Source organism: Sphingobacterium endophyticum, assembly GCF_009733535.1.
In the GTDB taxonomy this organism is placed as follows: Bacteria; Bacteroidota; Bacteroidia; order Sphingobacteriales; family Sphingobacteriaceae; genus Sphingobacterium; species Sphingobacterium endophyticum.
Genome location: NZ_SMMI01000004.1, coordinates 346,028 through 524,871, shown reverse-complemented (window position 1 = coordinate 524,871; position 178,844 = coordinate 346,028). Strand labels below are relative to the sequence as shown.

General features: G+C 36.7%; 133 protein-coding genes and 2 tRNA genes (1 of these 135 cut by a window edge). 80 read left to right on the top strand and 55 right to left on the bottom strand.

What is annotated here, in order from left to right; all coding sequences use genetic code 11:
• Window positions 1-626: 626 nt before the first annotated feature.
• From E0Y80_RS07980 to putP, 5 genes are read left to right on the top strand one after another with little or no spacing between them, the layout of a single operon-like run.
• Complete coding sequence (locus tag E0Y80_RS07980; RefSeq protein WP_156307125.1) at window positions 627-3,866, top strand: SusC/RagA family TonB-linked outer membrane protein; 3,240 nt, start codon at window positions 627-629, stop codon at window positions 3,864-3,866.
• Window positions 3,867-3,878: 12 nt separating this feature from the next.
• Entirely contained in the window at window positions 3,879-5,402 is a 1,524-nt protein-coding gene (locus tag E0Y80_RS07975) for a SusD/RagB family nutrient-binding outer membrane lipoprotein (protein ID WP_156307124.1), read from the top strand.
• Window positions 5,403-5,445: 43 nt separating this feature from the next.
• Complete coding sequence (locus tag E0Y80_RS07970; RefSeq protein WP_156307123.1) at window positions 5,446-6,918, top strand: S10 family peptidase; 1,473 nt, start codon at window positions 5,446-5,448, stop codon at window positions 6,916-6,918.
• Window positions 6,919-6,971: 53 nt separating this feature from the next.
• Window positions 6,972-9,845: a tetratricopeptide repeat protein gene (locus E0Y80_RS07965; RefSeq protein ID WP_156307122.1), complete on the top strand. Its 2,874-nt coding sequence runs from the start codon at window positions 6,972-6,974 to the stop codon at window positions 9,843-9,845.
• 25 nt (window positions 9,846-9,870) lie between these two features.
• Window positions 9,871-11,367 carry a sodium/proline symporter PutP gene (putP, locus tag E0Y80_RS07960; RefSeq protein WP_156307121.1) on the top strand — a complete coding sequence of 499 codons (1,497 nt, stop codon included), beginning with the start codon at window positions 9,871-9,873 and terminating at the stop codon, window positions 11,365-11,367.
• 109 nt (window positions 11,368-11,476) lie between these two features.
• Here the strand turns inward: putP and E0Y80_RS07955 are convergent, their stop codons facing one another.
• Window positions 11,477-12,328 carry a TraB/GumN family protein gene (locus E0Y80_RS07955; RefSeq protein WP_156307120.1) on the bottom strand — a complete coding sequence of 284 codons (852 nt, stop codon included), beginning with the start codon at window positions 12,326-12,328 and terminating at the stop codon, window positions 11,477-11,479.
• An 88-nt stretch (window positions 12,329-12,416) separates the two neighbouring features.
• Window positions 12,417-14,288: a CocE/NonD family hydrolase gene (locus E0Y80_RS07950; protein WP_156307119.1), complete on the bottom strand. Its 1,872-nt coding sequence runs from the start codon at window positions 14,286-14,288 to the stop codon at window positions 12,417-12,419.
• 83 nt (window positions 14,289-14,371) lie between these two features.
• On the opposite strand from E0Y80_RS07950, the gene E0Y80_RS07945 reads away from it, so the two are divergent.
• The 5 genes from E0Y80_RS07945 (at window position 14,372) to E0Y80_RS07925 (ending at window position 17,225) form a co-directional block, all read left to right on the top strand.
• Window positions 14,372-14,869: a DinB family protein gene (locus E0Y80_RS07945; protein ID WP_156307118.1), complete on the top strand. Its 498-nt coding sequence runs from the start codon at window positions 14,372-14,374 to the stop codon at window positions 14,867-14,869.
• A gap of 152 nt (window positions 14,870-15,021) precedes the next feature.
• Window positions 15,022-15,528: an RNA polymerase sigma factor gene (locus E0Y80_RS07940; protein ID WP_197091511.1), complete on the top strand. Its 507-nt coding sequence runs from the start codon at window positions 15,022-15,024 to the stop codon at window positions 15,526-15,528.
• Complete coding sequence (locus E0Y80_RS07935; protein WP_156307117.1) at window positions 15,506-16,168, top strand: hypothetical protein; 663 nt, start codon at window positions 15,506-15,508, stop codon at window positions 16,166-16,168. The genes E0Y80_RS07940 and E0Y80_RS07935 overlap by 23 nt, the downstream gene beginning before the upstream one ends.
• 15 nt (window positions 16,169-16,183) lie before the next feature.
• Window positions 16,184-16,654 (top strand): DUF4252 domain-containing protein, encoded by a 471-nt coding sequence (locus tag E0Y80_RS07930; RefSeq protein ID WP_156307116.1) that lies wholly within the window; start codon window positions 16,184-16,186, stop codon window positions 16,652-16,654.
• Between the two features lie 22 nt (window positions 16,655-16,676).
• A complete protein-coding gene (locus E0Y80_RS07925) occupies window positions 16,677-17,225 on the top strand; it encodes a DUF4252 domain-containing protein (RefSeq protein ID WP_156307115.1) in 549 nt (182 codons plus the stop codon).
• A 75-nt stretch (window positions 17,226-17,300) separates the two neighbouring features.
• On the opposite strand, the gene sucD is transcribed toward E0Y80_RS07925, so the two are convergent.
• Entirely contained in the window at window positions 17,301-18,173 is an 873-nt protein-coding gene (gene sucD / locus E0Y80_RS07920) for a succinate--CoA ligase subunit alpha (protein ID WP_156307114.1), read from the bottom strand.
• A 73-nt stretch (window positions 18,174-18,246) separates the two neighbouring features.
• Window positions 18,247-18,786: an RNA methyltransferase gene (locus tag E0Y80_RS07915; RefSeq protein WP_156307113.1), complete on the bottom strand. Its 540-nt coding sequence runs from the start codon at window positions 18,784-18,786 to the stop codon at window positions 18,247-18,249.
• A 117-nt stretch (window positions 18,787-18,903) separates the two neighbouring features.
• Here E0Y80_RS07915 and rpsT point away from each other — a divergent pair, with 117 nt between their 5' ends.
• Window positions 18,904-19,158, top strand: coding sequence for a 30S ribosomal protein S20 (gene rpsT, locus E0Y80_RS07910; RefSeq protein ID WP_156307112.1), 255 nt, complete (start codon window positions 18,904-18,906; stop codon window positions 19,156-19,158).
• A 152-nt stretch (window positions 19,159-19,310) separates the two neighbouring features.
• Here the strand turns inward: rpsT and E0Y80_RS07905 are convergent, their stop codons facing one another.
• Window positions 19,311-20,171, bottom strand: a complete 861-nt coding sequence (locus E0Y80_RS07905) for a 3-keto-disaccharide hydrolase (protein ID WP_156307111.1) — start codon at window positions 20,169-20,171, stop codon at window positions 19,311-19,313.
• A 10-nt stretch (window positions 20,172-20,181) separates the two neighbouring features.
• Complete coding sequence (locus tag E0Y80_RS07900; RefSeq protein WP_156307110.1) at window positions 20,182-20,991, bottom strand: AraC family transcriptional regulator; 810 nt, start codon at window positions 20,989-20,991, stop codon at window positions 20,182-20,184.
• A 354-nt stretch (window positions 20,992-21,345) separates the two neighbouring features.
• Between E0Y80_RS07900 and E0Y80_RS07895 the strand changes: the two genes are divergently transcribed.
• Window positions 21,346-22,836, top strand: a complete 1,491-nt coding sequence (locus tag E0Y80_RS07895) for a succinate CoA transferase (protein ID WP_156307109.1) — start codon at window positions 21,346-21,348, stop codon at window positions 22,834-22,836.
• A 152-nt stretch (window positions 22,837-22,988) separates the two neighbouring features.
• Here E0Y80_RS07895 and E0Y80_RS07890 read toward each other — a convergent pair whose 3' ends face one another.
• The 5 genes from E0Y80_RS07890 to E0Y80_RS07870 all read right to left on the bottom strand — a co-directional run bounded on the left by E0Y80_RS07890 (window position 22,989) and on the right by E0Y80_RS07870 (window position 26,957).
• Complete coding sequence (locus tag E0Y80_RS07890; protein WP_156307108.1) at window positions 22,989-23,576, bottom strand: hypothetical protein; 588 nt, start codon at window positions 23,574-23,576, stop codon at window positions 22,989-22,991.
• Window positions 23,577-23,734: 158 nt separating this feature from the next.
• On the bottom strand, window positions 23,735-24,688 hold the full coding sequence (locus tag E0Y80_RS07885) for a glycerophosphodiester phosphodiesterase family protein (protein ID WP_231595992.1): 954 nt from the start codon (window positions 24,686-24,688) through the stop codon (window positions 23,735-23,737).
• 4 nt (window positions 24,689-24,692) lie between these two features.
• Window positions 24,693-25,205: a shikimate kinase gene (locus tag E0Y80_RS07880; protein ID WP_156307107.1), complete on the bottom strand. Its 513-nt coding sequence runs from the start codon at window positions 25,203-25,205 to the stop codon at window positions 24,693-24,695.
• Window positions 25,205-26,410 carry a BT_3928 family protein gene (locus E0Y80_RS07875; protein WP_156307106.1) on the bottom strand — a complete coding sequence of 402 codons (1,206 nt, stop codon included), beginning with the start codon at window positions 26,408-26,410 and terminating at the stop codon, window positions 25,205-25,207. The genes E0Y80_RS07880 and E0Y80_RS07875 overlap by 1 nt, the downstream gene beginning before the upstream one ends.
• A 7-nt stretch (window positions 26,411-26,417) precedes the next feature.
• Window positions 26,418-26,957, bottom strand: coding sequence for a DUF1599 domain-containing protein (locus E0Y80_RS07870; RefSeq protein WP_156307105.1), 540 nt, complete (start codon window positions 26,955-26,957; stop codon window positions 26,418-26,420).
• A gap of 127 nt (window positions 26,958-27,084) precedes the next feature.
• On the opposite strand from E0Y80_RS07870, the gene E0Y80_RS07865 reads away from it, so the two are divergent.
• Genes E0Y80_RS07865 through cysM form a run of 5 tightly spaced genes read left to right on the top strand, consistent with a single transcriptional unit; the run spans window position 27,085 to window position 30,498 of the window.
• Window positions 27,085-27,621 carry a DUF4269 domain-containing protein gene (locus E0Y80_RS07865; protein ID WP_156307104.1) on the top strand — a complete coding sequence of 179 codons (537 nt, stop codon included), beginning with the start codon at window positions 27,085-27,087 and terminating at the stop codon, window positions 27,619-27,621.
• Window positions 27,622-28,410 carry a HipA family kinase gene (locus tag E0Y80_RS07860; RefSeq protein ID WP_156307103.1) on the top strand — a complete coding sequence of 263 codons (789 nt, stop codon included), beginning with the start codon at window positions 27,622-27,624 and terminating at the stop codon, window positions 28,408-28,410.
• Complete coding sequence (locus E0Y80_RS07855) at window positions 28,400-28,783, top strand: DUF3037 domain-containing protein (RefSeq protein WP_156307102.1); 384 nt, start codon at window positions 28,400-28,402, stop codon at window positions 28,781-28,783. The genes E0Y80_RS07860 and E0Y80_RS07855 overlap by 11 nt, the downstream gene beginning before the upstream one ends.
• 33 nt (window positions 28,784-28,816) lie before the next feature.
• A complete protein-coding gene (locus E0Y80_RS07850; RefSeq protein WP_156307101.1) occupies window positions 28,817-29,626 on the top strand; it encodes a serine O-acetyltransferase in 810 nt (269 codons plus the stop codon).
• On the top strand, window positions 29,626-30,498 hold the full coding sequence (cysM, locus tag E0Y80_RS07845; RefSeq protein ID WP_156307100.1) for a cysteine synthase CysM: 873 nt from the start codon (window positions 29,626-29,628) through the stop codon (window positions 30,496-30,498). Before E0Y80_RS07850 ends, cysM begins: the two co-directional genes overlap by 1 nt.
• A 43-nt stretch (window positions 30,499-30,541) precedes the next feature.
• Here the strand turns inward: cysM and E0Y80_RS07840 are convergent, their stop codons facing one another.
• A complete protein-coding gene (locus tag E0Y80_RS07840; protein WP_156307099.1) occupies window positions 30,542-31,231 on the bottom strand; it encodes a hypothetical protein in 690 nt (229 codons plus the stop codon).
• A gap of 172 nt (window positions 31,232-31,403) precedes the next feature.
• Between E0Y80_RS07840 and E0Y80_RS07835 the strand changes: the two genes are divergently transcribed.
• Window positions 31,404-32,879, top strand: coding sequence for a DUF3943 domain-containing protein (locus E0Y80_RS07835; RefSeq protein WP_156307098.1), 1,476 nt, complete (start codon window positions 31,404-31,406; stop codon window positions 32,877-32,879).
• 112 nt (window positions 32,880-32,991) lie between these two features.
• Window positions 32,992-33,660, top strand: coding sequence for a hypothetical protein (locus E0Y80_RS07830; protein ID WP_156307097.1), 669 nt, complete (start codon window positions 32,992-32,994; stop codon window positions 33,658-33,660).
• Window positions 33,661-33,742: 82 nt separating this feature from the next.
• Here the strand turns inward: E0Y80_RS07830 and E0Y80_RS07825 are convergent, their stop codons facing one another.
• Both E0Y80_RS07825 and E0Y80_RS07820 read right to left on the bottom strand, forming a co-directional pair.
• On the bottom strand, window positions 33,743-35,077 hold the full coding sequence (locus tag E0Y80_RS07825; RefSeq protein ID WP_156307096.1) for a trigger factor: 1,335 nt from the start codon (window positions 35,075-35,077) through the stop codon (window positions 33,743-33,745).
• Window positions 35,078-35,147: 70 nt separating this feature from the next.
• Window positions 35,148-35,229: transfer RNA gene (locus E0Y80_RS07820), tRNA-Leu, on the bottom strand.
• Window positions 35,230-35,710: 481 nt separating this feature from the next.
• On the opposite strand from E0Y80_RS07820, the gene E0Y80_RS07815 reads away from it, so the two are divergent.
• The 5 genes from E0Y80_RS07815 to E0Y80_RS07795 all read left to right on the top strand — a co-directional run bounded on the left by E0Y80_RS07815 (window position 35,711) and on the right by E0Y80_RS07795 (window position 41,041).
• Window positions 35,711-36,034 (top strand): DMT family transporter, encoded by a 324-nt coding sequence (locus tag E0Y80_RS07815; RefSeq protein WP_156307095.1) that lies wholly within the window; start codon window positions 35,711-35,713, stop codon window positions 36,032-36,034.
• Window positions 36,035-36,148: 114 nt separating this feature from the next.
• Complete coding sequence (locus E0Y80_RS07810; RefSeq protein ID WP_156307094.1) at window positions 36,149-36,772, top strand: hypothetical protein; 624 nt, start codon at window positions 36,149-36,151, stop codon at window positions 36,770-36,772.
• Window positions 36,769-37,071, top strand: coding sequence for a winged helix-turn-helix domain-containing protein (locus E0Y80_RS07805; RefSeq protein WP_156307093.1), 303 nt, complete (start codon window positions 36,769-36,771; stop codon window positions 37,069-37,071). Before E0Y80_RS07810 ends, E0Y80_RS07805 begins: the two co-directional genes overlap by 4 nt.
• Window positions 37,072-37,300: 229 nt before the next feature.
• Window positions 37,301-38,794, top strand: coding sequence for a cell envelope integrity protein CreD (creD, locus tag E0Y80_RS07800; protein ID WP_156307092.1), 1,494 nt, complete (start codon window positions 37,301-37,303; stop codon window positions 38,792-38,794).
• A gap of 138 nt (window positions 38,795-38,932) precedes the next feature.
• Window positions 38,933-41,041 carry a S9 family peptidase gene (locus tag E0Y80_RS07795; protein ID WP_156307091.1) on the top strand — a complete coding sequence of 703 codons (2,109 nt, stop codon included), beginning with the start codon at window positions 38,933-38,935 and terminating at the stop codon, window positions 41,039-41,041.
• Window positions 41,042-41,138: 97 nt separating this feature from the next.
• Here the strand turns inward: E0Y80_RS07795 and E0Y80_RS07790 are convergent, their stop codons facing one another.
• The 3 genes from E0Y80_RS07790 to E0Y80_RS07780 form a co-directional block, all read right to left on the bottom strand.
• The gene (locus tag E0Y80_RS07790) at window positions 41,139-42,086 is read right to left on the bottom strand and encodes an MlaD family protein (RefSeq protein WP_156307090.1); all 948 of its coding nucleotides are present in this window, start codon (window positions 42,084-42,086) and stop codon (window positions 41,139-41,141) included.
• A gap of 57 nt (window positions 42,087-42,143) precedes the next feature.
• The gene (locus E0Y80_RS07785) at window positions 42,144-42,971 is read right to left on the bottom strand and encodes an N-acetylmuramoyl-L-alanine amidase family protein (protein WP_156307142.1); all 828 of its coding nucleotides are present in this window, start codon (window positions 42,969-42,971) and stop codon (window positions 42,144-42,146) included.
• 87 nt (window positions 42,972-43,058) lie between these two features.
• Entirely contained in the window at window positions 43,059-43,952 is an 894-nt protein-coding gene (locus tag E0Y80_RS07780; RefSeq protein ID WP_231595991.1) for an N-acetylmuramoyl-L-alanine amidase family protein, read from the bottom strand.
• A 214-nt stretch (window positions 43,953-44,166) separates the two neighbouring features.
• On the opposite strand from E0Y80_RS07780, the gene E0Y80_RS07775 reads away from it, so the two are divergent.
• The 3 genes from E0Y80_RS07775 to E0Y80_RS07765 all read left to right on the top strand — a co-directional run bounded on the left by E0Y80_RS07775 (window position 44,167) and on the right by E0Y80_RS07765 (window position 49,556).
• Window positions 44,167-46,773 carry a putative LPS assembly protein LptD gene (locus tag E0Y80_RS07775; RefSeq protein ID WP_231595990.1) on the top strand — a complete coding sequence of 869 codons (2,607 nt, stop codon included), beginning with the start codon at window positions 44,167-44,169 and terminating at the stop codon, window positions 46,771-46,773.
• Between the two features lie 21 nt (window positions 46,774-46,794).
• Window positions 46,795-48,045 (top strand): competence/damage-inducible protein A, encoded by a 1,251-nt coding sequence (locus tag E0Y80_RS07770; protein ID WP_156307089.1) that lies wholly within the window; start codon window positions 46,795-46,797, stop codon window positions 48,043-48,045.
• 107 nt (window positions 48,046-48,152) lie between these two features.
• On the top strand, window positions 48,153-49,556 hold the full coding sequence (locus E0Y80_RS07765; protein ID WP_156307088.1) for a dihydrolipoamide acetyltransferase family protein: 1,404 nt from the start codon (window positions 48,153-48,155) through the stop codon (window positions 49,554-49,556).
• A 50-nt stretch (window positions 49,557-49,606) separates the two neighbouring features.
• On the opposite strand, the gene E0Y80_RS07760 is transcribed toward E0Y80_RS07765, so the two are convergent.
• On the bottom strand, window positions 49,607-50,983 hold the full coding sequence (locus E0Y80_RS07760; RefSeq protein WP_156307087.1) for an MATE family efflux transporter: 1,377 nt from the start codon (window positions 50,981-50,983) through the stop codon (window positions 49,607-49,609).
• Between the two features lie 154 nt (window positions 50,984-51,137).
• Between E0Y80_RS07760 and E0Y80_RS20935 the strand changes: the two genes are divergently transcribed.
• The 3 genes from E0Y80_RS20935 to E0Y80_RS07745 all read left to right on the top strand — a co-directional run bounded on the left by E0Y80_RS20935 (window position 51,138) and on the right by E0Y80_RS07745 (window position 54,342).
• Window positions 51,138-51,680 (top strand): Sec-independent protein translocase subunit TatA/TatB, encoded by a 543-nt coding sequence (locus E0Y80_RS20935; RefSeq protein WP_156307086.1) that lies wholly within the window; start codon window positions 51,138-51,140, stop codon window positions 51,678-51,680.
• Window positions 51,681-51,755: 75 nt separating this feature from the next.
• A complete protein-coding gene (locus E0Y80_RS07750) occupies window positions 51,756-53,993 on the top strand; it encodes a Tex family protein (RefSeq protein WP_156307085.1) in 2,238 nt (745 codons plus the stop codon).
• Window positions 53,994-54,054: 61 nt separating this feature from the next.
• Window positions 54,055-54,342, top strand: coding sequence for a hypothetical protein (locus tag E0Y80_RS07745; RefSeq protein WP_156307084.1), 288 nt, complete (start codon window positions 54,055-54,057; stop codon window positions 54,340-54,342).
• Here the strand turns inward: E0Y80_RS07745 and E0Y80_RS07740 are convergent.
• Window positions 54,335-58,753 carry a translocation/assembly module TamB domain-containing protein gene (locus E0Y80_RS07740; RefSeq protein WP_449448576.1) on the bottom strand — a complete coding sequence of 1,473 codons (4,419 nt, stop codon included), beginning with the start codon at window positions 58,751-58,753 and terminating at the stop codon, window positions 54,335-54,337. The two genes, E0Y80_RS07745 and E0Y80_RS07740, sit on opposite strands and share 8 nt — an antisense overlap.
• 43 nt (window positions 58,754-58,796) lie before the next feature.
• On the opposite strand from E0Y80_RS07740, the gene tsaD reads away from it, so the two are divergent.
• Window positions 58,797-59,798, top strand: a complete 1,002-nt coding sequence (gene tsaD / locus E0Y80_RS07735) for a tRNA (adenosine(37)-N6)-threonylcarbamoyltransferase complex transferase subunit TsaD (protein WP_156307083.1) — start codon at window positions 58,797-58,799, stop codon at window positions 59,796-59,798.
• A gap of 367 nt (window positions 59,799-60,165) precedes the next feature.
• On the opposite strand, the gene E0Y80_RS07730 is transcribed toward tsaD, so the two are convergent.
• Complete coding sequence (locus E0Y80_RS07730) at window positions 60,166-61,464, bottom strand: energy transducer TonB family protein (RefSeq protein ID WP_156307082.1); 1,299 nt, start codon at window positions 61,462-61,464, stop codon at window positions 60,166-60,168.
• Window positions 61,457-62,032 (bottom strand): RNA polymerase sigma factor, encoded by a 576-nt coding sequence (locus tag E0Y80_RS07725; protein ID WP_156307081.1) that lies wholly within the window; start codon window positions 62,030-62,032, stop codon window positions 61,457-61,459. The genes E0Y80_RS07730 and E0Y80_RS07725 overlap by 8 nt, the downstream gene beginning before the upstream one ends.
• Before the next feature lie 79 nt (window positions 62,033-62,111).
• Between E0Y80_RS07725 and E0Y80_RS07720 the strand changes: the two genes are divergently transcribed.
• A complete protein-coding gene (locus tag E0Y80_RS07720; protein ID WP_156307080.1) occupies window positions 62,112-63,980 on the top strand; it encodes a vWA domain-containing protein in 1,869 nt (622 codons plus the stop codon).
• Between the two features lie 38 nt (window positions 63,981-64,018).
• Here E0Y80_RS07720 and E0Y80_RS07715 read toward each other — a convergent pair whose 3' ends face one another.
• Window positions 64,019-65,404 carry a LutB/LldF family L-lactate oxidation iron-sulfur protein gene (locus E0Y80_RS07715; protein WP_156307079.1) on the bottom strand — a complete coding sequence of 462 codons (1,386 nt, stop codon included), beginning with the start codon at window positions 65,402-65,404 and terminating at the stop codon, window positions 64,019-64,021.
• A 194-nt stretch (window positions 65,405-65,598) separates the two neighbouring features.
• Window positions 65,599-67,353 carry an aspartate--tRNA ligase gene (gene aspS / locus E0Y80_RS07710; RefSeq protein WP_156307078.1) on the bottom strand — a complete coding sequence of 585 codons (1,755 nt, stop codon included), beginning with the start codon at window positions 67,351-67,353 and terminating at the stop codon, window positions 65,599-65,601.
• 575 nt (window positions 67,354-67,928) lie between these two features.
• On the opposite strand from aspS, the gene mraZ reads away from it, so the two are divergent.
• The 15 genes from mraZ to E0Y80_RS07635 all read left to right on the top strand — a co-directional run bounded on the left by mraZ (window position 67,929) and on the right by E0Y80_RS07635 (window position 85,352).
• Window positions 67,929-68,399 (top strand): division/cell wall cluster transcriptional repressor MraZ, encoded by a 471-nt coding sequence (gene mraZ / locus E0Y80_RS07705; protein ID WP_156307077.1) that lies wholly within the window; start codon window positions 67,929-67,931, stop codon window positions 68,397-68,399.
• A complete protein-coding gene (gene rsmH / locus E0Y80_RS07700; RefSeq protein ID WP_156307076.1) occupies window positions 68,392-69,303 on the top strand; it encodes a 16S rRNA (cytosine(1402)-N(4))-methyltransferase RsmH in 912 nt (303 codons plus the stop codon). The genes mraZ and rsmH overlap by 8 nt, the downstream gene beginning before the upstream one ends.
• Window positions 69,304-69,315: 12 nt before the next feature.
• On the top strand, window positions 69,316-69,726 hold the full coding sequence (locus E0Y80_RS07695; protein ID WP_156307075.1) for an FtsL-like putative cell division protein: 411 nt from the start codon (window positions 69,316-69,318) through the stop codon (window positions 69,724-69,726).
• Window positions 69,727-69,745: 19 nt separating this feature from the next.
• Entirely contained in the window at window positions 69,746-71,872 is a 2,127-nt protein-coding gene (locus E0Y80_RS07690; protein ID WP_156307074.1) for a penicillin-binding protein, read from the top strand.
• A 2-nt stretch (window positions 71,873-71,874) separates the two neighbouring features.
• Entirely contained in the window at window positions 71,875-73,332 is a 1,458-nt protein-coding gene (locus E0Y80_RS07685; RefSeq protein ID WP_156307073.1) for a UDP-N-acetylmuramoyl-L-alanyl-D-glutamate--2,6-diaminopimelate ligase, read from the top strand.
• 5 nt (window positions 73,333-73,337) lie between these two features.
• Window positions 73,338-74,582 carry a phospho-N-acetylmuramoyl-pentapeptide-transferase gene (gene mraY, locus E0Y80_RS07680; RefSeq protein ID WP_156307072.1) on the top strand — a complete coding sequence of 415 codons (1,245 nt, stop codon included), beginning with the start codon at window positions 73,338-73,340 and terminating at the stop codon, window positions 74,580-74,582.
• 2 nt (window positions 74,583-74,584) lie between these two features.
• Entirely contained in the window at window positions 74,585-75,958 is a 1,374-nt protein-coding gene (gene murD / locus E0Y80_RS07675) for a UDP-N-acetylmuramoyl-L-alanine--D-glutamate ligase (protein WP_156307071.1), read from the top strand.
• A 15-nt stretch (window positions 75,959-75,973) separates the two neighbouring features.
• The gene (locus E0Y80_RS07670) at window positions 75,974-77,167 is read left to right on the top strand and encodes an FtsW/RodA/SpoVE family cell cycle protein (RefSeq protein ID WP_156307070.1); all 1,194 of its coding nucleotides are present in this window, start codon (window positions 75,974-75,976) and stop codon (window positions 77,165-77,167) included.
• Between the two features lie 11 nt (window positions 77,168-77,178).
• Window positions 77,179-78,279: an undecaprenyldiphospho-muramoylpentapeptide beta-N-acetylglucosaminyltransferase gene (murG, locus tag E0Y80_RS07665; RefSeq protein WP_156307069.1), complete on the top strand. Its 1,101-nt coding sequence runs from the start codon at window positions 77,179-77,181 to the stop codon at window positions 78,277-78,279.
• 5 nt (window positions 78,280-78,284) lie between these two features.
• Window positions 78,285-79,643 carry a UDP-N-acetylmuramate--L-alanine ligase gene (murC, locus tag E0Y80_RS07660; protein ID WP_156307068.1) on the top strand — a complete coding sequence of 453 codons (1,359 nt, stop codon included), beginning with the start codon at window positions 78,285-78,287 and terminating at the stop codon, window positions 79,641-79,643.
• On the top strand, window positions 79,633-80,463 hold the full coding sequence (locus E0Y80_RS07655) for a cell division protein FtsQ (protein WP_156307067.1): 831 nt from the start codon (window positions 79,633-79,635) through the stop codon (window positions 80,461-80,463). Before murC ends, E0Y80_RS07655 begins: the two co-directional genes overlap by 11 nt.
• Window positions 80,464-80,496: 33 nt before the next feature.
• Complete coding sequence (gene ftsA / locus E0Y80_RS07650; protein WP_156307066.1) at window positions 80,497-81,882, top strand: cell division protein FtsA; 1,386 nt, start codon at window positions 80,497-80,499, stop codon at window positions 81,880-81,882.
• A gap of 141 nt (window positions 81,883-82,023) precedes the next feature.
• Window positions 82,024-83,736, top strand: a complete 1,713-nt coding sequence (gene ftsZ / locus E0Y80_RS07645) for a cell division protein FtsZ (protein WP_156307065.1) — start codon at window positions 82,024-82,026, stop codon at window positions 83,734-83,736.
• Between the two features lie 206 nt (window positions 83,737-83,942).
• Window positions 83,943-84,128 carry a histone H1 gene (locus tag E0Y80_RS07640; RefSeq protein ID WP_156307064.1) on the top strand — a complete coding sequence of 62 codons (186 nt, stop codon included), beginning with the start codon at window positions 83,943-83,945 and terminating at the stop codon, window positions 84,126-84,128.
• A gap of 81 nt (window positions 84,129-84,209) precedes the next feature.
• Entirely contained in the window at window positions 84,210-85,352 is a 1,143-nt protein-coding gene (locus tag E0Y80_RS07635; protein WP_156307063.1) for a sugar phosphate isomerase/epimerase family protein, read from the top strand.
• Between the two features lie 36 nt (window positions 85,353-85,388).
• Here the strand turns inward: E0Y80_RS07635 and E0Y80_RS07630 are convergent, their stop codons facing one another.
• Entirely contained in the window at window positions 85,389-86,033 is a 645-nt protein-coding gene (locus E0Y80_RS07630; RefSeq protein ID WP_156307062.1) for a response regulator transcription factor, read from the bottom strand.
• Window positions 86,034-86,345: 312 nt separating this feature from the next.
• On the opposite strand from E0Y80_RS07630, the gene mscL reads away from it, so the two are divergent.
• The 5 genes from mscL to tsaB all read left to right on the top strand — a co-directional run bounded on the left by mscL (window position 86,346) and on the right by tsaB (window position 88,491).
• Entirely contained in the window at window positions 86,346-86,753 is a 408-nt protein-coding gene (gene mscL / locus E0Y80_RS07625) for a large-conductance mechanosensitive channel protein MscL (protein ID WP_156307061.1), read from the top strand.
• Between the two features lie 169 nt (window positions 86,754-86,922).
• Window positions 86,923-87,081, top strand: a complete 159-nt coding sequence (gene rpmH, locus E0Y80_RS07620; protein ID WP_099371782.1) for a 50S ribosomal protein L34 — start codon at window positions 86,923-86,925, stop codon at window positions 87,079-87,081.
• A gap of 60 nt (window positions 87,082-87,141) precedes the next feature.
• Window positions 87,142-87,555, top strand: a complete 414-nt coding sequence (locus tag E0Y80_RS07615; RefSeq protein WP_156307060.1) for a ribonuclease P protein component — start codon at window positions 87,142-87,144, stop codon at window positions 87,553-87,555.
• Window positions 87,518-87,772, top strand: a complete 255-nt coding sequence (gene yidD, locus E0Y80_RS07610; protein ID WP_156307059.1) for a membrane protein insertion efficiency factor YidD — start codon at window positions 87,518-87,520, stop codon at window positions 87,770-87,772. Before E0Y80_RS07615 ends, yidD begins: the two co-directional genes overlap by 38 nt.
• 5 nt (window positions 87,773-87,777) lie before the next feature.
• Window positions 87,778-88,491, top strand: coding sequence for a tRNA (adenosine(37)-N6)-threonylcarbamoyltransferase complex dimerization subunit type 1 TsaB (tsaB, locus tag E0Y80_RS07605; protein WP_156307058.1), 714 nt, complete (start codon window positions 87,778-87,780; stop codon window positions 88,489-88,491).
• Here the strand turns inward: tsaB and E0Y80_RS07600 are convergent.
• Both E0Y80_RS07600 and E0Y80_RS07595 read right to left on the bottom strand, forming a co-directional pair.
• Window positions 88,486-89,391, bottom strand: coding sequence for a CorA family divalent cation transporter (locus E0Y80_RS07600; RefSeq protein WP_156307057.1), 906 nt, complete (start codon window positions 89,389-89,391; stop codon window positions 88,486-88,488). The genes tsaB and E0Y80_RS07600 overlap by 6 nt on opposite strands.
• 120 nt (window positions 89,392-89,511) lie before the next feature.
• Window positions 89,512-90,123 (bottom strand): OmpH/Skp family outer membrane protein, encoded by a 612-nt coding sequence (locus tag E0Y80_RS07595; protein ID WP_156307056.1) that lies wholly within the window; start codon window positions 90,121-90,123, stop codon window positions 89,512-89,514.
• A gap of 201 nt (window positions 90,124-90,324) precedes the next feature.
• Here E0Y80_RS07595 and gyrB point away from each other — a divergent pair, with 201 nt between their 5' ends.
• Window positions 90,325-92,283, top strand: coding sequence for a DNA topoisomerase (ATP-hydrolyzing) subunit B (gene gyrB / locus E0Y80_RS07590; RefSeq protein ID WP_156307055.1), 1,959 nt, complete (start codon window positions 90,325-90,327; stop codon window positions 92,281-92,283).
• Between the two features lie 114 nt (window positions 92,284-92,397).
• Window positions 92,398-93,561 (top strand): FG-GAP repeat domain-containing protein, encoded by a 1,164-nt coding sequence (locus E0Y80_RS07585; RefSeq protein ID WP_156307054.1) that lies wholly within the window; start codon window positions 92,398-92,400, stop codon window positions 93,559-93,561.
• Window positions 93,562-93,969: 408 nt separating this feature from the next.
• Here E0Y80_RS07585 and E0Y80_RS07580 read toward each other — a convergent pair whose 3' ends face one another.
• Genes E0Y80_RS07580 through E0Y80_RS07565 form a run of 4 tightly spaced genes read right to left on the bottom strand, consistent with a single transcriptional unit; the run spans window position 93,970 to window position 101,519 of the window.
• Window positions 93,970-95,166, bottom strand: coding sequence for a DUF4998 domain-containing protein (locus E0Y80_RS07580; protein WP_156307053.1), 1,197 nt, complete (start codon window positions 95,164-95,166; stop codon window positions 93,970-93,972).
• Window positions 95,167-95,183: 17 nt separating this feature from the next.
• Entirely contained in the window at window positions 95,184-96,380 is a 1,197-nt protein-coding gene (locus E0Y80_RS07575) for a DUF5000 domain-containing lipoprotein (protein WP_156307052.1), read from the bottom strand.
• Window positions 96,381-96,397: 17 nt separating this feature from the next.
• A complete protein-coding gene (locus tag E0Y80_RS07570) occupies window positions 96,398-98,329 on the bottom strand; it encodes a RagB/SusD family nutrient uptake outer membrane protein (protein WP_156307051.1) in 1,932 nt (643 codons plus the stop codon).
• Window positions 98,330-98,348: 19 nt separating this feature from the next.
• Window positions 98,349-101,519 carry a SusC/RagA family TonB-linked outer membrane protein gene (locus tag E0Y80_RS07565; protein ID WP_156307050.1) on the bottom strand — a complete coding sequence of 1,057 codons (3,171 nt, stop codon included), beginning with the start codon at window positions 101,517-101,519 and terminating at the stop codon, window positions 98,349-98,351.
• Between the two features lie 462 nt (window positions 101,520-101,981).
• Here E0Y80_RS07565 and E0Y80_RS07560 point away from each other — a divergent pair, with 462 nt between their 5' ends.
• The 4 genes from E0Y80_RS07560 to E0Y80_RS07545 all read left to right on the top strand — a co-directional run bounded on the left by E0Y80_RS07560 (window position 101,982) and on the right by E0Y80_RS07545 (window position 110,414).
• Window positions 101,982-104,072 carry a ComEA family DNA-binding protein gene (locus tag E0Y80_RS07560; RefSeq protein ID WP_156307049.1) on the top strand — a complete coding sequence of 697 codons (2,091 nt, stop codon included), beginning with the start codon at window positions 101,982-101,984 and terminating at the stop codon, window positions 104,070-104,072.
• Window position 104,073: 1 nt separating this feature from the next.
• Entirely contained in the window at window positions 104,074-106,152 is a 2,079-nt protein-coding gene (locus E0Y80_RS07555; RefSeq protein WP_156307048.1) for a ComEC/Rec2 family competence protein, read from the top strand.
• Window positions 106,125-108,023, top strand: a complete 1,899-nt coding sequence (locus E0Y80_RS07550; protein ID WP_156307047.1) for a RecQ family ATP-dependent DNA helicase — start codon at window positions 106,125-106,127, stop codon at window positions 108,021-108,023. Before E0Y80_RS07555 ends, E0Y80_RS07550 begins: the two co-directional genes overlap by 28 nt.
• 144 nt (window positions 108,024-108,167) lie before the next feature.
• On the top strand, window positions 108,168-110,414 hold the full coding sequence (locus tag E0Y80_RS07545; protein WP_156307046.1) for a sodium-translocating pyrophosphatase: 2,247 nt from the start codon (window positions 108,168-108,170) through the stop codon (window positions 110,412-110,414).
• A gap of 76 nt (window positions 110,415-110,490) precedes the next feature.
• Here the strand turns inward: E0Y80_RS07545 and E0Y80_RS07540 are convergent, their stop codons facing one another.
• The 4 genes from E0Y80_RS07540 to E0Y80_RS07525 form a co-directional block, all read right to left on the bottom strand.
• Window positions 110,491-116,217, bottom strand: a complete 5,727-nt coding sequence (locus tag E0Y80_RS07540) for an alpha-2-macroglobulin family protein (RefSeq protein WP_197091509.1) — start codon at window positions 116,215-116,217, stop codon at window positions 110,491-110,493.
• 205 nt (window positions 116,218-116,422) lie between these two features.
• Window positions 116,423-122,323, bottom strand: coding sequence for an alpha-2-macroglobulin family protein (locus tag E0Y80_RS07535; protein WP_156307044.1), 5,901 nt, complete (start codon window positions 122,321-122,323; stop codon window positions 116,423-116,425).
• A 214-nt stretch (window positions 122,324-122,537) separates the two neighbouring features.
• Window positions 122,538-123,650 (bottom strand): glycosyltransferase, encoded by a 1,113-nt coding sequence (locus E0Y80_RS07530; RefSeq protein WP_156307043.1) that lies wholly within the window; start codon window positions 123,648-123,650, stop codon window positions 122,538-122,540.
• A 169-nt stretch (window positions 123,651-123,819) separates the two neighbouring features.
• Window positions 123,820-124,719, bottom strand: coding sequence for a LysR family transcriptional regulator (locus tag E0Y80_RS07525; protein WP_156307042.1), 900 nt, complete (start codon window positions 124,717-124,719; stop codon window positions 123,820-123,822).
• 78 nt (window positions 124,720-124,797) lie between these two features.
• Between E0Y80_RS07525 and hutH the strand changes: the two genes are divergently transcribed.
• The 5 genes from hutH to E0Y80_RS07500 are packed head-to-tail and all read left to right on the top strand — an operon-like array spanning window position 124,798 to window position 131,547.
• Window positions 124,798-126,366 carry a histidine ammonia-lyase gene (hutH, locus tag E0Y80_RS07520; RefSeq protein ID WP_156307041.1) on the top strand — a complete coding sequence of 523 codons (1,569 nt, stop codon included), beginning with the start codon at window positions 124,798-124,800 and terminating at the stop codon, window positions 126,364-126,366.
• Window positions 126,367-126,368: 2 nt separating this feature from the next.
• The gene (hutI, locus tag E0Y80_RS07515) at window positions 126,369-127,622 is read left to right on the top strand and encodes an imidazolonepropionase (protein WP_156307040.1); all 1,254 of its coding nucleotides are present in this window, start codon (window positions 126,369-126,371) and stop codon (window positions 127,620-127,622) included.
• 1 nt (window position 127,623) lies between these two features.
• Window positions 127,624-129,633 carry a urocanate hydratase gene (locus E0Y80_RS07510; protein ID WP_197091508.1) on the top strand — a complete coding sequence of 670 codons (2,010 nt, stop codon included), beginning with the start codon at window positions 127,624-127,626 and terminating at the stop codon, window positions 129,631-129,633.
• Between the two features lie 11 nt (window positions 129,634-129,644).
• On the top strand, window positions 129,645-130,625 hold the full coding sequence (gene hutG / locus E0Y80_RS07505; RefSeq protein WP_156307038.1) for a formimidoylglutamase: 981 nt from the start codon (window positions 129,645-129,647) through the stop codon (window positions 130,623-130,625).
• Between the two features lie 43 nt (window positions 130,626-130,668).
• On the top strand, window positions 130,669-131,547 hold the full coding sequence (locus E0Y80_RS07500) for a pirin family protein (RefSeq protein WP_156307037.1): 879 nt from the start codon (window positions 130,669-130,671) through the stop codon (window positions 131,545-131,547).
• A gap of 70 nt (window positions 131,548-131,617) precedes the next feature.
• On the opposite strand, the gene E0Y80_RS07495 is transcribed toward E0Y80_RS07500, so the two are convergent.
• Window positions 131,618-132,451, bottom strand: coding sequence for a sulfurtransferase (locus E0Y80_RS07495; protein ID WP_156307036.1), 834 nt, complete (start codon window positions 132,449-132,451; stop codon window positions 131,618-131,620).
• 126 nt (window positions 132,452-132,577) lie between these two features.
• On the bottom strand, window positions 132,578-132,952 hold the full coding sequence (locus tag E0Y80_RS07490) for a VOC family protein (RefSeq protein WP_156307035.1): 375 nt from the start codon (window positions 132,950-132,952) through the stop codon (window positions 132,578-132,580).
• A gap of 97 nt (window positions 132,953-133,049) precedes the next feature.
• Here E0Y80_RS07490 and E0Y80_RS07485 point away from each other — a divergent pair, with 97 nt between their 5' ends.
• Window positions 133,050-133,682, top strand: a complete 633-nt coding sequence (locus E0Y80_RS07485) for a MarR family winged helix-turn-helix transcriptional regulator (RefSeq protein ID WP_197091507.1) — start codon at window positions 133,050-133,052, stop codon at window positions 133,680-133,682.
• Between the two features lie 85 nt (window positions 133,683-133,767).
• Here the strand turns inward: E0Y80_RS07485 and rpsA are convergent, their stop codons facing one another.
• From rpsA to E0Y80_RS07455, 6 genes are all read right to left on the bottom strand, one after another.
• Complete coding sequence (gene rpsA / locus E0Y80_RS07480; RefSeq protein WP_156307033.1) at window positions 133,768-135,702, bottom strand: 30S ribosomal protein S1; 1,935 nt, start codon at window positions 135,700-135,702, stop codon at window positions 133,768-133,770.
• A 104-nt stretch (window positions 135,703-135,806) separates the two neighbouring features.
• Window positions 135,807-137,966 carry a hybrid sensor histidine kinase/response regulator gene (locus E0Y80_RS07475; protein ID WP_156307032.1) on the bottom strand — a complete coding sequence of 720 codons (2,160 nt, stop codon included), beginning with the start codon at window positions 137,964-137,966 and terminating at the stop codon, window positions 135,807-135,809.
• A gap of 85 nt (window positions 137,967-138,051) precedes the next feature.
• A complete protein-coding gene (locus E0Y80_RS07470) occupies window positions 138,052-139,023 on the bottom strand; it encodes a YihY/virulence factor BrkB family protein (RefSeq protein WP_156307031.1) in 972 nt (323 codons plus the stop codon).
• Window positions 139,024-139,434: an acyl-CoA thioesterase gene (locus tag E0Y80_RS07465; RefSeq protein WP_156307030.1), complete on the bottom strand. Its 411-nt coding sequence runs from the start codon at window positions 139,432-139,434 to the stop codon at window positions 139,024-139,026.
• A gap of 1 nt (window position 139,435) precedes the next feature.
• The gene (gene mltG, locus E0Y80_RS07460) at window positions 139,436-140,479 is read right to left on the bottom strand and encodes an endolytic transglycosylase MltG (protein ID WP_156307029.1); all 1,044 of its coding nucleotides are present in this window, start codon (window positions 140,477-140,479) and stop codon (window positions 139,436-139,438) included.
• Window position 140,480: 1 nt separating this feature from the next.
• Entirely contained in the window at window positions 140,481-141,275 is a 795-nt protein-coding gene (locus E0Y80_RS07455) for a PASTA domain-containing protein (RefSeq protein WP_156307028.1), read from the bottom strand.
• Between the two features lie 209 nt (window positions 141,276-141,484).
• Between E0Y80_RS07455 and E0Y80_RS07450 the strand changes: the two genes are divergently transcribed.
• The 3 genes from E0Y80_RS07450 (at window position 141,485) to E0Y80_RS07440 (ending at window position 144,792) form a co-directional block, all read left to right on the top strand.
• On the top strand, window positions 141,485-142,735 hold the full coding sequence (locus E0Y80_RS07450) for a site-specific integrase (RefSeq protein ID WP_156307027.1): 1,251 nt from the start codon (window positions 141,485-141,487) through the stop codon (window positions 142,733-142,735).
• Between the two features lie 395 nt (window positions 142,736-143,130).
• A complete protein-coding gene (locus tag E0Y80_RS07445; protein WP_156307026.1) occupies window positions 143,131-143,394 on the top strand; it encodes a hypothetical protein in 264 nt (87 codons plus the stop codon).
• A 402-nt stretch (window positions 143,395-143,796) separates the two neighbouring features.
• The gene (locus tag E0Y80_RS07440; protein WP_156307025.1) at window positions 143,797-144,792 is read left to right on the top strand and encodes a hypothetical protein; all 996 of its coding nucleotides are present in this window, start codon (window positions 143,797-143,799) and stop codon (window positions 144,790-144,792) included.
• Between the two features lie 141 nt (window positions 144,793-144,933).
• Here the strand turns inward: E0Y80_RS07440 and E0Y80_RS07435 are convergent, their stop codons facing one another.
• Window positions 144,934-145,875, bottom strand: a complete 942-nt coding sequence (locus E0Y80_RS07435; protein WP_156307024.1) for a hypothetical protein — start codon at window positions 145,873-145,875, stop codon at window positions 144,934-144,936.
• A 612-nt stretch (window positions 145,876-146,487) separates the two neighbouring features.
• Here E0Y80_RS07435 and E0Y80_RS07430 point away from each other — a divergent pair.
• Together E0Y80_RS07430 and E0Y80_RS07425 are read left to right on the top strand one after the other, a co-directional pair.
• Window positions 146,488-146,931: a hypothetical protein gene (locus E0Y80_RS07430; protein ID WP_156307023.1), complete on the top strand. Its 444-nt coding sequence runs from the start codon at window positions 146,488-146,490 to the stop codon at window positions 146,929-146,931.
• Between the two features lie 128 nt (window positions 146,932-147,059).
• Window positions 147,060-148,067, top strand: coding sequence for a D-alanine--D-alanine ligase (locus E0Y80_RS07425; protein ID WP_156307022.1), 1,008 nt, complete (start codon window positions 147,060-147,062; stop codon window positions 148,065-148,067).
• Between the two features lie 320 nt (window positions 148,068-148,387).
• On the opposite strand, the gene E0Y80_RS07420 is transcribed toward E0Y80_RS07425, so the two are convergent.
• A complete protein-coding gene (locus tag E0Y80_RS07420; RefSeq protein WP_156307021.1) occupies window positions 148,388-151,048 on the bottom strand; it encodes a M14 family metallopeptidase in 2,661 nt (886 codons plus the stop codon).
• A gap of 202 nt (window positions 151,049-151,250) precedes the next feature.
• Here E0Y80_RS07420 and E0Y80_RS07415 point away from each other — a divergent pair, with 202 nt between their 5' ends.
• Window positions 151,251-152,111 carry an N-acetylglucosamine kinase gene (locus tag E0Y80_RS07415; RefSeq protein ID WP_156307020.1) on the top strand — a complete coding sequence of 287 codons (861 nt, stop codon included), beginning with the start codon at window positions 151,251-151,253 and terminating at the stop codon, window positions 152,109-152,111.
• Window positions 152,112-152,122: 11 nt separating this feature from the next.
• Window positions 152,123-152,635 (top strand): glutathione peroxidase, encoded by a 513-nt coding sequence (locus E0Y80_RS07410; RefSeq protein ID WP_231595988.1) that lies wholly within the window; start codon window positions 152,123-152,125, stop codon window positions 152,633-152,635.
• Between the two features lie 90 nt (window positions 152,636-152,725).
• Here the strand turns inward: E0Y80_RS07410 and E0Y80_RS07405 are convergent, their stop codons facing one another.
• Window positions 152,726-153,313: a thymidine kinase gene (locus E0Y80_RS07405; RefSeq protein WP_156307138.1), complete on the bottom strand. Its 588-nt coding sequence runs from the start codon at window positions 153,311-153,313 to the stop codon at window positions 152,726-152,728.
• Window positions 153,314-153,527: 214 nt separating this feature from the next.
• On the opposite strand from E0Y80_RS07405, the gene E0Y80_RS07400 reads away from it, so the two are divergent.
• Window positions 153,528-154,640, top strand: coding sequence for a hypothetical protein (locus tag E0Y80_RS07400; RefSeq protein WP_156307019.1), 1,113 nt, complete (start codon window positions 153,528-153,530; stop codon window positions 154,638-154,640).
• A 92-nt stretch (window positions 154,641-154,732) separates the two neighbouring features.
• Here E0Y80_RS07400 and E0Y80_RS07395 read toward each other — a convergent pair whose 3' ends face one another.
• The gene (locus E0Y80_RS07395) at window positions 154,733-155,224 is read right to left on the bottom strand and encodes a hypothetical protein (RefSeq protein ID WP_156307018.1); all 492 of its coding nucleotides are present in this window, start codon (window positions 155,222-155,224) and stop codon (window positions 154,733-154,735) included.
• A gap of 110 nt (window positions 155,225-155,334) precedes the next feature.
• On the opposite strand from E0Y80_RS07395, the gene E0Y80_RS07390 reads away from it, so the two are divergent.
• Entirely contained in the window at window positions 155,335-155,652 is a 318-nt protein-coding gene (locus tag E0Y80_RS07390) for a YbaB/EbfC family nucleoid-associated protein (protein ID WP_156307017.1), read from the top strand.
• A gap of 7 nt (window positions 155,653-155,659) precedes the next feature.
• Window positions 155,660-156,343, top strand: a complete 684-nt coding sequence (locus tag E0Y80_RS07385) for a metal-dependent hydrolase (protein ID WP_156307016.1) — start codon at window positions 155,660-155,662, stop codon at window positions 156,341-156,343.
• A 68-nt stretch (window positions 156,344-156,411) separates the two neighbouring features.
• On the opposite strand, the gene E0Y80_RS07380 is transcribed toward E0Y80_RS07385, so the two are convergent.
• Window positions 156,412-157,272 carry an N-acetylglucosamine kinase gene (locus tag E0Y80_RS07380; RefSeq protein ID WP_156307015.1) on the bottom strand — a complete coding sequence of 287 codons (861 nt, stop codon included), beginning with the start codon at window positions 157,270-157,272 and terminating at the stop codon, window positions 156,412-156,414.
• A gap of 245 nt (window positions 157,273-157,517) precedes the next feature.
• Window positions 157,518-159,233 (bottom strand): MFS transporter, encoded by a 1,716-nt coding sequence (locus E0Y80_RS07375; protein WP_156307014.1) that lies wholly within the window; start codon window positions 159,231-159,233, stop codon window positions 157,518-157,520.
• 329 nt (window positions 159,234-159,562) lie between these two features.
• Here E0Y80_RS07375 and rho point away from each other — a divergent pair, with 329 nt between their 5' ends.
• Together rho and E0Y80_RS07365 are read left to right on the top strand one after the other, a co-directional pair.
• Complete coding sequence (rho, locus tag E0Y80_RS07370) at window positions 159,563-161,050, top strand: transcription termination factor Rho (RefSeq protein WP_156307013.1); 1,488 nt, start codon at window positions 159,563-159,565, stop codon at window positions 161,048-161,050.
• Window positions 161,051-161,106: 56 nt separating this feature from the next.
• A complete protein-coding gene (locus E0Y80_RS07365; RefSeq protein ID WP_231595987.1) occupies window positions 161,107-161,793 on the top strand; it encodes a CDP-alcohol phosphatidyltransferase family protein in 687 nt (228 codons plus the stop codon).
• Here E0Y80_RS07365 and E0Y80_RS07360 read toward each other — a convergent pair.
• Window positions 161,780-162,136 (bottom strand): Hpt domain-containing protein, encoded by a 357-nt coding sequence (locus E0Y80_RS07360; protein ID WP_156307011.1) that lies wholly within the window; start codon window positions 162,134-162,136, stop codon window positions 161,780-161,782. The genes E0Y80_RS07365 and E0Y80_RS07360 overlap by 14 nt on opposite strands.
• A complete protein-coding gene (folK, locus tag E0Y80_RS07355; protein ID WP_156307010.1) occupies window positions 162,114-162,617 on the bottom strand; it encodes a 2-amino-4-hydroxy-6-hydroxymethyldihydropteridine diphosphokinase in 504 nt (167 codons plus the stop codon). Before folK ends, E0Y80_RS07360 begins: the two co-directional genes overlap by 23 nt.
• 75 nt (window positions 162,618-162,692) lie before the next feature.
• On the opposite strand from folK, the gene sppA reads away from it, so the two are divergent.
• Both sppA and E0Y80_RS07345 read left to right on the top strand, forming a co-directional pair.
• Window positions 162,693-164,462 (top strand): signal peptide peptidase SppA, encoded by a 1,770-nt coding sequence (sppA, locus tag E0Y80_RS07350; RefSeq protein ID WP_156307009.1) that lies wholly within the window; start codon window positions 162,693-162,695, stop codon window positions 164,460-164,462.
• A gap of 83 nt (window positions 164,463-164,545) precedes the next feature.
• A complete protein-coding gene (locus E0Y80_RS07345; protein WP_156307008.1) occupies window positions 164,546-165,736 on the top strand; it encodes a phosphoglycerate kinase in 1,191 nt (396 codons plus the stop codon).
• Window positions 165,737-165,943: 207 nt separating this feature from the next.
• Here E0Y80_RS07345 and E0Y80_RS07340 read toward each other — a convergent pair whose 3' ends face one another.
• Complete coding sequence (locus tag E0Y80_RS07340) at window positions 165,944-168,784, bottom strand: hypothetical protein (RefSeq protein ID WP_156307007.1); 2,841 nt, start codon at window positions 168,782-168,784, stop codon at window positions 165,944-165,946.
• A 604-nt stretch (window positions 168,785-169,388) separates the two neighbouring features.
• Between E0Y80_RS07340 and mgtE the strand changes: the two genes are divergently transcribed.
• Window positions 169,389-170,765 (top strand): magnesium transporter, encoded by a 1,377-nt coding sequence (gene mgtE / locus E0Y80_RS07335; RefSeq protein ID WP_156307006.1) that lies wholly within the window; start codon window positions 169,389-169,391, stop codon window positions 170,763-170,765.
• Window positions 170,766-170,871: 106 nt separating this feature from the next.
• Window positions 170,872-170,948 (top strand) — tRNA-Asn (locus E0Y80_RS07330).
• Between the two features lie 137 nt (window positions 170,949-171,085).
• On the opposite strand, the gene E0Y80_RS07325 is transcribed toward E0Y80_RS07330, so the two are convergent.
• The 4 genes in view from E0Y80_RS07325 to E0Y80_RS07310 are tightly spaced (at most 37 nt apart) and all read right to left on the bottom strand, a layout consistent with a single transcriptional unit that may run on beyond the window.
• Window positions 171,086-172,501 carry a Gfo/Idh/MocA family oxidoreductase gene (locus E0Y80_RS07325; protein WP_156307005.1) on the bottom strand — a complete coding sequence of 472 codons (1,416 nt, stop codon included), beginning with the start codon at window positions 172,499-172,501 and terminating at the stop codon, window positions 171,086-171,088.
• A gap of 20 nt (window positions 172,502-172,521) precedes the next feature.
• Window positions 172,522-173,907, bottom strand: coding sequence for a 3-keto-disaccharide hydrolase (locus E0Y80_RS07320; RefSeq protein ID WP_231595986.1), 1,386 nt, complete (start codon window positions 173,905-173,907; stop codon window positions 172,522-172,524).
• Between the two features lie 37 nt (window positions 173,908-173,944).
• Entirely contained in the window at window positions 173,945-175,852 is a 1,908-nt protein-coding gene (locus tag E0Y80_RS07315; RefSeq protein WP_156307004.1) for a RagB/SusD family nutrient uptake outer membrane protein, read from the bottom strand.
• A 10-nt stretch (window positions 175,853-175,862) separates the two neighbouring features.
• On the bottom strand, window positions 175,863-178,844 hold the 3' portion of the coding sequence (locus E0Y80_RS07310; RefSeq protein WP_156307003.1) for a SusC/RagA family TonB-linked outer membrane protein. The gene runs 141 nt beyond the window's last position; only the last 2,982 of its 3,123 coding nucleotides appear in the window; its start codon lies off the right edge, out of view; it ends in the stop codon at window positions 175,863-175,865.

Sequence of the window (178,844 nt, the reverse complement as noted above, 5' to 3'; positions counted from 1 at the left end):
TTGAGGGTATGGTTCCGATTATTGGTAAGGGATGCCACCGCTCTGCGGTTTTGTGGTTCCGCCAATTAGTTAACGATAAAGTTCCGTTTGGTGATTGATGGTATGGTTCTGGTAATTGATGTGATATGTTCAGTCTAGCGCTGTTATAGTACTATGGAGCATCAATTCAGGCCTCTTCCGATATTCTATACAACTTTATTTTTGACATTAGACAATAGACAACTGGCAGTCATCTTAATACTAACTACTAACTACTAACTACTAACTACTAACTACTCTTTGTCTTTCGTCTACCTACTCCATTACATATCTCAAAATTATTACAGTGGATTCTTAACGTATATTGTCCATTCGTTTACGTATTCAGGCAACTAGCATGTAATCGTTGAAACATATATTTTATGATTTTACTTTTTTTATATATTGGTTTAATCAATCAGCCGAAGGGCCGAAAAAAAATTAACCGAAATTACTTTAATTAACCTGATAGGCCTAACCTCCTATCATATTTCAATAGCATTTTTTTATTAACCAAATTACTGAGATATGCGTATGACTGAACTACCTCCTTAGATTGTATTAATTATCTATTAATTAAACCGAACATCTAATTAAAACCAGAAATTATGAAATCTAAAATTATGAAACGGAATATTCCCCAATTTATTCCAAACATAAGCACCTTTAAGCCTAAAAGCGTTTTGAGCTTGGTACTATGTACTGGTTCAATGCTATTATGGACAGCTGTTGACGCTAGTCCCCACCGTTTGTGGAAATCAAATTCAATTAATTTTTATTCTAATAATTTAGCTAATACTACCCAACAGGTAACTGTACATGGAATTGTTGTGAATGGACAAGGTCAACCTATCCAAAATGCCTCAATCCGTGTAAAAGGATCTAATGAGGGTTCGCAAACAGATGCTAAAGGAGCTTTCTCCTTTGAATCATCTCAGTCAAGCGGAACTCTGATTATTAGTCATATGAGTTACCAAACCAAGGAAGTACCTATCGTATCAGGATCCGCTATGCGTATTTCAATGGAAGATGATGCATCTAACCTTGAAGAAGTGGTAGTAACATCATTCGGTATCCAAAGAGATAGGAAAACCCTTGGATATGGAGTTGGAGAAGTAAAAGCAGACGAGCTTGCGAAGGCACCTACAACAGACGTGACCAATGCTTTAGCGGGACGTTTGGCAGGTGTGCAAGTAAGTGGATCTGGAGGTGGTTTCGCTGGGTCGAATATAACCATACGTGGTTTTTCTACCTTCACAGGTAGTAACCAGCCATTGTATGTCGTAGATGGTATACCATTGGATAATTCAGGTGGAGGAAACTCAGTAAATACTGGGGTAATCAATTCCAGCCGAATATCTGATATCAACCCACAAGATATCGAATCGATGAGTGTTCTGAAAGGCGCAGCTGCTACGGTATTATATGGTTCTCGTGCAGCCTCCGGCGTAATCTTGATTACGACAAAGAAAGCCAAGAAAGGGGTTAGAAATCAAGTTTCTGTCGGAACAAATACGGCAGTTGGAATGGTTTCAAGAATGCCTGAATTCCAGAATGAGTATGCCCAAGGAAGTAATGGAAATTATAACAATTCCGTAACAGGATCTTGGGGACCTAAAATTGCAGGACAAGAGGTAACAAACTGGTTCGGTGATAAGGAAAATTTACAGGCATTTCCAAACAACATCAGTGATATCTTAAAGAATTCTGTGAGTTCGGTTAACGATTTAAGTTTTACTGGTTCTGGAGAGAAGTTTGACTATCGCGTATCTTATGGATACACCTTAGAAACGGGTCTTCTTCCGAACAATGAACTAAAGCGTAATAATATTTCTGCAAATGTATCCACTCAATTGACGGATAAATTCAAGGTCGGAACATCCTTTTCATATGTCAACAACGTATCCGATCGTACTCAAGGAGGTAACCAAGGAGCCAACCCATTATGGAGGGGGATCTATGCACCTAGAAGTTATGATCTAACGAACATGCCATTTGAGGATGCCGAAGGAAATCAGTTATGGTTTGCTCCAGAGGATCATCCACTATGGTCCATAGCTAATGTAAGGAACAATAGTGAAGTCAATCGTTTTTATGGGAACATCAATTTGAAATATGATATCCTTCCATGGTTAGCTGCTGATTTAAAGGTAGGAGCTGATGTTTTCAGCATGACCTCAAAAGGATTCGACAATAAAGGAATACGGAGTAATGGAAATACAAGTTCAGCAGGAGCAGGAGGGGTACAGGATAGAAGTATTTCCATGAAGAATATCAACTCTTATTTTACCTTAACAGCAAATCGTAAAGTTTCAGAAAATTGGAATTTGATTGCAACCGTAGGAAATGAAATAATTGCTAACAATAGAAATACGCTTCAGTCAACAGGATTGGGTATTGTTCTTCCGGATTTTGACAACCAAAGTAACTTTCTAACATTTAACACGTCCGGAACGATTACAGAAAACAGACAGATTGGAGTATTTGCGGATGTTGTTATGGACTTTAAGTCATACCTGTCTTTAAACGTAAAGGCAAGGAATGATTTTTCATCGACTTTATCGAAAGGAAACCGTTCTATCTTCTATCCAGCTGCCGCTGTAAGTTTTGTATTAACAGAGGCATTCCCTGAACTGAAATCGAATGTCTTGACATCTGCTAAGATCAGGGCGAATGTGGGTGAGGTTGGTAAAGGAACAGATCCATATGCGACAAATACCTATTATGGTCGTTCAAGTGCATCCGACGGTTTTGTATCGACTTTAGTAAGCTTTCCTTTTAATGGATTAGCAGGTTACACCTTGAATAATAGTGCGGGAAATGTTGATCTTCAACCTGAATTTACGAGAGAATACGAATTGGGTACGGAGTTATCATTCTATAGTGGAAGAATTAGTTTTGAGGGATCGGTTTATAAAAGAGATACACGTAATCTAATTTTTGCTGTTCCGGCACCATCATCTTCGGGATATACCTCTGTAGTAACGAATGCGGGTAGTTTATCCACCAAAGGTATAGAGATGATGTTAAATTTAGTTCCGGTTCAAAAGGAAAACTTTACTTGGCGTTCAGGCTTCAATTTCACCAAGTTTAAATCTATTGTGGAAGAGCTTGCTCCTGGTGTGAACAATATTTCGATTGGAGGATTTACATCGCCAAACGTTCGTTTGGTTGCAGGTGAGGAATATGGTCAAATTTGGTCAAATGCATATCAACGCGACGATATGGGCCGAATGATTGTCAATGCCAATGGTCTACCTAAACCTACGACAAATGTTCAGAAAGTTGGAAATCCGAACCCTAAATTTAATTTAGGTTGGACCAATGATTTGAATTATAAAGATTTCTCATTATCCTTCTTATTTGACTTTAAATATAAAGGCGATATCATGTCAAGAACCATCGGTGACTTGAGGATTCAGGGAGTTGCAAAGGAAACCGCGGAATTTGAACGAATCGACGGATCAGGAGAAGTTGCAAAACCGTATTTATTTGAAGGAGTTTATGAGGATGGAACAACCAACACAACTCATGTAACGGCACAGCAATATTATAGTTTGCAAGGTAAATATGTAGCATGGGAAGGGTACGTTTTAGATGCCACATTTGTGAAATTAAGAGAGGCTAATTTTACCTATAAATTACCGGCTAGGATTTTTGAGGGGCAGAAATTTATAAAAGGAGTTACGGTTTCCGTGTACGGAAGGAATTTATGGACCTATTCTCCGAATTTCCCGCATCTTGATCCAGAGCAGAACTTATTGGGAATCAGTAATGCCAGGGGATTGGAATTTGGATTTAGCCCAACTCCAAGAACAATTGGTGGAAGTGTAAGATTTAGCCTATAAAATTGAAACAACATGAAAAAGATATTTAGTTTATTAACCGTCGCTACATTATTAGGAGCAGCCTCATGTAGTTCTTTTTTAGATGTAAATGACGATCCGAATAATGTTACCAAGGTAGGTATCAATCAATTATTACCATCAGTAACAGTGAATGTAGGATATTTTGGCGCCAGTGACTTATTGCGTGTTGGAGGAGTTTTTGTTCAACAGTTCAGTGGGCAAGGTCCTGTTCAGGGACACGTTGCCTTCAAAGAATATGAGCGCTACAATGTCAATGATTCAGATATAAATAACCAATGGGTAGCCATATTTGGTACTACTTTAAGTGATATTGCTGTCTTGATAAAGCAAGCAACAGAAGAAGGGAGTCCGCATTATGCTGGGGTTGCCAAGATCTTAAAAGCCTATGTTTATCAAATTACAGTAGATACTTGGGGAGATGTTCCGTATTTCAATGCAGCTTTATTCGGTGAAAATCTGAAACCAGAAGTAGACGATGATGAAGCAATTTATACCGACTTAATTCGATTGATTGATGAGGGCTTAGCAGATATCAATGCTGGTACATCGACGGTATCGCCAAATGCAAGCACTTCGATATATGCATCGAACAGTTGGGCTACCTCCAAAGAAAAATGGGAGCGTCTGGGAAATACCTTGAAGCTCAGGATTTATCTACATTATTCTGCAAAGGATCCTAATTTTACGAAACAAAAATTGAATGAATTGATCAACTCGGGGGCGAAGTTTTTTGCAAGTAATGCTGATGGATTTCAAATGGATTTCTTGAATACGCCACAGCGTCAAAATCCAATTTACAGTATCGAGTTAGGGCAATTCCGAAATCAGTTTTTACCGAACCGCTATATTGTTGATTTGATGAATAGCAATTCGGATCCAAGAAGAGAAACCTATTTCACGCCATTTCCATATTTCTCTAGTCCGAAAACCTATAAAGGAGCGAGTGTTATGGATGCCAATGCTTCAAGTGAATACTCTAGGTTGAATACCTTCTTGTATGGTTCTGTGACCTCCTTTAATTCAAGCTTAGTAGATCCAAAAGGCGCATTACAGACGGGAGCAATTTTGTATGGAGGAGAGGCTCCAGCAAGATTATTGACCTTTGCAGAGTATAATTTTATTCGTGCAGAAGCAGCTCTGATGTATGCTGCGGCAGGAGATGCACAGGCATTTTTTGAAGCAGGGATCAAAGCTTCGTTTGAAGACAATAAATTACCGGCCGCTGCTTTGACAAGCTACTTGGCTAGTAAAGGAACTTTGACAGGAACCAATCAACAAAAATTGGAACAGATTATCACAGAAAAGTATATTGCCAACTTTGGTGTACTAGTAGAACCATGGACCGATTATCGCAGGACAGGATATCCTGCATTAACGCCATTGAAGAAACCAACGGCCATCTATGATGAGGTTCCAAGGACTTTATTTTACTCTCAATCCGAGGCGAACAACAATCCAAATATCAAACAAAAGACAAGTTTGCTGGAAAGAGTATTTTGGGATACAAGACAATAATTTATAAATTCCGATTATAATCAATATTAACATCCATTTCACTATGAAAAGATACATTTTATTATTATCAGCTTTAATTTTAGCCATTGCGGTGCAGGCTCAGCGCATCCCATATGCGGATAGCACAATTGTTACAAAACATTCTATTGCTGCAAATGGTCAGAAATTTGGCTATACTGCAAAGACAGGAACACAGCCTGTTTGGGATGCAAACGGAAAAGTTTTGGCAACTGTTCATTACACTTATTATACACGTGATGATATCAGCAACAGGGACAAACGCCCGTTAGTTATTTCATTTAATGGAGGTCCAGGTTCAGGATCTGTTTGGATGCATTTAGCCTATACAGGACCAAGACTATTAAACATCGATGATGAAGGCTATCCATTACAACCTTATGGAGTTAAAGAAAATCCTTATACCATCTTAGATGTTGCGGATATTGTTTATGTAGATCCAATTAATACAGGTTATTCTCGTATTCTAGATGAGAAGGCAGACCGTACACAATTTTTTGGGGTAACTCAGGATATTAAGTACTTGGCAGAATGGATCAACACCTTTGTGACAAGAAACAACCGTTGGGCATCTCCAAAATATTTGATAGGTGAGAGTTACGGAACAACGCGCGTTTCAGGATTAGCATTGGAATTACAAAATGCACAATGGATGTATTTTAATGGCGTTATTTTAGTATCTCCAACAGATTTGGGATTGAAGAGAGAAGGAGCGGTTGCGAAGGCCAATGTATGGCCTTATTATGCTGCAACAGCATGGTTCCATAAACGCTTGACTCCAGAATTGCAAAATAGAGACCTCGACGATCTGTTGCCCGAAGTGGAGAAATTTACTTTAGAAGAATTATTGCCGGCAATCGCAAAAGGTTCCAGTATTTCTGCTGCAGAGAAGTCAGCTGTTATCAAAAAAATGGCTAGGTATTCTGGATTATCAGAGACTATCATATCACAGAATAATCTAGATATCCCAACATCCTTGTATTGGAAAGAATTAATGCGTGATAAGGGGCAAACGGTTGGCCGTTTAGATTCCAGATACATTGGTTTAGATTTCCGCGATGGCGGTGAACGTCCTGATTATAATGCGGAATTGACTTCATGGTTGCATTCATTTACTCCTGCGATCAATTGGTACTATACAAACGAATTGAAATATAAAGCGGATGTAAAATACAATATGTTTGGACCAGTACATCCTTGGGACAGAAGTAATGATAATACGGGATTAAATTTAAGACAAGCGATGGCAGCAAACCCATTCTTGCATTTGATGGTTCAATCGGGATATTATGATGGAGCGACAGATTATTTTAATGCGAAATATAATATGTGGCAAATGGATCCATCAGGTAAATTGTCTTCGAGGATGAACTTCGTTGGATACCGCAGTGGTCATATGATGTACTTACGTAAGGAAGATTTAATAAAAGCGAATGAAGATATTCGTCAGTTTATTAAGAAATCTTTACCGGCTGCAGATCAAGCGGCAAAATACTAGTGTTTTTTTATCAAGCCAGCCTTTTATAGGCTGGCTTTTATTTCTTTAATGCTATGCGATTAAAACATCTTATTCTTTTACTATTTGTTGGCATGGGGACAGTAAGTGCCCAGGACCTGATCAATGATACAGAGGCAGTCAACCTATACCTAAAGCAAGAGAAGAGCAAATCCATTCAGTCCTTAAAATCGGATACGAAATCTAAGTATTCAACTTTAAATCATTTATTGGATTTGGGAGAATGGAAATTGGTCAATGAAGAATTAATAAATGGGAAAAACATAAATGCAGTTGATGCAGCAGTTTTAAAGTTTAAAATAGCTTGGTTAAATAATGATTTTAAAACAGCTGAACATGAACTTCATCAATTAAAAAAATCTGCACAAGGTGATCTCAAGGTCCAAAGAGCCTTTGCCTTATTGAAAATTGAGGCTTGGGAATTAGAAACTGCTGAAAACATGAGCAGGGAGCTTTTGAAAAAAAATCCGAACGATATTGAAACGAGCCTAGTTTTAGGTCGCGCATTAATGCTTCAAAAGAAATATCCAGATGCATTAGCATTAGCGAATGATTTAATTTCAAAGAATCCAAAAGATGCTGCGGGATATTTTTTAAAGGCCGATGTATTCTTTTGGGATCAAAAACCTAAGGAAGCCGAGGAAGTTCTGAAAGAGGGATTAATATTGAATCCATTGAATGCGGACGCACGATTCTATTATGGTTATGCAATTTGGCGTAGAATTGATGCTACTCAATTGAACGATATGGTCGCTCAATGGGAGATTGCATTAGCACTTAATCCATTACATTTTCAATCCCATTGGCATTTAGGAAATGGTCATACCAACCTAACCTATGCAGATTACGTAGATGAAAATGAAAAGGTAATTCGTCAAGAATTAGAATCGGCAGATCATCTTTTTACCAGCAATAAAATTGAAGAGGCATTAGCACAAGTCAACACAATTGAAAAGGCTCACAGCAATTCAGTTCTTCCATCCATGCATGAGGCATCCTTACTGTATAGTGATTTTGATGCACAAGATAGAATGGCTAGATTAACAAGAGCTGAAAATATTTTTCTAGATATATTAAACAAGAAAAAACATTACGGTCCTGCACATAATGGACTTGCGGCAGTGATTAAATCAAAACGCATTCCTTATTTAAAGACCTACGAGACGATCATGACTTCCCTAAAGAACCCAAAAATCAGCAATATGGATGATTTTTTGGAGATCTTTCCTGATGTAGCCTATTATCCAGGCAGTGTGGCAAAAGGGATGGCTTGGAATCAATTATATACCTCGACGGTTTACTTTCCTTTCTTAGTGAAGCAACATCGCTTATTTGTTATTCCTCCTCTTCATGTCGACTTAGCTTTAGCGATGAAGGCACCTTATTTTAGATTCAATTCTACATTTGACAATCGACAATGGATGGATATTAGAGGAGTTGGATCAGGAGCAGCTGCCATTGAATATGTAGAACGTGGAGCATTTGAAGAACGGAATGTGCTATTGCATGAATACGTTCATCTGTTTCATGGTCAAGTATTAACAGATGCTCAAAATAGAAAAGTTCGAGAGCTGTATTATAATGCCATGGAAAATGGACTTACCCTTGATTATTATTCCCAGAATAACGAGTCTGAATATTTAGCACAAACCTATCCGGCATATTTCGAAAAGGTCAAAGTTCATCCTTTGGATTTTAAATCGATGAATACCTTAAATGATCTCAAAAATAAAGACCCAAAGATGTATGCTTTTTTGGATGATATGATCAGTAAAGAGAAAGCCTATTTAAATGGGGACAAAAGTGCGATGGCATCCAATTGGTCTCAGGTTTATGTGAATTTAGCTCGCAATTCTTCAAAGAATGATCTGAAAGAAGCCTATCAATTTTTAGATACGGCCCTTCAATATGATCAACAATATTTACCGGCGCATGTAAATTATGCGGAATATCTTATTTCTGAGGGGAAATATAAAGAGGCAATAGAACATTTAAACAAGGCCAAGCAGATTGATTCAAAACATGCTCCAATCTATTCTGTTGAGGGAAATATGCTAATTGCAAATAATCCTGATAATTTAACGGGTCAGGCTGAATTATTGAAAAAGGCCTATGACATTGAGGTGGATTATATGGAGAAAGCCAAGAACTCAGGAATTCTCAGGAATTTTTATTTTCAACGTGGGATGCTAAAGGAGGCGATGGCAGTTGCCGATGAGTATGTGAAAAATGGATCCGAGATATCTACTTATCTTAGAGATAGGAAGGATGATTCCAAATCTTTTAATGCATGGCAAAAATCCTTATTAGGTGATGCAGGAAAAATTGCTGATTTGTCCTATTTAGCTTTGCAAAAACCTCAAAATTATAGTATCCGGACTCAACATATTGAAGCATTAATAGCCAACGGGAAATATGATGAGGCTCTGAAAAACCTTCAACAGATCTATAGAACACTACAGGCATCGCAAGTCAATAGACCAGAATTCGAACTGTTATTTGCCGAAGTCTATGCGCAGCAAGGGAATCAGAAAGAGTTGAATGAGTTTTTGGACAAATTAATGGTTCGAGGTGGAGATCCATCACGATTAGAGCCCTTATATAATCAAAGGTTGGTGAGATTGTTAGCGTCAAATAACCGAGTGAATGAAGCCTCGTTATTTTTGGGGAAATTAAAAACAAGCAACACTAGATTTTACTATGCTTCAGATTTAACCAGCAGAGCATTGATCAATTTAAAAGGAAATAGAACATCTGAAGCACTGAAGCAATTAGACGGTGCATTGGCGACTTATCCTTATCAAATGGATGCTTTAAAATTATTGAAAGAATTGAGTAAAACGGATAAAAAGGCGGAGGAAATCTTAGCGAATCATTTAAAAAGAATGGAGATAACTCCAATTTTATAGCATCTTTATATTTTAAACTAAATACATGAATACATACGAATTAATTTCCATTGGCCTTTACATGTTGTTGATGATCCTGATCGGGTTTTATTCCTGGAGGAAATCCACGAGCAATTCTGAGGAATTTTTAATTGGAGGGCGAAAAATGGGAGCTGCCGTAACTGCATTATCAGCAGGAGCAGCAGACATGAGTGGTTGGTTGTTGATGGGATTGCCTGGAGCAATGTATGCTGCTGGCTTATCGAGTTCTTGGATTGCCATTGGATTAACCATTGGGGCGTTTTTAAATTATGTACTCGTAGCTCCGAGACTTAGGGTGTACACGGAGATTGCAAACAATTCCATCACCTTACCCGTATTTTTTGAAAACCGATTTCATGATAAAACACAGTTGTTGAAGATCGTTTCTTCAATTTTTATTCTGGTGTTTTTCACTTTGTACACTTCAGCGGGTATGGTTTCTGGAGGAAGGCTTTTCGAATCGGCATTCAATATGGATTATTATACCGGTTTGTATGTTACGACCTTTGTTGTTGTATTATATACCTTTTTAGGGGGATTCCTTGCTGTAAGTTTAACAGACTTTGTTCAGGGTACCATTATGGTAACCGCATTAGTTATTTTACCGATTGTTATGGTTTTTCAAATCGGCGGAATTGGAGAGACCTTTGACATTATCGAGAAAAAGGACCCGAATTATCTGGATCTATTTACAGGTACAACGACTATTTCGATTGTATCGTTGTTAGCTTGGGGATTGGGATACTTTGGCCAACCTCATATTTTGGTGAGATTTATGGCAATTGAAAACGTCAAGGATATTTCAAAAGCAAGAAATATCGGAATCAGCTGGATGATCTTTACGGTAGGTGGAGCGATGTTGGTGGGCTTATTTGGAATTGCCTATTTAGCTAAGTTCGATACGGAAGCGATGGTGAAATTTGATGGTTCTAAGGAAATGGCAGAGACCATCTTTATCTATGCCTCTAGAGTTTTGTTTCACCCATTGATCGGAGGATTTCTTCTATCAGCTATTCTTGCAGCGGTCATGAGTACAATTTCTTCACAATTACTAGTCACATCAAGCTCGATGACAGAGGATATCTATAAAACATTTTTTAATAAGCAAGCCTCCGCAAAGAATATGCTGTTGGTGAGCCGCTTATCGGTACTTATCGTGGCCATTGTTGCCCTATTACTTTCCTTAACTCCTAAGGATAGCATTTTAAATTTAGTTGGAAATGCTTGGGCAGGATTTGGAGCGGCTTTTGGACCGATTATTCTGCTTTCCTTGTTATGGAAAAGAACCACTGCTATGGCAGGATTGCTGGGGATGATTGTAGGCGGCGCGGTTGTTTTATTATGGGTTTATATTCCTCATGATTACAAGGATGTCTACGAGATGATTCCTGGGTTCATTTCAGGATTTTTAACCATAGTTTTAGTGTCGCTGTTTTCAAAGCCAGTTTCACAAGAAATTCAGGATGAGTTCGATGAAGTAACACGCATCGTCAAATCATAGTTGAATAACAGATTTGAAGTGCCGGTCCTAAGGATCGGCGCTTTCTTTCTTTAACAAAATAAGCCGATCTGTTTCAGATCGGCTTATTTTGTTAAGTATAAACTCCGTATTAATTTAAGATAGGAGTAAGTTTATAGCCTTTATCTTTTAAAAGTTGAATAACTCCATTTTTACCTAATAAGTGACCAGCACCTACAGCAAAGAAAGTTGAATTGTTCTCCATCATAGCAGGCATTTTTTTAATCCATTCTTGATTGCGCTTATTTAGCATCAATTCTTCTTTTTCTGGACTCATAGAAGATGTTTTTGCAAATAATTCTTCCATTTCAGCAGGTTTATTATTGAAATAAGCCGAAACTAATTTTTTAGTTTCACCTTTCATACTATCCACTTCTTTTAAGTAGGTATATAAGTCCTCTGCTTTGAATAATCCATTGATTAAATCGATTTGGAAATCCGCTGTTTCCAGTTCGTCCACGGGTTTACCTTCTCCGCCTTCAAGTTTCAATAATTCCATTTCCATTGATTTCATGTCCTGAGGACTTTGACATTCGAAGGACTGCATCGATAAAAGGGAAACAATAACAGCAGGTGCGAATTGATCTAATATCTCAGAAGAAAGATTTTTAGAGGTCAGCACGCTATCGATAAGCTGTTTTTTTTCGGGTCCCAATCCTTCAAAGAAATTTGGAACAGGTCCCATTTTAGCTTGCATAGCTTTCATTGTTTCTGGATTCGCAGCATTTAATTCCAATGCAATACGGTCGGTAGTTTTAATTGCGTTTTTGACTTTATCTTCAATTTTGAAATCCGGAGCACAAGCCATATGGATGGTTCCAAATACATAGGAGTCTTTTTTAAGTCCGTTTCCTGATACTTTCCATAAGAATGTATCGTTGTCCTGGGCAAATAAGGCAATTGACATCAAGAATGCAACCGCTGTTAGAAATAATTTTTTCATATCAATGTTTAGTGTAAATTCATCCTATAAGTATTTGGTTTTACAGATTCGTTACAAGAAATATGCAAAAAAAATCTTCTTGATAAATTTATTTTTCACCAAGGCTGCTGAACATTATTTTACTTGGATGATTTTTGTCAAAGTATAGACGATGCGTATTCTTCAAAAAATCCTCTGCTTTAGCTTTATAGATGTCCATAAATTGATTAGGATTTCTATCTGTCAATGGGAACCAAGAATGTTGCACCTGCACCATGATTTTATGACCCTTCTTAAAAGTATGGGCGACATCAGGAAGGGTAAGCTTAACAGAAGTTATTTCATTTGGTTTAAATGCTTCAGGTTTGCTGAAACTATTACGGAATTTTCCACGTAGGATTTCACCTCGTACCAACATTTGGTATCCAGGCATAACCACTTTGTCGTTGATTGCAGAAGTGGCAGAAGTAGAATCAGGATAGACGTCAATGATTTTAACGATAAAATCAGCATCTGTACCCGTCATTGAAACATTCAAATCAGCAATTACAGGTCCAGCGAAAGTAAGATCTGAAGCTAAGGCCTCCGTTTCAAACACTAAAACATCCGGTCTATTAGCAACAAATCGTTGATCAGAGATCATATATTCCCTTGTTCTATTTTCAATAATTCCTTCCTGAAAAGGAACTGGCTTATTCGGATCACTTACATATTCAACAAATGATTCAACATTTTCTTTCGGAGAAGAAGAAATGCTGCCATCTGCATTTAGGTAAAGTTCTTCTGATTTCACATCCTTTGCTGGCCATTGATCAAATGTTTTCCAGTTGTTTGATCCTGTAAAGAAAATATTAGCTTCGGAAGGGTTGAAGGAGCCTTCTCCCTTCAAGTAATATTCAAAGAAAGGAAGCTCAAAATTCTTCTGATAATCTAAGCTAGTTTTTTGTCCGAAGCGAATGTCGCCGAATGAATCACCCTCAGAACGTACCCATCCGCCATGGAACCAAGGTCCCATAACCAAGATGGAATTATTGTTCTTGTTTCTTTTTTCAATCTGCTTATAGGTTTCGAAGGCTCCGTAAGTATCTTCAGCATCGTACAATCCACCTACGACCATTACGGCAGGTTTAACTTCATTCAGATGGTTTGTAATTGTTCTAGCAACCCAGAAGCTGTCCAAAGTGCTATGTTTTGCTAAATTATCCCAGAATTTTACGGTATGATTTAAGTATTTATCTTTTAATCCAGAAAGGCTAGGGTTTTCCATAAAGAACTTCGCATAATCTTTTGACTGAAGTTCAAATCCTTTTGGTCCATTTTCGTTGTTGATTGGCTTTGGCCGAGGAGCATCAAATGTGTACATGAAACGAAAAGCATCCATTAAAAATAATGCTCCGCCATGGTGAAAATCATCTCCGATAAACCAATCTGTAACAGGAGCCTGAGGAGACACTGCTTTTAATGCTGGGTGGGATTCTACTAAGCTAGCTGTAGCATAAAATCCTGGATATGAAATTCCGTACATCCCTACTTTTCCGTTGTTTCCTTTTAGATTCTTTACTAACCAATCTATAGTGTCATAGGTATCTGTACTTTCGTCTATGCTATGTTTATTTTCTTTGGTTTTAGTAGGGCGGATGTCTTCAAAAGTTCCCTCGCTCATCCATTTACCACGAACGTCTTGATAGACAAATATATAACCCTTCTTCATCATTTCCGGGAAGTTTCCTAAACTAGCCTTGAACTTGCCTTCACCATAAGGTGCGACCGTATAAGGTGTGCGGTTCAATAGAATAGGGTATTTTTTTGATTTATCCTTAGGTGTATATATGGATGTAAACAACTTTGTGCCATCGCGCATAGTGATATATTGTTCAATCTTGTCATAATGCTCTTTTACATAGTCTGCGTTAGCATCCTGACCATTGCTTCGTAATCCAAATAGGAGAAAAAGGATACAAAGTACCAGTAATTTTTTCATTTGGTAAGGTTTTTTATTTTAGTTTAATAAGGATAAAGTTATACTTTTTTTAATAACTTAGGATAACAAAAAACACGAATCTTATGAGTATTAAAGAGGGATTTTTAATAGAATTAGAAAGGGAGACCAACAGTACAAGAAAGATGTTGGATCGATTAAAAGATGAGCATTTAGATTTCAAGCCTCATGAGAAATCTATGTCTTTAGGAGCCCTTGCCGGACATGTTGTTGAACTTCATAACTGGATTTCAGGAGCATTGACAAAAAATGATTTTAACATGGCAACAGATTATGTTCCATTTAGACCCACTTCTGTTTCTGAGTTATTAAGGGAGTTAGATGAAGGATATAAAAGAAATGAAGAAACGTTGAATTCATTTCCGGAGGAGGAATGGTATACCAATTGGACGATGCGAGTGGATAACTATGTGATCGCAGAAATGCCAAAAATAGCGACAATAAGGTTTGTGATCAATAATCACCTTATTCATCACCGAGGTCAATTGTCTGTTTACCTTCGCTTATTGGATATCCCGGTACCGGGAATGTATGGTCCATCAGCAGATGAGCATAAAAAATAAAAAAATTTAATGTAATTTAAAACCAGAAGAGCCTTCTTCTGGTTTTTTTATGAACTGATAACCAGTAATTTGTAATATATTTCAATTTTTTTTCAATTTCCATGTAATGAAAAGATAGTGTAATCTGTCTTGTTATTAAATAAGCAATAAAAATGATGAACCAAGAGACCTTTAAACAATCGGTATTTGTCCTTAAGGATAAGCTTTACCGTTTTGCAAACAGGTTTTTAGAACATCAGGAAGATGCTTACGATCTAGTGCAGGAGGTTATGCTAAAACTGTGGGAACAGCGGGGTCAATTGGAACAGTTAAAAAGTATAGAAGCTTTCTCGATGCAAATGGTTAGGAATATGGCCTATAACAAGATCGATAAAATGGGTAGGCATGCAAAATATTTGAATCAATTGCCAGCAGATTATCAACAGGAACAATATCCATCCATGACGAAAGAGCTGATTTTGAAAATGATCGATGAACTTCCGGAAAAGCAGCGGTTAGTGATGTACCTCAGGGATGTAGAAGAATATGAGATTGAGGATATCGCCGAAGTTGCAGGATTGGAAGAAAATGCAGTCAGGGTAAATTTATCAAGGGCAAGAACAACAATAAGAACGAATTTAACGAAGGTTTTTGATTATGAAAAGAGAAGAATTGGATAAGCTAAGGGCAAAGTATTTAGATGGCCAAACTTCACTTGAAGAAGAACGCAAGTTGAAGGAGTTTGAGAGCGAGGAGTTCTTTGGCATGCTTAGCCCATCTGAAGAAAAGATGGAATGGGGTTTTGATGATTTTATGTCAAAAGTAGAGGAGCATGAGTCAGATGGTGCAAAAGTAATTCCATTTAGAAAAAGGTTAATTGCCTTGACAAGCATCGCGGCATCTCTGCTGTTGGGAATCCTTTTAATACGTCAGTTTGTAGAGCAAAAAGACCAGGTGGATAAACCGGTTATTGCGCAGGTTGAAGCTGCTCCTCAAGCTATGGACGTTAAGAAGCCTTCAGACGCCGTCAGTCTTCCAGAAGAAAGTGTAGAGCCAAGAGTTGAGCCAAAGCAGGAAAGTTCTTTAAACAGCCCCGTAATTGCATTTAACAAGAGGTCTGTAAAGAAAGTACAGGAGGTTCCGGTTGAATTGGAACAGGTACAAGAGGATGAATTGTATGTGGAGATTAATGGGGTAAGAATTTATGATGAGGATAAAGCACTTGAAGTTACAGAAACTGCCCTTCATTTAGCAACCTCCAACCTTAGAAAGGGAATGGAAGGTGTGGAGCATTTAAAATACCTAAAAATTGAAATTTAAAAAAAATTGAAAGCTATGAAAACGATTATGTTAATTATAAGCCTGTTTATGGCAAGCATGGCGCAGGCGCAAATCTCGAAACTGGATCAAATATTCGAGCAATATAAAGAGCAAAAGGGAGTAACGTCGATTAAAATAGGCAAACCAATGTTCAAAATGTTGAACAAAATGAAAATCAACGATGCTGATGTTGAAACCATCAAGCCCTTATTGAATAAGATCAATTCTATTAAAATGTTGGTTTTTGAAAATGCAGGGTCTGCCATTCAGAATGAGGTTAGTTCAGCCATTAGTAATTTAAGATATGAAGAATTATTGGTCGTGAATTCTGATGGAAATAAAATTAGATTCTTAGCTGAAGATGTGGAAGGGGAGTCATTAAGCAATCTACTTTTAAGCATCAATTCGGATGATGAAACAGTATTCATGATTCTCGATGGATCGTTAAAGTATGACGATATCAATGCACTTGTAAATAACAACTAATTATTACTTCAACAAAAATATTATGAAAAGATATATCGGAATTATCTGCGCCTTATTATTTGTGATTAGCATGCAAAGCTGTATGGTAAAAAGAGGGGCAAACATGGACTTTGCTAAAGGAACAGACCTGCCAAAGGATGCAGAAATCGTATCAATCAAGGTGCCGGGGTTATTGATGAAAGCATTTATTAGAGGGGAAATAAAGGAATTGAAAGAAGACGATCCGGTATTGGCAATGGCCATTAAGAAGATCAAAAAAATCAAGATGATGGCTGTATCAGGTAATGGGAACAGCAATCTATATGAGAAATTCACCAATTACTTGGCAAAAAATGATTTTGAAGAGTTGATGAGTATCTACAGTGACGGATCAAAAATATCCATCAATACAAAAACAAAAGGGGATAGGATCAAGAACATCATGTTAGGTATAACAGATGAGGAAGATCAAGTATTTGTGGATTTGAAATCGGATCTTGACCTGAATGAATTAAATCAATTGATTCAACATTATGAGGAATCTCAGGATAAGAAGGGCAAAGGTAGCAAGGAATTATCCGATCAAACTTAAGATTTTGTTGTTTAGTTAAATAAAAAAGCCTGGCTCGGATGAGTCAGGCTTTCTTTATATAATAAGTTTTAAGAATTATTTAGCTAATTCTTCAGCGATTGCTTTTCCGATTTCAGCAGGAGATTCTACAACACGGATACCACATTCTTGCATGATTTTCATTTTAGCAGCAGCAGTATCATCAGCACCACCAACGATAGCACCAGCGTGTCCCATACGGCGTCCTGGAGGCGCTGTTTGACCAGCGATGAAACCTACAACAGGTTTAGTACCGTTTTCTTTAATCCAACGAGCAGCTTCAGCTTCCATACCACCACCGATTTCACCAATCATGATGATACCTTTAGTTTCAGGGTCGTTCATTAATAGTTCTACCGCTTCTTTGGTTGTTGTTCCGATGATAGGGTCACCACCAATACCGATAGCAGTAGTAATTCCTAAACCAGCTTTAACTGTTTGGTCTACGGCTTCGTAGGTTAAAGTACCAGATTTAGAAACAACACCAACTGTACCTTTTTTGAAGATAAATCCTGGCATGATACCAATTTTAGCTTCTTCAGCAGTGATGATACCTGGACAGTTAGGGCCGATTAAGCGTGAGTTTTTGTCGCTCAAGTAAGATTTTACTTGAATCATATCTTTTGTAGGAATACCTTCAGTAATACAAACAATCAAAGCGATACCAGCAGCAGCAGCTTCCATGATAGCGTCAGCAGCGAATGCAGGTGGAACAAAAATAATAGATACATTTGCGCCTGTAGCATCAACAGCATCTTGGACTGTATTGAATACTGGGCGATCTAAGTGAGTTTGACCTCCTTTACCTGGAGTTACACCACCTACTACGTTTGTACCGTACTCAATCATCTGAGACGCATGATAAGTACCTTCGTTTCCGGTAAAACCTTGAACGATTACTTTGGAATCTTTATTAACTAATACACTCATTTTGTCTTATTTTTTGCAACGCAAATCTACTATTTTGAACTGACTTCTAAAAATCAGAGCGGTAGGTATTTTGTTATTTTTTAATAAACTTGGTTTTATTAATTAAATCCCATAGGACAATTCCGATTGTAACTGAAACATTGAAGGAATGTTTTGTGCCGAATTGCGGGATTTCCAGGGTGCCATCTGCAATGGAAATAATTTCTTCATCCACGCCATGAACCTCATTTCCAAACACTACAGCATATTTTTTGTCAGCTTTTGGTTCGAATGTTTCAAGGGATATACTATTATTTGTTTGTTCAATAGCATAAACTTCAAAACCATCATCTTTAAGTTTCTTTACGGCGTCGATACTTTCTTTTTCATATTCCCAAGTAACAGATTGAGTCGCGCCCAAGGCTGTTTTCTCGATTTCACGGTGTGGGGGCGTTGCGGTAATGCCACAAAGAATTATTTTATCAATAGCAAATGCATCAGCAGTTCGAAAAGCTGAACCTACATTGTGCATGCTACGAACATTGTCTAAAACAATAACCAGAGGGGTTTTCTCGAGGTTTTTAAATGTATCGACATCAACTCTATTGAGCTGATCCATGGATAATTTCTGCATCTTGCAAAGATAAGAAATTCGAAAAATTAAAAATGATTTTGAATATTAGATTTTCTATGTTATTTTTGCAGTCCGAAATAAAGTAAAAAAGATTAAAATATTATATAGCTAAGAGAAATGGCAAATCATAAATCGTCGATCAAAAGAATTAGAGCTAACGCTGCGAAGCGTTTAAGAAACCGTTACCAAGCGAAAACAACTCGTAACGCAATCAAGAAATTACGTACTACTACTTCAGCAGAAGAGGCTAAAGAATTATTGCCACGCGTGGTATCTATGCTTGATCGTCTTGCAAAGAAGAATGTAATTCACAAGAAAAAAGCTTCAAACAACAAGTCAAAATTGACTAAATTCGTTAATAAATTAGCGTAATTTAAGCTTTTTCTATACAATATTTAGGGGTGTTATTGCAACATCCCTTTTCTTGTTTGTAATAATATCTACAAAGCAAAAATAAAAAAGGTCAAAAAAAATAAAGCCCGAACTATTTGTTCGGGCTTTATTTTTTAATATGTTGAAAGCTATTATTTCTTGCTTATGATTGCTTTTACAACTTGATCTAGCTTTTGCTTGTCATCTTTGTAATTAACTAAATCATAAAGTTCTACTTTTCTGAAGTCGATTGGATGACTTTCGCTCTGAAGGTAAATATATCCTTTATCTAATAATTTGCCATCTTGTTTTTCTTTCGGGTCTATCGGAGAAACATTTCCACCGCCTACTTGAGGTTTATTGTACTCTAATACGACTTGACCTTCCATAACGTGCTGAATCAAGGAGTCACCTAATACAACAAAGTCAGCAGTAACCCATTGATCACCATGGTATGTCTTTGATGTAGAGCTTACACAGTGAGCCGTAATCAGTTTGCCATTCATAACGACATTTGTTCCTGGTGTACACAGGTTTGAAGTTGTTCTTTCATCCTTACCGTTTCCACCCAATAATTGACCTTCGATGGAAAGAGGGAAGTCTTGATCCTTCAACATGGTTTTAGGGTCTTGACCATGAAGCATTGCCCCACTGTTAGCCCATGCCCAACCTTCACCACCTTTGGTTTGTTCTTCTACAAATCTGTATTCAAGTCTTAATACATAATATGAAAAAGGCTTATTGTAAGCAATATGTCCGTATTGTTGATTGAAATCATCATAACCGTCATAACGTACTTTTAGTAGGCCATCTTCCACACGGAAAGTATTTTCATAGTTGTCACCAACTTCATGTAACCTAATTTTAGGTGTCCAGTTCTTGATGTCCTTGCCATTAAATAATTGAATGGGTTTAGGTGTTTTTACGGTTGTCTTTTGTTTGACTTGAGAGGTTGCTGAACAAGAGAATAATGTTCCTAGCAAAAGGCTGGCAATAATGGTTTTAAAATTCATAAATAATGGATTATAACAATAAATTTCGGTTTTTTACATATTCACTGGGTCTTACCCCGATTACTTTATTAAAGGTATTGCTAAATGTTGGCAGACTATTATAGCCTACACGTAAAGCAACCTCATTCACACTCAATTTTTCGTCTAAAAGAAGCTTCAAGGATGTTAACATTCTCAATATCGTAAAATACTGGATGTAGGACATTGCCAATTCCTTTTGAAACAGTCTCGCTAGCGTTCTTTCGGATATGTCGAAATGCTCTGCTAAGCTCTTAAAGCTAATGTTTTCAGCAATATTCTGTTCCAAATATGTAATGATCTGTTTTAGCTTTTCATTTTTAGGATAAGGAAGAGCGAGAGGAAGTTCTGTATGTGAAAGTTCAGGTAATATTAGTTTGAATGCTTTTGCAATTGAATATCGAGGTTCTTCTTCGGGGAATATATTTCCATTCCAACGGTTGGTGAACATGATCAATTCGATTAATAGATCGTTTACAGGATATATATTGACTTTATCAAAGAATTCGGTGTCGGTATCATATTTTGGGAAATAAAGATTCCTCATAACAACCTCAGGGCTACTCGGATGTATACTATGTTTAACATAAGATGGAATCCAGATATAATGCCTGGCAGGTAAGAAATATGATTTTTCAGCAGTCTTTAGAAAAACAACTCCACCTTCGGTGTAGAGGAATTGCCCTTTCTTATGTGAGTGTTCAGTTACCCCTTCACCCATAACTGCGTGATGACAATAGATACTGTTGTCGTAGGTATCTACTTCTGTCATATAGTATTTGTCAATATATTCTTTTTGCATTCAAAAAAGCATTATTATGGCATAAATTTCCAGTTTTTATTTGATAAAAACAAAAAGGAAGCGGGTATCCTTTCGATATTCTTTTACGCTTACGTTACCATTTTATAAATATTAATGTTGAATTATCTGGTATGTTTTGTAAATTATTCCCAATCCAGTAAATAAACATGACTTTATGTACGGTTCGCTATAAAATTTGCAATAATAAAGCATATTGTAGGGAAAATGGTAAAGTAAGTAATCGGTTACTTTTTAATTTCTTAAAAAAAGTTACTGGCTATTATGGATAATTTTATAAATAAAATATTGATTAATATTGCCACACTCTAATAGAGTAATTTCAAATGCATTGATATGATGGACAGAATTCGTCTAGAAAGACTGAAAGACAAAGTTACAACCGCCGAAGAGGCTGTCAAATTAATTGAAGATGGTATGGTGGTAGGATCCAGTGGATTTACAAAAGCTGGAGATAGTAAGGTTATCTTACCTGCATTAGCAGAACGCGCCAAAAAAGAAAATATTCAGATTACATTAATGACCGGTGCATCTTTAGGTCATGGTACAGATGGTTTGTTGGCCGAAGCAGGTGCATTGAAAAAAAGGATGCCATTTCAGGTAGACCCTGTTTTGAGGAGTAAGATCAATAAGGGTGAAGTTTTATTTATTGACCAACATTTAAGTGAAAGCGCGGAGCTTTTACATAATAAAAATTTACCCGATGTAGATATTGCCGTTTTGGAGGTTGCCTATATCGATCGTGACGGTAGTATCGTTCCGACCACATCCGTAGGTAATTCCGTGACATTCGCTTCATTAGCGAAGAAGGTTATTTTGGAAATCAATACTTCGGTGCATGAAAACGTGTATGGTATTCATGATATCTACCAAGCAGAAGATTATCCTCATAGAAATGTAATTCCTATCGTTGCTCCATGGAACAAGATTGGAAGAAGGTCTATTCCTCTAAATCCAGATAAGGTTGCTGCAATCGTCTTCACGGATAAGAAGGACAGTCCTGCCGATATTGCTGCTCCAGATGAAAAGACAATGAATATAGCGAAGCATATTCTGCACTTTTTTGAGGAAGAAGTGAAGTTAGGACATCTAACCGATAGGTTGCTTCCTATTCAGGCAGGAATTGGAAAAGTAGCAAACGCGGTATTAACAGGATTCTTGGATAGTAATTTTTACGACTTAACCATGTTTTCCGAGGTACTTCAGGATTCTGCATTCGATTTAATGGATGCTGGTAAGTTAAGCTTTGCCTCAGCTTCATCTGTTACTGTTTCTAAAGACTGCTATGATCGCGTATTCGATAATCTCCAGAAGTATCGCGATAAGTTTGTCCTTCGTCCTCAAAACATTTCCAACACGCCAGGATTAATCCGCAGGTTAGGAATTATAGCGATCAATACTGCAATAGAATTTGATATCTATGGAAATGTAAATTCAACGCATTTAGGTGGGACAAAAATCATGAATGGTATCGGCGGTTCCGGTGACTTTGCAAGAAATGCATACCTAAGTATTTTTGTGACACAGGCTGCATCAAAAGAGAATAAGATTTCACATATCCTTCCAATGGTATCACATACGGACCACACAGAGCACGATGTGGATATATTGGTTACTGATATAGGTTTAGCAGATTTACGTGGCTTAGCACCAAGAGAAAGGGCACAGAAGATTATTGACAATTGTGTGCACCCAGATTATAAAGAAGAGCTTCAGTCTTATTTCGATCGTGCATGTGAGCGTGGTGGCCATACTCCGCACCTATTGGAAGAGGCATTTAGCTGGCATATACGTTTCAATGAAACTGGAAGTATGAAAAGATCATAATAGACTATTGTTTTATTAAATTGCAAAAAGCTTAGGGGATTCTCTAAGCTTTTTTTATTAAAAACAAAGTTGCAAAAGCGATAGCTTTTGCAACCTCAGATCAACGTTACAATGTAAATGGATTAATTCATGGAACGTCAATAATTTTTTCCTTATCTGTTTCTTCCTGGTAAATAGATTTGGAAACCTACAGAAACACCTAATCCTGATTGTTTGTCAGAAGATGCGCTGATGTTGGCTTTGGAATAATTATACCCTGCCATTACCTCTAGAGCAACAGTTTGGGTGATAAAATGCGCGTAACCAACGTTGGCTCCCAAGTTTAAAGAAACATTATCACCGGCAGAACTTCCGCCAATTCCGATGTCACCTTGACCAAAGAAACGACCAGTTGCGCTAGCACCGCCTGGGAAGTAGTAACGTACGAATGGAGCAATTCCATATCCCCATTCATTATCTGCATCCTTAACGGTTCTAAAACCAAGATTTGCTTGAGCTCCAATAGCCAAACCATCTGAAATGAAATAACCAGCTCTTGGATTTACCTGAATGTTGAATGATTCTGCTTCAAAGCTATAACCTAAGCTACCTACAGATCCACCGACCATCCAGTTACCTTGTTTGATTGGTGTCATGCCTACATCAGCAGAGGATTGAGGCACAGTTTTTACTTCCACTTGAGCAGAACTGTAAGAAATAAAGCCAATTGATAGGGCTAATGTTAGTAGTAAATTTTTCATAATAATCTTGTTTTCATTTAACTATAGAACAAGATTTGGTTAAAATAGTTTTTTAAATGATATAAATTTATCCAAAAGGTTTAAGATTTATTTTAAGCAAAAAGCGCTCTGACAAATTGATATTGGCAGAGCGCTTTATTTTTGTTAGATCTTCCTTATTATTTAATGAAAGGAGAATTTAAGTTTCTTTTTTTGATATAGAAATCTAATGCTTTCCAAGCTTCATATGGACGGTCGGTCGACAATACATCAGCTCCCCTGACAATAAAATCAGCATATAATTGATAGCCTGCTTTTTGGGCAGATCGGTCTAAGTTTCCAATGGTACCTAAGATAGATTTAATTCCATGTTGTCTCAATAGCGAATATACCGCCGTGTCAGGTTCCGTTGTTCCAACAAAGGCTATAAGCCTCGTGTCAGGGATGCCTAATTCGCTCAGTCGTGTTAAGTCATCAGCTTTCTTTATCGTTGCAGAAATCATAATGTCAGGTGCCAATCGGTTGACGACCTCAGCTTGGTTTGCCGAATAGGTGATAATAATACTGTTCGCCTCTGACTTGGTTTTACGAATGAGATCGATAACTTTTTGATAGGGGACAGACTTTTTAACGTCCAATGTATAAATAACCCTTCCAACTCCCCAAGTTAATGCTTCTTCTAAGGTTGGGATTTTATATTCAGTTATTTCTCCATGAATATCTTTCAAGTAAAATTCCTGTAGCTCAGCATAAGTTTTTCTGGATAACTTTCCTTTTCCGGTGCTGGTTCTATCCAATGTTTCATCATGCATAAGGACCAATATAGAATCCTTGGTCATGCTAATATCGCATTCAATAATAGCGGGCATTTTATTCGCGACTTCAGCAAATGTGGCAATTGCATTTTCAGGAAATCCCTCGCTTGGACCTCCTCGATGGGCACTAATTAATGGATAGGACTGTTCATTATAGGTTAAGAATTGATAAAGATCTTCTACTGTATTTAAATTAAAAACAGGGTCAACCGAAGGCATATGACTCATGGTCGATGAACTGTTCGTTCTAAAACACGCAGTAAATAATAGTAATATTGAAATGCTGGAAAGAATAAAAGGAAATATATTTCTTCTCATAAAACTATCGATTAGCTTTAACTAATGTTACCAATTCTTCTAACGGGGTGTTTATTTGATCAACCAAAACATGAGCTCGTTCATAGTAAGGATTTCGCTCCTCAAGCTTTGTTTCAATAAACTGAAGGAGGTCATCTCCAATTAAACCATTCAGGGCTGGTCTTTTGAGGATATCTGATTGACTAAGTCGGTTCCATAATGATTTGGGACTATGTTTTAAATATAAAACTGTTCCATTATTTAGCAACCAATCCATATTGTCGAAAAAACATGGAGTACCACCACCTGTTGAAATGATACCAGGTTTATTTTGTTGGTTATGCAACACCTCCATTTCAATTTTTCGGAATTGATCTTCGCCATAGAGCGCGAAATATTCAGGAATAGACATGCCAATATAATCCACAATCTCATGGTCCAAATCAACAAATGGAACATTTAAGGCATTTGCTAATTTCTTTCCCCAAGTGGTTTTCCCACTTCCCATAAACCCTATCAGGAAAACTGGCTTCTGCATTATTCTACTTTATCTAAATAATTTGTAATTAAATCATGTTTACTCGGAAAATTATGTGGGGACCATTTTTTGATTACGGTTCCATTTAGCATCAACATAACTCCAGGATTTGCTCTTACCATACTTTTAAGCGGAACAGCATCTACATAAAATGTTTCAAGTACCAAATCCATCTGGTCGTTTAAATAGTTTACCTCATCAGACGAAGATGCGGTGGCTAATATCGCTCTAATGTTATAATCTACGGAAAGGTCTCTGATAGTTGAATTGATCCGATCTAGTGCGGCCAGATCAAATGGAGACATTTTCTTGAGGTCGGTGCTTACGACTATGAAATTGTAGTATGGATTGTTAACGATTTCTTCAGTACGATCGCTTCCTTCCATATCCGTAATAATGAGGTCAGGAATCTTTACTTCAAATCCTTTTTTTACCAGAGTTGATTTTGGATCACCTACCACTTCCCAGTTCTCATCTTCCCAAAGCTTTTGGCCCATGTATTCTTTGTCCGTAACGGTCTTAGTTTCATTGGTCGTCTTATTCTTTAACTCATAAATATGTTCATAAACATCTGGCTCGGCACCTTCTGGTACTTTCATTAATGCAGGAATGTTATTTCCCTCTTTATAAGGTAAAAAATCGACTAACGGCAGGAAATAATAGGTATAAATTCCTATACCAAATGAAGCAATGATGATAAATGCAGTTAAAAGGTTTCTTGTAAATAGACTTCTAATAAAAGGCTTAATCTGATCTCTTTTTATGAAAATATAAACGATAAGAATCAAAAGAACTAAATCTTTGAAAAACGATTGCCAAGGAGTCAATGGAATAGCGTCTCCGAAACAGCCACATGATTTTACAACCTCAAAAAATGCGGAGTAGAAAGTCAGGAAGGTGAAGAAAATTATCAGCAACAATAATCCCCATGCGACTTTTTTTCCGGCAACACCTATGATCAGCAAGGCACCTAGGATAATTTCTAAAGCACAAAGGAAAATAGCAATCCAAGAGGCATAATCATTTAGGAAGTTAAGATTTAAGACATGGAAATACTCTTGAAGCTTATAGCCAAAGCCCATAGGGTCATTAGCTTTGATGAGTCCTGAAAAGATAAATAGTAATCCTACCAGGATTCTAGCAATCCATAATAATATATTAGGTTTGGTTTGTTTTGTTTGGGAATAGCTTTGTGTGTAAGTCATGGTAATTTTATTTTGCTAAGCCTAATTTTATTAATGCAAATACAGCATAATTTAGCATGTCTTGGTAGTTTGCTTGTAGACCTTCTGAGACTAGGGTTTGTCCATCATTATCTTCGATCTGCTTTACGCGATGTAATTTCATCAAGATTAAATCTGTCATAGAGGACACACGCATGTCTCTCCAGGCTTCCCCATAATCATGGTTTTTGGCAAACATCAAATCTCTGGTTTCATTAACTTTCTCTGAATATTTTTCCTCCACAATTTTAGGGTCTAAATTTTCATTCTCCGTATTGCCAAGTTCCAGCTGTATCAATGCAATAACACAATAATTAATGATGCCGATGAATTCATCGACAACACCTTCACCAACTTTGGATTCTTTCTTGACTTCTAATGAACGAATACGGGCGGCTTTAATATAGATCTGATCTGTTAAAGAACTTAATCGTAATATTCGCCATGCAGTACCATAATCTTTTGTCTTTTTAATAAATAATTCTTGGCAGATGCTTATAATACGATTGTATTCGGTATTTGTGTCCATAAAATGATTTTGCATTAATGTATGATTCTCACAAATATAGCTAGAATATCATTAACCTTTCAGTCACATTCGTGTACAATTTCCTCGAATTACAATAATTATAAGGTCATTCCAGTAACTTTGAATTATGGAATTTCCAATGTTCAAGGATATAGTTTACTTAAAAACCGGGAGTGAAATACAACAAAGGTCCTATAATATATTGACTAAGTTTTCACTTATGGAACTGTTAGTGCCTTATAACCCCATACTTATTGGGACTATTCCCCTTGACATCGCTTTAAGAGGAAGTGACCTGGATATTGCTTGTGAAGTCTACGATTTAGTGGAATTTGAAAAATTTTGTCTTGAAAATTTCAAAAATCATAAAGATTATAGGTTTAAAGTGAAATCCCTTCGTGGAAAAGAAGTTGGAATTGCTAACTTTAAAATAGCAGATATACCTGTTGAGTTGTATGGAGAGGGAAGGCCTGTAGTTGATCAGTATGGTTATAGGCATTTAGTTAAGGAGTTTGAGGTTTTGGAGAAATTTGGAGCTGATTTCAAAAATCAGATAATGGAATTAAAATCTAAAGGATTGAAAACCGAACCTGCGTTTGCGAAGCTATTAGGCTTGCAAGGAGATCCATACGAGAGTTTATTGAATTATCATATTAACGAATAAATGCAAGAGATAAAAAGTCCTGAGATCAGGGAGGTGAAAATCATTCGCTATATCCAGCCTTTTCGAGAAGGTGGATCCTTACCGGGTTTGGTGGATGCTGATGATGGATTCAGCTATGTAATCAAGTTTCGAGGTGCGGGGCAAGGAAAGAAAGCCTTAGTAGCTGAATTTATCGGAGGTGAGCTTGCTCGTTTTCTTGGGCTAAGAGTTCCAGAAATGGTGTATGCAGACCTGGATGAAGGATTTGGAAGAACAGAGCCGGATGAGGAAATACAGGATTTATTGAAGTTTTCGGTCGGAAAAAATTTAGGGGTAAGCTTTCTGAATGGGGCCATAACATTTGATGCTAATGTGGACGATATTTCTGCTGAAGAAGCTTCAAAGATTGTTTGGCTGGATGCCTTGTTGATGAATGTTGATCGAACAGTTAAAAACACCAATATGCTGATTTGGCATAAAGAGCTTTGGCTAATAGACCATGGAGCGGCACTATATTTTCATCATAACTGGGATAACTGGGAGGAAAGTGTTGAAAAACCATTCGTTCAAATTAAGGATCATGTCTTGCTTTCGAAAGCAACAGAGGTGGACAAAATAGATTCAACATATAAATCCTTGTTTACTAGGGATAATATTCGTGAGATATTAAATGTTATTCCAGATGAATGGTTGGTCGATGAGGTTAGAGAATTAACTGCCGAACAGGTAAGGGATGTATACGTGGAATTCATTGGTAGGAGAGCAGAGAATTCACAGGTTTTCGTAAATCAAATTCAACATGCACGATAGAACATTATATGAGTATGCAGTCGTGCGGCTGGTTCCACGTGTTGAACGTGAGGAATTTATCAATATAGGCGTTCTTTTGTATTGTAGAAAGCAACGATATGCAGATATACTCTTCCACGTTGATGTTGATCGTTGCTCTTTGTTAAGTCCAGAAATAGATTTTGAACAAATACTAGATCACTTAGACTCCATGAAGCAAGTTTGTCTTGGTACAAAAGCTGGCGGTGCCCTGGCACAATTAGATCAGACGGAAAGATTTCGTTGGTTAACCGCAAAAAGAAGCACCTTAATTCAATGTTCATCGGTACACCCCGGTTTGTGTTCGGATGCGTTCGCAACTCATCAGGAATTATTCAATAAGCTAGTGCTATAATTATTAATTTTTAAATACGTTTACCTAATAACAATGGAGGATTTTTACAAACATATTTATCAGAAACAGCAGGCGGTTCAAGATATGCCGAGCAATAAAGCTATTGCGCATTGGGCTGTAGAACTGATGCATTTGCTGTTCCCTGAACGTGACTCCAAAACATACCATACGGTCCAAGAAATTGAAGATGCATTCAAACAATCTGAAGCTGATCTATATCTGATGCTTTTTAAAACCAAAGCTTGTTCGAGCTGTGATATTAAGAAAGTTTCGGAAAAGTTTTTCGAGAATTTACCTGCAATCTATCAAAGAATGCTGACCGATGCGCAGGCCATCATGGAGGGTGACCCGGCGGCTCAAAGTTTAAATGAGGTCATCAGGACCTATCCCGGTTTTTTGGCGATCAGTATTTACAGACTAGCCAATGAACTTTGGATTCAAGGAATCCCTTTGATTCCAAGGATATTAACCGAGTATGCTCATTCCAAAACCGGTATTGATATCCATCCAGGAGCTTTTATTGATGAGTATCTACATATTGACCACGGAACAGGAATTGTCATTGGTGAAACAACCCGAATTGGTAAACATGTTAAACTTTATCAAGGGGTAACTTTAGGAGCGCTAAGCGTGGAAAAGAATATGGCAAATACACAAAGACATCCAATAATCGAAGACCATGTCATTATATATGCTGGAGCAACCATTCTTGGAGGTGAAACAATAGTGGGGCATCATTCTGTAATTGGTGGGAATGTATGGCTGACAAGCAGTATTGATCCTTATACCACTGTGTACCACCAACCTAATTCAAAATTCATAGACTCTAAACCCTTAGCTTAATGGCAAACATCATCGATTTAATAGGAAATACGCCGATGGTTGAAATCAAAGGATTTCATGATAATCCAAAGGTTAAAATATACGCAAAATTAGAGGGTAATAATCCCGGTGGTTCTGTGAAAGATAGAGCGGCCTTGAATATGATTCGCTCAGCCATGGAACGTGGTGAAATCAACAAAAAAACTAAATTGATTGAAGCAACCAGCGGAAATACAGGAATTGCTTTGGCAATGATTGCAAGTATGTTCGGTTTAGAAATTGAGTTGGTTATGCCTTCATCCTCAACACGAGAAAGAACCTTGACCATGGAAGCTTTCGGAGGGAAAGTGACTTTATTAGATAGTATGGAAGCGAGTAGGGACTATGCTGAAGAGAAAGCTGCTACCGGGGAATATTATATTTTAAATCAGTTTTCAAATCCCGACAATTATGAAGCTCACGTAAAAACTACAGGTCCTGAAATATGGCGAGATACCGATGGTAAGATTACGCATTTTGTTAGTGCAATGGGGACAACAGGCACAATTATGGGCTGTTCAATTTATTTGAAGCAGCAGAATCCGGAGGTACAAATAGTGGGTTGTCAGCCTACTGAAGAATCTTCCATTCCGGGTATTCGAAGATGGCCAAAAGAATACTTGCCTAAGATATTTGATCCTTCCAGGGTCGACAGGGTTATCGATATTGATCAGAAAGACGCTACCCAGAAAGCCAGGGAACTGGCAAGAAAAGAAGGAGTGTTTGCTGGCATGAGCTCTGGTGGAGCCTTTCAAGCTGCTCTAACCGTAGCAAATGAAATCGAATCTGGAGTCATAGTATTTATTGTATGCGATCGGGGAGATCGATATTTAAGTTCGGACTTATTCGGTTAAGAAAATAAACAAAGGGCGTTGATTTCAACGCCCTTTATTGTTCTTATTTATTGTCTCTAGACCATATTTCAAAAATTGGATCCCCTTTAGAACTTAATCCACTATGATGCCAATCAGCATCCTTAATTTCTCCATCAAAACTTAATACTGCGCCAACTCGGCTGTTATCTCTTGAAAAGAATAATATTTTCTCGGTATATTTTCCTCCTTTGAAGGTATATTGTCCACCACCTGTACCAAAGAATCCTTTTTCTGCCGGATTAATTGCTATCCATTGAAAATATCCATCTACCAAAATCTTAATTGTTTTCCGATCTCCTCGAGGAATAGAGGATACTTTATCATCTTGCTTTCTTCCTGTTATTCTCCAAAGACCATCTAAATCCTGTTTATTTGAAGGTTTTTTTTTGAATGTCAGGTTTCCCATTTTTATTTCATTCCCACTTAATTTAGCAGCGGTAGCTTTATCTTGCCCAATTTCATCAGGTTTTGCATCATTAAACTCAACCTTGACTTGTATTCCGTTGGATTCATTGCTGAATGGACCACCCCAAGTGGAAAGGTATTTGTTGTTTTCGTATTGAATATAGGAACTATAGCCATCTACAAATAGCCATAAATGGTTGATGTTTCCATCCTTGGCTAAATAAGCTCCGGTTATGGACTGCCTATTCTGAGCAATGACTGCAATGCTCATCAGCAGAATTGTCATACTTAAAAAAATTCTTTTCATGCTGTTATTCTGTTGGTTATCCTTTAAATATAATTAAAACCATTCAAAGGACAAACTGTTTGTACCATGTCCATATTAACAGCATAATGTTAAAATTGAGATAGGAAGAGCAATTGAAGCGTAGCAATTCGATATATTAATTTAATTTTACAGCTTATTAAATAACAGTACTTTGCTTATACATTACAGAAGTCTACCTCTCACTGTTTGGATTTTTATTTTATCCATTTCTTATTCTTTTGCTCAGATTGATACCCTCGGAAAAATCAAAGATGAACCTATTAATTTCAGGAAGGATAGCCTAAATATCTTGACAGATAGTCCCGAATTTTTAAAAGATACAATTCAATGGGACTTGAACCCAAAAAGGGAAAAGAAGTTTTGGAGGGCAGGGACAGAGTGGTTCTTAGCACAAGCTTTTCCAGCTTCCTTTAATCGGTTTATTACAAAAGATCCTTATTCATATATTTCCTTCCAGAATTTTCTAGATCATCAACGTTTCAGTGCTTGGGATTGGGACGATAACCAATTTACAACCAATCAAATTGATCACCCGTTTCATGGACAGATATATTTCAATGCTTTTCGAAGCAATGGATATAATTTTTACCAATCTAGTTTAGCTACAGTTGCCGGAAGTTATATTTGGGAAACTGCAGGTGAGACTCAACATCCATCGATCAACGATCTGGTTAACACTACTTTTGGTGGTATCCTCTTAGGAGAGATGATGCACCGAGTATCCCGGAATATCCTAGCCCGAAATCGAACAGATCATAACCGTGTTGGCAATGAAATCGTAGCAACAATTGTCAATCCCATCAATGGCTTGAACCGACTTTTAGACGGAAAATGGGGAAAGCGTATTGATGATTATTACGGTGCAGACTCCTCAATTATTACGGCTGAAGTTGATATGGGTATCAGAAGGTTTGATGCAAAGGAAGGTGATTTCTTAAATGAAGGGAAAAATGCTTTTTATGGTCGTTTAAGGTTTAGATATAGCAATGGTGACCATAATTATAAGCGACCATTCGATCAGTTTTCGGTCAATTTGGAACTTGGAAATGGAGATAGTTCCTTTATTAACGCTGTCAATGTACATGCTTTACTATATGGGGCAAAATTCTTTAAGTCCAGACAGGGCGATCACTATGGAACATTGAATGCACATTATGATTTCTACAATAACGACGCATTCTTTTATGGTGCTCAAAGTATTAATTATAACTGGCTTTCTGAGTTTAGATATAAAACAGGTAACAGGCTTAATCTAAGTGTTGGTGCGGGTGCGGTAGTGCTAGCTGCGGTGCCAGACCCTTATCTCCTATATGGTGCCAGTAGAAATTATAATTATGGTCCTGGTGCCTCTTACCGATTTAGGGGAGATCTCATGTTGTTGAACCGCTTTATGATTAGTGCCGATTATAATGGGGGGGTATTTTTTACTATTTCAGGGACTGATTCATATTACGTACTCCATGGATTGAATGTGGAAGCAAGCCTTCGTTTGTATAAAAGATGGTCACTTAATTTAAGTTCAGGTTATTTCAACCTACAGGGACATTTTAGAGAACAGCAATATCCTGACTTTAACCGTGAATATCCATATGGACGATTATCCGTAGGATACAATATCTTCTTTTAAAAACAAAGTATTTTAAGTTAAATTATTTTCAATAATATGGTCTAATTATGTTTTTATTAATAACTCAATATATATATATATATATATATTTGAATATAAATTAATAAAAACTATGTTTAACTTAAATTCAAAAACCTCTAAAGCAAGATTGTTCTTGTTTTCCCTTATCTGTGGAGTAAATTTTACAGCAAATGCTCAAAATGCAGATTCCACTGTTTTAAAAAATTCCACTCAAGATTATTTTGTCGTTCAGACAAAAGGAGTCAAATTATCGTTGCTATTTCCGGCGGTAACTTTCCAGTACGAACATCCAATTGGCCCTAAAACAATTTTTGACGCAAATGTAGGAATGGCCGTTGGAATTGGATTTTCTAAAGGTTCAGCGAGTGTAAATGGAAATGTTGGTTACCAATTCAAATCTAATTCCTATTCATTTATGCCGGCAGCATTTATTGCGGTTAAGCATTATTATAATATTGAAAAGAGATTTAATAAAGGGAAGAACATTTCAAACAATAGTGCCAGCTATTTAGGAGGTAGACTGTTTGGATTTATGCATGGATGGTATAAAGAGAAACAAGATGTGAATGGGGAAATTACCAAAATCAATCAATTCAGTACGAGCAGTTCTTTTGGTTTGGTAGCTATTTGGGGGATGAATAGACAATTGGGAAAAAACTTTGGCTTTAATTTAGAAACAGGACCTTCTGCAAAATATAAACCCGATGAAAAAATAGCAATGGGAATTTGGCTGCTAACAGGATTTTCCAAATCATTCTAATAAAAATAGTCTATAATTAATAAAAAAACAGGCCCGGAAACTCCGAGCCTGTTTTTTATTTTATAACTAATTCTTGCAATTCTTATTTATCAAGCTTTTCGAATTTGTCGTAATCAATCTTTTTAGATTTGATTTTAACAGTTTCTTTAAGTTGATCGAAAACTTTCAATGCTTTAACTTCTTCAAACAAACGGTTAGCTTGTTCTCTATCGCCTAACAATTGCATAGCGAATTGTTGTAATTGCTCATCAGTAGGCTCTTCATTGATGTTGTACATTTTGATTTGAGCGTAGATACGTTCTTTTGCTAAATCAACAACCTCATCATATTTAACTTCAAGGTTATTTGCAGTAACAATGCGGTTTTCAATGATTGTCCATTTCAAGTTGTTTAAGAAATCTTCAAAACCTTCTTCGATTTCAGCAGCATCTAAATTAGGATTAGTTGCTTTTAACCATCTTTTCAAGAACTCTTCAGGGAATTTTGCGTCTACTTTTTCCATACCGAAAGTATACATATCGTTACGCAATCTTTGAGCTGAGTTTTGTTTGAATAGGTTTTCAACTTCTTCTTTCACTTTTTCGTTGAACTGTTCTTCTGTAGTAACTTCACCAGCAGGGAACAATTTATCGAAAAACTCTTGATCTAAATCAGACTCTTCTAATCTATTGATGTTTTTAACAGTCAATTCGAATTTAGTCACGTCTAAGTTCTCAGCCTCATCTTCAGTGATACCTAAGATACGAGCTAAGTCAGCAACTTTAAACGCTTTCTTAACGTCGATTTTAGCAGTATCATCTTTTTTCAAACCTACTAGAGATTTTTTGATTTTAGCATCTTCAATGATATCAGTACGGATTGAAGTTGTTTTTTCAATACCTTCTTCTTTATCTTGTTTCAAAGTAGCATAAAGAACATCACCATCTTCTGAAACTTCGGGGTTGGTCATTTTACCATAGCTACGACGTAAGTTTTTGATACGCTCTTCTAGAGTTGCTGTATCTGCCTTAATATCGTATTCTGTGAATTCAGTTTCTGCTGAGAAAGGGATGTCGAATTGAGGAGCTAAACCGATCTCGTAGTCGAAGTTAAAAGTATCTTTGAAATCCCAGTTGTATTGACCTTCTTTATCTTCTTCTTTTGGAAGAGGTTGGCCTAATACTTCTAATTTTTGCTCACCGATGTATTCAGCAATTTTATCATTGATAATTTTGTTGATCTCATCGAATAAGATTGCTTTACCATACATACGTTTGATATGTCCCGTAGGAACCATTCCTGGACGGAATCCTGGTAATTTAGCTTGTTTAGCTTGGTCTTTAATTGCTTTATCAACCTGTGGATTATAGTCCTCAGGTGCTATTTCCACTTGGATATTAGCGTTGATGTCATCAATGTTCTGGTGTGAAATATTCATACTCTTGTTTTAGCTTTTCGCAATTAATAAAAAAAATCCTCCCGAGGTTTATTTTCGGGAGGACATCAAGTGCGGAAGAAGGGACTCGAACCCCCACGCCTCGCGGCGCCAGATCCTAAGTCTGGTGCGGCTACCAATTACGCCACTTCCGCAGTTAGGATTTTATTGAGCCACAAAGATAGAAACCAAACCTATATATGTCAAGCTTTTTTTTCTATTTTTTGACTATCTTTTTGTAACTATTTGTCTGTTAACCTCCTAATTTTAATAAAAATCATTTATTGTGTCCGTTAAACCAATATTATTACCGATTTTCATGAATAATTAGCTTTTAGGCCTTCGTTTTATTTGCTTAAACTAAGAAAATGAAACTTCAGCGAGTGAAAGTGATTTAATAAAATTGAATTAGTCATTCAGATTCTTTATTTAAATATTGAAACACATTCTCTAATTCTTTGAATAATAATTCATGAGATGAATTACAAGACCAATGATTTGATTAATAAATTTTAAAATGAATTTATTTGTTCTAATACAATAAAAAATCAAAGAGATATGGATAAATTAGTCCCATAAATTCTAATCATTGGAAAATGATTACGAATTCAAAAGGTGCAGTAAGCTAGACATGAGATGAAATATATTTATTTAATTGCAGCCATTGTTGCAGAATTAATTGGAGCATTAGGCACTCGACAGTCTGAAGGATTTACAAAACTAGTTCCATCTATTGTAGCAGTCATAGGGGTAGTGGGAGCATATTATTTATTGTCGTTATCCTTAAAAGCTGGAATGCAGATCGGTGTTGCATATGGGATATGGGCTGCAGTAGGAATATCATTATTAGCTCTAGTAGGATACTTTGCCTTTAAAGAGTCTTTAGGTACCGTTCAATTATTAGGACTCATGTTAATTATTGCTGGAGTTTTATGTCTTGAGCTTGGCAAAACTGCTTAAACCAAAAATCTATCCATTCTCCTTCTCGAATAAAATCATTCTTCTTTGAAAAAAATGAAAAAATATTTGCGGGTACGGAATAATTAACCTTACTTTGAAAATCAAAGTACTTTTATGGACCAGAAAGATATCTTAAAAGAAATAGGCCAGATTCGCTCCATGATGGAGAAGTCTTCAAAATTTATGTCAATTAGCGGACTATCAGGCGTGTTGATTGGTTGTTTTGCATTATTGGGATCTGCAGCTGCTTATTTTGTCGTATATGGAACGAAAAGCTTATTTGGGTATAGGGAATTCTATGTATTGGATGAACAGGTGATTTGGAAGCTTATCGCTATTGCTTTCGTGGTTTTAGTGGTATCTATTTCGGTAGGAGTGACCATGGCAAAAGCAAAAGCTAAGAAAAGTGGTCAAAGTATCTGGAATCCTACAAGTAAGGCATTACTTAAAGCTATGGCGATCCCTTTGGTAACTGGAGGGCTTTTTACACTGATACTCATTAGTAAAGGAATATTTGGGTTAGTCGCATCATCACTGTTAATCTTTTACGGACTTTCATTAACAGCTGCGAGTGTTTTTACGTTTCGAGAAGTACGGGTATTAGGGATTTTAGAAATTGGGTTGGGCTTATTAGCATTGGCATTCCCTGGATATGGCGTCGTGTTTTGGGCATTAGGATTTGGAGTGTTACATATCGTTTACGGAATCATTGTCCATAAAAAGTACGAAAAAAAGTGAGCTTAGATTTAACATTATATGATAAGGTTTTTGAAAATAGGGTAAGGCTACAGATCATGAGTATCCTAATAGCCAACGATTCCTATGATTTCAACTCTTTGAAAGAATTGTTGGACGTGACCGATGGTAATCTCGCTTCCAATCTAAAAAACTTAGAAAAAGAGGGGTATATATTAGTCAGTAAAACTTTTATTGATAGAAAACCGAATACAAGTTACAGTAAAACGGAAAAAGGAGTCAAAGCTTTTGAAAATCATCTAATTGCATTAGAAAATTTAATAAAACAAACGTATAAATAAAATTTTTTTTACACCTTTACTTTGAAACTCAAAGTACTTTTTAATAAACATTATGAGAACACTTGTTTTAAAACTGAACCTTATCCAGAATAACCCCAATTCTTTTATGAAAGGGAAAGAAATGGCTAAGGTACATCGCATGAATTCAAGCATTATTTGTCAGAATCAACATCTAATTAAAAAATAATTATCAACAAGAAACTAACACTACAAGTAAATCCAATACAACATGGAAAATAATTCAAATCTCGAAAGTCAAGGGAACAGTTCCCAAAAGTCTTTAATTGAAAAAGTAACGGACTCATTGGTATTAAAAATTTTCATCATCTTTTTCTTGATGCTTATCCTCTTAATTCCATTAGGTCTTATCGGAGATTTGATTTCTGAAAGAAATCAAAGGGAAGTATCTGTATCATCCGAGATCGCTAGAAAATGGGGAATGGATCAAGTCATTACCAGCCCTATTATTGCAGTACCTTATGATGTCGTTAAAGAAAGGATAGAAAATTCTGCTGATGGAAAAGCCACTAACTTAGTCAGATCAGTTGTAACAGAATATGCCTTTCTAATGGCAGATCAAGCTTCCATTCATGCCACGGTAGAACCACAGCCATTGAAAAGAGGTATTTACCAAACCATTGTTTATAATTCCAAAATCAATATCAAAGGAAGTTTCAAGCCTTTTGAATTGGAAAAATTAAAAATCAATACCTCTGAATTGAAATGGGGTGAATCGAAATTGGTATTCGGTATTCAAGATATAAAAGGAATTTCAAAAAATCCAAGCTTTACTTGGGACGGAAAGGCCTATGAAATGGGTAAATTTGAAAATGACCTCAAATTATTCAATCAAAACCTAACAGTTGATTTAGCATTAGAAGGAAACGAATCATTAAATAAATCTTTTGAAATCAATCTGGATCTTAAAGGTTCAAAATCTTTAAACTTCCTGCCTTTAGCTAAGCAAACTAAGATCGAAGCGAATGGAAATTGGGCAAATCCAAGTTTCAATGGAAATTTCCTTCCTGATGAAAGGGAAGTGAACAGTACATTTAAAGCGGTTTGGAATATTCCTGATTTCAGCAGAAAGCAATCCCAACAGTGGACAGGAGAGCCTTCTGGAATCTATAAATTCCAAGGCCTTGACCTAGCAGGTGACCAAGAAAACTTACGTACTTATCAAAGTGCACAAGCCGTAGATGCAAACTATGCTAATGTTGTAGAAACCCAATTGACTTCGGACGATTACGATATGGTTCAGATTAATTTCTTGCCACAAGTAGACAATTATCAAAAATCTACCCGTGTAACTAAATATGGCGCACTGGTGATTGCCCTAACCTTTATATCCCTTGTGTTTATGGAGATTATCAAAAAACAACGTGTCCATCTGATACAATATGTGTTAATTGGATTTGCTATGGTATTGTTTTACGCTTTGTTGCTAGCCATTTCAGAGCATATAGGATTTAACTTAGCCTATTTAATTGCTGCATTTGCAACCATAATTTTAATATCATCATTTATTAAAGCAATTACAAAAGACATGAAATCAGCACTGGTTTTTAGTGCCATCTTAGCATTATTCTATACCTTTATCTTTGTATTATTACAGCTGAGAGATTACTCTTTAATTGTAGGAACCGTTGGTTTATTCATCATTCTTGCCGTGTTGATGCGTTTATCGACAAAAATAAATTGGTACCAATTTGAAAAGCAATGATCAAGCTAAGTAGAACATCCATAAGAATGTACTTGACCAGTATCTGGCTATTATTTTGGAAAGTCAGCCGTGGACATTAGTATGTAATTTCTTTTTGCCTGCCAACTTTAGTAAATTGGCAGGCAAAATAGTTTTTATATGCACAAGATATCATGGATTGGCGCATTCTTATTGATCAATAATATGGTTATTGCACAAGAAGGAAAGGAAGTTCCTCAAAAGGTGGAACGTCCAAAAGTAGAGAACCGTGTTAGGAACTCTAGAAATGTTGAACCTTTAAGCCCTAAGAAACTTTGGGAGCTGGGACGAGTTAGTGCTGAAGGTCTTTTTACTGATGGTACTCAACTTATATATGGGGTATCCAACTATCAATTCGAAGAAAATAAATCCGAGAAGAATTTATTTGTTATCCCTGTTAAGGGAGGTTCAGCCATACAATTCACTACTGATGCAGGTTCAGAATCTGTATTGAATGTGGATGGAGATCAAGTACTTTACCTATTTAAAGGGCAGATTTGGAAAAAAAGTCTAAAAGATGGAAATGCCGTTCAATTAACTAATTATGAAGATGGCTTAGAAAACGTCAAAATTTCCCCTGATGGTAAACATATTCTTTTCAGTAAGCAGGTGCTTCTAAAGCCTTATTACAGTACCGATAAGTATAAGGATCTTCCAAAATCCAATGTTTATATCTATGATAATTTAGATTACCGTCACTGGGATACATGGAATGATGGAAAATTTAATCATCCATTTATTGCTTCTTATGAAAATGGAAAAATAGGAGAGGCTAAGGATATTTTAGGTGATGAGCCTTTTTATTCGCCTACAATGCCTTTTGGTGCTGCAGAAGATTTTGCTTGGACCCCAGACAGCAAGTCGGTTCTATATGTCTGTAAGAAGAAATTCGGAACTGACTACGCGCAGAGTACCAATACGGATATCTATAAATATGATCTACAGTCAGGCAATACCACAAATCTAACCGAAGGTATGCAAGGTTATGACAATACTCCGGGATATAGTCCGGATGGAAAATTACTAACCTGGTTGAGCATGAAAACCGATGGATATGAAGCCGACAAAAATGACATCTACATTCAAGATCCGAATACAGGATTAAAATTGAACCTAACGGCGCATTGGGATGGAACCGTCAATTCATATACTTGGAGTAAGGATAGCAAAAGGATTTATTTCGTTGCACCAACAGAAGGAACAATTCAAATATTTGAACTATCTGTGCCAGCAAACCTCAAGAATATGGCATTGCCAAATATCAAGAAATTATCATCCGGAAATTTTGATATCACTGGCATCGTTGGTGAAACCAAGGAGGGATTAGTCGTTACTTCAACCACTATGACCCAAGCTCCAGAGGTATTTCTATTCAACTTCAAAACTAAAAAACTGAACCCTATCACATCAGTTAATGATCAATTATATAGTACCGTTGCTGAAACTAAAGTGGAAGCAAGAGTTACAAAAGCTACAGATGGTCTAGACTTGTTCTCATGGGTGATCTATCCACCAAACTTTGATCCTAATAAAAAATATCCAACCTTACTATTCTGTCAAGGAGGACCTCAATCTGCTACAACACAATCCTATTCATTCCGTTGGAATTTTCAATTATTAGCTTCTCAAGGCTATATTGTAATTGCGCCAAATAGAAGAGGAATGCCAGGCTGGGGAGTTAAGTGGAATGAACAGATTTCAAAAGATTGGGGTGGCCAAGCGATACAAGATTATTTATCTGCAATTGATGACATTTCTAAGGAACCTTATGTAGACAAAGATCGTCTGGGCGCTGTAGGTGCTAGTTATGGAGGATATTCTGTTTTCCAATTGGCCGGTGTTCATGAAGGAAGATTTAAGTCCTTTATTTCTCATTGTGGACTTTTTGATATGAAATCATGGTATGGAACTACCGAAGAGCTTTTCTTTGCTAATCATGATTTGGGAGGTCCATATTGGGACAAGGCTAATGAGAAAACTTATACGCAATTCAATCCTAGCAACCATGTTGATAAATGGGATACACCTATATTAATCTTCCAAGGAGGAAAAGATTTTCGGGTACCTATCGGACAAGGATTAGAAGCTTTTCAAGCTGCTCAATTACGTGGAGTTAAAAGTAGATTAGTCTATCTGCCAGATGAAAACCACTGGGTGCTTTCTGGTCAAAGCGCACAAGTTTGGCAGAGAGAATTCTTTAGTTGGCTAGACGAAACATTGAAAAACTAAAACTTAGTACATAATAAAAGGGAAAGGGTTCAGTAATCAACTGAACCCTTTCCCTTTTTATTTTGAGTTATATTTTTAATAAAATAATTTAAAAGCCCTATTTCGTGTCTTTCTTTCCAAAGATCGAAATCTTCAAATATTTACCTGGATTTTCTTTTAAATCTTTAACCAGTTGATCCAAATTCTCCGAAGCGTTGGTTAGATTATTATAAAGTTTCTCATCATGAATCAACTGACTTAATGAGCCATCACCAGTATTAATTTTATTGGTAATTTCCATTACATCCTTCATCGCTTGATTCGCGTTGTCCACGGTAGCTTTAATCTCAGTTTTAGATAGATCGTCGGAAAGATTATCTAGGTTAGCAAGAATAGAGTTAATTTTCTCATTGTTATTCTTGAAGTTCATCGTTATGGACTCCATGTTAGAAAGAATATTGCTTAAGCGATTTTTCTCAGCTCCCATCAATCCATCCACATCACCAGTGATTTTTTCAAGATTCTTCAACGATACAGAAATACTATGTACACTGCTTTTGAAGTCTCGTTGGAAGTTTTCATCCAATACAGAGTTTACACCTGAAAGTACTGAATCCAATTTTACAACCAAGTTTTCGATTTTTTTCTGCAAGGGCTCAACCTTTTCCATCAGGTTTGCTTGAACATCTGACAGCAAGGGGTCACCATTCCTAGCCATTGTAGTACTATTTCCCAATTCAAATACGATAGCCTTACTGCCTAATAAATCGGCACTAACAATACGAGCTACGGTATTCGATGGAATTTCATATTCATTTTTGATCTTAAATTCAGTTCTGATTTTGCCGTTGGGTTGTAGGGTAAGTTTTGAAACACGACCAATTTGGAATCCACTCACTAAAACTGGCTTTGATACTGCTAGACCATCAACATTATCATATTCTGTATAAAATGTGTTTTCACTGCTAAATACGTTGTTTCCTTTAAGGAAACTGTAACCAATAAATAAAATTGCAATTGCAATACTCGTTAATGCCCCGACTTTAGTTTCGTTTGATATTTTCAAAATTACCTCTGTTTAAATACTTTTAACTCTGTTGCTTCTGCCAATTTAAGAAAAAGATTATTTTTCTATGCTTTTTCTATAAGTATTTATAGCATTAAACAAATCAGTGACAATTGATTCCTGTCCTGCAGATGACATCATAAATCTTTCTTCATCGGGATTGGAGATAAATCCAATCTCCGTCAAAACTGCCGGCATCCCTGCTGTAGCAAGAACCGCCAATGACTGTTCTTTCACTCCACGGTCAGTTCTACTGGAATTTTGAAATTGATCTTGCATATATGAGGCAAGTCTGATGCTCTGTTCCCTAAATTTTCTTTTCATCAAAGAAAATACGATATAGGTTGAAGGATCTTTTGGGTCAAATCCTCCATAGTTTTCTTTATAGTTATCCTCCATCAAAATCGAAGCATTTTCACGTATGGCCACATCTTGATCACCTGTACGGCTAAAACCTAAAACCAATGTTTCTGTACCTTTTGCTGAAGTATTTAGAACTCGTTGCGTCACATATTTCCCGCGGCTGTTTTTTACCCTTCTGCTACTTGCTCCGCCAGAGTTACAGTGAATCGATATAAAAAGATCAGCATGATGTTTATTTGCCAATGCCGGACGCTCATACAACTTTGGATATACATCCGTTGTACGAGTATAAATAACTTTAATTCCCGGAAATTCTCGCTCGATTTTCTTACCTAACTTCAAAGCTACCTGCAGGGCAATATCTTTTTCTTTTGACTGTCTTCCAACTGCCCCTGAGTCATGCCCACCATGGCCAGGATCTAATACAATGGTTTTTAATTTCCTAGGACTTCCCTGATTATCTTGATATTCAACTGGCCTAAAACTCGCCAATAACAAGACTGAAATACAAGTTAGGGTAATCCCAACATTTCTTAAAACTCCCTTTCTCGATTTAATAAAATTCTCCAATGTCTCCTTTTCGTTTCTGTTTATTATCAAATATTATACCTATTGCAATCCTGAACTGGTCTTGTAATGCTTTATTGCATCCACAAGATTAGCAACAATCTCATTTTGCCCATCTTCTGATACCATAAATTTCTCTTCCTCAGGATTGGAAATAAAGCCTATCTCAGTTAATACCGCTGGCATAGCTGCATATGCCAAAACCTGAAGTGAAAGTTCTTGAACTCCCCTGTTAGGACGGCCTTTCTTCACATATTCATTTTGTATAAATGTGGCTAACCTAATACTTTTGTCCCGGTAAGTTCTTTTTAGCATAGAGAAAATTATGTATGTCGATGGATCATTTGGATCAAATCCACCATAATTCTCCTGGTAATTTTCTTCAAATAAAATATCCGCATTCTCTCTTACTGCAACTTCTGATTCACCTCTCTGCAACCTGTTAAATCCACATACAAAAGTTTCTGTTCCGCTAACATCTGGCCTTCGAATGGTTTGAGTAACATATCTTCCATTTTTACCCTTAACTTTTCGATCTGAATCCGCAGAATTACAGTGTATGGAAATAAATAAATCAGCATGATTTTTATTGGCCAAAGCAGTTCGCTCGTGAAATGGTACATCAATATCGGTCTCTCGAGTTAACATTGCTTTTACTCCAGGCATATCCTTTTCAATTGCTGCTTTCAATTTTTTACCCACATCAAGGGCAATATCCTTTTCCAATGATATCCGTCCTCTTGCTCCTGGTAGATTACCTCCATGGCCCGGGTCGATAACGACCAGTTTAAAAGTTTTATTGTTCTGGGTAGTTTGTTCTGGTTTATTCTCTTGATTCTCTTTTTCCTGTGAATTAACAATTGTACTTAAGAAAATCATCGGTAACAAGACTGCTAGTACCGATAAGGTTATTTTTATGGATTTATTGAAATTCATAGTTAACGTTATTATTTAAGTCTCTCTGGCAACATTGTTAAAGTAAACTGTTAAATATGATTAACTTTATCAAAAACCTAATATTTGTTATTGATTTTTGACTATTTTTGCCAACAAGAGTTTAAAATTAGCACAAAAATAACATTCATATTTCATTTTGAAGGCCTTAAGTTGTTTTTTACTTTCCATTCTGTTTTTTTTTATAGGGATTACTGTGCTGCAGGCTCAGGTGGAGAATAATTCTACCAAGCAAAATGTTACAATAGATACCCTCCAAAGAGATACTATTCCTACCGATACCAGCAAAAACAATTTTAAAGAAGTTAGTGGTCAGGATACAGTCCATATGAAAGATCAGGGTGGATTGGAAACCGTGGTGACTATTTCTGCCAACGATTCTTCATGGAATGAGGTTAGTAAAAATATCCTCCACCTTTACAAAGGAGCGAAAGTTAAATATCAAGGATTCGAACTTGCTGCCGACTATATCCGTTTGGATAGAAACACAAATGTCCTTTTTGCTACAGGAGTTATCGACCACAATGGTAAGTATGTCGGCCGTCCCGTCGTTATAATGCCCGGTGAATCTCCAATTGCTGTGGATTCATTGCTCTATAATTATAAAACGCAAGTCCCTAAAACTTTTGGGGTAATGACCGAAGTCGACGGTGGATATATTCAAGCCAAAGAGGTGCGAAAAAATATCTATGATGAAATGTCCCTATACAAAGGACTCTACTCAACCTGTAATTTACCTTACCCTCATACCCACTTTGGAATACAAATTACAAAAGGGGTCATTACAAAAAATCAAATCATTGCCGGACCTTCTTATCTGGTCGTTGAAAATATTCCCATTAAATTTTTAGCCATTCCTTTTGGATTTTTTCCTAAACAGGATAAGAAAAGCTCGGGATTCTTATTCCCTTCCTTTAGTGAAGATGCATCGAGAGGATTTGCAATGCGTGACTTGGGCTGGTACCTGACCTTTAATGATTATTGGGATTCTGAAATCCGCGGTACTCTCTATTCAAAAGGAACTTGGGTAGCCAATGTCAGGACACAATATTTAAAGAATTATAAATTCAATGGTAACTTCTCCCTAGAATATGGATCATATGTCCAAGGGGTTGAAGGAACAGATGATTATGGTAGAAGTAAGGAGTTCCGCTTCACTTGGAACCACTCGCAACGTCAGGAAGCTAATCCAGGAACTTCGTTCTCCGCATCGGTTAACTTTGGTTCGCGAAATAACTATAGAAATTCCGCAACAGCAAATGGGTATAATCCCATGCTGGCTACCAACAACAGTATGCGATCATCGATTGCATACGGAAAGGTATTCGCTGATGGAAAAGTTAACTTTACAACAAACATGTCCCATGAGCAAAATTTGACCAATGGCGACTTGAACCTTGACTTACCCACTGTTAGCTTGAGCGTTGCTACTTTTAACCCATTTGATTCAAAAGACCGAATAGGGGAACAAAAATGGTTTCAAAGAATTACGGTAGGATATAGCTTACAAGCCCAGAATAGGCTTGTCACCAAAGACTCTCTTTTATTCAGAAAAGAAACATTAAACGAGTTTACCAACGGGATGCAGCATAATATTCCAGTCAGCTTAAGCTTGAATGTTTTGAAGTACTTCCAATTCAATACCTCATTTAATTATACTGAACGTTGGTATTTGCAATATTATAGAAACAGGCTGCAGAATGAGCCTTTCGGTTTTGTAAGCGTGAGAGATACCCTGCAGGGGTTCAAACGTGCTTATGATTATACTGTTTCAACTGGACTTTCGACAAAAATCTATGGTCAGATGAATAAAAAGATTGGTAAGATCGAGGCGATGCGTCATACCATTACTCCATCCATCAATTTGAATTACAGGCCTGACTTTTCCGACGCCCGATATGGCTTCTACCGTGATTTTACAGATGAAAGAGGGGTATATAAGAAATATTCCATTTTTGAAAACGCTATCTATGGTACACCTTCAGATGGAAAATCATTTGGTATCGGTTTCTCCGTTGATAATAACTTGGAAGCAAAGATTCGAAACGACAAGGATACCACAGGAAAAGGTGTCAAAAAAGTGCCGATAATACAGGGTTTAACTTTTAGTGGTAACTACAACGTCGCTGCAGACTCTTTAAAATTATCGCCTATCAGCTTTTCCGGAAGGACTGCTCTTTTTGACAAAAAGGTAAATGTCAATTTCAATGGTAGTTTAGACGCCTACTCCTATGATAGGTTCACCGGAACCAGAATTAATCGATTTGCTGTTAAAGATGGTACATTAGCTCGTTTAACGAATTTCGGACTATCCTTTGATTATAGCTTAAATCCAAAAGCCAATCAAAACCGAGGCGATAATATTGACTCACTCCGAAGTGCAATGCCAAACTTGACTCCTGAACAAGCTCAAGCATTGGCAAGGATCAGTACGGATCCGAATGCCTTTGTGGATTTTAATATTCCTTGGAACTTAGCCGGTTCATTTAGTTTTAATTATAACCGTGCTTGGGATGGTCAATTGGGACGAATGAGTACTAGATTGACCAGTACGGTCAATGTGCATGGTGACTTTAATGTGACCCCAAAATGGAAGGTACAGTTCAATACCGGATATGACTTTATACAAAATGAAGCGTCAATGACCCAGGTGAGCATCTATCGAGATTTGCACTGTTGGGATATGTCTGTCGGATGGGTACCTTTTGGGAGATATAAAAGTTACAATATAACGATCCGAGCAAAGGCTTCGATTCTTCAAGATTTAAAATTAACCAAGAGACAGAGTCATTACACATATTAATAACTCCTAAACACTATATCTATGAAAGCTGAAATTATTACCATTGGTGATGAGATCTTGCTTGGACAGATCGTGGATACCAATTCCGCTTGGATTGCCCAGGAACTGTTTGCCCAACAAATCCATATTCAACAGATTACCTCCATCACTGATGCCGAGGACCATATCAAAAAAGCGCTCTCTGATGCCAGTATCCGTGCGGATCTTATTATTTGCACTGGTGGTCTGGGTCCAACCAAAGACGATGTCACCAAATATACGGCTGCCAAGTTTTTCAATACAACCTTGGTCCATAACCCTGAGGTAATGGATCATGTCCGACAAATATTTCAACGGTTTAACAGGACCATGCCGGATATTAATAAAGGGCAGGCTGATGTTTTGGAAAATTGTGATGTCCTGTTTAATGACTGGGGTACTGCCCCTGGAATGTGGGTGGAGCACGAAGGGAAGATCTATGTTTTTCTGCCGGGTGTCCCATTTGAAATGAAAAACCTAATGACTCATCGAGTTCTACCAAAACTTAAGGAATTTAAAACTGATGAAAAGGTTGTCAATAAATATATCCTTACCGTTGGGATTGGAGAATCTCATTTAGCAGAACATATTTCAGATATTGAAAATGAATTTCCCAATAATGTCCATCTAGCTTACCTTCCTAAAATTGGATTGGTCAGACTTAGGGTTACGGTTACAGGAAAAGATCTAGAACTATTAAACCAGGAAGCTGAAGTTTGGAAAAACAGATTGCTAGAGAGAATTGCTGATGCGGTAGTTGCAACGGAAGATATAAGCTTTGAGCAAGTTATCATTCAAGAATTTACGGCAAAGCAAAAAACTTTAGCAACAGCTGAAAGTTGTACAGGAGGAAATATTGCTCGTTTAATTACAGAGATACCAGGTTCAAGTAAGATGTTCAATGGAGCTATTGTTGCCTATGCTAATGAAGTTAAAGAGCATATTTTAGGTGTAAGTAAGGATACCTTGAAGCAGGTTGGCGCGGTGAGTGAAGAAACCGTGATTCAAATGGCGAAAGGAGCAAAGGAGAAATTGAATACCGATTATGCCATTGCAACCAGCGGTATCGCGGGTCCCGACGGAGGTACTGAAGAAAAACCTGTTGGTACAGTTTGGGTAGCGATAGCCGGTAAAAATGAAGTGAGAACTAAGTTGTTTCATTTCCATCATGATCGACTCCTAAATATAGAACGTACTACTGCTCAGGCACTCCTGATGCTCTGGAATTTATTTCAATCAGAAACGGATAATTAACAGAATGATATTTTGTGGCTTTTATCCTGTAAAATATTTAATTTTGTTCACTTGTCAAGTAAGTATTAATATTTAACTTAGTAATCTAACAATCCAAATATAAGTAGATGGCTATATATAAACTAGTGTTACCTAAGATGGGAGAGAGCGTTTCTGAAGCTACTCTAACAAAATGGGTAAAGCAGGTAGGAGACCAAATTGAGGAGGATGAAGCAGTTGTGGAACTTGCTACCGATAAGGTCGATTCTGATGTCCCATCTCCAGTTTCTGGTATTTTAAAAGAAAGATTGTTCGATGAGAACCAAACTGTTCAGGTGGGTGATGTAATTGCTTTAATTGAAATCGATGGTCCTGAAACGGAAGAATCTGAAATTAAAACTGACTCCCCTGAATCTGATTTACAAACAGAAACCCCTGCTGAATCTTATCCTCCTATCGAAGATAAGGTCGAGGATTCCATTGAAGAAAAAATAGAGGAAACTCAAATCCCAGGAATTGATCAAATTGAAAATAAACCATCTTTCAATGAAAATCATCAAGAACTCCATTCAGGAATAAGGTTCTATTCACCATTGGTAAGAAATATTGCTCAACAGGAGGGGATTTCTCAGCAAGAATTGGATAGCATCCCTGGTACTGGTGGAGAAGGAAGGGTAACCAAGCAAGATGTTTTAAATTACCTGGAAAAAAATAAAGGCATTCAAGTTCCGAAACCTTCAGCACCGGCTGAATCGGAACCTACTAAACAAGTTCCTGAACGTATGGAGTCAGCACCGGTACAAGTTGTGAAAAGTAGTACTGGCGACTCCGAAATTATCGAAATGGATCGTATGCGTAGGTTAATTGCCGACCATATGGTACAGAGTGTAAAAACCTCACCGCATGTGTTTTCAGTTGTTGAAGCTGATGTAACCAATTTGGTAAACTGGAGGAATAAAGTAAAAGACGCTTATAAAAAATCTGAAGGCGAAAACATCACATTTACCCCATTATTTATCGAAGCGATTGCGAAGGCAATCAAGGATTTTCCAATGGTGAATGTATCTGTTGATGGTTATAATATTATTCGCAAAAAGAACATTAATATTGGTATGGCAGCAGCATTGCCTACCGGAAATCTGATTGTTCCCGTTATTAAGAATGTGGATCAATTGAGTTTGACTGGTATATCGAGATCTGTAAATGATTTAGCCAATCGTTCTCGCGCAAATAAATTGAAACCTGATGATACGCAGGGAGGTACTTTTACTTTTACCAATATTGGTGCATTTGGAAATATCTTCGGTATGCCGATTATCAACCAACCACAAGCGGCTATTTTGGCAGTAGGTACTATTAAGAAGAAACCAGCGGTATTAGAAACAGAGTATGGCGATGTAATCGCTGTAAGGCATATGATGTACATCTCCATGTCTTATGATCATCGTGTTATTGATGGTGCTCTCGGCGGACAATTTATCCGTAGAGTTGCTGACTATTTAGAAAATTGGGATGCTGACCGAGTAATTTAATCGGCTTAAAAATAAAAAAACGGGCAAGGTTTATTCCTTGCCCGTTTTGTTTATCCTGTTGCCAAAATCTGATGCCTTGGCAATTTCTTGTTCACCATATATCGATACCTAAGATATAGCAAGATCGAAGAGGTTAATAATCCTAAGGTTAATCCATACCAGATTCCTTTCACACCAATTTGAAGTGTTATCCCAAAAAGGTAAGCGGTAGGAATTCCAACGATCCAATAGGCAAAGAAGGTGATGAAAGTCGGGATATTTACATCACCCATTCCACGTAGAGTCCCTAAACCAACAACTTGTGTACCGTCAAATAATTGAAACATACCTGCAATGATCAATAATTGAGCTGCCATAACGACAACCTCCTGGTCTTTAGTGATGATGTAAGGCAGGTACTGATTCAATGCTGCAAAAATTATGGCACAGATAATCATAAATACCAAAACCAAATGGTAAGATACCGTAGCAAATTTCTGTAACCTGAAGAAGTTTTTATTGCCGTATGCATTTCCAACCTTAATGGTGGCTGCAGAAGCGATTCCACTAGCCATCATATAGGTCATTGCTGCCAATGTTATTGCCGTCTGATGGGAAGCTTGTTCAATGGCTCCAATTTTACCTGCAATTAAAGCCGCTGCAGCAAATGCGCCTATTTCGAATACATATTGCATTGCAACTGGAGCTCCTATCCTTAATATATTTTTTACCCTTGAAAAATCAATAAACTTGACCGAGAAATGTTGAATGTAGCGTTTAAAGTTGCTGGAGTTTAATACATACCAAGCCATAACTGCCATCATCAAGATTCGGTCTATCAATGTAGCAATCCCTACACCGCGAACTCCCATGGGCTCAATTCCAAACATACCTTTTACCAATACAATGGCAATAACCACATTCAGCACATTTCCCCAGATCGTAATGTTCATGGCTTGTTTCGTAAATCCTAAACCCTCTGCGAATTGCTTGAACGTATTAAAAACCATTAATGGCAGTATCGAGAGACTCAGGATAAACAAATAGGGTTTGGCCGTTTCCACCACCTCCGGATCTTGATCTGCATGGGTCATCGCATACATCGATCCATAATAAACAAATAAGAACAATAGAATCCCTGCAACGAGGTTAAGCCAAAAACTGTTGGACAAGAGCTTTGCACATTCTTTATAGTTCTGTCTTCCATTTTCTTGCGCTATTAGAGGGGTTAATCCATAGGCTATTCCTAGTCCAATGACCAAAACCACCATAAATACAGAATGTACTAAGGAAACAGCCGCTAAGGAAATCGTTCCTGCAAAATGTCCGACGATTATTGTATCTGCAGTTTGAACCAACGTGTGGCCTAGTTGGGAGATTACTACCGGTCCAGCTAATGCCATTGTACTTAAATAATAAATTTTGTTGGATTTGAAATTCTGCAGCATAAACATAAATTAATAAGGAGACCAAAGGTACAAGTTATAACTCGCATAGAAAATCATTTGAGTTTAACTTTTTGTTTCTAAATAATTACAGGAATTTATTGCTGAAAAAAAATAATAGACTTACCTTAGCTTATTATCAATTTATAAAGTAGAGATGAATTTAGCGTTTTTGAACATTGGTACCCAGGAAATGATGCTGATTATTTTAGTCGCATTATTACTGTTTGGTGGCAAGAAATTACCAGAATTGGCAAGAGGATTGGGACGTGGGATCAGGGAATTTAAAGATGCTTCAGAGGGAATTAAGAGAGAGATTTCAGATCAGATTAACAACTTCGAGAAGGAAATTGACGATATAAAAACAGATATCGAAAAAGAACCAGAGCAAAAGCAATTGGCAACTAACACAAATGAAGAGCTTGAGCCGACAAATGACCTTGCTGTTGAGGAGGCTGATCCAGAAAATGAAATTGCTGAAAAGAAAGTGCCTCAGTTTACTGCTCCAGCAGGAACCTATGAGCATAAGCCTTACACAACTCCGACTAAAGACGATTATTACAGCTATGGTTATAATGACCATTTTGCAAGTACAGATGTTCCTGCACCTGAAAATAATACCGAAGAAGTTAATCAAGAGAATTCAACTCCTGAAGGTGAAAATAATCCTTTAGAAGAAAATAACTCAAAACAAGCCTAGAACATTTAAGAATTCTATATCATAAGCTGTTGATGTTCATTCAACAGCTTTATTTTTCCATTTTTGATTTTTTGTATGATTACATCCCACGAGATTATCGTATCGAAGGAATTATCGATTAGCGAGAAACAAGTGCGTACCACCATTGCCCTATTGGATGAAGGTGCTACTGTACCCTTTATTTCCAGATACCGTAAAGAACTTACAGGAAGTTTGGATGAGGTGCAGATTACTGCTATCCGTGATAGAATGCAGCAATTGAGAGATTTAGATAAACGCAAAGATGCGGTCTTAAAATCAATCTCCGAACAAGGAAAGTTAACTCCAGAACTTGAAAACCAAGTTAAATCTGCTGAGACAATGTCTGTTCTTGAAGACATCTACCTTCCTTATAAACCAAAACGTAAAACAAGAGCATCTGTCGCGCGGGAAAAAGGTCTTCAGCCCTTGGCAGATTTGCTTCTTGCCCAAGAGCGTATTGATGTAGAATCTTCTGCCGCAGCATTTATTGATGCTGAAAAAGCTGTCGCTACTATGGAAGAAGCTTTAGCAGGAGCAAGGGATATTATTGCGGAGCAAATTGCTGAAGATGCTGAGGTAAGAGCGCACGCTAGAAAATCATTGTTGAATAAAAGTCAATTCGTTTCTAGGGTAGTGCCGGGTAAAGAAGAAGCAGCATTGAAATATAAAGATTACTTTGAATGGAGCGAATCCTTGAAAGATGCCCCATCACATCGGGTCTTGGCAATGCGTAGAGGTGAAAAAGAAGAACTTCTATATCTTGATATCGATATCGCAGAAGGGGATGTCCTACCAGGAATTGAAAAGATTTATATTAAAGGTAATAATGAGGCCAGCCAACAAGTGGCATTGGCATTGGCAGATAGTTACAAACGGCTACTAAAGCCTTCCATGGAAACTGAAATTCGTGTGCTGACTAGACAGAAAGCGGATGAAGAAGCCATTAAGGTTTTTGCTGACAATGTTCGTCAATTGTTATTAGCGGCACCATTAGGACAAAAAAGACTTTTGGCAATTGATCCAGGATTTAGAACTGGCTGTAAAACGGTAGTTTTAGACGCTCAGGGGAATCTTTTGGAAAACACGGCAATCTTCCCCCATAATGGAGCAGGTGGTCAAGCAGAAGCTGAAAGGGTTGTTAAAAGACTGCTTTCTGCTTATGAAATTGAAGCCATTGCAATCGGGAATGGTACTGCGGGTAGGGAAACTGAAGAGTTTATTCGGAAGATGAATATTCCTGGTGCTGTCCTTGTCATGGTGAATGAAAGTGGCGCGTCGATCTATTCAGCTTCGGAAGTAGCTAGAGAGGAATTTCCTGATTATGATGTTACCGTAAGGGGAGCAGTTTCTATCGGTAGAAGATTGATGGATCCTTTAGCTGAATTGGTAAAGATTGATCCTAAATCTATTGGTGTAGGACAATATCAACACGATGTTGATCAAAATAAACTGCAATCTGCTTTGGATGATACTGTGATGTCATGTGTGAATTCTGTTGGTGTAGAACTCAATACTGCATCAAAACAAATTCTTGCCTATATCTCTGGTTTAGGACCAGCATTGGCACAACAGATTGTAAATTATAGAAAGGAAAACGGGCCATTTAGCTCTAGACGTGAATTGAAAAAGGTTCCTCGCTTAGGAGAGAAAGCTTTTGAACAAGCAGCTGGATTCTTAAGAATCCGAAATGCTGAACATCCTCTGGATGCATCTGCGGTACATCCTGAAAGATATGCGCTCGTTGAAAAAATGGCAAAAGATATCAACGTCTCCATTCAAGACTTGATGAAAGATGAACAGGTGAGAAAGCGCGTAGAGCTCAAGAAATATATTACAGATGAGGTTGGTCTGCCGACATTAAACGATATTATATTGGAACTGGCAAAGCCAGGTCTTGACCCGCGTGATAAATTTGAAGCTTTCTCTTTCACTGATGGGGTCAATAGTATTTCAGACCTAAAAATTGGAATGAAACTTCCTGGAATCGTTACGAATATTACCAACTTCGGCGCCTTTGTGGATATTGGTGTGCATCAAGATGGATTAGTTCACTTAAGTCAATTAGCTAATCATTATGTTTCCGATCCGCATGAAATTGTAAAAGTTCAACAACATGTAACCGTTACGGTAACAGAATTGGATGAAAAGAGAAATAGAATCAGTTTATCCATGAAAACTGAAGAAAAAGCTCCAAGGAAACATTCAGAGAGAAAATCAGAAAGAAGGCAAGATAAAGCGCCTGAAACCGATATGGCAGCTAAACTTGCTGCTCTGGCAAGTAAATTTAAATAATTCAAAAGCCGCAAATTATCAGTTTGCGGCTTTTTTTCAAATAAAAATAATATATTGATAGATGACTTTAGAAGAATTTAAATTAACTCTTTCAGATCCTCAACCCAACCCAAATTGGGATATACAAATACAATCGTTATGGTTTGATGCAAAGGGGGAATGGAAAAAAGCTCATGATCTAATCGATCATTTGAACGATCCTATTTCTGCTCATGTTCATGCCTACTTACATCGGGTAGAAGGAGATTTATGGAATGCTAGGTATTGGTACAACCGTGCTAAACAACCTGAATTTTCAGGAACCTTAGACGATGAGCGGGATTTCCTTCTAGAAAAGTATCTTAATTAACTGTAGGAATCGTGGAACGCTTGATACTGTCTTGCGTGACACTTGGAATTATGGAAATGGTATCTCTTTTTGGTTTCCAGGTCCACATTTTCTTCCAAAACTCACCAAGCGTGTTGAATTCTTGTCGGTAAACTAAACCTACCGCATTGATATAATCATCTGTAGGCGTAAAAAGAATATTTCTTGTATTCAACCTGTTATATGCCCTAAACATAAGGCTTCCGTCCTTCCTAATTTTATAAGTCAGTTCAGCATCTGTAGCTACTTGATTTGAGAAAAACGTCAAATCAGTCGTTTGAATATTCCTTCTGTCAACAACTCCACCTGTCAGAACCAACCGGTCATCGAAAAACCTCAATGATGCGGAAGCGTCGTTCAACGAACGGATATTAAAATCTAGAAAATCTATTTTTAATGACTGAGCAAGGATATTGTTCAATTGATTGAATGCTATTTCTGTCCCTGCAGATAATAACGTATTATTTACCTCACGGCCTATTTCCCCAGAATTATTTGCGGTAAAACTTCTACGGATTATTAAGCTTAGGGCTTGTTGGTTCACGTTGTTCGCATCACTAAAATAGGCCTGTAGTTCATCTTTAACATAAGGTGTCTGTGGGAAATTTAAATCAAAGGAAACATCGGGCTGGCTCAAAGTCCCTTTGATGATCATATCGGCTTGCGCTAAAACTCTTTCATCTGTGCCTGCTCGCCCTGCTGCACTATATAAATCCCGGATTGAGGTCCTCTGTTGATAAACAGCAGTCAAATTAACCGTAGCCCCTGATGGTGTTCCTGTCCAACGGATTGTTCCTCCTTGTTTTAAATCAAAATATTTATTGATAAAATCCTGCGCTGTGAAATGAAATTTTCCAGAATTCACCGCATAGTCGCCAAACATCTCAAAATCACCTAAACTAGAAATTTTCAAGCTTATTTCTCCCGTACCTGTTCCCTTTAATGAGCCTATATCGGTCTGTAAATTTACCTCAGCATTTGGATTTAGCTCCAAATCCATATTCATCGTCATCCCTTTAAGGAAGTACTTGGAAGCATTCTCCTTATTTTCCGTAGAATCTTTGCTGACAAAATAGATAAAGTCACTTTCTGAAACTGTCATGGCGGTATTGAAAGGGATTGTTATCACCGTATTGCTTTCTGATTTTGCCTTGATATTAATATCTATTGCAGATGTAAATCCTTTGAATTGATAGGTTCCAGTAGCATAGGCCGTACCATAGTAAAGATTGTTATCCTTATAGGTCGTATTCAAAATCATCACATTATTCGTCGCTACATTAATATCAATATATGGATTACTTAATTTCGAAAGGTCTACAACCCCCACGGCCTGGGCCTGATGTCCTTTGATATCTGTAAATACAAGGTTGTTCAACATCACAGCATTTTTATCAATCATTACTGACTGATTATTCAAATTATAGGCAGTTTTTAAATAGTTTACCTTAAATCCTGCACTTTCAATTTGTGCAGTCCCATTAATCTGAGGATCTTTTAAAGTTCCTACTATTTGAAGGTCTGCATCCATCTTGCCTTGAAGATCAGATGCTAAGTTCCGGATGAACGGTTGGAATAATATTAATTCAGCTTGATTTAATTTACCCTTTAAATTAATGGCTTGTTCACCTTCAACAACCTCATAAGTACCATTTAAGGTTAGTCCTCTTTTTCGATCATCCAATAATTGAAAATCTATATTAGCTACTTTTATTTCTGGATCAAAATCCGCTAATAAAACCATCTGACCTATAGGAATCTGATTCCAAACCAATGGTGTTGTACTGATATTTGCGGATAAGTATGGTTTCTTAAATATGGAATGGATCTCAATATTTCCGTTTAATTCGCCGCCTAATTCAATGCCAATAGGCTTGGTAATGCTTTCTATGGAATGAAGATTAAACCTGCTGAATTCTATCTCTAGTTTATCATCTTCATTGGAAAGAACCCCATTAAACTCTACACTTTGATTGCCTTGTGACGCAATTAAATTGTTTAAATAGAATTTTCCCTTGGAGACACGCATCTCTGCATCGGTATTAAAAACCCAAGGCTCATGATTGATAACAATGGTCGATTCGTCAAATCGAATATAAGCAGGTTTATTATGCGCAAAGTGAATATTACCATTAAGACGCATGTAATTCTGCTCTGTATCTTCGGCACCTTTTATATTAAATAAGAGGCTGTCCTTTGCTAGGATATTATTGATTTCAATGTTATTGACAAAAATGCTGTCTGTTAGGAAAGCCTTATCTGCTTTTACATTTAATGAAAAAGCATGTTCATTAGCATTTTCAACAATTCTTAGATTCTGTAGATTGACTCCTTGATATTTGACAAAAGGACTGAATGCCTCAAATTGGGCCGTAAAATCTTCAGAGGAGAAGTGCGCTTCCAATGTGGCTCCATCTTCCAAAGTAAGGGTAGGATCCAGGAAAGCAGAGACGGGTTCAAAGGATTTAATATTTAAGTCCAGGTCAAAGATTTGCGGGTTGTATGGCTCGGTCTCCAACCCTATTGCTGGTGCATATCGCATAGCCAATGCCTTAAAGTAAGGTATCAAGGTGTTTAAATCTATGATCCCTTTCATCTCAGCATCCATAACATTCGATTTTAATGTTAATAGCTTATCCGTTTCATTCCCCTCAGCAGCAAAATAAACATCATCAATCGTGAATCTTCCCTTGGAGGTTTCCATTGATATTTGGTTCGCTCGCAAATCCCCATTAAGGTTATTCAGATTATTTCCTGTCAGAAGCGTGCTGATATTCGAATCGTAAATAATGATACTGTCTTTTTCGAACAGACCTAAATTCTTTAAATTGATTTTCTCAATTTGCGCATCAACTATATACAATTGCTTTGATTCCTCTAGATTGATCTTAGAGTCATAGGCCAATGCAATATTCCTGTCGCTAATATGACCATTCATCTCTATTTGTTGCTCAAATAGAAAAGCATCTACCGAGACACTATCGTACTGATAATTCCCAATCTGAAGATTGCGAAGGTCTCCAATTAAATTGAGTTGGATTTCTTTGAAATCTAAGTTTTGACCGTCAAAATCTAAGTTGATAGCAGAATTTTTAATTGTATTGCTGTTGATTAAATTCCCTATTTGGAACTCTTCTGACCGAACATGTCCAGCATATAAGATATTTTTCTGTATGTCAATTTTACTTTCAGTATGTATAATCCCAAGATCTGTTTTGAAATCACCTTTTACATCAAATAAATTATACAACCCTTTAAAGCTTCCAGTAAATGATATGGTGCCTAAATTATGTAGTTGCTCAGGTAAGGTAAAAGAATTTTTATTTGACAGTTCCGGAACTAGCTTTTCTACATCTTTTGCTGTAGTTAATAACTGTTCAGCTTGGAAATCAAAAATTGTTTTATTGATGTCTGGAAGACCTTTGATCGTAAAATCACCGATCAAACGTGTGGCATCACCTGTTTTAATATCGGCATTTCGAACCCGCATATTGGCAACTGTTCCAGTCACCCTTCCTTGATTTACATGCGCCTTAAAGCGCACGGATTTCATATCTGGAGCAAAATATTCTATATCCTTGGAGTCAACAAATACTTTTTCCATATCTGAAGTAACTTCAACCTTTTTTACAAAGTCTCCGAAATCAGCAAACTTCTTATAGGTGAATTTTAGATTGTTACCTAAAGTGGAGTTATTGGTCTGAAGCCGAAGTTGATTAAACTCCATACTTTGTCCTGTAATAATCGCATCTGCATTCAAATTCCTTAAGATAAATCCAGACTTTTCCTGAAATGTTAATTTCTTTATTTTGGTTTTGAGGGTACTGGAATCCTGCTGAATATTACTCAGGTTCGCTGAAAAATGAGTGAGCTCTATATCTGAAAAATCTACTCCGCGACTATGATGTTTTTGGGTATGATTCAGAATCTTAATATGATTATCAACTAAGTTTAAGGCATAGAGCTTTAGCTCCATCTGTTTCTTCTCACCTGTCTTCTTTTTCTCTTTCGGTGTAAAGTAATCAATCAGAAATTTTATATTGGAACTGTCCTTATAAACCTGGAAATCTACATAGGCCTTTTCGATATTCAGTTTCTCAATGACAATCTTGTTCTGAAAATAATCAGTTAACACTAAATCTGCATTTAATTTTTTAGCAGATAGGATAGGTGTGCCATTGGAATCCGCTAATTTGAAATCATAGATGTTAAGCTCTGAAAATGGTTTGAAATATATGCTTCCAATTTCAACCTTCGCATTCAATTCTTTCGATAAATATTTAGCGACTCTTTTGGTAACAAATGTTTGAACAGATGAAAACTGTAGAGAGAATAGAAGTATAGACAGCAAGGCCAAGATGCTGAGCACACTAATCAACGTTATTTTAAGTATTTTTTTGATACTTTTGTAAATTAAAATTTATACTTCTCTCAAAATGGCCATTATTCTAGGAATAGAATCTTCATGTGATGAAACTTCGGCCTCTATATGTATAGACGGCGAAATTAAGTCAAATATTATTGCTAGTCAAGCAATTCATGCTAAATATGGGGGTGTGGTTCCTGAGTTAGCTTCTCGAGCACATCAACAAAATATCATTCCCACGGTAGACCAAGCTATCGCTGCTGCTAAAATACGGAAAAATGATGTAGATGCAGTAGCTTTTACGCGTGGCCCCGGACTTTTAGGTGCTTTATTGGTAGGAACTTCATTTGCAAAGTCTTTCGCTCTTGCTCTGGATATCCCTTTGATAGAAGTAAATCATATGCAGGCGCATATTTTGGCACATTTTATCGATAATCCAAAACCAAATTTCCCATTCTTATGCCTTACAGTTTCTGGCGGACATACCCAGATCGTATTGGTAAAAGATTATTTTGAAATGGAATTGCTGGGTGAAACTCTCGATGATGCTGCCGGCGAAGCCTTCGATAAGACAGCGAAAATTCTGAACCTCCCATATCCTGGTGGCCCTTTAATTGATAAACATGCTCAAGAAGGTGATCCGAATGCATTTAAACTTCCAGAACCTCAAATTCCTGAACTTAATTTTAGTTTTTCAGGTCTAAAAACTGCCATTCTTTATTTAGTACAGGATGAAATAAAAAAGAACCCCAATTTTTTGGAAGAGAAAATGGACGACCTCTGTGCATCTGTCCAAAGCCGTATCGTTTCCATTCTGCTAAATAAACTTAAAAAAGCCGCAAAATTAACCGGTGTTAAGGATATCGCAATCGCAGGTGGCGTGTCAGCAAACTCCGGCCTCCGAAACAGCCTTATCGAAATGGGCCAAAAATATAATTGGAATGTCTTTATCCCAAAATTCGAATACTGCACCGACAACGCTGCCATGATCGCAATCGCCGGATACCAAAAATTCCTCAAAAAAGACTTTATCAGCCAAGACGTCGCACCTCTTGCTAGGATGAAGGTGTGAGATAGTATATAGTAGTTAGTAGTTAGTATTTAGTAGTTAGACAAAAGACAAAACGGCTATTAACATGTCACTCCTACGGAGTTGTTTTGGAATTAACGCTTATTCCAGACCCGCAGGGTCTGGCTATAGATATGCCATCCCGATGGGATTTTAAGCTAAAGACAATAGACGGTTGATAGTAGATATTTGAAAAAAGACATATGTCCATCCCTAAATAGAGTTGACCGGTTTTATACTTTTGGCATTTTTATCAAATAAAGTTAAAATGGGTTTGGGGATTTGGAGACATCAGATATTAGAACCTTGTCCAGATTATTAGATTAATCTTGACGGATTCCAGTTCTAAATACTAACTACTTACTACTAACTACTCCTTACGGCCAAAATCCACCCTCACTTCAATTTTCTTTCCGTCATTGCCTTTTTTCCAGTCGGGACCATTTTGGATGATTTGTATGGCCTTTTGGTTTAGGTCGGGATTGCTAGATTTTTTGACCGTAATATCTATTGGTCTTCCGAAGGAATTAATATCGAATACAAGAGTGACGGATCCTTTTCCTAATAAGGTTTGATAGGAATTGTCGTTGATATATTTCTTATAGGCAACCCAACCTACTAGTGGTTCGGATTTGAATTTTGATGCTTTACCAGCATATCCCACCACAACAACTTCATCCAACTGATCAAAATTAGGTTTTAATTGTACGATTTTATTGTTGCTTGCTATGATTTCTTGCTGTTCGTAGCCAAGGGATAGTACTTCCAGTTTCTGATTATCAGAAGTTAGTGGCATTACATATTGACCGGAAGAATCGGTCATGACCACATCGTTGGTTTTAATATCGCGCACAGATGCACTGACAATTGGTCTTCCTGATTGGCGGTCCAATACACGGCCAGTAGCAAGTTTTTTAACATCCTGTAAGGAACTAACTCGATTAACATTTACTCCTGCTGCCCGCCCTGCTAATTGTTCGGCAGCTAAATTATTACCATTCAATAAAATTACATCCGAACTTGCAGACCTTTTATATTGGGGGGTATATGCAACCCTGTTATCATATTTATTATGAAATGAACTCGTATCTGCCTTAGGAACCTCTCTTAAAAAGACCTCTTCGCGGTCAGCTAAAATATCTTCCACAGTCTTTTTCTTGCTAGAACTGCTTATTTTTTTGTCCGATTGCAAAACTTGATCTTTTGATGGTAATTGAGCCTCCGGAGTTGCCATGGCTATTAACTGATCTTCCTCAGTACGTCCTTCAAGACTGTCAACATTGATACTGTTTAATGTTGTGTCCGTGGCTGGTTCTGATTGATCGACCGATGCCGCTTCCATCGTCATTTCAACCTTATTTTGATCATCTCGATTTAAATACCAAATTGCTCCAATCCCAAGGGCTAATAAAAGTGATGCAGCAATCGATAGGAAACGATAGGATTTTATTGAACGGATCTTTGCAGGATGAGTTCGCTCATAAATTGCAGAATGAATCTCTGAAATATCCAACTCGGATTGTAGTTCTTTTTCTTCTTCCAATCCTAAAATAATGTCCATCAATAGCTCATCCTCATGCGAAGCTTTTTCAATAGCATACATCTCGGAGCTAGTCAATTCTCCGTTAACGTATTTGCGTAAATATGCTATGTCAAAATTCTTAATCATGAGAATTCCTTTCCATACAGTTTTTTAAATTCCTTTTGCCGTTTTGAATATAGCTCTTAACATCATTCATGCTATATCCCGTCAATTCTACCACTTCTTTGTAGCATTTCTGTTCAATAAAGAACAATTGAATGCTCATTTTCTGTTTCTCGATTAACGTTTCTAAACAGCTTTCTAATCTCAATAACTGTTCCTCCCTTTCTTGATAATTTTCCTCTTGATGCAAGTTCATTGAAAATTCCACAAAATTATCTGTAACAATTTCTGTCTTATTTTTGGCCGATCGGAGGGACATCAGACAATGATTCTTACTGACCACATAGAGCCAACGGGGGAAGTCTTGAATTTCTTGCTTTTTTACTTTTTCGATGAGCTCTTCAAAGATTTGCATAACCGCATCTTTACTTCGTTCTGGTTCCTTAAAATAGCGTAAACACACATAATAGACCATTTCACTATGCCTTTGATAGAGGTCGCCAAGAGGGCCTAGGTCGCCATCCTGTAGGTACTCCTTTAGTAGATCTTCATCTGTTAGATTCTTCTGTTTTGACAAGGTCCTCGTGCTCATTTACTGCCGAAAAATAATTTTTTTTTCTCGTTTATGGAAATTTGATTTTTTCTGCATCCCTTGTCAAAATTTACTAATCATGAACAAAATATTCGCTTTTATAGTCCTTTTGTTTACTCTAGGAAGTAATGGACTAGCTCAGGAAAGAACAATTAAAGGTACCGTAAAAGATAATGATACCAAGCAAGCCCTTGCAGGTGTGGTGGTTACGGTTGACGGTAAATCCAACAAGGCTGCAACTGATCAGCAAGGTAATTATATCATTCAGGCAGAAAACTCCGATTTCATAACCTTTAACTATGTGGGTTATGCTGAACAAAAGATTAAAGTAGGTCACAAAAAAGAAATAAATATTTTATTAAGGCCCAAAGAAATGCTTCTGGATGAGGTCGTTATTGTTGGAAGTTCCCAAAACAATAAGACGGTTTCGATGAATCGGGCACAAGTTCTTCAAGGTAAAGTAGCCGGTGTTCATGTTGGTTATGAAAGAAGGATCATGCCTAGGCCATACCAAGATTCAAATACAGAAAGTTATGATAGGTTTGAAGAAAATGGATTTATCTCTCCAAAAAAGGAAGCCCTTTCTACTTTTGCGGTTGATGTGGATGCGGCTTCTTATAGCAACGTTAGAAGAATGATCAATTCCGGACAATTGCCTCCAAAAGATGCTGTAAGGGTAGAGGAGATGATAAATTATTTTCAGTATAACCTGCAAGGGCCTCAGAATTCAGACCCTGTTAAAATCTATACGGAACTATCTACCTCTCCTTGGAACAAAGAGCATCAATTGATGCGCATTGCCTTAAAGGCCAAAGATATCCCAAAGGAAAACCTAAAGGCTTCTAATTTGGTGTTCTTAATTGATGTTTCAGGATCGATGATGGCTGCAAATAAATTGCCTTTGGTTCAATCCTCTCTTAAATTATTAGTCGATCAACTCAGGGCTGAAGATAAAGTAGCAATCGTTACTTATGCTGGTAATGCATCCGTTCATTTGGAAAGCACCAAAGGTGACCAAAAAATGAAAATTAAAACCGCTATTGATGAGCTAACTGCAGGTGGTTCTACAGCAGGTGGGGCAGGAATTAAAAAAGCATATCAAATCGCTCGTCATAACTTTATTAAAGCAGGGAATAATCGGATTATCCTAGCTACTGATGGTGATTTTAATGTGGGTGAATCTAGTGATGAGGCAATGGAAGATTTAATAGCTAAGGAACGTGAAAGCGGTGTTAACCTGACTGTATTAGGATACGGAATGGGAAATATTAAGGATAAAAAAATGGAAATATTAGCAGACAAAGGCCGCGGTAATTATGCCTACATCGATAATATTTCAGAAGCACGCAAAGCAATGGTGACGGAATTTGGGGGGACTTTATTTACTGTTGCTAAGGATGTGAAAATTCAAGTAGAATTTAATCCTGCATATGTTCAAGCCTATCGCTTGGTTGGATATGAAAACCGGTTAATGGATGCTGAAGATTTTAATAATGATGCTAAAATTGGCGGTGATATGGGAGTAGGACATACAGTGACCGCTATCTACGAAGTAATTCCAGTAGGTGTTAAAAGTTCCATTATTGGAACTGTCGATAAATTGAAATATCAAGAAACTGACAAGCCTAATTTAGGTTCTAAAAATGGAGAATTAGCAACAGTAAAATTCCGCTATAAAGATCCCCAATCTGAAAAAAGCCAATTACAGCAAACTGTTGTTAAAAATAATGTACATGCATTGGATGCCGTTTCTGAAGACTTTCGTTTTGCAACTGCCGTAGCAGAATTTGGAATGTTGTTGCGTAACTCAAGCTATAAACAAAACTCTAGTTTTGAGAATTTGATTGCTAGAGCTAAAGCTGCAAAAGGAAAAGACGATGAAGGATACAGAGCTGAGTTTATTAGAATGGCAGAAGATAGTAAGTCTATTCTGGATTCAAATAAATAGAAGAAAAAAGAGACGCCGAAAGGCATCTCTTTTTTCTTCTATTTATCTTTTTGCTTTTCTTTCCATTGTTGGGTGAAAGATTTATCCGCCAGTTTAGGCAGTTCGCGCTGATTGCCCCAGGCTTTTTTAAAGAAATTCCTTATAAAGAAGTTCTTTGTCTTCCCACCGAAGAAATCAATGATCTTTCTTTTTTGAATTGCCCATGTGAACATGCTCCAACCCTTTTTCTCAACAGATGTGACGATATCCTGCTGAACAGCATCCCTTCTGTTTAACAAGAGCATTTTTTGAATATCAATGCCAACCGGACAGACCTCAGTACATTTTCCACATAATGACGATGCATAACTTAAATGTTTAAATTCTTTCATCCCATTCAGATGTGGTGAAATTAAGGATCCAATCGGTCCTTGATAGGTTGTCTCATAAGTATGGCCACCAATATTTTGATAGATGGGGCAAACATTAAGACATGCTCCACAGCGAATGCAGTACAAGCCTTGTCTTTGATCTTTTTGTTCTAAAACATTTGTCCTGCCATTGTCCAACAAGATTACATACATCTCCTCGGGACCATCATATTCAGTATTCTTCCTCGGACCAGTTAAAACGGTATTGTAAACCGTTAGATTTTGTCCAGTGCCATGGGTTGATAGCAAGGGCCAAAATAAATCCAAGTCATTGATGCTTGGTAGGATCTTCTCAATACCGACAACGGCAATATGTACTTTTGGAAAGGTAGTAGTTAATCTTGCATTTCCTTCATTCTCGGTAATTGCAATACCCCCCGTATCGGCAAGTAGAAAATTAGCTCCTGTAATTCCAATGTCTGCAGTTGTATATTTTTCCCTCAGAATTTCCCGAGCTTTCATGGTCAGTTCCTCTGCCGATGCTTCCAAAGGCGTATCAAATTTCTCATGAAATAATTTAGCAATTTCCTCCAGGCTCAAATGCATGGCCGGCGTTACAAAGTGATAGGGTTTCTGACCCAATAATTGGATAATGAATTCGCCTAAATCGCTTTCGATGGTTTCAATTTGCTTAGATTCTAGGAAATGGTTGAGTTCAATTTCCTCTGTCGCCATTGATTTTGATTTCACAACCGATTTTGCCTGATGATTCTCCATAATGCGCCAAATTTCCTCACGGGCCTCGGCAGCATCATTTGCCCAAATAACCTTTCCCCCTCTAGCTGTAAAGTTTGACTCAAAGTCCAAAAGGTACCGATCTAAATTTTCGATAACCTTCCATTTAATCAAGTTCGCCTTTTTCTTGGAATTCTCTAAATCAAAAAACTTGCTTTTCCCCTTCTCAAAGGCAACCCCATACTTATCAATATTGTTATTGATAACTTGTCGATGCTGTAAATCAAATGATTTGGAAGCACTATCCTTCAAGAATTTATCTGCTACTGTCTGTGCCATAGGGATGTTCTGTCGCTTAATGCAAAATTAATTGTTGAATGTGAAAATCAACCAATTTTAAAGATAAAAAATTATCTGTTATTGATTGAAAAATGTGTATAAAATCCAAACTGTTTATAAAAAAGAAATACCTTAAATTAAAAAGAGCGATTACCCGAATTGGATAATCGCTCTTTACAAATCATGTTTTTCGATTATTTTTTTTGTTCAATTAAGCTAATGCTTAATTCATCCAATTGTTCTTTTGCAATATTTGCCGGAGCGTCGATCATTACATCGCGGCCAGAGTTATTTTTAGGGAATGCAATAAAATCACGGATTGTTTCTTGACCTCCAAGGATCGCTGTCAATCGGTCTAATCCGAATGCCAATCCTCCATGCGGTGGAGCGCCATATTGAAACGCATTCATTAAGAATCCAAACTGTGCTTGTGCTTGTTCCGGTGTGAATCCTAAATGCTTAAACATCAAGGCTTGCATGTCCTTATCATGGATACGGATTGAACCACCTCCAATTTCATTTCCATTTAAAACTAAATCGTACGCATTTGCCCTAACTTTTCCAGGATCGGTATCCAACAAAGGCATATCTTCTAATTTAGGTGATGTGAACGGGTGGTGCATGGCATGGTAACGCTCTGTTTCCTCGTCCCATTCCAACAGTGGAAAATCAACAACCCATAGGGGTGCAAATTCATTGGATTTACGTAAACCTAAACGATTGCCCAATTCCATCCGTAAAGCACTTAATTGTGCCCTTGTTTTATTGGCAGGACCAGAAAGAACCAAGATTAAATCTCCCGCTTGCGCGCCAGTAACTTCAGCCCATTTCGCTAAATCTTCTTGATCATAGAATTTGTCAACTGATGATTTGAATGTTCCATCCGCTTCACATTTGACATAGACCATTCCAGATGCCCCAACTTGTGGACGCTTTACCCAATCAACCAATTCATCGATTTGCTTTCTGGTGTAAGACGCTGCACTAGGTACAGCAATACCAACTACAAGTTCTGAGTTGTTGAATATTGCAAAATCCTTGTTTTGAGCTACGGCATTTAGCTCACCGAACTTCATTCCAAATCGGATATCCGGTTTGTCATTACCGTAGGTACGCATAGCTTCGTCAAATGTCATTCTTGGAAACTGATTGATTTCAATTCCGTGGATTGTTTTTAATAAGTGACGTGTCATCCCCTCAAAAACATTTAAAATGTCCTCTTGTTCAACGAAAGACATTTCACAGTCAATCTGGGTAAACTCAGGCTGTCTATCTGCTCTTAAGTCCTCATCACGGAAACATTTCACAATTTGGAAATATTTATCCATTCCACCCACCATTAACAGTTGTTTGAAGGTCTGTGGTGATTGTGGTAATGCATAAAATTGTCCTGGGTTCATTCGTGAAGGGACAATAAAGTCACGTGCACCTTCAGGAGTAGATTTTATTAGATAAGGAGTTTCGATTTCACAGAAATCTAAACTAGATAAATAATTTCTTACCTCTTGGGTCACTTTGTGACGGAACAATAAACTGTTTTTAACCGGGTTTCTGCGAATATCCAAGTAACGATACTTCATACGAATATCTTCACCACCATCGGTTTCATCTTCTATAGTAAAAGGAGGAAGTTTTGATTCATTCAAAATTTCCAAGTTGCTAACCTTAATTTCTATATCTCCTGTTGGGAGTTTTGGGTTTTTACTAGAACGTTCGATTACAGTTCCAGTCACTTTAATAACATACTCTCTGCCCAATTCACGAGCATGGCTGCGTAAAGACTCATCATCCTCACTGTTGAATGTTAACTGCGTAATTCCATAACGATCACGTACGTCTATGAAGGTCATTCCTCCTAAGTCACGTGATTTTTGTACCCATCCACTCAGGGTTACGGTTTTTCCTAAATCTTCAATTCTTAATTCGCCACAAGTATGGGTTCTGTGCATGATTATCTCAATTTTATTGACCTACAAAATTATTGCATTTATGCGAGAATAAAGAATATTAATCGAATAAGGTCCATATATAATGGGATAGGATATTTGGCAGGATTTCTAGGGTTTCTTTCAGGTTTGGAAGTAGTTTTGATCGTGTTTTGGTCGTGAATAGTCCGCACCTTATAAAGAACTTGTTATGACCTCGTCCGGAAAAATCCGGACGAGCTGTGGATTATGTCCTGATATGCTGCGGATGAGACACGAGCGAAACTCGACTAAAACCCGACCAAAACTGGGGGATGCCCCACTCTTCCTACACGTTCCTCCACTTTGCCCCACAAATGATGATTTTGGGGAATTCAATTCCTTAAAAACAAGGAATTTGACTTGGTTTTGAGCGGAAATTGCGAATCATTTTACAAAAGTTAATTTATTGTATTTCAATATTATTATGCGTTTTTGATGTATTAAACGGCTTTTTTGTGGCGGATATGCTATGTGGAAAACTTTTTTGTGGGGCATTGTGGGAGATTGTGGGAGAAAGTGTATACTTTTACATTAATATTAGAGTAGAAGTCAAGTAAATGATTCAATTAATCGGAGAATTCGAATGCAAGTTGGACACCAAAGGAAGAATGGTGGTTCCTGCAGCGCTCAAAAGGCAATTGCCTGATGTAGAGCGTGAAGGGCTTGTTGTGAATCGTGGTTTTGAGAAGAATTTGACGATCTATACGAAAGAGGAGTGGAGCAAAAAGATGCTTCAGTTGTCCAAATTAAACCAGTACAATGTGAAGAATAGAAACTTCATTCGTCAGTTTATGCGTGGGGCAACGGAATTATCTCTTGACTCAGCGGGAAGGGTTCTATTGCCAAAATCATTGTTGGAGTATGCGGGAATTCAAGGTGATGTGTTTATGCAATGTCAGTTTGATAAGATTGAGGTTTGGGCGAAAGATGAATATGAAAAAATGATGGACGGAGGTATGGATGATGACTTCTCTGCTTTGGCTGAGGAAGTAATGGGTGGATTTAACTTCGGAGACGGCAATGAGTAACGAGATTGGTTATCATGTTCCGGTTATGCTCCGGGAGTGTATTGAAGCACTAGCTATAAAACCAAACGGGATTTATGTAGATGTGACATTTGGTGGCGGCGGACATTCGAAAGAAATTCTGAAGCATTTGGGACCTGAGGGAAGATTGATCGCTTTTGATCAAGATCCTGATGCTATCAAAAATGCACTGCCTGATGAGAGGTTTACATTGATCCATCAGAATTTTAAGTTCTTAAAAAATTATTTACGTCTTGAAGGGGTGAAACAGGTTGATGGGATTTTAGCTGATTTAGGAGTTTCATCACATCAGTTTGATGCTGCGGATCGCGGTTTTTCTATCCGTTTTGATGCGGATCTGGATATGCGAATGGATCAGGTATCGGATTTGGATGCGCGTAAGGTGATAAATACCTATGCTGAGGAGGATTTGCACAGGATTTTCGGGATGTACGGTGAGATTCAAAATGCAAAATCGTTGGCGAAGACTATTGTTACGAGCAGATTGAGCAATGAAATCCAAACGGTAGCTGAGTTGAAGGGTGCAATTCAAAAGCTAGTGCCAAGAGGGAAAGAGCATAAGTATCATGCTCAGGTATTTCAGGCTTTGCGAATTGAAGTAAACAGGGAGCTTGAGGCATTGCAGGAGTTTTTAGAACAGACAGTTTCTGTTTTGAAGCCAGAGGGAAGATTGGTGGTGATGTCTTATCATTCCTTAGAGGATAGGTTGGTGAAAAATTTCCTGGCCAAAGGAAAGTTTAAGGGAGAGGTTGAGAAGGATTTTTTTGGAAATGAAATTAAGCCATTTAAAGTGATAAGTAGAAAAGCGATCGTTGCGTCGGAGGATGAGGTGAAGCAGAATAACAGAGCGCGAAGTGCGAAGTTGAGGATTGCGGAGAAAATATAGTAGCGTAGGAATATGGCAAAGAAAAATACTATAAAGCAAAAAGAGCTAAGTGAGGAAGTGCAAGAGGAGATGTCTGATGCATTGGAGGAGAAGGTCGAGGAGACCGAGAACTTCCTGAAAACCTTCTTTTCGCAGAAAAAGATTTCTACCTATTTAGTTGCTAAGAACTTGCCTTTTGTGGCATTTCTTGCCTTTTTAGGGTTGCTATATATTACGAACCGCCATTTGGCAGAAAATACTGTAAGAAGGATTGATAAGTTGGGTAGGGAGGTGAAGGAGCTGGGATGGGATTATAAATCACTGAATGCGGAGTTGATGAAATTGACAACCCAGACAGAGATTGCCAAACGTGCGGATACATTAGGTTTGAAAGAAAGAACCGAACCGCCAATTAAGTTAGAGATAGTAAGGGAAGTAAAATAAAATTAAGAAAAACCAAAAGATGAATATTAGGAAGTCCATATTAATTAGGGTGTACCTGGCGTTCGGCCTGATGGTTTTTGGTGCTTTAATGGTATTTGGCAAGTTATTGCACTTGCAATACGTGGATGGTGACAAGTGGAGAGAGATTGCGGATAGTTTGACGATCCGTGAGCGAGTGATTGAAGCTGCGAGAGGAAATATTTATTCCAATGACGGAAGTTTACTGGCTACTTCTGTTCCGGAATATGAAATACGGTTTGATGCGATGGCCATTCCATCCGAGCATAATGATATTTTCAATGCTCGGGTGGATTCTTTGGCCAATAAGCTTTCCACTTTTTTTGGAGACAAATCGGCTAGACAATACTTGACTCAATTAAAGGAGGCAAGGTCAAAAAAGATGCGTTACGTATTGATTAAACGTGATGTATCCCATCAGCAATTGAAGGTCTTGAAGACCTTTCCTTTGTTGAGGAATTTTAAAGAAGAGAAAGAAAGGTTCTCGAGTTCTTTGATAGCGGTAAGAGAGAATAAGCGTATTCTACCATTTACCAATCTGGCGGCACGTACCATTGGATATAAAAACAGTAAAGGTGATACGGTAAGAGTAGGGTTGGAAGGTGCTTATGGGGATTACATCGAAGGGAAAAGTGGTGTTCAGTTAATGCAGCGTATAGCAGGCGGTGTCTGGATTCCGGTGAACCGAGAGATTGAAGTTGCTCCTACGGATGGTTCAGATATCATTGCAACTATTGACGTGAATATGCAAGACATGGCACAGCGCGCATTGGAGAAGCAATTGATTCAGAGTAATGCTGATAATGGCTGTGTGGTATTGATGGAGGTTGAGACCGGTGAGGTTAGAGCCATTGCCAATTTTACGAGGGATAGTGAAGGTGTGTATAGGGAGAAGTTTAATTATGCAATTGCGCAGGGTGCTGATCCAGGTTCAACATTTAAAGTTGCTTCCTATTTAGTTGCACTAGATGATAATATGGTAGATACCAGTACGGTCATTGATATCGGAAATGGTACTTGGAAAGTTCCGGGGCATACTATTAAGGATTCACATCCGCCAAAGAAATCTAAAGTGACGATCAAGGAAGCATTTGAAGAATCCTCAAACGTAGGTGTTGCTAAGACAATTGGAACGCATTATGGTAAGAATCCAGAGAAATTCACTGGGAAATTACATGAATGGGGTATGGCTCAACCGTTAGGATTGCAAATTCCAGGAGAAGCGAATCCTTGGGTGAAAATGCCAGATAGTAGATCATGGAGTAAATTGTCATTGGTACAAATGGCTTATGGCTATGAGTTGAAATTGACTCCATTGCAAACTTTAACCTTGTTTAATGCAGTTGCTAATGATGGTAAAATGGTAGCTCCATTATTTGTAAAAGAAATTCAGCATTTAGGAACGACGGTAAAGAAATTCGAAGCACGTGTAATCAATAAACAGATTGCCTCGAAGGAAGCTGTTGGAAAAATGCAGAAAATGATGGAAGGCGTGATGACGGAGGGTACAGGTAAAAGATTGAGGAGTCCATTATATAGTTCTGCTGGTAAAACTGGTACAGCACAAATGGCAGATGGCGCGAAGGGATATGGAGCGAGGAGATACCAATCTTCATTTGCGGGGTATTTTCCAGCTGAAAACCCTAAATATTCAATGATTGTGGTTATCCGTAATCCAAGAAATGGATATTATGGAGGTTCTGTAGCAGGTCCAGTATTTAGAGAGCTGGCAGATATGGTCTACGCAAATGACCTAAGCTTACACAAAACCTTCAACAACCGCCAAGTAAATGTTGCAGGAAATAAAGTGCCTTATACATTGAAAGGATCGAAGGATGCAACAGCTAAAGTGTACCAAATGTTAGGTGTGCAATCAATTAACTGGAATTCGATAGTTGCTGCGGATAAAGATTCATCGAATCATACAGCTGAAGCATTTACAGTTTCAGAATTTAAAGAAGGAGTTGTTCCGAACGTAAAAGGAATGGGCTTGGTTGATGCGCTTTATGCGATGGAGAACGCTGGATTTAAAGCTACAGTCAGGGGAAAAGGAAGAGTGGTAAATCAATCATTGGTAGCTGGTCAGAAATTAAAGCCAGGTACGAATGTACTTATAGAATTAAATTAAATATGTTATTAAAAGAGTTGCTACATGCTATTCCGGTAATTGATTACCGTGGGTCTCTGGAGACAGAGGTTAGCTCGCTATGCCTGAATTCCAGGAAAGCTGCTAAGGGCAGTATGTTTGTGGCAGTTCGGGGGCACCAAACAGATGGGCATCTATTCGTTGGTAAAGCGATTGAATTAGGAGCGTCTGTTGTTTTAGTTGAAGAATTACCAGAAGATATTAAAGAGGATGTCGTATATGTACTAGTTGGAGATTCAGCATATGCATTGGGCGTCATGGCTTCAACATTTTATGGTAATCCATCCTCAAAAATTAAGTTGGTCGGAGTAACGGGTACTAACGGAAAGACAACCGTTGCGACCTTGCTTTTTAACCTGTTTACCAAATTGGGCTTTCATGTTGGATTGTTATCAACCGTACAGAATCAAATAGGTGATCGTGTTGTGGAAGCAACTCATACCACACCGGATCCGATCTCATTAAATTTCCTTTTAAAGGAAATGGTGGAAGACGGATGCGACTATTGCTTTATGGAAGTAAGTTCACATGCAATCGTTCAACAACGAATTGCAGGGTTAAAATTTGCCGGTGGGATATTCACCAACATTACACATGACCACTTGGATTTCCACGGCACTTTTGCAAACTATATCAAAGCAAAGAAAAAGTTCTTTGACGATTTAGACCGGTATGCTTTTGCATTGACCAACATTGATGACAAGAATGGAATGGTGATGCTACAGAATACATTTGCTCATAAGAAAACCTATGGTTTACATCAGATGGCGGACTTTAAAGCAAAGATATTGGAGAGCCATTTTGACGGCATGCTGTTGCAGGTTGATGGTCAAGAAGTGTGGGTGAAACTGGTAGGCGATTTCAATGCATATAATCTATTGGCTGTTTACGGAGCGTCCATATTATTGGAACAAGAAACTGTAAAAGTTTTAATGGCATTGAGTGAGATAACAGGAGCTGAAGGGCGATTTGATACAATGAAGTCGACAACAGGGGTTGTTGCAATTGTTGATTATGCACATACACCGGATGCAGTCGAAAATGTTTTGGAAACTATTGGGTCATTAAGAAAACCGGGTCAGCAGATTTTAACGGTTTTAGGATGTGGCGGCGATCGTGATAAGACCAAGCGACCTGAGATGGCGGAAGTTGCTGCAAGATTGAGCGATAAGGTGGTATTGACATCTGATAATCCAAGGACGGAGGATCCTGGGACGATTATCAGGGAGATGGAAGTTGGTGTTCCTGCAGACAAAAAGAAAAATGTTTTCTCGATTACCGATAGAAGAGAGGCTATCCGTGCGGCATTTCATTTGGCACAGCCAGGAGATGTGATCTTGGTAGCGGGGAAAGGTCATGAGAAATATCAAGATATCAACGGAGTAAAAAACCACTTTGATGACAAAGAGGAATTAATAAAGATTTTTAACGAACATAATTAAACTGCATGCTATACTATTTATTCACTTGGCTTAACGAGCACGTACATATACCAGGAGCAGGTTTGTTCCAATTTATCTCGTTTCGTACAGCCATGGCAGTTATCTTTTCGTTGATCATTACAACGGTTTACGGTAGCCGATTGATTCGTTTATTGCATCAAAAACAAGTAGGAGAAACGATTCGTGATTTAGGATTAGAAGGGGAGAAGAAGAAACAGGGAACTCCAACAATGGGTGGTTTGATCATCATAGCAGGTATTTTAATCCCAACCTTGCTTTTTGCAAAATTGGACAATATCTACATCATTCTGATGATTATCACGACGGTTTGGATGGGTGCGATTGGATTTTTAGATGATTACATAAAAGTTTTCCGCAAGAACAAAGAAGGGTTAGCGGGTAAGTTCAAGGTTATTGGGCAAGTGGGTTTGGGAGTTTTGATAGCGATTACCATGTATTTTCATCCGGAAATTGTAGCAAGACAGACGGTAGCAAATCCAACCTCTTCGAGACCGGTGGAGGTTATTATCAATCCGTCAACAGGCGAGAAAACTTACGCAGAGAATGTGAAGTCAACGAAGACAAACATTCCATTTTATAAAAACAATGAGTTCGATTACGCCAAAGTTTTGGATGTATTCGGTATCAATAGCCCAATGGCAACGTTCTTTGTATTCTTAGTTGTTGTTGTATTTATTATTACGGCAGTTTCCAACGGAGCAAATATTACGGACGGTATTGATGGACTGGCCACGGGTACCTCAGCAATTATGGGGATAACCCTAGCTGTTCTTGCCTATGTATCCGGTAACATCATTTTTGCCGACTACCTGAATATCATGTTCATTCCAAATTCTGGGGAGCTGGTAATTTTTGCAGGAGCATTTGTTGGAGCATGTACAGGATTTTTATGGTACAATGCCTACCCTGCGCAGGTATTTATGGGAGATACGGGAAGTTTGGCAATTGGGGGTATTATCGCTGCATTTGCAATCTTGATCCGTAAGGAATTGTTGATCCCTGTGTTATGTGGAATTTTCTTGATAGAGAATTTGTCGGTAATCCTACAAGTATCCTATTTCAAGTACACCAAGAAAAAATATGGAGAAGGAAGAAGGATTTTCCTAATGTCTCCATTGCACCACCATTACCAGAAAAAAGGTTACCATGAGTCTAAGATCGTGACCAGGTTTGTCATTGTGTCGATCATCTTAGCCATCTTAACCATCGTAACATTGAAAGTAAGATAGTCATGCCAAATATTGCACATACATATTACCCACAGTCTGGCCGCCTAGTAATTCTAGGTGCAGGAGAGAGTGGTGTTGGCGCGGCAATCCTTGGAAAGGATAAGGGATTTGATGTGTTTGTATCAGATATGGGGACAATAGCTGATACGTACAAGGCTACTTTGGAAAAAGAGGGGATATCATTTGAGGAGGGGCAGCATAGCAACAAGTTAATCGTCAATGCAGCACTGGTCGTTAAAAGTCCAGGTATTCCAGAGAAGGCTCCATTAATTAAGGAATTGAGAGGGCTAAACCTTCCGATTATTTCGGAGATAGAGTTTGCCGCACAATATACCGATGCAAAATTATTATGCATCACCGGGTCGAACGGAAAAACAACGACAACAATGCTGACCTACCACATGTTGAAGCATGCTGGTTTAAACGTAGGGCTTGCAGGAAATATTGGTAATAGCTTCGCGCTACAAGTTGCTAGAGAGCAACATGAGGCTTATGTTTTGGAAATCTCCAGTTTTATGTTGGATGATATGTACTATTTCAGAGCAGACGTAGCAGTGATATTGAACATTACGCCTGATCATTTAGATCGGTATGAATACAAGATGGAGAATTATGTGGCCTCAAAGTTCCGCATGGTTCAAAATCAAACTCCTTCGGATTACTTTATTTATTGTAAAGATGATCCTGAAACGATGGCAGCCTTGGAAAAGCATACAACAGAGGCTATGCATCTGCCATTTACACAAGAAGGAATAGTGGATGCGGGTGCGTATCTGGATGAGGACAAGAATTTGAATATTTTAATACCAAATAGAGAAGCTTTTATCATGAATATTGAAGAATTATCACTGCAAGGCAAGCACAATGTTTACAACAACATGGCTTCGGGACTGATTGCAAAGGTTCAAGAATTAAGGAACCAAACGATGAAGGAGAGCATGGGGTCATTTGTGAACGTAGAGCACAGGTTGGAACATGTAGCATGTATTGGAGGGGTTAATTATATCAATGATTCAAAAGCAACGAACGTGAATTCGGTATGGTATGCTTTGGAGAGTTTCTCAACAGAAATCGTATTGATTATGGGTGGCGTTGACAAGGGAAATGATTATGAGATGCTGAAAGACTTAGTTCGTTCAAAGGTTAAGGCTATCATTTGCATTGGTAAAGATACAGGTCGTATTCATGAGGCCTTTGAAGATGATACAGATGTCATTGTAAATAGTGCTTCTATGAGCGATGCAGTTCAGATTGCTTCTCATTTGGCTAAAAAAGGTGATACTGTATTGTTGTCGCCAGCATGTGCAAGCTTTGACTGGTTTAAGAACTACGAAGATCGTGGGGATAAGTTTAAGGAAGCAGTAATGACATTATAATTTTAAGGAGGAACAATGGAATACATTTTTTCTAAACTAAAAGGCGATAAATGGATTTGGATCATTGTGATCTTATTATCCATCTGGTCACTATTGGCTGTTTATAGTTCAGTAGGAACTTTGGCATACAAAGAAGGAAAAGGTACTGAATTGTACTTATTCAAGCATCTTTTTATTGTTGTTGCAGGTTTAGCATTGATGTATCTGTCTCATAAATTGGATTACCGTTATTATGCGGGTATTTCCAAATTATTGATGGTAATCACGATTCCGTTGTTGCTATATACCTTGGTATTTGGAAGTAAGGTAAACGAAGCGAGCCGTTGGTTGACCATTCCAGTGATTAATCAAACGTTCCAGACCTCCGATTTAGCCAAGTTGGCATTGATTACATTTTTGGCAAGGATGCTTTCTCGCAAACAGGAAGAGATCAAGGACGTAAAGAAATCCTTTATTCCGATTATGGGAGCAGTATGTTTTGTGTTTGTCCTGATTGCATGGGCGAACTTATCTACAGCATTAATGCTCTTTGGAGTAAGTGTTCTATTGCTTTTGATTGGCCGTATCAGTTTCAAACAGATCGCAGTGGTTTGTATGGGAGGTGGAGTTTTATTAATGCTGGTTATTTTCCTAGGGCCTAGGCGAGCAACTTATTTAAGTAGGATCCAGGGTTTCTTCAATACCGAGCAGGTCCATGACGGGAAAACTTCCTTTCAAGACGATAAAAACTATCAGGCAAACAACGCGAAAATTGCGATAGCGACTGGCGAGATGTTTGGTAAAGGAGTTGGGAACAGTGTTCAAAGGAACGTTTTACCACACCCTTATTCTGATTTTATCTTTGCAATTATCATAGAAGAATATGGTACGATAGGAGGGGCAGTTTTATTATTTCTGTATATCGCATTAATGTATCGGTGTATACGGATTGTGACGCTGAGTCCCCGGGCCTTTGGAGCTTTTCTGGCGGCCGGATTAGGATTCAGTTTAACCATACAGGCGTTAGCGAACATGGCTGTTGCCGTTGGTTTGGGCCCTGTAACAGGTGTTCCCCTGCCATTGGTCAGTATGGGAGGTACCTCCATCTTATTTACAAGTGTGGCATTGGGAATTATCCTGAGTGTGAGCCGTAATGTAGAAGAGTTAAAAGTTAAAGAAGAAAAAGAAGTTGTAAAGGCACCTCGCAAAGTCGTGGTAGGTACAATTTAATAATTGATTGAATGGCGCATCGAGTAATTATAAGTGGAGGCGGAACAGGAGGACATATATTTCCTGCGATTGCAATTGCTAATGCGTTAAAGAACATATCTCCGGATATTGAAATCTTATTCGTTGGAGCCAATGGGAAGATGGAAATGGACAGGGTTCCAGCAGCGGGATATGAGATTGTAGGTTTGGATATCGCGGGTATAAACCGTCAATCACCATTAAAAAATATTAGTCTTCCATTTAAGATGATTAAAAGCTTATGGAAGGCGAGGAAAGTTCTTAAAGATTTTAAAGCTGAGGCTGCTGTAGGAGTTGGAGGTTATGCATCAGGTCCATTATTGATGATGGCGAATATGATGGGATTGCCGACCGTGATTCAGGAACAGAATTCTTATGCTGGAGTTACCAATAAAAAATTGGGAGCCAAGGCGAAGAAGATTTGTGTTGCTTATGAGGGAATGGAGAAATTCTTTCCATCGGATCGGGTTTTGTTGACTGGGAATCCAATCCGTAAATCATCGGTTGCAATCGAGGGAAAACGCGAAGAAGCAATTCATGCATTTGGATTGGATCATGAAAAAAGAACTCTACTGGTTACAGGAGGGAGTTTAGGAGCATTGACCTTAAACGACAGCATTAAATCGGGTATTTCGGAACTAGTGGAAGCAGGGATTCAGGTGATCTGGCAATGTGGTAGCTATTACTACGAGAAATTGCAGGCTGAACTTGGAGAAAGCTTACCGGAATCAATCAAGTTGATGCCGTTTTTAGAGCGCATGGATTATGCTTACGCTGCCGCTGATGTGATTGTGGCGAGAGCAGGTGCAGGAACAATCTCTGAGCTATGTGTCATCGCAAAACCCGTAGTCTTAGTTCCATCGCCCAATGTGGCCGATGATCATCAAACAAAGAATGCAGATGCACTAGTTCAAAAGGATGCTGCATTAATGGTTAAAGACTCCGTTGCAAGGGAGAGCTTGGTACCAACCGTTTTAAATTTGTTTCAAGATGTATCTAAACAGAAGCAGTTAAGTGAAAACATAAACAAGCTTGCGTTGGCAGATGCTGATGAAGTAATTGCAAAAGAAGTATTGAGATTAATAGAGAAATAGAGGATATGAATATCGACAAAATAAAAAGAGTTTACCTACTGGGAATCGGAGGAATCGGCATGAGCGGATTGGCTCGTTATTTTAGTCGCATGGGTTGTGAGGTGGCAGGTTATGACCGCACGTCAACGGAACTTACAAGAACTTTGGAACAAGAAGGGATGCCGATTACATATTCGGATGAGGTAGAATCTATCCCTGCGGCATTTCAAGAAGCTAACGAGGAGACGCTTATTATCTTCACACCAGCAATTCCAAAGGACTTAAAGTTGAAGGCATTTTTTGTTGACCGAGGTCATGAATTATTTAAGCGTTCACAAGTATTAGGATTTATTTCTGCGAGCAGATTTACCATTGCTGTTGCAGGAACCCATGGAAAAACGACCACCTCAACGATGGTGGCGCATGTTCTTAAACATAGTGGATATGACTGTTCAGCCTTTTTAGGTGGTATCAGTACAAACTACCAGAACAATGTTCTTTTCGGAGATAATGATGTTGTTGTTGTGGAAGCTGATGAATATGACCGTTCATTCTTGACCTTACATCCAAATATCGCCATTGTCACTTCGGCAGATGCGGACCACTTAGATATCTATGGAGATCCTAAGGAGCTGATCGTGTCTTTTGAGATGTTTTTGGATAGAGTTGTTGATGGAGGTAAGAAAATCGTAAAGCTAGGTCTTCCCTTTACTGGGGATATTAGTTATGCAAGAGAGCAAGTATGTGATGCGTATGCGGAAAATGTTCGCGTAGAGAATGGAGAATTTTATTTCGACTACCATTCAGCGGATTTAACAATCAAGGATATACATTTAGGCATTCCTGGATTGCATAATGTTGAAAATGCAGTAGCGGCAATTACGGTAGCTAAACTATTGGATATATCAGCGGATAAGATTGTTGCTGCATTGTCAGCGTTCAGCGGAGTAAAACGTCGCTTTGAATATATCGTGAAGAATGACAATCAGGTTTACATCGATGATTATGCACATCATCCTGAGGAGTTGAGAGCATTTTTGACATCCATGAAAAAACTTTACCCAAATAAAAAATTGACGGTTGTTTTTCAGCCGCACCTGTTCAGTAGGACACGTGATTTTGTAGATGGGTTTGCGGAAGTATTGGCATTGGCAGATGAATTATTGCTGATGGAAATTTATCCAGCAAGAGAGTTGCCAATTCCCGGAGTTGATTCTACATGGTTGTTAGATAAAATTGAATTGGATAATAAACGCCTAGTTAGTCCCGAAGAAGTTTTGGAGATCGTGAAGAACGAAGAGCCGGAGTTATTGGTGACGGTGGGTGCTGGAGATATAGACAAATTGGTAAAACCTTTAAAAGAAGAATTGAACCATGTTAAATAGAATAAGAAATATACAATGGCGACAAGTAGGCTATTTTTTCTTAGGCTTGGTGGCAATCGTCGGGGTAGGTATGTTGATGAGTTTGGTCAACAAGAAGGATCAGGTTCAGGTATGTACAGCTTTGAAGGTTATGGTGGAAGGAAAAGAGACCTTTATCGACCAGAATGATATTTCTTCAATGATCAAGGAGAAGTTTGGGATTGTTGTAGGAAAGCAATTGAATGAGTTGCCATTACAGAAAATTGAAACCGAGTTGATGAAGTCACCTTATGTATCGGCAGCAGATGTTCACATGGACATGGATGGAACGATGCAGGTTGCAGTTCAACAGCGTGAGGTGGTTGTAAGGATTATCAATCAAGTAGGACAAGAATATTATGTTGATTCGAAAGGGAGCAAAATACCGGTTACTTTGAAGTATGTGCCCCATGTGATGGTTGCGAACGGCAATATTCGCGAAGGTTATAAAAAAGCTTTGGAGCCGGTTCAAAGTACGATGGTGAAAGACTTGGTAAAAATTGTTGAAGAAACCAAAGGCGATGAATTGTGGAGCAATCAGATTGTGCAGTTATATGTGAATGATGAGAAAGATATAGAGATCGTTCCAAGAGTAGGAAACCAACAATTAGTTATAGGCAATGCGGATTCATTGAGCTATAAATTGGATAGGTTAAAAAAATTCTATACCCATATTTTACCGAAAGTAGGGACGGATGCCTACAGCAAAGTGAATGTTAAGTATAGTGGGCAAATCGTTTGCGAGCGCAAGGGCGATTGGTTCATTGACAGTTTACAAATGAAAATAAATAAGAAGATTTAAGAAATAAATTACATACAGCATCAAACACAGCATATGAAACCTAGAATTGTAGAAAATGAAAAAGAGAATCCAATCATTGTAGGGTTGGACATCGGTACGACGAAGATCTGCGTTACGGTAGGTCGTCGTAGTGGTTCGAACAAGGTTGAGTTATTAGGTGTAGGGAAAGCGGAATCTGCGGGAGTAAACCGTGGGGTTGTTGCGAACATCCAGAAAACGGTTACGAGCATCCGCGAAGCTGTTGCTGTGGCTGAAGGGCAATCCAATGTTGACATCAAAGTTGTCAATGTGGGTATTGCAGGACAGCACATCAAGAGTATCCAACACCGTGGTATTTTAACAAAGAATGACGATGACGAAATCGGACGTTTGGACATCGAACGTTTAATTTCTGACATGTACAAATTAGTACTTCCTCCAGGAGAGGAGATCATTCATGTTTTACCGCAAGAATTTACGATTGACAACGAACCTGGAATTAAGGAGCCGATTGGTATGGCAGGAAGAAGGGTGGAAGCGAATTTCCACATCATCTCTGGCCGCGTAACGGACATTAAAAACATCAAGAGATGTGTAGACAACTCTGATCTTGAAGTTTCTGAATTGATTCTTGAACCTCTTGCATCATCCGAGGCTGTGTTGGATGAAGAGGAGAAGACTGCAGGTGTTGTTTTAGTGGATATCGGTGGAGGAACAACTGACGTTGCAATTTTCCATGAAGGCATTATTCGCCACACGGCAGTAATTCCTTTGGGAGGAAATATCGTGACAGAAGATATCCGTCAAGGATGTGCAGTATTGCGTAACCAAGCTGAACAATTAAAAGTAAGATATGGTTCTGCATTAGCAGATGAAAATAAAGAGAATGAAGTGATCTGTGTACCTGGAATCAGGGGCAGAGAGGCGAAAGAAATTTCGGTAAAGAACTTGGCTTATATCATTCAGGCTAGAATGGAAGAAATCATTGAGCATGTTTACTATGAGATCAAGGCTTCAGGATATGAGAACAAGCTAATCGCCGGTATCGTAATTACAGGTGGTGGTGCACAATTGAAACATTTAGTACAATTGGTTGAATACATCACAGGGATCGATTGCCGTATTGGATATCCAAATGAATATTTAGCTAAGACTGATATGTTGAACAAGCAGGCATTTGATGAGTTGAAGAGCCCATTATATGCAACAGGTATTGGTTTATTGATTAAAGGAATTCAATCGATCGAAGAAGAGGAAAAGAGAAACGAAGAAAAATTCATCAAAAAGATTGCTCCAACAACAAAAGAAAACAAGAAAGAAGGCGTTAAAGAGATAGCGGATGGGCAGCACAAAAAAGAGGGCTGGTTAGCTAGATTTTTAGGGGACTGGATTAAAGATGGGGCGGATATAGACGACGATACTTTCATTGGGAAGAAATAATTATCAACATCAGTATGTTTTTTCCACAATTTAACAAATGTGGAAAACTCTTGTTAAGATTTTGGTAATATTACATTAGGATTGTCGACTTACGTTGTGTTAACGTAATAGATTGATGAAGAATTAAATAGGATAAAATATATGTCGATACAATTTGAAATGTTAAAGGAGAACTCATCAATTATTAAGGTAATTGGTGTAGGTGGAGGCGGCGGCAACGCGGTCAACCACATGTACAAGCAAGGAATTAGTGGTGTTGATTTCATCGTTTGCAATACTGATGCGCAAGCGTTGGAGTTGAGTCCGATTCCAAACAAAGTACAATTAGGAGCGAGTCTTACTGAAGGAATGGGTGCGGGAGCAGACCCTGATGTAGGTGAAAATTCAGCTATCGAAAGTATTGAGGATATCAAACGTATGTTGGGTACCAATACGAAGATGCTTTTCATTACTGCAGGTATGGGTGGTGGTACCGGTACTGGCGCTAGTCCAGTGCTTGCGAAAGCAGCAAAGGAATTAGGTATCCTTACAGTAGCGATCGTAACTACTCCATTTACATTTGAAGGAAAAAGACGTCGTATGCAAGCTGAAGATGGACTTTCAGAATTGCGTAAATATGTAGATTCTTATTTAGTGATTTCAAATGATCGTTTACGTGAGATCTTTGGAAATTTGACAATGACAGCAGCATTTGCGAAAGCGGATGATATCTTAACCACTGCGGCAAAAGGTATTGCAGAGATCATCACTATCCCTGGATATGTGAACGTCGATTTCAAGGATGTACGTACAGTAATGAACGATTCTGGTGTTGCTATCATGGGTAATGCTGTGGCAACAGGTGAACAACGTGCATTAGATGCTGTAACTGGCGCGTTGGCTTCTCCACTATTAAAAGATAATGAAATCGAAGGTGCACGTTATATTCTATTAAACATTACTTCTGGAACACGTGAAGTAACAATGGACGAGGTTGCCATCGTAACAGATTATATCCAAGAGAAAGCTGGTCTATCAGCAGACTTAATTTGGGGTAACTGTATCGATGAGAATTTCGAGGACGAACTTTCGGTAACAATTATAGCAACTGGCTTCCAGACTTCAGAAGAGCGTGTAAAAGAGAAAGAGATGGAGAAAATCGCTATTCCCTTGACACCAGAAGTTCCAACTTCTGCTTTCGTAAAACCAGTAGCAACCAATCAATTTGTTGACCGTGCAAATGTTGAGTCTAGTTCTTTTGTAAAGCCTAGCGTACCAACGGATACACCAACAAATCAAGTTCCTCAAACGGATTTGTTTTCTAGCAAAGCTACTTTAGCTTCAAAGCAAGTGAATGCAAATTCAATTGAGCAAAACGAGCCTCAAATGATTCGTCACACGTTAGAATTTGAAGATAATTCTGATGTTGAAGAAGTTGAGGAAGATCCAAACCCACATGGTTTTGAATTAAAGACTTCAGCATCTATGTTTGAGTTTAAACTTCCTACCGTTTTTGATGCCTACAATGCAACAGAAGAAAATGAGGAAGAAATAATTCCAGAACAAGTGAATGAAGTTCAGCCTAAGGCTGAGATCGAGTTAGAAGAAGCTAAAAAAGAAGAAACTAATTTCGAAGATCAATTATTGAAAACTAAGGAGCGTATCCTTCGTTTGAAAGAGTTGAGCATGAAGTTAAAATCTTCCAATGGTCTTCAAGAATTGGAGAATGAGCCTGCTTACAAAAGAAAGCAGAAGACATTAGATGATGTTCCTCATTCGTCAGAATCACAGGTTTCACGTTTTACATTGTCATTTGATGATGGGGAGACTGAGATTAGACCGAACAATTCATTTCTACACGATAACGTAGATTAATCTTATCCTATTTAATAAATTAAGGGTGGCTTGAAAAAGTCACCTTTTTTATTTTGTATTTATTGAATTATAAGATAAGTAAGTGGAAATAAGGATGGTATAAATACTGTGAAAGGGAAAAGAATTGTTTATTAGATTTTGATTCTTGAAAAAAGATGTTAATTTTAAGTGAGTTACTAAAAAAATTATAAATAAATCTAAAAGTTATGGCAAGTATTGATAAATTCAAAGAGTTAAAGTCTTTAATTGACGGATTAGAAGGAGATGCTGACAAATTTTTCACAAAAGGCAATAGTGCTGCAGGTACACGTGTAAGAAAAGGTCTACAAGATATTAAAACTTTAGCGCAAGATTTACGCCTAGGAATTCAGGGTCTAAAGAATCAAAAATAATTTTCATCAGACACTGTTACAATCTAAGCCCATTTATGGGCTTTTTTTATGGTTATATTTGAATAAATAAATGAATAATAAATGAAACAACTTCAAAACCCCATTTGGTTAATGAGCTCAGCCTACAACGAGCTAAATCAGTCTGAATTATTGGATGCCGCCTCGAAATTGGGAGCACAGGGAATCGATTTGTGTGTATTTCGAAAGGATGGTGCAAGAGCAGATCATACAGCGACACATTTGGACTATGAATCTTTTTCAGTTGAAGATGCCAAGCGTACATTGGAGGCGTTTAATGCAAAGGGTTTAAGGCTGTCATTGGGGGCTTTTGAGAACATGATTGGGGGTAATGAGGATGAACGTATTAAAAACCAAAATCATCTCTTAAAACTCATTAGAATAGCTTATTTAATGGGTGGTGATGAGAACAACATTTTAGTAGGGACCTTCGTTGGCTATAACCATGAATTGGGAAATGAAATTGATGGATTTCAGAAAAATCTAGATGAGTATAAAAGAGTTTTTGAACCGATCGTTGCTTATGCGGAAAGCCTAGGTGTTACCATTGTTTATGAAAATTGCCCTATGGAGGGATGGCGCTCTTCACGATATACCAGTACATTCAATAACCTGCCCGGTGTTTTAGCTGCAAGGAAGTTGATGTATGCCATGATTCCTAGTAAAGCCCATGGGGAAATCTATGATCCTTCACATGATATTTGGCAGAATACAGATCCGGTAGAGGTTATTGAAGAAATGGATATATCACGCTTAAAGCGTATTCATGTCAAGACAACGAGAATGTTGAGTAGTAAAGCACGCGTAGAGTGGGGAGGGATGTATCCTATGCAGCAGGTCAATGAGCAATTAGCCGTCAAGGCGGGAGTAAGTATTCCCCAAAATGATTGGGATAGACATCATTATATGGCGATGCTACCAGGTTTTGGAGGTACTGATGATATGGATTGGAATAGCTTTGTGGAGGTGCTTCATGACCGTGGATTTTCGGGGCCATTTGAAATTGAGAATGAAGCTAAAAATTCAAAGGATACGCATGTGCTAGCAGCGATAAATCAAGGAGCGCAAGCATGTATCAATTTTCTTTCGCCTTTACTATGGAATTTAGGATCGCAAGGATATCAATTTACTGAACAGAAAGAATTAAAAATTGTCTCAAGGGAAGATATTCCAGTGATGACGATGGATGAGCTAACCAAATCTTAGAATTGGTTAGTAAAAAAATAAGGAATAACCTCGAGGTTATTCCTTATCTGCGTTCATTTTGAACAGGGATATTAAATCTGGGATGTTGTGTACACCCAGCTTTTCGAAAATTCTACTTTTATAAGTGCTGACTGTAGAAGAGCTCAAATTAAGTCTGTTAGAGACTTCAATAATTCCTAAGCCTTCAATCAAGTGTCTGGCAACATCCATTTCTCTATTTGAAAGTTTATATAATGGATTAAGGCTATCGACTTTTGACTTGCTAGTTGTAAGTTTCTGCACATATAAATCCTTAATCGCTTCCGACATATAACGTCCTCTTTCAAAGATGCTATTGATGGCGTTGGTGAATTCGGTCATGCTTGTCGTTTTATTGACATAACCGGCAGCTCCAGCTTCAATATATCTTAAAGCATATAACGTCTCGTCATAGGATGAGAATACAAGGATTTTAAGGTCAGGCTGAATATCCAACAACTCTTTAATAACTTTGATGTTATTACCTCCAGGCATATTAATGTCCAATAGGAGTAGGTCGAATGTTGATGCTTTTAATTGTGCAAATACCTCATCATAAGTTTGAGCATGAATGATTTCAACAGTCTTCAGAGTTTCTTTGATTGCTGTTGATACCCCCAGTCGTACAATGATATGGTCGTCGGCTATTAGTATTTTTTTCATAAAGATTATTACACAAATTACCTAGATTCACCCATTTTACATTATTCAACCAATGGATTTGAAGGTTGAAAAATTGTTTTTAGTAGTTAATTTGTTTCCTCAAATATAATAATTTTAAACGTATTCATTTAGTTTTAAAATTATTTTACGGTTTTTACGTTGTATATAGTTTAAAAATACTCAATTATTTCGAAATTAATTTTAGTTTCTGAAAGTAAACTACTTTTTTTGTATTGATATACATCTAACGAGACTAATTTCAGGAAAAACTATTTAATTAAATTATATTCACTTTTTAGACTATTAAAACTTATGGGATTTTTCAAAGAATTTAAAGAGTTCGCCATGCGCGGCAGCGTTATTGACTTAGCAGTCGGTGTGGTAATTGGAGGAGCTTTTGGTAAGATTGTCACATCATTAGTTGACGATATTATTATGCCACCGATTGGTTTTATCACTGGCGGAGTTGACTTTTCCAAAATGAAGTATGTGATTAAAGAAGGTAATGAGGCTGCAGGAGTATCTGAAGTCGCGGTAACCTATGGTAACTTTATTAATGTATTGATTCAGTTTTTAATCATTGCATTCTGTATTTTCTTGGTGATAAAGGGACTTAATTCATTGAAAAGAGAGGAGCCTAAGGCACCGGAAGCGGCACCAGCACCTACGAAAGAAGAAACTTTACTTACAGAGATTCGTGATATTTTAAAAAATAAATAATCGTTGAATCGTTGTTAAAAGCAAATTATGGAGGATATTAACCGAAATAATTTGCTTTTTTTTATTTATTAGTTTTTGGGTGTTGCGTAATTGTGAAATAAACTTTATTTTTGCATTCCTCTTTTGAGGGATAATTTGATAAAAAGTATTTAAAAAAGCATAAAGCGTCATGAAGAGAACATTTCAACCTTCGCAAAGAAAAAGAAGAAACAAACACGGATTCAGAGAGCGTATGAGCTCTGCTAATGGTAGAAGAGTACTTGCTTCTCGTAGAGCAAAAGGAAGAAAACGCCTTTCAGTATCTGACGAAAGCCGTCACAAAGGATAATTTTACTCTTGCCGGTGATGTAGGGACCGCGCTGTTTTAGCCGGCTGTATGGTCATCGCAATGAAAAAATATACATTTAAAAAAGAAGAACGATTATGTAGTAAAAGGTCAATTGACGATCTTTTCCATAATGGTTCTTCTTTTGTTGTATATCCTTTACGCGTAGTGTTCCTTAGCAGACCTACGGATCCCGAACAAAACTTTCCGGCACAAGTCATCACTTCGGTTCCTAAAAAACGTTTCAAAAAAGCCGTTGACAGGAATTACCTGAAGCGATTGATGCGCGAATCCTATAGACTTGAAAAGGATAAGCTCTATTCATTTTTACAGGATCATTCCTTAAATTTGTTGTTGGCCATACAATATGTGAGCAATGACAAATTGCCATTGGAAGCCTTAAAGGGGAAAATGGAACAACTGATAGGAAGAATAGAAAATGAAATTACTAAATCTGATCTGGGAAAAGGGAATTAAGCTACCGTTGAAGTGGCTTTTTTTAGTGATTATCCGTTTCTATCAAATTTTTATTTCGCCTTTGTTAGGTGCAAATTGCCGATATTCTCCTACCTGTTCCCAATATGGTAAGGAAGCGATTCTTAAATACGGCCCCTTTAAAGGAGGTTGGTTAACTATAAAACGAATTGTCCGCTGCAACCCTTGGGGTGGACATGGTCATGATCCAGTACCTTAATCATTATGTCTGATAAATATATCCTTTCGATAGAAACTGCAACAAACCTTTGTTCCGTATCGCTAGCAAAAAATGGAAACAATGTGTTGTCTATCGTTGGTGAAGAGCCAAATCTACATGCTACAAAACTTACTGTGTTTATTCAAAACCTGATGGAGAAAGCTGGTTTAAGATTAGATCAGTTATCAGCCATAGCAGTTAGTATGGGGCCGGGTTCTTATACAGGACTTCGAATTGGCGTTTCTACAGCAAAAGGACTTTGTTATGGATTGGATATTCCGTTGATAGCCAATAATACGCTAGAGGCCCTTGTTGCGGGGTATTTGAGGGAATATGAGTCAGCTATTGAGTCGAAATCTCTTTTAGTGCCTATGATCGACGCTAGAAGGAGAGAAGTTTATACTGCGGTATTCGATTCTAAGGGTATGCTATTGAAAGAAACGGAAGCTTTGATTATTGATGAAAATAGCTTTGATGAATTTTTGAATGCAGGTCATCAGGTTATTCTCTTCGGTTCAGGAGCTGATAAATTCGAGGATACTTTTAAAAATCATCAAAATATACAGGTTGTTACATCATTTGATTCTATTGCAACCTATCAAAATCGAGTATCCTATGATAAATTTTTAGGACAGCAATTTGAAGACGTCGCTTACTTTGAGCCCTTCTATTTAAAGGATTTTGTAGCGACAACTCCTAAAAAATCCCCATTGTTATAGCCATCTTTTCCTTTTGAACCAGATATAGATCAGAACAGAAACTAGGACCATTACAATCCAAACGGCAGGGTATCCACTCCTCCATTCAATTTCTGGCATATATTTAAAATTCATTCCATAAACCCCAACAATAAAGGTTAATGGCATAAAGAAAACCGAAATTATGGTTAGAATACGCATAATTTCATTGGTATGGTTTGATTCTATATTGAAGTATACAGAAAGTAATTGAGCTGTGTTTTCACCGATATTCCTAAAAAGCGTATTTGTTCTTGAGTAAATATCCCGAAGGTCTTGTGTATAGATATTCTGATATTCAGGCATATGGAAGTAATCCACAATATCCTTGTACAAGGTAAGAATGATACGAATCAAATCGATTTGTCTTTTGAGGTAGTACAGCTTCATTAAGAAAGGTTTTCTTTTGCGATGAAGGAATACAATTTCCTCGTAGTCATCCAGCTTGGAAGCCAAGTCGTTAATGACTAAGTTTTCAAAAGTCTTTAGCGATTGGGAAACTAAACTATTTACTAAGCTTTTACTCGACTTTAACTTCTTATTTGATTTGTCCAGATCGATGAGTTCATCCAATAATTTTATTTCATTACGGTGGACAGTAATAATGAAATCTTCGTCATAAAATACAGAGATTCGTAAGGTGATATCAGCAAGAGTATCGGAGCTCTCAGGGAAATTTTCAACGATAGATCTTAAAATAAGGAAGTGATAGTTTTCAAATTCTTCGATTTTTGGAAGGTGTCCAATTTCAAGACAGTCCTTTATAGAAGCATCATTGAGGTTGTATTTGGTTTTTAATTCTGTAAAATCCTCCAATGTAGGATTGAGAATTTCGTACCAATCATAGCCATTTTCTTCTTTTCGGAGAATGTGTCTTACCATACCTGTTGTTTAAAGTTGAAATTTAGTGAGATTAATGCAGAAATCAAATAATAAAGATTAGGGTCAAAAAAAACAGGTTCCAATATTTTGGAACCTGTTTTTTTTATGTTTTAGAATGCCTTATTTTTTTGGAGTAGCGTTTTTGTCTTTGTATTCTTTGTTCAAAGCTTCCAGTACTTGAGTAGTTATGTCCATTTTAGGATCAGCATAAAGTACAGCTGGATTAGTTTTGGAATAAGTTAACACCAATTTGTAACCTTTATCTTCAGAATGTTTCTTCAAATGATCAGTAATGGTTGTATAGACTTTAGTGAATTCCGTTTGTTCTTCTTGAGCAATTGAAGTGGAAGCATTTTGGTCCATACGTCCTAAATCATTTTGGTGTCTTACCAAACGTTCTTCCGTTGCCTGACGTTCCGAAGCGCTCATTGTAGCAGCTTTTTGTTGATATTCAGCTAATTCGCGTTGATATGCTTGGCCTTTAGCTTGAAGGTCAGACTGAGCTTTCTTTACTTTCGCTTCTAATTTAGCACGAACATCTTTGAAATATTGATATTTTTCAGAAAGAGTATCTGAGTTTACATATGCGATTTTGTCGGTTGGGTCAGCAGCTACAGTGGTTGTTGTAGCAGGAGCAGTACTTTTTTCAGTTGGGGTTCCAGCCTGTTGATTACATGATACAATTGCTGCAGTAGCAACAAGACCTAAGGTAATTTTTAATAGTTTATTCATTCTTTATACTGTATTTCGATTTTGATAATGACAAACCTAAGATAAAAAAATCAAATATTATAGAAAGACGGATATTTCCTAGATAAATTGAATAGCTAAATTATGTTAATTTTGCCCGTTCACATTGCCTTTTTTATTTGATTATTAGGACAAAATTTCGTATTTTTGAGAGTTAATCAACAGTAATTTTAAAGGATTTTCATGAGCGAAGAAAATAAAAATGCATCTACGTATTCAGCGGATAATATCCAGGTATTAGAAGGATTAGAAGCAGTACGTAAGCGCCCTTCTATGTATATCGGTGATACAGGCGTAAAAGGTCTACATCACCTGGTTTATGAAGTAGTCGATAACTCAATCGATGAAGCTGTTGCCGGATATTGTAACGACATTGTCGTAACCATTCTAAAAAATAACGGTGTATCTGTTCGCGACAATGGTCGTGGTATTCCGACAGGAATTAATAAAAAAGAAAAGAAATCAGCATTAGAGCTTGTAATGACGGTATTGCACGCCGGTGGTAAATTCGATAAGGATACCTATAAGGTTTCTGGAGGATTACACGGTGTTGGGGTTTCCTGTGTGAATGCCTTGTCTACATTGCTACGTGCTGAGGTTCACAGAGAGGGAAAAATCTTTGTCCAAGAATACGAACAAGGAAAACCTAGAGCTGATGTGGAAGAAATCGGGGTAAGTGATGTTACAGGTACTATTGTTACCTTCCAACCGGATCCAGAGATCTTTACTACTACTACAGTATATAACTACGACACCTTAGCAAACCGTTTGAGAGAACTTTCATTTTTGAATAAAGGGATTACCCTGACATTGATTGATGAGAGAGAGATCTTGGATAACGGAGAGTTTAAGAAGAATGTATATCTTTCTGAAGGCGGTCTTCAAGAGTTTGTGAAATTCTTGGACGGTAACAGAACTGCATTGATTCCTGAGCCTATTTATGTTGAAGGTATTAAGCAGGGAGTTCCAGTAGAATTGGCACTTCAGTATAATGATACTTATTCTGAGAATGTACATTCTTACGTGAATAACATCAATACAGTTGAGGGCGGTTCTCATGTTGCGGGTTTCCGTAGAGGATTGACTCGTACATTGAAGAAATATGCTGATGATTCAGGATTATTGAAGAACCTGAAGGTTGAGATTACAGGGGATGACTTCCGTGAGGGGTTAACGGCTGTAATTTCAGTTAAGGTTGCTGAACCACAGTTTGAAGGACAGACCAAAACTAAATTGGGTAACTCTGAGGTTATGGGAGCTGTAGATGTAGCCGTAGGTGAAATCTTAAGTTCTTACTTAGAGGAAAATCCTAAGGAGGCAAAACAGATTGTTCAGAAGGTTGTGATAGCTGCTCAAGCTCGTGCTGCTGCACGTAAGGCAAGAGAGCTTGTTCAACGTAAAACAGTGATGGGAGGTTCTGGTTTACCAGGAAAGCTTGCTGACTGTTCTGACAGGGATCCGAATCGTTGTGAGATCTTCTTCGTCGAAGGGGACTCTGCGGGTGGTACTGCAAAACAGGGACGTGACCGTGCTACACAGGCCATCATGCCTTTGAGAGGTAAAATATTGAACGTTGAAAAGGCAATGGAACATAAGATCTACGAAAATGAGGAGATCAAGAATATGTTCACTGCTTTAGGCGTAAGTATTGGTACTGCTGAGGATTCAAAAGCATTAAATATCGAAAAACTTAGATATCATAAGATCATCATTATGACGGATGCCGATGTCGACGGATCGCACATTGCGACATTATTGTTGACATTCTATTTCCGCTATATGAAAGAATTAATTGAGCGAGGATACGTTTATATTGCGACTCCACCATTGTACTTGGTTAAAAAAGGTAAAGATTCTGAATACGCATGGACCGAAGATCAACGTTTGGCAGCTATTCAACGTTTGAAAGGTGCTGGAAAAGAAGATAGCGTACATGTTCAGCGATACAAAGGTCTTGGAGAGATGAACGCGGAACAATTATGGGAAACAACTATGGATCCTGAAAGACGCACTCTTCGTCAAGTAACAATTGAAAATGCGGCAGAGTGTGATCGTATCTTTTCAATGTTAATGGGTGATGAGGTTGCTCCACGTCGCGAGTTTATCGAACAGAATGCTCGTTATGCAAAAATTGATATATAGTTTATTTTTGTAAATTATATCCAATGATATTTAAAAGCTGCCTTCGGGCGGCTTTTTTTATGGAGGCATGACACTGCATGACAGTTGAATAAAAGTTCATTGTTAACTTGAGTTATGCGATTATTAACCACTATAAGCCTATCCCTTGGTATTATTGCATCAGCATTCGGCCAAGAGAAAGAGCATGATGCCCCGAAAAAAGGGCCAATACACTTCACAAAACATAAGGTTTCTTCGGAAACCTATGAGTCTGTTGGCGTGGCTGACATTAATGCTGACGGGCATCCTGATTTAATTTCTGGAGCATTCTGGTATGAGGGACCTACGTTTATTCAACGACATTTCATTACCGAGGTTAAACGTGTTCAAGAGTATTGGGATGATTTTTCAACCATACCCATTGACGTAAATGGGGATGGAAAAATGGACATCATAACAGGAGGCTGGTTTGAAGCGACGCTTTTCTGGCTTGAAAATCCTGGGAATAATGGTCCCTGGAAAAAGCATGTCATCGATGAAACTGGAAATATTGAAACAACTAGGGCATATGATCTAGATGGGGATGGACATGTAGAAATCATTCCTAATAATCCGAATCAACCTCTGAAGTACTATAAATTGATTAGAAATGCTCAGGGTCAGGGAACGGGTGAGTTTAAGAAGGTTGATGTTGCCGATAAACAGGGGCATGGTCTAGGATTTGGAGATGTAAATGAGGATAAGCGCATCGATATCATACTAAATAATGGTTGGTTGGAAGCTCCGAAAGACCCGAATGGAAAATGGTTTCATCATACAGATTTTGATTTTGGTGATGCAAGTGTTCCAATTTTAGTGGTAGATGTCAATAAAGATGGTCTAAATGATTTGATTGTGGGTCAAGGTCATGGCTATGGACTGGATTGGTATGAACAGAAGAAAGATTCAAAAGGAAAGAGATCCTGGGTAAAACATAATATAGATCCGTATAATTCACAATACCATACAATGGAATGGGTTGATATTGATGGAGATGGGGTAGAGGAACTTGTGACTGGGAAGCGCTTTAGGGCGCATAATGGCAATGATCCTGGAGCGAATGATCCTGTTGGGGTTTATTACTTCAAATGGAATGGTGAATCATTTACAAAAAATATAATTAGTTATGGTTCATTGGGAGAAGGAAAAGGTGCGGGGATCTATTTTTCTATTGAGGACCTGAGGAAATCGGGGAGGAAGGATGTTATTGTTGCGGGGAAAGATGGATTATATATTTTCTATAATGATGGGGGGAGATAGACTAAAGACATAAGACTAAAGACAAAAGACATAAGATGTTGGGGTGCTAGGCAGGGGTGTTAGATAGGGATAGGAAAGGGTGTTAGGTAGGGGTGCAGGATGGTTGTTAGGATTGGGGTTAGAATAGGATTTAACAGAATGGAAAGTTGGAGTGAGTGGTGTTTGAAATGGATATTAGATTAGTTGAAATATAATGTTAGAGCTGCTTTAGGGCAGCTTTTTTATTGAAGGGTGTTTGATTGGATATATTGTTTTGGAAGTGAGTTGAAGGGAGGATGTTTGATAAGATTTATGGTTATGAAATGAAGAGGAAGGGAGGATGAAAAAATAAAAGGCTATACTTCTTTTATAAAAAAACAGCGGAAAGTATATTCATACTCTCCGCTGCCAAATTTATTCGATTTAAAATTATGGGTTATACCAGAATGATATTTCCCCCATATGACTTTCAATACTGTTATCCTGTGTTCTTAATACTCGAATTCTAATATATCGAACTGGAGGAATGCCTTCTTCTAGGTTTATTTTAAATGGTGCTATTCCATCATCAGTTCTGTTTATGGTTTTAAGAAGGGTCCATCCTTTAGCAATGGATTCATCTTTCCATTTTGGATCATTGGCTGGCAGTGTTGTTGCTGCGTTAGTAACATTGTCAATTCCCCAAACTTCAAAATCCACAGCATTGTGGCAAGCACAGTCCTGTCTTCCAGACTCCTCAAACATGGTCAGTTGATTAATACTCCCTAAATCAATGGTAAAATGATGTGGTATACTACCGCCTTCTGAATGATAAATTTTTGGATAGGAGCCAAGTTCACCATCCCAAATATTTGCAAGATTGGTACTGTACCCATCTGCCCCAATATCATTCAATAAATCAATTTTCTTCCATCCTGCTTTCGATAACATAATGTTTTGTACCAAGATGGAATCTTGATTCACTGTTTCAAAATTATCGATTGCTCCAGTAATAGGGATGTAGGTTGATTTATAATAAATTTTTGTACCTAATTTCCATGATATTTCAGTGGTTTCATCTAATGGAGTAATTCGAACAGTTTTTGCCTTATTTTGTGCATCAACATATTTAAGATCCGTATATAAATACGAGGTGTCTGCCGTACCCCATTGAATGTTAAGCATGAATTTTTCAGCGTCATAATCCACACCCTTAACTGGTCTATTTAAGAGTGAATTTCTATATTTAGGACCATACACATTCACTGGAGGAATTTCAGTTTTTACCGATTTATTTCCATCCTTGTCATAGGAATAAAAGGAAAATGTATAACTGGATTCATTCAATTTATTAATGTAATGCAAAATTGAATCACCTACTTTGAATTTTGATGCATCCACTTCAGAAGAATCGTTTCCGTTATTCCAAAAGATTTTATACTTGTTGACACTTTCATCAATTTCCTTTTTCCATTTGAATAGAACCCTACCATCACCTGGATGAGAGGTGATATTGTTAGGTTTGCTTGGATAGATTTTCTCGCCGTCTTCAATGTACTTTTTATAATCATCCCATTTCGTACAGGAAAGAACAAAACAACTAGCAATTAATAGCCAGATTGTATTTTTTATATATTTTTTTAACATATCAATTTCCTTTAAAATTATTCTGGATCCCCCCAAAAAGTAAGTTCCAATGCATGAAAGAAGTCAGTATTTCCCCAATTCTTTAGAATTTCCATTCTGATATATCTTACCGGAGGAGCGTTTATTGGGAAATTAAACTCTTCCCCTAATCCATCAATTCCTTGGGCATGATTCCTATCGTCATCGGAAACTTCTCCAGTTGGCAATCCAGAAGGTTTTACAGAAAAGCAATCCATCAGTTTGATCCATTTATCCATGGAACCGGACGCATCAGGCACGGTTGCACTTCCGTACATTATCCATTCTTTTGGATTCCCATGGGCATAAAACCAAGTTCCTGTTCTTTGTAATATTTTGAAACGGCTCAGCTTTACAATTCCACCTAAGTCAAATGTAAATTTATGTGGTCTAGGTAATGCACCTTGAAGGGTGTGGAAACCTGGCTCACCCAATTTATTATCCCACATATTACTCATGACCCATCCCCATGCTGCTGGTTGGTCTCCAGGTAAAACATACTGTCTGAATTTCGACTTATCGATTATTTTTTCAAATAGAGGAGTAACTTCTTTGAAAAGAGTATCAGAGTAATTATTCCACCTGTCTTTTATATAAACACCAAAAGTTCGAGCTTCAGGTTCAAATCCTCGAACAGAAAATGAACCATTTTTTATCTGAGTATAAAAAGTCTCAGTAGGAGTAAACTCACCATTATTATCTTTAGTCAAGATAACTACAGCGATTTTTGATTCTTCAGGGTTTTTAAAAGTAACATTCATACCTCCAAAATCCTCACGTACTACCATACTCTTAGCAATTGTTCTGAAGGTAGGTTCTGAAGGATTTACCTTAACAGAAACCGGTTCTGAAAGCTGTTCGCTTTTACTGACTGAGAATAACTGTATGGTATATTCACCTTCTTTTTCAAAGCCGTCAACCCTAATTGTATCTCCATACCTGGAACTCTTTGCTTCTCTAACTGTATTGTCATTAATGCTATATTTTGCCATTACATATTGTAAGCTTCCGCTTTTTGGCAAGGAATAAGTAATAATTGCAGACCCCGGTCCATTTTCAACCTTCACATTGGTTACTAATCCTGGGATTTCTCCATCTGATGAAATGGATTCATGGCTATTTAAGTCACTTTTGTCACAACCTGACAAAAATGATAAAGTGCCTAAAATCAGTATATAATAAATTAAATTTTTCATGATTATTTCTTTAAGATCTACCAACCTGGATTTTGAACTAAGTTTGGATTGTTAATAATAGCGTCTTCTGATAGAGGCCATAAATAATCCTTTGAAGTAAATACTGGGTTTAAAACCGTTTTTACACGATAATAATTATCATCCTCTTGTTCTAAATCCCATCCTCTTATTGGCAAGTTAAGATAGGTGTCTGATAATTTCCAGCGTTTCAAAGTCCAATATCTTTTTCCTTCGAAGATGGTTTCAATTAATTGTTCCCTTCGAATGATATCTCTTAATCCATCAGCAGAATTTGGTTTGTTAGCGTTTCGTGCATACTTTGACCAACTTTCTTTTACTCCAAGTAGGCCAGCTCTTTTTCTTACTAAATCAAGGTATTTATAAACCTCTTCGCCAGGGCCACTTGATTCATTCAAAGCTTCAGCATACCATAAATATAATTCTGCAAGTCTGATAACTGGCCAAGGATAATTTATAGTGGTGTATGAATCAGAGTTGCTGCCGAAGTCATTTTTGTAGTTGACTAATTTTTTTGGCCAATAACCTGTAACTGAGTACAAAGAAGCACCCAATTGAGCACCACGTTGACCAGCTTTACCTTCAATAAACCAGGTTTTATTATCATTAAATAATCCATTCCCGTACCATATTCCACCATCAAATCCTAAGCTTGCATAAAAACGAGGTTCCCTATCAAAGTTGATTTGAGCAGTGGAACTGTTTTCCTTTATATAGTATTTTTCTGCAGCTGTTGCTGTTCTAACTCTAGTAAACCTATTTTCAAAATCATAAGTTTTGTCTTCCTCAATTGGAACACCTTTGTCACTATAGAACATTTCAGCAATATGTAAAGGAGGTGCAAGCATAGATCTTATTGATTCGTTCGTACTAGGAGGTGAAGGAATTGAACCATGATCTCCAGTTGTTAATCTAGCTTGTGCTAACCCTTGAACACTTGAAGCCATAGCATTACTGGATCCCCAGATCGTTTCTGGATTCCATTTGTCAGTGATACTTGCCCTAATATTCATCGTCACACGCGTTGAATCGGACATTGTTTCTCCAGAAATTGGCGTATAATAATATAAGGTTGCTCCTGCAGTTGTTGCCAAATCAATTGCTTCTTTTGCTGCTTTTGCAGCCTTTGCCCATTTTTCTTTATCAACAGTTGGATTAAATAATGCTAAACCATCTTTATTTTTAAAAGTTGAGTAATCTGGGTTTCCATTAAATAATGGACTAGCTGCGGTTATTAACACTTGTGCTTTAAGGCTTAAAGCAATTGGTTTGGTAATTCTACCTAATTCTGAAGCCTCATTAAGGATGTTTTGAGGTAAATCAACCACTGATTCATCCAATAGACTCACTATATAATTAACTACCTCATCCACCGGCTCTCTTGAAACACGAACTTCTTCTATAGACGCAGAGACAGGAAGACTTTCCTTAATTAATGGAATGGGTCCATACATTCTTAACAAGTAAAAATGATAATAGGCTTTCAGGAATTTTGCTTCAGCAACCCACCTTTTTAATTCAGTTTCTGTGATATCAGGTATGGTTACCACATTTTCCAAAAAGATATTACATTCCCGCAATGCTTGAAAATAAGCCTTTCCGCCATTCCAACCATCCCAATAATTTGCGAAAGGATTGACAATATTTTGTTCGCCTCTTTGAATTCTATTCAAACCAATATCAAAATAGGTTGAAGGATAATGAATAGCAAACTCATCACCCGTTGCAAATCCGGGATCTGTGCTAGTGTTTCCATAACTTGGTAGATTATTATATACGGTAAACAAGTATTTTTCTGCCTCGGAACGTTTTCTAAAAGCGTAATCGATTGTACCTATCCCATCCGGAGTAACATTTAAATATTTTTTGCAACTGGGGAATAGTAATATCGTAAAAATTGGCAGTAAGATTAATGTTAAAAATCTTTTCATTTTAGACATAGATTTTAGGTTAAAAATTAACATTTAGACCCAGGTTGAAAACTTTTTGAAGTGGATATCCCAATCCGTTTCCTCCCATTTCAGGATCCCACATTTTGAATTTGCTAAAGCTGAAGAGATTGCTACCACTAAAGTAAACTCTGAAATTTGTGATCTTAAATCTGGAGGTAAACTCTTGAGGTAAGGTATAACCCGCTTCAATACTTTTTATCCTTAAAAAGCTTCCATTGCGCATAAACCAAGTACTTGTTTGATTATTATTTGATATTGGAATAGTTGACAATCTAGGCCATACTGCATAAATATCGCGGCTTTCCTCAGACCAATGGCTATCAGCATAATCTTGCAATAAGGCATTTTCACCGATGAAACCATTATTTATGTTATTCCCGTCGTAGTTTACGAAAGGAGCTGTTGCAAATGGATCAATCCAAAAGGATGCACGGGCCAATCCTTGGAAGAAAATAGAAAAATCTATGTTTTTATATCCCATGGAAGTACCGAATCCATAAGTGATTTCAGGAGTAGTAGGATAACCAATAGGAACCATATCTAAGGTTGTAATTTGACCATCTCCATTTACATCACGATATTTAATATCTCCAGCTTCATAGATTCCAAAATTCTGCCTAGGAGAGTTGGCAACATCATTTTCATCTATAAATAATCGTTCAGCAATATATCCCCAATTTTGATTGATGGATTGACCGACCCTTGATTTGTACTTGTCTACGTATTCTGGTTCTTCATATTTAACGAATTCACTGGTGGCAAATGTGAAACTACCACGAGTAATCATCCAAAAATCTTGACTAAAATTATGCGTATAATCTAATGACATATCCACACCTTTAGAACTTGCCTCACCAACATTAGCCATGGTTACTGTAGACAATCCCATTGTTGATGGAATAGATGAACGTGACATTAGGATATTTTTCCTGCGTTGAGAATAGGCTTCTGCGATAATATTGACTTTATTAAAAAGTCCGAGCTCGACTGCTGCATTGGATTGGTAAGATTTTTCCCATGTAATATCAAGGTTGGGGTATCTAGAGATCGAAACTCCTGTATTACTATAACCATTATCAAAACCAAAGGTTGCACCGCGATCCGGATTATCAAGGTTCACGCTGGATAAATAAAAGAAACGATCTTCTTGACGACCAATAGCATCATTTCCTACCAATCCGTATGATCCCCTTATTTTTAGATTATTTACAATACTTTTATTCCAGAATTTTTCGTTTGATACAACCCAAGCTAAACCAATTGTTGGGAAAAACCCAAATTGTTTATCCGTGTAGAATCTTTCAGACCCATTATATCCAAAGTTGAATTCGCCGAAATATCTGTTGTCATAAGAATAGGAGGTTCTTCCTGAAAGACCAATATTTCTGTGCGGTAAAGATGATTGCAAATCAAAGTTTTCAGTAGTGGATAAACGTTGTTGTAATACAAAAACCAAGGTTCCGCCGAAATTGTGCTTTTCATTAAACAATCGGCTATAATCTAAGGTTGCTTGACCATACAATTCGGTACTTAAGTTTCTATTTTGATACAACGGCCTGATATCTTCATAATGAGCAGGGCCTTCTTTTTCATTAAGATAGTTTAAGATATACTTATCGGTATTCTTATCATATATTCCAATGTTATAAAAATATGGTCCATAAGCTCTTGCTACATCAAAGTAAGAATATCTGTTGGTGCTAAATAATCCTCTAGCATTCAATCCTTCCGTTATTGAAAATAAGTTTTGATTTAACTCCAATTGAGCCAACATTCTTGACTGAGAATATTCTTTATACCCACGAAGCATTTCTGCATAAGGATTTAAATAATAGGAATTTCCTGATTTATAATTTCCGAACAGTACATGTCTAGATGCACTATTTGCATCATCAGGCTCATAAAATGGAGCGAATAATGTAGGACTTGATCTGAGTGCTTTTTGATACATTCCTGTCCCTCCATCAACTGGTCCTTTATAGTCATCAAATATTCCGTACATTCTAACAATCAACTCCGTTTTGGGAGTTAATTTCATATTGACATTTGAACGTAACTGATAGCTATTCAATTTAACATTTGTATTAAAGTTGTTCTTAGGTTCAACCTTTAATATCCCATTATCAACATTATATGCCCCTGCAACATAATATTGAGCAATTTTCCCACCACCTGTTACGCTTAAATTAGACCTTTGATTATTTGTTCTTTCTTTGAACATTAAATCAAACCAATCTGTTGATGGGTAAACAAATGGATTATTACCACCTTCGGCGACTTTATCGATTCTATTCTGTGGATAGAGGATATGTGACAAGGGATCTCTAGTAAGCTGGGCTTCTGTGTAGAGTTTCATGTGAGTAACTGGATCAGCAATGTCAATATTCCGAGTTGGCATTGAGACTGAATTTTCAACTCTTAAATTTAATTTTGTTGCACCTTCCTTACCTTGTTTGGTCGTGACAAAAATTACCCCATTTGCACCCCTAGCACCATATAGTGAGGTTGCACTTGCGTCTTTCAAAATGGAAAAACTTTCAATATCATCAGGTTGTAACCTGGCTAGATCAGTAGTTGTTAATTCAATATTATCGATTAAGATTAAGGGGCTTCCACTTCCGTTTCCAAAAGTGGTTACTCCGCGAATAAAAAATGAAGCGTCATCTGCTCCCGGTTCACCGGATCTTTGATAGGCAATTACCCCGGAGAGTCTTCCTGCAAATGCAGTTGTTAAGTTACTGGATGGGACTTTTAATTCTTTAGCATTAATTGAAGTAACTGAACCTACAATTGCTTCTTTTCGTTGCCGCTTTCCAAAGGCAGTAACAACTACGGATTCAATTTCAGATGCTGCTTCAAGAAAGGTAATATTAATTACATTTCTTCCTTCTACAGGTACCTGTTGTAATACATAACCAATTGCTGAGAACATCAGAATGCCATCACGTTTTACGTCGAGGACGTATTTTCCATTGGAGTCAGTACTCGTTTCTTTTCCATCTGATGCAATGCTAATTCCAGGTAATGGCTTAGCCAAAGAATCGGTTACTGTACCTGTTACAGTAATGGTTTCTTGTGCTTGAACGACTTGATTACTTGAGATTAGAAAGATGAATAAGACAATAGCCTTAACCCCACCTGAAAACAGATGTGTTTTTCTTTTTTTCATAATTTCGGTTTAAAGTTGGGTTTGTTATAATTGATTATTAACAAGTTAGGGCTTCTAAAAATTGCCGCTATCCTGTGCTGTCATGTAGTAAATGTATATTGTTAAAAATTTTAATAAATAAAGCGAAAAAGGATATTTTTCTTTTATAGAAATTTTAACAGAAATTATTTTATTTAGAAGATATTTCTTTAAAAAGGGGTATTTTGCAAATATTCTTCATTGATTTAGTTTCCTTAAAATATTATATACTAAAATTCTATAAATATTTAGATATACTAAACATTAGTAAATTTTTTTATGAATATTTTTAATTTTTGAAAACAATATTGAAAGTTTTATAAATTATTCAATCTTTTCATAATAATAATTTAACCATTCGATAACATTAACCTCCGTACCCTACTTATAAGAATTATATACAATACCTTTTAAATTAATAGTGCTCCCCGAAATTTACAATCGATGAATTATTCGGGAAAAATCAAATTTTTAAACTACATTCCTATACCTATTAATTATAGTTTAGTCCTCTTAATATTTTTACTTTTTATCCCATTCTTTTCTTATTCCCAATCAGAGTCTGAAGTCGAAGACATAATAGCCAGCCAAATATTAGATGAAACAAATTATTCGGATGAAATTTCCGATTTCAGCGAGCAATTGAGTGATCTTTTAAGAAATCCAATTGATCTCAATAACGCTACTGAAAAAGAGTTTAAGCAGCTAATCTTTCTTTCAAATTATCAAATTCAGCAAATCATTCTTCATCGTCAAAAAATTGAAAGATTTGTTTCAGTCCTTGAACTACAGGTTGTCCCTGGAATCAGTCTGGAACAATTAGAGCAGTTACTTCCATTTGTGATTGTAAAGGAAAGGTTTTTTGAAGAGGGTGATAATTTCCAAAGCCATGTCAGCAAGACAAAAGGTTCATGGATGATGACTTACAACCGAGGAATCGAAGTTCCTAGAGGCTATGAAATATCAGATCCTAATAGGTCCCGATATTTAGGATCGCCAGATAAAATAGCGAATCGTTTCAGATGGAGCTATCGAGATAAAGTTAAATTAAGCTTCAATTTAGAGAAAGATGCTGGGGAACCATTTTTTAAAGAAAAGCAGAAATATGGTTTTGATTATTATTCTGCATCCATTTTATTCAATAATATTGGATACCTTGAAAAATTAATTGTTGGAGATTATTTACTTCAATTTGGTCAAGGACTTGTTCTTTGGAATGGTCCTATTTTCGGAAATGGAGCCTCTGTTGCCCATATAATGCAAAATGGTAATGGTATCCGACCGCATACTGGAATGATGGAAAATAAGTTTATGCGTGGAGTCGCTGCAACCTTTAAATCCAAGAATTTAGAACTCACACCTTTCTTCTCTCACAATCAATTAACCGCAACAATTAAGTCAGTGGATGATCAAAGATTGGTAACAAGTATCAACTATTCCGGTTTACATCGAACCCCTTCTGAATTGAGAAACAGAAATTCGCTCAACCAAATGGTATATGGGTTCAATCTAAACTATGTCAAAACAAATCTGAAAATTGGAACAAATATCAGCTCTACCCATTTTAATGTCCCACTTAAACTCAATAATAGAACATATAGCCAATATCGGTTCGAAGGTGACAACCTTCAAAATGTGTCTGTTTACTATCAATATAATTTTCTTAACCTTTTAATTTTTGGAGAGTCGGCACATTCGATAAATTCAGGTTGGGCAAATAATCATGGAGTTATCGCAGCAATGGGAAGGAAGTTTTCAACCTCGATCAGCTATAGAAATTATACTCCAGATTATCATAGCTTCCTTGCACAATCTTTCCAAGAGCAATCGACATTAGGAAATGAAAAAGGATGGCATTTAAGTCTTGTCTACCATCCTAAGAGAAGGTTTGAATGGGTAAATAGCATAGATTACACTGAGTTTCCATGGATGAAATTCAGAACTAAAATACCTTCACATTCTTATCAGTTCAGAACGCAAATGAGCTATATCTGGTATAAGAAGGGACATTTAAGATTTCGATATCAATATAAGTTTTATCAAGAAAATTATCCTGCAGATTTAAAAGAATTTGAAGGAATTGCTGATGTAGAAAGGCAACAGGCAAGGTTGATATTTCTTTACAAGTTGACTCCAAATTTTCATATCGCTAATCAAGTAGAAGGTAAACTATTTCACAAAACAAATCTTGGAGTTAGCAAAGGCTTTCTCATCTTTCAAGACATTATTTGGAATAAACCCAAATGGAAAGTGGGAGGGAATTTAAGGATTTCCTATTTCAATGCTGCTGATTATGAAACTAGAATATTTACGTATGAAAGAAATGTTCTGCATTCATTTTCATTTCCGTCCTATTTTCGACAAGGATTTCGATTCTACATCAATAAGAAAATTAAACCTATTAAGAGATTGGATATTTGGATTAGATATGGAATAAGTAAATATTTTAATGTTGAAGAAATAGGTTCTGGCCTGGATAAGATTGCAGGAAATAAAAAATCTGACATTCGTTTTCAAATCAGATATTCTTGGTAAGATGGATATTCTAAAGTTGAAAATTGAACATATTCCATTCCTCAAAATATTTACATTTTATGCCTTGGGGATTTTATCTGCAAATCTTATCAACTGGTCTGAAAGCCTTTATTATAATCTAATTTATCTCACAATATTTTTCTTTTTATTCTGTTTGGGTCTGCATGTATTTAAATTGCTTAGACAATACCAATTTTTACTACATATTCTCCTATTTCTATTGGGATTAATCAATATCGGAACCCATTTACCAAAAGTTACTCCCGATTTAGAGAATGATAATATCTATCTAGCAAAACTTATGGAAGATCCTACTCGAAGTGGTCAGGTCCTACAATTTAAATCCAAATTATACATTGAAAAAGATGACAAGAAAAACAAGTATGCTGAATTAAAAATTAAGACCAGTATTTGGGACAAAGATTCAGCTATTCTCCATTTAAACAAAGGTGATCTAATTAGTTTCAAAGGAAAAATACAGCTATTACCTCCTCCTTACAACCCTTCACAATTTGATTATTCTCAATATTTAAAAAACAAAGGTATTTACTATCAAGTTTTTATCCCTATTCAGAATATTAAATTAATTAAACATTATACAGATCAAGAAGGTCGTTTCCAAAAAGCTATAAAAAACATTCAAAACTCTCTGCAGACAAAATTTAAGGAATTCATCCCTTCGGAAACAAGTTTCCAAATAGCTAGCGCGATTACTTTTGGATATCGATCCAATCTTTCCCCTCAAGTTTTTGATGTTTTTTCAAATACAGGAACCATTCATGTATTGAGTGTTTCAGGGTTTCATGTTAGTCTAATGTATCTTTTGTTCACTTTGATTCTATCGCCATTAGATAGAATTCGCGGTGGAAGACAGATTCGGTTTTCATTCATCCTGATTTTTATTTGGTTTTATGCTTTAATATGTGGATTTGTACCAGCAGTATTGCGGGCAACTTTGATGTTCAGCCTTTTTTTGATAGGCTATTGGAAAAATAAGGTGATATTATCATTGAATGCTGTCTTTTCCTCTGCATTCCTATTACTAGTCTATGATCCCTTTATGATATTTGATATAGGATTTCAACTTTCGTATTTGGCTGTATTAGGCATTCTTATCTTTGTTCCCTTATTCAACCAGCTCTATTCAAGACATAACTGGATATATAAATCTTTTTATAACCTTGTTTCAGTCTCCTTAGCTGCTCAACTGACCACAACTCCCCTAGCCATTTATTATTTCCATCAGTTTCCAACCTATTTTCTCTTTTCCAATCTGTTCATCACGATTCCATCAACAATAATTCTTTATCTCGGAACAATACTCGTCTTCATTCCTTGGAGAAGAATGAGTGAAGTTTTCGGAACTATTTTAGATTTCGCAATTGCTATAACCTATAAGAATTTGTCATATATCGATTCCTTGCCCCTTTCTAACATTCAGGGTATTCAACTTAATAAATTTGAATGCTTGTTTTCATATTTAGGAATATTTGCTTTATTTATTGCCTATAATACCAAATGCAAAAGGACATTAATTGTCTCAACTTTTTGTATCAATTTAGTGCTTTCAGTGGTTCTTATGTCAAGAATAAAACAGAAAGAATTTAATGGATTAAAAATATATAATACTGGAAAGCAGATTTCATTTGCTTTCATAAATAGGGGAAATGTGCAGTTATTCAGTAGTTATGATAGCTTATCACATAAAAATTTGAGATATTCAGTTTTCCCAGACCTTAAAAAGTATACCGACACAAAGGAAATAACTTTTACAAGATTGGCATCGGATCATTTAAACAATAGCATCAATTTTCAGGATAAGAAGTCAATCTTTATTTCCAATGGAAAAGCTAATGGCTTTCAAAATCCAGAACTATTAATTATCCGGAATAATACAGATCTTCCTGATAAATTAAATGCTTCCCTAACGCTATTTGATGGGTCTAATTCAATAAAGCATATTCAAAAATGTATTCATTTGTTGGAGGCTGAAAATAGGTCCTACTATATATTGAAGGATAATTTTGCGTATGTTTGGGAGAGCGATCATATATGGAAAAAACCAGTTTATCCATTTTAAAAGAATATTGGGGTTATGATAAATTTCGTCCTTTACAGGAAGAGATAATCCATGAAATCCAATTGGGTAATGACACCTTGGCCTTGATGCCAACGGGTGGGGGAAAATCTATATGCTTTCAAGTTCCAGCCTTACTTAAAGAGGGCATCTGTATCGTGGTCAGCCCCTTAATTGCTTTAATGAAGGATCAGGTAGAAAATCTTAGAAAAAGAAATATACCTGCTATTGCAATCTTTTCAGGCATGTCTCATCGAGAAGTAGATGTTGCTTTAGACAATTGTATTTTTGGAAATATTAAGTTTCTCTATTTAGCTCCCGAAAGGTTATACAATGATATGGTTCAGGAAAGGATCCGCCATATGAATGTTAATCTTTTTGCTATTGATGAGGCTCATTGTATCTCTCAATGGGGATATGACTTCCGGCCTTCCTATTTAGAACTCATAAAATTAAGAGATCTCAAACCCAATGTTCCATTTTTAGCACTGACGGCAACTGCAACTCCAAAGGTTGTGGAGGACATTCAGGAAAAATTGGGGTTCAAAAGCAATAATGTTCTTTCCAAAAGTTTTAAAAGAGACAACTTGGCCTATATGGTTTTCCATGAGGATAATAAAATGGGAAGGATGCTGAAGATCATCAGTAAGATAGGCGGGACAGGGATTGTATATGTTCGGAATAGGAGAGAAACTCAGGAGGTGGCGAGGTATCTCTTAAATCACGGTATTCCGGCAGATTTTTACCATGCCGGATTAGATATGCAGACGCGCGCAAAGAAACAAGAATCTTGGACTAGCAATCAGACGAGGGTTATTGTGGCTACCAATGCTTTTGGAATGGGAATAGACAAACCTGACGTTCGGTTTGTAATTCATTTAGATATTCCAGATTCTTTGGAAGCGTACTATCAGGAAGCAGGTCGCGCAGGTCGTGATGGAAAGAAGGCATATCCTGTGCTCCTCTATCAACAGGCTGATCGAAATGAGTTGTGGACCAATATCGAACTAAACTTTCCTGATTTCCAATATATTCAACAGGTTTACCATCACCTCTGTAATTATTACCAGATAGCCTACGGAGCTGGAAAGGGATTAACCTATGATTTTGATGTCGTAGAATTTGCTAAGAAATATAAATTAGAGGTTATTAAAGTGCTCAGTGCTTTGAAGTTTTTGGAAAGGGATAAATGGTTAGCATTAAGTGAGGCGGTCTTTATTCCGGCTCGATTGAAATTTGAAGTTGATTTTCAAGAATTATATAAGTTTCAGGTTCAAAGTGCCCACTTCGATCCTTTAATCAAAACTATACTTCGGAATTATGGCGGAGTATTCGATTATTATGTTCCAATTAATGAATTTGAAATAGCTAAACGGCTGTCGAAACCATATGAAGAAGTTGTTAAGATGCTGAAATTTTTGCAACAACAGGAATTAGCAACATATGTTGCAAAGACCGATGCACCGCAATTACAATTTCTACAGCCAAGAGTGGATTACAAAAACTTATATATTGACACACATTTTATTGCGGAGAGAAAAGAAATCAAAGAAGTTCAGGTAAAAGCAATATATACTTATCTGGATACCAAGGAATGTCGAAGCCTTTCCCTGCAACATTATTTTGGTGAGGAGGCTATTGAACCCTGTGGGGTGTGCGATTTATGTGTAGTGCGTCAGCATAAATCTGGAATATCGGAATCTATTGAGAAAAAGATTCAGTATTTATTATTGGAAAAACCAATGAATTTGCATGATTTGATTGAAGCGATAGAAATTGGTAAGGATGATGATCGGCTTCATGTATTAAGACAATTATTGGACAGCAATACCGTAAAGCTGGAAAGTGACCACTATCATTGGAATGCCCTTTAGAGTTTATCCCATTTAATTTTTCTTTTCTATAAGTAATTGTTTCCCCAAGGTTTATCGATTGAGTAATATCAGAGACTAGTTTTTAAGGACTTGTATATTGATAAAAAAAGTTGTTATCTTTAATACTAACCAAATAAACTTTGTATGGAACAATATATCATCTATTTACCAGCAGCACTCGCTGTGTTGGGTCTCCTATTTATGTTCGTCAAGGCAGGATGGGTGGGTAAGCAGGATGCTGGAGACGGCAAAATGCAATCCATTTCCAAGAATATTCAGGAAGGGGCGATGGCCTTCTTAAAAGCTGAATATAGAATTCTGTTAATCTTCGTAGTAATCGCATCGATTGCTTTATTTATTGTATCTACACTTGTAGAGACATCACATTGGATTATTGTTGTTGCCTTTATCTGTGGTGCTTTCTTTTCGGCACTTGCAGGTAATATCGGGATGCGAATTGCAACGAGTGCCAATGTTCGTACCACCCAAGCAGCAAGAACTAGTTTACCACAGGCACTGAAAGTTTCCTTCTCTGGAGGAACGGTAATGGGCCTTGGGGTAGCAGGACTGGCGGTTTTAGGATTGAGTATTTTCTTTTTATTGTTCCTTAAAATGTTCGTGACGGAGGGTGGCAATTTTTATCATGAGATGACGATTGTCCTAGAGGCACTTGCAGGTTTTTCGCTTGGAGCAGAGTCGATCGCCCTATTTGCTAGGGTTGGCGGTGGTATTTATACCAAAGCTGCTGACGTAGGTGCAGATTTGGTGGGTAAGGTTGAGGCAGGAATTCCTGAAGATGATCCTAGAAATCCAGCAACTATCGCCGATAACGTGGGTGATAACGTTGGGGATGTGGCAGGAATGGGGGCTGACTTATTTGGGTCATATGTAGCAACCGTATTGGCTTCCATGGTACTCGGTAATTACATTATTAAGGATATGTCAGAGGTGAATGGAACGCAATTTACGGATGCATTCCATGGTATGGGACCGATCTTGTTGCCTATTGTAATTGCCGGCGTTGGTATTTTAGCTTCTATCATTGGAACTTTCCTTGTGAAAGTCTCATCGAATGATGCAAAAGAAAACCAAGTTCAAAAAGCATTAAATACGGGTAACTGGACATCTATCGTTCTTACGGTAATTGCCTGTTATTTCTTGATTCAATATATGCTTCCTGAAGTCCTTCAGATGAAATTCTTTGGTGAAGGTTATCAAGATGTACCTCGAATGAATATCTTTTATTCTACAATTGTTGGATTGGCTGTGGGCGGATTGATTTCAGCGTTTACTGAATTTTACACTGGTCTAGGTAAAAAGCCGGTATTAAATATTGTTCAAAACTCATCAACTGGTGCTGCGACCAACATTATTGCAGGTCTAGCAACAGGGATGAAATCGACTGCTTCATCGGTTATCTTATTTGCCATGGCAATTTGGGGTTCGTATGAGCTGGCTGGATTTTATGGTGTGGCAATCGCAGCTTCGGCGATGATGGCAACTACGGCAATGCAGTTGGCTATTGATGCATTTGGTCCTATTGCAGATAATGCAGGGGGTATTGCTGAAATGAGCGAATTGCCTAAGGAAGTTCGTCAGCGTACAGATGTATTGGACTCAGTTGGGAACACCACAGCGGCAGTAGGTAAGGGGTTTGCTATTGCTTCTGCAGCATTGACGGCTTTAGCATTGTTTGCGGCTTATGTTACCTTTACTGGGATTGACGGTATCAATATCTTTAAAGCAGACGTTCTTGCAGCATTATTCATCGGTGGTATGATTCCCGTTGTATTTTCAGCATTGGCAATGCAATCTGTTGGAAAAGCTGCAATGGATATGGTAAATGAGGTAAGAAGACAGTTCAGGGAAATTCCCGGTATTTTGGAAGGAACAGGTAAACCGGATTACGGAAGATGTGTGGATATCTCTACGAAGGCAGCCCTGCGTGAAATGATGCTTCCCGGAGCTATTACTATAATTACTCCTATCATCGTTGGTTTTGTTATGGGAGCTGAAGCTTTAGGAGCTTATATGGCAGGTGTGGCAGTCTCGGGTGTTATGTGGGCCATCTTCCAAAATAATGCTGGTGGAGCATGGGATAATGCTAAAAAATCTTTTGAAGCCGGTGTTATGATCAACGGCGAAATGACCTACAAAGGTTCTGAAGCACATAAAGCTGCGGTAACTGGAGACACAGTAGGTGATCCATTTAAAGATACATCTGGCCCATCTATGAATATCTTAATCAAATTGACTTGTTTGGTTGGACTTGTAATAGCACCTATATTGGGAGGCCATACAGCAACTGAAAATGTTAAGAAAGAAAAAGTTGAAGCTAAAGAAAAAGTGGTTGTAGTTAATCATAAACCTACAATTACTCAAGTAAAATAAATAAACTTTATTCCATAAAAAAATCCTTCTGATAACCCATAGGCCAATCAGAAGGATTTTTTATTTTAAAAGGAAATTACTTTACGATAGTGATTACCTTATTATCAGATCTTGAATTCACCGTAGGGTCATACATGCTCTCGATACTGGTCACTCCCGAATTAAATACCCCAAGGTTATTCGCCTTTACAAAGTATTCATAAGTTCGTTTGCCTTTGAATAAGCTATTGAAGAAATAATTCGTAGAGGCATCTTTCAGGGTGAAGTAATAATTATTTCTCCAACTATATCCTGAAGGAACAAACTCAGGTTCGACTCCTGCAGGACGACTGTCCTTAAGATGCACATATTCTAAGTTCTGGTCATTGATTACCGTGATCACAACCTTAATCCTTTCACCAAGCTTTGCTTGATTGCTTTCAACCCATTTACCATTCCTTTCAACCTGGTATTCCTTACTGATCTTGATATCATTGACTGAACTTTTCACTTCCGAAACCGGTACAAAATATTGATGGAAGATTCCACCAAAAACTGTCCTGTCATTATGATTCTCAATTTTTACAGACTTGTCGCTATTTAATTCTTCTTTGTTGAAGGTTTTAGAAACCTGACCAAGTACAACGGAATCCATAACAGTATTTTGGTTATCGACCAATACGGTTACACTATTTTTTAGACTGAAATCTTTTGGATTGTTAGTCAATAGCAAGCTATAGATAGCATCCACTGTCATCCAGGTACTTCTCCAATAGTTTGCCTCTTTTCTATAGAAAATCCACTGGCTGATCTGGGTCAGCTTGCTAGGGTCATAAAGCTTATATGCTTCCAACACATAACTGTGAAGACTAATGTCATTATAGGCTTTACCGTTGCTTTCCCAATACATCCCTTTGTCCGGATCTAAAATCACCTCCTGTTGAATCCTATTCTTAATCTCGTTAGATTCCTTACCCGCACCGAATAATTGGTTTACGATCCATGCTTTTGCGGCATAACCTGCAGGGCCCTTCGCTGTAATAAGCGGTGCTTTTGCAATTTTTGCCTTCAGAGCAGTTACATTTTTTTCTGGGACTTTGACCTCTGCATTCCAGAAATGACGGGCGTATAGATAATCTAAAGCCAGACTTGCAGATGCCTTTTCCTTCGTAATGCTAGTGTCCTGATCCAAATATTTAGAAAGATTGACCATGCCTGTTCTTACTCCATTATTTATCAAGGAATGATCCAGGTTATATACCTTTCCAACAACTTCCAAGATCCGCATGGATATATAAGAATCTGATTTACCACCCTCGAACCAAGGAAATGAACCGTTATCCAATTGACTCTTAAGCAGCTTTTGTTCCATGACTTTCAAATCAGCTTCAATATTTGAATTAAACAGTTCAGCCAATTGCTTTAATTTCTGATCATCATGCTGAATATCTCTCAACCAAGGCATTTCCTGGAGTTTCAATTCACTCAATTGCGCATTTTCTTCCAATCTGCTTTTGGTCTCACTTGTGTTTATTGATTTGAAGTATTCTGAAATCGCTGGGTAATGTTTTCCAATATATTGAACCATTTTATAGCCAAACCACTTGCTAGTAGTCTGCTCGGTACACTCATATGGATAGTTTTTAAGATAGTCAATCGCTGAGATAATCTCCAAAATAGGGTTGCTTTGAACCTGAACCTTTGCTTGAAGATTGTTCTTTCCTTGAGAATTGATTTTAAATTCTTCGCTTGCTCCAGCTTTTAGCGTTATTTTTTCAGTTTCAGAAATCAACACTTTATTGGAGAGAATTGGCAATTCTTGAATCTCACCATCCGAAAATTCTTCGCTAGCAGCAATAACCTTCACCTGCACACTTGGGTAGCCCTCCGGAACTTTTATCTTCCATGAAACTGTGCTGTTATTGGTTTTTTCTGCTGAAAAATCAACTGTTTCAGAACCGATTATAAATTTGTCAGTAATAATAGAATTGTCTACAGGGTCAATGATCTCGATTTTTGCCTGACCTTTTTGAACTTTATCACTTAAATTTTGAACCTGAGCAATTATTTCAATCTCATCAGACTCCCTAAAATACCTTGGTAGGTTTGGCCTAACCATCAATTGCTTCTGCGTTTGAGTATAGAATTGATTTGATCCTACCTCCAGGTTTTTGCCATGGGCAAATAGGAGAATCTTCCATTTCGTTAATGCCTCTGGGCTTTCAAATTCAAAACTGATGTTCCCTTCCTTATCTGTATAGAGATTAGGATAGAAGAACGCTGTTTCCTGAAGGTTACTGCGTACATCTACCTGTCCAAGGTCTATTTTTGTTTCTGCATCTGCTGTTACTGTAGGAGGCTCATGCATTGATTCTTCTGAAACAGCTTCAAGACCATATTGCTTATTAGCAATGGAACCCGCAGGTGCCATTTGATGTATGGTGCGTTGTCTGTCCATTGCTGGCGCAGCGTCAGGGACTCCAAAAGTAGACCCAGTTACTGAACCACTGACCTTCATTGACAATTCATCAAATACGCTTAATTCAGGGAAGTAATCCTGGCTTTGAAGCCAATAATATGTCCATAAATCGTAATTATTTACCTTTGGAAGCTCATTCCCTAAGGTTGTTCCCTCAAAATATCCTCCTGAAAAATCAGATGAAAAATTTTTCCTATAGAATTGGTTTGGAAGATTATAAAAGCTTCTATAATAACTAGGATATTGCCTGTCAAAGTAGGCTGCATAATAGTTTCCGCCAAAAACATCAAGAGACATATCATACATCGTCGCAAGCACTTCTGCAGGAACAACTTTATCTTTTTGAAGGATGTTAAAGCTCCATTTTTCTTTAGTTCCTGGTAGAATCTTGTCCCTAAAAGTATTGATCTTAATAATAAAATCCTGATCCTTCCCTTTTATTGGAATATTGACAGAAACATTTTCAAGTTTATTCTCAACTATCAGAAGAGCCTCAAGTTTATAAGACCTTTCAAATTTATCCTTGTCTAAAAGGAAATCATAGGTAGCCTTGCCATTTTTAATCGGAATGGTCAATGTTTCTAATTTCCCTAAGAAATTACTCTGAAAGATAAAGATCTCTTTGGCATTCTTATTATCGGTATAGAAGGTGACTTTTACTTGATCGTTCAGCCCATAACTTTCCCGATCATAATTGTAGGAAAGAAAATCATGATCACTTGTTTTCTTGGTGACAGGGTCATAGATACTGATATTATTTTCACTTCGAACAGTATCTTTTCCTTGTATGGAAATTGCTTCAATTCGGTAATTCCCTTTATTGAATAACTCCGGATCTATCTTAATAATGGCTGTGTCTCTTGTGTCAAATGAATAGGTTTTAATCAATTCCGCTTCTTTGACATTTAACAGCGATTCATCAAATTGATTGGGGAAATACTTTTTATAATCAGCAATGCTCAGCAAGTTATAATCCAAATTGGCAAAGATGTTTGAAAAGTTTTTTGGAACTGTTATAGAAGGTTCCGGATATTTATAAATCCGAACCTCACCAGCAAATTTTAGCGGTTGATTATTCTGATTGACGGTTCTTATTTCTAAAGAATCCCATTTACCAGCTTCAATTGATCCTGGATTCATAATATTAATCACCCAAGGTTTATCCGAAAATGAATAAAAAGTGCTTGCTCTCTGCATTTCTCCGGTCTGATTCACAACCTCTGCCTGAACGCTGATATTGAAATTCTCCAACTTGACTAATGAAGTGTCTTCCAGAGGAATGAGGATTTTAAATTTTCCTTGATCATCTGCAATAACCGAACTATCCAAAAGGGTGAAGTTAGCACTTCTTATTCCATATGATGATATTTGAACTTTATAATTCACTGTAGCACCTGCCAATTTAGCTCCTGATAAGGACTCTGCTGATCCGGAGAATTCAGCAACGTCTGTACGCTTATAGGTCTCTTTGTTTGTGTCAAATTTTACACTAAACGTAGGTCTTTTATATTCCTCAACCCGAAGGTAATGGAACCCAATCTGCTGTTTGTTTTCTAATACCAGGATGTTAAAACCTCCTGCTAAGATGTTATTGGGAATGGTAAACTCACCATTCACTGAGCCAAACCCATTCGTTGTCAATTTTAAGGAATCTACTTTTTGACCATTCGCATCATTTAAAACAACCTCAACATTCTTTCCTTCTATAATCTTCCCCGCCAATAAATTGCTGCTAAATACAATCCCTTTAAAATATATCTTTTGACCAGGTCTATAAATAGCTCGGTCGGTCATAATTCTTGTATTAATCTGTTCCTCTTTGAGATCTTTCCTGATAGGATTGTTATAATAATTCGATCGACCAATCGGTATTAATTGTTTTTCTTTCTGCAGATAAATCTGAACTTCAGATTCGTATCTATAGGAATCCTCATTAGCAAGCTTAACCACAAATTCACCTACAGAATTAGTTTTTACCTGATGACGAATCTTTGGTAATTTGCCTGAATTTACATCATAGATTTCAATGGGTTGATGACCATATTCAATACCAGTTTTTCGGTTTACAATTAACCCTGTAAAATCCTTTGATTTTTCACTTCCATTGACCATTTCGGTGGTTATAAAATGGTCACTCACCACAAAACTGCTACTTGATGTTGTTTTAAATTGTCCGTCATCAATGAAGTCCACATTGTTTGAAATCAAAAGAACGTAATTGCCATAGGGTAAAGGGTTAAGTTTGTAAATAGTCGAATGTTGAATGTAGTCATCATAAGATTTTAATGCTACTTCTTCAGAATATACTTCATTTGCATTTACACTAACTTTCTTACTTACACTATCCAGTTTTACCTCAAAATTTTTGAAGTTCTTTGGGGTGTTGGTTGTATTATAGACCTTGATATAAATTTTTTCAGTATTTCTGACCATTAATGGTAGCGGACTATATTCATTTGAAGGGATTACCGCAGAATTTGTTACTCGGATTTCAGGCATCTTTAAAACATTCTGAATCAAAATCACATCTTTTATCCATGGCGAATTGGGATATTCTTTTTTAGCAAGTTCTAATGTTTCAACTGCTTTTTTCAATCCATTATTTTGCTGCTGATATAGATTAGCAATTAAGGTGTAGATAAATGCATTGTAATTACTTTTATTCTTTGCAATGACTGCTTTGTATGCCTTAATATAATCCTCATAATTTCTATTATTAAAATATACATTATTCGCTAATAGATAAGAGTTGGCATCATTATATCCAGCTTTTTCATTAATCGCGAATAGCTCTTTGGTTAATTCCTCAATTCTTTTGCTATTATTTTTCTGATCAAGTCTTAAAAAGGCTAGATAAGGATTTATATTAAAATGATAGAGAGTAGGGCTGAGTGAAAGATTATTTGAATCAGAAAATAAACTTTTCCAACTTTCGATAGGCTGAGCTAATAGCTGTTCTTTGTTTTCAATGGAATGATTGAAGAGGGAATCGATGATGGCATATTTTGTTTTTCGATCAGCAGATAAGAACTTATTCTTTGATTCACTGTAATAGTCCAGGTTACTTCCTAAAAATTGGGCATAGAAACTATTGAGTATGTTTTTTTGAATAGGAGCAGATTGTTTAATATTATCCTGAAAAAACTTCTCTACCTTATCAAAAAAGTCATCACTCGTTGAATTTACTTTTAGCATTTGGCTCTCGGCTAAAATTGCACGAATCTCCATCGGTTCGTCTTTGGTTTTTTTAGCATGTGCTTTAATGTCAGCAAGCAATGCTGAAGTCTCCAAATAGTTGCCAATTGAAATTAATCTTTCAACCTCCTTCCATTTTTTTGTAATCATAGGGTCCGTTTTAGTTTGTTGGCCAAATAATAGTATAGGTGCAAGCGTTATGACTAGCAAAAATATTTTTTTCATATGCAATAACTTCATTGAATGAGTAACCTGTTTCCTCAACAGATGCAGATAACCTTTAGTTTCCATAAATTATAGAAAATTATTTTTTTTGATTATTTGATCAATTATCAACCATTGATACCCTCAAATTCTATTTTATGATAAGCACCTTATTGTTCGACCTGGCATTTATGGTTGGGTCATACATACATTCAATAGTACTTATTCCTGAATTAAATATACCGACATTATTTGCAGTTACTTCATATTCATAGGTTTGTTCCCCTTTCGGCAATGAATCAAAAAAGAAATTGCTAGATGCATCCTTATTGCTGAAATAATATTTCCCCCAGTATTGATAGCCTGAAGGTTTGTATATTGCCTCTACAGCAGCCGGTCTGCTATCCTTTAAATGAACATATTCCAGGTTTTGATCGTTAATAACCCTGATGACAATTTTAATCTTCTCGCCAAGATTTGCTTCAGAGGTTTCAACCCATTTGCCATTTCTCATAACTTGAAAAGACTTTTCCACAGATATTGAATTTTTTCTTGAATTCACCTTATTGAGGTCCTCGAAATATTGGTGATATATCCCTCCAAGCAATGGCCTGTCATTCGTGTTATGTAGCTTGATAATTATATTTTCTTTTAAGTCTGAAGGTTGAATTGTTTTGCTAAACTGACCTAGTAACCCGTTATCATTGTTTGTCGGTTTCGAATTTATAAAAACATTAATATTGTTCTCTAGTTGAAAGTCCTTTGGATTATTGGTTATTAATAACGCAAATACTGCATCAACCGTTTGCCATGTACTGGTCCAATAGTTTGATTCCTTTTTAAAATAGAGCCATTGGCTAATAGCTTTTAATTTTGACGGATTATTTAGTAAATATGCCTCCAGCAGATAGGCATGCAAGCTATTTGAATTATAGCGTTCTTCATTAGTTTTCCAGTACATTCCTTTAGTGTCATCAATAATTGCTTCTTGGTTTAATCTGTTCAGGATTTCGTCTTGCCCAGTCTTTGTTCCAAAAAGCCCATTAACCATCCATGCTTTTGCAGCTAATCCAGCAGGTCTTGCAGCTGAACTTGTTGCAGCTGAAGATATTGTTGCCTTCATTTTCTCTAAATTGTCTCTTGGTATAGCTAACAAATCATTCCACCCTTTTCTAGCATATAGATAATCCAGTCTCAGATTGTCGTTTGATTTTGAGCCAATGATATTCGTGTCTACATCTAAAAATCCGCTTAGTTTTAAGGCACTCGTCTTGATTTTTTGATTAATTAATGATTCATCTAAGGTTAAAACTTTAGAATATATTTCAAGAATTCTAGTTGAAATATTTGTATTGGATTTTCCGCCTTCAAACCATGGAAATCCACCATTATTTGACTGACTCTTTATAATTTTATCTTCAATTTTATTAAGTTCATTATGGATGTTTGAGTTAAATAACCTCCCTAGAGATTCTAACTTCTGTTCATCGTTTTCTATCGTTTTTAACCAAGGCATTTCCTCAATCTTCATAGAACTCATTTCTAAGTTTGATTCCAGTTTAGTCTGCTCACTATTTGGTTTCAAATTTTTGAAATAATTAGAAATTTCCGGGTAGTTTTTATCTATATATTGAATCATCTTTAAACTGAACCATCTGCTGCTTAACTGTTCAGTACATTCATATGGATAGGAGGCTAAATATTCCAGTCCAGAAATAACTTCAAGGATAGGATTGCTTTGAACTTGTATTTTGGCTTGGATATTATCCTTCCCTTGTGATAAAATCTGAAATGATTTTTCTTCATTCGACTTTAATATAATTTTTTCTGTGTCTGTAATTAATATTTTATTTGATAGAATAGGAATATCTGATTGTTCACCATCTGAAAGCTGATTGGAACCAGCCACTATCTTTACCCTGATATTTTCAAATCCTTCAGGAATTTTCAACCTCCATTCAACCAAACTATTATTCTTCGAATCTACTGAAAAGGTTACTTTCGTTGAGTCTTTCAAAAAATATTGACTGATGTTTTCATTGTTTATTGGGTTGATGAGTTCAATGCTGGCAATCCCTTCTTGAATCTCGTCACTTAAATTTTGAATTTCATTTTTTATGACAATTTCATCCCCTTCTCTAAAATATCTTGGTAAGTTCGGTCTTACCATCAATTGTTTTTGAGTTTTGGAAAAGAAAGATTCATGACCAATTCTCATATCTTTTGTATGGGCAAATAATAACAACTTCCAATTGGTCAATGATTCAGGGCCTTCAAATTCAAATGAAACATTTCCCTGCTTATCCGTATATAATTCAGGGAGGAAAAAGGCAGTTTCTTTTAAATCCGATCTAACTTTAATGCTGGAAATGTCGATTTCTTGTCTTTGAGAACTTAGCGTTTCAATTACAATTACCCCATTGGCAGCTCGAGACCCAAAAATTGCAGTAGCAGCTTCTGTCTTCAGAATATCATATGATTTGATTTGGCTCTTATTAATTTTATCAAATTCATCCTTAGATATAATATTTCCATTTAAAATAATAAGAGGTTCAGAATGATTTATAGTACTCACACCTCGGACTCGGATCTCATTAGGTAGCGCAGAAAGTCCCGCAACTTGACCTTGTAGCCCTACAACAACAACCTCTTGAAGTTCTCCTTCATTTGAAAAAGCAAGTTTTAGATTTGAAAAATTATTCGAAGACAGAAAATTGTCAGATCTCCAAAGGCCATAATTAAATATCAATGGAACACCGAATTTTTGCAGGTTTTTTTCCGATTTCCTTTTAAATAAACTGATGGAATAATCATTATTATGGAATTCATCCTTCAGATAATAGTATTCATAATGAGGTACTCGATAATAATATTGATCCAGACTATGGTCATAATTATTAGACCTGAAAACATCTAAAGAAGAATCATACATACTAGCCAAAACTTCTGCAATTGCTTGGTTATTATTGATAGAAAAACTCCATCGTTCTTTCTGGTTTGGTGTGATTTTATCTCTAAATGATTCGACTTTAAAAGTCATTTTTTCCTTTATGTCCTTTTCAATAGGGATATAGATAGTTTCGAAATCTATTTTATTATCCTTAATAAGGAGAATCCGTCGAAAAACCTTTTGATCAATTTCTGAATTGGTAATAGGGATTTCTAAGTCAATTCTTCCATCATGCCATTTCAAGATTTCAGTGCTTTTTCTGCCAGGGAATGTTTCAGTAAATAGAAATAAATTTTCTATGTTTTTTAGGTCACTGAAAATCGTAATTTTCGCTTTTTCACCTTTCTTATAAGATATTTTGTCCAATTTATACCTAAGAAACCTATTCTCGGTAGATTTCATAGTCGAAGGTTCATAGACTTGAATTCTTTTGGTAGAAATTATGCTATCTCCGTCTATTATACTCAGTGCTTGAACCTCATAATCCCCATATGTAAACAAAGTGGAATCAATTTTATATTCCTCAGTTTTCTCTGTATCAAATTCAAAACTTAATATTGCGTTTTTTTTTGGCGTTTCTAATTCATTTTTATCAAAATAGTTAGGAAAATATTTTTGATATTCAGAGATTGATAAAAGATGGAAATCTCCTAGTTTAAATATTCTGTTTGGAATTTTTGGCAGAATAACATCCGCAGTTTCTATCTTATAAATCTTTACTTCACCTGAGAATTTTAAAGGCGATCCGTTTTGATTAGAAGTTAATATCTTCAGTCGCTTAAATTTTTGCTCTTCTACCAGTGATAATGATTCTATTTCAATTTCCCAAGGTTTTGTACTAAACTTATAACTGCCATTTGCAGAATGGCTTTCCCCTGTTTGACTAATTACATCTGCTGAATAATTTATTGTAAAATTATCTTTCTGCAAAAGCATGCTGTCATTTAATGGAAAATTTAATTGAATCTTGCCTTCAACATTGCTTTGTGCACTTCCTTCAATGACAACCCAATCTACTACTAATCCTGAATTAGAAGTCGCAGTTATTTTATAATTGACAGTTGCATTGCTTATCGGTACCCCTGAATAACTTTCCACTAAAGCAACAAACTTTGCCGTATCCTGATGTGTATATGTTTCTTTGTTCTTTTCAAAATTTACCTTAAAAGTCGGTCTTTTATATTCCTCTACTTGAAAACTAGAATTGGCTAATGACTCCTTTTTATACATGTAATTCAGGTGGAAATTACCATTCAAGGTCTGTTTAGGAATATTGAAAATCCCATTTATCGAACCATATTCGTTGGTTTTCAAGGTTATAGAGTCAATGGTTTTTCGGTTGGCATCTTTGAGATAAACTGTGATGTTTTTGTTGGAAAGAACTTTTTGTTTGCCCAATAAATCATGATATAATATCCCTTTAAAATATAAGGGTTGTCCTGGTCTATAAATTTTTCGGTCTAAAAATTCTAGTAAGAAAATCCCATCTTCTTCATCATTGTATTCTAAATCAAGATTATCAATTAGGTGTTCTTCTATGTTATTTAAATTAAATAAGTCAATTAATTGACCTTCATCTTCAATGTATAATTCATAACTATCAAGTTCCTCAATGTCCTTTTTATCATTAGTCTTAAATTTAAAATGACCTAATGAATTGCTGGATAATTGCCTCTTAAGTTTTATTGGTTTATCTTTTGAAACCTCATAGAACGATAGCTTTTTATTTGCATAGGGATTACCAGTCTTTCGGTTTATGATCAGACCCTGAAAGGTTGAATAGGTATTACCTTCCTTTTCCAAGGTTGCCGAAATAAACAGATCTGTCACTTGAAATTCAATAATTCCTACCTCTTTAAAAATCCCATCATCCTTAAATTCTCTGTTGTTTGATATGTGAACCGTATATCGACCATAATTCAATGGATTAATCTTATAAACAGTATTTACTTCCTTTGCTAAAGGACTATTAACAGCAATTACTTCTTCATATTGAATTGAAGCATTCAAACTAACCTGATTGGTCAAGCTATCATATTTTGAACTATATATTTTTATTTCATTTGGATTTATACTCGTGTTATATACCCTGATGTATAGGCTATCTATATTTTTTAGGGTTAGCTGAATAGGATTATATTCCCTGGATGGAATAAAGTAATCATGTTCAATATCAATACTTGCCTCCTTTATGATATTGTACACCTGCTCTATATTCTTTATCCATGGAGATTTCGGAAATAATTCTCTGGCTTCTTGTATCACATTCAAGGCTGAATCAGATTGATTCCTTTGGTTATAATAGATTGCTAGTTCCGATAATAGAAAAGCAGAATAGTCCCCTTTAAAATTTTTTACTATACTTCGAATTTTTCGAGAGTATTCAGTATTTAACAAGCTGGAATTAAATTGGGAGAGGAAATACGCTGAAGCATCATTATAACCATTATTTTTATTGAAGGCTATATTCTCATTTAGCAATAATTCAATCTTTTTTGAATCAGGTTCACTTAAAGAACTTTGAAAAGTTATATAATTAAATAAATTATAATGATATAAGGTAGGTAAGATTAGACTTTCTTCTGCATTTAAGAACATTCCTTTCCAATTCGAAATTTTCTCTTTTTGCAATATGTCCTTGTGAGCTAGAGAAAGATTATATAGTGAATCAATCCTTCTGACCTTTTCTGAATATGGAGCCGTTAAAAATGAATGCTGGCTTTTTGTAAGGGTTTTTCCAATAAATTCCTGAAGATAGGAGGCGTAGAAGTTATATAGGATATCTTTTATTAAAGGATTGGATGTTTGAACCGATTGTTGAAAAACACTATCGACTTTTTCAAAGGTTCTTTCCACTGTAGAATTAACCTGAAGAACATTCATTTCTGCAAGATAGGCTCTCAACCAGCTCGAATAATCTTTGGACTTTAAAGAATTGGATTTGATATCAGCAATAATTGGCAGTGTTTGTTCAAAGTTCTTAATTTTAATTAACCGATCAATCTCGCTAAATTTTGACTCGTTGCTAATATTTTTAATAAGTTCTTGTGAATGCGTGTAGAAAGGATACAGAAAGAGTAAAATCCAGATAAGATATTTCATCGTTTATTAATAATTGGTTAATAAATCTACGAAATAATTTTATGCAACAAACTTTCTTATTCCTTTAATTTTTCTACATTTTTTAACATCAAAGGAACCCCCGGATTTCCATTTATTTTATTCCAAATATTTTACTGACCAATAACCATTGCTTGGCAATTCCAAGGAATCTACTCCTGATAAAAACCTTTTTTTTAGTAAAATGGTTATTGACTTACTTTACAGAATTTTGCAATTCTGCGGCATTAAATTTTGAGATACATTTTGAAATAGCATTCTTAAGATAATTCCCGTTGATGACCCGGTCCTGAATCTTTTGAACATTTAACCTAATTTCTTGATAGTTCTTGAGCGTAATGTTTTCAAAGATTTCATCAATTTCATTTAGACTTTTTATTGTGAATCCTATGTTGTTTTCAACAACTATTTTGGCCATAGCTGATTCTTCCCAAACAATGACTGGTAAGCCTTGCGAAAGATACAAAGACATTTTATGAGGAGTGGAATATTTTAAATATTGACCGGCCAAGCCTGTACAGGTATCCATACTATTGCCCTCCCAAACCAAACCAAAGGAAATCCCGCTTACATCCATAGTCGGATTGCTAGGGTCAAAAACTCCTAAATATTCCATGTTCTCATGGATCTCTCCTTTATTCAAATTGATACCATAGAGCTTCGTCTTGAATTTAGGTTTCCATTGATATATAAATGCAGCTTTTTCAGAGGTTAAATTTCCTCCAAAAACAATGTTCTTCTCTAAAATGTCTGTTCCAACGCCATGAACCTTATGCTCGGGGTGGAGCTTGAAATCAAATAGATTTAAATTAACAAGTTTTTCAGGCGCAATGCCATGACCTGATAACCATTTTGACATTTCTTCATTCTGGGAAATCAGAATATCTGCAAAATTTAAATATTCAATTTCATTCTCTGGATTGATTTGGCCACGTCGCCTGATCGAATCCAAATCAATAATCATCATAATAATGCGAAGTCCTGTCTTAACTTTTGCATGGTACAAGCTCGAATAAACTGCCTTGGCTACTTCAAATAAACTTTCAAATGGAATTAAGATTAATACTACATCATCCGAGCCCAATTCCGAGACGTATTTTTTGAAAGTTAGGAAATTGGTATAGTTAGCAAACCTCCTTGAAAGAATTCTCTTTAATCTGAATTTGGAATCTTTTACTGGTATTTTGTAGAATTTATAAATATTGAAATCAGGAAAGTCCGATTTAATAATCTCAAAAACATCATTTCTTGCTTTATAACCCGCGTGAAAAGCTTTATAGTACAAATCGTTGATAACGTGGAACTTCATAGTATGTATGACTTCTGAATAAGTAGATTGACCTCATTTACGATGGGAGTTAAAGGTATGGAAAATTTTCCTAGAACGTGACTTTTTGGTTATTTAAAAGAAAAAATTGTTAAAAACAATGAATAACAATTGCTTGTTCTTTGAGCTTTATTCGCCAATAATCACAGATTTAAACTTTAGAATTCAAATTGCCTACAATTTCCAACATCAAAGGAATACCCGGATTTCTATTCTTCTTATTCCAAATCAAGGAAAGGGTTGTCCTTTGTGCTAGGTGGTTTAACTCTAAAAAGTCAACATGCGTATGGTAACCCTTTTTTAAGGAAGAAGGTACAATGGCAACCCCTAAGCCTTGACTCACCAAATTAAATATACTGAGTGCATTGACGGTACGAAGGGTGACATGCGGATTAAATCCATGATCCTCAAATATACTCATCACCAATTCATAGTATGAGTTGCTATATTCCTTTGAAAATAATATAAAAGACTCCTTGCTGAAATCTTTTAAATTGATTTTTCCCTTGATTTTATTGAACCTATTCTTTGGGACAACCAATGAAAAATGTTCGGTTAATATTGGAATTGATTTCAAGCCCATAGGCGTTTCATTAATTCTTACAAAACCAAAATCAAGTTCCTGCTTATTAAGGAGGTCGAGCTGTATTTCATTGGAAAGTTCATTCAGTGTAATATCGATTAATGGCTGTTTCTGTTTTAATTCTACCAATAGCTGCGGTAAAATAGCCTGTACTGCCGAACCAATAAATCCCAATTTTAATGATGATATCTTTCCTTCGGATATTTTCTCGATATGGCCCTTAATATTGGATAACTGATTGAATATTAAATCCACTTCTTTTTTCAAATATACTCCGGTTTCTGTTAACTCCACATTCCGCTTATCCCTCACAAAAAGCTTAGTTTGGTAATAATCTTCCAATTGTTTAATCTGCCTGGACAACCCTGGCTGGGCAATAAAAAGTCTCTCCGCTGCTCTTCTAAAATGCAATTCTTCGGCGACAGTCTTGAAATATAGTAGATGTCTTAATTCAATTTGATAATTCATAGTTATCAGTTGATGCTATAATTGATATTACTAATTATCAAATATAGCGGGTAAATTTGGATAATACAGCGAAATAATATGAATTCATTTAAATACGGCGAAGATTATTTGAGCAGCTCCATTGCTCTATCTATTGCAAAATCGACATGCGAGGGAATCTTAACGGAAGAAACTATAGAAAAGATTAATCAAAGTGCAAACTATGTACAGGAGATTGTTGATTCTGGAAAAGTGGTCTATGGCATCAATACGGGTTTTGGCCCATTGTGCACAACGTTAATCAGTCCTCAGGATACCAAAAAACTACAGGAGAACATTCTAAAAAGTCATGCAGTTGGTGTTGGAGATCCCATCGATAAGGAATTGAGTAAATTGATGATGATTCTTAAGGTGCATGCCTTGGCAAAAGGATTTTCTGGTATACAACTCAGCACTGTCGAACGTATCATTTGGCATATTCAAAATGACCTTGTTCCTGTCGTCCCGAAACAGGGTTCGGTCGGTGCTTCGGGAGATTTAGCGCCATTATCCCATTTGTTTCTGCCTTTAATCGGCTTAGGAAAGATATGGAAGGAAGGGAAACCTGTAGATACAGCTACGGTACTAGCGGAATATAATATGGAACCTATCCATTTAGGGGCTAAGGAAGGCTTGGCTTTGATCAATGGAACGCAATTTATGGCGGCTCATGGCGTAAAAGCGGTTGTTGAAATGAATCGCTTAATGAATAATGCTGACCTGATTGCAACTTTGATGATAGAAGGATTGAATGGATCAATCAAGCCGTTTTTTGCTGAATTACATCAATTGAGACCGTACAAGGGAAACACATTTGTAGCATCTACCATTTTTAATTTGTTAAAGGGTTCTGAAATTCTGGAATCCCATAAGAACTGTTCCAGGGTACAAGACCCTTATTCTCTGCGATGTATTCCTCAGGTTCATGGTGCTTCCAGAAATGCATGGTTGCATTTTAAAGAAATAATCGAAACCGAAATTAATTCTGTTACTGATAACCCAATAATTATAAATAGTGAATTAACGATCAGCGGAGGCTCTTTTCATGGTCAGCCAATTGCCTTACCATTGGACTATGCTACATTAGCAGTTTCTGAATTGGGTAATATTTCGGATAGGAGAGTTTATTTATCCTTGGAAGGAGAAACCAATGGAGTTCCTAAATTGTTGATGAAAACAACAGGATTAAACTCTGGATTTATGATTCTTCAATATAGCACTGCCGCAATTGCAAGTGAGAATAAGGGATTATGTTTTCCTGCAAGTGCAGATAGTATTCCTACCTCCTTAGGTCAGGAAGACCATGTCAGCATGGGATCTATCTCCGGCAGAAAATTATTGCAGGTATTGGACAATGTTGATAAGATTTTGAGTATAGAACTCCTTTGTGCTGCTCAGGCAAAAGATTTTCATAATCCTATGAAATCTACTGCCGTAGTCGAAGCCATGCACAAACATATTCGTAGCAAAATCCCGCATATCGAAGAGGATCAACCGATGCAGGAGATTTTGGACAATGCACTTTCCATGATAAAATCAGGAGAATTAATTCAGGTTGCCAAGGAAACCGCTGAAAAAAGTAAGGTTGCCTATTTGGGTGACGGATTTGGATATTTTGAAAACTATTAACAATGAAGGCAATTGGTAAACTAATCGGACCATTCAAACAAGTGCTGACGATGCAGCACATTCCTTTGAAAGGAGCAATAAAAGATTCCGAGCTTGAAATCATTGAACATGCAGGAATTTACTTTATAGACGGCAAAATAAGCGCCGTAGGAGATTTTACAGGTCTCAAGGAAGCTTTGGGCGGAGATGAGGAAATAATTGAATTAAAGGGAGATTTCTTAGCTCTACCGGGATATATTGATTGCCATACGCACATCGCATTTGCCGGAAATCGAGCGAATGATTTTGCAATGCGTAATGCGGGAAGTTCTTATTTGGAAATTGCAGAAGCTGGCGGTGGTATTTGGAGCACCGTAAAACATACCCGAGCATGCAATCAAGAAGACCTTAAAAAACTTACGCTCAAAAGGGCGAATGAATTGTTGAAACAGGGAATTACCACAGTAGAGGTGAAGAGCGGATACGGTCTGAATGTCGAGGAGGAATTAAAAACTCTCCGGGCGATAAAAGAAGCGAATAAATCAACTTTTGTAGACCTAATTTCCACTTGCTTAGCAGCTCATATGCATCCAAAGGATCATACTGGAACTGCCGAAGACTACCTTTTTGAAATGGGGGAAATGCTATTCCCGAAACTGAAAGAAGAAAATCTTACCCATAGGATTGATGCATTCGTGGAGAAAAGTGCTTTTTCAGCAGAACAGATACTTCCATATTACAGAAAAGCTAAGGAAATGGGATTTGACCTTACGGTTCATGCTGATCAGTTTAGTACTTCGGGATCTCAGATTGCAGTTGAATTGGGCGCCCTTTCAGCCGACCATTTAGAAGCATCGACTGAAAATGAAATTACGATCCTTGCCGGTTCTGATGTAGTAGCTGTTGCTTTGCCTGCCGCATCCTTAGGAATTGGATGTGATTTTACGCCTGCTAGGAGATTGTTGGATGCAGGGGCAAGCTTGGCTATTGCTACAGATTGGAATCCCGGTTCTGCACCGATGGGAAAATTAATTGAAAGTGCAAGTATCCTTGCAACCATGCAGAAACTGAGCAATGCCGAAGTATTTGCGGGTATTACCTACCGTGCTGCCAAAGCTCTGAATCTCAACGATCGCGGACGATTAATGGAAGGGCATCTGGCAGATTTTGTTATCTATGAAACTGATAATTATCAGAATATTACCTATTTACAAGGTGGATTGCAGCCTAAATCGGTCTGGAAAAATGGAGTCGAAGTAATTGTAAATGAGAATTGAAATGACGGAAAAAGAATTTAAAGAGCTAATAATTCAAGGAATTCCAAAAGAACTTCCAAAAAAAGTTGAGATAGACCATTCGGTAAGCCATGCGCCAAAACGCAAGTCCATATTGAATAAGGAGGAAGAGAAACTAGCCTTAAGAAATGCCTTGCGATATTTTCCTAAGGATTGGCATCTGGAACTTGCTGCCGATTTTTTGGAAGAGCTCCGTACCTATGGTCGGATTTATATGTATCGTTTTAGACCGAAATATAAAATGTATGCGAGATCCATACATTCCTATCCAGCCAAATCTTTACAAGCGGCTGCAATAATGTTGATGATCCAAAATAATCTCGACCCTGCTGTTGCTCAACATCCCCATGAACTGATTACCTATGGTGGAAATGGAGCGGTATTCCAAAATTGGGCGCAATATCTCCTCAGCATGAAATACCTTTCCCAAATGACCGATCAGCAAACATTACATATGTATTCTGGTCATCCTATGGGATTATTCCCTTCATCTGATTATGCCCCAAGAGTGGTGGTGACCAATGGGATGATGATTCCAAATTATTCTAAACCGGATGACTGGGAAAAATACAATGCTTTGGGTGTTACTCAATATGGGCAGATGACCGCAGGTTCTTACATGTATATCGGACCGCAAGGCATTGTGCATGGAACGACGATTACCGTTATGAATGCTTTTAGAAAGCATTTAAAGGATGGTGAAAATAGTAAAGGAAAGGTTTTTCTAACTTCAGGATTGGGAGGAATGAGTGGTGCGCAGCCTAAGGCTGGTAACATTGCTGGATGCATTACCGTATGTGCAGAAGTTAATCCGTCTGCCGCAAAGAAAAGACATGAACAGGGTTGGGTAGATAGGTTAGTAGATAACATGGAGAGCCTGGTTGATGCGGTTAAAATGGCTATCAAAAATCAAGAGGTCATTTCTATTGCATACATTGGAAACATTGTGAATGTTTGGGAGGAATTCGATAAGCTGAATATCCCAATCACGGTGGGTTCTGATCAAACTTCATTACATAATCCTTGGTCAGGTGGATATTACCCTGTAGATCTTTCTTTTGAGGAATCCAATGATTTAATCGCTAATAATCCCGAACTGTTTAAGAAAGAAGTTCAAAGGTCCTTGGTCCGTCATGCCGACGCTATCAACAGGCATGTAGCTAAAGGAACTTATTTCTTCGATTATGGAAATGCGTTTCTTCTGGAGGCCAGCCGTGCTGGTGCGGATATTATGGCTGAAGATGGAGTAAATTTTAAATATCCCTCTTACGTTCAAGATATACTTGGCCCCATGTGTTTTGATTATGGTTTTGGACCATTCCGATGGGTATGTACTTCAGGAAAGTCAGAAGACTTAAGAAAGACCGACCAATTAGCGTTGGAAGTCCTTAAAGAACTTCAGAAAGATGCTTCCAAAGAGATATTTCAGCAGATGGAAGATAATATCAGGTGGATTCAAGAGGCTGAACAAAATAAGCTTGTCGTAGGATCACAAGCTAGGATATTATATGCTGACGCATTGGGTAGAATGAAGATAGCTGAAGCTTTTAACAATGCAGTTGCAGACGGATCATTAACTGCTCCAGTAGTTTTGGGTAGGGACCATCATGATGTTTCTGGAACAGATTCACCTTATCGTGAAACAAGCAATATTTACGATGGAAGTAAATTTACAGCGGATATGGCGATTCATAATGTGATCGGAGATAGTTTCAGAGGCGCAACTTGGGTTTCCATCCACAACGGTGGCGGTGTTGGATGGGGAGAAGTAATCAATGGTGGTTTCGGCATGTTATTGGATGGTTCCACAGAAAGCGATTATAAATTAAAACAAATGTTGTTTTTTGATGTCAATAATGGGATAGCTCGTCGGGCTTGGGCAAGAAATAAAGAAGCAATCAGTGCTATTGAAAAAGAATTGAGCCGAACATCAACACTTAAAGTGACTAAAGCTGAGCTTGTTGATGATCAGGTAATCGATAATTTATTTTAAAGAGCAAATTTATGGAAGCACTTGGAAATGTATTTTATAAAGCTGGAGAACCACAACAATGGTCTGGAAGAATGGATGGAGATTCATTAGATCTTCAACGTTGGCATCAAGTCATGGGTTTGATTGATCTTGATGACCATGTTCAAGATTTAAGTTCGACTTTTGTTTTATTAGGGTTCTGCTGTGATGAAGGTGTCAAAAGAAATCAGGGTAGGATTGGGGCAAAAGATGCTCCCGCATCGCTGAGGAAAGTTTTGGCTAATCTTCCGAACCATTTACCTATTTCTAAAAAAATAGTAGATGCCGGCGATGTTATCTGTGTCTCTGATGATCTTGAAAGTGCACAAAATGAACTTTCAAAACGCGTTGCGCAAATTCTGGAATATGGCGGAAAACCTATTGTGCTCGGTGGGGGGCATGAGGTAACTTATGCACATTTCAATGGCTTGAAAAGATTTAGCATGTCCAAGAAAATTGGCATCATTAATTTTGATGCTCATTTAGATTGCCGTAATCCAATTGATGGACAAGGAAATTCAGGGACTGGATTCTTCCAAATTATGGAAGAGGGAATCAAGGACGGAAATACAGTGAAATATCTGGCAATCGGAATCCAGGAAATCAGTAATACAAAAGCGCTCTTCAATTATGCAAATGAGCGTGGAATTGAGATAATAAAATCTGAAAATGTAAATAGCAATAATCTCGAAAGCATTAAGAATCAAATGATGGAATTCGCTAAAAAGGTCGATCATATTTATGTGACGGTGGATATGGATGTTTTTGCTTCAGCATTTGCTCCTGGAGTTAGTGCACCCGCATTTAACGGAATTATTCCGGATACAACATTTCAATCAATATATCAGACCATACTTGATCTACCTAATTTTGAATGCATTGATATTGCAGAAATCAATCCCCTATATGATATTGACAATAGAACGACAAAGCTTGCATCGGATTTGATTTTCAAGCTCGTCAATAACTCTTGATAATTTGTAACTTTAAGGAAGTATTAAATTAATTCAGGATGCTATGTCAAATATTGATTTTATAAGAGAAGAAACTGCTGCAAATATTGGAAATTTCATGGTCGGAAGGCTGTTACCTTTCCGACAAAAACGTTCTATAGGACCATTTGTATTTATTGATCACATGGGACCTGCTTGTCTGGCAGATCATGAAAATTTAGATGTTGGCCCGCACCCACATATTGGCTTATCAACCCTTACCTATCTTTTTGATGGTGCAATATTCCATAGAGATAGCTTGGGAACCGCAATGGAAATCAAGCCAGGTGCAGTGAATTGGATGACAGCAGGGAAGGGGGTCGTGCATTCCGAGAGAACACCAGAATACCTTAGACAAATAGATAAATTCTTACACGGCCTACAGATTTGGGTGGCACTTCCTAAGGATCTTGAATTTATGGATCCTGAATTCCACCATATTGAAGCTGACCAAATACCAGCTTGGAATGATAATGGGGTATCCTATAAATTAATAGCAGGTGAAGCATTTGGTAAAAAATCTCCAGTTCCTGTTTATAGTAAGCTCTATATGATTGAAGTTAAAGCTGAACAAGATGCTTTAATTGATATAAAAGGAGAGTTATATGGAGAAAGTGGTCTATATATCTTAGAAGGAGAGATTGAAAGCAATGGCTTTACCTATGGACCTAAGCAGATCTTAATTACATTAGATGCACATCTTTGTACGTTTGAAATGAAGGCCGGTACTACCGTATATATTTTTGGTGGGGAACCTTTTCCAGAGGAGCGTTTTATCTCCTGGAACTTCGTAGCAAGCTCAAGAGATACAATTGATGAGGCTAAGCAAAAGTGGATTGATCATGAATTTCCAAAAGTTCCTGGGGATGATGGTTACGTCCCACTCCCAAGCCCTTCAAAATAAGAAGATTTTAAAATGCGATGGCGGTCAAAGTATAAATTTGACCGCCATCGCTTTATTACCTCTGCAAGATTTAATCTTTTACAACGGCGGAATCCGGATCCGCACCCCACTCACTCCAGGATCCATCATAAATAGTAATATAGTCATTCCCTAATTCGTAAGCTCCCAGAGCAATAATTGCTGCTGATATACCAGAACCGCAGGTGAATATGTTTTGCTTTCCACTATCGATTTTTCCTTCATATAATTTCTCAAGTTCCATGGGGTCGTGATAAGTAATCCCATCTAATACCTGATCAAAGGGTAAGTTTTTAGAATTGGGAATATGGCCGGACCTAAGACCTTCCCTTGGTTCAGGTGCTGTTCCATGAAATCTTCCAGCTGAGCGTGCATCTGTAATCGTGAAATCATCATCACCCAGCCTTTCTTCCAATTCTTCCTTAGAGATAAACCATTCATAATTCGGTTTCGCCTTAAAGTTTCCTAAAGATTCTGGATCGCCATATTCATCTACAATGGGCAGTCCTGCAGCTTTCCATGCCGGTTCGCCGCCATTTAATACATAAACCTTCTCAAGCCCCATATATCGGAACATCCACCAAGCCCGCGGACTGGAATATACTCCCCAACGATCATAAACGATAACTGTTGACCCCTGATTGATCCCTAACTTCTTCGCTTCAGCAGAAAACTTCTCAGGACTTACCATCGTATGTGGAAAGGAGCTTTCATGATCCGAAAAGACACCCTCAATATCAAAAAATAAACTGTTTGGAATTAATTCAAGTTTGCTAGAATCCATCTTCTGATTGACTTTGTCAATCGTTGAATCCAAAACAACGGCATTCTCCTCATTAATTAATTTAAGTGCCTGATCCGTACTGATAAGAGCTGAAGTTCTCATATGGTTATATAACAATTGTCTATTTAATTCCTAATTTAGGAATTAAATGGACAATTGTTAAATAGACTGAAGACAAAAGACATAAGACTAAAAGACTGCAAGGACCATGATGCAGTAATCAATATTTTAATCTTGTTGACTTTTATCCATCCAAAGGTGGATTCTATTTCCATCTGGATCATTTAACCAACCGACATACTTCCCATCACCTAAATGAAGAATTTCATCATTTAAGGATAAATTATGATCATTAATAAGCTTAAGAATGTCTTTAACAACAAATGAGGGAATTACTCCATTTCCATTTAAAATCTCATTAGTTTTTAAAATTGCAAAATGGATATTGTTGAAATCGCATTCCCAATGAGAATACAGTTCTCCATGTGAATTTAATTCCAATGGCAATCCTAAAACCTCCTTGTAGAATGCCGCTAATCTGTCCGGGTTATTGGATTGGAAGATTAAAGCCCCTAATCCTAACGTCTGATTTTTAATATTCATAACATTTATGTTTTAATGTTTATCAATTTATAACTATACTTTCATTTGTTTATGGATTAATTAATTTTTTATATCATAAATGATGTATATTTATGATATGAACAAAACTGCAGAAATAGTAAATAGATGGGTAGAATTTGAATCAAGACATCCTGAAGCAACTATTCATGACTTTTACAGATATGAATTGATCAAAGAAAGGGAAGGCAAGAAAAGTTTTACTTTTTTAGGAGGTGTTATACCGCCTAAAGCCGATCAAATATTGGTAAAAATATTGGACAGAATTATAAAAATTCATAGGGTTTATAATCAAAATTTATTGAGAAATATTGGAATAGGGGGTATGGATGAATTTTTGTATTTGAATAATGTTCAACATCTTGAAAATCTGCGAAAAATTGACATTATTAACACTAATTTCAATGAGCTCTCATCTGGATTATTGATTATTGAAAGATTGATAAAGAAAGGACTTTTGGTAGAAATGCCTGACCCAAATGATAAAAGATCTAAGTTAATGGAATTAACTGATCTAGGGAAAGAGAAACTTAATGCTTGCTATTGCGCCCTCAACAAATTAAATGAAGTGATTTTTAATCATTTGGAAGAAGATGAATTATCTCTTTGTATTCAGATACTAAAGCCTATTGAAACTAAATTTTCAAGTCTTTGCATTTTAGATAAGAAATTAGACTTTGAAGAAGTTTATAATCGTGAGTTGAATAGTTGATAAATCCTGTCAATCCCAAGATCCTGTTAAAGAAAAAGCCCCGATTTTTCAATCGGGGCTTCGAAGTATTTAGAGTAATCTAAAATTATTTAGATTTTTTCTCGTTGTCTTCCATTTGCTCTTTCAATTGAGCTAATACGTCAAGATCACCTAATGTTGCTTTTTCAACTGAATCTTTAACTTTTTTCACTGCTGAAGTAGCAGCTTTAGCTTCTTTTTTACGAGCATTGAACTCTTCGATACGAGCTTCAGCTTTTGCATCTTCCCAAATACGAGAGTGTGAAATAACTAGACGTTTGTTCTCTTTGTTGAACTCAATGATTTTGAATTCAGCAACTTCGTCAACTTTCAATGCAGAACCGTCTTCTTTTACAGAATGTTTGTTCGGGCAGAAACCTTCAACACCATATTGTAAAGCAACGATATCTCCTTTGTCACCAACTTTGATTACTGTACCTTCGTGAACTGATCCTTCTGTGAAGATAGTTTCGAATGTATCCCAAGGGTTTTCTTCAAGTTGTTTGTGTCCTAATGAAAGTTTACGGTTTTCTTCGTCTAATTCTAATACCACAACATCTAATCTTTCACCAACTTTAGTGAATTCATTAGGGTGGTTAACTTTCTTAGACCATGAAAGGTCAGAAATGTGAATTAAACCATCGATTCCGTCTTCTAACTCAACGAATACACCGAAGTTAGTCATGTTCTTAACAACTGCTGATTGTTTTGAACCAACTGGGTAACGTTCAGTGATGTTTTGCCATGGATCAGGAGTCAATTGTTTGATACCTAAGCTCATTTTGCGCTCTTCACGATCTAATGTTAAGATCTCAGCTTCGATTTCGTCACCTACTTTCAAGAACTCTTGTGGAGAACGTAAGTTTTGAGACCATGACATTTCTGATACGTGAATTAAGCCTTCAACTCCAGGGATGATTTCTAAGAATGCACCGTAATCAGCTACAGTAACAATCTTACCTTTTACTTTAGAACCAACTTCTAAGTTTTTGTCTAAAGATTCCCAAGGATGCTCAGAAAGTTGTTTTAAACCTAATGCAATACGTTTTTTCTCATCATCAAAGTCAAGAACTACAACGTTGATTGTTTGGTCTAATGACAAAATCTCTTTTGGATGCTCGATACGGCCCCAAGAGATATCTGTAATGTGAAGTAATCCGTCAACACCACCTAAGTCGATGAACACACCGAAGTCAGTGATATTTTTAACAGTACCTTCCAATACTTGTCCTTTTTCCAATTTCGCAACGATCTCTGATTTTTGGTTCTCTAAATCGTCCTCGATTAATACTTTGTGTGAAACTACTACGTTTTTAAATTCGTGGTTGATCTTAACAACTTTGAATTCCATAGTTTTACCTACGTAAACATCATAGTCACGAATAGGTTTAATATCAATTTGTGATCCTGGTAAGAATGCCTCAACACCTTTGATGTCTACAATTAAACCACCTTTTGTACGTGATTTAACAAAACCATCGATAACTTTGTCGTTTTCCAAAGCCTCGTTGATTTCTTCCCAAGATTTTTGTGTTTTAGCACGTTTGCGTGATAATACTAATTGTCCGTTTGCATCCTCTTGTGATTCAACAAATACGTCAACCGTATCACCGATTTTTAAGTCAGGTAAGTCACGGAACTCAGATAATGCTACTAGACCGTCTGATTTGAAACCGATGTTTAAAACAACGTCTTTGTTATTGATAGATACAACGATACCTTCAATAATCTCGCCTTGATTGATTTGGTTAAATGTGCCTGCGTACTGCTCTTCTAATTTAGTACGTTCTGCATCACTGTAACTACCAAAAGCTTTTTCATCAAGATCCCAGTCGAAGTCCCCAGATGGAGTACTCCAAGTGTTTGATTTAATCTCATCGATTAAATTTGAATCTGCCTCAGACTCAATCTTTTCAGTGTCCTTCACAACTTTTGTGTCAGCACCTTGTAGCTCTGCGTTTTTCGCCGCTAACTCTTTTTCTGCTTCTTGTTTTTTTGCCATTAATTAATTATCTCCTTTTCCCTACGATGTAGGGATTGCAAAGATACTAAAAACTTTTATTTACAAGAGTTTAGATGTAAAAAAGTTTAAAAAGATTCTTTTTATTAGGATTCTTGACGCATCTCGTCACTGTCCTCAAAGATTGGATAGATCGTTTTAACTATGATTTCAGTTAACTTTCTCTCATTGAACGGCTTTATCAAAATCCCATCAAATGATACCTTACGCTCCTTCTCCAACTTCTTAACTTGTTCATTATCAGACGATGTGGCAATTATTTTGACTTGGTCATAAGCCGAATTCTGCCGAACAGTTGCTAATAACTCATCGCCAGTCATAATAGGCATGTTTATATCTGTTACAACAACATCAATTGGGAATTGACTCAAAACTTCTAAGGCCTCTTTTCCATTCGTGGCCGTTTTAACATGGGTATGTAACGAAAAAAACTGTTTTAAATACAATAAATTCAATGCATTATCATCCACGATTAACCAACGTAGGTCCTTTGAAAAATCGCTGATCTTCTCAATATTAATGCTAGTCTTTCTCCTGAACTTTGGTTTTGGAACGGGTATCTCCACCTTAAATGTTGTGCCCTGCCCAGCATTTGTCTTAAAGTTGATTTTACCTTTTAATGTATTGACTATGTTCTTTGTAATATATAAGCCTAATCCAACACCGCCTTCTACCTTGTTCGATTTGTTGACCGTATAGTATTTCTTAAAAATATTTTTCTTTAAATTCTCTGGAATTCCTTGACCTTGATCTGAAACCTTGAAAATCAAATTACTTTGATCGTCTACAATAGCACTGGCAACAACTTTCCCGCCACTTGAATATTTAATGGCATTACTTACTAAATTGCTCATAATTTGACGGATCTTGAATTCATCCGTAAAAAGTACGGTGGGTTCATCCTCCTTTACTTGATATTCCAATTCGATACCTTTCAATTCAGCATGATTCTTATGCGTTTCAATCACATCAGCAAGTAACCCGACATAATCAAAGTGAATGGCTTCTATAAGATCATGTTGATCAACTTTGCTAAGGTTCAGAATGTCATTGATGGTTTTTGATGTGGCTGTAATATTGGTGTATGCAGATTCTAATAAATGTACATCTTTTGCCTGATATAAATCTTTTCTGCTTTTTAGCAAATCGACAATACCTATCAATGAATTGATGGGAGTCCTAATTTCATGTGTGATTTCTGCTAAAATATCTGTTTTTTGTTCAGCTAATTTGGACGCATAAACCTTTTCATCTAATAATTTTCGCTCATAATAGCTTGTAAAGAATTGATAATAGATCAAAATGCAGATTACAATAAAGACAAACGTTAAAGAAATAATAATCTGCCATTTAAAAGTATCCGTTTTGGAAATTAAAATGCTCAGTTCATGATCAGTCTTGTCTCGTTGAATTTGAATTCTTTCCTCATGAATTATTCTGATCAATTGATTAGCGCTATGTAACAAAGTAAAATTATCGGCTAATAACGATCGCTCACTCTTGCGGATATCTGATAACGTTTTTTTTAGTTGATTAAGTTTGTTTGTTGTTATCGAATTCCGCTGTTGGATGATGTTTTTCAAACTTGCATTCTGTTGTGCAATTTGGTCTGTACTTGTTTTGCTGGTCTGTTCAACAGTTACTGTGTCATCACCTTTTTGAAAGATCCGCTTTAATAATGATTTTTTCTTGACAACCACTTGTTTGGGTTCTGTACTGATAACGGTGGATGGTACCTTCGCATTCGGCAATTCAAAGATGGTATTGTCCGTAGACTCTATGTGAAAACTTTTCAATGCTTCTGAAGCGACTAATATAGAATCCAGCTTGTGATTGAGGAGATTGTACTTCGGCATGATATCCTCCAAAGATTTACCATGATAGGAACTATCAACAATTATTCTCGATTCCTGGTCTCTAATCTGAATGATTGAATCTACTGAAGTTTTTAATTTAACTAACTTACTACGATAAGCATTATAGTCATTCATACTATAGGTTATCGAGAAGGCTCTAAAATGATCTTCCACATCACCAAAGAGACTTAATAATTCTGTAAAGTTATTTTGATCGCTATTTACAGAAGTATAGATGTTTTGGATTTTATTTTGAATGCTCTTATATTGGATATAAGAGAAGATAAAAAAGATGACAAATGTTATGAATAATACTATGATTGAACTCAACAGTATATTCCTAACATTTTTGTTTCTAATGGTCCGCTTTTGTAACCCGCTGTCTTCCATGAAGAATACTATCTAATAAATAATAAATCTTTAGCCAGTGTGATTTTTTAACTGAATAAAATTCAATAATTCTATTTATAAAGAATTAAATTTTATTTGGTTTAAATGAATTATACACTCTTGGCTTCACAATTTTAATACTCTGCTTAGAAAGCGCTATACTCGCATTAAGTTCGAACCCTATGATCAATATTAGTGCATTTATATACATCCAGATCATAATTACTATCAATGTACCAATTGAGCCGTATAATTTATTATATGCCCCAAAATTATTAATATAAAAAGTAAATAACGAAAAAGACAGCATCGCTAGTATCGTTGCGAGTGTTGCTCCTGGTGTAAATAATTTCCATTTTTTGGTTGAACTTGGACCGAATTTATAGATCAAACTGACCGTAAAAAAGTAAATTCCGAACAAAATTATCCACTGTGCAACCTTAATTAAAAAGGCCCAAAACCACTTTAAATCATAATCTATGTGGGTTTTTAGGTAGTTGATGAAATAGTTGGATCCAGCATACAAAGCTATCCCGACGGCAAGTGCCAAGACGATTGCAAGCGACAAGGCCAATGCAACGATCCTTCGCTGGAACCAAGTCCTTGATTCCTTCGATAAAGATGCCTTATTGAAGCTCATCATCAATGTTGTCATACCATTTGTAGCGAAAAATGTACATAAAACAAATCCGGCAGATAAAAGTCCTCCATTCTGTCTTTTGATGATGTCTGTTAGCGTAGTTTCGAGAATTTCATACGCATTATTGGGAAGAGCTAATTGGATCAGTTCCATCAACTGGGTCTGAAAATTGTCGACCGGAATATAAGGTATAAGAGTAAACAAAAAGATGATTCCCGGAAATACCGCCAACATAAAATTGTAGGCTAGGGAAGAAGCTTTGTTGATAATGGATTCACGTGCAATTTCCTGAAAAAAGAAAACCATAACCGTATATAATGGAAGTTTCCCAAATCCAGGTAGGGTAGCTGTCTTGGTCCATTCTATAAATCTGTCATATGGCTTGACATACAGTAAGCGCTGGTGAATTTTCTTCATTTATTCTCCAAAAAATGGAGCCATCTTGTCAATGAAAATCTGTGGCGGGTTGCATGGTCTACCTTTCTCCATATCAACAAATACCAGTTGGGTAGAACCCGTGTTCAGAAGATCTCCAGATTCGTTAAATAGCTCATATTCAAATTTAATCCTTACTCCTGGCTTTTCTCGAATATAAGTATTTATAGTAACTAAATCATCATATTTTGCGGCTTTCTTGAATTTACAGGTTAACTCTATCACAGGCAGCATGACTCCCATTTCCTCTAATTCTTTGTAGGAAATGCCCGTACTCCGCAACATCTCTGTCCTAGCTACTTCATAATAGGTCGCATAATTCCCGTAATAAACATATCCCATATTGTCTGTCTCGGCGTAGCGAACCCTTACCTGATGTTGATATAGAAACATATTATTTCTTAATATTTCTTTCGTCTAATGCTTTTTGAAATTTTCTAGCGTTCACCAAATGTTCAGCAACGGTCTCTGCATATAAATGGTAGCCCGAAAAATCATCCTTTGCACACATGTAGATATATGGATGATGTTCGTAGTTCAACACTGCATCAATCGAAGCGATACTAGGCATCATTATAGGTCCTGGAGGTAATCCTTTAAAGCGATAGGTGTTGTATGGATTGTCAATTGTCAAATGCCTATTCAATACCCGACGAATCGTGAAATCATTGTTAGCATAGATAACGGTAGGGTCTGCTTGAAGTAACATACCTTTTTTAAGCCTGTTTAAATATAAGCCTGCAATCTTTGGCATTTCATCAACGTGCAATGCTTCACCCTTCACAATGGAAGCCAATGTACTTACCTCTTGAGTTGTTAGACTTAAAGCAGCGGCCTTAGCCTTACGATCGGCATTCCAGAATTTTTCGTATTCCTTAGAGAAACGATCAAAAATTTCTTCTGGTTTTGTATTCCAATAAATCTCATATGTATCTGGAATAAACATGCTGAAAAAGTTTTCTTTATTGAAGCCATATTTTTCAGCAACCTTTTCATCATTCAGTAGATTCAGGAATGCAGTTGAGTCTGCTTCAAAATTCTGCCCCAATAGCACTGCAAAATCTTTTCTTAACCTAACATTTTGGAATCTAAATTTCACAGCCTCCTGATATCCCCCGCGAAGGTTCCCAATTAACCTACGGTTACTCATGTCTTTTGACAATTTATATCGTCCAGCTTTAATTCCAGCAGATTCTAAATCCATTGCTTTGGCAACATATTTAAAATAGGTCGGATTTTTTACAATCCCTTCTGATTCTATTCTCGACATCACGCTAGAATATGGCTCGTCAGTCTTTACATAGAAATATTCTTCATCTGTTGCTATGCTCGGTCCCATAAATGCTTGATAACCGATCCAACCAGCAACTAATGCGATAAGTAAAATTATGATTAAGAAGATCCCTAATCCTTTTCTTTTATTTGTGTTTTGGCTCATGTTATGGTATTTGAGGCGTAGTTTCAGGAGTTGCAGCAGCGGGTTTACCTAAGGTAACATGAATAGCATTTCCTATAGAAATAATTTTAGCACTAGTATCAGGATTCTGTTTAATAATCACCGAACCTAAGGTATCATTTGAATTATCATTGAATGACACAGACCCTAAGGTCAATCCTTTGCCTGCTAATGCAAATTTAGCTTCTGTTAAATTTAAACCAATCAGTACAGGAATTTCAACCTCATCATCTCCACGGCCATTTCCTAATATTAAGCTGATCTTCGAACCTTTTGGTACCATTCTTCCTGGTCGGATAGGCTGGCCTGCAAATTTAACATCTAATACTACGTCCCTAGCAATATCATTTCTATAAACCGTATCAGCAATTTTCAAAGAGTGGTTCTTTAAAATAGCTGATGCCTCAATATATGTCTTGTCAATTACCTCAGGAAATGCAATTTCAGGTGCAGACTGTGTGATAATGGTTAAATAAATCGTACGCCCGCTCTTAACATGTGCCTTTGGATCTGGATCTTGATCGATGACCAAACCCGGTTTCGCATCCATTTGATAGATGGAATCTATCTCTACTTCTAAACCGGCTTTATCCAATATATTTAGAGCTTCACTAATATTTAACCCCTTTAGTAATGGAACTTCTTGAGAATCACCATGCTTGGTGTAGACCTTTAATCCGAAATAAACTAAAATAAAAAGAATGACAATGAAAATGAGTCCACTTATCAAGTTTTTTCTGAAAGCACTCGTTCTCAAGTATAAAAAGAACTTAGACATCTATTGTGTTTTTTTTTATATCCTATTAACAATATATATTCCAATTTTATTATTTCAACAAAATGGAGGTAATTAAAGGCAAAAATATTCGTTTTGTTTACTATATTTTTGCTATATTTAATCTGTGTTTATTTCCTTTAAACGCAGTTTTTAATTTTAATATTTAACCTTTAGGGGCTCTAATTGGGGCTCTACTTTTTAGACTAAAAATGTCAGTAAACATAGATAAAAGTATCGGAAAGCCATTTTTAAAGTCAGCTAACCCATTATCAAAAAAGTGGATTATCTGTATAAAGTATAAAAATTCCCAAAATGAGCATAAAGAATATAAAAGAACATTTGATTTAAACAAGGCTCCATTTGTAATAAAAGGAGTTGTAAATACAAAGGCAAATATAGTAAAGCAACGGCAAAAAAGAGCTAGTCAATTTATCAATGAATTGATAAATGATTTAAATTCTATTGAATTTGATGTGAATGCAGGCGATTTTGTACAATCAATATTGGATAAGCCCTTAAAAGAGTTTATAAATGATTGGCTTCTGTGGAAAAAGAACAAAGTTAAGGCATCATCGTTTAAGCGATATTCAGAAAAAATAAGTGTTTTTAACGATTGGTTATACACTAATCAATTACACAACATAAGTTTAAAAAGGTTTGATTATTTAACATTAAATAGATTCTTAAATTTCATTCAAACAAAGAGCAGTAATATATCCTACAACTTTTATTTAACGGTTTTTAAAAATATATACAAGTACCTGACCAAGATTGAAGATATTCAAATAAGTAATATCACAACACGATTTGAAAAGCTAAAGGAAAATGATACGGAAAAACATGCACTATATAGTGACTATCAGCAGGCATTTAATGACTTAACAGAATTTAATTATTTGTTGGGCTATATGGCTAAATGCATTTTTTACACACTTCACAGAATAGAGACTTTAACAAGCTTACAATACAAAGACTTTGACTTGAGTAGGGGAATAATAAATATTCCAAGTGCTAAAATAAAAACAGCAAAGAAGCTAACCATTAGAATAAGTAAGCATTTATTGCCTCAAATAATTGAATACGTTAATGAACATAGACCACAACCCAATGACTATTTTTTCGGTAATCATGGAATGATTAAAAGTAAAATAAATCTTAACAAAACAGATGTTAGAATGTTTGGTAAACATAAAACGTCGGTGAAAATATTTAGTCAAATGTTTGCATACTTTAAAAATAAAAAAACTACCAACAAAGAATTATTCACGGCTAAACATTCACTTTATGGAATGAAAGCGAATGGCTACAGCTATTACAAAAATGGGGGAGATGGTCAGCAATTTATTTTAAGTGATGAGCAAATAATAAAAATAACTGGTCACAGTAATACCGATATTTTAAAAAAATATAGCAGAGAATATGAGGCAATAATAAGTGAGGAATTATGGAATAGCCTTTAATTCTCAAGGGGCTACATGACGAAGCCATACACCTATAAAATAACCTTGTAATAACCCCTTTTTCATTGATAATAACCCCACCATAAAGCCCTATCAAAGGGTATTTTTTATTTGTCCAATTGTCATATTTATTAAGGTATCCCTCTATTCGGTAGTTTAAACATGGGTTGGGGATATAGTTGTAGTGCCTACATGTTTCAATTGCATAAAAAAAAATTTTGGGAATTTTTCGGTCTGAAATTTTACCCTATTAATTGTATCAAGTTTGGTACAAAGTTAATTTCATTAGTAATGAGTCAGTTACGTACCTAGTTGTAATTAGTAGTTAAAAATTTGTTGTTATGTGGTATTTATTAATAAGTGTCAAACATTAATAAAGTATAAGAACAAATAAAATGAGAGAAATCATTAGCGGAATATACCCCTTAACAGTTTTGGGGACATTCAATATACAAGGTCACGAGTGGCAAATAAGAACTAAAGGCAGTAAAAAATATATAATTGACAATACTGAGGATAAATACATATCGGGATTATTCCAAGTCAAAAACTATGAAGATGAATTTAGCTCATTCGATTATGCAGGAAGCTTCTATTTTTTAAGTATTGATGAAGGATATGTCTACATCCAATTCGTGAATGAAAAAATTTTAAAATAATAAAATGATAAAAACAAAAAGAGTATCGCAGGTAAAATCAGTAAGACTTAATGAAATGGAATTTTCGATTATTTCAAAACATCTAAAAAAATACGGATTTACAGATTTAAGGAATTATCTCCAGCAATCAATAATAAATGACTGCCTATCGGTTGCGTTCCACCGCATCAAGGAGATGCAAAAAAAGTCAGCTAACTAATTTGGGTTTCGAGCAATTCTGAAATATATTAGTTAAAAACGGTTTACATAGTAAGGCACAATACAAGGAGGCTAATGTGAGTAATCCATGGAACAAGCCCCCGATAATAATAAAGAAGATTTTAAAATAAAAAAAATGAAACTAGCATATTCTACTAGTTTCTTTAGAGCTGAAAAGGCAGGTAGATATTAATGTAAAAAACAATGTATAGCATAATCAATTATAATATTCTCAATGATATAATAAATAATCCAAAAACGGAATACGGATATTACAATAACGGAATTAACGTTAAGTCACAATCAAAATCAAAGTATGAAAGACATGTCCATATTGGTAAAACTAACATAGTATTGAGACACCTCAAGAAACTGGATAAAATTAAAATAATTAAAAGGTCAAACCAAGCAGGTAGGAAACCAACATTAACGCATGAACAAGCAAAAGAAAACCAAAGAAAAGCCAAAAGAGAAAATAAACAGTTAAAGAGTGCATTAAAAAACTGCAATAGTCTAAAACAAAAAGATAACCTAAATCATGGTATAATAGATGAAATTACATTCAAGCCTAAACCTACTAATAAAATGCTTAGTTATTGGTTAATGAATATGTATAGTATGTTTGATTTTAATTATTTCCTGACCTTAAATCATACGGATAAATACATTCTAAACAAGTTTGAGGCAAAGAAAGCAAAAACATTTGATGAGTATTTTTACCACATTCAACAGGACAAATATGTCAAAGTAGATAATATTACATTGAAGAATCTAAAACAAAAGGTAAAGGATTATATAGATTACATTCGAAATGAAAAGAAGATTAAAATCCATTATTACATAGTCAGATATGAAAAGAATTTAAAGAACAATTGGCATGCTCATTTAGCTTTAAAATTGGATAAACCAAATTACTTGAATATTCATAACTACCTTAATAATCGTTGGTTTTATTCCAAATTTAGAAAGAAAACAGTTAAAAAAATTGGTAACTCTAAGCTTAAACCAAAGCATGAACAAATAAGGAATGTACTGTCTTATATGTTTAAAAAATTAGACCATTATGGTGATACAATTGAATATGAAGTATACGGAATTACGGTTAATACACCAATAAGATATATCGTTAGAAAGGATAATCGAAGTAACTATGATATGAGAATGTTTGAGCAATTGACTTCAAATTCTTTAGCGTCGTAAAAAATTTTACTATTTTAATTATATAAGGAAAAGTACTTGTATTCCTTATTTTCATGAACAGCCCAATAATGGGCTGTTTTGATGAAAAATTTAAATGGGGTTATAATATAAAATGGCGTTAGTTTTTCTAACGCCAATCTTTTATGCTGACTTTAAAACTCTACAATACTGTAAAAATTCTAAGTCTTCATCTGATGGTACTCTTATATTGTTTAGATTATATTCTAATTTGTCAATAATGGCGTACTGATTTACAATATGTTGCCTTAGGTACTCTTTGAAAGATTTTCCCGATGACTTCATTATTTCTTTAAATTGCTTTTTGGTAACATAATTCCTATTTTTTGTCCAATAAGCCATGAAGGTTATATCATATCTTATATAATCCATAAAAACTCTACGTTTTAGTGAGTTGAATATACTGTTGATATTAGAAGATGAATTAATAAAAACTTTTGGATAACATATAGGTGTTGCGAGGCCAGCTATTGGAAGGTTTGCTTTATATTGCTGGAAATCTCCAGATTCAGGATTATACATCCTTTTAATTAATACTTGTTTAGTTTTCCATCCATTTATAACAGCTAATTCTTCAGTATATTTAATCAAAACAGATAGTGAAATTGCTGTTAAAATATCTGAGGAACGGTCATTACTAATTCCCTCAATCGCGAGTGGGATAGATAGGTATGAATAATTACCTTTATTCATCGCGTCTCGCATAAACAATAAATTGTCCATCATTGAATTTGAAAGAATTTTACCTACACCATTTCCGTTTTTAGAAACTGCATATCCAATTTTGGTATGTTTGTTTTCATTTAAACAAGAAAGAAGTTGAATAAGCTTTCTATTATCAGATTTTTGAAGAGCTGTGTAAACTTGAGCCATATAGGATTCAACACATGCAACTATAGATAATGCTAATTTGTTTCCCTTCTGAGCATGATATTTTACTAATGTGTAATCGAAAAATGCTCTTATGTCACCATTCATACAATAGTCAAAGAAGTCTATTTCGCTTTGACGTTTTTGCGAGCCATATAAGACTTCGCTTAAAGTTGAGTCTAAATTAAATCTCATAGATTATTTTTTTTACCTGTAACAATCTTATTATTTAGCATAAATAAAATGTTAAAATTTGTTAAAATATTTTTTTAAAATCTATGATGTTTGTACTTTTGCAGAACCGCTTCCGAAGAGAATCAAACATCAATAATTTGGCGATAGCATTGCTATCAGTGTTCTCTGTTTATGTCATAGTCATTCCTTTCTTTTATTTTAAAAATGTAAGAACGTCAACGACTATGCCATTATCTACTTCTTTGATTAAATTGTTGAAAACTACTAATATTTGTAGTAATTTATCTGTACTCTTCCTCTTGACAACCAATTTTTCTAATTAGTTTAGTGTTTTTTGTCAGTGACATATTGTCTATTAATGGCTGGTTTTGTCATACTGTCATGTTTGAATGAATATTTTCATAAATAAATTGTTCATGACGAGTGTGCCAACAATATAAAATCATATCTAAATATTACAATATTTCAATATTAATTCGATTAATACCAACTAAATATTGATTGATTTAAGTAGAATTCCATTTTCAAATTCCTGATAATTTATAATTAGAAGAGTGCCAATATCTTCTAAAACATTTCTATAACAAATGGGATTTATTTTATATTTGTTTTATGAATCCAATAGAAATTAATCTTTTAACGCCTTCGTTTGTTTATATGGCAAGTGAATTAGGGGTAAAGATTAAAAACAGTAACATTCTTCATGTATTATCTTCATTAGAACAGTTAAAAATAAAGATTAAAGAATGTAATTCGGATTTGATTTGTGAAGATGAAATAATCTATATTGAAAATAAAATAAAAAGTTATGTCACTAAGTATGAAGATTTAGGACATTTAATTACTCAAAGGACAAAACTATATTATATAATAGAAGTTGTTGCAAATAGAAATTCTCAGACCCAATATATAAAAGAACTTGGCACAGAGATTTTCAACCAAATAAATAATTCGGCAAATATAAATTCGGATACTATCGGAAAGCGAGCTACGGCACGCCAGATGATTGATGCTGACCGTTTAAAAAAATCTTTAAAAAGAAAGTTTAAAGGTTAGCCGTTTTTGAATAGGTAGGGGCTCTAATTGGAGCTCTAAAAATTTAAATTATTGATAATCAGTATGTGTGTCAAAAATATTCGTTTTTCCTCGTATCTCAAATTATATTTGTTTCTCGAATAAAACATATGAAAACTAAAGTAGCATTAATAACTGGTGGATACACCGGAGAAGCTGAAATTTCCTATAAAAGTTCCGCTTTTGTTTACTCACAAATTGACAAAGAAAAATACGAGGTCTACCTAATTGATATTACTACTTCGGGCTGGACCTATACCGACGAGCAAAAAAATAGCTATGAAATCGACCGTCAGGATTTTACACTGAACATCAATGATCAGAAAGTAAGTTTTGATGTGGCTTTTATAATATTGCATGGAACCCCTGGTGAGGATGGAAGGTTGCAAGGTTATTTGGATATGTTGGACATTCCTTATACCTCTTGTGGAGCATTAACTTCCTCTTTGACCATGAATAAAGGCTACACAAAAGCAATCATTCAAGATATTCCATTACTTAGTGTAGCAAAATCGGTACTTCTATTTGAAATTGACCGAGCCAATGCAGAAACTATTGTAAAAGAAAAACTGGCACTTCCATTATTTGTAAAGCCAAATGCAGGTGGTAGTAGTATCGGTATGAACAAAGTTAACATATGGGAAGAGTTGCCAAAAGCTTTAAATGATGCCTATGATGCAGAAGGAACAGGAAAACAGGTCTTAGTTGAAGAGTTTGTAAAAGGTAGAGAATTCTCACAAGGAATCTATCGTGACTCAAAAGGAGATTTACAAGTTCTTCCTGCTACAGAAGTTATTACGACAAGGGAATTTTTTGATTTTGAGGCTAAATATACACCTGGATTAACCCAAGAAATTACTCCAGCTGATTTAAATGAAGAACAAAAAGAAAGAGCAGACAAAATCATTAAAGAGATTTATATTCGTCTGAATTGTAAGGGAATGGTTCGTGTGGATTTCTTTATTCAAAATGAAACTGATAAATTTTACTTCATAGAAATTAATACGATACCGGGCCAAACACCACAAAGTTTTATTCCACAACAAGTCAAGGCATCAGGAAGAACGGCTTCAGAATTTTATGGAGAACTAATTGAAGCTGCTTTAAACCAAAATTAATCCAACTTTTTTTTCAAAATATCAAAAAGGAGATTGTACAGATTGTATAGTCTCCTTTTTTGTTTTCAAAAATGATTTTCCTTCAGGTTTTATTTGAGTTTTGGTCGTGTTTTGCTCGTGTCTCATCCACAGCTTGTCCAAAGGTAATCCGGAGCTCGTCCGCTCACAAGCGGACGAGCTGTGGACAATGTCAAACCAAGGTGCGGACCATTCACGACCAAAACACGACTAAAACCAAGCTGAAACCAATATATGGACAATAAAAAAAGGCCATGTCTTTGAAAGTCATGGCCAATTAGGGTTATGTTGAATCTCGGTTGTTATTGTAGTTGATTAAAAAGGAGTTTAAATGTACCATGTGTCTGTGCTCTAAAGTTGATATCGCTACCAAAAGAAACTAATTTGCCTTTTCCAACGGGAGCCTCAAAAGCTAAAACACCATCCTTTAGATATTTTTGACCCCATGACCATCCACTTTTTAAAACCTTTTCCGAATTAAACCACAGTAATGGTTTTATCTCAGAGCTTGTTATTCTATACAGGTTGTCATTGCTATAGTAAAGATCGATTTCATCTTGATAGCCCCATGTACTTGTCGTGCCTTTCCCTACTTGTGCAGTTAAAACTGATCCAGGAGTGTAAAACTCCGTTCTTTTTAATTCATTCTTGTTTGCATCTACCAAATGATTTTCTACGCCTAACTTAAGGTGTTCAGCTAAATCGGAACTGCTTCCGATAGTAATGATTCGGCCGCCATTTTCAAGAAAAGTTTTCAATACCGGAATAGATTTGTCTGCTGATAACCTTCCCCATCTTTCTTTATAAGGAGATGGAATATTATCAGGTGCTTCTGCTGGCATTCTTCCATAGTATCCTCCGGCATTGGAGTTCCCGAAGCTAGGAATTGAATTCCCCGGGAAAATAAGGACGTCATATTTTGCATTCAGATTTCCTTTATCGATTTCAGGGGCAAAAATCACATCAAAGTTGTAATGATACTGTTCCAATAAGAATCTCAACCAACCAGAAGGCATGCTGCCGCCATAAGTATCCCATAAGGCAATACGTAGAGGTTTGATTTTTTTGGTCTGTTTAGGAAGGCTGTTTGTACCTTCGGCATGGAATATTAATTTAACATCTGGTTTATTTTCTACATAGATATCGCCGTTACTTTCATCTCTCCAAACATTTTTACCTTGTTTTAATAGATCATTACTCAATCTAAATGATTCGTTAACAGCGGAAGGAAGTTTTAGATATTTGCCTTTTGGTTTCTCTAATTCGGCAAGCTTAATCACTTTTCCGATTTCCAAATTTTGGAATGGGCCGTTGAAATCATCCATAATACGGTCGAATTTGACATCCATTAAATACGCTAAAGTCCATCCAGCAGCATCATAAGGTGGAATCGGAGGGCCACCTGGATATTGAAAATCATCAGGATGGTCTTGAGGGTCAAACATATCAAGAATATGAGGCCTAAAAGCTTGATTAGTTTTAATGATATAGGAATTCTTTGGATAATTCTTGCCATTTACCGTGAAATCAGCTGATGCCTGTTTGATATCTATACCGTTTTGAATAAGGGCATTAACAAAGTCTGTCGCTTTTACGAAATCGTCTTGGTCTGCCGGGATGATAAATCCTCTTGGATCGCGAAGAGCTTTGTCTTCAAAAAGGCTGCCCAAAAGCTTTCTTTCTGCTGCACGATTGGATTCAATTTTAGGGTCTTTTCTTTTTGCTTGTTGAAGTGCGGAGTCAATTACAGCAACACGACTTGGAGATAATGCCCAAAAGTCCTTGGAACCTCTTTCAATAGAATTCCTACCCATTTTATAAATGTTGTACAAGACTTCATCTTTATAGCGACTTGCATAGTTCAAAATAGCATAATTCAGGGATACAGAATAGTCGATAGACTGTTGAAAATGCCATACCTGGGGAACAACTGGGTTTTGAGTATCGTTGTTTGGAATCATCCGATTAGGTACCAGAGGGATTTCAAATGGTGTTGGGTTTCCGATCATTTCCGTCAATAATCCCATGATATTATGGAAGTAGGTTGTGGTTCTCAAGCCGCCATTGTACCAAGTTGAAAAAACTGATCCATCTTTAGCAGTATACCCTGGTTTGTCTTCAGAATTCAGCCTATTAGCCATTGCAGCACCTAGTGCATCAATACCAGACATGAGAAGCGGGTCAAATACATAGTTAAAAGGATCGCGATATGGTGCACCAGCCACTACAGCGCCTGCTGGAGCCGTTTGGTGATGGTTGTACATGATCTGAGGAATCCATTCTATAAAAAGCTGTCTAGCCATGTTTTGAGACTCTTTAAGGTTCAACATAAAGAAATCGCGGTTATTGTCATGGCCGGCATATTTTTGGTAGAGGACAGGAACAAAATTAGTAGAGCGCTTATCAGGTGTATTTTCGCGCATGTACCAGTCAGATACTAATTCCTGTCCATCAGGATTAGCATGCGTCATCAATATGATGGTATTATCCAGGATTTTTTTCGTTTCCGGATCGTTTGATGATGCTAATAAATAGGCTGTCTGTATAAGTTGATGGGTTCCAACCACCTCAGTAGAATGTAAACCGCCATCAATCCATACCACGCTCTTACCTTGTTCTGAAAGAGATTTTGCTTCTTCTTCACTTATTTCAGCACGCGCTAAACTGGTTGAAATCTTCTTATACTTTTCTAAATTTTTTAGGTTTTCAGCAGAACTGATTATGAGCATACATTGATCACGACCTTCTTCGGTCTTTCCAATAACAGTATAAATTAACCGGTCGGACTCAAGATCTAGCTTTTTGAAGTATTTTTCAGTTTGGGTGAAGGTTGCTAATTGGTAATCATCGCCAATGTTAAAACCGAAATGCGCCTTAGGATTAGTAATCTGTTGGGCATATACAGATTGAATGAGGACAAATGAAATCAATAGTAACCGGAGAAGGTTAATTGAGTTTTTCATAATTCTATTAGGTAATAATTTATTGGATAAAGATAAGAAACAAGTGGAAATTCTTGTAAACGAAGCGGATGTAATGCTGTTTTTCACAATAATATTACAGATGTTTTAGAAGATGTGGATAGGCAGTAGGAAAAGGGAAGGAAAACAGCGATTTTAATTCTATTGGAATTTGTATATTTGAGATGATGACAATTAGTACCATATGATTTTAGTAGCAGATAGCGGATCATCACGATCAGATTGGATGCTTCATCTTCCAGATAGCAAACCATTACGTTTTAGTACCAAGGGATTAAATCCTTTTTTCGTAAGTGAGAAGGAGATTGCCGCCGTTTTGACAGATGTACCAGAGATTATTCCTTATATAAAGGAAGTAAACGAAGTATATTTCTTTGGAGCAGGATGTTCAACTCCAGACCGGAGGGAATTAGTTTCAAATGCGTTAACCCAAATATTTCCGAGTTCGTTTATCTCTGTAGAGAGTGATTTATTAGGATCAGCATTCGCGACCTTTGGAATCGGGAAAGGCTTAATTTCTAATTTGGGCACCGGTTCCGATATTAGCTTTTATGATGGAGAGAAACTTTCTGCCAGTTTACATGGCAATGGATATGTACTGGGTGATGAGGGGTCTGGAGCTTGGTTTGGTAAACAGCTGATAACCGCTTATCTCTATGAAACAATGCCAAGGGACTTGGCAAGAGTTTTTAAAGAATCCCATCATATTACTAAGGATATTATCATTAAAAATGTCTACCAAAGGGATCGTCCAAATGCCTACTTAGCATCATTTGCTGAATTTATGGCTAACAATAGGCAACATCCTTATATTGATAATTTACTTAGGAATGGATTCGACGAATTCGTAAGGACCAACATCATGACCTACCCTAATTTTTGGGATTATGAATGTCATTTTGTTGGACGAATTGCTTATTATTTTGATCTCCACCTAAGAGAGGTATGTTCTTTGCATGGAGTAAGAGTAGGTAAAATATTGAGTAGCCCAATTGAGGAGTTATTCCACTATGTGGTTGATAGAGAATTGAATGTTCAACTTTAAAAAAATATGTTATGATAATGACGATGATTATGTTGTATACCATGCTGTTTCAACAGCCTACGGTATACGACTATTCTTTCACATCCATTGATGGGAAGAAAATAAACCTGTCGGAGTTCAAAGGAAAACAATTATTGATTGTAAATACGGCTTCAAAATGCGGGTTTACTAAACAATATAAAGAGCTTCAGGAGTTACATGAGGAATATGGAGATAAGCTTGTGGTGATAGGCTTCCCTTCTGATAATTTTGGTAATCAGGAGTATGGAGACAACAAGGAGATTGCAGAATTCTGTGAAAAGAATTATGGTGTAAACTTTATTCTTTCAGAAAAGGTTGATGTCAAGGGTGAAGATCAAACGGCATTATTCAAATACTTGACGGAAACTGAAAATCCAGATTTCAAAGGAGATATTAATTGGAACTTTGAAAAGTTCTTGATTGGTAAAGACGGAAAACTGGCACATCGCTACCGTTCAAAAGTTACCCCATTGGATGATCAAATCACTAAACAAATACTTTAAATAGTGAAATGCGCCTGATTAAGGCGCATTTTATTTTTTAAGGGGGGATTCCAAATTCGAAGAGACTGACTAATTAGTCATTAACTATCCTTATAAGGAATCATTTAGTCCGAAATAACAAGCACGACATCTAGGTTCGTAGCTTTCTTTCTCTCCTAATAATACACGGGATTCATTTTTCTGAATTCTATAGGAATAATTTGCAGGAGCGCCACATTGTACGCATACAGCATGTACTTTGGTTACATCTTCGGCAATCGCCATCAAATCGGGAATTGGGCCAAAGGGTTTGCCTAAATAATCCATATCAAGTCCAGCGACAATAACACGGATTCCTCGATTTGCTAATTCCACACATACATTAGGAAGTTCTTCGTCAAAAAATTGGGCTTCATCAATTCCCACAACTTTAGTGTCGGAACTGAGCAATAGAATGGCAGAAGAATGAGCAACTGGAGTAGAAGGGATCGAATTGCTATCATGAGAAACGACTTCGTTCACACCATAGCGAATATCAATTTCAGGCTTAAAGATTTCCACAGGCAGTTTAGCGAATTGAGCTCTTTTCATTCTTCGAATTAACTCTTCGGTCTTTCCTGAAAACATAGATCCACAGATAACTTCAATACTACCTATAGGACCTCTTCTGTTAGGGAAATTATGTTCAGAAAACAGCATCATTTTGAAAATACTTTATACTAAAAACCTGATTTTTGGAGTTTCATATAATATGAAAATCTTAACTAATATAGGTTACGAATATCGAAATTTAATCTTATTTTTGGTTTAAGGATGCAGGATAAAAAGTTAAACAAGGTATCAATCAGCTTGTTTAATTTTTATTTCCGTAAAATGATTAAAGAATTAATTTCAATCTATACACAAAAAAAACATGGCTTATACAGATCAGGATATTTTAGGGAAAATTGGAGATCTATTGGTGGAAATCAATGAGCAGTATGCTGGCTTAGAGAATGCCAGTTTAACGGAGCGAAAAGTTGATATCCTGTTATTAGCAGCGCAAACAAAATATTTAGCTGCACATATTGATGCATTGGCAAATTTGCAAAATTCTATTGAATCAAAACCGAATGCTAGCACAGATGAAAGTGCTGTAGAGGTGAAGTCGGAGGAAACATTTACTCCAGCAGTAGAACATGAAGAACATGAATCCGACAATCAGCCAGTGGAAGAGGAGATCCAAGAAGTGGATTCGGTAGGGTCTGAAGAAAAAGCTCAAGTAAATGAGCCTTTTATTGAGGAATATGATGAAGAAGAGCCGGAAACAAGTACATATGGCAGTGAATCAAATAGACAAGATGAGGACGTTCGAGAAGAGGAAAAAGAGGAATTAGTTGAAGAGCCTAAAGAGTCTGAGGAAAGGGAAGAAGAAAAGAAGGAGGCTGAGCCAGTAAATACTTCAGTAGAGGAAGTTAATGATTTTAAGGATTTTAATATTTCCTCAAATCCAGTTCATACATCTTCTTCAGGTTATATTTCAGTTTCTACGAAATCCGATGTTGAAGAGGAGGAAATTGAAAAAGAATCTCATGTATCAGAGCCTGTAGTAAATCAGGTAGTCATTGAGGAAAAGGAGGTTTCTATTGAGCCAGAAGAGGAGAAGGAAGTTAGCTTGAATGATTTGGCAAAGCAGGCAGAAGTTAAGCCAAGCCGTCCTCTGACTTTAAATGAATTGATCCAGCAGCAAAAGAAAGCTGGATTAACAAATGCAAATCAATTTAATACCTCTCAAGAAAGAGGTGGAGAAAGAATTGGAGATCTAAAAGTTGCAGTTAGTCTTAATGATAAATTATTATTTATTAAAGACCTATTCAACGGATATAGCTTAGCCTATTCTGAGGCGATAGAATTGTTGAACCGATTTGACAATTTTGCGGAAGCAGATGCCTTTTTGCAAACAAATTATTCGCTTAAGAATAATTGGGCTGCTAAACCCCAAACTGTAGATAAGCTTTATTCGATTTTAAGAAAGAAATATATCTAAGATTAATTTTATTCCTAAATAGGAATTAAGATTTTAGGCGAAAATGAAAGAGCCCTGATTATTTAGATCAGGGCTCTTTTTATGATGGGTTATTACAGATCAAATTTGATCCAATGATATCCTTCATGTCCATATACAAAATATTTGGATTGAATAATTTCAGCAAATATTTCAGTATCTAAAAGGAAATCTTCAGCATGTTTAGCAAAACCGGCTTTTTGAATAATAAAAACATTATTGTTTTTAACGGCTTTAAAGTCGCTGTAATGCTTTTCTAATAATTCTGGCAATGAGCTTAGGAACGATGGATTTTCGTTGATAAAGACGAGGATTTCGGTGTTTTCAGGTTCTTTAACAAGCGGGTTGTTTTGAGCGCCAGCAATTTCACTTAATTCTTCAATGTAGGTTGGGTCAGCTTTCTGCTCAGACAAATCTATAATTTCAACCATTGGTCGGTTTTCAATAGAAATAAACTTCAGTTTATGAAGGATGATATTTATTTCTTCTTCCAGCAGTTCAAATTTTTCAGGATCAGCCTGTTGAAGTTCACCTGCGATTGCTGAATAATGTTTTAAATGATTCATTATGCTTGATAATTATTTTGCAAAGGTAATCAAGCTGTTCAAAAGACCCAAGCAATTGTCAAGATTCGTAAATAATTCGTAATTTGCTATTTGAAAATAAGGATAAGCATATGTTTGATAAATTATTTGAGGCACAGCAAAAGGCACAGGAAATTAAGGCAAGGTTAGATCATATTTCAGTTTCAGGTGAGGCTGAAGGAGGGAAAGTTAGGGTAGTTTCTACTGCGAATAAGGAGATTAAAGAGATTCAGATCGATCCTGAATTTTTTAAAGATGCTGACAAAGAAGAGATTGAAGAGTTATTGGTAGTAGCATTGAATAAGGCATTAGTTCAAGCTGAAAACATCAGTCAGACAGAGATGCAAGCTGCATCACAAGATTTGCTTGGAGGTTTAGGAGGATTAGGTAATTTATTCGGAAACAAATAATCAGCTTATGAAAGTTACTTATTACGGACAATCCTGTGTGGAATTTGATATTGATGGGACGAAAGTACTTTTAGATCCATTTATTACGTATAATCCCTTAGCAAAAGATGTCGATGTTTCATCTATTAAGCCGGATTATATTTTCTTGAGCCATGCGCATCAGGATCATGTTGCTGATATGTTTACGATTCAGCAACAAAGTGGAGCCACTGTAGCAAGCATTGTTGAAACTGCTGCTTGGGTCAGGAAACAAGGTGTTCCAGAGGAAAAAGTGATTGAATATAATTTGGGAGGCACATTAGACCTACCTTTCGGAAAAGTTAAGATGGTATTTGCAGCCCATAGCAACAGTACCGTAGATGGAGAGTATGCTGGATTTCCAGTTGGATATGTATTCTTTTTGAAAGGGAAAACGGTTTATTTTGCAGGAGATACGGCATTGACGATGGAGATGAAGCTTTTGGAGCGATATCATATCGACTGGGCATTGTTACCGATAGGCGGGCATTATACAATGGATGTAGATGATGCAATTTTGGCGGCGGAATTTGTGAACTGTAAAAAAGTAATTGGCATTCACTACGATTCCTTTCCTCCGATTAAGATCGACCATGATTTAGCAGGTAAGAAATTCAGCGAAGCAGATGTGTATTTGGCATTACCAAAAATTGGAGAAACCATAGCATTATAAAGAGACTTAAAAAGGAAAAGCCACATTTTGAAGTGTGGCTTTTTTTATTTTGTTAAGGATTGCTAAGATTAAGCAACGCTTTTAGATCTATTGATGTGGAATTGTACCAAGTCGTCAATAGGAGAACGAAGGATTTTACCAACTTTCATTCCGTATTGAGCAGCTTTATCTTCCAAAACGTTTCTGAAGTTATAACCTACAGAACCGATACAGTTGAAAGTATAAGACTGGTAGTCAGGGTATTTACTTACTAAATTATTGAAGAAAGCTTCGAAAGCGTCATCAACGATTTTGCGAGTATATTCGATATTCACATTATTATCGTATACAAATTTACTGAAGCTAGCGCAGAAGCGATTAGCAAGAGGTTTTGTATAAACATTGTCCATAATTTCATCTGGACTTAATTTATAGGTATTATAGAAAACTTCAGCAACATCTTTAGGCATTAAACCTCTAATGAAGTCTACAAGGAGTTTTTTACCGATAAAGCTACCAGAACCTTCATCACCAAGGATATAAGCAGCAGAATCAATATTGTGAGTAATATCTTTACCGTCGTAGATACAAGTGTTAGTTCCGGTACCAAGAATAGCAGCGAAACCTGCGTTGGTACCTAATAAAGCACGCGCAGCTGCTAAAAGGTCATGACCAACTTCTACTTTAGAATTAGGGAAAACAGCTTGGATAGCATCTTCAACAATCTTTGCTTTTTCTTCGTTATGTACACCAGCACCATAATAATTTACCTCGCTGATTTTATCAAATGGAATATCTTGAGGTAGTCCTTTTTTAAGGGATGCAATAATGTATTCGCTATCTACAAAATAAGGGTTGTAACCCTCGGTGTTGAAGTAAATCTTCTTGTTGTTATCATCTAACAAACACCAGTTTGTTTTTGTAGACCCTCCATCTGCAATTATTATCATTATTTATAAATTTAGTTTTAAAGTAACTTGTTTTTTGCGTTTTACAATGGTATTGTTTTAAGTTCAAATCCCAAAATACGGTATTTATTAATAAAAATAAGAATTTTTATTTGATATATTGAAAAATTTTAAGAAGGCCCTAAGCTTATAGAAAATTAAAAACCTCATAACTTTTTAATTATGAGGTTTTTATAAATTTATTTTTTCGTAAAATACTTAGTGTATTTTTTACAATTAGTTTATGATTAATGTGCTCCTTCAGCTTCAATTTCATCAATTGCAATTCCTTGTTTAGACAAGAATTTACGAACTAAAATGGCAAATACGATAATATAGACAAATCCTACAGCGGGTACGATGTAAGAATTGTGAATTCCAATGATATCAGATAATTTACCTTGAATAGGAGGGATAATACCACCACCAAGAATCATCATGACTAAAAATGCGGATCCTTGTTCAGTAAACTTGCCCAATCCTACAATTGAAAGGCTGAATATTGAGCCCCACATAATAGAACAAGCAAGGCCACCAGCTAAGAAGGAATAGATGGCAACTGTACCCGAAGTCATCAAACCAACAATCATCGCTAACAATCCAAATGTTCCGAAAATAATCAATGTTCTTACAGGTTTTTCCTTACTTAAAAAGAAAGCAGCAATTTGCAGTGCAACACAGATGATAAAGTAATATAATACCGACATGTCAAATCCGGCAAGTGAATTGACGCCAATGATGATTGAGAATGCCACAATCGGTACAATAATCGTTAAAAGTTGTTTTTTAGATTTTGTTAAGTTGAATGCAGTAATAGCACCTGCCCAACGACCAATCATCATACCACCCCAGTACATGGATACATATGGTGTTATCTGTGAAGATTGTAAATTACCAAATTCATCCAGCGTTAATAATTCCCCTAAGTTACTACCGATTGCAACTTCAATTCCGACATAGATAAATAAGGCCAACATACCCAAAACCAATTGTGGATATTTCATAGCACCCCATCCTTCAGGATTCTTCTTAGCACTATTATATGAGAATAACAATCCAAATACAATAACAGCCAAAGCACCCAAAAGCCACATCATTCTTTTTATTTCAAGGCTATGAGTAAGTTCTTTTATTTGGTTTAATAAGGATTCGTTTTGATCCAATGCAGCTTGTTCCTTCAAGTGTTGTATGTGAATGGCAGTTTCAGATTTATAACTAGTAAATACAGGAATAAAAGCACATAAAAGAAGGATGGTCATAATAATTAAAGTTGTCCTTGCCTTGTTAGCAGGTTCCATTTGTTCTAAGTTAAATCCTGCAGGAACTTTTTTAGAGAAGTGAAATAATCCAGCTGCCAATATAAATAACAAACCTACACCGATATATAAATAAACAACTTTATTTAAAGGAAGATTAGCAATTTCAGCGTCTGAAATGGTTTCAAAAGTTCCAAACAAGGCGAACCCTACAATTAGAGGTCCAATAGTAGTACCGAATGAATTGACTCCACCACCAAGGTTTACACGAGAAGCACCCGTTTTAGGGTCACCTAACAATACAGCGAATGGATTAGCGGCGGTTTGCTGAAGGGAGAATCCTAATGCTACAATAAACAATCCGATTAGCATCCCGGTATATACGTTTACTTCTACGGCGACAATCATTGCCGCAGCACCTAGAGCAGAGAATAGAAGTCCATAGACAATACTTCGTTTATATCCCCATTTCCCTACTAAATCTTTTCCGGAAAGCGTTCCGAAAATAAATAATAGGAGTGCACCTATATAATAAGCTGAGTAAAAAGCAAAATCAATAAGTTGAGACTGGAATTGATCGAGGTGAAAATAGTTTTTACAGAACGGAATAAATACGCTGTTACCAGCGGCAATAAATCCCCAGAAGAAAAACACGACAATTAAGGTGTAAAGCGCTGGATAGTTGGTGTTTGTTTGTTGGTTATTCATAAAAATAAGATCTGACTTTATGATTTAATCGTACAAATAAAGAATTTTTTTTTGATTTATAAAGATTTTCAGGTGCTGCTAAAACATTTTACCAATTATGAACGTTAGATAATAAACTATAAATAGAAAAAAAAGTGTTAATTTTCTTTTGAATTTACAATAGTTATTTTTTTCTTTGTGGCGGTTCTATAAATTATCTTTCGGGAAGCTAGTATAAAATCTCTATAAAAGATTTAGTTGCCCAAATAAGACATATGAAATTTATGTATTAGCTGAGAGATATTTTTCGATAAAAGTAAAATCCTTAAAAAAATCATATTTTAATATTAATGGATATTAATGAATTGAATACGAAGCTCGTGTCTGAATTGCGCGAGATTGCGAAAGTTCTAGGCATTGCGGATTCCGAGAAGCTTAGAAAACAAGAATTAATTGATCGTATTTCTGAGATAGCCAAGGAGTCGCAAAATGAAGAGACAGTAGAAACTGTTGATGCAGACTCTGATAAGGCAAATGCAGAACGTACGAGGAAGCGAGTGCGTACTGTCAAAACTGCAGAACCAGTCGCAGTTGGTAGAAACAGGTCAGAAGAAGAACAGACAAAAATAGAGTTCGCTAGTAAACCTGCAGAAGTTACCCCGACAGAGACCCCCGCTCCATCTATTCCAGAAAGTGCTCCAAAAGCTTCCACTCCAACAGATTTTGACAATGTAATTGTAAATGAAGGTGTTCTAGAAATTATGGCCGATGGCTATGGATTCTTAAGATCTTCAGACTACAACTATTTGACATCACCTGATGATATTTATGTTTCCCAATCACAAATCAAATTATTTGGTTTGAAAACGGGTGATAATGTAAGAGGAAGTATTCGCCCTCCGAAAGAAGGGGAGAAGTATTTTCCATTAGTACGTGTTGAGGCTATTAATGGACAAGATCCTGCAGAAGTAAGAGATCGTGTACCATTTGATTATTTAACACCATTGTTCCCTGATGAAAAGTTGAATTTGGATTTAGGTCCAGGCAATTATTCAACAAGAATCATGGACTTATTTACCCCAATTGGTAAAGGTCAACGTGGATTAATCGTAGCGCAACCAAAAACAGGTAAGACAAACTTATTAAAGGAAGTAGCCAATGCTATTGCCAAGAACCATCCGGAAGTTTATTTGATTATCCTATTGATCGATGAGCGTCCTGAGGAGGTAACCGATATGGCAAGAAGTGTACGTGCGGAAGTTGTTTCTTCAACGTTTGATGAGCCAGCAGACCGTCATGTTAAAATTGCGAATATCGTTCTTGAGAAAGCAAAACGTATGGTTGAATGTGGTCATGACGTTGTTATCTTATTAGATTCGATTACCAGGTTAGCACGTGCTTACAATACGGTTGCGCCAGCATCTGGTAAAATCTTATCTGGTGGTGTTGATGCAAATGCATTGCATAAGCCGAAGCGTTTCTTTGGTGCGGCAAGAAATATTGAGAACGGTGGTTCATTGACAATCTTGGCGACAGCGTTAACAGAAACTGGTTCCAAAATGGACGAAGTTATCTTTGAAGAATTCAAGGGAACTGGTAATATGGAACTTCAATTAGATCGTAAATTATCTAATAAACGCATCTTCCCAGCAATCGACCTTACGGCTTCAAGTACAAGACGTGATGATCTATTGGTTGATCGTGATGAATTACAGCGTCTGTGGGTATTAAGAAACCATTTGGCGGATATGAATTCTCAGGAAGCAATGGAATTTTTGTTAACCCAAATGCGTGGTACAAAATCAAATTCAGAATTTTTAATTAGTATGAATGGCTAAAAAGCCATCATAAATTGATATTTTTAAGCCATCTTTGCAGAAAGATGGCTTTTTTTATGAAGAAATACATTCCTAACACGATCACTTCCCTTAATTTATTTAGCGGCTGTATCGGTACCGTTTTGGTACTGAACCAAGAATATCTGTTAGCCTTCTATTGTGTCTTAGCATCAGGGATATTTGACTTTTTTGACGGCATGTCGGCAAGAGCCTTACATGTAAAATCATTAATTGGAAAAGAATTGGATTCTTTAGCAGATGTAATAAGCTTTGGCTTTTTACCGGGAGCAATTATTTTTACGATGCTTAGAGATACCACAGAACATCCCTATCTACCTTATCTTGGTTTCATAATTACCGTTTTTTCTGCACTGAGGTTGGCAAAGTTTAATATTGACACAAGACAAACTACTGATTTTATTGGGGTCAATACGCCAATGAATACATTTTTTATTGTATCCCTTCCATTTATTGCCTTGGATTATCCGTCTTTAAAAAATACATGGTTGTTATTGGGCATAACTATAGTATGCAGTTTATTGCTTGTTTCAGAAATAAAGTTGTTTTCTATGAAGTTAAATAGTCTGAGCTGGTCTGTAAATAAATATAAGTACCTTTTCCTAATCGTCAGCGTTTGTTTAATAATAGCATTGAAATTTATTGCACTGCCAATTATCTTGGTCCTTTATATTATCTTTTCCAAGATTCATTTCGCATCGGAGAAGAAAATTACGACAATTTAATTTGATAGTCTCTTAACTCATCCATCGCTAGTTCAAAATCTTTTTTAATGGCTTGAAATTGTAGGCTAAGGTCTTGCATTGGGGTATTTTTAGCGGCATCATCTTCAAGTTTTTGGAATTTTAGTCTGAGGTCAGTAGCCCCCAAATATTGCATAGTAGGTTTAATGTGGTGAGCTTTAGATTTAATTTCATCATGATTTTGGGTTTCGATTGCAGCTTCTAAAGCATTAAAATCTTCAACGCCTTGTCCTAAGAACATAGGGATCATTTGTTTAATGATTTCCATGTTGTTCATCATGTTTTCTTGGATGGATTCTGAGTTAATAATTTGATAAGGATTCATTTTTTGAAATATTTACTTTTAAAGTGTCCTTAGATTCATCAAGCAATTCCTGGTTAGTTTTTTTGAAAATGGGATGTTTGTGATTTGGCGAAATTTCTGTAAGTGGAATTAAAGTGAAGTTTCTTTCCTGTATGTAAGGATGAGGTACTTGAAGGTCTTCGGTATGAATTATTTCGTTGTTATAATATAGTATGTCGATATCTATTACTCTAGATCCCCAGCGCTTAGCGCGAATTCTTCCTAGAACCAATTCAATCTTCATGATTTCCTGAAGGACCTTATTGGCTGAGAAATCAGTTTCTAAAGCAATAACCTGATTTAGAAATACAGGTTGGTTTTCAACACCCCAAGCCTCGGATTCATAAACTTTTGATGCCAGCGTGATTTTGCCAATCCTTTCTTCAATTTCTTCCTTAGCGTCCTTCAGTTGTTTGTTTGGATTCCCAATATTTGCCCCTAAAAGTAGGTATACTATATTCATGAGTTTAATATATGAATTGTTTATGATAATCGGAATAATAGCTTAAATTTACGAACACTACTAAAAAGAAAATATATGAGATCATTTTTTAAATATGTTTTAGCAACCATTACTGGTATTATCATTTGTAGCATTCTGATGTTTTTCGTGATGATGGGCATCATTGGCATCATGGTAAGTTCGGTAGGTAGCAAGAGCGAAACTGTAACAGCAAGTAACTCCGTGTTAATGATAAACTTAAATCATTCCATTACAGAGAAGACTGAGCCCAATCCCTTTGAAGGCTTAGATGTACCTGGTTTTGCAACGACGAAATCCATTGGATTAAATGATATCGTATCAAAAATTAAGGCTGCAAAAACGGATTCAAATATTAAAGGGATCTATTTGAATATTTCCGGTGTTGGGACGGGTTTTGCGACAATGAAGGCAATTCGGGAAGCGTTATTGGATTTTAAATCATCAGATAAATTTATTGTAGCCTACAGTGATGTGATGAGTCAAAAAGGCTATTACTTGAATTCCGTGGCGGATGAAGTTTACCTACATCCACAAGGGTCTTTAGATTTTAGAGGATTGGCAAGTTCGGTTATGTTTTATAAAGAGGCACTTGATAAATTGGGGATTGATATGCAGGTTTTAAAGGTTGGAACCTATAAAAGCGCTGTTGAACCTTTTATTTTAAATAGCATGAGTGAAGCAAATAAAGAACAAGTAACCTCCTATTTAAATAGTATTTACAATACATTTATTACTGATATCTCATCGGTAAATAAAATATCCGCAGACAGCCTTCGTCAAATTGCGGATGGATATAAGATTCGTGAACCAGAAGATGCAAAAAGATTGGGTTTTGTTGATGACCTATTATATAAGGACCAGGTTATTGCCAAAATCAAGGAAAAGTTAGGTTTGGATGAAAAGAAAGATATCTCAACTGTTTCTTTATTAGATTATTCAAATAAGGCAAATGCAGGTGAGGCAGGTGGAGACCGAGTTGCGGTTTTATATGCGTATGGTGAGATTATAGATGGAGAGGGGATAGATGGGCAGATTGGTGGCGATAAATTATCAAGAGAAATACGCGAGCTTCGAAAAGATGATAAGGTTAAAGCGATTGTCATGCGTGTTAATTCTCCTGGAGGATCAGCATTAGCATCAGAATCTATTTGGCGTGAAGTTGAATTAACCAAAAAAGTAAAGCCTATCGTTGTATCGATGGGGGATTATGCTGCCTCAGGAGGATATTATATCTCAGCCGCTGCGGATTCTATTTTTGCTGATCCAACAACTTTAACTGGTTCTATCGGTGTATTTGGATTGATTCCTAGTTTTCAGAAATTATTTAACAACAAATTAGGGATACACTTTGATGCTGTAAAGACATCTAAGTTTGCCGATATGGATGTGGATATGGACAGACCATTAACCGAAGAGGAGAAAGGTATTATCCAGGGCGGAGTAAATAAAATTTACCAGGTATTTTTAAGTCGGGTTGCTGAAGGCAGGAAAATTTCTGTTGCAGATGTTGATAGTATTGGTCAAGGGCGTGTTTGGACAGGAGAACAAGCTGTAAAGCTAAAGTTAGTAGATCGATTGGGAACCTTAGATCAGGCAATTGTGGCAGCTGCAAAGAAGGCCAACCTTGAGAACTATAGGATTTCAGAGTATCCACGTTCAAAAGATCCATTTGCATCGATTTGGTCTACATCAAAAGATAAAATTAAAATGTGGATGTTGGAAGATGAGATGGGGGATTATGTGAAATACTTAAAAGAATTGAAACGTATAAGTCAATTATCAGGAGTTCAAGCTAGAATTCCATACCTGGTAGAAATATATTAATAGAAAAGGCGTTGATAAGAATTTCCGAATCACCGCCTTTTTTATATCTTTAAACTCTAAAATCAACCGGAAATAAAAATAACATGAAAACTATCGACGATTTAAATTTTAACGGAAAGAAGGCTTTAATCAGAGTTGATTTCAACGTTCCATTAGATGAGAACTTCAACATTACTGATGATAACCGTATCCAAGGCGCATTACCCACTATTCAAAAGATTTTAAAAGACGGCGGTTCCGTTATTTTGATGTCACATTTAGGTAGACCAAAAGGTGGACCAACAGACAAATATTCATTAAAACATATCGTTGACTACCTTTCAAAGGTATTAGGCGTTGAAGTTCAATTTGCAAATGACTGTATTGGTGCAGAGGCTGTAGAGAAAGCAAAGGCATTGCAACCAGGACAGGTATTATTGTTAGAAAACTTAAGGTTCTACAAAGAAGAAGAAAAGGGAGACCGTGATTTTGCAAAGAAATTAGCAGAATTAGGTGATGTTTATGTAAATGATGCATTCGGAACTGCCCATAGAGCACATGCTTCTACGGCTATTATTGCAGAATTCTTCCCGAATAACAAATACTTTGGATATTTAATGGCCAAGGAAATTGAGAATGCTGAGAAGGTAATGAACAAGCCAGAACGTCCTTTTACGGCCATTATGGGTGGAGCTAAAGTTTCTGATAAGCTTGAGTTGATCGAGGCTTTATTGGATAAGGTAGATAACCTGATTATTGGTGGAGGTATGGCTTATACCTTTGTAAAAGCACGTGGTGGAGAGATAGGTCAGTCCTTAGTTGAGCTTGATAAACTTGATCTTGCTAATGAATTAGTGAAAAAGGCTGATGAAAAAGGAGTGAATTTAGTACTTCCTACAGATGCTCAGATTGCAGATCGTTTTGCAAATGATGCGAATGTATATAATGGTCCAAATGATGAAATCCCTGCAGATAAACAAGGATTGGATATTGGTCCTGAGTCAGCAGATCACTTTAAAGATGTTATTATGGCATCCAATACATTGCTATGGAATGGTCCAATGGGAGTTTTTGAAATGGAAACATTCGAAAAAGGTACTCGCGAGGTAGCAAATGCAGTGGTTGCTGCAACAGAACGTGGTGCATTCTCTTTGATCGGAGGTGGAGATTCTGCTGCTGCAGTGTCAAAATTCGGTATGACTGAGCATGTAAGTTATGTAAGTACAGGTGGTGGTGCTTTGTTGGAATATATGGAAGGAAAGACCCTTCCAGGTGTAAAGGCTATTTTGGATTAGACAGTAGACAGTAGACAGTAGACATAAGAGCCGAAATAGTTGGATATTATGGGTTAGACAGTTTACATAAGACAAAAGACAGGAGATGAAAGAGCCGAGATGGTTGGCTATTTCTAAATAGAGTTGACCGGTCTTATACTTTTGTCATTTTCATCAAATATTGTTAAAAGTGGTTTAGGAGATAATATTCCCCTAAACCACTTTTTTTTAATAGCTATAGCTTAGGCTAAAGCTAGGGACTAGGGTTTGTTTGGCGCTTGGATGATTGATATAGCTTAGTTTGGCGCCCACTCCAAAGTCAGGCAATACATATTTAAACATATTAAAGTCTGCTGATAATCCGATACCGAAGGATGTTGGTTCAGCATTTCCATCTTGAATGTTCTGGTAATCAGCAAATAAATAACCATGGAATCGTTTAATATATGCTAATTGTCCGATATTCCAATCAGGGTAGGCAATTGGGAAACGGTAGTTAAATAAAAGTGTGTTTTCTACTTTCGGAGAGTCAAAATGGGCATATCCACTGACCATTGGGATGTCATTTGTAGCGTCGTATCGACCGTCAGATTTTTGATAGGACAACCTGGCCTGAAAGCCATGATTTGCAAAAAATCCTGGGAAATAAAAGTTGGTTCTGACAGCAAAGAGGGAACCTTGTAAGGTACTTTCAAAGGGTACATGTCTGTAAATAACGTTGATATTCTGTCCCCATTTAGGAATCAGATCCATCTGGCTTCTGCGTCTATTTCTATTGAAGTAAGCCTGATAATTTAGCGGGAAAGCAATTTCATCATGAAATCCTTTCAGGGTAGTAAGACTTAAATCGTATCTTTTTTGATAGGAAGTGCCTACATTTAATCCGTAACTATAGATTGTTTTACCGCGATAAATGCTCAAGGGAATCAGCATTTCTAAACTATAAACATGCTCTCGGAAATCAAATTTAGTGTATTCATTTTCCGTATTTTGTTTTTTCGCATAGGCTATTTGCCCTCTATTTTGATAGGCTAATGTGAATTTAGGGTAATATTTCTGGTAGGAAACTTCGGCAGAATAGATGCTTTTTTCCATGTCCAAATCATATTCATACCCTAATTTTAGTTGGGAGGTATTCAGTAAATCGTTCGCCAACCAAAAGATTCCGGGTCTATAATTTTCAAAGTTTTCAAAGTTATTGCTACTTAAACTTAGGCTATGGAAGTTGAAAAAATGATTTAAGGTATTGTATTTTTCAGCTTTTAACGGAGGGTTTTCCATTGAGTTTAATAGCTGAAAAGGAGCTTTCAGTTGGTTGTCAAAGATAGCATTTACCTGAAAATTAGGGTAAATTTCAGTTCCTTCAAGTTTCGTTGAGTCTAGAATTGCGGCTTTGTAACCATTGAATTGATATTCATTATAGAGGATATTTTTACCATTTCCGGGGCTTGGATTGAAAGCGCCAAATGAGGAATTTGAAATTTGGTAGATCTTATTATCTGTAAAATTGTACTTGTATATATTGTCAATTTGATTGAATTGAGCTTTAAAATAGAGTTCATTTTCGAGGTAAATTGGGCGTTGGAATTCTTGGTTTGACCATGGGAAGAGTTCTTTAATCGCACCAGTTTGGAGGTTAATTTCTAAAATATTAGTTCCATTTTTTCCAATACCAATGGCAGAAATTCTGGATTCATCTTCGTTAAGGGATGGTTGTTGGAGCAAGATTCCATTGGGAATTTCGGTTATTTTTGTTGTTTCCTTTGTTTTTCGGTCAATTTTAAAGAGGCTGGAGACATTATTTTGGTCAATATGGATTGCATATACCTTTTCAGAATTTCGGCTTAATATAGGGCTGTAGAAGCGGGAGTTTTTAGAAAGGTCCTGAATTTTTAAGGTTTTGAGATCTAATATTCTAATAATATTATAGGTTTGCTTAGCAAATCTTGCATCTTTTCTTATTTCATCCCAAACTAAAAAACGGTCATTTACATGAAAATATGGAGTCAATTGATAGCCAATTTTTACCAAAACTTGTTCATTGCTGGCATTGATTTTTCTAATTTCACTTATAAATTCAGGAGATTGAACTAATGTAAAAACAGATTTTGAACTGTTCGATTGGGGTAAAAAATAGCTGGTCGGATAGCGTTCCTGATCTTCCAAAATCAGGTTGATTTCCGGTTTTTCGAAGGTCGATTTCCAATTTTGGTTTAAGGAATCCATCGTGGCTTTATACAGCTTCGCACTATTCAGATTTGTCTCTCTTTTTAATGCAATATTAAAGTTGAATGGGCGCCATAAATTGGCTCTCATATTCTCTAATATTTTCTCCTTAATAGGGTATCCAAAATGGTTAGTTAAATAGGTGTTCATCACATAGCCGGTGAGGTAATAAGTAGGGGTGATGTCTTTGTAAGAACCCAATATATTTTTGCTAAAAGAGTAGTGTTTACCCGAAAGGATATTTGTTCGGAGAGGCATCATCCATGCGGAACTACGTCCTCTACCGCCAGCAGAAAATTGAGTTTCGATGGATACCGCATCCCCTTCGAAGTACCATGCCGGAAGATGTAAACCATATAAAGCAAAGGCCAATTGCTGAAAAAATGGACCTTGAATTTTACCTGTCAATTTGTCAAATTGCGCTACATGTCTTAGCTCGTGTTGAATTAAATTTGGAAGCCATTCCGTGTTATCGCTGGCAGGTCCCGGCGTAGAAAATCCTTCAACTTTCCGAGGTGCAAGCTGAGCAAAACCATTCTGTTCGACATGATTTTCTTGAAGAATTATGGAAATCTTTTTAGGTTTTCTATTTAAATCCTTGCTTGCAAAAATGATCATGCTATCTATTTGTTGGGAGAGGAGCAGAGCAGATTGTTCCATTTCAACTGGAAATATAAGTTGAAAATTAGAGCTGTTTATCTGTCTCCAATGGACCTTAAAATGTGCTTGTTCATTGTCTATTATCTGAGATTTTAGAGGTAGTGTATTTAAAGTTAATGTAAAAACAGTTAAAACACTGATAAATAGCTTTATATTTTTATTTAAAAACGTTAAAATATTCATATGCTAAAAATATTAGTACAATTTAACTGTTTTATATAAATTTATTGTTTTTGTAGTATTCATAATGTATTGAAAAAAAGATAATTATAATTAATTTGTAATCTGTTGATTTTTGCGATAAATAGCTATTAAAATTGGTTTTTATCTCATGATTGTGATTAAATTTATCACTTCTTTTTCACTTTGTAAATGTAGTTGAATTTGTTCAATTTTTCAAAAAAATAACTGTTGTTGATATTTTAAAATGAGTTTTCAATTTGTTTGAGATTACGATATAGAAACGATGTGAATTTCATATTCCGAATTCTCCTGAGAATTTTGTGTTGTTTTGAAATTTATTTTTAAAGGGGTGGATTCGTCAAATTATTTCTGGTTTAGTATATGGGGGATTTGAAATAAATTAATACTTTAAAATGTTGGTGTTTCTAGTGCGTATTGGATACTGACAATATGGCTTGTTTTGGTTATTTGAATGAGTTGATTTTTTAGTATTCAACAAATAGAAATCATTGATTAAAATTTAATTATATTATTATGCCAAAAAAAACGACTTTTGCACAAACGATTTTTGGACCCATGTAGGATTTTAAATTAAAGGAGGCGTATGGAAGAATTAGCAATGCTTGTAGCACATGTTGAGGAATTGATTGAACGTGGAGATCAAACCGAGCTTGCGGATTATTTAAACGAACTGAATATTTCGGATGTTGAAGAATTGATCGATGAACTTCCAGAATATGGTCCTTTATTTTTAGAAATTTTAAGTCTAAAAAGAGCGGTAAATGTATTCCGTATTTTAGACTTCCCGACCCAAGAAAGAATCCTCAAAAAATTACCGGCTTCAAAGATTCGAGAGCTCCTTAACGAGATGCCTCCCGATGACCGTACTTCCTTCTTTTCGGAACTGAAAGGAGACGTTGTAAAGCGGTTGATTATTCTCCTTACACCAGAGGAAAGAAAAGAAGCACTTTCACTATTAGGTTATCCTGAAGATTCCGTTGGTCGTCTGATGACACCGGACTATATTACTGTGAAAGAACATTGGACAATGCCAAGGGTTTTGGATCACATCCGTCGCTACGGTTCGGCATCAGAAACGATTGATGTGTTGTATGTGATTGATGCTGATGGAAAGCTAGTCGATGACGTTAGGATAAAAGACATTTTATTAGCTGAACCTGATAAGGTTGTTGCGGACCTGATTGACAATCGACTGATTTCCCTGCATGCCGACGATCCGCAAGAAGAAGCGGTAACCATCTTCCGGATGAACAACCGTGTCGCACTTCCGGTTGTCGATGAGCAGGATATCATGTTGGGTATTGTGACGATCGATGATATTCTATGGGTTGCGAATGAGGAGTACTCCGAAGACATGCAACGTATCGGTGGTACGGAAGCCTTGGATGAGCCATACTTGGATGTTTCGATATGGCATTTGGTCAAGAAAAGAGCGGGATGGCTTATCGTGTTGTTTTTAGGGCAGCTGTTGACTTTTAATGTTCTTCAGCACTATGAGGCTAAGTTCACCACGATTCTTGTCTTGTTGATGCCTGTAATCATGTCCAGCGGAGGGAACTCGGGGTCTCAAGCATCTACGCTGATCATTCAGGCGATGGCGATGGGAGAGGTTACCTTACGTGACTGGTGGATGGTTATGAAGAGGGAGATCCTTTCAGGATTATTGCTAGGTCTTATTTTGGGTGTACTTGGGTTTTTTAGGATCGGAGTAGAAGAAGTCTTTAAATCGACCTACGGAGATGTATGGTATCTATACGGATTGGCAATTGGCAGTTCCTTGGTAGGTGTTGTGCTCTGGGGTTCCTTGGTAGGATCGATGCTTCCATTTATCCTTCGGAGATTTGGAGCTGACCCGGCAAGTTCATCAGCGCCATTTGTATCCACCATTGTCGATGTTACAGGCTTGGTGATCTACTTCAGCTTTGCAACCTATATCCTGCGGGATGTTCTGTTTAAATAATTCAATTGGTTCTGAATAACTTGCGATAAATCGCTAAAAAATATTTGCACTTCTCGGTTAAACTTCCGATAATTGCATCACCGAAAACGAAAGGAACGGTTGAAATTCCTGAATAGCTCAGTTGGTTAGAGCATCTGACTGTTAATCAGAGGGTCGCTGGTTCGAGCCCAGCTTCAGGAGCCAAAAAAAGATCTGTAAAACTTGCAGATCTTTTTTTTTTGCCCAAGATATTCTTCCCATTAATCCAAATAAGACCATAAACAAACATAGAGGGCGGTAAAACTTAATTTACCGCCCTCTGTTGCATTATTCTATTCCAACTATACTTTATAGTATTGCTCCCATCCCTTTGCGGGAGGAGGGCCATAAAGCATCTCATTTGCGAATCTATCGTTGGTGATCTGTTTTGTTTTTGGGTCAAACTCGATTCGGTTGTTCATTTTCTGTGTAATTACACCTAAACAGAAAACTTGACTTAAAGGTCCTGCAATTTCAAAAGATGACCTTGTTTTCTCTGTCCCTTTACAAGCATTCAAAAAGTTTGCAAAATGGTTGGAAGGACTTTTGGGAACTTCAGGAAGTTTATTTGCCAAATCCTGAGCCTTTGCTTCAGGAATAATGGAAAGTGTACTGGCATGGGAGCCCCCTTTAAACGTCAAATCCTTGCCGTATATAATCTTTCCAGGGTTTAATTTTGCTGGTTCAATTTTACCGGTGCTTGGCGGTGGGATGTTCGGATCCAATCCGGATACACCATAGCCTTCTGGAATCTGTGGTAAATTATTCAATCCATCATACCAATTAATATCCAGTGCCGGCATATTCTTCCTTTTTGGGAAATGGAAGTTAATGGTTGAAGACATTGGGAAAAAGTAGGAGTTGTGTCCCTCTAGATTCTTTGATTCAACAACTGTTGGCAAACCCAATTCTAGGAATTCATGTGCAGTATCCAAAATATGAGCCCCCCAGTCGCCTAATGCACCCATTCCAAAGTCAAACCAACAGCGCCATTGTCCGTTGACAAAGTCTTTATTGTAATGATGCCCCAAGGTTTGCATTTGCCATACTTCCCAATCCAATGTTTCAGGAATTCTTTCAGGATAAGGGAATCCGGTAATATTAGGGTCCCAACCATGCCAGCGACGAGGACTGTTCATATGCGCATCGATTCTAGTGACATCCTTGATAATACCGGCATCTTTCCATGCTTTGAACTGGAAGTAGTTGGCTTCAGAATGCCCTTGATTCCCCATTTGAGTGGCTAACTTTGGATTTTTTCGCGCCTTAGCCATCATTAACTCAACTTCATTGAAGGTCCTGGCCATTGGTTTTTCGACATATACATGTTTGCCCTGGTCTAAAGCGAGCATGGTAATGGCAAAGTGAGAAAAATCAGGAGTTCCTACGACTACTGCATCAAACTGATTTCCCATTTCATCAAATAATTTTCTGAAATCTTGATATCGGGGAGCATTTGGAAACATCTTTATTATTTCCTGGGTTTGTTTTGCTCCCATATCCACATCACAAAGGGCTACAATATTACATTGACCAGTTTTATATAGCTCTTTAATAATCTCATTTGCTCTATTTCCAATTCCTACACAAGCTAAATTGACACGTTCATTCGGGCTTGCAAGGTTAACTTTTCCAATCACACTATTGGAAAGCAATACCGCTCCGCCAGCCATGATTGACTTGCTAATAAAGCTTCTGCGTGATAAATAATGGTTCATATTTATTGACAGTTTATTTTTTATTTTGATTTTTTAACCTTGATTGAACGGAATGATACTTCATCACCGTGATCTTGTAATAGAATGTGACCTTCTGGTGCCTCTCCGAATTTATCCCAATCTTTATATTTACTGATTGCTACTAAATCCCTGAATTCCTTTGATCCACGCGTATAGCTCAAAACTTTGACACCATTCAAGAAATAGGTTACCTGATTATTTTTATCGACAACAACTCTACCACGGTTCCATTCTCCAATAGGTCTGGTTGCACCACGTCCTTTGTCAGAAGTGATTAAATCATATAGGGATGCTAAAGTTCTATTGCCATTACGACCCATTTTTGCGTCGGGATGTTTTGCGTCATCAAGAATTTGATATTCCAAGCCAATTGCTGAACCAGATGTTTTTTCAGCGAGAGTAACGAAATACTTAACCCCGCTATTTGCTCCCGGAGTCAATTTGAATTCAAATGATAGGTCGAATACAGCATATTTATCCTTGCTAATGATATCCCCTCCATTTGTAGATTCTGCTCCATCTGATTTTTGAACGCTGATGGTGCCATTTTTAATCGCCCATCCTTTTTCTGGAAATTTATCTCCTTTAACACTTCTCCATCCATCCGAGTTTTTACCGTTAAATAGCAACTTATATCCATTTTTCTGTTCCGTTGGGCTCAATGCATTTGGCGTTAGGTTCACAACATATTGTCCCTGAGGATATGGGCTAGGCTTTAAATTTTCCGTCTGAATATTGATGTTTTTAAAATAGACCTTCTTTCCGTCCTCTTCATCCTTAATGCTGTGTACTTGTAAGCCGATAAAGCCGGAGGCATCAACAGTGTCCACTACGTATGCAGCAGGTACACCATTGATCCAAGAGCGTGTTTCATTTCCAATAGCTTCAATACGGATATGGTTCCAGTCGTCCTGTTTATAGGCAGTTTTTGCGTTTTCACTAAGATCCAAGGGATAGATCCATCCACGTCTGGCTTCATCGTATATTCCGCCAGCCCATGCCCTAGGAGAAGGGTCGATTTCAACTTGCCTTCCATATACTCTTCCCATTCCTTTGTTTCCGTTCGGGTCTAAGTGACTTCTAGTCTGAACTCCAGAATTAGTTTTGTCGCCCTCCAATTTTATATCTAATTCAAGGATAAAATCACCATATTCCTTTTCAGTAATTAAAAAGGAATTGGGAGTACCTTTGGTCATTCTTCCGACAATTGCTCCGTCTTCGACGGTATAAGGAGCTTTTCCTCCTACAGATTTCCAACCTTGCAGAGTTTTTCCATCAAATAATGGCTTTGAATTCTTATTATTTGATTGAGCAAAAACTGTAGACGAGAGCAATAATGCTATCCCAACTGCAGATATGGATCTTGTTATCATTTTCTTTTTCATTGCTTTGTTTTTATTAGTATTCAACATATATATCATTCTATTCAGCTTTAGGTCCTAAAACCGTTCCTTCATCAGGGACAATCAATGGTTTTTCATTTCTCTCAGCCCCAGGGTATCCGATGTTTTGATTGATGACGCCCTTTAAGTTTGTATTGATTGCACCGGCAGGTACAGGCCAAAGGATATGGTGTACGGAAATTTTATATTCTGCCCATTTATGTTTAACGCCCTTGTTGTAAAAGTTGCTTTTGGAAACGACACGGTCATACCAAAAATTAACGCCCATTTGTTTTATATTGGAGTTAGTGCCTCCTGGACCGCTGATGTTTTCGAGATTGTAAACTCTTCCTCCAAAAATCTCGCATGGTTTCCTTGTCTTAGCATAAGTGTATGACATTCGAACCAATTCTAAATGGCGGTTTTCTTCATAATATAATTCCCTTGCTCTTTCATCCAAGATTTCACCGATATTAATTTCTCCGGCTTGCAATGGAACTGCACCAGCTCTAGTTCTGACTTCATTGATAGCTGTAGCTGCAGCAGCAAGATTGTTCTTCCAGTAATGGGCCTCAGCAAGCAATAAATAAACTTCCGCTGAACGATAGACATACCAAGGAGTTTCGCCTCCTGTCCATGTTGAACTCAATGGGTCTGGTACAAAAACTTTGTAATGTGGCCATGAGAACCATAATCTGATTGTATCTTCCGGACTCATGCTAGGACTTTTTACAAAGTTTTTTCCATACCATTGACTACCTTTTGCTTTCAAATCAGGACTGTTGTACTTTAAGTCTTCCATTCTCTTCCAGCTATTCATATTGTGGATACCACGTAAATCATTCTTCTCTTTATCTGCTCTCCACACAGAATTGCTGAAATACCAGGTAGGTCTTAACCTTCCAATTCCGCGGCCATAGGATTTATTTAAATCCATAGTAGGGTCTGTTTCTCCAGGCGCTAAATTGACATTGGTTCCAGTTTGGCCATCTGGTGTTTTGATGTTTCCGTTGTTCCAGAATGGAACTGCATTTCTCATCGTCTCGATTTTTGCTGAACCTTCCGCCTCTGGATAAGCCACCACGTACATGAGTCCCTCAGTATTGCTCATGTCCAGTTTAGCTTCTACACTATGTAAATCAAACATTAAATTAGTGTTCGCCTTATTTTGATTGACAGTAAACCTGTTTCTCATTAATGGATGTTTTGCAACAACTTCATTTCCAACTTTGATCGCTAGATCGAAGTCTTCGAGGGCCATAGCGACTTTCATTAATAAAATTCCACATGCCGCTTTTGAGGTTCTGCCTCGGTCAACAACTTCTGGAACCCATTGGTAGGCAAACTCGAGATCTTTCTTCAGTCTCTTTAATATGCTCCAACGATCGTAAGAATAAAAGTCATATTTAGGTTCGTTTATTTCCCAATCCAAGAAAGGGACATCTCCAAATTGATGGACTAATTTATAATAACGATATGCCCTTTGAAAATATGCAGCCCCAAGAATTGCATTCTTTTCAGCATCATCCTTAAAAGTAGCATTGTCAACTCTTGAAATGACGGTATTTGCATATTTAATCCCTTTGTAAGATTCATACCAATACCATCCTACACGTGTATTGTTTTCGTGGTTTAATTGCGCATCTGGAAGGAGGGCAATATCCATGTTCATTTGTGGACCGGCTTTATCGGTAGTTCCTTCAACAGCAACATCTGATTGTATAATTTCTGTAAGTATAGGAGCGCCATCTCCGAAAAATTCATGGCGCATATTTCTTTCACATGCTGTGAGCGCTGAGTACAGGCCTTCAGGAGTTGAAAGTGCGACTTCAGGGGCGTAAAAAGAGAGCGGTTGAGGCTTTAGCCAGTCCTTACTGCAACTTTCCAAAAATGCTATACTCGTTACACCAATAATTCCTGTATATAATAGTTTCTTATAAGTTTTCATGATTGTAGGTTTATAATGAGAAATTAAGACTTAGGTTGTAAGTTCTTGGAACAGGGAATCCTTCCGGATCTCCAAAATCCCAGTGTGGAGCCCACATTGCGGCATTTCTTACCGAAGCAGATATTCTTAAGTTTCTTATGCTTGCTTTATCAAGGATATTTGAAGGAACTAAATAGGATAGGGAGATGTTTTCCAACCTTATAAACGATTTGTTAATATAGTTTGTTCCAATATTCTTAGATCCAATTCTAGCATAGTCGTCAATTGGGTTTTCTGGAGTCCAACGAGGCATGACATAGTCTGTAGTACGGTCAGCAAAGTTGCTGTTATTTGCTGCACGGTTGAAACCATCAGTCTGTCCCCAGTTTGAGTAAACAAATACAGATAGATTGAAATTTTTGTAGTTGAAATCATTTCTCCAAGACCAACGGAAACGCGGTGTTTTATATCGTTGGAAAATACGATCAGAGTCAGTCATTACACCATCAGCATTCTGATCGATATATTTGAAATCTCCTGGCTGCAAGCCATATTTTTCAGCCTCTTCAAGTTCACTTTCTTGCCAAATTCCATTTCGTTCGTAATCCCAGATTCGGTCTGGATCTTCACCAATAAACCATCTGTTCTTGATATCATCAGCTTCTCTTTGCCCGATTACATTTCCTGCATCATCTAATACATCAATCATGTCGCCATAAAGGGTAACAATTTTTCTTCTGTTTTTCATGAAGATAAAATTCGATGACCAGTTAAAGGACTCATTCTGGATAATATTACCTGTGATACTGACATCTACACCGTGACTTTTCAATTCACCTAAGTTTGCAGCCACACTGCTAAAACCAATAATTTCAGGTAATTCACGGTCCACAAGTAAATCATGGGTTGTTGCAGAGTAAACATCGATCGCACCAGAGATTCTATTTTTCAGAATTGCGAAGTCTAATCCGAAATTGTAGGAAGATTTGTTTTCCCATTTCAAACCTAAGTTGGCCATACGGTTTACATACAGTTGAGATCCTAAGTAAATATTTCCTTTAGAGTCAATATATGGGTGTAGACCTGAGGTCATATCAGATAATGCATCGTATTGGGGAATGTCGCGGTTACCATTTCTACCCCATGATAATCTTAGTTTACCGTAGTCTAACCATGATTTGGTACCTTCCATGAATTTTTCATTCGTAAAGTTCCATCCGAAAGCAAGAGCCGGAAAGGTAGCTCTAGGGTTTTGTGCACCGAAGGCAGAATATCCATCGCGACGAACGGATGCGGTAAGGAGGTATGTGTCTTTGAAGGAATAGAATAATCTACCCATTAAGGCATCACCAGTCCGGTACGTATCATCACTTTCATTCAAAGGAACAGTACCTGCTTGGATTCTGTGCCATTCCAAAATGTCGCTAGGAACGAAGTTTGAGGCAGTTGCCTTAGTTCTCCAATATTGTCCTTTCTCAGCATTTTGTAAGAGGGTAACTTCAAAATTGTGTTCACCAAAAGCTTTTTTCCATCTAATGACGTTGTCCATTTGCCAATTGTAAGTTCTGTGGAAAGATCTTTCAGCTGTCCCGCCTTTGGCAGCCCATTCTGGATTCAATGAAGAATCATGGTTATAATATTCTCTCCAAATAAATGATGGAGTAAAATTAGATTGGATTTCAAATCCATATGGTAGTGTAATGATTCCGTAAAGAGTCGCATTTAATGTGTTATAACGGTCTACACGATTTCTGAACATATTGTCGAAGAATGGATTCACAGGAGTAACGTCTCCAGTTGGCAGCCTTCTATAGAGACTGTTAGGATCTCCTATATTATCTGAACCGTAAGGAGGGATAATTGCAGATTGTCCCCAGTCTGCCTGAAGGAATCCTTCATTTCTCGCAGCGAAGTTCGCATTTGTACCCACTTTAAGAAAATTGGTAATTTTTGATTCTAAGTTGATCCTCGTTCTAAAGTTTTTAAATCTATTGCCAACAATGAAACCTTCACGATCAACGTGGTTTAATGAAAAATAATAGTTTAAATTATCAGTTTTATTAGAAATACTGGCTGTATAATCTTGTTGAATACCTTTGTGAAAAACCAAATCTTGCCAATTAGTTTCTTTGCCAATGAGGTAATTTTCAATTTCTGGGGATCTTAATTCTAATCTGGCCAACCATGATCTTATCAATTGTTCTTCAGTTACCGAACTCGCTGCATCTTTTTGGTCATAGTTAAACCAAGTTAATTGGTCAACATTTGATAGTTTTCTAGGATCTACGAACATTTCCGGATATTTATCATGATAGTCCTGAGCTCTTTTACCCATCTCATAATCATAACGATAGGCTAGAAATTCTTGTCCGTTCATAACTTTAGGCATGTAAGAGTTTTCTACAAAGCCATAGTTTCCATTTAATGTAATGGTTGGTTTACCAGAAGCGCCACGTTTTGTGGTGATTAATACGACACCATTTGCCGCCCTAGCACCATAAACTGCGGTAGCACTTGCATCCTTCAAGATATCGATGGAGGCGATATCATTGGGATTTAAATCAGCGAATGTACCATCAAATATTACACCATCGACTACATTTAAGGGGCTTGCACCGGCTTTTAAGGTACCTCTTCCTCTGACTAAAAGGTCCGCATCACCTTTCGCTGTATTTCCTTGTCCGATTACAATACCTGCGGCATTTCCTCTTAATAAATCTTGAACGGATCTGGGAGCTTCCTTCTCCAGTTTTTCAGCTTGCACGGAAGCGACAGCACCGGTAAGGTCCTTTCGTTTTTGAGTTCCATAGCCGACTACCACCACTTCGTCCAGATCTTCGGCATTAGCTTGCATGGTAATTTGAAGTTCCTGTCCGCTGATGTTGACGGTTTGAGTAATGTACCCAGTATGGGTAAGAGTTAAAGTACCCCTGTTATTAGCCGGAGCTTCTAATTCGAAAATACCATCTGCATTCGTTGATGTACCATTCCGCGTGCCGGTTAACATGACACT

What these genes read in the sequence shown, in the direction of transcription:
- E0Y80_RS07980 (WP_156307125.1), top strand. Translation starts at nt 627, where the DNA reads ATGAAATCTAAAATTATGAAACGGAATATTCCCCAATTTATTCCAAAC.
- E0Y80_RS07975 (WP_156307124.1), top strand. Translation starts at nt 3,879, where the DNA reads ATGAAAAAGATATTTAGTTTATTAACCGTCGCTACATTATTAGGAGCA.
- E0Y80_RS07970 (WP_156307123.1), top strand. Translation starts at nt 5,446, where the DNA reads ATGAAAAGATACATTTTATTATTATCAGCTTTAATTTTAGCCATTGCG.
- E0Y80_RS07965 (WP_156307122.1), top strand. Translation starts at nt 6,972, where the DNA reads ATGCGATTAAAACATCTTATTCTTTTACTATTTGTTGGCATGGGGACA.
- putP (WP_156307121.1), top strand. Translation starts at nt 9,871, where the DNA reads ATGAATACATACGAATTAATTTCCATTGGCCTTTACATGTTGTTGATG.
- E0Y80_RS07955 (WP_156307120.1), bottom strand. Translation starts at nt 12,328, where the DNA reads ATGAAAAAATTATTTCTAACAGCGGTTGCATTCTTGATGTCAATTGCC.
- E0Y80_RS07950 (WP_156307119.1), bottom strand. Translation starts at nt 14,288, where the DNA reads ATGAAAAAATTACTGGTACTTTGTATCCTTTTTCTCCTATTTGGATTA.
- E0Y80_RS07945 (WP_156307118.1), top strand. Translation starts at nt 14,372, where the DNA reads ATGAGTATTAAAGAGGGATTTTTAATAGAATTAGAAAGGGAGACCAAC.
- E0Y80_RS07940 (WP_197091511.1), top strand. Translation starts at nt 15,022, where the DNA reads ATGATGAACCAAGAGACCTTTAAACAATCGGTATTTGTCCTTAAGGAT.
- E0Y80_RS07935 (WP_156307117.1), top strand. Translation starts at nt 15,506, where the DNA reads ATGAAAAGAGAAGAATTGGATAAGCTAAGGGCAAAGTATTTAGATGGC.
- E0Y80_RS07930 (WP_156307116.1), top strand. Translation starts at nt 16,184, where the DNA reads ATGAAAACGATTATGTTAATTATAAGCCTGTTTATGGCAAGCATGGCG.
- E0Y80_RS07925 (WP_156307115.1), top strand. Translation starts at nt 16,677, where the DNA reads ATGAAAAGATATATCGGAATTATCTGCGCCTTATTATTTGTGATTAGC.
- sucD (WP_156307114.1), bottom strand. Translation starts at nt 18,173, where the DNA reads ATGAGTGTATTAGTTAATAAAGATTCCAAAGTAATCGTTCAAGGTTTT.
- E0Y80_RS07915 (WP_156307113.1), bottom strand. Translation starts at nt 18,786, where the DNA reads ATGCAGAAATTATCCATGGATCAGCTCAATAGAGTTGATGTCGATACA.
- rpsT (WP_156307112.1), top strand. Translation starts at nt 18,904, where the DNA reads ATGGCAAATCATAAATCGTCGATCAAAAGAATTAGAGCTAACGCTGCG.
- E0Y80_RS07905 (WP_156307111.1), bottom strand. Translation starts at nt 20,171, where the DNA reads ATGAATTTTAAAACCATTATTGCCAGCCTTTTGCTAGGAACATTATTC.
- E0Y80_RS07900 (WP_156307110.1), bottom strand. Translation starts at nt 20,991, where the DNA reads ATGCAAAAAGAATATATTGACAAATACTATATGACAGAAGTAGATACC.
- E0Y80_RS07895 (WP_156307109.1), top strand. Translation starts at nt 21,346, where the DNA reads ATGATGGACAGAATTCGTCTAGAAAGACTGAAAGACAAAGTTACAACC.
- E0Y80_RS07890 (WP_156307108.1), bottom strand. Translation starts at nt 23,576, where the DNA reads ATGAAAAATTTACTACTAACATTAGCCCTATCAATTGGCTTTATTTCT.
- E0Y80_RS07885 (WP_231595992.1), bottom strand. Translation starts at nt 24,688, where the DNA reads ATGAGAAGAAATATATTTCCTTTTATTCTTTCCAGCATTTCAATATTA.
- E0Y80_RS07880 (WP_156307107.1), bottom strand. Translation starts at nt 25,205, where the DNA reads ATGCAGAAGCCAGTTTTCCTGATAGGGTTTATGGGAAGTGGGAAAACC.
- E0Y80_RS07875 (WP_156307106.1), bottom strand. Translation starts at nt 26,410, where the DNA reads ATGACTTACACACAAAGCTATTCCCAAACAAAACAAACCAAACCTAAT.
- E0Y80_RS07870 (WP_156307105.1), bottom strand. Translation starts at nt 26,957, where the DNA reads ATGGACACAAATACCGAATACAATCGTATTATAAGCATCTGCCAAGAA.
- E0Y80_RS07865 (WP_156307104.1), top strand. Translation starts at nt 27,085, where the DNA reads ATGGAATTTCCAATGTTCAAGGATATAGTTTACTTAAAAACCGGGAGT.
- E0Y80_RS07860 (WP_156307103.1), top strand. Translation starts at nt 27,622, where the DNA reads ATGCAAGAGATAAAAAGTCCTGAGATCAGGGAGGTGAAAATCATTCGC.
- E0Y80_RS07855 (WP_156307102.1), top strand. Translation starts at nt 28,400, where the DNA reads ATGCACGATAGAACATTATATGAGTATGCAGTCGTGCGGCTGGTTCCA.
- E0Y80_RS07850 (WP_156307101.1), top strand. Translation starts at nt 28,817, where the DNA reads ATGGAGGATTTTTACAAACATATTTATCAGAAACAGCAGGCGGTTCAA.
- cysM (WP_156307100.1), top strand. Translation starts at nt 29,626, where the DNA reads ATGGCAAACATCATCGATTTAATAGGAAATACGCCGATGGTTGAAATC.
- E0Y80_RS07840 (WP_156307099.1), bottom strand. Translation starts at nt 31,231, where the DNA reads ATGAAAAGAATTTTTTTAAGTATGACAATTCTGCTGATGAGCATTGCA.
- E0Y80_RS07830 (WP_156307097.1), top strand. Translation starts at nt 32,992, where the DNA reads ATGTTTAACTTAAATTCAAAAACCTCTAAAGCAAGATTGTTCTTGTTT.
- E0Y80_RS07825 (WP_156307096.1), bottom strand. Translation starts at nt 35,077, where the DNA reads ATGAATATTTCACACCAGAACATTGATGACATCAACGCTAATATCCAA.
- E0Y80_RS07815 (WP_156307095.1), top strand. Translation starts at nt 35,711, where the DNA reads ATGAAATATATTTATTTAATTGCAGCCATTGTTGCAGAATTAATTGGA.
- E0Y80_RS07810 (WP_156307094.1), top strand. Translation starts at nt 36,149, where the DNA reads ATGGACCAGAAAGATATCTTAAAAGAAATAGGCCAGATTCGCTCCATG.
- creD (WP_156307092.1), top strand. Translation starts at nt 37,301, where the DNA reads ATGGAAAATAATTCAAATCTCGAAAGTCAAGGGAACAGTTCCCAAAAG.
- E0Y80_RS07795 (WP_156307091.1), top strand. Translation starts at nt 38,933, where the DNA reads ATGCACAAGATATCATGGATTGGCGCATTCTTATTGATCAATAATATG.
- E0Y80_RS07780 (WP_231595991.1), bottom strand. Translation starts at nt 43,952, where the DNA reads ATGAATTTCAATAAATCCATAAAAATAACCTTATCGGTACTAGCAGTC.
- E0Y80_RS07770 (WP_156307089.1), top strand. Translation starts at nt 46,795, where the DNA reads ATGAAAGCTGAAATTATTACCATTGGTGATGAGATCTTGCTTGGACAG.
- E0Y80_RS07765 (WP_156307088.1), top strand. Translation starts at nt 48,153, where the DNA reads ATGGCTATATATAAACTAGTGTTACCTAAGATGGGAGAGAGCGTTTCT.
- E0Y80_RS07760 (WP_156307087.1), bottom strand. Translation starts at nt 50,983, where the DNA reads ATGCTGCAGAATTTCAAATCCAACAAAATTTATTATTTAAGTACAATG.
- E0Y80_RS20935 (WP_156307086.1), top strand. Translation starts at nt 51,138, where the DNA reads ATGAATTTAGCGTTTTTGAACATTGGTACCCAGGAAATGATGCTGATT.
- E0Y80_RS07750 (WP_156307085.1), top strand. Translation starts at nt 51,756, where the DNA reads ATGATTACATCCCACGAGATTATCGTATCGAAGGAATTATCGATTAGC.
- E0Y80_RS07745 (WP_156307084.1), top strand. Translation starts at nt 54,055, where the DNA reads ATGACTTTAGAAGAATTTAAATTAACTCTTTCAGATCCTCAACCCAAC.
- tsaD (WP_156307083.1), top strand. Translation starts at nt 58,797, where the DNA reads ATGGCCATTATTCTAGGAATAGAATCTTCATGTGATGAAACTTCGGCC.
- E0Y80_RS07730 (WP_156307082.1), bottom strand. Translation starts at nt 61,464, where the DNA reads ATGATTAAGAATTTTGACATAGCATATTTACGCAAATACGTTAACGGA.
- E0Y80_RS07725 (WP_156307081.1), bottom strand. Translation starts at nt 62,032, where the DNA reads ATGAGCACGAGGACCTTGTCAAAACAGAAGAATCTAACAGATGAAGAT.
- E0Y80_RS07720 (WP_156307080.1), top strand. Translation starts at nt 62,112, where the DNA reads ATGAACAAAATATTCGCTTTTATAGTCCTTTTGTTTACTCTAGGAAGT.
- E0Y80_RS07715 (WP_156307079.1), bottom strand. Translation starts at nt 65,404, where the DNA reads ATGGCACAGACAGTAGCAGATAAATTCTTGAAGGATAGTGCTTCCAAA.
- aspS (WP_156307078.1), bottom strand. Translation starts at nt 67,353, where the DNA reads ATGCACAGAACCCATACTTGTGGCGAATTAAGAATTGAAGATTTAGGA.
- mraZ (WP_156307077.1), top strand. Translation starts at nt 67,929, where the DNA reads ATGATTCAATTAATCGGAGAATTCGAATGCAAGTTGGACACCAAAGGA.
- rsmH (WP_156307076.1), top strand. Translation starts at nt 68,392, where the DNA reads ATGAGTAACGAGATTGGTTATCATGTTCCGGTTATGCTCCGGGAGTGT.
- E0Y80_RS07695 (WP_156307075.1), top strand. Translation starts at nt 69,316, where the DNA reads ATGGCAAAGAAAAATACTATAAAGCAAAAAGAGCTAAGTGAGGAAGTG.
- E0Y80_RS07690 (WP_156307074.1), top strand. Translation starts at nt 69,746, where the DNA reads ATGAATATTAGGAAGTCCATATTAATTAGGGTGTACCTGGCGTTCGGC.
- E0Y80_RS07685 (WP_156307073.1), top strand. Translation starts at nt 71,875, where the DNA reads ATGTTATTAAAAGAGTTGCTACATGCTATTCCGGTAATTGATTACCGT.
- mraY (WP_156307072.1), top strand. Translation starts at nt 73,338, where the DNA reads ATGCTATACTATTTATTCACTTGGCTTAACGAGCACGTACATATACCA.
- murD (WP_156307071.1), top strand. Translation starts at nt 74,585, where the DNA reads ATGCCAAATATTGCACATACATATTACCCACAGTCTGGCCGCCTAGTA.
- E0Y80_RS07670 (WP_156307070.1), top strand. Translation starts at nt 75,974, where the DNA reads ATGGAATACATTTTTTCTAAACTAAAAGGCGATAAATGGATTTGGATC.
- murG (WP_156307069.1), top strand. Translation starts at nt 77,179, where the DNA reads ATGGCGCATCGAGTAATTATAAGTGGAGGCGGAACAGGAGGACATATA.
- murC (WP_156307068.1), top strand. Translation starts at nt 78,285, where the DNA reads ATGAATATCGACAAAATAAAAAGAGTTTACCTACTGGGAATCGGAGGA.
- E0Y80_RS07655 (WP_156307067.1), top strand. Translation starts at nt 79,633, where the DNA reads ATGTTAAATAGAATAAGAAATATACAATGGCGACAAGTAGGCTATTTT.
- ftsA (WP_156307066.1), top strand. Translation starts at nt 80,497, where the DNA reads ATGAAACCTAGAATTGTAGAAAATGAAAAAGAGAATCCAATCATTGTA.
- ftsZ (WP_156307065.1), top strand. Translation starts at nt 82,024, where the DNA reads ATGTCGATACAATTTGAAATGTTAAAGGAGAACTCATCAATTATTAAG.
- E0Y80_RS07640 (WP_156307064.1), top strand. Translation starts at nt 83,943, where the DNA reads ATGGCAAGTATTGATAAATTCAAAGAGTTAAAGTCTTTAATTGACGGA.
- E0Y80_RS07635 (WP_156307063.1), top strand. Translation starts at nt 84,210, where the DNA reads ATGAAACAACTTCAAAACCCCATTTGGTTAATGAGCTCAGCCTACAAC.
- E0Y80_RS07630 (WP_156307062.1), bottom strand. Translation starts at nt 86,033, where the DNA reads ATGAAAAAAATACTAATAGCCGACGACCATATCATTGTACGACTGGGG.
- mscL (WP_156307061.1), top strand. Translation starts at nt 86,346, where the DNA reads ATGGGATTTTTCAAAGAATTTAAAGAGTTCGCCATGCGCGGCAGCGTT.
- rpmH (WP_099371782.1), top strand. Translation starts at nt 86,923, where the DNA reads ATGAAGAGAACATTTCAACCTTCGCAAAGAAAAAGAAGAAACAAACAC.
- E0Y80_RS07615 (WP_156307060.1), top strand. Translation starts at nt 87,142, where the DNA reads ATGAAAAAATATACATTTAAAAAAGAAGAACGATTATGTAGTAAAAGG.
- yidD (WP_156307059.1), top strand. Translation starts at nt 87,518, where the DNA reads ATGAAATTACTAAATCTGATCTGGGAAAAGGGAATTAAGCTACCGTTG.
- tsaB (WP_156307058.1), top strand. Translation starts at nt 87,778, where the DNA reads ATGTCTGATAAATATATCCTTTCGATAGAAACTGCAACAAACCTTTGT.
- E0Y80_RS07600 (WP_156307057.1), bottom strand. Translation starts at nt 89,391, where the DNA reads ATGGTAAGACACATTCTCCGAAAAGAAGAAAATGGCTATGATTGGTAC.
- E0Y80_RS07595 (WP_156307056.1), bottom strand. Translation starts at nt 90,123, where the DNA reads ATGAATAAACTATTAAAAATTACCTTAGGTCTTGTTGCTACTGCAGCA.
- gyrB (WP_156307055.1), top strand. Translation starts at nt 90,325, where the DNA reads ATGAGCGAAGAAAATAAAAATGCATCTACGTATTCAGCGGATAATATC.
- E0Y80_RS07585 (WP_156307054.1), top strand. Translation starts at nt 92,398, where the DNA reads ATGCGATTATTAACCACTATAAGCCTATCCCTTGGTATTATTGCATCA.
- E0Y80_RS07580 (WP_156307053.1), bottom strand. Translation starts at nt 95,166, where the DNA reads ATGTTAAAAAAATATATAAAAAATACAATCTGGCTATTAATTGCTAGT.
- E0Y80_RS07575 (WP_156307052.1), bottom strand. Translation starts at nt 96,380, where the DNA reads ATGAAAAATTTAATTTATTATATACTGATTTTAGGCACTTTATCATTT.
- E0Y80_RS07570 (WP_156307051.1), bottom strand. Translation starts at nt 98,329, where the DNA reads ATGAAAAGATTTTTAACATTAATCTTACTGCCAATTTTTACGATATTA.
- E0Y80_RS07565 (WP_156307050.1), bottom strand. Translation starts at nt 101,519, where the DNA reads ATGAAAAAAAGAAAAACACATCTGTTTTCAGGTGGGGTTAAGGCTATT.
- E0Y80_RS07560 (WP_156307049.1), top strand. Translation starts at nt 101,982, where the DNA reads ATGAATTATTCGGGAAAAATCAAATTTTTAAACTACATTCCTATACCT.
- E0Y80_RS07555 (WP_156307048.1), top strand. Translation starts at nt 104,074, where the DNA reads ATGGATATTCTAAAGTTGAAAATTGAACATATTCCATTCCTCAAAATA.
- E0Y80_RS07550 (WP_156307047.1), top strand. Translation starts at nt 106,125, where the DNA reads ATGGAAAAAACCAGTTTATCCATTTTAAAAGAATATTGGGGTTATGAT.
- E0Y80_RS07545 (WP_156307046.1), top strand. Translation starts at nt 108,168, where the DNA reads ATGGAACAATATATCATCTATTTACCAGCAGCACTCGCTGTGTTGGGT.
- E0Y80_RS07540 (WP_197091509.1), bottom strand. Translation starts at nt 116,217, where the DNA reads ATGATTACAAAAAAATGGAAGGAGGTTGAAAGATTAATTTCAATTGGC.
- E0Y80_RS07535 (WP_156307044.1), bottom strand. Translation starts at nt 122,323, where the DNA reads ATGAAATATCTTATCTGGATTTTACTCTTTCTGTATCCTTTCTACACG.
- E0Y80_RS07530 (WP_156307043.1), bottom strand. Translation starts at nt 123,650, where the DNA reads ATGAAGTTCCACGTTATCAACGATTTGTACTATAAAGCTTTTCACGCG.
- E0Y80_RS07525 (WP_156307042.1), bottom strand. Translation starts at nt 124,719, where the DNA reads ATGAATTATCAAATTGAATTAAGACATCTACTATATTTCAAGACTGTC.
- hutH (WP_156307041.1), top strand. Translation starts at nt 124,798, where the DNA reads ATGAATTCATTTAAATACGGCGAAGATTATTTGAGCAGCTCCATTGCT.
- hutI (WP_156307040.1), top strand. Translation starts at nt 126,369, where the DNA reads ATGAAGGCAATTGGTAAACTAATCGGACCATTCAAACAAGTGCTGACG.
- E0Y80_RS07510 (WP_197091508.1), top strand. Translation starts at nt 127,624, where the DNA reads ATGACGGAAAAAGAATTTAAAGAGCTAATAATTCAAGGAATTCCAAAA.
- hutG (WP_156307038.1), top strand. Translation starts at nt 129,645, where the DNA reads ATGGAAGCACTTGGAAATGTATTTTATAAAGCTGGAGAACCACAACAA.
- E0Y80_RS07500 (WP_156307037.1), top strand. Translation starts at nt 130,669, where the DNA reads ATGTCAAATATTGATTTTATAAGAGAAGAAACTGCTGCAAATATTGGA.
- E0Y80_RS07495 (WP_156307036.1), bottom strand. Translation starts at nt 132,451, where the DNA reads ATGAGAACTTCAGCTCTTATCAGTACGGATCAGGCACTTAAATTAATT.
- E0Y80_RS07490 (WP_156307035.1), bottom strand. Translation starts at nt 132,952, where the DNA reads ATGAATATTAAAAATCAGACGTTAGGATTAGGGGCTTTAATCTTCCAA.
- E0Y80_RS07485 (WP_197091507.1), top strand. Translation starts at nt 133,050, where the DNA reads ATGAACAAAACTGCAGAAATAGTAAATAGATGGGTAGAATTTGAATCA.
- rpsA (WP_156307033.1), bottom strand. Translation starts at nt 135,702, where the DNA reads ATGGCAAAAAAACAAGAAGCAGAAAAAGAGTTAGCGGCGAAAAACGCA.
- E0Y80_RS07475 (WP_156307032.1), bottom strand. Translation starts at nt 137,966, where the DNA reads ATGGAAGACAGCGGGTTACAAAAGCGGACCATTAGAAACAAAAATGTT.
- E0Y80_RS07470 (WP_156307031.1), bottom strand. Translation starts at nt 139,023, where the DNA reads ATGAAGAAAATTCACCAGCGCTTACTGTATGTCAAGCCATATGACAGA.
- E0Y80_RS07465 (WP_156307030.1), bottom strand. Translation starts at nt 139,434, where the DNA reads ATGTTTCTATATCAACATCAGGTAAGGGTTCGCTACGCCGAGACAGAC.
- mltG (WP_156307029.1), bottom strand. Translation starts at nt 140,479, where the DNA reads ATGAGCCAAAACACAAATAAAAGAAAAGGATTAGGGATCTTCTTAATC.
- E0Y80_RS07455 (WP_156307028.1), bottom strand. Translation starts at nt 141,275, where the DNA reads ATGTCTAAGTTCTTTTTATACTTGAGAACGAGTGCTTTCAGAAAAAAC.
- E0Y80_RS07450 (WP_156307027.1), top strand. Translation starts at nt 141,485, where the DNA reads ATGTCAGTAAACATAGATAAAAGTATCGGAAAGCCATTTTTAAAGTCA.
- E0Y80_RS07445 (WP_156307026.1), top strand. Translation starts at nt 143,131, where the DNA reads ATGAGAGAAATCATTAGCGGAATATACCCCTTAACAGTTTTGGGGACA.
- E0Y80_RS07440 (WP_156307025.1), top strand. Translation starts at nt 143,797, where the DNA reads ATGTATAGCATAATCAATTATAATATTCTCAATGATATAATAAATAAT.
- E0Y80_RS07435 (WP_156307024.1), bottom strand. Translation starts at nt 145,875, where the DNA reads ATGAGATTTAATTTAGACTCAACTTTAAGCGAAGTCTTATATGGCTCG.
- E0Y80_RS07430 (WP_156307023.1), top strand. Translation starts at nt 146,488, where the DNA reads ATGAATCCAATAGAAATTAATCTTTTAACGCCTTCGTTTGTTTATATG.
- E0Y80_RS07425 (WP_156307022.1), top strand. Translation starts at nt 147,060, where the DNA reads ATGAAAACTAAAGTAGCATTAATAACTGGTGGATACACCGGAGAAGCT.
- E0Y80_RS07420 (WP_156307021.1), bottom strand. Translation starts at nt 151,048, where the DNA reads ATGAAAAACTCAATTAACCTTCTCCGGTTACTATTGATTTCATTTGTC.
- E0Y80_RS07415 (WP_156307020.1), top strand. Translation starts at nt 151,251, where the DNA reads ATGATTTTAGTAGCAGATAGCGGATCATCACGATCAGATTGGATGCTT.
- E0Y80_RS07410 (WP_231595988.1), top strand. Translation starts at nt 152,123, where the DNA reads ATGATAATGACGATGATTATGTTGTATACCATGCTGTTTCAACAGCCT.
- E0Y80_RS07405 (WP_156307138.1), bottom strand. Translation starts at nt 153,313, where the DNA reads ATGCTGTTTTCTGAACATAATTTCCCTAACAGAAGAGGTCCTATAGGT.
- E0Y80_RS07400 (WP_156307019.1), top strand. Translation starts at nt 153,528, where the DNA reads ATGGCTTATACAGATCAGGATATTTTAGGGAAAATTGGAGATCTATTG.
- E0Y80_RS07395 (WP_156307018.1), bottom strand. Translation starts at nt 155,224, where the DNA reads ATGAATCATTTAAAACATTATTCAGCAATCGCAGGTGAACTTCAACAG.
- E0Y80_RS07390 (WP_156307017.1), top strand. Translation starts at nt 155,335, where the DNA reads ATGTTTGATAAATTATTTGAGGCACAGCAAAAGGCACAGGAAATTAAG.
- E0Y80_RS07385 (WP_156307016.1), top strand. Translation starts at nt 155,660, where the DNA reads ATGAAAGTTACTTATTACGGACAATCCTGTGTGGAATTTGATATTGAT.
- E0Y80_RS07380 (WP_156307015.1), bottom strand. Translation starts at nt 157,272, where the DNA reads ATGATAATAATTGCAGATGGAGGGTCTACAAAAACAAACTGGTGTTTG.
- E0Y80_RS07375 (WP_156307014.1), bottom strand. Translation starts at nt 159,233, where the DNA reads ATGAATAACCAACAAACAAACACCAACTATCCAGCGCTTTACACCTTA.
- rho (WP_156307013.1), top strand. Translation starts at nt 159,563, where the DNA reads ATGGATATTAATGAATTGAATACGAAGCTCGTGTCTGAATTGCGCGAG.
- E0Y80_RS07365 (WP_231595987.1), top strand. Translation starts at nt 161,107, where the DNA reads ATGAAGAAATACATTCCTAACACGATCACTTCCCTTAATTTATTTAGC.
- E0Y80_RS07360 (WP_156307011.1), bottom strand. Translation starts at nt 162,136, where the DNA reads ATGAATCCTTATCAAATTATTAACTCAGAATCCATCCAAGAAAACATG.
- folK (WP_156307010.1), bottom strand. Translation starts at nt 162,617, where the DNA reads ATGAATATAGTATACCTACTTTTAGGGGCAAATATTGGGAATCCAAAC.
- sppA (WP_156307009.1), top strand. Translation starts at nt 162,693, where the DNA reads ATGAGATCATTTTTTAAATATGTTTTAGCAACCATTACTGGTATTATC.
- E0Y80_RS07345 (WP_156307008.1), top strand. Translation starts at nt 164,546, where the DNA reads ATGAAAACTATCGACGATTTAAATTTTAACGGAAAGAAGGCTTTAATC.
- E0Y80_RS07340 (WP_156307007.1), bottom strand. Translation starts at nt 168,784, where the DNA reads ATGAATATTTTAACGTTTTTAAATAAAAATATAAAGCTATTTATCAGT.
- mgtE (WP_156307006.1), top strand. Translation starts at nt 169,389, where the DNA reads ATGGAAGAATTAGCAATGCTTGTAGCACATGTTGAGGAATTGATTGAA.
- E0Y80_RS07325 (WP_156307005.1), bottom strand. Translation starts at nt 172,501, where the DNA reads ATGAACCATTATTTATCACGCAGAAGCTTTATTAGCAAGTCAATCATG.
- E0Y80_RS07320 (WP_231595986.1), bottom strand. Translation starts at nt 173,907, where the DNA reads ATGAAAAAGAAAATGATAACAAGATCCATATCTGCAGTTGGGATAGCA.
- E0Y80_RS07315 (WP_156307004.1), bottom strand. Translation starts at nt 175,852, where the DNA reads ATGAAAACTTATAAGAAACTATTATATACAGGAATTATTGGTGTAACG.